The organism is Mesorhizobium sp. A623, assembly GCF_054489405.1.
In genome coordinates this window covers 1-221041 of sequence record NZ_JBTMXB010000007.1, presented here as the reverse complement: position 1 = coordinate 221041, position 221041 = coordinate 1, and the positions used below count along the sequence as shown (strand labels likewise).

Below are 221041 nucleotides of genomic sequence, written 5' to 3'. Positions count from 1 at the left end.
CGCGGCAGCCTTCGGGTTTTACTGCTTCTATCTGCGTCAAAAGGCCAATCTTGTTGCGCCCAGAACTTACTTCTAAACATCAAAAAATGACATCCAGACATCGTGGAATACCCCTCGAGCTGGACCAACGCGGGACGGAAAACTGATCAAGCTGCAGCCTTGCCAGGACATTCGAAGCGGCATTATCGGACGTCGCGATGCTCAGAGCGTCGCGAAGCTTGACGAGTCGCGGCTTTCATGGGAGGCCGCATCATAGAAACCCAACCAGCGCCGATTCCAAATATGCTGCAGAAATTCAGAGTGCGCGTTTTGGCTCTTCCCCGTCACAGGAAGCGCGCCATCCTCGTTTTGTTCGATGTCGTCGTTTTAACCCTGGCGCTTTGGACCAGTTTTGCGCTGCGCTATGACAGCTGGACCTTGCCGGTCGGTCCGGACGCCTGGTTTATCCTGCTGTCAGCGCCCGTCATTGCCATCCCTATTTTTATCCGCATGGGGCTGTATCGGGCGGTCGTGCGATATCTGCCCGAGCGGGCTCTGTGGACCATGTTGCGGGCCATCACGCTCGCCGTCCTGCTCTGGGTGTTTGTGGCGTTCCTGTCTGCCATGTTATGGCGCGGTATTCTTCCGCGTTCTGTGCCGATCATTTACTGGGCTTTGGCTTCGATTATTGTCATCGGCAGCCGCTTCACCGCCAAGTGGCTGTTCTGGCCGACCTCGCGGAAGCTGATGTTGCAGCGGCCCGCGGTTATCATCTACGGCGCGGGCGAAGCGGGGCGACAACTGGCCCTGTCGCTACACATCAGCCATTTCATCGCCGGGTTCATCGATGACGACACGGCCTTGCATCGCCGCGAAGTCGCGGGCATCAGGGTCTATCCACCGTCTGCCCTCGCAACCCTGGTGCAGGATTTCGGCGTCAAGCAGGTCGTTCTGTCGATGCCTTCCCTTTCGGCAGCGCGCCGGAAGGAAATCATCGGCTCGGTCAGCGGTCATGGCATCAAGGTACAGTCGCTACCCGAGATTGCCGATCTCGTTACCGGAAAATATCTGGTCAGCCAGATTCGCGAAATCGATATCGACGATCTGCTTGGCCGCTCCTGCGTGCCACCCGACCTCGATCTCATTCGGGCGATGATCGTGGGGCGCACGGTGATGGTTACCGGCGCCGGCGGTTCGATTGGCTCTGAATTGTGCCGCAAGATCGCGCAATGGGGTCCGCAGCGGCTGGTCCTGTTCGAAGCCAACGAATTCGCGCTCTACAAGATCGACCAGGAACTGGCGGGGCGCAACGATTCAGCAACTGTCGCCGTTCTGGGCTCGGTTACGGACGCCAGGCGGGTGCGGCGTGCCATGGTCGAACATGGGGTCGAGGTGGTGTTCCACGCCGCCGCACACAAGCATGTGCCGCTGGTCGAAGCCAATGCCCTTGAAGGCATCCAAAACAATGTCTTTGGCACCAGAACCGTGACCGAGATTGCCTTTGAAACCGGTGTGGCGAGCTTCGTGCTGATTTCGACCGACAAGGCGGTTCGCCCCACCAATGTCATGGGAGCTACCAAGCGCTGGGCCGAATTGATCGTACGGGAAAAAGCGGCGGCCGCCGCGAAGGCGAATTCGGCGCAGCGCTTTTGCTGCGTGCGTTTCGGCAATGTGCTTGGTTCAAACGGCTCCGTGGTCCCGCTTTTCAAGGAGCAGATCGCCAAGGGAGGTCCGCTGACGCTGACCGACCGGGCCATGACGCGCTATTTCATGTCCATCCAGGAGGCTGCCGAACTGATCGTCCAGGCAGGGGCGTTGTCGGATGGCGGCGACGTTTTCCTGCTCGATATGGGCGAACCGATGCTGATTGCCGATCTGGCCGAAAACATGGTTCGCCTGGCGGGGCTGAGCGTCAGATCGGTAGCGAACCCGGACGGCGACATTGAAATCATCGCCACAGGCAAACGCCCCGGCGAGAAAATGTATGAGGAATTGTTCTACGATGCGGCAACCGCCGAACGGACGAAACACGCAAAGATTTTGCGCGTGTCACCGGCTGCCGACGATGTCGACCTGGACGCAGCACTTCATGAACTAGGCTTGGCGTTGGAGCAGGAAAACGAGCAGGCTGCCCGCCGTATTCTGTTTGATCTGATTGTCAGAACCGACAAGAATAACGACCTAAACGCATGATTATTTCGTCACCGTGGTCTCCTGACATCATGGTGACGATTGAACGCTCGGCACCACCTCTCAAGACAAAAGTTCATCCCGACTGGCCCCCGACTGAAAACAACCACGCCCGCGGGTTATCGACCCACGATATACGGCCGACGACTGTGCCGGCACGTACAATGATAACGCGATGAATGTCGGTATCGGCGACCATCAGATCATCACCATCAATGTACCACGCATTGATGGTGGTCTGCTCACGAACACTTTGTCGGCAGTCATCGACAAGGTCTATCGAGAATGACGTGTCGATCAGCCCGACGGACCAGCGTGCCTACTGTGTTGTATCCAACCTATATAGTGTTGATTTCCGTTAGGAACTGACCCAGCATTGGAGTGAACCCTCGGGCTGGACCAGGCAGGACGGAAAAACTGATACGCTCTGTGGGCCTTGAACGGAGAAGGCTCATGAAATCACGCGGTCCATACCGTCGGCACTCGATGCAGTTCAAGCTGCAGTTTTGCCAGAACATTCGAAGCGGCGTTATCGGCTGGTCGTTCTACTCCAGCGTCCATCTGGAATTGGTGTGGTCGCTGTTCCTTCGGTCGAAGTAGACGATAAGAATCAGGCAATGTTTGCCTATTCGCGTGTAGGCGACTTATGTCATTCGCACAGCGAATAGCCGCTTTGTGCCGCAGCGCGGGCATTCACCGCAATGAAGTTTGGCCGCCAAAAGCGGACGAACCATTGCTGGCTACCATCAATGCCTTTGGCCTGACAACCGCCACCAACCGTTCACTTTCCCGTCTTGTGGCTGGCCGCTCGCTTTGGTGTTCGATGCCGGTGGTGTGGTCGGCACCATGGTCGAATCGTTACCCATCTGCTGGGCCGTTTGGTGGCCTTACTCGGACGACCGTACTTTTTGCATCGTCGCGACGCTTGACCAGTCGCGGCTTTCATGGGACGCCGCACTCCGGTTTCTAGCTGGTTCCCTTCCTACATGCTGAAAAAATTGAGAGTGCGCATTCTGGCCCATCCTCGCCGTTGGAAGCTCATGATCCTCGTGTCCGTCGATATCGTCATCCTAAGTTCCGCGCTCTGGGCCATTTCCGCCGGCCACCCCGGCCGTAGCGCCAAGACCCGTCATGCATTAACATTAAACCCGGATCACTTGAGGAGGGCCGGCCAGGCATCTGCGTCGGCATGCAGATCCTGCTCGAAGGCAGCGAGGAATTTGGCGACAGCGCCGAACTTGGCATTCTCACGGGCCGTGTCGTCGCCGTACCGAAGTGCACCTTTGACGGCCAGCCGCAACGCGTCCCCCATATTGGCTGGAACCAGTTGTTGACGCCCAAGACCGACCGGAGTTGGGACGATACGGTGATGGCCCCGTTCAGCGGCTCCAAGCCCGCATTCTATTTCGTTCCCTCCTTCGCACCCGTCCCTGCCGATCCGGCTGGCCGATTGCGACTATGGCGACCACCGTCTCTGCGCTGCCATCAAGCGCGACAACTTTACCGCAACCCAGTTTCATCCCGAATGCAGCGGCGGCGCTGGCCTGGCGCTCCTGAAAATTACATCAACTCGTAAGGTTGCCATGAAGACGCTGGCGGTCATTCCTGCTCGTGGAGGCTCCAAGCGGTTGCCCGGCAAGAACATCAAGCCGTTTCTTGGCGTACCGCTGATTGCCTGGCCGATCCGCTTCGCGCGGCAAGTACCACGTTTTGATGGCCTGGTCGTTTCCACGGACGACGAAGCCATCGCCGCCGTCTGCCGCGCCGAAGGCGTCGATGTTCCCCATCTGAGACCAGCAAACCTGGCAACCGATACCGCCTCGACGCTTGACGTCGTTCTCGATGCTCTGGAGCGCACTGTCGACGCCGCGATGCCCGCGCGGCCTTGGCCATCGCGCGCAGCGTCCGATGGGTCGCCTCATGCGGCGGTGGAGCCTGCGTCAGGCGAATGATTTCGGCGACACGCTCCGGCGGAATTGGCGCCTTTCCGGGCGGACGGGACCGGTCGCGAAGCAGGCCCTCGACACCTTCGTGCATGAAGCGCTCCTGCCAGCGCCACACGCAGGTCTTGGACTTGCCGGTTGCGGCCATGAGCGCCGAGGTACCCAGGCCCTCGCCGCTCAGAAGAACAATACGAGCCCGCCAGACATGTTTCTGGGGGCTCTTGGGGTCCGCGACGATCGCTTGCAAGTGCTGGCGGTCGCTGGCCGAGACGGTGAAAGAGATATCCTTGCGCATGCGTCAAACTCGCAGGCCAAACAACAAAGCGGAACGGGCCTATCTACCAAACGCAGGTGCCTCGCCTGATCTGTCAAATTAACCAACGCTTTAGAGCGAATCCCTTCCACGCTTGATTTGAATCCGGGATTGTCCCACATCCCTCCCTTCTTCCCAGAGGGACGGGATGACCCAAAAGCGCGCACCGAGGATCAACAGCCTCGAATGGCTGGAGTGGAAATTTCCGACCGAGGAATCGGTACGGGAACTTTTCGAGGCTGTAATCTAGCCCGACGGGGCTTACTGCCCGCATTGCGGCTCGGCCGAAGTCTGGCGTTTCAAGAACGCGGCCGCAAATCGCGTCCAGGGCTCCACGAATGCCGACGCTGCGCGGGCCAATTCACCGTCACGACAAAGACTCCCATGCATGCGACCAAGCTTCCGCTGAAGGTCTGGCTCCGTGCCTTGTACCTGATTCTATACTCATCGAAGGGCGTGTCCTCGGTAATTCTGGGGAAACAACTGGGAGTGCGACAATCGACGGCCTGGAAGATGGCGCACGCAATCCGTGAAATGACCGATGATCGAGATGGGCAAGATCCGTTGCTGGGGCGCATCGTCGACGTAGACACGACCTACATGGGCGCACCGCCTCGTAAGAAGAAGACAAAACCCCACAAGCATGTCCGGATCCCTGGATCTCCATCGTCGTCTATCTTCAGAAACTCTGAATGTGTCTAGATGGCGGCTTCGGCTGCTTCTGCTCCGATATTCATCAGTATTCTCCATCTGTCGGTTATGTGACAGCTTGGATCATCCATTAGCAACCGAGAAGCCAATCGAGGACGTCATTGGCGAACTTCGCCGACTTGCGACCTGTGTTTGGTAGATAGGTGCGAAGCGGAATCCCAAAATCGGACTCTTTTGTTCCGATCAATCCACCTAGATACAAACTGAGTCGCGTGTTTTGTCAGCGGACATTGCTCATCCGGCAAGGAATAGCGGTTAATGTTCGTTAATAATCTACAGTCAATAATAATGAATACCGAAAACATGTATTGGAGTTAATCAATTACTTGGGCGAGAATTAGCTGGTTGTCTCCGGAAAGTGCATAGCGCTCTCCCGTGCGCGGGCAAACCAGCGGCTCGCAGAGTATCTCGCCGGCCCGCGATACCCAGCCTATCCGCCGTGCGGGAACGCCCGCCATCAGCGCATAGGGGAAGACAGGCTTGGTCACCACCGCGCCTGCCGCGATCATGCAGTATTGGCCGAGCTCATTGCCACAGATGATCGTGGCATTGGCGCCGATCGTCGCCCCACGCCGCACGAGGGTGGGCCGGAACTCGTCCTTGCGCTCCACTTCGGCGCGTGGATTGATGACATTGGTGAACACGCAGGACGGGCCGCAGAACACCCCCTGTTCAAACTCGACGCCCGCATAGATCGAGACATTGTTCTGGATCTTACAATTGTCCGCGACGGCAACGCCCGCGCCGACCATGACGTTTTGCCCGAGGATGCAGTTTCGCCCGATCCGGGCGCCTGGCAGGATATGGCAGAAGTGCCAGATTTTGGTGCCGGCCCCGATGGAGGCGCCCTCATCGACGAAGCTGCTGGCGTGAACGAAATAGTCCATCATGCCTGCCCTTTCGAACCGAGAACTGTGTCGTAGAATCCGAACAGCTTGCGCTTTTCTACATCCCAGTTATAGCGCTCCAGAACCGCCTTGCGGCCATTTTCGCCCATGGCACGCGCCGCTTCGGCGTTGTCGATAAACCAGTCTATCGCCGCGCCGATCGCCGCCGGGTTGAGGGGGTCGACCAGGCGGCCGCAACCGGCATCTTCCACGATCCGCCGCCACAGCGGAAAATCAGACGCGATGACTGGGATGCCCGCCGCCATGTATTCGAACATCTTGACCGGCTGGGCATTGATGTAATTACCGTTGGGATGCAGCGTGACGAGGCCGGCCACCGATTGCGCCAGCGTCTCGCGGGTGCAGGGACGATCAAGGAACCCCAGGGCATCGACGCGCGCCCAGCCGGCTTCCCGCACAACATCGGACTCGACATCGCTGCCTACCAGCTCGCCGCCGAGCACGAGGCGGACGTCACCCTGTACGAATTGCATGGCCTTGACGATGTCGAGCACGCCGCGCACTGCAGCGATGGTGCCGACATAGCAGACTTGCCGTCGCTTGGCGGTCCAGTTCTGCTCGACCTCAAGCTCACCCAGAATCGGAAAATTGCTGACGTCTTCGGAGCGGACACCCATTGCCCGGAACTGATCCTGGATGTAAGGCGTCGCCGCCACGACCCCGTCGAGCCGGCGGCAGACATGCTTGACCACGAAGCCCGCCGCAGCGGCGACGGTCGAGCGGCTCCATTTGGGCAGATATGAATGACCTTTGACCTGTTCGGGCAAGTCCTCATGGGCATCGTAGAGCACCGCTTTGCCCCTGGACTTTAACCAGAGCGCAAGCGGCAGTAGTTCAGGGTCGTGAAGGTGGTAGATGTCGCCATCGAGCTCCAGCCCTTTTTGGGCAACCCGCCAGGTCGTAGTCAGCATCCGCTTGGCGCGGCTAGATGGCGCGCCAACCGAAACGATGGATACGCCGTCACGGACTTCATCGGGTTTTCCATCAGCGACTACCAGAAACACCTCGAACCCCGCGGCGGCGAGACTCCGGCTTTCCTTGAGGAAAACGCGGGTGTCGTAGCGACGGTGCACGCTAGAAAGATGAATGACTCTGGTCATGTTGTCGTCTGATCTTTCGCCTAGGCCGGAATGACATGCAAGGGGACGCGGCGGCCTCATCGGCATCCAGCAAACGACGGGTTGCGGCCGCGTTTCCCTCAGGCTGAGCAAAACGCGACGGGACGCAGCCGCCGTCAGTTCGTTTCGAAAAAGCCCCTTATGACCGCGCAGACTTCATCGACATCGGCCGGGCTCATCGTCTCGTTGATGGGAAGGCTGAGCAGCAGCCTGTCGGCCTGGTTGACGAACATAGCCTCATCGCCTTGGCCGAGATAGTCATAGGCCTTCAGCCGCGGCAGCGCGATAGGATAGTGTATGCCGGTCTGGATGCCCTTTTCCGTCAAATAGGCAGCCAGCGCATCGCGCCGCTCGGTGCGGATGACGAACAGATGATAGACGTGCCGTGCCCAGTTGCTGCGCACCGGCAGGGTGATACCCACAACGTCGCGCAACTGATCGAGATAGCGGTTGGCGACAGCGATGCGCTGGGCGGTCCAGCCATCAAGGTAACGCAGCTTAACGTTGAGGATGGCGGCCTGCAGGCCATCGAGGCGCGAATTGCGGCCTTCGAACTCATGGTCGTATTTGCCGATGCGTCCGTGATTGGCGATCATGCGCATGCGCTTCGCCCGTTGCTCGTCATTGGTGGTGATGGCGCCGGCATCGCCATAGGCCCCCAGATTCTTGCCGGGATAGAAGCTGAAGGTTGCCACGTCGCCGATGGCGCCGACGCGGGCACCGTTGACCGCAGCGCCATGGGCTTGGGCGCAATCCTCGATGAGGCGTAGGCCATGTTCGCGCGCGATCGCGCCCAGTTCGTCCATGTCGCCGGGATGGCCATGCAGGTGCACCACCATCAACGCCGCGGTGCGGGGCGTCAGCTTGGCCCGTACGCTGGTCGGATCGAGGGTATAGGAGCCGGGATCGACATCGGCGAAGACGACGCGGAAGCCGCTGCGTGTCACCGCTTCCGAGCTGGCGATGAAGCTGTTGCCGGGCACGATGATCTCGGCGCCCTTGGGCAGATCGAGAGCCTCGAGGGCGATTTCGAGCGCATCGGTGCCATTGGCGACGCCGATGCAATGGGCCGCGCCGACCCAGGCGCCGAAGGCGTCCTCGAAGGCCTTGACATGGGGACCGCCTATGAACGCCGCCTCCTCGATCACCTCGGCTATGGCCGCGTCGATGTCCGGCTTGATCGACCGGTACTGTTTAACGAGATCGAGAAACTTGATCACCATCGGGACCCTTCTGTTTGCTGCCGAAACTCGCAGCATTACTTATAGCGAACGGAGCTGGCTGGCACGGAGCGGTACCCCCTGGCCGCCCTCGCCCGGCCGCGCGCCTAGGCGGATCTTGGGCATAGTGTTGCTCACCCGCTCCTCGCGCCCGGTTTCAATCGAACGGTACAGCGCAATGATCAGTTCTAGGCTCTTCCGCCCCACCTCGCCATCGACCATCGGGGGCACGTTGTCGATGATGCTTTCCACCACGTGGTGGTAATAGGCCTGGTGGCCGAAGCCATAGACGTTGGGCGGATTGACCGAATAGCGGGTGCGCACATCTTCATCGCCCGGCTGCAGATCGGTGAAGTTCCAGACCTTGAGTTCATTGACGGCGAAGCCACCGATCTCGACGCTGCCCGCCTCGCCTAGCATGGAGATGGATCCTTCCAGATCCTTGGGGCGAACGGCCGTCGTGGTTTCGATCACGCCCAGGGCGCCGCTTGCGAACGTGACGACGGCGACCACCGTATCCTCGGCCTCGATGTCAACAAGGGCGGTCTTGCCGTGGGCGAAAACGGTCTCCACGTCGCCCATCATCCAGTGAAGCAGATCGATATGGTGGCTCGCTTGGTTGGCCAGGACGCCGCCATCGAGAGCCCAGGTTCCGCGCCAGTCGTCCTGGTCATAATACGCCTGGTTGCGCGACCATCGAACACGGATAGTGCCTAGGGTCAGCTTGCCGAACCGGCCGGCATCGACGGCTTCGCGCAGCTTGACCACCGGGACGTTGAACCGGTTCTGCTTGACCACGAACAGCCTGATGCCTACCTGTTTGCAGGCGGCGATCATGGCGTCGGCATCTTCGAGCGTCAGCGCTATCGGCTTTTCGACTACGATATGCTTGCCATAGGGGGCCAGCGCGATCGCGTGTTCGGCATGGCGGCCGCTTTCGGTCAGGACGACCACGACGTCGATCTCGGCCTTATGCATCATTTCATGCATGTCGATGAACATTGGCACGTCAAACTCCTGCGAGAACTTCTCGGCCTTTTGCGCAACCACATCGCACACTGCCGCAAGTCGTGCTCCGGCGATCTGCCCCCGGCCAAGCAATTCTGCATGGCGCCTTGCAATACGACCGCATCCCACAAGAGCGAAATTCAACATACCATTACCCAGTTCTTCTTTGCGTCTTCAGATACTTCGCCCAGACCGCCCTGGCTGCACTGACATGATTGGCCCTCCGGGCCGTATGGGGCAGTCGATGGGCCCTTCAGGCAAAATCGAGAAGCGTGACCACCTTCTAGCTGTTTAGGCTCTGCGAAGTAAAGTACAGAACGCGCGCGCGCATGGGTGATGGCGCTCTCCACCCAATCCTGAACATCCTATCGAAAATAAAAAGTCATCGTATAGAATACCAATCAGTTGATATCGAGTGTGAGGTGAGCCCCGAACTTATCCAGCCACGAGCAGAGCCCTTTCGTCATTTGATGTGCTGCCCGCTGGCGGACGGATCGAAACTGCGCCTGCTGACGGTCATCGACATGTTCACCCGTGAAGCGCTTGCCGTCGGGGCGGGGCCCAGGCTTCGCGGCGAGCAAGGCTGGCGTGCTGAACCGCCTCGTCAATCTACGCGGGGCGCGCACAGCGGTGTTCTGTGACAACAGCGCGGAGTTTACCGGGGACAAGCACTTCAGCCCGTCATGCACTAACGTTAAACCCAGCCCCCTGATGGGGGCCGGCCACCCCATCTCAAAACGCTCCATTTTTGTGGGCTCAGATCAAGAGCCGGTCGGAAGATGGAGGTCGCCGCCAAGCAGTCACGCCCGGTACACGACCAGCGGCGATTCGTTCAGGATGCCATTTGTCCCTTGGTTTTCAGCTCTGTTCGCTTGAAGCGGTGAAAACCATTGCCTATGACAACCGGAGCATTTCGACGGCGTCCGCCCGCTTCGGATCACGGCAACCGTCCTGGGCTGCTGAGCTGGACGCAATGGCTGCTGACGGTTTGACAGATCCGCCCTCCTCCCGGGGCGAAGCCTATGGATATTGGACATGCTCATATCAGTTGTTATGCCGTTTTATTCGGAACTGAACCTTGTCGGCGACACCATCGCCTCGGTTTTTACCCAAACCGACCTGCCGGACGACGTCCGCTTCGAGGTCTGCATCGGCAACGACGGAACCTTCAGCAACCAGGATATCTTCGATGCCATAGGCGCCGAGCATCGGGCGCAGGTCCGCATTGACACCAACAGGTTTCAAGAGGGACCGGGCGGGGCGCGTAATACCGGGATTGAGCTGTCGTCGGGTGAACTCATCGCCTTCCTCGATGCGGACGACGTCTGGCTGCCCGAAAAGACCGCCATTCAGCTGCGCGCGATAGGCGGCGGCGCTTCGTTCGTGGCGGGAGCCTACCGATTCCAGAATGCCAGCACGATCGTCGTGCCGCCCAGAACGTTGAACGCGGCAATCGACGTGTTCTGGCGCCTAGGCATCGGAACCTCGACGGTACTCGTGCGCCGGGACCTCATCGGGATGGCCCGGTTCCGCAATTTCCGTTTCAGCCAAGACATCGATTTTTGGTATCGGATTGCGCAAAAAACCGGCTTCGTATACGAGGGTGGCGTCCAACCAGTGACACTCTATTCCACCGGGGGATCGACGAGGAACAAGCTCGTGCAGGCGAAAAGCTTCTGGCACGTCATGCGGCAGAACCAGCTGCCGGTGCATCTGTGTGTGGCAGTGCTGTGTCGCTATGCGGTGCGCGGGATCTTCAATCATTACGTGTCGGGAAGAAGGCGTTCGGAATGACCAGCAGGCTAATGTGGTTTAAGGGACAACTCGTGGAGCCCCAGGACGCCAAGGTCATGGCACTGTCGCCGACGGCGCAGTTCGGGCTGAACGTGTTCGAAGGCGTTCGCGGCTACTGGAATGGCGAGCAGGAACAGCTCTACATCTTCCGACTGAGCGAGCATCTAGATCGTTTGGAAGATTCCTGCAAGCTGATCGGGCTGGACATGCCCTATTCCAGCCAGGCGATCGAGCAGTTCATCCGCGATGTCTCCCGGGCCAATGGTTATAGAGAAGACATTGCCCTACGCATCACCGCCTTCGTCGATGGGGACGACACCTGGAGCTCGACCAACAGGCCAGACCTTTTCATTGCCCCCATTCCTCGCCCGCGCAAGAACCCAGCCAACCTGCCGACCCAGTCGGCCACCGTATCGAGCTGGCGCCGGATCGACGATGTCAGCTTCCCCCCGCGGATCAAATGCGGCGCCAATTACATAAACGGCCGCTATGCCCATCTCGATGCGCGGCGGAAGGGTTTCGACCTGCCGATTTTACTCAACGCCGAAAGCAAGGTGAGCGAGGGTGCCGGGGCCTGCATCGTGATCGTGCGCAAGGGCAAGGTCATCACGCCCGACCTGTCCTCGGGGGTGCTCGAAAGCGTGACGCGAGACACCATCTTGGCGCTGGCCGGCAAGCTGGGCCTGCGCTGCGAACAGCGGCGTGTCGACCGCACCGAACTGCTCATCGCCGACGAGATCTTCATGTGCGGCAGCGCCGCCGAAATATCGCCGATCACATCGGTCGACCATGTGCCGGTGGGCAACGGCACCGTCGGCCCGGTTACAGCGAAGCTTGCGGAAGACTACATTCGGGTTGCGTGCAACCAAAGCCCGGATTTCCCCGACTGGACATTCCCGATCTACTGAGGCCGCACCGATGAGACACACGCTGAAGCGGCTTTTCGATATCGTCGGGGCGCTGGTGGGCATCGTGCTCCTGTCCCCGGTGCTGCTGGGGATTGCGCTCTGGATCGTGATCGATTCCGGCTGGCCGATCTTTTACCTGGGGGACCGACTCGGCAAGAACGGCCGGGTGTTTCGCATGTACAAGTTTCGCAGCATGGTCGTGAATGCCGAGCACATGGAAGAGGGGCTGTTTTCCTACGAAGGCGACAGGCGCATCACCCAGCCGGGACGGTATATCCGGGCTACCTCGCTCGACGAGTTGCCGCAACTGTTCAACATCCTCAAAGGCGATATGTCCTTCGTTGGCCCACGGCCAGCGGTGATCGATGAGCTGGGCAGTTATGCCGATTTCAATGATCGGCTGAAGCGGCGCTTCGTCATGAATCCCGGCCTAACCGGCCTGGCGCAGATTTCCGGCCGCAATTCTCTCAACTGGGACCAGAAGATCGAATACGATCTTCAATATATTGATCGGTTCAACAAATATGGCATCCTGGAGGATCTCAGGATCATCCTGGTGACGCCGACCGTGGTGATGTCGATGCGCGATACGGTGGAAAAGCGCCCGGAAGATGACGGCAAACGCGACTGAGCGCATCCGTCCGGCTCCGGGCCGGCGGCAGCGAGGATTTCTTCTCCCCACTCGCCGCGCCGCGGTGCCGTAAGGCAGAACCTTCGAATGGCCATGCGACTTCGAGGCCTATAGACGGCAACCGCCGCGAGCGCATGTTCAACAGGCTCAAGCATTTCCGCCTTATCCACCCCGCTTCTACAAGACCGTTAAATTCTTTGCAGCCTTTCTAGCACTCGCCACAGTACGCATCTGCATGCTCCTACTTCGTCAACAGGACCTAGATGCCGTAATGGGCCGGCGTCTCGCGAGTAGCCAGGTTGGGTAGCTGTCCCTCAGAATGATGGTGTTGGAAACGGGGTCCGATCGTTCGGCCCAAACATCATGAGAGGAACAGCCATGGAGCATTATGCCGGAATCGACGTTTCGCTGAAAGATAGCAGCGTGTGCGTGGTGGACGCGAAGGGTAAGGTCGTCCGTGAGATAAAGGTCGCCAGCGAACCAGAGGCGCTTGTTCGGTATTTCGACGAGTTGGACTTCCCCGTAAGTCGCATCGGACTTGAGGCCGGGCCGTTATCGCAGTGGCTGCATGCCGGGCTGGTATCTGCAGGACATGACGTCGTGCTGTTGGAGACGCGCCATGTAAAGGCTGCGCTGTCGGCGATGACGGTGAAGACCGACCGGAAGGACGCGCGCGGGATCGCGCAATTGCTGCGGATGGGGTGTATCGATCGGTTCACGCGAAGTCGGGGGGTGCCCAGGACACCCGTGCACTTCTGGTCGGGCGCAAACTTCTGCAGAGCAAACTTCTCGACGTCGAACTCAGCATTCGTGGGATTCTGCGCGGCTACGGGCTCAAAGTCGGTGAAGTCAGCCGAGGCCGCTTTGAGGCCCGCATCCGGGAGTTGGCTGCAGGGCACACCATGCTCGAGACGGTGATTGGCGCAATGCTGGCTGCGCGGGCGACCTTGTGGAATGAGTTCACACGGCTCCATCGCGAGATGCTGAAGATCGCGCGCGCCGATCAGATTTGCCGGCGACTGATGAGTACGCCCGGGGTGGGAGCGCTCGTCGCCTTGACGTATCGGTCGGCGGTCGATGATCCGACGCGGTTTAGCAAATCCAGTACGGTCGGCGCCTACTTTGGCCTGACACCGAAGAAATATCAGTCCGGTGAGACCGACCGGGATGGCGGTGTCAGCAAGGTCGGCGACGCGATGGTGCGAACCGCGCTCTTCGAAGCGGCACACATCATGCTGACGCGGGCGACGCGCTTTTCCAGTCTGAAGCGCTGGGCGCTTGATGTGGCGCAGCGTCGCGGCATGAAGCGTGCGAAGGTCGCCCTCGCGCGCAAGCTGGGTGTGGTGCTTCATCGCATGTGGGTGGACGCGACCGAGTTCCGTTGGGGGAAAACCGCGATGGCGGCATGAGGAGACAAAGGCGATCGAGGCGGGTCGAAAAAGGCACCGCTCTCCTGAGGTCCCGTCGCTGGGACGAGAGCTTGGCAAGGTCGTGTGTAATGCTGTGAATGCTTCGGCAAACCACGCTTCCTAGATTGACCTGTCGGCTCTGGATCTGATGGCATGGTGTGGCGGCCTTCGCGCTGACCACGGACAGAAGCATGATCCTGGCGATGAGATATCGTTCAGAGGGGACTTGACGAACGAGGGCCCATTACAGAAGCACTACTTTGGCAGAAGTGAACGAGGCGGTTTGAGGAGGAGGTAGCGGCGGTAGCGTCAGCGCGGGCCGCCATAGGTTGGATGCTCTTGCGAGCGCCCGGCCCAATCAGGCCTGTAATATAGGCCGGGCACATCCGACGTCGCGTCTTGTTGCCCAAGCCTTCCAGATACGGGCAAGTCACCGTTCCAGATCTGCCTGCCAGTCGCCGTCCATTGCCAGCCTCCATCAAAGCTGGCTCCCCATGAATCACGCATTCAGCGCCATGGGAATCCCAAAAATTACGATTCTGCCAAAGTAGTGCTAGCTTTTCTGCCGCCGGGCGGCGACGATCTGAGCGATCTTGGTGCCGACCTCCGCCCGATTGCGCGTCAGCTCGTCCTGCGTGGCACGCTGCCCCCGGTCATAGGTCGCGCGGACGCGGTTGACCGCCTCGGCAAAATCGGCCTTGATGACGTGTAACGGGCGGTCATCGAACAGGGCATGAAAATCGCGCGACAGAATGACTTGGCTCGATCCTAGCCGGGCATGCTCAAGGAGGATGTCATCAGCCGGCAACAGCCCGCGCCCCAGCCGGGCAATGCCACCGAAGCCGAACTTGATGCGCCTGGCCCTGCACAGCCCAGCCAGGTGGTCGATTAGGCCTCCAGCAAGCACCTCGAACATGAAGTCCAGCCCGAGGGCCAGATGCAAGTCGTTCAGCCCGATATGGACCTCGTCGATGCCCGGAACGCTCAGAATTTGTCCGGCGCGTCCCAGTGCCTGGGCCGTTTCCAGCAGCAGCGAGAGGCGTGCCCTGCCGTTCAGCAGCGATGCGAAGGTCTGGACCTCCTCTGCGGTCATGAACATGGGCAGCATGACGATCTCTGCGCCGCGCGCGACGACCGCATCGATCTCGGCGGCCGATCCGTCATGGATGGGATTTATGCGCACCATCAGGCTGGACCGCGTCAGTCGGCGGCGGACGAAATCGATATCGTCGAGGCTATGGCTGGAGATGAGCGTATCCAGGTGGCCCTGCCGCTCCTGCTTGCCGAGAATTTCGAGATCGACCATGATGCGGTCGACGCCGGCGGTATCCGCCGCTTCGACATGGGCGGCGCGGTTTGCAATGTAGATCAGGTCCATTTCAGGTCTCAAAAGACAAAGGAGGAAAAGATATTGTCGAAATTCTCGCGGGCCTTGATGAGCCTGGTCGCAGTTGAGGCCGGGTCCAGCTTGATGATGGCGACATTCGGCAGAATGAAGGGCGGCTTCATCACCACCGAGTAGGATCCGACATTGGAATAGTGGACGAAATCCCCGACGTCGACGGGACCGGGATAGGCCCGCGTTAGGCAATCCCCCTCTATGCAGGTATAGCCCACGATGTCGGTTCCGCAGGCAGGCCGATCCCTGCATGCGCTGTCCGGGCGAACCACTTCGAGCGGCAGATTAGTCTTCTTGGCCGAGGCGGAGATGTTGAAGATCGACCCTTCGACCGTCGCAAAGCGGGTGGCGCCGATCTGCTTGACGTCGACGACACGGGCGAAGAAGTGCAGGGTGTCGGCGACGAGCGCGGTACCCGGCTCGATGAACAGCTTAGGCCGGTCGGCGCGATCGCCATAGGCCTGGGCAATGGGAAGCGCCAGCGCTTCGGAATATTCCTCGAAACTGACATGCTCGACGCCGAAGCTCTGTTTGAGCTCAGCTGGCATGCTGCTGAAATAGCCGCCTCCCAAATTGAGGAATTTCGGCGGCTTATCGGTGAATATCTGGGCGCTCAGTGCCAGCATCATGGCGACGCGCGTCCGATAGCCGGCCAAATCGCGATCAGGGAAATGGCAGTGCAGGCCCACCAGTTCGACATTGGGGAGGGCCGCTATGGTGGAGCGCGCCGACTTGAACGCCTCGCCATCGATGTCGAAGCCGAAGCGCGAGACGAAGGCGGAGCGCAGTGGGAAGTTGCAGCGCAGAGCCACCTCTATCCGCTGGGCGGGATTGGCCCGTGCGATTTCGACCAGCAGGCCCAGGTCGCGCATAGAATCGAGATTGACTAGCGACCCACCGAGCAGGGCGCGACTTATGCAGCGCGCGGACTTCATCGGCCCGTTCAGAATGATTCGGTTCTGCTGGACACCGACCCTTTCGGCCAGCTCATACTCCATTTCGGAAACGACTTCGGCGTAGCCGCCTAGCCGGTCGACAATAGCGCACAGGAACGGCGTGTAGTTGGTCTTGTAGGAATAGCCGATCCAGGTGTTGTCGTAATGGACCCGGAATGCCGATTGCAGATCAAGGAAATTCCTCTCGAACAGCGCGTCGTCGAGGACATAGAAGGAACCGCCTAATTCCCGGCTATACTCATCCACTTGGCTCCAGGTCGGGCGGGCAGGCGCTGGACGGGAATGTGCCATTGAAAAGCTTCTCTCTGGGATGCGCCCGAGGCAGCACTCTGGACTACACTGACATTTGACCGATCCGGCGCATGGTTCGACGGTTCGGAGCGACGGCTAATCGACGCGCCTCGCGGGAGGCTACGCGGCCTTGGACTCTCAATACTAGAACCACATCCTTTCGGTAAGCGAAGAATTCGATTGTTGCCCGCAAAAATGACGATAGAACGGTTGTTGTCGGTCGCATGGTGACGGCGGTAGCAGAGAGTCATAGATTTGCGAATTGAGGCTGTGCGCGCGTGAGAAAAGCGATTTCGAGATATTGCCGAGGCGTCGAGTACCTGTTGCGCTACGTGTTCATTGAGTGTCCACGGGGACTTGATTTCTCGATTCGGAACAAGGCCAGCGGGATTACTCTGCCGGGTAACCACGGCTACGCCCTGACGTCCAAGGCGGCGCTCAAGAACATGCTCAGGCACATTCCACATGCCGGCAAGAGCCTCATCGACATCGGTAGCGGCAAGGGCGGAGTCATCTGCTTTGCCTATGAACTTGGCCTGAGCACCTGCCTGGGCGTGGAATACGAAGAGCACCTGCACAGGATCGCCGAGAAGAACATCGAGCGGCTAGGATATAGGGATCATGTGCGGTCCGTACGCGCCGATGCCCGGAATTACCAATCCTATGCGGATTTCGACACCTACTTCCTCTTCAACCCGTTCGACTACGACATCTATGCCGACGTCATAAACAGCATCGTCGAGCAGAACCGGAATGCCCAGAACGTCAGGCTGCCGAAATTCCTCGTGTGCTACGGCGACGCCAATATCGAGGCGGTGCATGCCACCAATGCCTTCTCGCTGCTGATCGAGGAACGCTGCCCCTATCGCGGCAATAATTTCAGGATTTTCGAACTCAAGATGTAGACCGCGCCGACAGGGACGAGCTGGAGATCCGCTAGTCGGCGGCGACGGCTGGCGGCTTCGCTTCAGATTGAAGCCCCCGGTTGGCTGTGCTAGGGCCAACGTCCTCAGGAGGGGAATCCGTTGCGTATGTCCAGCTACTGGCGAACCGTGGCGTTTGTTTTTTCGGGCACGGCCTTTGCGCAATTGTTCCCGCTGCTGGGATCACTGCTTGTCGCGCGGCTCTATGTGCCGGCCGAGTTCGGGACATTCATGGCCTGGCTAGGCATTGCCGCCGTGACCGGCGTGTTCGTGACGGGCCGCTTCGAGATGGCGCTGGCGCTGGTGGACGATGGCCCACGGCGAGCGGAAGCGGCCACGGCTACCGTCGTTACGACGATGCTGTTGCTGTCCCTTGTCGCTGCCACCGGCGCCATTGCCTATCCATTCGTGGTAGGGCTACTGCCGCCGATACCGCCGGGTCTTGTCTGGCTCTTCGTTCCGGCAGCTGGCGCCTTGGCGGCAACGCAGATCTTGCAAGCCTGGGCCGCCGCGGACGGACGCTTCCGCGCGCTCACGGTGATGCGCATCACACAGGCCGCCAGCATTACCGGCCTGCAGATCCTTGCCGGCTTGCTCTGGCCCTCCGCGACCACGTTGGCCATTGCCCATGTCGCGGGCGTGGTGGTTAGCGTCGCCGTGATCAGCTGGCAGTTTCCCCTTGGTTGCCTCCAGGAGGGGCGGCATTCGGTCATCCGCTTCTGGCGCCGCTACCATCGCTTCCCGCTCTTCGCCCTCCCTGCGGACACCATCAACACCGCCGTCGTGCAACTGCCGCTGGCGATCCTGGCGATCCGTTTCGGCGTCGAGACGGCCGGCTATGTGGCGCTTGCCTTCCGCACGCTCGGTGCGCCGATCTCGCTGTTGGGCACGGCCGTCCTCGACGTCTTCAAGCGCAGCGCCTCCGAAAGCTGGCGCACAATCGGCTCCTGTCGCGGTCCCTTCATCGAGACGTTCCTGGTGCTCTCGGCCGGCTCTGTGATCGCGACCGTGGTCTTCTGGTTCGCCGGCCCGCAACTCTTCGTGCTGGCCTTCGGCGCGCAATGGCGCGAAGCCGGCGTCGCCGCCGTCATCCTATTGCCCCTGTTCGCGCTTCGCTTTGTCGCCAGCCCCCTAAGTTTCACCTTTTACATTTCCGAAAAACAGCATATCGACCTTATCTGGCAATTGGGTCTTCTGGTCATGACGTTGGTCAGCCTGAGCGCCTTTGGGCACTATGAATCGACACTGAGAGCTTATGCGCTCGGCTATGGTTTGTTTTATGTTGTCTATTTGGTGCTGACATTTCGGCTCAGCGCAGGAAAGCAAACATGATCGTGATCTTCGACTATGACATCGGAAATCTTGCCGCTGTCGCCAACATACTGCGCCGCATCGGCCATGCCAGCACGATCACCGCCGACCCCGAACTGATCGAGAAGGCGGACCGCATCATCCTGCCCGGCAATGGCCATTTCGACACCTGCATGAAGAACCTTCGCGCCACCGGTCTCGTGCCGCTGCTCGAGCGCAAGGTGTTGCAGGAAGGCACGCCTCTGCTGGGCATCTGTGTGGGCGCGCAGGTGCTCGGCACGAGCAGCGAAGAGGGAGACGAGCCTGGCCTTGGCTGGCTTGACATGACTGTGCGACGGTTCCCCCGCAGGCAGGGGCTACGCGTGCCGCATATGGGCTGGTCGGAAGTGAGCAGGCCGATGCCCGATCATGCGCTGGTTCAGGGGCTAGACGAAGATGCGCGCTTCTATTTTGTGCATAGCTATTACTTGGATCCGAGCGAAACCCTCGGCGTGCTGCTGCAGGCAGATTACGGCGGCCCCTTTGCCGCAGGGGTCGTTCACGAGAACATAGCGGGGGTGCAGTTCCATCCCGAAAAGAGCCACCGCTTCGGCAAGACGCTACTCGCAAACTTCGCACGGGGTGCAGCCTAATGTATCGGCCCCGAGTTATTCCGGTACTACTGCTCTGCGGCCTGGGTCTCGTCAAGACGAAGAAGTTCAAGGATCCTATTTATATTGGCGATCCGATCAATGTTGTGCGGATTTTCAGCGAGAAGGAGGCGGACGAGATCATCATCCTCGATATCGAAGCCTCCAAGGAGGGCCGCGGGCCCAATTTCGAGCTGATCGCGGAAATCGCCGGCGAGTGCCTCATGCCAATGGCCTATGGCGGGGGCATCACCTCCTATGAGGAGGTACGCAAGCTGATCCGCTCCGGCGTCGAAAAGGTGGTGATCAATTCGGTCGCCGCGACCTTGTCGACGCAGGTCATAACCGAGGCGGCGCAGGCCTTCGGCAGCCAGGCCGTGGTCGGAGCGATCGACATCAAGAAATCTCTGCTCAAGGGCTATCGGGTGACGGCCAAGTCGGGGACAATCGAGACCGCGCTCCAGCTCGAGGACCACGCCCGGGCGCTGGTGGCCGCAGGCGCTGGGGAAATCCTCATCAACAATGTCGATGCGGACGGCACCATGGCCGGGTTCGACGAAAAGCTCATTCGTCGCGTTGCCGATGCGGTAGACGTGCCCGTCGTAGCCTGCGGCGGCGCCGGTAGCATCGACCATCTCGTCAGCGCCATTCACGAAGGCGGTGCCTCGGCCGTCGCCGCTGGCAGTATTTTTGTATTCCACGGCAAGCACCGCGCCGTTCTGATCAATTACAATCCCGAACAATTTGCACGCATTTAAGCAGACTCGATGATATTAAAAGCTGCACTGGTGGTTGCGCTTCTGTTCGTAACCTACCTGAATTATACGAAGATATTGTATGGCATGTATTCGCACATGGGCCTTTCCGATGTTCCCATCGGACTTGACTACATTGTGGTGTGCGTGTCCTGGGCGGCGCTTGCGGTGATGTTCATTCCGAGCAGAATCCAGAGGCCATCGGATTTCTTCCTGCTGTTCTACAATCTCATCTGCTTTCTCTGGGGTGCGATTTTCTGGAAGATAACGGGCCTCATCAATTATGAGCTCATGCTGGTCTTCCTAGCGCTCCTGACTGCGCCCAACATCGTCTTCCTACTGCTTCGGGGCGTGACTGACGACCTCGTCAGCCGTTTCCTTCCCCCTATCCAGCTCGGCAGCGGGTGCATGAACATCCTGCCGCTGTCCCTTGTCGCCATTGCCGGCGCATTCCTGGCCTCTCATGTGCTAGATGGGGGGAGCTTCGATTTCGATGGCGTATATGACCGGCGCCTTGACGCCCGTGTCGTCCTGGCCGCCAATCCGCTGGCCAATTACGCCATGAATATGGCGACGAACGGCGCCGTTCCCTTGCTGGCATTCATCGCCGGTCACCGCAGGTCCTATGTTTCGGCATTCATCGCCATAGCCTATGTGGTGCTGATTTACTGGTTGGTAGGTCAGAAGTCGCCAATCCTCAATGTCGCGGTGTTGGCTTGCGTTGGACTCGCTCTGCGCGAGCGGCGCGTAGGAGACAATTTCGTTCCGCTCATCCTCCTTGCCGGCATCGGCGGCTATAGTCTCTCGCTGCTGCTCAATGAAGTCAGTGGCAGCACGGCCATCGCCGATGTCGTCCTGCGACGCATCTCCGTCATCCAGCCGCAGGTCCAGGCCTATTATTTCGACCTTTGGGTCCATTCCAGTCTTCGCGAAATGCTGCTGGGCGTCGACAGGGGAACCTATGCCGACCATACGTTCATGGTGGGCGGCATATATTTCAACAATCCCGCCGACAACGCCAATGTCAATGCATTTATGTATTCCCTGGTCAGTGGCGGGCTGGTAGGCTACCTGATTGCGATATTATCCGTAACACTGGTCTTTTCCGTTTTTGACTCTTTCTTCCACAAGACCAGGAGAGTCGAGTTCTATGGACTGGCCGTTCTGTTCGCAATTTTGTTGAGCGAACAGGCTTATACCACCAGCCTGCTGAGTTCGGGCATCGCCCTCTGCCTTGTGCTGGTCATGCTTTTCTCTTATCCATAACGCGAACGACCAGGTCCACTGATGGCCGGAAAGGACGAATGACCGCTACCATGTATCAACGGTGCACGCGCTGCGTGATGGACACGTCCGACCCCGAGATTACGTTTGACGAAGACGGTGTGTGCAATCACTGCCATGGGTTCGACCGCCTGGTCGGAACACAGTGGTTTCCGGGCGAAGATGGCGCGGCTAGGCTCGAAGCCATTCTCGACGAGATTCGCTGCGAGGGTCGCCGCAAGGAATACGACTGTATACTCGGCCTGTCGGGCGGTGCCGATAGCTCCTATCTCGCGATGAAGGCGAGCGACTGGGGGTTGCGACCGCTGGTGGTGCATGTCGATGCCGGCTGGAACTCGGAACTGGCCGTGTCCAACATCGAACGCGTGATCAAATATTGCAATTACGACCTGCATACGCATGTGGTCGACTGGGAGGAGATGCGGGATCTGCACTTGGCCTATCTCAAAGCGGGTATTCCCAATCAGGACGTTCCCCAGGATCACGTCTTCTTCGCGACCCTGTATAATTTTGCCACGTCGAACGGCATCCGGACGATCTTGTCGGGTGGCAATACGGCGACCGAGGGCGTCTTCCCCCAGGCCTGGCATGGCAGCGCCATGGACGTGATCAATCTCAGGGCGATTCACCGGCGCTTCGGCACGCGGCCGCTCAGGTCCTATTCCACCATTGGCTTCTGGGAATATTACTTCTGGTATCCCTTCGTCAAAAAGATGCGCACCGTGCGTCCGCTCAACTACATGCCGTTCAACAAGGCGGAAGCCATCGCCGAGATGGAGCGGACCTTTGGGTACAAGCCCTATGACCGCAAGCATGGCGAATCGCTGTTTACCAAGCTGTTCCAGAACTATTACCTCCCGATTAAGTTCGGGTACGACAAGCGGCTGCCGCATCTGTCCAGCCTGATCGTCTCGGGCCAGATGACCCGCGACAAAGCGCTGGCGGAACTGGAGAAGCCTCTCTACGACCCGTCCGAGCTGGAGACCGACATCACCTATCTTTGCAAGAAGCTGCGTATCACGCCAACCGAGTTCCATGCCATGGTGGCCGGGCCGAGCCATCGCCATACCGACTTTCCGACTTGGGAGTCGCGTCGCGCCGTCGCCAAGGCCGCCCAGAACTTGCTCGAGCGACTGACCGGCCGGAAAATGACGGTCTACTCGTAGATCTGGGGGCGACAATGGGTGTTGGGCATTCTCTGGAAACAGGCGGCATAGACTTTATCGCGTTTGTCAGGGAAGTCTGGCGGACGAAGTGGACGTTCCTCGCGATTTTCTTGGCCGCCGCCGAGGGCGTTCTCGTCGCCTATATGCTGGTCGGCGACAACAAACAGGCGGCGGTGCCGCCGTTGCACTATGCAGCCTATTTCCGCTTCAACATAGACCCCACTCTGGATTCCTTCGACATGAGCAAAGATCAAATCCTTACCCAGCTGTGGGAAATCCTGCCAAGCATCGACACGTACGGCCTAGCCAACGAGCGGGACCTCGTCACCAGCGACATCCTCCCAGACAACCGTTTCGCCGTGCTATCGTCGAGCGATCTCTCGGGTCGCGTCACCCTGGATTTGATTTCCGGTTCGCCGGCTCTCGCCGACCAGATCTACGCTGAGTTCGTGGAGGCCGCGCGCCTGCAGTTCGAGGCGGCCAAGATCCGCGCGGCGAACGAACTGGCGACCCTCAGGGACCTGGCGACTGCATATGACAAGCGTAGTGAGTTCCTGGCGGAACGCCTCTACAAGACCATGCGCTTCCTTAATTCCGCCGCCGTACGGTCGGGATCGTTCCGCTATGTCGATTTTTCCCCGATCCAGCATTTCGCCCCCACTGTGATGATAGAGAGACAGCGGAACGCGACTTCGCCCGCCAAGCGATCAGTCATCATCTCGGTGATCCTGGGCCTGATCTTCGCTTCCGTCTTCGTCATCGTGCGCATGGAGATCAAGAGGAGAGGCCGCCTTTCCGCGGACGGGCCCTCGTGAGCGCCGCCCGACGCGCCCCGCCGGATGTTCCGGCGCGGCGGCGCCAGCGGATAGTACACATCTGGCGCCCGGCACTTCCCACCGCCGGGGCCAATATCGTGTGTATTGCATATGCGAATAGGGCCCCGACATCGGGCGCGCGGCCGGGTGGCAGCATGGGTTGCCTTTCATCCAGCCGATGAGCATAAGTGACGCCGGCTATCGGTAAACATTACGTAGATCGGGTTCGACCAGTATGAAGGTTACAATATTTGGTAGTGGTTACGTCGGGCTGGTCTCGGGCGCCTGCCTCGCAGACGTCGGTCACTCAGTGATTTGCGTAGACGTGGACGTGCAGCGTGTCGAGACATTGAAACGCGGCATCATCCCGTTCTACGAGCCGGGGCTCGCACAAATCGTCCGGAACAACATGGACGCGGGCCGGCTCCAGTTCACCACCGATTCCGAACTGGCGGTGAAGCACGGAGTTCTCCTGTTCATCGCAGTGGGGACGCCTTCCAATCATGACGGGCGCGCGGATCTCAAATATGTCCTGGCTGTGGCGAAATCCATCGGCGAGCATATGGACGACTACAAGGTCGTCATCGGCAAATCGACCGTCCCGGTCGGCACCGCCTCCCTAGTTCACGATACGATCAGCCAAGCGCTCGATGCCCGCGACAGCAGCCATATCTTCGACGTGTGCTCAAATCCCGAATTTCTCAAAGAAGGCGCGGCCATCGAGGACTTCACCCGCGCCGCGAGAATCGTGATCGGTGCGGAATCGGAGCGCGCCATCACACTGATGCAGGAATGCTATGCGCCCTATAATCGCAATCATTCCAAGATGATGGTCATGGGCATCCGGTCGGCCGAGCTGACCAAATATGCCGCCAACGCGATGCTGGCCACCAAGATCAGCTTCATGAATGAGTTGGCCAATATCTCCGAGCTCCTCGAAGCTGACATCGACCAGGTGCGACTGGGTATCGGCTCCGATCCGCGTATCGGCTACGACTTCACCTATGCCGGGGCGGGCTATGGCGGGTCGTGCTTCCCAAAGGACCTGCGCGCGCTGACGGGCAGCGCCCGTGATGTCGGCTACGAGCCCGAGCTCATCAGCTCCGTGGAAGCGGTCAACAACCGCCAGAAGCGGAAGCTCTTCTCGAAGCTCTCGTATGCTCTGAACGGAAACCTCTCCGGCAAACGCATCGCGGTATGGGGGCTTGCGTTCAAGCCGAACACCGACGACATGCGCGAAGCTCCCAGTCGAGTATTGCTCGAAGAACTTTGGTCGGCTGGAGCAATAGCTCAGGCTTTCGACCCAAAGGCCATGCCGGAGTGCAGGCAGATTTATGGCGATCGATCTGACTTGAAACTCTGCGCATCGCAGGAGGAGGCTCTTATTGAAGCAGACGCCTTAGTTATTTGCACGGAGTGGAACACGTTTCGAACAGTAGATCCCTCCGTATTTGTTAAGAATTTAGCTGAAAAAGTAATTGTAGACGGCCGGAATTTATTCGATCCTAATAATATGAAATGCGCGGGAATTAAGTACCTTTCCTTTGGGCGACCTAGTGGATTGATTCCGACGTTTGGTGCCCGCGGCTAACGGCTGCGATGGTCTCGTGGGATCGGTTCTCCACACGAACGGTCGAGGCTGTGGGTTGTGCTCCTCGATAAAGCGGTTGATGGCGGTCTGGAGATCGGCGACGGCGTAGAAAACAGCATACTTCAAGCGAAACGTTTGAGGTCGGCGAAGAAACTTCTACGGCATTGAGCCAGGAGCAGAGCGTCGGCACAAGACGGAAGCTCCAGCGCGGATTCCTGGCCAACCGCGCGTGCTTTGGGCTGCTTCCTTCGAAGCCGAGAATCTCCGTCTCAAACTCCTTCAGCCGCTTGACCTGATCGCCCTTCAGGCCGCCGTATTCCGACCGCCAACGATAATATGTGACTTCCGTCACGCCTATCGATCGGACCGCTCCCGCGACCGATTTGCCCTGCGAAGTCAGTACATCAACCTGCCGCAACTTCGTGACGATCTCTTCCGCACCTGTCTCTTTCTGGCCATTTCCTAAGTCCTCCATCGGCTCAAAAGCCATATATAAGGGAGGACCACTTTTCAGAGGGGAGTCTATTTGGCTAGTGATGCGACAGCTTATCGTTCAACAAGACCGTCAATGAACGTGGCAGATGACGCCGCATATCCAGCACGGATGTGCGAGGCATCGTTGTAGAGAGGCTTGCCATCTACAACGACGGGGCAACGATCGGGCCCACAAAGGAAGTCCAGCGGATTAATCAGCGTTGCGCCTGCAAGAGCAGCCACCTTTCCGAGGTCCGCCATCGACTCCTCATCTTCGGCTTCCGCCCTCATAACAGACCAGTCCGTGATCGCCTTCCGCGCCAGAGTCAACGGCTCGAACCTCTTATCCATCGGCGGACGACCAATCAGGAACACTTCCTTGCCATCGCTGATTAGAGCCTGGAGGTCCAGCGCGAACGATTGCCCCTGCTTGGTCAATTGGCCATCGACGAAGAATCTTGGCCAATCGCCGGCGAGAACAACTTTCACCACCGCATCGCTACGCGCGACTTCCATTGCCGCCTTGTAATAATCTTGGCAATTGATGTTCTCCGGTCCGCTGACAAGATCGTATTTCGGTATCGGCGTACAGTGATTTCGAGAGATGTAAGTCGTAGAGAGCAGGGGCTTGGGCTCGTTGGCATAGAGCCAGTCCACGCGAGGATAGTACTGTCCCATTAGGCTGCTGCCTATGAAAAGCACGTTCTGCTTCTGCCGGCCAGCGAGATAGTGGACGTCAACGATCTTGCCGTGAACGAAACGCGTCGCGACGTACTTCCAATCGCGCCGTGCATCGGTGGCCTGTTGGCCCAGTTGCGCCATCCGTCGGAAGGGGACGCCATCACTGGAGTAAATGTGGTAGCCCGTTATGCCGACCACAGCCATAACGACTAAAAGGCCGACCACCTTGAGACCGCCGTGGCTAGATCCCCGTAGTCGTTTCTCTATAAAACGTGTGCTGATCCAAGCCAACAAGATAGATGCGGCGACAGCTACCACGCGATACCCTCGGTTCGGCATTTCTCCTTCGACAATCCGTCCAAAAGAGAGCAAAGGCCAATGCCACAGGTAAACCGGAAAACTGATTAGCCCCACCCACACAGCCAGCTTGTTTGAAAGGATCAAGCGGTTGCTCCAGGCAGATGGACCTGCAGCAATAGTCAGAACGGCGCCAACGACCGGCAGCACGGCCCACAGACCGGGGAAGCCCTCGGGCCTGATGATCACAAAGCCCAAGGCCAGCAAGCCCGCACCACTTAGCGAGAGCGTATTTGCGACGAAGGCTCCGCGTTCAACGAAGATGTTTGGTCGATACAGTGCCACCCATGCAAGCAGGCTCCCTGCCGTCAACTCCCAAAACCGGGTCTGTGGTGAATAAAAAGTCCCGATCGCGTCCTGCCGTATGTTGGCGACGTTTAGCGAGAGCGAAACCGCCGCAATCGTGATGGCCACGAAAGCAAGATTGAACCGGAGCTTCCATCCCAACCACACCAGGAACGGCCAAACGATGTAAAACTGCTCCTCGATGCCGAGGCTCCAAAGGTGCAGTAAGGGCTTTGTTTCACCAGCGTTGTCGAAATACCCAGCTTCAGTCCATAAAGCGATGTTGGAGATGAACGCCGCGCCCGCACCAACATGCTTTCCCAATTGGGCGTATTCGTCGCTGAACAGTACAAACCACCCAAAAGTAAGACAAGCCAACATAACGATGATCAATGGCGGAAAAATTCTTCGGATACGCCGCGCGTAAAACTCCCGAAAGCCGAACGTCCCACGGTCCAAATTCTCGAAAATGATGGTCGAAATTAGAAAGCCGGAAATGACAAAAAAGATGTCGACACCGATGAAACCGCCGGGGAGAACTGTGGGAGAAGCATGGAACGCGACGACCGAGAGCACGGCAACAGCTCTCAGCCCATCGATATCTGCTCGATATTTCGGATGGGAAAATCCTCTCCCTGCAACCGCCGAGCTTTCGGCCAGCGGTTCAACTTGTTTCAGCACGGTTCGCCTCGCATTGGATGCGCCAGTGTGGCAAGCGATAAGGGCCACCATACCTCCCGTATTGCCGCTTCACCGGTCAGCGTCAAGGATGATGCCGATCCGAAATTGGTAGCGGCGTCCGTGCCTACAGCAATCGCTGCGCCCCTCAGCCAAACCCGGCAGGTATCGCCGCTGAATATATCTCGGCCATCTACTCCGCGCCGGCTGTCGTCAGATGACCATCAGCTTGATCCGCGAACGACCACTGTGGAACGCTAGGATCAGATGGGGTATTCAGCTTGAGCTCATCTTTCAGAATTTTGGATAGGGCTGCTGCGCTTCGGGCTGATGATAAGCGTGGTTTGTTCTCCAACAGCCACAAACATCAAAAGGGAAGCGCAGCATGCGATATTATGCGGGTTTGGACGTCTCTTTGAAAGAGACCTCTATATGCATTCTGGATGAAACGTGCACGGTTCTGCGGAGCTGAAAGTCCCAAGCCTTCCGGAAGATCTGAAAAGCGCGATGCAACGAAGGCGACAGCGGTAAGACCGACACGTCACATTGCGCGTTTCATGCTGCTGGCCGCATATACCGGGGCGCGACGGACCGAATCGAACAGGCACCTTTCGTGAAGGACGAAGGCCGTCCTTGGTTCGAACTGGAAAATGGCATTTTTTACCGGAGTTGGGACGGGGAACTTGTCCCAGACAACAAGTGAGCCGACCCGACCCGAATCGCACTGCGACTGCTGGCCCACGTGCGACGCTGGCACAGGAACGGTGCCCGATATCTCATCGAATGGAATGGTAAGCCTGCCGGCACGGCCTCGGCGCTCTTTCGACTGCTCAAGAGGGTGATCCCGAACGATGCGGAACGGGACGGCCTGAACAACATGCGCTCCGCCACACGACGACAACATGGCTTATGCAGGCAGGCGGCGACACCTCGAAAATCGCCGGATATCTGTCCGTCGGTGAGCGGACACAAAAATCATTACGGTTTCACCACCCGGATTTTCAGGGGAGGTTGATGACGCTTTTACGTCCGGCTCGGGGGCCGAATCCGCTCCCGACTGGATAAGGTCGCGGCTGCGACCGCTGCCGACAATGCGCTGACCGCGGATCGACTACGGGCATTGATCGACCTCATAGACGTGACGAATGGGCCCCTGGAACTGGTGCCCGTGATCGACGGGATAGTGGCAGCGGAACTGATTATGCTCAGGGAGAGAATCAGGCGCGCGGCACGACCGGGAGACTGGACAGATGACCGCAACACCACTCAGGCAATGTTTGCCTGAGTGGTGTTGCTACGGCAAATCGGACATCACGACCCGCAGCGAGTTAGTCCGAGAGCTGCACTTTCTGGCTTGCCGCTTGCAGACGTAAGATTTCTTATGCTGCAGCAACGATACTTCATTCGCGGGTGAAAATCGGGGGTTTCTGGAGTGGCAAGAGAAAGAGCGGGCAGTCTGAACTAATAAGGCCGCTCGAACAGCAACGCCCTTACATAAGCGCCAAGAAAAATGGGTGTCGTATACATGAAAATAAATTATCTCCAAATATCATGTGATTAATTTGGCGCATCTTAGCAGTATTCAATTTCATTGATATTGGCTATCCTTAGTATTAGTTGTGATAGTGAGATTCGACATGCGAATAAACTTGGTATATACTCTTAATATTGCTTCTGACATTTGTCATGGCATAGGCCAAAGGCCGGAAAGGGTATTATCATGACGCATTCACAACACCTCCTCGCAAGCGCAGCTCACGTTCCTCTTGCTGTTGCACCACAAGAGGCTGCGGACACGCCTCCGCAGGAGACGCGAGCGACGGGCGCACGCACGAAGAAGGTCAAGGAGCCAGGATCGGCGGACACGCTCGAGGAACTGGGTGTCCCCGCCGGCAGCATTCAGGTGATTAAGGAATGCGAAGTCATCCTCGCCGGCTCCGACCGCGTCGATGCCGAGCAGGTCTTTGTGCGGGGCGCTGCGCTGGAGACGGCGAGGAAGGAGTTCGCGAGCCAGGAAGCATTCGAGAAATGGTCCAAAAAGCGTTGCGGGCTGTCCCGGCGCGCTGCGGAGAATTACGTCAAGGTTCATCAGAATCTGAGCGGCTTTCGCGCACAACTTGTCGAGAGCAACGTGCAGCGCGTGGCGATGTACGCGCTGAGTTTGGCTCCAGCCGACAAAATCGAAGCGGTGGTAGCAAAACTGAAGGCCGGCGAGCGTCCGACGGTAGCGGAGGTCAAGGCATTCGTCACCGACGGCGCCATCAAGCCTGTTTTGCCCGAGGCAGCGAACGTCGCCGGCTCGGAAGGTCTCAAGGCGTTGATCCGCGAAAAGACGAACCTCGGCGTGCCGATCCTCATCGACCACCTCGCCGAAATGCTTGAGATCGCACAGACGGCCGCTTTGCGGCACGCCGCCGGCAAGCGTTTGATCAAGAGCACGCTGGTCGAGGAGTTTGCACATCGTGCGCGCCGCGCCAGGGCTGAACTGGTAAATCTGGCCCTCTATCTCGCGCCACCCTTTGCGAACGACCGTTGGAGGTCCGATCCGGCAGAGTTCCCGAAAGACAGTTCGTGGTACAACTTATCGAAAATTCTCTACCGGGCCGGTGGCACCGTCGAAAATTGGCCCAAGGGAAATTTGTTCGAGCCTTGGTTCATTCAGGAAGTCCTGCCCGCCTTGCAATGGGCGGTTGGACCCAAGGTGGCCGAGGCGATGGCCAAGGCAGTCGAAGTCAAGCTGCAACCGGTCGCGGAGCCGGACGACAATAAGCCGGGACGCACATTGACGCCAAAGGGGGTAAGTGGCCCGGCGATCAAGGAGGCGGGGGCCGATGTCCAGAATGCCACCGCCGCGAAAGCCGTCACAATGAAACTTGGTCCTGCGAAAGCGGAAAAGGCCACCACCGGATTGATCGGAGGCTGGACCCCAGCTGAATTCCTAAAGGCCGCGATCGCGCCCAAGCGGGCAGCGAAGGCGACCGGCAAGGGCGAGCTTGAAGTTTCGGCGCCGGTGAAGGAGGGTGATGGCCCCACATCGACCCGCGCCAAAACAAATGGCCGCAAACTCAAGAGTAGCCTTGCCGATACACCAGCGTTGCCATCTCCAGAAACTTCACCACGTGGAAAATTCGGGCCGCCGTCTTTCATGAAGGTTCGCGACGACACGTCAGGCAGTTCGCCGGATATCGGCTGATCTCGTCTCATCGGCAATCCAAAATCGAGGCCCTCGCCATAAAGCGGGGGCCTCTTTTTTTGGGACGGCATTAACCGGCGCGCTCATTTCCGTCTTTCGCGAAGCCGGATCGAAGAACCGATCAAGGTAATGAGGATCCCTTTTTAGGCTCCCCGTTTGCAATCGATCCGCCGTACCGACCTGCATTGATGTTCGTGCTTGATGGCCTGGCATCCTTGCCCCCGGGCCGAAAGCGCCGTTTGGGTGCCTACTATAACCGGCCGTACTTCCGCGACCTACCTGAAATCGAACGTGGGTGGCTTGGCGGAGGCTTTTGGCAAGTCGACCCACTCCCCGATTTGTGGCTTGCAAGGCCCTTCCTCACGATTGCGAAGGAAAGCCAATCCCGGCTTCTCCACGAGGAAGCACCAAAATGGATTACGAACCTGAACTCATACCACAATGCCTTGCCCGGTTCGCCGACGTACCGCACCGAAATCGAATCGCGCAGGAGAGGCTCTTTGAACTCGACAATACCTTCAGCCTGAAAAGCGTGACCGGTCCCGGGTTCATCCAGCGGCTGATCGATGCGCGCGCCGAGATGTCGGCCCCGGCGAACAGCCGCAACGTTCTCGCGATGCAGTTGGCGCTTGTCCGGTTCGAGCGAGAACTGGCGGCCTTCGAGATCGAGCTTGACCGGCTGGATGCAAAGCTGCGCCCGAACCGGTCCCGGTAACAATCACATCCCGCAGGCGATTACGATCCGCCTCGGTTCATTGGTCGCGGGTCGTTGCAACCCAAGAAAGATCCTCGTGAATTCCCGAGCCCGAAATTAACCTTGCGATCGCGTGGATGGGCCGCCGCGACGATTGTGGGCTCCGGTCTGTTCTGGATCCGTTCATAAGGCTCCCGTTCCGGCGACATCCGGGACAAGTCGGCCTCCGCCGGTGCTGTGACACCGACGAAGGCCTGACCCGCAACCTGGTTGAAAGGTCTTGGGCTATGGCGAGCACTAACGTCTTTGGTTCCGTCGGGAAAGAACCATCTTCCGAGCTGAAACCGGCATGGCCGCATGCTGCCGCCATCGCCAAACTCGAATCCGACTTCGGCCGTATGGTCGACAAGGCCATCGCTGCGATCCTTTCCGGGGATACCAGGCCGGACGCCGTCTTCGGTGACTATGCCGGCCTTGTCTCGATGGCCAGGTCGGTGTCATTCCACGAAGGCAAGTTGCTGGAATGGGGCATGATCCGCATCGCCGCCTGCAATCCGGATCTGCAGGTGATGCCACAGGACAAGCCAATGCCGGTGGTGCCTGCGGCAATCGAGTTCCTCGAACGCAACGAGTGGAGTTCGCTTGAAGGCATCAGGCTGCGTTCCGAGGTGCATTCCAAGAAATCCTATACACCCGACATCGTCATCGTGAACCGGAAGCACCATTCGGCCCTCATCATCGACGTCAAGCGGTCGCTCGCATCCTATAGCGAACATCGGCTCGATACGCTGCGCAGCCGCATGATGGCGGTCGCGCTGATTGCGGCGGACTGGCTCTATGTCGAGCGCAAGGCACCGCCGGTATCGGATGTCGGCATTGCCATCGTCGACGGTTCGAACGAAGCAAGCGATCACGACAAGGGCATCTTCGGTCTTTGTGAGATCGACGACCTCCTCGAAATTACTGGTGCCGGCGAAGCGATGGCCCATTTGCGGTCGATGTTTGCCGTTCGCGTTCGCGAGGAACTTGGTCGCCAATGCAAGGACGTACTCAACTTGATCGATCCGGCCCGTGGTGACCTGCATCGCGATGCGGTCCCTGGGTGGCCGGAGCCGGATGACGCCGACCCCGACGATGCTCCCGCAATCGGCTCAAGCAGTACGAGTGGCAACAAAAGCCGGGGACGGCACCCGTCGCGGATCGACGAACGGGTAAGGGTCGGCTTCGCCCGTTCTCGCGCCAGCCCGTGAAGCAGGCGCTCTGGTCGTTGGCGTCCAGCGGCACAGCCTTCCTGCCCATCACTTCCATTGCATCGAAACCGCCTTGCCGGCGGCATGGAGAAGTATTGTCATGAACCCTCGTCATTCCCGCCGCTTGTCACGGGTGCCCCTTGCCGCGTCGGCTGTCGGCAATGTCCGCGCATCGCGTAGTGTCAGCGCTGCCACGTCAGGGGATATCGGCCCCTATATCTTTCCCGAAACCCGCAACCAATCCGGCATGAGCGCCGATGCCTCGTCTTATCCACCGGCGCCGATGACTGCAGGTTCCGCGCAACCGGACCCTTGCGACACTCTAACGAGCGCCGATAATCGGTCTGCCGACCGGGCCAACACCGCGCACCAAGCGTTTGCCGACTTGGCCTGGAAGATGCCCAAGGCGGATCCGACGCTCGTGCCCATCGAGCGGTACCCGCAATCAGACACGCCGGGCGCCACCGATACGCTGCTGGGCCTGCTTGGGCACAGCAGGGAATGCAGCAAGCTTGCCAAGGCCGGGCGGATCGCATCCTGCGCGTGCCGCACCACACCACTGGACGATCCCGCCGTTGCCGTCGGACTGACCATGCATTTTGCCCGCACGGCAATGGCGCGGGGCATTCCCATGCCGAACAGCATCGTCAGCCTTCTCGAGTCACGCATTCATGAAGGCGACCCGGCTTGCCGGATTGTCGGCCAATGGCTCGAAGAGCGTGGCCTGCGCGGTATCACATGCTTCCCGACCAAAGGTGATGCGTGATGACCTCGCGTTTGGGCAAACATTTCCTGCGGCGGTTACGGCGTGCTTGCGAAATCGTCGCGATCGACCGCGCCGTAGAGACCGGGATCCTTGTTACCGAGACGCGCATCATCGGCAACCGCGAGGTTCGGATCTTCACACCGGGTCCGGCAGTCGACGGAAAGTCGGAGATCGAGATCGCGCGAATGCTTGAGCGGCGTAGTGGCGGGACATCCGTTTCCGATCGGGCCAACATTGCCGACCTCGAAGATGAGAACCAGTTCATGCTCTCGGACGAGGGCGTGCTCGTTTGTTGCGCCGTCAAACAGCAAGCGCCTTCTCCGGCAGGAACCCGCCGCACGAAAAAACTCGACAAAGCCGAGCGGCAAGCACTCATCCGTCATCTTGTGCGCATGGTCCGCCGGTCGGCCAATCCGCCAAATCCTGTTGATGTGGCAACCGTCCTCATGGTCGCCGAGGTCGTGGATTCCAGTTCCGTCCGGCTTGACGATGCTTTGCGGCCCTTGAAGTTCGGATCGCCCATCGTTGCGATCACCTGCGAGGTGACAGGATTCGGACAGCGGCTCGTCGATCTTCTCAGGCGGGGCATCATCCTTCCGGGCAAGGTGGCGACCTGCAGCGACGTTGATATCCTGCATGGCAACCGAATCCGGTTCGAGCACATCGTTGGCCCCGCAAGGCGGATCATTGTCTTCCATGGCAAGAAATACGACGCGGACGACGTTGAAGCGCTGGAGCAGCGCATCGGTTGGGCGGCGCAAAGTTCCTATCCAATCCTTGGCGTCGCTGAGACGGTGGACTGGATACCTCGGACATTGCGCAAGGCAGCACAGATGAACCTGGTCTGCGGTGGGCTTTCGGAAACGATCGTACGCGAGACGCTGAAAACGGTCATCGGCAACGCGCCGGAAGGTGCGGTCCACTACGGCGACTATCGCCATCTTCATCTGTCGGACTTGGCGGTTGCCATTCGGCCCGGCGTGTCCGCTTATCGTGCCCTCGATATTCTGGATGGTTTGGCCGAAGCCCGCACCCGGGAGGCAAAAGCCGGGAAAGGCGGGGATGGAGGCTCCGGCACGTCTCTCGGACAAAAATCCTCATCCGCGACAAGCGTCGCGAAAAACGGCCGCGGCAATCCGGGCTCGGGCAGCGAGATCATCGAGCCGGCGGACCCAACAGACAACGGCAAGGATCGCTTTGTCTTCCGCGTCGAGACCCTCTCCGGCTACGGCGAGGCGAAGGACTGGGCGCTTGGCTTGAAATCCGACCTCGTCCTTTGGCGGGCCGGAAAGCTGGCCTGGGAAGACCTGAGTACGAAACTTCTGCTCAGCGGCCCTCCCGGCACCGGCAAGACCATTTTTGCTCGCGCTCTTGGCAACACGCTCCAGGTCCCGCTGATCGTCAGTTCGGTCGCGTCCTGGCTTGAGCCAGGCTATCTGGGTGACGTGCTCAAACGCATGTCGGCGGCGTTCGCCGAAGCCGAGGCGCACAAACCCGCGATTCTCTTCATCGACGAATTCGACGGCATCGGCCAACGGGGCACAACAGGCGATTGGGTCTCGTACTGGAACAGTGTCGTCAACCGGCTGCTCGAATTGCTCGACGGCGCCGCAAAAACCGATGGTGTCATCATCGTTGGAGCAACCAACAATGCCGCCATAATCGATGCGGCACTGCTGCGCTCCGGCAGGCTGGAAAAACACATCGAAATCCCAAGGCCGGATACCGCCGCTCTGATCGGCATCCTGCGTCATCATCTCGGCGACGATCTCGATTCCGTTGTCGACAGCGCGCCGCTGCAATTCCCGTCGGATGGTGCGACTGCGGAAAGCACTCCGGCGACAGACCCCGAGTTGCCGATCACGACGGGCAACGGGAACCCAGCTCCCGCAAAACAAACACCCACACGTAAGGAGGCGCTCTGATGATCATTTTTGATTCCGGCAAGGACGGACAGTCCGCGGCATTCGAGTTGGAGTTGGCAGGCCTCGCGGCACTCTTCGCCGACTTCGAAAAGATTGGCCGCGGTATCCCGCCCGAGCATCTGGCGGGGGATGCACCGATCCTTGATCGTTGGATCGGTGCCCAACGTGCGATCCCATGCCTCGTGGGTCTGTCGACCGGTCACCCCATCCTGACGGGGGAGGCAAGGCCGATCACGACGTCCGATCTCTGGTTACTTTCCAAGGATCGCCGGTGGGCGAGGACGATGTCCCGCTGGTATCGGCTCGGTCATCCAGGAGGAAGTTCTTGGCGTGCATCGTGAAGCGTTTGATCGGACCGATGTCTGGCCATGCCGTCACCGCAGCACACCGCGATGGTGAAATCGAGCACGAATATAATTTACGCGCATCCGTCCACGTTGGAAAGAAGAGTACATGACCAATTATGACCAGGCGACGCCACCCGGGGCAACGGCGCACAATGTCCTGCGCAAGCTGGCGGTCAAGGCAAACGGGCTGACCGGCGCCGACATCGAACGGCTGGCACGAGAGCTGCGTCAGAAAGCCCGCCGTGAAAACCACGCCATCACGTTTGCGGACATTGTGGCCACCCTGGATTCGGCAAAGCCAAAAAAGTCGGCGGCTCTACGCTGGCGTATGGCCACCCACGAGGCCGGGCACGCAATCGCCGAACTTGTCATCGGCATCCGCGAAGTCACGATAATTACAATCGACGCCCCGGATGGTAACGGGTTCGTCGAAACCAGGGTCCCAAAAACTCCGGTCCTGACGGAAGAATTCCTGGATGCAATATTGATCGCGACCCTCGCAGGGCGTGCCGCGGAAGAAGAGTTGCTTGGAACTGTCGTTGCCGGATCAGGCGGAACGCCGGACAGCGATCTCGCCAAGGCAACCGAACTCGCGCAGGCCATGGAAACGACCATGGGCTTCGCACAGGATCGGCCGCTGCTTTATCGTTCAGTTGCCGATCGCGCATCGCTGCTTGTCCATAGTCCCGCGATCGCCGAACGCGTCAATGCCCGCCTCGAACTGGCCTATGCCAAGGCACGGAATGTCATCCGGCAGAACCGGAAGCCCCATTATGGGCTTGCCAAGGCCCTGATGGTTCATGACACGCTGGAGGGACCCGAACTGGAGGCCGTGATCCGACAGCTCGGCGAGCTTGCCTATGTCAGTCGGGACCAGAAAGAGGATCGCAAAGGGGCAGCGCCGGGTTTGCAGAGCTTCCATAGAGGCTCCAGCGAAAAATAAGTCGAGGCGACGCGCATTGGGCTACGCACAGGTCGGGCCAACGTCCGTGCAAGGCAATCCACGTCGAAAAAAATTGCGCTATTCCGATTCACCATCACCGTGTGCCGATTCAGAGCTGGATGACGCCGATTCCAAATTCTGGAATTGTGTTACGATGACAAACGGCGTGCGCATTTTTTGGGCGGAAGGGTCTCGCACACCGATTCGCCTTGCACGCAACTTATCGTGCATCGAAAAGATTTACGGTAATTCGATTCAGCGCCGCGGAATAACGATTCAATCCGTCGGGCAAGCGATTCTCATTGCCGTCTCACCCGCGAATAAACGACGTTTGTCGTATGCATGGGCGGCCGCCAGACTTGCCTGATCGAAATCAGGGAGTTTGGGCGGATGGCACAGTCACGGCGCGAGAAACTGGACCGGCAGCGGGAACGACAGCGCGTGGTCCGCGCAACAAGACGAGCCGAGCGAAAGCCGTCGCGCGACGACATCGCCCGCATCCTGTTGCACTGGGCCATCGTCGAGAACCTGCGGCGCGGCCGCGAGGAAGAAATCTTCCGCTTCCAGAAATTCATCACGGGCGAACTGGTCGCTCAGGGGTTCGACAGGCTCGCCTGCGACAAAGCCTTCGATGAACTCGTCGACAAATACGGCGCCGGATGGGCGTTTCAGCGTAAGCCTCACCTGCACGGTGATCCGGTGAATGAAGCCACGGCGACCGATTAGGCGATACGCTCCCATCCCCGGGATTGATCACCACGGATCGGCACGGTCGGGCAGCGCATCAAACGCCGTTCGTCACCAACCTGTCCGCTTCCCCCCATTACTCGGTCAAACGCCGTTTGGGTTTGAATCTCACGATTGCCCTTGGGCCGTCATTTCGGCCGCCGCCCGAAGGTGCGCCTGGCCTGCCATAATTTGTCAAAATCGAGACCCTGGAAGGCCGAAAAGTCCACGTCCTCCATCAGGTCGGAACAGGCGATGCTTCGCGCGCGCACTTCGCTGATCGCCTTGAAGCCGTAAAGGTCATGTTCGTCGGTCAGATGATGGCCGGCCTGGAGCTTGCGGTCGCGAGGATCGACCTTGTTGTCGCGCATCTGGTCGATATTGCCGCCGCGCAACGAGTGGAAAACCTCTTTGCGCCTTTCCTTGACGCCTGCTTTCTTGAACAGCCGGCCCATATACGAACTGGCGCTCTTGCTGGGGTCGGCGAGACCGGTGAGTTGCGGAAACAGGAAATTCCCGCCCTGGGCCTGCGCCCATTCGACAAAGCCGATCTCGCGCAGGAAGTCATGCAGGACGAAGAACGTGGTGCTGGCGTCGGTCTTGATCGGGACGCGCCGCCAGCGGCCTTCCTGATCAAGCTGGATGCCGGAGGTCTGGGCGACCCAGACGCCTGTATATTTCTCGCGGACGTCGTTTCCGGTCAGGTGGACCAGCAGGCCGAGGCGGCGGCCGGTCAGATGGCCAAGCAGCGGCAGCATGGCGTCGTCCATCAACCCTGACGCAACGCCCGTCCTGAAGATGCGGCTGATCTGGTCGGAGCCGAGGGGTTCGGCCGACTCGGGCGGCGCGGCCGTATCCGGATAGAAGAGCCGTACCCCCGCGAACGGATCCGGAAAATCGTACTCGGTCATCTTCCGGCGCACGAGCGTCTTGACGATCGAGACGTACCCGTCCTCCATCGCCTTGCGCTTCAGGGGCTTTGCCCTGAGGTCGAGGTTGGCGGCGAGGATTTCCCGTGCCGTCTTTTCCTTCGGCCTGTCCCTGACATAGGCGGGCCAATGTGTCAGGAGGTATACATAGGCCTGCAGGTCGGCCCCGGTATAGGTGTCGACCGGATGGTCGCCGATCAACTCGATGAACAGGTTCGTCCGCATCCTGGCCGTGCCGATGTCCTTGTTTTTCTCGCCTACCTTCACGGCACGGGCTGCGAAATACTCGTCGGAAACCTCGCTGAGCAGTGGATGTCTCGACGGCTTGCGAACAACGGTCCGTCGATCGAGCTTGAAGGCGGGAATTTTTTTGCCGGCATCGTCCCGTTCCTCGGCATGGGGAAGCCCTGCCGTTTCGGGCACGTCGGCGCCTGGATGATGCTCTGCCGGAGAGGAGATCGCCGCTGCGGCCAAAACCGACGCGGCTGCGACAGCGTGCGGCCCGGCAACCATTGACGACGCTGCCGGTGGCACGGCTTGCGGGCCCAGGGGCATGGACTCCCCGGCGATCTTGGCGATCGACTGTGCCCTCATCAGTTCCGCGTTCTCGACGATGAGCGGATTGCCGTCCGCCCCTTTCGCCAATTCCCTGGCGAGGCTTACCAGCCCCCGGAAGCCCGCGAACGCCGCCTCCTGATGGGGCGGCGTCGGCGGCGCGGGTCGGGAGACGATGGAGAGCATGGCCTTGAGGTAACCCTTCACCTCCGCGGCCGCCAGTTCGGGACTGTCGTTGCTGAAGTCGGGCGGTCCCTCACCATTGTATTCGCCCGCATCCCCGAAGCCGTCGTTTTCCAATCTGGTCTTCCTCATCTGGTCGAAGCGGTTTCTGGCGAGTGCCGCCAGCAACTCTGCCTGGACGCGTGCTTCCCGTGCGGTGAGCGCGCCCAATCCCAGGCGCACGAACCGTGCACGCGGCCCCGCCAGGTCGCCGGGCAGTCTAATCTGAAAAAGATAAACGGAGCCTGACCGGACGAGATAGCGACCGGGAGAGCCGCTGGCCGCCACGTCCCTGGCCTTAGAGGCAGGCGCGTTTCCCGGCGTTGCCAGCGATGCGTCCGACGATACGTCGCGCGATACATTCAACGATACAGGCATGTGGACAACTCCCTTCCATGGGAGCCGCGAGGCGAAATTACGGAGCGGGATCAGGTGCTTGCGTTGAAAGTGGGTTCGAGTCCCGAGGCCCTGGCGGAGAGGGAGGGATTCGAACCCCCGATGGGCTTACACCCATGCCGCATTTCGAGTGCGGTGCATTCGACCACTCTGCCACCTCTCCGCGGGTCATGGTCCGCCGTTGACGGCGCGGCGCAGTAGATAACGGCTGAACAGCAACCTTACAAGGCCCAATATGTGCGCCCGCGATAATCCCTGCCCCCCGACGCCGGCCAGCCGCTTTCGGCGCGTCAACGCGCACCCCCTCCTCCATCTTCGTCACCGCCCTCGCCCATCTTCGTCACCGGCCTCGCCTTGACTTTGCCGGGGCCGGCGTCTATGGACAGCGCGCAATCGGCGTGGAGGCTTTCCGCGCCGCTTGTCTATTGAACCCGCAGACTGACAAAAAGACGGCCGAACCGTCCCTCTTTCGAGAGAAAGACGGTTCATCAAGGTCGACCGAACAGCGAAAGGCAAAAAATGTTCGCAGTCATTAAAACGGGCGGCAAGCAATATCGCGTAGCCGCCAACGATCTCCTGAAGATCGAAAAACTCGAAGCCAATGTCGGCGATATCGTCGAAATCGGCACTGTGCTTGCACATGGCGAAGGCGACAACGTCGTTTTCGGCGCGCCCTTCGTTTCGGGCGCACTGGTAACAGTCGAAGTCGTCGAGCAGGGCAAGAACCGCACGGTCATCGCGTTCAAGAAGCGCCGCCGGCAGAATTCGCGCCGCAAGATCGGCCATCGCCAGTTGCTCACCACCGTGCGGATTTCCGAAATCCTAACGGATGGCGCCAAGCCGTCGAAGAAGGCGCAAGGCAAGCCGATAAAGGCCGCCGCGAAAAAAGAAGCCGCCCCGGCAGCAACCGCCACCGCAGCGCCGCTGTTCACCGCGCCGGCCGGCGATGCCGACGATCTGGTCGTCATCAAGGGCATCGGCCCGGTTGCGGCCAAGGACCTGATCGCGCAGGGCATCACCACCTTCGCGCAGATCGCGGCCCTCACCGACGCCGAAGTCGAGACGATCGACGCGAACATGCCGTTCAGCGCCGACCAGATCAAGGACTGGCGCGAGCAGGCCAAGGAACTGGCCAAGAAGTAAGCTGTCGGTCCAGAACCGATATCTGACTTGAAACGAGCGCCAAGCGCGTTCATAAGAATTTGAGGCGCTTCGCGGCGCAAAGGAGTTAGACAAATGGCACACAAGAAAGCTGGCGGTTCGTCGCGCAACGGTCGCGACTCGCATTCCAAGCGCCTTGGCGTGAAGAAGTTCGGTGGCGAAGCCGTCATTCCGGGCAACATCATCATTCGCCAACGCGGCACCACGTGGCATCCCGGCGTCAATGTCGGCATGGGCACGGACCACACCCTTTTTGCGCTCGAAACCGGCGCTGTAACTTTTAACAAAAAAGCCAATGGCCGAACCTACGTGTCGGTAAATCCGACACTCAAGGCCGCGGAGTAGCCGGTTCCGCACGAGAACACCGGCACCCATCTCGGGGACCGGTGTCTGGCCAAGCCAGGAAATGGATCAGGGGAGATGGGCAAGCCATTTCCCCTTTTTCTTTTCTGGAGGATTTTCACCATGGTTGCCGAAGCGGAAGACGACGGAGACGAAAGTTTCGCCATAGACTGCCCGGTCATCGCCACCGAAAACCTGACGATGCGTGCACCGCAGGAAAGCGACATCGCGCAACTGGTGGAGTTGGCCGACAATCACCACATTGCCCAGATGCTGGCGCGCATGCCGCACCCTTACGGCGAGGCCGAGGCGCGCGCCTTCCTGTCCATGACCAAGGCACGGCGCGGCGGCGCGGCCTATATGCTGACGCTGGCCGGAACCGACACCATCGTCGGCTGTGCGGGCCTGAACACCACGGATCGCGGGCTGGAACTCGGCTACTGGATCGGCGAGCCCTACTGGCGGCGCGGCTATGCCACCGAGGCCGCGCACGCCCTAGTCGATCTCGCCTTCCGCAGCACGAACATTCAGGTTCTGCAGGCCTCGTGCCGGGTCATCAATCCGGCCTCGCGCCGGGTCATCCACAAATGCGGCTTCCAGTATGCCGGCCAGGGCATGCTGAATTCGATCGTCGCCGGCCAGGTGCCGGTCGAGCGCTATCGTCTCGACCGCAAGACCTGGACCAGCCTGCGCAACTGGGTGCATTTCTGATGATGCCCAGTCTGATGATGTTCGGCGGGGTGCGTCCTTCGAGGCTCGCCCTTCCGGGCTTGTGCTCCTTCTCGGGCGTCAAAGCGGGCTCGCACCTCAGGATGAGGAAGGGCGGCGCTCCGGGGGCGTCTCCTGCCCTGTCGGCAGATACCGAGCGATAAGCAACAACGGTCCTCATCCTGAGGTGCGAGCCCGCACGACCAAAGAAAGCCCGCCCCAACGTCGACGGGCGAGCCTCGAAGGACGCACCGAAACTACGCCAGTTCCGCCCACACCGGCAAATGATCGGAGCCGACCGCCTGCCGGTCGACCCACAGGCGTTGCAAGGATCGGGCGAGCGAGGCGCTGGCGAACACATAGTCGAGGCGCTTGTGCCGGCCGGCATCGTCGGGACGCTTGGGATCGACCCATGTGGTGAGATCGTCAACGCCAAGATGGCATGCGGCGTCAACCGCGAGGCCAGCGCTCAGCGGCATGCCGAACTCAGGATCGGGTGCGCCGGCAATCTCGCTATATTCCGGCGATCCGGCCAGCATGTTGAAATCGCCCATCACGACAAAATCCTGCGGACAGGGCGGCTCCGGCAGGCCGACCTCGGCAAGGCCGGAAAGGCCGCCGCCCTCCAGCGGATAATTCAACAACCGCTCGCGCAGGAATGCGATCTGGCTGACGCGCTCGGCCGGACTGCGATGGTCGAGATGGGTCGAGTAGAAGCGGATGAAGCCGAGCGGTGTCTCGATCAACGCTTCCAGCGCCCCACGCTGAAAATTCAGCGCATCGAAGCTGCGGCTGCGCGGCAACAGCAGATTGCGCGACAGCTGGATCGGGGTCTTGGACAAGACCATGTTGCCAAGCTGGAACATGGTGGTGACGGCCCGGCCCCTGGCGACATGAGAGCCGATATTGGCCTCGAAATTGCTGCCATAGACCGAAAAATAGTCCGGCAGGGCCTCAGTCAGTTCTGCGACCATGTCGCGCCCGCCATTATTGGGATTGTTGCGGCAAACCTCCTGCAGCGCGATCACGTCCGCGCCACGCACGGCACTGGCGATACGCTCGATATCGTAGAGCCCGTCGAGACCGACGCCATACTGGGTGTTGTAGGTGACCAGTTTCATCGCCATCTTCCGACCAAAACACGCCGCGCCCGCTCTCGCCCTATCCCGCGCTATAGGGTAGAGGTCAGTCATGAAACTCAATAGCAGCAGAAACAGCCCCTTCCGATGAAATTTCTCGACCAGGCCAAGGTTTACATACGCTCCGGCGACGGCGGTGCCGGCTCCGTGTCGTTCCGGCGCGAAAAGTTCATCGAGTTCGGCGGCCCCGACGGCGGCGACGGCGGGCGCGGCGGCGACGTCTGGCTCGAGACGGTCAACGGGCTGAACACGCTGATCGATTATCGCTACCAGCAGCACTTCAAGGCCAAGACCGGCATGCACGGCATGGGCCGCAACATGACCGGCGGCAAGGGAGCCGACGTGACGCTGAAAGTGCCGGTCGGCACCCAGGTTCTGGAAGAGGACAACGAAACGCTGATCTGCGACATGGTGCATATCGGCCAGCGATTCCTGCTGGCCAAGGGCGGCAATGGCGGCTTCGGCAACCAGCATTTCAAGACCTCGACCAACCAGGCGCCGCGCCGCGCGAACCCCGGCCTGCCCGGCATCGAAATGAACATCTGGCTGCGGCTGAAACTGATTGCCGATGCCGGACTGGTCGGCCTGCCCAATGCCGGCAAGTCGACGTTCCTTGCGACGGTAACGGCGGCGAAGCCGAAGATAGCCGACTATCCTTTCACGACCCTGCATCCGGGCCTTGGCGTCGCCCGCATCGATGCCCGCGAATTCGTCATCGCCGATATTCCGGGTCTTATCGAAGGCGCGCATGAGGGCGTCGGCATCGGCGATCGTTTTCTTGGCCATGTCGAACGCACGCGCGTGCTGTTGCATCTTGTTTCGGCACAGGAAGAAAACCCCGGCAAGGCCTACAAGACGGTGCGCGACGAACTCGAGGCCTATGGCAACGGCCTGGCCGACAAGGTCGAGATCGTCGCGCTCAGCCAGGTCGACCTTCTCGATGCCGACGAGCGCAAAAAGAAAATAGCCTCGCTGAAACGTGCCGCCGGCCGCACGCCCATGCTGCTATCAGCCCCCACCCGCGAAGGCGTCGAAGCCATGCTGCGCGCGCTGATGAAGATCGTGGAAGACGCCCGCGCGCCTGCCGCCCCTGTCGATACGCGGTGGCAGGACTAGCCGGCGATGACTGCGCTTTCCCTCAAAAAATACCGGCGTATCGCCATCAAGATCGGCTCGGCGCTGGTGGTCGACCGCGCGACCGGCCTCAAGCGAGACTGGCTGGCATCGCTGGCCGACGACATTGGCGAGCTGGCCAAGGGCGGCACGGAAATCCTCGTCATTTCTTCCGGCGCCATCGCGCTCGGCCGCACCATTCTGGGCTTGGGCAAGCGCGCGTTAAAACTGGAAGAAAGCCAGGCCGCCGCCGCCGTCGGCCAGATCGCGCTGGCGGGCGCATGGTCCGATGCGTTGGGCGGCCATGGGCTCAAATCCGGGCAGATCCTGCTGACGCTCAGCGACACCGAGGAGCGCCGCCGCTATCTCAACGCGCGCGCCACCATCTCCACCCTGCTCAAGATGAAGGCGGTGCCGGTCATCAACGAGAACGACACGGTCGCCACCTCCGAAATCCGCTATGGCGACAACGACCGGCTGGCGGCGCGCGTCGCCACCATGATGGGCGCGGACCTTCTGGTGCTGCTGTCCGACATCGACGGGCTCTACACCGCCCCGCCCGCGCACGATCCGCAGGCGCGCTTCATCCCACTGGTCGACCACATCACTCCCGACATCGAGGCAATGGCGGGTGCTGCCGCTTCCGAATTTTCGCGCGGCGGCATGCGCACCAAGCTCGACGCCGGCAAGATCGCAACCGCCGCCGGCACCGCCATGATCATCACCGCCGGCACGCGGCTGTCGCCGCTGATGGCGATCGAGCGCGGCGAGCGCGCCACCTTCTTCAAGCCGAGCAGTCACCCGGTCAAGGGCTACAAGACCTGGATTGCCGGCCAGCTCGAACCGGCGGGGAGGCTCACCATCGACGCCGGCGCGGTGCGTGCGCTCAAGTCCGGAAAGTCGTTGCTGCCGGCCGGCGTCAAGCTGGTCAGCGGCAACTTTTCGCGCGGCGATACCGTGGCGATACTGTCGCCCGAGGCCCGTGAAATCGCGCGCGGGCTGGTTGCCTACGATGCCGCCGATGCCGTAAGAATCGCGGGCCTGAAGACGACCGAGATCGAAACGGTGCTCGGCTACGAGGCGCGCTCGGCGATGATCCACCGCGACGATTTGGTGGTAAACGACGACGCCACCGCCTACACCGACGCCCCGGCTACGACGGAGACTGAACCATGCTGACCCGGCATGACAATTCCAACAGCGACATTGCGGCCGTGATGGCCGCTATCGGCCGCCGCGCGCGCGCTGCCGCACGCCCACTGGCCATCGCCACCGCCGAACGCAAATATGCCGCCCTGGTCGGCATGGCGCAGGCAATCGCGGCCCAGGAACAGGCCATCCTCGACGCCAATGCCGTCGATCTGGCCAATGGCGAGGAGAATGGCCTTGCCGCCTCCTTCATGGACCGGCTGAAGCTGACGCCGGCACGCATCCGCGCCATGGCCGACGGCATCCGCACTATTGCCGAACTGCGCGATCCGGTCGGCGAGGTGATGGCCGAATGGGACCGCCCGAACGGCCTGCATATCGAACGCGTGCGCACGCCGCTCGGCGTCGTCGGCGTCATCTACGAAAGCCGGCCGAACGTGACGGCGGATGCCGGCGCGCTGTGCCTCAAGGCCGGTAACCCGGTGATTTTGCGCGGCGGCTCGGATTCGGGGAATTCCTCCGCCGCCATCCATGCCTGCCTGGTCGAAGGGCTGAAGAACGCCAACCTGCCGCAAGATGCCATCCAGTTGGTGCCGACCACCGACCGCGCCGCCGTCGGCGAGATGCTGAAAGGCCTGTCCGGCAATCTCGACGTCATCATTCCGCGTGGCGGCAAAAGCCTCGTTTCGCGGGTGCAGAACGAGGCCCGCGTGCCGGTGTTCGCGCATCTCGAAGGCATCTGCCACCTCTATATCGACAAGTCCGCCGACCTCGACATGGCCGTGAAGATCGCCGTCAACGCCAAGATGCGCCGCACCGGCATCTGCGGCGCGGCGGAAACGCTGCTTGTGGACCGCGCTGTCGCTTCGACACACCTCGTGCCGATCCTGACCGCGCTGCGCGACGCCGGCTGCGCTATCCGCGCCGACGCCGACGTGCTGAACATCTTCCCCGATGCCGCGCCCGCCACGGACGCCGACTGGACCACCGAATATCTCGACGCCATCATCTCCGCAAAACTGGTGGACGGCGTTGCCGGAGCCATCGAGCACATCGAGACTTTCTCCTCGCACCACACCGAGGCCATCGTCGCGGAGGACGCCAAGGCGGTCGAAAAATTCTTCAACGAAATCGACTCGGCAATCCTGCTCGCCAATGCCTCGACCCAGTTCGCCGATGGCGGCGAGTTCGGCATGGGCGCGGAAATCGGCATCGCCACCGGCAAGATGCACGCGCGCGGCCCGGTCGGCGTCGAACAGCTCACCTCATTCAAATACCGCGTGCGTGGCACGGGGCAGGTGCGGCCGTGATGGCAACGGGCCGGCCTCGGCTTCGGCTTGATTAGAGACGTAGTGCATTCCGTGTCGAACGCTAAACTGTCGCCCCACTATCTGCGCATGCCCCATGTCGAAAAGGGCATGCAGGTCGGCCTGTTCGGCGGCTCGTTCAACCCGCCGCATGCCGGTCATGCGCTGGTCGCCGATATTGCGCTTCGGCGTCTGGCACTCGATCAGTTGTGGTGGATGGTGACACCCGGCAATCCGCTTAAGAACGGGCGCGAACTGGCTCCGCTGGCCGAGCGCCTGCACCGGTCGGAAGACATCACCAAAAATCCGCGCATAAAAGTGACTGCCTTCGAGGCGACCCATCATATCCGTTACACCGCCGACACGCTGGCGCTGGTACGCGCCCGAAATCCGGGCGTCGATTTCGTCTGGATCATGGGCGCGGACTCACTGCGCGACTTCCACCGCTGGCAGCGCTGGCGCCAGATCATGCTGACCTTCCCCGTCGCGGTGATCGACCGGCCGGGTGCGACGCTGTCTTTCCTGTCATCCGTGGTGGCGAAAACCTTCGACTACGCCCGCATCGACGAACGCGACGCGCAGCAGCTTGCCCGCATGCGCGCGCCGGCATGGACCTTCATTCACGGACCGCGTTCGCCGCTTTCGTCCAGCGCGATCCGCCAAGTGACAAAATAGCCATCATCCTTGCCACGCCCTGCATTCGCAGTCTGGCCATTTCAAAGAACGCTGCCTTTTGGGCAGGTGGGAAGCGCGACGCGAGGCCGTGCCTTCGATAATTTGATACATGGCGCGAACCTCGCGTCACGCCGGCGTTTTCCGTTTCCGTCCGATCCGCTACACCGTCCGGCATTTGCGCCTTCCAGCTTGTGTGCTCGCTCCAGCACGCACGGGCCATAGTACCCGCGGGTGACCCTCTGGACGGAACCTCCCCGGGCGACAGGCACGTTTCCTGCCATCGGAGGCGCCGGTTCCTCCCCACACGTTCACCGTCGCGACCGGCGTTCCCATGGGAGAAACTGCCGGGCATTATGAGAGGGATGCGGAGGGTGTGGATATATTTATTTTCGAGGGAGCGCTCCGTCCAGCACCCCTCATCCGACCTCGCTGCGCTCGGCCACCTTCTCCCACAAGAGGAGAAGGGAAGGTCGGCGCTGCTCTTACCTTCTCCCCTTGTGGGAGAAGGTGGATCGACGCGTAGCGGCGAGACGGATGAGGGGTGTTGGCCGGAACGAGTTCAGCTTTCCGTCTGCGCCCCCCGAACTTTACGCCACGTCGAATTGCAACCGCTTGGCGGAATCGATCGACTTGTTGTCACGCACCTGCGCCAGCACGTTTTCAGGGAACGGCGCATCCAGGTAAAGCAGGGCGATGGCATTGCCGCCGGGATGGTCGCGGCCAAGCTGGAAGTTGGCGATGTTGACGCCGTTTTCCCCGCACAGCGTGCCAAGCAGGCCGATGATGCCGGGAACGTCGGCATTGGTCGTGTACAGCATATGCGCCCCGACCTCGGCATCGAGATTGATGCCCTTGATCTGGATGAAGCGCGGCTTGCCGTCGGAAAAGCAGGTGCCGGCGATCGAGCGTGTCTTCTTCTCGGTCTTCACCGTCAGCTTGATATAGCCGTCGAACACGCCCGACTTGTCGCGCTTGACCTCGGCGACGATAATGCCGCGTTCCTTCACCATGATCGGGGCGGACACCATGTTGACGTCCGAAACCTGCGGGCGGATCAGCCCGGCAAGCGTGGCACTGATCAGCGCGCGCGTATTCATGGTCGCGGTCTGCCCGTCGAACAGGATTTCCACCTCCTTGATCGGGTCTTCCGTCACCTGCCCGACGAACGCGCCCAGCACCTCCGCCAGCTTGACGAAGGGTTTCAGGCGCGGCGCTTCCTCGGCGGTGATCGAGGGCATGTTGATGGCGTTGGTGACCGCCCCCTTGATCAGATAGTCCGACATCTGCTCGGCCACCTGCAGCGCCACGTTTTCCTGCGCTTCCGACGTCGAAGCGCCCAGATGCGGCGTCGCCACCACGTTTTCCATGCCGAACAGCGCGTTGTTTTCGGCCGGCTCGACCTCGAACACGTCGACGCCAGCACCGGCGACCTTGCCGCTCTTCAACGCCGCGACCAGGTCGGCCTCGACGATCAAGCCGCCGCGCGCGCAATTGACGATGCGCACGCCGGGCTTCATCCGGGCAATCGCATCGGCATTGATGATGCCCTTGGTCTTCTCCGTCATCGGCGTGTGCAGCGTGATGAAGTCGGCGCGCGCGAACAGTTCGTCCAGTTCAACCTTGTCGACGCCCAGTTCCTCGGCCCGCTTGTCGGACAGGAACGGATCGAAGGCGATGACGTGCATCTTCAAGCCGACGCCGCGTGAGGCGACGATCGAACCGATATTGCCGCAGCCGATGATGCCCAGCGTCTTGCCGGTGATCTCGATGCCCATGAAGCGGTTCTTTTCCCACTTGCCGGCATGGGTGGAGGCGTTGGCTTCCGGTATCTGGCGGGCCAGCGCGAAGATCATGGCAATCGCGTGCTCGGCCGTGGTGATCGAATTGCCGAAGGGCGTGTTCATGACGATGATGCCGCGCCGCGAGGCGGCCGGAATATCGACATTGTCGACGCCGATGCCGGCGCGGCCGATAACCTTGAGGTTCTTCGCGGCGGCGATCAGCTTTTCGGTGACCTTGGTCGCGGAGCGGATGGCAAGGCCGTCATACTGGCCGATGACTTCGAGCAGCTTTTCCTTGTCCTTGCCGAGATCGGGCAGATAGTCGACGTCGACGCCGCGATCCTTGAATATCTGCACGGCGGTGGGGGAAAGTTTGTCGGAAACGAGAACGCGGGGCATTTTTTTCAATCCTGTCAGGTTGCTGACCCCTCATCCGTCGCCTTTGGCGACACCTTCTCCCACAAGGGGAGAAGGAAGAGGGCCTGTCCCTTCTCCCCTTGTGGGAGAAGTTGGCCGAGCGGAGCGAGGTCGGATGAGGGGTGTTCCAGTAAAACGTAAATGCCAGGTCAGGCCGCTTGCTTGAGCGCGGCTTTCTGTGTGGAAAAAGCCCAGTCGAGCCAAGGCATCAGCGCTTCAACGTCCGCCGTCTCGACAGTTGCCCCGCACCAGATGCGCAGGCCGGGCGGCGCATCACGATAATGGCCGATGTCGAAAGCGACGCTTTGCCTGTCGAGCGCGGTTGCCAGACCCTTGGCGAACGCCGCCTGCCCTTCGGCATCGAGCGCGGCGATTTCCGCATCGACGATTGCCAGGCAAACGGATGTGTTCGACCGCGTTGCCGGGACGGCAGCCAGATGGCCGAGCCACGAGGACTTTTGCACGAAGCGGTCGATGACGGCGGTATTGGCGTTTGCGCGGGCAACCAGCCCGTCCAGCCCACCGATGCTTTTCGCCCAATTCAGCGCATCCAGATAATCCTCGACGCACAACATCGACGGCGTGTTGATGGTTTCGCCGCGAAAAATGCCTTCGATCAGCTTGCCGTTGGAGGTGAGGCGGAAAATCTTCGGCAGCGGCCATGAAGGCTTGTAGCTTTCCAGCCGCTCGACGGCGCGGGGGCTGAGGATCAGCATGCCATGCGCGCCCTCGCCGCCCAAAACCTTCTGCCAGGAGAAGGTGACGACATCGAGCTTTTCGAAGTCGAGTTTTTGCGCGAACGCCGCCGAGGTGGCGTCGCAGATGGTCAGCCCTTGCCGATCCGCCGGGATGAAGTCGCCGTTCGGCACGCGCACGCCAGAGGTGGTGCCGTTCCAGGTAAAGACCACGTCGCGGTCGAAATCGATGCTGGAGAGGTCCGGCAATTCGCCATAGGGCGCTTCGATGCGGCGCACATCGGCAAGCTTGAGCTGCTTGACCACGTCGGTGATCCAGCCGGCGCCGAACGATTCCCAGGCGACCATGTCGACGCCGCGCTCGCCCAGCAGCGACCACAGCGCCATCTCGACGGCGCCGGTGTCGGACGCCGGCACGATGCCGATGCGGTAATCGGCCGGAACGTTCAGGATTTCACGGGTAAGGTCGATGGCCTGCGCCAGCTTGCTCTTGCCTATTTTCGCGCGGTGCGAGCGGCCAAGCGGAGCATCCGTCAGCGCCTCGACCGACCAGCCGGGACGTTTGGAACAGGGACCTGAAGAAAAGCGGGGGTTTGCCGGACGGAATCCGGGCATGGGAAGTGTCGTCATCGTGGTCTATCCTTCCAGATAGTGGCCCCTCGTTGGGGAGGGGTGGCCCACTCCGGCCATTACCGAAATCCTCGGAAAAGCGCAAGCGATATCGATAGTTGCCATGCAGGTTCTTGCAGCGCCGTGCAGAACGGAGGCGGAACGCGCGGCAAGAAGTGGCACAAAACTGACACAAGCGGTTCGCCGTCTGTTCATGCTGCGCCGGCGACTGCGCAAACGAAAACCGCCGCTCAGGATGGTCCCCTGAACGGCGGCAATGCGATAGAAAAGCACAGCAGCGCTTTCAACGGAAACTCCTACCACAACGCCGACGACGCCGCAACGCGAGCCGGCCGCTGGTATGCGGAAAACCGTGAGAATTGCCCGCAGCCGATCATTCCAACGCTGCGGCGGATGTTCGATCTATCGGCGCTTGAAGCCGTCCAGGCGATCCGCGTGGCGAACGGAGTGCAGCGATGAGCGCGCCCCTGCACGTCAGCGCCGCGCTGCTCAACTCTCGGCTGGTCAAAGCTGGGGCCCCTGACCCCGAGCTGGTCGACGCTTACATGTCAGGCGCGATCCGCACCAAGGGGCCGAGCCGTGCCCCCAATCCTCTCAATCGCTATTCTCGTCGCCTTGCGGCGCGGTTTGATCGCAAGTGGCAACGCTCGCCCGATCGCGCCGCGTCCGTGAAACGGCGGCGCATGCTGGGCGGCTCAAGCGGTATGCCCGACACGATCCGGCATTACTACACGGAAGGCGAGCGCGCCGCTCTGGCCGTCATCGCAGGCGAGGTGAAGCACCATGGCGTGTGCACCCTTCCCATTGACCGCATTGCAGCCGTTGCAGGCGTAAGCCGAACGACCGTGCAAAACGCTCTACGCGAGGCGCGCGCGCGCGGTCATGTGACCGTCGAGGCGCGGCCGCGCACGGGACAGAAGAACCTCACCAACATCGTGCGCGTCAGCTCGAAAGAATGGCTTGCCTGGCTCAAGCGCGGGCCAGCTTTGGCACGATCGATAGGGTTCAAATCATTCCACCCCACGAAGAACCAAGATCAAAAAACATACGTTGACGGGCTTCACGACGCTTGCACCGGGCACGGTATTGCCAGCGGAGACGCTGCAAAGGGGCTTGGGAATAGGAAGCGCGGGCAAAGCCGAGCGCAACCGGGAACCGAACGGCGCTGCCATGCTGATTGAGACGCGAAGACCAGTGCCTGGAGGCCGGCAACTGTCGATCCTGCTGGACGAATATGCGCGCCAGATAGAGCGGCTTTCGCCATCACCGCGCAACCCTGAGCGCTTCCATGAGGACAAGAGCGAGATCGTGGCGGCGCTGCTCGATCTGGCATACGAGGTGCGCCGTGGCTGACTGGCCTTACAGCACGCGAACGTGGCAGCGGCTGAGGCTGGCGAAGTTGGCGCACAATCCCATGTGCTACGCCTGCTCGCTTCGCGGTCGGATCGCATCGGCCGTGGCCGTCGACCATGTGAAGGCGATCAAGGCTGGCGGCGATCCGTTCCCGCCGCTCGACGGGCTGATGAGCCTTTGCGAGCGCTGCCACAACGAGAAGACGAACGCGGTCGATCGACCTGACCGCTCGTCATCCGGTCGACGGTTCAAAGGCTTCGACGTGAACGGCAACCCGATCGATCCCGGCGACGATTGGCATGGTGGGGGTGCCTGAAATCACGGGGAACGGTGCCGGATAGGACCGGTGTGGAAGAGCGGAATATACTTAGTTTCAGATACTTAGGAAGCAGAAGGAACAAAGCGGATGGCACTTAGAGGCATCGGATCAAATCCGCTTTCAGGGCGCGGGCAGGTCGAAGTTCGCGAAGTTTTGCCTTGGGATGAACCCAGCCTGACACGCGACCAGCGCGTGATTGAGTTCTGCGAAGACCTGCCGATCACGGCCGGCAAACTCGCCGGCACCAAGATGAAACTCCGGCCGTGGCAGCAAGAATTTATCCGCGCCGTCTATTCTGACGACGCCGCCGGCTCGCGGACGGTGCGAACCGCCGTGCTCAGCATGGGCCGCAAGAACGGCAAGACGCAGCTCGCGGCGGCGCTGGCGCTCTGCCACCTTGTCGGGCCGGAAGCGGAGCCGCGAGGCGAGGTCTATTCGTGCGCGCTCACCCGCGACCAGGCGTCGAAGCTGTTTCAGGAAATGGTCGCGGTCCTGAAATCACACCCGGAGCTGAACGATCGTTGCAACATCGTCCGGTTCACCAAGCAGATCGAGGTGATGAGCGGCCACGGCGAAGGCTCGATTTATGCCGCCCTGTCGGCCGACGCCGGCAGCGCGTTGGGCCTGTCGCCGTCCTTCGTCGTCTATGACGAGCTGGGGAGCGCGCCGAACCGTGCCTTGTTCGACGCCATGGACACCGCGACAGGCGCTCGCGACAATCCGTTGATGATGGTGATTTCTACTCAGGCGGCGGCGGATCACGCCGTCCTGTCCGAGCTGATCGACTACGGCTTGCGCGTCCAGTCGGGCGACATCACCGACCCGTCGTTTCATCTGACCCTGTTCGCCGCGCCGCAGGACGCCGACCCGTGGGAGCCTGAGACCTGGCGGCTGGCAAACCCGGCAATAGGCGACTTCCGCTCGCTCGCCGACGTGCAGCGGCAGGCTGGGCAGGCGCGGCTTGTGCCGTCGAAGGAAGCGGCGTTCCGCAACCTGATCCTCAACCAGCGCGTTTCCGCCGTCTCACGCTTCATCCACAAGGCCGAATGGGACGCCAACGCCGGCACGGTCGACGCTGCCAGCCTCGATGGCCGCGAATGCTATGCCGGTCTCGACCTGGGCGCGACACGCGACTTGACGGCCTTCGTCATGGTCTTTCCCGATGACAAGGGCCATTTTGACGTACTCGCCCGCTTCTTCATGCCGGAAGCGAACATCGAGGACCGATCGAACGAGGACCGCGTACCCTATGATGTTTGGGCAAAGCAGGGCCTTATCACGCTCATTCCCGGCGCGACGATCGATCCGGGCTTCGTAGCGGACGTTCTGGCGAATGCGACCACGCGCTACAACATGCAGACGCTCGCCTATGATCGCTGGCGCATCGAAGATTTGAAACGCGAGCTGGGGCTGATCGGCGCGGCCTTGCCACTGACGCCGTTCGGGCAGGGCTTCAAGGATTTCTCGCCAGCCGTCGACATGCTGGAAAGGTGCGTAGCCGAAAAGCTGCTGAGACATGGCGGCAATCCAGTGCTCAACATGTGCGCCGCGAATGCCGTGGTGACGCGCGATCCGGCTGGCGGGCGAAAACTCGACAAGTCGAAGGCGGCGGGCAGGATCGACGGGCTTGTCGCGCTGGCGATGGCGCTCAGCATCTCGAAACGACACGAGCCAGAGGCGCTGCCGGCGTGTCTGGCGGAGCTGATGGTCTGATTATGGGATGATCCGCGCGCGCCAGTAGTTCCTGATCTCGCTTTCAAACCAGCCTTCGGCCTCAAATCGTGGGCTGACGCGAGATCGGAAGTCCAAATAGTGGCTGTAGTGCTTGCCTTCGAGCCACGTTGTGAACGCGCCGAAACTCGGATAATGACCCGGCTGCTGCTGGTAGCCGGTTTCGTGCATCCATTCCAATGCAAGACGCCGGATAGCGCGCTCGGCGTCTGCCTTTTTGTTCATTTTTTTGTCGCCCGTTTGCCGCTTTTCTTATCCTCCCGGAGAGAAAGGAAAATAGATGCGATCACTTGGAGCGCCTCGGTCCTAGACAATCCCGGCCGCTCTTCTTCGATGTAGCGGTCTAGCATCGGCAAATGATCCGGCAAAATCCCGCTTGGGCCTTCGTAGGCGGCCAGCCCCTCCCCAATCAGTGTGCGCACTGCCTCCGATCGGCTGGGTATCTCAGATTGCTCGCGCCTCCAATCATCGACTAATTGCATCTGTTCGTCGGTGAAGCCGATCAGCACCTTGTTTGTGTAAGTGAGAGGGCGGGCCATGCCTATATCCCGATATGCGTTATTGACAATCCAGATATAAAGCATATCGGTATATCCGGGACGACACAAGGTTGCAGCCTTGCCGTCGCCCCTAACCGCAACCGATCGTGAAAGGATCGATCATGGCTGACCTCAGCAATAGCACTGTTTTGCCTTCCGGTGAGCGTCCAACGTTGTCGTACTCTGAGGCGATGGGTGCATTTGAGAAGATCGTCGACATCACCGAGATGATCGATTGCATAGTGCTCGCCTGCGCCTCGTTAGACCCCGAGCACGGAAACCCCATCGCCCGGATTGCCCACATCGCGACAGAAAAGCTCTACGAGGTGCAAGAAATTGTCGACTTGCGCGTGGTTGCCTGCACGGAGAAATCCACAGGCTGAGCTAAATCCGAAGCGTGTTGTTTGACACGGATTTAAAATCCGTGGTAGATAACACGAAACTCGGGGTTGAGCGCAATGGAAACAGGTATCAGCTTAGCAGTCTTCACGCCTCGTGAAGCCGAACGCATCACGGGCGTGTCGACGGTAATGCAACGCGACTGGCGACGGCATGGTTATTTGCCCGTCAGTGAAGGCCATATGCGTTTCAACGTGTTCGGCCTCGCGGAACTGCTGGCACTTAGGCTGCTGGCGGAACGCCGTATTGGACCGCAGCAAGGGAAGCTGGTTTCCGATTGGCTCGCAGCCGGCATCACTCGTTTCGCTTTGCAGAGCCGTCGTGCTTATGACGGCGATGCTGCCGAAATTCAGAAATTGCCGGATGATACCAACAAGGCCGCCATGCGCGAGGCGCTCGAAAAGCTGGCAGCTCAAGCGGCACCGGGCAGCACCTTCAGCCTGAGTGGAGCGCCAATTTCTTGGCTTGCCGGTGCTAACCGGCTCTCGCGCATGGTTCTAAAGATGCACAACAAACCGGAAGGGATCGGGCGTGCATTGCCTGCGCGCTTTTTCCTGTGGTTCTCCGACGACACCCACACTTGGCACGAGTCAGTCGACAAATGCTTTGAAGAAGAGGGATGCGCGGACGGCCTACTAGCTGGGCCTATCGTGGTGTTGGATCAACACGCCATCGGCGAACATCTGTTGAAGATGGCCGGCCGTGCCTTCGTTTATGTGGAAGATGTCCCGGACGACGATACCGAGGCGGACGAATGATTTTTCCACAGGAGTTTTATCCACACCTCCCAATCGCGGCGCATCATGCGTCGTGTTCCCGCCGTGAGGCGGCATTTCCCAGCGTCGGCTTTGCCGGCCCGATGGACCTTAATTGAAACCCGGATTGAACGTCGTGACGACTGTCCAGTCCCTTTGATGGAGAACTACGATGGCAAAACTACAAGACCTTAAAGAGCACCGCGCCGCGAAGATTACCGAAATGCGTACCCTGCACAGCAAGGAAAAACTCGAAGAAAACGAGGAAACCCGCTTCAGGACGCTGGAAACGGAAGCTGAGGCGCTCACCGGCCAAATCGACCGCGCAGAACGCATGGCTGAATTTGAGCGCCTTGAAGCATCGGGCGAGCATGTTTCTGGACCCGACACGCGGCGCGAGTTGCGCAACTACTCGCTCGCCAAGGCGACTACGGAAAGCCTTGCCGGCAAGCTGAGCGGCCTTGAAGCTGAGGTGCATCAGGAATTGTCCAAGGGGCGCGAGACGCGCGGCCTCATGGTTCCGACCGAAATCCTCCTGGGCAGCATGGAAAGCCGCGCGATCACCACCACCACCCCGGCCGGCAATGCCGGCGGCAATCTAGTGCGCACCGATCTTGCGGCCATGACCGATCATCGCCGGCCGGCGCTGAAAGTCGAAGCGCTTGGCGCAACCGTGCTGCGGGGCCTGACCGGCAATCTCGACCTGCCGCGCCTCAATGCGAGCGGAGCCGCTCACTGGATTGCCGAACATGCCGCGACCACGGGCAGCGATGCCAAGTTCGAGAAAAAGAGCATGTCGCCGAACACGGTTTCGGGGCAGTACGAGCTTTCGCGCCGCATGGTGCTGCAATCGAACGAGGCGATTGAAACCATCCTTCGCCGCGATATTGGCTTCATTCTTGCTCAGGCGCTCGACCTGGCTGGCATCAAGGGCGGCGGCACGAATGAGCCGACCGGCATCATGGCCGACACGGGCGTGACGGCACTTACCGATGCGGCGCTATCTTCGGACGCCACGGCCGATATGATCGCGGCGCTGGAAACCGACGACGTGACCGGAACGCGGGCCTTTCTGACCCACCCGGCCGTCATGGCGATTGCCCGAAAAATTCAGGATACGACGAACCGCGTTATTCCGATTTCCGAGACATTCCATGCCGAGCGCGTCGAGACGAGCACTCAGGTTCCGGTTGTCACTGTTGGAGTTGATCCGGCTCCCGACACTCGCGCGCTGATCTATGGCGAATGGGCCTCGCTCTATATCGGCTACTGGTCGGGCGTCGATATCCTGATGAACCCCTATGCGGATAGCGTGGCTTCCAAGGGCGGCGTTCTTCTGCATGCCTTCCTCGACGCCGACGTGGTTGTGCGTCACCCCGAAGGTTTCCGCTGGATGGAGATCACGGGCTGATGATTACGCTCGCGGACGCAAAGGCATTCTGTCGCGTCGACCATGACGACGACGATGCGGTTATCACCGCCATGCTCGCGGCTGCGGGCGATTATCTGGCAAAGATCGGCGTGGACACTCAGACCGCGCCGGTCCCGCCTGCCGTCGACCAGGCAACGCTTATGCTGACGGCCTTCTTCTACGATCACCGTGAGGACGTGGCCGCCGAGCCGGCCGGCATGATCGATCGGCTTTGCGCGCCTTACCGGGAGGTGTCGCTATGAAAACCGAACGCCGCGCGCTCGCAATCGAGCTTCGCACCAATGGCCGCAAGCTGGAAGGCTATGCGGCGACCTTCAACAACCCGGCCGATATAGGCGGGCGCTTTGTCGAAACCATCGCGCCTGGTGCCTTCGCAACCTCGCTTCGCGGCAACGGCGACATTCTCGCTTTAGTCGATCACGATCCGGGCCGCGTTCTCGCCCGCACCCGTTCCGGCTCGCTCAGGCTGTCCGAAGATAGCAAGGGCCTCGCCTTCGACCTGGACGTGCCCGACACCTCGCACGGCCGTGACGTGCTGGCGCTTGCCGCGCGTGGCGATTTGGGCGGCATGTCCTTCGGTTTCACCGCCTTCGACGAACATCGCGACGGCGACCGCCGCGAGCTGCGCGGCATTGAGCTTCACGAAATATCCGTTGTGCTGGCATGGCCGGCCTACGACGGCACCGTCATTCATGCGCGCTCGCTCGAAACACCGGCACCGTTCCGGCTCTATGCCGACCGCGCGCTCAGGATTTTGGAGTTGATGCAATGAGCTTTCTTGACCGTCTTTTGCGGCGCGAAAGCCGTTCCGAAACCCGGATCGCGTCGAGCGACCCTTATCTTGCCGAGTGGTTTGGCATGAACGGCACGACCGGCGCCTATGTCGATCCGCAACGCGCCAGCGGCCTTGCCACGGCCGGCGCTTGCATTTCTCTGATTTCGGGTGCGCTCGCGGCTATGCCGCTGAATGTCTATCGCCGCGCCAGCAATGGCGGGCGTGAACGCGCGATCGATTATCCGCTTTATGGCGTTTTGCACGATGCGCCGAACGGCGTGATGACGGCCTTTGAGGCTCGCGAAATGCTGATTGCCAGCCTGCTGGTTTCCGGCAACGCCTATGCCACGCTCGAATGGAACGGGCGGGGGCAGGTGATCGGCCTGACACCGCTCGATCCGGGCACGGTTGCGGTCGAGCGGCTGGAAAGCGGCCGGCTGCGGTATCGCGTGACAAACCGTGCCGGCGGTATTCGCGTGTACCTGCAAGATGAATTCCTGCATCTGCGCTACCGGCTCGCCCGCGACGGCGTGATGGGGCTTTCGCCTATCCAGCTTGCCCGCGAAACGTTCAACCTGGCGCTCACACAGCAAGACACGGCGGCGGGCTTGGCGGCAAAGGGCAACCGGCCTTCCGGCGCGCTGATCTTCCCGAACATGATCGGCGGCGAAAAGAAGGATGGAGCACTCAGCGCGCTGGCGGCGAAGATCAATGCAAACACGATCACGTCAAACGTGATGGTGCTGGACGGCGGCGCAGAATGGAAATCCTTTTCCATGACGGCCAAGGATGCCGAGTTCTTGGAAAGCCGCAAGCTCACCAATCTCGACATTTGCCGGATCTGGGGCGTTCCGCCAACCGTGGTGGGGATACTCGATCATGGCACCTATTCCAATGTCGAGATGGAAAGCCGCGCGCTTGTCGTGCGGTGCCTGGCACCGATGGCCAAGCGCATCGAGCAAGCCATGAATGTAGCGCTGTTGCCGACCGAAAGCCGCAAGACGCTGTTTATCGAGCACGATCTTGCCGGCCTGCTGCGCGGCGACATGAAGGCTCGCTATGAGGGCTATCGCATCGGCCGCGAATGGGGCTGGCTCAGCCCGAACGAAATCCGCGGCTGGGAGAACTTGCCGGAGATCGACGGCGGCGATGAATATTTGTCGCCACTCAACATGGTTCCGCTTGACGAGCGCGGCACTGAGCCGGGCACCGAGGAGGCGGAATGACGGGGACGGGCAGTCTTGATCGGCGCATAGTCATCGAGCGCTACACCGTGGTCGGAGACGACGGTGCTGGCAACCAGATTGTGGAATGGTTGCCGTTGGCGACCGTCTCTGCATCGCGCTCCGATGTGTCGGACACCGAACGGGTTGCCTATGGCGGTATCGTTTCCGAGCTGGTGAGCCGCTTTGTCATTCGCAACGGTGGGCCTCAGGCAACTGTCAACTCTGTAGACCGGTTCGCCTATGACGGCCTCACCTGGGAAATTCTCGGCGTGAAGGAGACGAAGGAAGGCCGCAACCGCTTCCTTGAAATCACGGCGAAGATGGGAGGTTGAGCGGATGGCGCTACTCCCCGAATACACCACGCCGGAAGAATTGGCCGCGCATCTTGGCGTCGCGGAACGGACCTTGCGGCAGACGGCACGCTCAATAGGCGCTTGCTCTCAATTCGGGAAACGGATGATCTTTACGGCAGACGATGTTCAGCAACTCATGGAGGCGACCCGCCCATGCCCCTCGAAATCTTCAAACGTGGTGCGATCTGGCACTATCGAGGCTCCGTTAACGGGCGCAGATTTCGCGGCTCTACAAAAACGGCTGACCGCAAAGTCGCCGAAAGGGTCAAGGCGGAAGTCGAAAGGCGTGCCTGGCAACGTCATTTCGATGGGCCGGCGGCAGGATTGACAATGGCTGAGGTATTCAGCGCATACCTCGACGCGGGCAAATCGGATCGATTTCTGCTGAAACTTGCGGAGCACTGGCGAGATACGGCGGTCGAAGATATTCACGCAGAAACCGTGCGTCGCGCGGCGAAGAAAATCTATCCTAATGCCAACGAACCGACGTGGAACCGGCAGGTAATCAAGCCTACACAGGCGGCAATCAACTATGCCTCCGGGCTGGGATGGTGCCCCCGCATTTCGGTCAAGCGGTACACCGAAAACCCGGAAGTCAAGACGCCGGCCACTGTCGAGTGGGTCAGGGCGTTCCACGCTCAGGCGACCAAGGATGACCTGCCGCACCTAGGCGCATTGTGCATCTTCATGTTCGGGACGGCGGCGCGCATTGGCGAAAGCTGTCGGATGACTTGGGCAGACGTTGATTTGTCGACGGGACGCGCGACCCTCTATCTATTCAAGCCGACGCCGTGGAGCCGTGTCGCTCACATGCCGGCCGAAGTCGTCGCTGCGCTCGCCAATATACCGTCCAATCGGAAGCTCGATGAGCCGGTTTTCGGCTATGCCGAGCGGGGCAGTGTCCGCTGCGCATGGAACAACGTCGCGAAGCGCGCCGGCATCAAGCGATTGACGCCGCATTGCTGCCGTCACGGCTTCGCAACCACGATGCTGCACAAGGGCTTTGACGTTAAGACGGTAGCCGAGCGCGGCGGGTGGAAAGACGCCACCACAGTCCTGCGCACCTATGCCCATGCAATCGAGGATAAGACCGTCACGGACGTGCTTTTTGACACACCACTGACACAAGCCGGCACAACGAAGCGCGCAAGCAATTGGAATAAAAGGAGAAAAGCGAAATGAACACCGTCCCTCGTTGGGGAGTGGTGGCCCACGGACGGCGATATTCGCTCAGGCCTTCGGCGTCAAGAGGAAAGTTTTTGTCGCGGGCAGGATATTCGCTTCGGGCGCGGAAGGCCGAAACGAAAACGGCGGACCCGAAAGCCCGCCGCGATGGTGGTAAAACCGGAAAGATGCTTACCAGAGATCGTAGCGCAGCCCGACCTTGACCTGGTGCAGGTCGATGCCCTTCTTGATCTCGAAACTGTCCGTATCCAGATATTCTGCTGAAGGCGACGACAGAAACTGATATCCGATATCGACCGAGACGTTGTCGGAAACCTTGTAGCTTGCTCCCGCATTCAAGGCATAGGCGAACTTCTGCTGCTTGTCGTCATAGTCGACGATCAGCCCAACGGCGGGAGCATTGACATCGATCTTGTGCTGCGAAAACAGCACGCCCACGCCGCCGCCGACATAAGGCGTCAGACCAGCATAGGTGCCAAGGTCGACATAGCCGTTGACGAGGCCACTCCACATGGTGTGCGAGGCGCTGCCGACATTGGAGAGGTCGTATGTGTCGCCGCCGAGGTAATTCAGCGTCACGTCGCCTCGGAGCCAGTCATCGAAATGGTAGCCGACGCCCAGCCCGCCGGTGAAACGCTGGTGTTTCGTCTCCTCGCCCAGGAGTTCGAAATCGTAGACTGGATCGCCGAAACTGTAGCCGACATCACCACGCAGATACCATCCCGAGCCAACCTCGACCGGCTGGTACTCCGGCGCCTGATCGACATAGATGGGCGGGTCGTAATCGGCGGCGAGCGCGGGCGCCAGTGGCGTGAGCGCGGCGGCACCCAGCGCCAGCGCAATACGAATTTCGAGTTTCATGGTCCCCAACTCCCGAAGTTGCCCCTGGCCACATTCGCATGACAGCCACCGGTTCGAGGATCATTGTTAACCATAGTGGTTAAATGCTGGTTAAGGATAACAGCGGGTTAGCAAATGGACTTCCGGGGAACGATTTCGCCACAGATGGAGGACGCCCTGTCCCCGAACGAGATCAACACACAAGAGCACTGCACAAACGAAAGCCGCCCGGACGATGCCGGGCGGCTTTGCTGTCTGAATGGGATGAATTACTTGGTGTAGATCGGCTCCGGCTCGTAGGCCACGGTTTCCGGTTCCACGCAACTGCTGGCGGCGCCGAACGAGTAGCGCAGGCCGCCGCGGACTTCGTGCGAATTGATGCCCTTGTCGTAGCCCGGACCAGCGCCCGGCCCGCCGGCGGACGAACCGGTATAATGGAACATCTTGCCGCTGTTGATGTGGGTGAAGCGATAACCGACGTCGAGGTCGAGATTGTCGGTCAGGCAATAGGACGCGCCCGCCGACAGAGCATAGGCGAAGCGCCAGCTCTTCGCGCCCGCATGGCGGTCGTCAACGCCCGGGAAGGTGTTGCGCAAATCGTCCCATTTCACGAACGCGCCGCCGATGCCCGCGCCGACATAGGGCGTAATGCGGTTCCAGGTGCCGAGATCGACATAGGCGTTGGCAAGCAGCAAAAGGGCGCTGAAGCTGGACGTATCGACGGATACGAAATTGGCGTCGGACGTCTGGCCGCGAAAATCCGATTTGGACCAGTAGTCCGCCGTAAAGTCGGTGCGCAGATAGCGGTTGGCCTTGTAGCCGACACCGCCGCCGAACGAGAACCCGCCCTTGAGCTTGCCAAAATCGAACGACTTGCTGCCGGGCACCGGAATGGCGCCGCCGCAGGGGCCGCAATTCTCGGCGCCATAGGTGATATAATCGGCGCCCTGGAATTTCGACTTGTGGTAGCCCAGATCGCCGCGGATATACCAGCCGCCATATTGCACGTCCTGGATTACCGGCGGCGGGGCCTCCACCACCTGCGGCTCATAGAGGTCGGCAGCCAGCGCGGGGACCGCCATGCCTGCCGCCATCGCGACGACGAGGGCTGACCTGGTAAAGTAAAACATAGGCTGTTGACCCCTGAAACCGCGGCAGAAACGGTGCGAAATTGATGCCTTCAGGGCTGGATAATGATGGGCAATGGTTAAATCCTGTTTAACCCTGTCGCTTAACCACGATCCGTTAAAAATTGAGGATTGCACTGGGCCGCGCGGCCCGGCTGTCAGAAAACGCTGACCGGCAAGTTCAGGCCGCGCTGCGGGTTTCCGAGATGATCTCAACCAGATCGTTGACGACCGCCTCGACCAGCGTCTGGTCGTCGCCTTCGGCCATGACCCGGATGAGTGGTTCGGTGCCGGAGGGCCGGATGACGACGCGGCCGGCATTGCCGAGGCGGGCGCGCGCCTCTTCAATCGCGGCCTTGACGGAGGCGTCCTCAAGCGGCTTGCCGCCGCCCGAGTAGCGAACGTTCTTGAGCAATTGCGGCACCGGCTCGAACCTCCGGGAAAGCTCGCTCATCGGCCGGTTCTGCCGCTTGATGCAGGCAAGCACCTGCAAGGCCGAGACAAGGCCGTCGCCGGTGGTCGAGAAATCGGAAAGCACGATGTGGCCGGACTGCTCGCCGCCGACATTGAGGCCGTTGGCGCGCATATGTTCCACGACATAGCGGTCGCCGACCTTGGTGCGGTGCAGTTGCAGGTTCAAGCCACCTAGGAAACGTTCGAGGCCGAGATTGGACATGATCGTGGAAACGACGCCGCCGCCGGCCAGGCGCCCGCTTTGCAGCCAGGCTTCGGCGATCAGCGCGATGATCTGGTCGCCGTCGACGATCTCGCCCTGCTCGTCGACCATGACGACGCGGTCGGCGTCGCCGTCGAGCGCGATGCCGATATCGGCGCGAACCTCGTGAACCTTCTTCTGCAGGCTGGCAGGATGCGTCGAGCCGCATTCATTGTTGATGTTGAAGCCGTTGGGATCGTCGTTGATCGAGATGACCTCCGCGCCCAGTTCCCAAAGCACGGCAGGCGCAACCTTGTAGGCCGCGCCATTGGCGCAATCGACGACGATCCTGAGGCCCGAAAGCGACATGGAGCGCGGCAGCGTGCGCTTGGCGAATTCGATGTAGCGGTCATGGACGCCATCGACGCGCTTGGCGCGGCCAAGCCCGTCGGAATCAGCGAGCGCCATTTCGATGTCGTCATCGAGCATCGCCTCGATCCGCATTTCGATCTCGTCGGACAATTTGTAGCCGTCGGGACCGAACAGCTTGATGCCGTTGTCGAAATACGGATTGTGCGAGGCCGAAATCATCACGCCGATATCCGCGCGCAGCGAACGCACCAGCATGGCGACGGCCGGCGTCGGAATAGGCCCGAGCAGGAACACGTCCATGCCGGCCGCGCAAAGGCCGGCGACGAGCGCGCTTTCAATCATATAGCCGGAAAGGCGGGTGTCCTTGCCGAGCACGACCCGGTGCCGATGGCTGCCGCGCTGGAAGGAAAGGCCAGCGGCCATCCCCACCTTCATGGCGATCTCGGCGGTCATCGGGAATTTATTGGCCCGCCCGCGAATACCATCCGTACCGAAATAACGTCCCATCCGCGTACCTGTCCCTAGCTGCGCTCGGTCGGCTTTTACTGCCACAAACGGCGAACTACTGCATCACAATGTGTGAGTTTATGTTACGAATCCTGAGAAAGGGTTCCTTTTTTGCGGTCGCTGCCTTTAGCCGGCGCCGTTCCCATTTTTTTGTCGGGCCGAACGCCGCGTCTGCCATGATTTTCGCGTATTCGCGGCTATGTGCTGTGCAGACTAGGGTCTGGCGCAAATCCTTGTGGAGCGCTATTGCTTTTCGGGTGCGTTCCCGGCGGCATCCAACGGAGAGTTACATGCTCATTAATCGACTTGCCACACTGACCAGTCTGGCTGGACTGGCCGTGGCCACCGTATTGCTGGCCTCGCCGGCAAGCGCGCTCACCATGGCCGAATGCAGCACGAAGTACAACGCGGCCAAGGATGCCGGCACCCTCGACGGCCAGACGTGGAACCAGTTCCGCAAGGCCGAATGCGCCGCCGATGCCGACGCGGCCACGAAGCCCGACAAGAAATCGACCTCCAAGTCTGACAAGACCAAGACGACTGCTACTGCCGACGAGCCAAGGGGCTGACGGCGAAGGAATGCAGCGTAAAATACCAGGCGGCCAAGGAAGCCGACACGCTGAACGGCATGAAGTGGAACGACTTCCGCAAGAGCGAGTGCGCCGCCGGCGCAACTGCCGCCGCAACACCCGCCAAGGTGACCAAGACCAAGACGACTGCTACCGCCGACGAGCCCAAAGGGCTGACGGCGAAGGAATGCAGCGTAAAATACCAGGCCGCCAAGGAAGCTGGTACGCTGAACGGTATGAAGTGGAACGATTTCCGCAAGAGCGAATGCGCCGCCGGTGCAACTGCCGCTGCAGCGCCTTCCAAGGCGACCAAGACCAAGACCGCCGCTACCGCCGACGAGCCCAAGGGCCTGAGCATGGCTGAGTGCAGCACCAAATATCAGGCGGCGAAGTCTGGCAACACGCTGGGCGGCATGAAGTGGAACGATTTCCGCAAGGCCGAGTGCGGCGCCGGCGCGACCGATGACGATACCGTGCCGAACCCGACCGAGGCGAAGTACGACCGGGAACCGGCAGCGCCGACCGCCAGGGCGCCGCGCGGCGTCAAGTTCCCGAGCGCCATCGCCAACAAATACAACGACGAAACCCCCGGCAAGGCGCGCATGCACACCTGCCTCGACCAGTATTATGCCAACAAGGACGCCGACACGCTTGGCGGCCTGCGATGGATCCAGAAGGGCGGCGGCTTTTACAGCCTGTGCAACACCCGGCTGAAGAGCTGATCCTGAAAAAACCGACTTTGAAAAACCCGCGAGGCATCCGCCCCGCGGGTTTTTTCTTGCCCTTATTGCAAGCACGCCGTTGCTACCCCTCGACGCGCCGTCCGCCGCGTTCCCTGGCGACATAGGGCAGAACGAACATGTAAAGCCCGCTGAACAGAAGCAGGAAAAGCGGCAACAGGGGCGAATAGACGATCCAGGCGGGGGGCTGCCCCAGCGCCATCGCCGCGAAATTGGCGGCGACGGTCAGAGTAAAGATGATCGCAAGCCAGCGATGGCCTTGCCTGATCCACGTGTTCCAGCGCAATGAATCCTCCTTCGATATAAGCCGCCGCCCAGCCGGACGGCCGTTCGATCTACGGTTCGGCAGCAGTCAGCCTGCCTTCGCCGCAACCTGTTCCAGCTTTTCGAGGAACTGCTGCCAGCCGACCCTGGCGCCGCCATAGGCCTGCCTTTGATCCGGGCGGAAGCCCGATTGCTCGACACGCAGATGAGTGCCAGTGTCCGTGGGGGTAAGCGTGAAGCGCACCACGCTTCTCAGATCGTAGGCCGGATCGTCATGGGCAAAGTCCCACGTGTAGGACAGCGTTCTGGCCGACTCGATGGCAAGGACCTCGCAATCCAGCACACCGCCCCAGTCTCCGCGCAGGTTGAAGCGATGCCCCACGGCAGGCTTGAAATCGTTCTTCATGAGCCATTCCTCGATCAGATGCGGCTGCGTCAGCGCGCGCCAGAGCTTTTCGGGCGGATGAGGAAATTCCCTTTCGACAATGACGGTGCGTATTTCGGGGACCGTGCCTAGTTCGGGTGAAATGTCGTTCATTGGTCCATCCTCTTGAGCAAATCTTCGAGCCCATCCAACCGGCTTTGCCAGAAACCGGTCATCTCGCTCGTCCAGTCGGCCAGCGGCGCCAGCGCATCCAGTTGCGCGCTGTAATGCGTCTGGCGCCCCTCGTGGCGGTCGCGCACCAGCCTTGCCTGTTTCAGGATAGCGAGATGCTTGGAGACAGCCGGCTGAGAAATGCCCGCCTGCGCCGTCAAAGCGCCGACGGTCTGCTCTCCCTCGCGGCACAACCGTTCGAAAATTGCGCGGCGCGTCGGATCGGCCAACGACCTGAAAAGAATGTCATGGGATTCCGGCATATCGATTCATAACCATCCAGCTATTAATTATTACATAGCTGATCGGTTATGAATGAGTCAAGGGGTATCGAAGGAACCTTCATGCCGATGAGGAGGGCCATCGGTGCAGAAACAAAAACGCCGCGGGCATGCCGCGGCGTTTTCGTCAAATTCTCAGGAAGAACCCCTACCCTTGCGGTTGCGGTTCCATGCCGCCTTCCGGTTCGGGGCCCTTCTTCTTGCCGCGCGCGGTGCCGCCGGCCTTGGGAACGGCCGAGCCACGGCTGGTCGGCGTATCGTCGCCAAGGTCGCGGGACGGCTTCTTGCCGGCGATCAATTGCTTGATCTCCTCGCCCGACAGCGTCTCGTATTCGAGCAGCCCCTCGGCGATGGCGATCCATTCCTTCTTCTTCTTGGTCAGGATGTTCCTTGCCGCCGTATAGGCTTCGTCGATCAGGCGGCGCACTTCGGCATCGATGATCTGCGCCGTCCCTTCCGAGACATTTTGCGTGCGCGCGACCGAATGGCCGAGGAACACCTCTTCCTGGTTGTCGCCATAGGCGACATGGCCGAGCTTGTCGGAAAAGCCCCAGCGGGTCACCATGGCGCGCGCCAGCTTGGTCGCCTGCTCGATGTCGGAGGAAGCGCCAGACGTGATGTTTTCCTTGCCGAACTTGAACTCCTCGGCCACGCGGCCGCCCATCATGATGGCGAGACGCGAGATCATGTATGTGTAGCTCATCGAGTAGCGGTCGCCTTCCGGCAACTGCATGACCATGCCGAGCGCGCGGCCGCGCGGAATGATCGTCGCCTTGTGCAGCGGGTCGGCGGACGCCACGTTGAGCGCCATCACCGCATGGCCGGCCTCATGATAGGCGGTCAGTTCCTTCTCGGCCGGCGTCATGGCGGAGGAGCGGCGTTCCGCGCCCATCATGATCTTGTCCTTGGCGTCCTCGAACTCGGCCATGGTGACGAGCCGCTTGTTGCGGCGGGCCGCCATCAGCGCGCTTTCGTTGACGAGGTTGGCAAGATCGGCACCCGAGAAGCCCGGCGTACCGCGCGCGATGACCTTGAGGTCGACATTGGGGGCCAGCGGCACGTTGCGCACATGCACTTTCAGGATCTTCTCGCGGCCGACGATGTCGGGGTTCGGCACCACGACCTGACGGTCGAAACGGCCCGGACGCAGCAGCGCGGGATCGAGCACGTCGGGACGGTTGGTGGCCGCGATCAGGATGATCGACTCGTTCGCCTCAAAACCGTCCATCTCGACCAGCAGCTGGTTCAGCGTCTGCTCGCGCTCATCATTGCCGCCGCCAAGACCGGCGCCGCGATGGCGGCCGACCGCGTCGATTTCGTCGATGAAGATGATGCAGGGCGCGTTCTTCTTGGCCTGCTCGAACATGTCGCGGACACGGCTTGCGCCAACGCCGACGAACATTTCAACGAAGTCCGAGCCGGAAATGGTGAAGAACGGCACATTGGCTTCGCCAGCCACCGAGCGCGCCAGCAAGGTCTTGCCGGTGCCGGGAGGGCCGACGAGCAGTACGCCGCGCGGGATCTTGCCGCCGAGCCGCTGGAATTTCTGCGGATCGCGCAGGAACTCCACGATCTCCTCGAGGTCTTCCTTGGCCTCGTCCACGCCGGCAACGTCGCCGAAGGTGATGCGCCCATGCGCTTCCGTCAAAAGCTTGGCCTTCGACTTGCCAAAGCCCATGGCGCGGCCGGAGCCGGACTGCATCTGGCGCATGAAGAATATCCACACGCCGAGGATCAGGATCATCGGCAGCCAGGAGATCAGATAGCCGAACAGCGTGTTGGAGCCGTCCGTCTCGGGCTTCGCGTTGATGGTGACCTGCTTGGTCTCAAGCCGCGATACCAGCGACTGGTCGCCCGGCGAATAGGTCTGGAAGCCGGTAGCGTTGTCGATGTAGCTGCCGCTGATGCGTTCGCCCGCGATAGTCACCGACTTGATGCGCCCAGCATCCACATCTTGAAGGAACTGCGAATAGGGGATGTCGGTCGACGCCCCGCGCGTCTGCGGGGTCTGGAACAGATTGAAGAGCGCGATCAGCAGAACCGCTATAATCGCCCAGAGCGCCAGATTGCGATAATTCGGATTCATCAATTGTCCCGTTGGGATTTCCCGTTGGCACGGCCGGCGGCCGCGCACGCTGCAAGAAGTTGCCCTAACATAGGGAGCGCGCCCGGCCTTGCCAAGCACAACCGCGCGTCTCGGTTAAGCTTTGATGCCCTGCGGATCGGCCCCCTGGTCGGCTTGACGATCCATCAGCGGCGAGGCCGGCAGCGGCGGCGCGCCGACAAGGGCGGCGACTGCTGCGGCAAGCGCGAGATCGAAACCGGGCAGGAAGCGGGCAAAGGGCGCAACGACGGGCGAGATCAGCCCATGCCGGAGGTGGCCGGACGAGGAACCTTGCTCAGCAGAATTGCCGGAAAACACGGGTTCGGCGGCGTGCGCGGCCCGAAAAAGACTGGCCGGAACGTCGTTTTGCCCCGACAGGCCGCTCGACTGCGCGCTGGAGCCGGCAGGCGCGACGATGGACGCGGTAAAGCTGTCGGGCAGTCTGATGCGCCGGCGGCCGTCCCAGACCATGCCGTCAAAAGCCGGCGCGGCCGCCGGCAGGTCGCGTAGCTCGCGGTAAAGGAAGATGCCGGCGCGCCTGACATCGACGACAGCCCGCGACAATGTGGCGCGAAACGGCGTGCCGCCAAACCTCGCCAGAAGTGCTGCCGCACGGGCCTCGTCAGGCGGAAACGAAACCCCGCCCATCGTCGCCAGCAGAACCCGTAGCGCGACGATGGCGGCACTTTCGTCACCCTTTGCAAAAGCGGGATCGAGCCGGACCAGCCCGGCGGCCGGCTGGCTGGCAAAGGCCCGGACCAGCGCGGCAGCGCCCAAGCTGGCTGTTTCGCGCGCGGCGGCCTCGCGGCCGGCAAGGGCGATGGCCTGCGCGAAACCGCGCCCGTCGATCAGTGCCCGGATGCGGGGGCGTTCATATGCCGGGTCCAGATTGGTCGGATCGTCGGCCCAGCCCGTTCCCTCGCCGCGCAGGAAATCGCGCAAGGCGGCGCGGCGCGTGCCGAGCAGCGGCCGCACGATCCACGTCTTCCAATCGTAAAGGGTCGCCGGCGCCATGCCGGCAAGGCCGCGCGCGCCGGTACGGGCGTCGGCCGCCAGGCGCGCTTGGCGCATCAGCACCGTCTCGGCCTGGTCGTCGGCGGTGTGGCCGGCAAGGACGATACCTATTCCTGCATCGCAGGCGGCTCGCGCCAACAGCCGGTAGCGCGCCTCGCGCGCGGCGACGGACACGCCCGAGGACGGCTTGGGGCCAGTCCACGCAACGGTCAGATGGGCGATCCCGCGTTCGGCGCATAGACGGCCAACGGCCTGCGCTTCCGCAGCCGAGCCGGACCGCAAATTGTGGTCGACGGTGACGGCCAGAAGCCGCGCCGATGGCGCATTGCGGTCGAGAAATCGCTTGAGGAGAAGAAGCAGGGCAGTTGAATCGCTGCCGCCGGAAATGGCAACGAGCGCGCCACCGGAAAAGTCGATTGAAGAAAAGAGACTGTCAGGCAAATCTGCGTCGGCAACGGGGTCGGTTTCGGCAGCAGGGCCGGCTTCCGCCCGGGGCGATGTCAGCACGAGGCCAGTGCCCGTTCCTGCTTGATGCGCTCTTTCAGCGCGCCGGAAACATTGGGATAGCGCTTGCCGATTTCGCCGAAGGTGGCGCAGGCGACATCCCGCTGCTTGAGGCCGACAAGCGAAACGCCAAGCTTGAGCAGCATGTCGGGGGCCTTCTTGGCCTTCGGATAGTTCTTGCTGGCGGCGAGGAAGATTTCAGCCGCATCGCGGTATTTCTGCTGGCCGAGCAGCGATTCACCGAGCCAGTAACGCGCATCCGCCGTTTTGGCGTCCTTAGGGAAGCGGCTGATATGGTCGCGGAACCCCTGCTCCGCCGTGCTGTAGTCGCCCGAAAGAATGAACTGATAGGAATTGCGGTAAAGCTCGTCGGCATTGTCGGTGGCCGGAAGCGCGGCAACGACCGCGCCTTGCGACCCGCCGTCCGAAGAACTCGCCGCCGGCCCCGATGCAAAGGGCGTGGTCGACTGGGTGTTGCCGCCCGCATCCACCACATTCCCGTTCTTGTCGACGGTGATCGTCCCGAACGTCTTGGCCGGCGCGCCTGTTGCTCCCGCGCCTGCCGCTGCAGTGCCGCTGCCGGGCACCAGTGTGCCGGGGTCGCCGGTCCCGGAATCGATGATGACGTCTTCGACGCTCTGGCCATCGGCGGGGGGTTGGCCGGCAGCCGGGGGCTGGGCAGCCACCGGCGCCTGGGCGACGCTGGTGTTGCCAGCGCCGGCCTCCGACTTCTTCTGCCCGGCCGGTGCGCCCTGCTCCAACTGCTGCAGGCGGAATTCATTGTCCTCCTGCTGCTTGCGGATCTGCTCCTGCATCTGCAAGACCTGGAAATTGAGTTCCTCGATCTTGCCGTTCATCTGGCGCAGTTGGTTTTCCAGTTCGGTAACCCCCGCGCCGCTGGATTGGGCCATTTGGGCCGGAGCCAGTTGGGTCGGGGCCGTTTTCTTGTCGCTGAATACGCCGGGAAGGTTGATCGTCGGCAGGTGGAAGGAGAACCCGCTTTCCGACGAAGTCGGTTGTCCGATGCCGGCGGCGAAGGCCGCCGTGCCGGACACAAACAGCACTGCCAGCGTGCCGCTCAGGATTGATCTGAAATGCATATGCCTCTCGCCATGAAACCAGTGAACGTTCGCACCGCACCGACCGTCGAGCAAGGCAACTGCATCACAAGGCAACTGCATTACTGGGCCCGCCGTCGTATCCGGCACTTTGGCCTTCTAGCAGGACGCCAGACTTCGGCCAAATTTTGTTTGCGGCTGCCAAACATGAAAAAGGCGGCCCTGCGGCCGCCTTTCCCCGAATATGTGTTGCAAAAATACCGATCAGCTGCCGGCGCCGGCAAGCGTGGTGACGGCGCGGCGGTTCTGCGACCAGCAGGAAATGTCGTCGCAGACGGCCACGGGGCGTTCCTTGCCGTAGGAAATGGTCTTCAGCCGGTTGCCCGCGACACCCTTGGCGACAAGGAAGTCGCGCGTCGCGGCAGCGCGGCGAGCACCGAGCGCGAGGTTGTATTCACGCGTGCCGCGCTCGTCGGCATGACCTTCGACGACGATGCGGTACTGGCCGTATTTGTTCAGCCACTGGGCCTGGCGAGCGAGCGTCTGCTGGGCGTCGGCGCGGATCGAGGTGGAGTCCGTATCGAAGAAGATGCGGTCGCCGATATTGACGGTGAAGTCCTGGGCCGAACCCGGCGACGCGGCACCGGCGCCATTCAGGCCGAGATCGGCAGCGCTGTTGAGGTTTTTCTTGGAAGCGCAACCGGCAATCGCCAGCGAGGCGAAAAGCGCGATCATGACCGGATTTGTTGCTAGTTTCGCGATACGGCGCATGCCGCCTCTCCTTCGTATTCGAGTGAATCTATTGATCGGTCAGTAACCATCTTTGGGTTAACCGCCATTCAACAAACACGGTTAAAATTCGGTTTCGGCTGCCGTCCGCAGCCCTTTGTCCGAGGCCATATTTCACGCGGACCCTAGGCCAAAATACGGCCAAAACGCGACGTAGATGCAAAAAGAGGCCATAAATGGCCTCTTTCTTCGTCGATTCCAAGAATTGCCGCGCTGTTATTCCAGCAAGGGCGACCATGCCGGATCGGATGCAAAGTTCGCGGTCGGGATAGACTGCTCATTGCGGCCGGTCAGGTCCACGGAAACCAGTTTCGGCCCGCCGGCAGAATCGCGGAAGAACATCAGCACGCGGCCATTTGGCGCCCAGGTCGGCCCTTCCTGCTGGAACCCGGAAGAAAGAATGCGCTCGCCCGAGCCGTCGGTGCGCATGACGCCGATCTGAAACTCGCCGGCCGTTTGCTTGGTGAAGGCGATGAGATCGCCGCGCGGCGACCACACAGGGGTCGAGTAGGTGCCGTCGCCAAACGAAATCCGGGTCTGGCCGGACCCGTCCGCGCCCATCACGTAAATCTGCGCGCGCCCGCCCCGATCGGAGGTGAAGACGATTTTCGAACCGTCCGGCGAATAGGAAGGCGAGGTGTCGATGGCCGTCGAATTGGTCAGCCGGGTGGTCGAGCGGCTGCGCAGATCCATGGTGAAGATGTTGGAATTGCCGTCGTCGCGCAGCAGCGACATGATTACCTTCTGGCCGTCTGGCGAAAAGCGGGGGGCGAAGGTCATGCCGGGAAAGTTGCCCACCAGCTCACGCTGGCCCGTTTCTATCTGCAGCAGATAGACGCGGGGCTCGCCTCCCTCATAGGACATATAGGTGATTTCCTGACGGTTCGGCGAGAAACGCGGCGTCAAAACGATCGCCTTGCCATTGGAAAGATAGCGCACATTTGCGCCGTCCTGGTCCATGATGGCGAGGCGTTTTACGCGCGCGTTCTTGGCGCCGGACTCGTCGATGAAGACGATGCGGGTATCGAAATAGCCCTTCTCGCCGGTCAGCCTCTCATAGATAGCGTCGGCGATGATATGGGCGACGCGGCGCGTATTGCTGTCATTGGCAAAGAACTGCTCGCCGGAAAGCTGTTGGCCGGCATAAGTGTCCCACAGCCGGTATTCGGCGCGGATGCGCCCGTCGGCTTCCTTGGTGACGCGGCCGGTGACCAGCGCCTGCGCGTTGATGACCTTCCAGTCGTCGAAGCGGGGGGCAACGTCGGGGTTCGAAATCTTTTCGATGAAGGCAGACTTGTCGATCGGCGCGAACAGGCCGGATCGCTTCAGGTCTGCCGCGATAATGCCGGAAATCTCGGTACCGAGCTTGTCGCCGGCCAGAAAGTCGGTGATGGCGACAGGCAGCGGCTCGATATTGCCCTTGTTGACGTCGATCGTCACCAGCGCATGGGCCGGCACAGTGGCAAGCCCGGCAAGACCGGTGGCGAGGGCGCCTATCATCATCAGCGTAGAAAGCAGCTTCTTCATGCCATAAACCTCTTTTGTCCTTTTGGCGGCGTTCGTCAGAACATGTCGCTCGGATCGAAATTGACCACCACTTCGGCCCAGGTATCGTATTTGTCGGCAGGCAGGTTGAACGGCGCGCATTTCTGCACGGCGCGAACGGCGGATTCGGCCGCCGTCCTGCCGGGTCCGGACGGGGCACCCCCGGCAACGATTTCGGGACGCCCCTGCAGCATGCCCGAGCGGTCCAGTTGGAAGCGCACGGAAACTTTTAGCGTCGAGGCATCGTCCACGCCTGCCGGAATGCTCCAGCAGCCGCCCAGTTTCTGGCGCAGCGCGTCCATCTCGTTTTGCGACAGCTTGGCCCCGCCGGTCGATTTATCGCCGCCAAGCGAAGCCTGCTCGGTCGAGCGCTTGGCGCCGCCGCCGGAAGCCTTCTGCTTGTTCAAAAGCGCGGAAATGGCGTCGGCGTCGAATTCCTTGTCTTTCGATTGCGGCCTTGCCGAAGCTTCCTTGACCGGCTTGTCGGCATTCTTGCGGTCCGGCGCCTTCGCGGTTTCGGCTGGTGCCGGCCGCGGCTGCGGACGCGCGTCCGGTGCGGGCGCCGCGTCAGGCAACTGCACCGTCTCCGTCGGCGGCTCGGCGGCAATGGCCTCGGCCACCGCATCCGGCTTGACCTCGGGCTGCGGCTGCTTCTCGGCCGCCTTTTCCTTGGGTGGCTCCGGCTTCGCCTCAGGCTCCTTGATAGGCACCGGCTTGGGATCGGGCTGCTTGACCGGCTCCGGCTTCACCTCTTCCTTGAGCTGCGGCACCGGCGCCACGTCGGTGGCGGGCACGGGCTTGGGCTCTTCCTTGGGCTTGGGAACGTCCTCGGTCTTGACCGGCTCTTTCGATTCCGGTGCGGGCTTCGGGGCGGCAGCCTCTTCCACCGGCTTCGGCTTGGCCTCCGGCGTCACCGGCTTGTCGGTATCGACGCTGTTTTCGCCAACCTTCTGGGCATCGGCGACCACGTCGGGCCGCTCGGTCGGCGTCGGCGCGGGCTTGTCGTGCATGGTCGCCTTCTTGTCGCCCTGCTGGATCTGGGTGATTTCCGAAAGCGGAACGATGTCGACCGGCATCGATTCGATGTCGGTCACTTCCAGCGCAGAAGGCGCCGACAGCGAAAACAGCCCGAAGGCGAGCACCGCCGCGTGCAAGATCACCGATGTGGTGAGACCCGCCTTCAAGATTACTGATCCTGTTCCTGCAAGGTGACGAGGCCGATATTCTTGTAACCGGCGGCCGAAATGCGGGCCATCACCTTCATGACGGTGCCATAGTCGGCGGTCTTGTCGCCGCGCACGAAGATGCGCTCCTCATAGCCTGTCTTGGAGATGGCCTGCAGCTTGGCCACCACCTCCTCGATAGGGATTTCGGTTTCTTGCAGATAGACCTTGCCGGTATCGTTGATCGAAACGGTGATCGGCTGCGTATCGGCGTTCATCGACTTCGCCTGCGTGTCCGGCAGGTCGATCGGCACGCCAACGGTCAGGAGCGGCGCGGCCACCATGAAGATGATGAGCAGCACCAGCATCACGTCGACCATCGGCGTGACGTTGATCTCGGAGATCACGCCGTGTTGGCGACGCCGCCTGCCACCGCGTCCGCCTCGGCCTGAGCCACCGGAGCCCATAGACATTCCCATGATCGGTCCTAAACTTTCTGCGCTACTTTTTCATCGATTTGGCGCGAGAGTATGGCGGAGAACTCGTCGGCAAACCCTTCCATCTTCACGGCGATCTTGTTCGCGTCCGATGACAGCTTGTTGTAGGCGATGACGGCGGGAATGGCGGCGAGCAGGCCGATGGCGGTGGCCAGCAGTGCCTCGGCGATACCGGGAGCCACCACCGAAAGGCTGGTGTTTTTCGACGCCGCGATCGCCTGGAACGAGGTCATGATGCCGATGACCGTGCCGAACAGGCCGATGAAGGGCGCGGCAGATCCGGTGGTGGCGAGGAAGCCGAGCCGGCCCTCCAGCGTCTCCATTTCGCGGGTCAGGGCCAGGTCCATCGCCTTGTCGATGCGGTTTTGCAAGCCGAGCGGCGACTTTGCGCCCTTCTCGAAGCTCTTCTTCCACTCGCGCATGGCGGCCACGAAAATCGCGCCCATGCCGGTCGTCTTGCGGTCGGCCAGCGTGCGGTAAAGTTCTTCCAGCGACTGCCCCGACCAGAAAATCTGCTCGAAACGGTTGAGCGAGACCCGCATGCGCCCGTACGAAACCAGCTTGTCGACGATGATCGCCCAACTCCATACCGAAGCCACGATCAGGCCCAGCATGACCAGCTTGACCACCCAACCGGCCTGTATGAACAGTGCCCAAATCGACAAGTGCGCGCCCGGTTCGGCGAGAGCGATATTTTCCATTCCTGAGGTCCTTAAAAGATTTTCCGGGCGTGGCTTGCGGCTGGCCCCTGCGCATTCCTAGTTGTTCCGTTCGCCCGTTATCCGCGTACGGCCTCGAGAAATGCGGCGTCCGCGGCCTTTTCAGGGCAAATCTTGGTGAAAGGAAGGCGCTCGGTCCCTTCCATTTTCACCAATCTTTTCATGAACTGTTATGGTTAAGGATCGGTTAGGAGCCGAATGACGCATAAGATGGCGCTTAGATAGGCAACGGCGCGGTTTGCCGAGATGCTCGCGCCCGCGCCTATTTCCGCATGAAGGCCGCGATCCATTCCTTGGGAAAGCGCCGTGGCTTGCCATTCTCGCCGATGATGGCAGCCTGGACGCTCGCTTCGACCAGCAACTCGTCGCCGCGCTTCAATTGCTGGGCCATGACGATGCGCGCACCGGAAATCTCGTCAGCGCGGGTTTCGACGGTGAGAATGTCGTCGATGCGCGCCGGCGCACGAAAGTCGATCTCCATGCGCCGCACCACCCAGACGATCCTTTCGCCGTGCTTGCCGTCAGCCAGTTCCGTGTGATGCACGCCGGCCAGCCGCAGGAAATCCGAGCGGCCGCGCTCGAGGAATTCGAGATAGCGCGCATGGTAGACGACGCCGGAAAAATCGGTGTCGGCATAATAGACCCGCGCCAGAAGCCGGTGGCCGAAATCCGTCAGAACGCCCGAAAGGCCGGCTGCGAGCGCTTTTGCCGATTCACCATGATCGTCCATAACGCTTTCCTTTTCGCTGCCGAAGGGGCAGGCCCTAGCTCAATCGAATGCGATGGCCCCAACGCGATGACATTGTTGATGGCGACGATCAAGACCCTGATAATGGCATTGGCGCTCGGCCTGATGATGGCGCTGCCGTCTCAAGCCGCGAGCTTCGCCATGCAGCGGGGCCTCAATCTCGACCCATGGACGACATGGGCCGGCGAAGACCAGTGGGCCGATCCCGCCGTGATCCTGCCCTTTCCCGAGTGGCGCAAGTCTCTCGGCGATGCCGATTTCAGGGCGCTGAAGGATGCGGGCTTCGACTTCCTGCGCATGCCGGTCGACCCCGCGCCCTTCCTGTTGGACAAGACGGCGGCACTACGCAAAAATCTCTATGCCAGCGTGCTGGATTCGGTCCGGCTCATCAACCGCGCCGGGCTGAACGTGGTGGTCGACCTGCATTTGACGCCGTCCGGCGGCAATGGAACCGTCGGCATGGACGAGGTGATGGCCGATCCGGCCCTGTTCGAGCGCTATCTGGAGATTGTCCGCACCATGGCGCGCACGCTTGCCGGCGAAGACCCGGGCAAGGTCGCGTTCGAGCCGATGAACGAGCCGGTCGTGGATTGCGACGGCACGAATGTCTGGCCGCAGCGACTGAAGCACCTGTTCGCCGCCGCGCGGTCCTCGGCGACGCGGTTGACGCTGGTGCTGAGCGGTGGCTGCTATTCGAATGCCGAAAGCCTGGCCGCGATCGACCCGAAGATCATTCCCGACGACAACGTCATCTGGACGTTCCATTCCTACCAGCCCTTCCTGCTCACCCATCAGGGCGCGACCTGGGCTGGCGACTTCATCCGCTATGTCACCGGCCTGCCCTACCCGCTGACGGCTGTCTCCCATGCCGAACTGGAAAGCACGCTCGACGCCATCCGGCGGAAGATAAAGACCGAAGCGCCATTGGCGCGCCGTGCCGGCCTACTCGCCTATCTCGATGAACAGGTCGCCGACATCGACACCGGGCAGAAGCTGCGCGCCGAAATGGAAGCGCCGTTCAGGCAGGCCGAAGCCTGGGCCAAGGCCAACGGCGTCAAGCCGCAAGACGTCACGCTGGGCGAGTTCGGCATGATCCGGCAGGAATATGGCAACCCGCATGTCGTGCCCGGCAAATACCGTGCCGCCTATGCGCGCGACATGATCGCATTGGCGGAGAAGCGCGGCTTTTCATGGTCGATCTGGGGCTATGGTGGAGCCTTCGGCATCGTCGACGCCTTCGACGGGGAAAAAGCCGAACCGGAGATGATGGAGATGATGCGGGAATTGGCGAAGTAGGTACCCGACGCATAGCTCATCCCGCCAAGGGGAGCAAAAGCATCGGCCCTCTCACTCCTCCTGGAACAAATTGATCTGCTGCTGCGCCAGATCCTTCGGCGCATCGAGGCCGAGATGCCGCCAGGCATTGGCCGTCAAAACGCGCCCGCGCGGCGTGCGCTGAATAAAACCCTGCTGGATCAGATAAGGCTCGATGATGTCCTCGATGGCGTCGCGGGGTTCGGAAAGGCCCGCAGCAATCGTTTCGATACCGACCGGCCCGCCGCCGAAATTTTGCGCGATCATCGACAAATAGCGCCGGTCGAGCGAATCGAGGCCGAGCGTGTCAACTTCCAGCCTCGTCAGCGCCTCGTCGGCGATCCGGCGGTCGACATGGCCGTCGCCCGCAACGGAAGCGAAGTCGCGCACGCGGCGCAACAGCCGTCCGGCGATGCGCGGCGTGCCGCGCGCGCGCCGCGCGATCTCCAGCGCGCCGTCATCGCCGAGCGGCATGCCCAAAATGCGCGCGCCGCGCCGCACGATCAGATCCAGTTCCTCGACGGAATAGAAATTAAGCCGCACCGGGATGCCGAAGCGGTCGCGCAGCGGGTTGGTCAAAAGGCCAAGCCGCGTGGTGGCGGCGACCAGCGTGAACTTGGCAAGGTCGATTTTCACCGAGCGCGCGGCCGGCCCCTCGCCGATGATCAGGTCAAGCTGGAAATCCTCCATCGCCGGATAGAGGATTTCCTCGACAGCCGGCGACAGCCGGTGGATCTCGTCGATGAACAGCACGTCGCCGTCCTCGAGATTGGTGAGAAGGGCCGCCAGATCGCCCGCCTTGGCGATGACCGGGCCGGAGGTCGAGCGGAAATTGACGCCGAGTTCCCGCGCCATGATCTGCGCCAGCGTCGTCTTGCCAAGACCGGGCGGTCCGACGAACAGCACATGGTCGAGCGCCTCGCCGCGCCCCTTGGCCGCCTCGATGAACACTTTCAGATTGGCGCGCGCCGCCGCCTGCCCGACGAAATCGTCCAGCGTTTGCGGGCGTAGCGTCTGTTCGGCGTCTTCGCCGCGCTTTTCCGGTGTGATCAGGCGTGGAGAAAGGCTCATCGGCCCGTCCTGCCATGCGCAAGCCCCTCAAGCAAGCAACAGCTCACCGCGCCAGTTCCTTCAGCCCAAAACGGATGAGCCTGGCCGAATCCGCGTCCTCGCCTGCGGTCTTGAGTGCGGCGGCAACGGCATTGGCGGCGGTGTCGCGCGAATAACCGAGATTGACCAGCGCCGATACGGCATCAGCGATCGGCGCAGGCGCGACGCCCTCGCCCAGTTCCTGCTTCAGCCCGATGGTGCCGGATGCCGAACCGGCATAGGCCGGGGCCTTGTTCTTCAATTCGGTGACGATGCGCTCGGCCACCTTCTTGCCGACGCCGGGCGCGCGCGAAACCATGGCGATGTCGCGCAGCGCAATCGCGTTGGCGAGGTCGGCCGGCGACAGCGTCGACAGGATGGCGAGCGCTACTTTCGCGCCGACGCCTTGCACATTGCCCATCAGCAGCCGGAACCAGTCACGTTCGAGCGCCGACTGGAAGCCGTAGAGCCGGATCATGTCCTCGCGCACATAGGTTTCGATGAACAGCACCACGGCCTCGCCGGGCGAAGGCAGCGCAGCCAGCGTGCGCGTCGAGCAGAACGCCGCATAGCCGACGCCATGCACGTCGACGATGCAGTGGTCCTCGTCGATCTCGTCCAGTGTGCCCTTGAGCTTGCCGATCATTTACTCGTTCTCCAGGGCGTAGGTCTCGGGACTCAATATGTTGAGGCCGGGGAAATAGGAGCGGTATCGGCCCGCATCCCGCGTCAACAGACGATGCCCCGCGACCATGGCATGCGCGCCGATGAGAAAGTCCGGCAGGGTTCTTTCCCGCTTTCCGCCACGCAGGCGGTACTGCGTGTGCGCCGTTCCAGCCGAAAAAGCGGCATCGAAAGGAAAGTCCTCGCGAAGCGGCCGAAGCCAGGCGAAGATACGCGACAGCGCCTCCTCGCCGAGGGAAGGTCTCGACAGTTCGGCCCAGACGATTGCGCTGAAGACGATTGGTCCTTCACCCAGCGTGTGCTTCAGCGCGGCCAACGACCAGCGCCGTGTTGCCAGTTCCACCGGGCCGAGAATGTCGATCAGGACATTGGTGTCAACGAGGGTCGAGATCTTCACGAGGTCCCCGCAGCCAGTCTACATAGGCCTTTCCGTCCATGCCCATCGTGTCGAATGTGCCGGCGATACTCGCAGCCCATTCATCGAAGCTCTGCTCCCCCGCTTCGGGTGCAGCCTCTCGCCTTTCCAGCAAAATGACGGCATCGCGCTCCACGAACTCGACTTCGGAGCCGGGGCCAATGCCCAGGCGATCACGAATTTCCTTCGGGATCGTAACCTGACCTTTTGTCGTGACGCGCATGGTAATACCTCTCCGGTATTACTTACTGCGCCAAGCAGAACAAGTCAAGAACAGGCGCGCCGAACCGGTATATGTGCAACCCTTTCGCGCTACCCGACCAGCGCCAGCCGATACGCCACGCTTTGCCGATGATGGGCGTGGCAGATAGCGATGGCGAGCGCGTCGGCGGCGTGTTCGCTGTCGAAAGTGGCCTTGGGCAGCAGCACCTTGACCATCATGTGGATCTGCTTCTTGTCGCCATGGCCGACGCCGATCACCGTTTTCTTGACGGCGTTGGGCGCGTATTCGGCGACCACCAGTCCGGCGCGCGCCGGAACCAGCATGGCAATGCCGCGCGCCTGGCCGAGCTTCAGCGTGGCGACCGCATCCTTGTTGACAAAAGTCTGCTCCACCGCCGCCTCGTGCGGCATCGCCGCGTGCAGCACGTCGACCAGCCCGTCATGCAATTGGCAAAGCCGGTAGGCCAATGCCGCCTTGTCGTCGGACTTGATGGTGCCGGAGGCGACGAAGCGCAGCGAATTGCCGAGGCTCTCGACGATGCCCCAGCCGGTGCGGCGAAGCCCCGGATCGATACCAATGATGCGAATCGCTTCCGCCATGAGCAAAGTCTACCTTTCGCGGCAAGCGATGCCAGCAAAAAGTGAACAAACCAGAAACGAGAAGGAAATTCAGCCGCGGCCGAAAGCGGTGTTCAGCAGCGATATCTGGTCCGACACCGGGTTCAGGCGGCGAACGCCCGGAGCCGCCGGGCCCATTGCCGAACCGTAGACCTCTTCATCCACGCGCCGCACCACCGCCTGCAAGCGCAAGGAACGGGTGACGAGACCGAGAAAGGCTTCGGGAAGTTCGTTCCAGCCCGTGGCATCCTCGTGGGCGGAAGCGGTATCCAGCCGGACTTTCGATTTTTCCGATGCGACCTGGTCGCGCGTCATTTCGCCGGAGTTGGCCGCGCGCTGCAAAAGCAGCCAAGAGGCGATCTGCATCAGCCGCGTGGTCAGGCGCATCGACTCGGCCGCGTAAAGCGTCGCGCCCAGCCTCGACAGCTTTTTCGCCTCGGCTCGGCCCTCGCCGTCGAGATATTCAGCGGTTTCCTCGACCAGCCCCATGCCTTCATTATAAAGCGGCTTGAAGGACTGCGAAAAAACACGGCGCTCCGCCAGTTTGATCGTTTTCACGCTTTCCCTCGACGGTTCGTTCATTGCTGCGCCCCTGCTGAAAGCGGCCGACTCAAGGCCTATTGCCGCGCCCGCTTTCTATACAACCAAGGTCGGGAAAATGCGCCTCGCGAACGGGCTTGGCAAGGATATGTTTAACAAAGGGTTAACGCCGGAAGCGCAGTGAAGTTGCGGCGGCGCGCAAAAAAAAGAGCCGCGAATAAGCGGCTCTCAGGAGTTTAACAGGGAGGCGTCAAACAAAGTGGCTCCAACCACTTGGTAAGAATCCAGATCACTGGATGCCGATAGTAAACACCTGTAAAGCTTAACGAGCCGTTAACCCGGCACAATTTTATTCAAAACAGAAAGGCTTTTGTCGTCGCTTGGCGGCTCATTTGCGCCAGACCACCGGCAGCGCGATAATGGCGAACAGCACGAACCCGGCATAAAAGCCCATGGACGAAACCGCCGTCACCGCTTCCATGGCTTCGTTGCCCGCAAGCAGGAGGTAAAGGCCGATAAGCAGGCCGATCCCACTGATTGCCGTCAGCCAGAAATGCACCTGCGCCAGCGCCTTTTCCCGCGCTGCCGGAAACAGATGATAGAAGAAGGCAAACACGGCCGACATCAGCCATCCGGCCACCATCGTGTGGGCATGGACCGGCATTTGCGTGTGGTCCTGCGTGATCGCCATATCGATCCCGAGCGCCATCCCGCACAATGCGTAGATGATCGCCAGCGTGAAAAAATTCCTTGCCACCCCTTGCATGGCGGTTTCCTCCGATTTGCCTTTTCCCGGTGCGGGAATGGGTATGCGACAAGCACGATGCGCCGTCTGTCGGGCAGCGGATCGTGCGCCGGCAAACGGCGCCGGCGCCGCTATATTAGCACACCGAGATACGCCGGCAGGAGTCAGCCAAATGGATGCACCGTTTTATTTCACGCGGCAAAGCACCGGGGAAGCCAAGCCCCCTCTCGACTATCAGCTTTCCCTGGCCATTTCCCGAAGCCTGAACTTCTGGATCTTGCCGGTCGAGGTCTTGGGGATCTCCGCGAAGATCGCGGCCTTCGGCACCTTGAACCGCGCCAGAAGCGACCGGCAATGGTCGAGGATCTCTGCCTCCGTGGCGGATTTTCCCGGCTTCAGTTCGACATAGGCGATCGGCACCTCGCCCCATTTGTCGTCGGGGCGCGCCACCACGCCGCAAACCGACACCGCCGGATGCCGGTAAAGCGCATCCTCGATCTCGATGGAGGAAATATTCTCTCCGCCCGAAATGATGATGTCCTTGGAACGGTCCTTGATCTGGATATAGCCGTCCGGGTGCATGACGCCGAGGTCACCGGTATGGAACCAGCCGCCGGCGAACGCCTCGTCGCTGGCCTTGCGGTTCTTGAGGTAGCCCTTCATGACGATATTGCCGCGCACCATCACCTCGCCGATGGTTTCGCCATCGGCCGGCGTCGCCTGCATCGTCTCCGGATCGATCACGGCAAGCGCCTCCAGCGCCGCGTAGCGCACGCCCTGGCGCGCCTTCTTTGCCGTTTGCGCGCCCTTTTCCAGCGCATCCCATTCGCGGTGCCATTCATTGACGACGGCCGGCCCGTAGGTTTCGGTGAGGCCGTAGAGATGGGTGACGGCGAAGCCGGCATCCGCCATGCCCGAAAGCACCGCTTCCGGCGGCGGGGCGGCGGCCGTGTTGAAGGTGACGACCTGCTCGAACTCGCGCTTGTCCTCGTCCTTCGCGTTGATGAGCACGGACATGACCACCGGCGCGCCGCACAGATGGGTGACGCCGTGATCGGCGATTGCGTCATACATGGGCTTGGCCCGCACCCAGCGCAGGCATACATGCGTGCCGGCCTGCACGGCCAGCGTCCAGGGAAAGCACCAGCCATTGCAGTGGAACATCGGCAGCGTCCACAGATAGACGGCGTGCTTGGCCATGCCGGCGTGGATCGTGTTGGTATAGGCCATCAGCGCGGCGCCGCGATGATGATAGACCACGCCCTTGGGGTTGCCTGTCGTGCCGGACGTATAATTGAGCGAGATGGCGTCCCATTCGTCGTCGGGCATCGACCAGGCGAATTTTTCCGCGCCGCCGGCGACAAAATCCTCATAGTCGAGGCTGCCGATGCGCTCGCCCTTGGGATAGGGGGCGTCGGCCGCATAGTCTGGATCGTCATAGTCGATGACCAGCGGCTTCACTTTGGCGATGGAAAGCGCCTGCCTGACCACGTCGGAAAACTCACGGTCCACGATCAGCACCTTCGTCTCGGCGTGATCGAGCTGGAAGGCGATCACCGCCGCATCGAGGCGCGTGTTCAGGCAATGCAGCACCGCCTTGACCATCGGCACACCGAAATGCGCCTCCAGCATGGGCGGGGTGTTGGACAGCATCACCGTTACCGTGTCGTTCTTGCCGATGCCTTTTTGAGCGAGCGCCGAGGCGAGTTTCAGCGAGCGCTGCCAGAAGGTGCGATAGGATATGCGTTGGGCGCCATGGATGATGGCGACGTGGTCGGGAAACACTTTCGCCGCCCGCTCCAGATAAGAAATCGGCGTCAGCGGCTGGTAGTTGGCTGGGTTCTTGTCGAGATCGATGTCGTAGGGACTGGCCATCCCGTTCTCCCAAACTGTTTCCAGACGCTTCTAACCACAGCTTGCCGGCGGCGTCATCCTCTTCCATCGCGCCGCCCGCCTTCTCAACAGAAGCACTTTGCTCTATGCCGCAATGCAACCATCTTCGCCCGGCATTAGGCGAAAACCGGGATCGAGGATCATGAACCAGACAACGCCGCCCAATCGCTGCCGCATCGTGCTCATCGCACCGCCCGGCATTGCAGCCGCCTCCGTTCTTGCCGCATTTGACGGCGGCGACGTCGCCTCGCTGATCCTGCCGCAATACGATATGGATGAAGCCTCGTTTCAGGCACTGGCCGAAAAGATCGTGCCGGCAGCCCAGGCCGGCGGCATTGCCGTCATCCTGGCCGGCGACACCCGCATTGCCGGGCGCGTGCAGGCGGACGGTCTTCATGTCGAGGTCAAGGCTGCCGAACTTGCCCTAACCATCGAGGATTTTCAGGCCAGGATGATGGTCGGCTGCGGTGGCGCGAAAACCCGCGACGACGCGCTGGAACTCGGCGAAGCGCGGCCCGATTATATTTTCTTCGGCCGCTTCGGCTACGACAACAAGCCCGAGCCGCACCCGCGCAACCTGTCCCTCGGGCAATGGTGGGCCGAAATGATCGAAATCCCCTGCATCGTCATGGCGGGCAGCGACATCGCCTCCGTCGAAACGGCTGCCGCCACCGGCTGCGAGTTTGTCGCCCTGTCCAGCGCAATCTTTGCGGAAGGCATCGATCCGCGCGAGGCGATCGCCCGCGCCAACGCGCTGCTCGATGAGACAGCACCCCGTTTCGAGGGTTGAAAATGCCGTCGCGCCGATCCCTGCCATCTCGTATGGCTCTGCCGTCACGCATGTCCCTGATTGCCGGCCTGCTCGCAGCGACGACCGTTCATGCCGTGGCTATCGAAACGGCAACGCCAGACCAACCCTCGCCACAAGTCAAGCCGACACCACAAGTTACGCCCTCGCCGCAAGTCGGGCCGGCACCGCAAGACAAGTCGGCACCGCAAGACCGGCTCACGCCGCCGGTCGATACGCAAAAGCCCATCGCCAACCCCCTGCCGCAGCCGGCCACCACGGCGGCACCCGCCCCGCTGCCATCGGCCGATGCCATCAACCCGGAACGGTTCGGCGCCAAGCCGTCCGATGCCGCTTATGGCGCCTTCCAGCGTGGCCTCTACATGACCGCCTACAATCTGGCCCTGGTGCGCGCCAAGAACGGCGACCCCGCCGCTCAGGTACTCGTTGCCGAAATCCTGTCGCGCGGCCTTGGCGTGCCGCTCAACGCGGCCGAGGCGGCGAAATGGTACGCCCGCGCCGCCGAGCAGGGCATGCCGGAGGCACAGTTCCAGTATGCGCTGATGCTGATCGACGGGCGTTACGTCAAGAAGGACGAGAAACAGGCCCACGCCCTGTTGCAGGCGGCCGCGGAAGCAGGAAATCGCCTGGCGCAGTTCAATTTCGCGCAACTGCTCGTCAAGGAGGACCAGGGCGACCAGGGTCTGGCCAGGGCGGTTCCCTATTACGAGCGCGCCGCCACCACCGGCCTTGCGGACGCGCAATACGCCATGGCGCAAATCTACGCCAATGGCGTCGGCGGCAAGACCAAGGACGACGCGCGGGCGCGGCTTCTGCTGGTGCAGGCGGCGCTGCAGAATTACGATACAGCCCAGCTCGATCTCGGCAGTTGGCTGATCGACGGGCGCGGCGGCAAGCGCGATCTCAAATCGGGCTTCGCCTGGACCAAACGCGCCGCCGACGGCGGCAACGTCGCTGCCCGCAACCGCCTCGCCAAGCTCTATATGGGCGGCATCGGCACCGATCCCGATTCCATTCTGGCGGCGGCATGGTACATGCTGGCCCGCCGCGCCGGCCTCGTCGATCCCCAGATGGAGGATTTCATGGCTGGCCTCACCAACGACGAAACCAAGCAGGCGCTGCAAAAAGCCAACCGCCTGCCCTGACCGCGGCAACGCCCGCCAGAGCGATTCGGGGCCGGACGGAACTGCGCCTGTTTCACGCCGGTAATCCGGCCTCTCTTGCCTCTTTCGGCAATTTGTGGTCTTGGAAGCGCCGAAACCGCCCCTGGCGGACAGCTCATTTTCCGGACCCCAACATCATGGCCAAGATCAACGGCAACGAAATCCGTCCCGGCAACGTCATCGAACACGATGGGGGCTTGTGGGTGGCGGTCAGGTGCAACCACGTAAAGCCCGGCAAGGGCGGCGCCTATAACCAGGTTGAACTGAAGAACCTCATCAACGGCACCAAGCTCAACGAGCGTTTCCGCTCGGCCGAGACGGTGGAAAAGATCCGCCTCGAGCAGAAGGATTTCTCCTTCCTCTACGAGCAGGGCGAGGCGCTGGTGTTCATGGACACCGAAAGCTACGAGCAGTTGGAACTGCAAAAGGATTTCGTCGGCGACCGCGCCGCCTTCTTGCAGGACGGCATGATGGTGACGGTGGAACTTCACGACGAGCGCCCGATCGGCATTTCGCTGCCCGACCAGGTGACGCTGACGATCACCGAAGCCGACCCTGTGGTAAAGGGCCAGACGGCGGCCTCTTCCTACAAGCCGGCCATGCTTGAAAACGGCATTCGCGTGCTGGTGCCGCCGTTCATCGGTTCGGGCGAGCGCATCATCGTCGATACCAACGAAATCACATACGTCCGCCGTGCCGATTAAGCACTGACGGCAGGAAGCTAGAGAAAAAATGGCGCGTTCCGCTCTCCTCAACGTCATGGTGCAGGCCGCCATGAAGGCCGGCCGTTCGCTGTCGCGCGACTTCGGCGAAGTGCAGAACCTGCAGGTCTCGATGAAAGGGCCGGGCGACTATGTCAGCCAGGCCGACCGCAAGGCCGAGGACATCATCTTCGCCGAATTGTCCAAGGCGCGGCCCGGCTACGCCTTCCTGATGGAAGAGCGCGGCGCGGTCGCCGGCGACGACGACCAGCACCGCTGGATCGTCGACCCGCTCGACGGCACGACGAACTTCCTGCACGGCATTCCGCTTTTTGCCGTTTCGATCGCGCTGGAGCGCCAGGGGCAGACGGTCGCCGGCGTGATCTACAATCCGGCGATGGACGAACTCTACACCGCCGAGCGCGGCGGCGGCGCTTTCATGAACGACCGCCGGCTGCGCGTGGCGGCGCGCACCAAGCTTTCCGATGCCGTGATCGGCTGCGGCGTGCCGCATCTCGGGCGCGGCCAGCACGGCAATTTCCTTGTCGAACTGCGCAACGTAATGGCTGAAGTCTCCGGCATTCGCCGCATGGGCGCAGCCTCGCTCGACCTCGCCTATGTCGCCGCCGGCCGCATGGACGGCTACTGGGAAGCCGGCCTGTCGCCATGGGACATTGCCGCCGGCCTGCTCCTGATCCGCGAAGCGGGCGGCTTCGTGTCCGACGCCGATGGCGGCCAGGGCATGCTGGAAAGCGGCTCGGTGGTCGCCGGCAACGAGACCATCCACCGCATTCTGGCCAGGACGGTAAAGAAGCCCCTCAAGGGCTGAACATCTCGCATGGATTGGACAACTCGGCAGCCATTCGGGGCTCCCAGCGTGTCACAAAGCTGCGACATCGTTCTGGCATAAGACCTGCATCGTCCCCAGATAGTGGCAAGGCAGGCCTGTCGGATGAGCTCAACTGAACCACTTCTCGACCTGAATATTCCCTTTATGGGACGCTGGCACTATTCGCGCGCCGAACGCATCGCCGATGGCGTCGTCCATGCGGTGGGCATCGTGCTGGCCGTGATTGCGGGGTCCGTAACGCTGGCGCTCGCCGCCTCGCGCTCCCATCCCGGCGAATATCTGGCGGCCGTGTTGTTCGTTCTTTCGCTGCTCGGCGTGCTTTCGATTTCGCTCGCCTATAATCTGTGGCCGGTATCCTCGCCGGCAAAGTGGGTGCTGAGACGGTTCGACCATTCGGCCATCTACCTGCTCATCGCCGCGACCTACACGCCGTTTCTGGCCCAAATCGAGGGATCGCGCCTGGTGGACTGGATGATCGGCGTGGTCTGGGCAGCGGCCGCGCTCGGCATCGCCCTGAAAGTCTTCCTGCCCGGCCGCCTCGATCGGCTCGCCGTCTTCCTCTACCTCGCCATCGGCTGGAGCGGGGTCGTGCTGGCAGAACCGCTGGCGCAAGCGCTGCCGGCAAGTTCGGTTTCCCTGCTTGTCGCCGGCGGCATCGTCTATTCCTGCGGCGTCGTCTTCTACGTCTGGAAGCGCCTGCGCTTTCATAACGCGCTGTGGCACGGTTTCGTCGTTGCCGGCGCCGGCCTGCATCTGGCCGCTTTGGCCGATTGCCTGGTGCTCAACCGCCTTTGAGCGCCTGTATGGCGCTCATTCACACCAAGCGCCTTTCAATTTCGTCACATTTCCGTTTAGAGTCGCGCTCGAACGCGGGCATCGGAACGGGACACGCATGGCTTTCCTAAAATCGTTCGGAGCAGGCAGGCGCACCGATGTACTGGACTACGATCCGCACAAGGTCTCCAGCCCGCAGGTCTTCCTTCTGTCGATGGTGGTTTTCCTGGCCATCGTCGCCTTTATCGCCATCATCCTGACGCGGCAAATATCGACCGCCTTCGCCCACAATCCGGGCCTGAACGGCCTGATCGTCGGCGTGCTCGGCATCGGCATCCTGCTCGCCTTCGGACAGGTCGTGCGGCTGTTTCGCGAAGTGCGCTGGGTCAATTCGTTCCGCGCCGGGTCCGAGACGGTAGAGCCGGTTCTGCTGGCGCCAATGAAGGCGATGATCGGACGTTCGGCGTCGGTCGCCTTCTCGACCAGTTCGATGCGCACCATGCTCGATTCCATCGCCACCCGCCTGGACGAAAGCCGCGACACCTCGCGCTACCTGGTCGGCCTGCTGATCTTTCTCGGCCTGCTCGGCACGTTCTGGGGCCTGCTCGGCACCATCAGTTCCATCGGCGACACTATCGAATCCCTCGACCCCGGCACCGGCGATTCCGCCGCCGTGCTCGAAGCGTTGAAGGCAGGGCTGGCGGCACCGCTCGCCGGCATGGGTACTGCGTTTTCCTCGTCGCTGTTCGGCCTTTCGGGCTCGCTGGTGCTGGGCTTCCTCGACGTGCAGGCCGGCCGCGCCCAGACGCGTTTTTATACGGAACTGGAAAACTGGCTGTCCTCCGTTACCGACATGTCGTCCGACATGGTCGTTGCCGATACGGCCAAGGCCGAATCCTCCGACGAAGTGCGCGTCCTGACGGAGCGCCTGCGCTCGATGCAGGAGGCCGGCGGCTCGAACCCGCGCGTCGCCACCGCCATGGCCAACCTCGCCGACGGCATTTCCGGACTGGTCAAGAACATGCGCTCCGAACAGCAGATCATGCGCGACTGGGTCGAGGCGCAATCCGACGAACAAAAGGCGATGCGCGCGACGCTGGAGAAGATCGCCGACGCGCTGAACAAGCCGGGAGAGCGCTGACGTGGCGCTAGGCAGGGGGCGGCGCGGCGACCGCCACATCGACTACTGGCCGGGTTTCGTCGATGCCCTGTCGACGCTGCTTCTGGCGATCATGTTCCTGCTGTCGGTGTTCGTGCTGGCGCAATTCCTGCTTAGCCGCGAGATTTCCGGCAAGGACGCGGTGCTCAACCGCCTGAATTCCCAGATCAATGAATTGACCTCGCTGCTGGCGCTTGAAAAGGGCACCAATCAGGACGCGCAGGACGCCCTTGCCAATTTGCAGGCCTCGCTGTCGGCAACCGAAGAAGAAAAGAGCCGGCTGGAGCAACTTTTGGCGAAGGGCGCCGGCGCCGGCGATGCCGCCAATGCGCGGGCCGATACGCTTACCGGTGAGTTGGACACCCAGCGCCAGCTTAGCCAGCGCGCGCAGTCGCAGGTGGAATTGCTGAACCAGCAGATCGCCGCCTTGCGCAAGCAGATCGGGGCGCTGGAAGACGCCCTCGACGCCTCGGAGACGCGCGACCACGATTCCAACACCAAGATCGCCGACCTCGGCAAGCGCCTCAACGTAGCGCTGGCGCAGCGCGTGCAGGAACTGAACCGCTACCGCTCGGATTTCTTCGGCCGCCTGCGCGAAATCCTTTCCGACCGCGAAAACATCCGCATCGTCGGCGACCGCTTCGTGTTCCAGTCGGAGGTGCTGTTTCCGACCGGCTCCGAACAGATCAACGATGCCGGCAAGGTCGAGATGAAGAAACTCGCCGACGCCATCATCGAGTTGCAAAAGGAAATCCCCCCGGAGATCAACTGGGTTCTGCGCGTCGATGGCCATACCGACAATATTCCGCTGTCGGGCACCGGCCGCTACCGCGACAACTGGGAACTGTCGTCGGCGCGCGCGACCTCGGTGGTAAAGTTCCTGATCGAGAACGGCGTGCCGCCGACCCGGCTGGTGGCTGCCGGCTTCGGCGAATTCCAGCCGCTTGATCCGGCAGATACCGCAGAGGCGCGCAACAAGAACCGCCGCATCGAGCTGAAGCTCACCGAGCGGTAGAGCGTTTCACCGCGCCGCCGCAATCGAATGCTTGCCGCAAACGCACGCCCGGGCCTTCTTCCTCCGAGAAAAGCAGCAGCACCCCGCCCTCTTCCAGCGCCTTGACGAGCAACAGCTCCGACGCGCGGTGCAGCGCATGGCGGTGGCACTCGAAGTCCTTGATCGTGCTGCGCGATACACCGGCCAGGCAGGCCAGCTTTTCCTGCGTCCAGTTTAGCAGCCCCCGCGCCGCACGGCATTGTTCCGGAAGTAGATTCATCCATTTTGTGCCTTGCATACTCGTACCCAAGTCAACCATAATGGGTGAGATCAGGCAATGGTTGCCGATTTCCCAGATGAGCCGCCGCGCAGAATGACGCCTGACACATCCCTTTTGCTGATGATCGTCATGCCTTTCGCCGGCAGCATCATTGCCGCTTTCCTGCCTTCCAATGCCCGCAACGCCGAGGTCTGGCTCGCCGGCGCCGTGGCGCTTACCGTGCTGGTTCTGGCTACCGCCGCCTATCCGGCCATCGCCGCTGGCGGGGCCATTCGCAGCGAAACCGAGTGGATCCCCACGCTTGGCCTGAACTTCACGCTGCGGATGGACGGCTTCGCCTGGCTGTTTGTGATGCTGATAAGCGCCATCGGCTTCCTCGTCGTGCTCTATGCGCGCTACTACATGTCGCCGGAGGACCACGCGCCCCGCTTCTTCTCGTTCCTGCTGGCGTTCATGGGCGCCATGCTCGGCATCGTGATTGCGGGCAATCTCATCCTGCTCGTCGTCTTCTGGGAACTGACCAGCATCTTTTCCTTCCTGCTGATCGGCTACTGGCATCACAACGCCGCTGCCCGCGACGGCGCGCGCATGGCGCTGACCATCACCGGCATTGGCGGCCTCGGCCTGCTGGCCGGCGTGCTTTTGATCGGTCACATCGTCGGCAGCTACGATCTCGAAACGGTTCTGGCTTCCGGCAACCTTGTGCGCACGCACGACCTCTACGTGCCGGCGCTGGTGCTGATCCTGCTCGGCGCGCTCACCAAGAGCGCGCAGTTTCCGTTCCACTTCTGGCTGCCCAACGCCATGGCGGCCCCGACGCCGGTGTCGGCCTATCTGCATTCGGCGACCATGGTGAAGGCCGGCGTGTTCCTGATGGCGCGCTTCTGGCCGGTGCTTGCCGGAACCCAGGAATGGTTCTGGATCGTCGGCCTCGCCGGCATGATGTCGTTCGTTCTCGGCGCCTATTTCGCCATCTTCCAGCAGGACATCAAAGGGCTTCTCGCCTATTCCACCATCAGCCATCTCGGCCTCATCACCATGCTGCTCAGCCTCGGCAGCCCGCTAGGTGCTGTCGCCGCCATCTTCCACATGATGAACCATGCCACTTTCAAGGCATCGCTGTTCATGGCCGCCGGCATCATCGACCATGAGAGCGGCACGCGCGACATCCGGCGGCTGAGCGGGCTGTTCCGCTTCATGCCGATCACCGCCACGCTTGCCATGGTGGCGAGCGCGGCCATGGCCGGCGTGCCGCTGCTCAACGGCTTCCTGTCCAAGGAGATGTTCTTCGCCGAGGCCGCCGCCACGCACCAGGTCTCCATCCTCGATACCGCAGCACCTTATGCGGCCGTGCTGGGCAGCGCCTTTGCCGTGGCCTATTCCATCCGCTTCATCCACGGCGTGTTTTTCGGGCCCCCGCCCTCCGACCTGCCGCGCGAGCCGCATGAAGCGCCGTTCCTGATGCGCTTTCCCATGCAGTTGCTGGTTCTGGCGTGCCTTGTCGTCGGCACGATTCCGGGCCTCACCATCGGCCCCTTCCTGCATACCGCCGTCGAATCGGTCCTTGGTCCTTCCACGCCGGAATATAGCCTCGCCGTCTGGCACGGTTTCACGCTGCCGCTGATGATGAGTATCGCGGCCCTGGTCGGCGGAGCCATCCTCTATCTGCTGTTGAAGAACTATCTGGCGCATTGCGAGGAAGGGCCGCCGATCTTCCGACGGCTCAAGGGCCAGCGCATCTTCGAGCGCGCCATGGTGACGGTTTCGTGGAGATGGGCGCGCTTCATCGAAAGCCAGCTTGGCACGCGCCGGTTGCAGCCGCAGCTTCGCCTGCTGGTCAGCGTGGCGTTCGTCGCGGCACTATGGCCGATCTACAAAACGGGCCTCCTCCTTCCCGGCGGGCTGGCATGGGCAGGCGCCGATCCGGCCTTCGCCGCCATCTGGGCGGTCGGCATCGCCTGCGCGCTCGGCGCCGCATGGCAGGCGAAGTTCCATCGGCTCGCGGCCCTGATCCTGCTGGGCGGCGCGGGCCTGGTCACCTGCATCACCTTCGTCTGGCTTTCGGCGCCAGACCTTGCCGTCACCCAACTGCTCGTCGAGGTCGTCACCACGGTGCTGCTTCTGCTCGGCCTGCGCTGGCTGCCGAAGCGGTTCAAAGAGACGGACGCCGGCATCGCGACCCTGGGCGACCGCTTGCGGCGCTTCCGCGACCTGGCCATGGCTGTAGCAGTGGGCCTCGGCACGATGCTGATCGCCTACGCCGTGATGACGCGGACCCCGCCCGCCACCATTGCCGACTACTTCATGGGAAAGGCCTATCTCGAAGGCGGCGGCAAGAACGTCGTCAACGTCATCCTGGTGGATTTCCGCGCCTTCGACACGTTCGGCGAGATCACGGTGCTGGGCGTCGTGGCGCTGACGGTGTTCGCGCTTTTGCGCCGCTTCCGCCCCGCCGCCGACAGTATCGAATCGCCCGAGCAACAGCGCGTCCAGAAGACGTTCGACGAGGATCGGCCCGATCGCCAGGCGGGCGACACGGTCAGCGATTACCTGCTGGTCCCGTCCGTCATCATGCAATGGCTGTTTCCAGTCATCATCGTATTTGCCGTCTATCTGTTCCTGCGCGGCCACGACCTTCCGGGCGGCGGCTTTGCTGCCGGCATCGCGATGGCGGCCGCCTTCATCCTGCAATACATGGCGGCCGGCACGACCTGGGTCGAGGCCCGGCTGCGGGTGCTGCCGGTCAACTGGATCGGCTTCGGCCTGCTCTTCGCCGCGCTGGTGGGCATGGGATCATGGCTGTTCGGCTACCCGTTCCTGACCTCGCATTCGCAATATCTGGAACTGCCGCTGATCGGGGTGGTGCCGATGGCGAGTGCTGCCTTCTTCGATCTTGGCGTCTTCTCGCTGGTGGTCGGCGCAACCGTCCTGATGCTGATCGCCTTCGCCCACCAGTCGATCCGCCGCCTTCGCGCCTCGCGCATCGCCGCCGAAGCCGCGCCGGAGGCTCCTTGATGGAACTGACACTCGCCATCGCCATCGGTGTCCTCGTCGGCTCCGGCGTCTGGCTGCTGCTGCGGCCACGCACCTTCCAGGTCATCATCGGCCTGTCGCTGATCTCCTACGGCGTCAACCTGTTCATCTTTTCCATGGGCAGGCTGCGCGTTGCGGCAGCGCCCGTGCTCGGATCGGGCGGCGCGATCGACCCGGCGGATTACGCCGATCCCATCCCGCAGGCGCTCGTCCTGACCGCCATCGTCATCGGCTTTGCGACCACGGCGCTGTTTCTCGTCGTGCTGCTCGTCTCGCGAGGCCTGACTGGCAGCGACCACGTCGACGGCAGGGAGCCGCGCTGATGGAGCTGGCCGACCATTTGCTGATCCTGCCGATCCTGCTGCCGCTGCTGACCGGCGCGGCGCTGCTGCTGTTCGACGAACGCCGCCATGTCCTCAAGGCAATGGTCAACTTCGTCTCGACATTGGCGCTGGCAGTTATCGCCCTGTCGCTGCTGAAACTGGCGGATGCGCCAGAGGCCACCACCGGCGTCTACCTGCTCGGCAATTGGCCGGCACCCTTCGGCATCGTGCTGGTGCTCGACCGGCTGTCGGCGATGATGGTGATGCTGACTTCCGTGCTGGCGATCGCCTCCCTGGTCTTCGCGCTGGCGCGCTGGCACCGCAGCGGCCCGCATTTCCACACGCTGTTCCAACTTCTCCTGATGGGCCTGAACGGCGCGTTCCTGACCGGCGACCTGTTCAACCTGTTCGTCTTCTTCGAGGTGCTTCTGGCGGCGTCCTATGGCCTGGTCCTGCACGGCTCCGGCGCGCAGCGGGTTCGGGCCGGCCTGCACTACATCGCCGTCAACCTTGCCGGCGCGTCGCTGTTCCTGATCGGCGTCAGCCTGATCTACGGCGTTACCGGCACACTCAACATGGCCGACCTTGCGGTACGCATTCCCCTGGTGGCGCCAAGCGACCGGATGCTGCTGGAGGCGGGCGCGGCCATTCTCGGCGTCGCCTTCCTGGTCAAGGCCGGCATGTGGCCGCTCGGCTTCTGGCTGCCCGGCGCCTATACCGCCGCCGCCGCCCCGGTCGCCGCCATCTTCGCCATCCTCAGCAAGGTCGGCATCTACATCATCCTGCGGCTTTCGCTGCTGCTGTTCGGCGCGGACGCCGGCGCATCCGCCGGCTTCGGCGAAGGCTTTCTGCTCTATGGCGGCATCGCCACCATTTTCTTCGGCACCGCAGGCGTGCTGGCTTCACAGGCCATGGGGCGGCTCGCCGGCTTCTATTTGCTGGTTTCGTCGGGCACGCTGCTGGCCGCGATCGGGAGCGCCAGTGTCTCGGTAACGTCCGGCGCGCTCTATTACATGGTCAGTTCGACCCTGGCGATCAGCGCATTCTTCCTGCTCATCGAACTGGTCGAGCGGGCGCAGGACCCGGCCGCCAACGTGCTGGCGGTGACGATGGAAGCCTATGGCGACGAGATGGACGAGGAGGAGATCGAAGAAGAAGTCGGCGCCGCCATTCCCGCCACACTGGCTATTCTGGGTATCTGCTTCGCGGGTTGCGGGCTGCTCCTGTCCGGCCTGCCGCCGCTTTCCGGCTTCATCGCCAAATTCGCCATGCTGACCGCTCTGCTCAATCCCGAAGGCCTCGGTCCGGCGGGCAGCATAAGCGATGCTACCTGGGTGCTGACGGCCTTGATCATCCTGTCCGGTCTTTCCGCGATGATCGCCATGACGCGCGCCGGCATCCGCACCTTCTGGGCGCCGATCGAGGAAACCGTGCCGCGCGTCCGGGTCATCGAGATCGTGCCCGTGGCGTTCCTTCTTATCTTGTGCGCGATACTGGTCGTGCAGGGCGGACCCGCTATGCGCTACATGGATGCGACGGCGCGGTCCCTGCATGCGCCGCAGAACTATGTCCGCGATGTGCTCGCCGCACCGCGCCTGCCCGGCCCCAAAACGGGGGCGAACCAATGAGCCGGCTGCTGCCCTATCCGGTGCTGACGGCGTCGCTGCTGGTCATGTGGCTGCTGCTCAACGGGCTTTCCGCCGGCCATATCTTGCTGGGTTCTATCGTGGCCGTCGGCGCATCACTGGCGATGGTGGCGCTTCAGCCCGACAAACCGAAGATAAGACGCTGGGACATGATCCCGCGCCTGCTGCTGGTCGTGCTGATCGACATCCTGCGCTCCAACATCGCTGTCGCGGCCATTATCCTGCAAGGAGGGAGAAGACAGCGCCGCGCCGGTTTCGTGATGATCCCGCTCGAGCTGCGCGATCCGACCGGCCTTGCGGTGCTCTCCTGCATCATCACCAGCACGCCCGGCACGGCGTGGGTCGAATACCATGCCGGCAGCGGCAGGCTTCGCATCCATGTTCTCGATCTCGACGACGAACAGGCATGGGTCGATTTGATCAAGCAGCGCTACGAAGCGTTGTTGATGGAGATATTCGAATGAGCGGGACGATCGTCATCTGGGCCGTCACCATTGCACAATTGCTGCTGATCGCCGCCATGGCCTGCGCGCTGCTGCGGCTCATGCGGGGGCCGCGCGCGCAGGACCGCATCGTCGGCTTCGATGCGCTCTACGTTGCCGCGATGCTGCTGCTTCTGACCATGGGCATCCGCACCGGCAGCACGGTCTATTTCGAGGCGGCGCTGGTGATCGCGCTGCTCGGCTTCGTCTCGACCGTGGCGCTCGCCAAATTCCTCATGCGCGGCGAGGTGATCGAATGAACCCCCTCGCCGAACTGCCGCTATGGGCGGCCCTGCCCGCGGCATTCTTCCTTGTCCTGGGTGCCGGCCTGACCCTGCTTGGCACGATCGGGCTTCTCCAGTTCCGAACCTTCTACGAACGCATCCACGCGCCGACGCTCGGCACGACCTGGGGCGCGGGCAGCATCCTCATCGCGTCGATGATCTGCTTTTCGGTGCTGCAGTCGCGCCCGGTCCTGCACGAAATCCTGATCGCGGTTCTCATCGTGGTCACGACACCGGTTTCGCTGATGCTTTTGGCGCGCTCGGCGCTCTTTCGCGACCGCACCGAAGGCCTGGGCGGCGTGCCCTCCTTCGAAGCAGCCGAGGGTCGATCGAATGAAAGCCCGCCATCCGATTCACCGGACGACGGGCCTGCACACTAGGCTTCAGATCTTAGCGAACACGCTCTTCACCGCGTCCGCCGTCTTCGACACGACGATGTCGGCTTCCTCGCGCGTCAGGCAGAGCGGCGGGGCGAAGCCGAGGATGTCGCCCTGTGGCATGGCGCGGCCGATGACGCCGAGCTCGGCAAGCGCTGCCGATACCTGTGGCCCGATCTTCTGCGATGCATCGAAGAATTTGCGGTCGTCCCGGTCAGCCACGAATTCCACCGCCGCCAGCATGCCGTCGCCGCGCACGTCGCCGACATTCTTGTGGCCCCCGACAGCCTTGGCGAGTTCGGCACGGAAGTAAGCTCCCGTTTCACCGGCGTTCTTGACGAGACCGAGTTCGTCGATCAGTTCCAGATTGGCGACGCCGGCAGCCACGCAGATCGGGTGCGCCGAATAGGTCCAGCCATGGCCGATGGAGCCGAGCTTGTCGGACCCCTGCACCAGTCCCTGCCAGACCTTGTCGCCGACAATGACGCCCGACAGCGGCGCATAGGCCGAGGTCAGGCCCTTGGCGATGGTGATGAGGTCGGGCTTGATGCCGTAATGGTCGGAGCCGAACATGGTGCCCAGCCGTCCGAAACCGGTGACGACCTCGTCGGCGACCAGCAGCACGTCATACTTGTTCAGTACGGCCTGGATTTTCTGCCAATAGCCGGCAGGCGGCGGGACGATGCCCCCGGTGCCGAGCACCGGCTCGCCCATGAAGGCGGCAACCGTTTCCGGCCCCTGCGCCAGGATCAGCTTTTCGAGCTGGTCGGCACAGAATTGCGAAAACTGCTCTTCGGTCTGCGAGCGGTCGGCGCGGCGGTAGTAATAAGGCGCCTCGGTGTGCAGGACCGGGGCGCGCGGCAGGTCGAAGGCATTGTGGAAAGCGTCGAGGCCGGTCAGCGATCCGGTCATGATGCCGGAGCCGTGATAGCCGCGCCAGCGCGAGATGATCTTCTTTTTTTCCGGCCGGCCGAGCACGTTGTTGTAGTACCAGATCAGCTTGATGTTGGTCTCGTTGGCGTCGGAGCCGGACAGGCCGTAATAGACTCTGGACATGCCCTTCGGCGCGCGGTCGATGATCATTTTGGACAGCGTGATCGAGGCCTCGGTGCCGTGACCGACATAGGCGTGGTAGTAGGCGAGGTTCTTGGCTTGGGCTGCGATGGCGTCGGCGATCTTCTGGCGGCCATAGCCGACATTGACGCAGTAAAGCCCGGCGAAAGCGTCGAGGCTCTTCTTGCCGTTGGTATCCCAGATGGTGACGCCTTCGCCGCCGGCCATGATGCGGTTCGGCGTTTCGCCGCGCGCATGTGTGCCCATATGCGTCGAGGGGTGGAAAAAGTGATCCCGGTCCCAGGCGTTGAGTTCGTTCGATTGATCGGCCATCTTTTTTCTCCTTTTAGATTACGCCAGATCGACGCAGACATATTTGAGATCGGTAAAGGCTTCGAGCCCGTGGCGCGAGCCCTCGCGGCCAAGGCCGGATTGCTTCGTCCCGCCGAAGGGTATCGGCGCACCGGTGATCTTGACCCGGTTGATCGCCACCATGCCATAGTCGAGCGCGTTCGCCATACGGCGCTGCCGCGAACCGTTTTCGGTGACGACATAGGCGACAAGCCCGTATTCCGTGGCGTTGCCGCGGGAAATCACTTCGTCTTCCGTATCGAACGGCGTGACTGCGGCAACCGGCCCAAACGTTTCCTCGTGCATGATAAGAGCATCTTCCGGCACATCGGCCAGCAGCGTCGGCTGATAAAACAGCGGACCGGCCTCGGCGCGCCTGCCGCCAGCCATCAATTTCGCGCCTTTCGCAACGGCGTCTTCGACCTGTTCTTCGACCTTGCGCACGGCCCGCTCATGCATCAGCGGGCCGATGTCGGCGTCCGGGTTCAAACCATCGGCGACCTTCAGCGCCCCGATGCGCGTGGTGAAGGCGGCGCAGAATTTCTCGTAAAGCGGACGCTGCACATAGATGCGGTTGGCGGCAAGGCAATCCTGCCCCGAAGTCGCGAACTTGGCGTCGATGGCGATTGTCACCGCTTTGTCGAGATCGGCGTCGTCGAAAACGATCAGCGGTGCATGACCGCCCAGTTCCATGACCAGGCGCTTCATGGTCGCAGCACATTGCGCCGCGATCAGCCGGCCGATTTCGGTCGAACCGGTAAAGCTCATGGCCCGCATGCGGGCATCCGCACACATCGCCCCCACGATTGGCGCGGCCTTGCCGGTGACGACGTTGAACACACCCGCCGGCAGGCCTGCGCGCTCGCCAAGCTCGGCCAGCGCCAGTGCTGAAAGCGGCGTTTCGGAAGACGGATGCGCAACGATGGTGCAGCCGGCGGCTAGGGCGGCAGCGGCCTTGCGGGTCAGCATGGCGGCAGGAAAATTCCACGGCGTCACCACGCCGACGACGCCCAGCGGCTCACGGCGCACGCTCATTTCAGCATTCGGCAGATGGCTGGTGACGCCCTCGGCGTTGAGGCGCTTGGCTTCCTCGGCATACCACTCGATGAAGGAGGCCGCGTAGTCGATCTCGCCGAGCGATTCCTTCAGCGGCTTGCCCTGCTCCAGCGTCATCAAGAGCGCGAGGTCATCCTTGGCCGCAATGACCAGTTCAAACCATTTGCGCAGGATTTTCGAGCGTTCCTGCGTCAGCAAGGCGCGCCATGCCGGAAAGGCATTGGCGGCGGCATCGATGGCCAGCGTCGTTTGCGCGGCATCGAGCGAGGCGACGAAACCCACCGTCACGCCCGACGAGGGATCGGTCACTTCGAAACTGTTTGCGGCTTCGCTGGCGGTCCAGTGGCCGTCGACATAGGCAAGCTCGCGCAACAACCGGCGATCGGCAAGGCGGTCGAGCGCTTCGTGGCGATGCGTGCGGGCAAAATGCGCGTTGGCGGACATTGCGGGTCTCCATGATCCTGGCGCCCAGCATAACGGCCGCCACACGACAGAGAGGCTGTTCCCAAGCACGCAAAGAGAGAGACTCTCTTCGTTTTCCGCCCGCGGAAGGCAATTCCTCCGAAAGCGCCTATTGTGCGCCGATCAGTTCCGCCACCGGCAACACGGTCTCCTCCTTCACCGTCTTGGTGACGATGTAGGTGAAATAGCGGTCGATGCCGATCTCGCGTTCCAGCAGGCCGTCGACAAGCCGCTGATAGGCGTCGATGTCGCGCGCCATGACCTTCATGAGATAATCCACGCCGCCGCCGACCGACCAGCACGCCACGATTTCCGGCATCTCGCGGACGGCGCGCTCGAAGCGGTCGAAATCGGCCTGGCGGTGGCTGGCCAGCGTCACCTCCATCAAGACGATGGCGACCGGCGCGATGACGCGCATGGCGACCCTGGCGTGATAGCCGCTGACGATGCCTGCCTTTTCCAGTTTCGCCAGCCGCATCCAGCACGGCGTCGGCGACAGGCCGGCCGCTTCGGCGAGCGCCAGCTTGGTGATGCGGCCGTCGCGCTGGATGGCGTCCAGTATCTTCAAATCGATGGCGTCGAGCTTCAATGCGGTCATGGTTGTCCACTTGTTCGTGAAGACACCATTGCGGAGCATGATTTCAGTTGTCAATTGCACTGATTTCGATCTCTAATAAGTCATGACATTGTGGCACCCCGATCCAGCCCTTATCCGGCGTCCCGCATACCTCTCGCTGGCCGACCAGATCGCGCGTGCGATCCACGACGGCCGGCTGGTGAATGGCGAGCGCCTGCCGACGCACCGGCGACTGGCCGACGATTTGAAACTGTCCGTCCAGACCGTCAGCCGCGCCTATGAGGAACTGATCCGGCGCGGGCTGATTTCGGGCGAAATCGGCCGCGGCTCGTTCGTGCAGACGCAGCGCAGCGAGCCCGAGCCGCCCTATCTGCCGGAGCGGCCGGGCGAGGTCATCGACCTGTCGATCCTGAAGCCGGTCTGCGAGACGATGCACCTGGAGCGCTTGAGGGCGGCGCTGGCCTGGCTTGCGGAAACGCTGCCGGCAAGTTCAGCGCTGTCGTTCCGGCCGAACATGGTGTTCCCGCGCCATCGCGCCATCGCCGTCGAATGGCTGCGGCTGTGCGGGCTCGAGGTTTCGGCGCAGAATATCAGCGTCACCAATGGCGCAACGGCGGCGATGACCGTTGCACTGATGAGCGTCGCGCCGCCCGGCTCGACGGTCGCGACCGAGGCCATCGGCCACCACACGCTGGTGCCGCTGGCGCGCTATCTCGGCTTCAACCTCGAAGGCCTGCCCATCGACGACAATGGTATCCTGCCCGAGGCGCTCGACGACGCCTGCCGGCATTCCGACATCAGGGCGGTGTTCGTGCAGCCGTCGGTCATCAACCCGACCGCCACGCTGATGGGATCGGTGCGGCGGTCCGAACTGGCAGAAGTAGCGCGGCGGCACGACATCGCGATCATCGAAAACGACGTTCTGGGGCCGCTGGTCGAGGACCGCGCCCCGCCGCTGGCCTGGTTCGCACCCGAACGCACGCTCTACGTCACCTCGTTTACCAAGATCACGGTACCGGGCCTGCGCATCGGCTATCTCGCTGCGCCCGACCGCTATGTGGCGGCTGTCGCTAACCGGCATCTCGTCTCCAACTGGATGGCGACGCCGATGGTGGCCGAAATCGCCAGCAAATGGGTGAGCGACGGCACCGCCATGGAACTGGTGGCGTGGCAGCGGGTAGCGCTGCGTAACCGCCAGGAGATCGCCGCCGAAGTGCTGGGCGATGTCAGCTACCGCGCGCAGCGAGACGGAATGCACCTTTGGCTGGAACTTCCCGGCGACCGCTCCGAGGAAAGCTTCGTCGCGCAGGCGCGGCTTCAGGGCGTGGCGATCGCGCCCGGCCAATCGTTTCGCATCGCCGATGCGCCGTGGAAGCCGGCCGTGCGCATCTCGCTCGGCTCGACCACGGAGGGCGAACTGCGCGCCGGCCTCGGCGTCATCACCAAACTTCTGCTCGGCGATCCCGAGCATTTGCTGCTCGCGATTTGAGTATCGGCACGGCTTGGTGTGGCGAATCAGAAATATTGTCATGATTTTATTTTACCAATTGACATGATTTGAAGCGTTAAGCATCGTTAGGGACATCGGCATCTCCCACGGAGAAACGCATGCCCACGCCTATCATCAAGGTCGACGCCATCTCCAAGAGTTTTGGCGCCTTCAAGGTTCTGGACGGCCTGTCGATGCAGGTCATGCCCGGCGAGAAGCTGGCGCTGATCGGCCCCTCTGGCTCCGGCAAGACGACCATCCTGCGCATCCTGATGACGCTGGAGCGCATCGACGGCGGCCATATCCAGATCGACGGCGAGCAGCTTTACCACATGGAGCGCAACGGCCAGCTCCTGCCCGCCGACGAGCAGCATCTCACCAAGATGCGCCAGAAGATCGGCATGGTCTTTCAGCTCTTCAACCTGTTTCCGCACAAGAGCGTCATCGACAATGTGACGCTGGCGCCGATGCTGACCAAGGGCACGCCGCGCGCCGCCGCCGAGAAGCGGGCCATGGAACTGCTCGACATGGTCGGCATGGCCGACAAGGCCAAGAACATGCCGGCGCAGCTTTCGGGCGGCCAAAAGCAGCGCGTGGCGATCGCGCGCGCGCTGGCGCTGTCGCCCAAGATCATGCTGTTCGACGAGGTGACGTCCGCGCTCGACCCGGAACTGGTCAACGAGGTGTTGAACGTCATGCGCAAGCTCGCCGCCGAAACTGACATGACTATGCTGCTGGTCACCCATGAAATGGGCTTTGCGCATGATTTTGCCGACCGGGTGCTGTTTTTCGATCGCGGCAGGATCGTCGAGGAAGGCAAGCCCGATGAGATTTTCAGTCATCCGAAAGAGGAACGCACGCAAAGCTTCCTGAAAAAGATCATAGCGGCGGGCCATCGCGTCTGACCGCCATGCAGGGCGCGAGGAGAACGCCCTAATACGCTCAAAACAACACAAGAGGAGTTGGGAACGATGAAAAAGATTGGAATTTTGGCCGGCATGGCCGGTATTGCGCTTGGTGCGGTTCTCGCCACGTCGACGGCAAGTTCGGCCGACGACGCCAAGCTTGAGGCGCTGAAGGCGCAGGGCTTTGCACGCCTGGCTATCGCCAACGAGCCGCCCTACACGGCCGTCGCCGCCGACGGCAAGGTATCGGGCGCAGCCCCCGATGTCGCGCGCGAAGTGTTCAAGCGCCTTGGCGTCGCCGATGTCGTCGCCTCTATCTCCGAATATGGCGCGATGATCCCCGGCCTGCAGGCAGGGCGCTTCGATGTCGTCACCGCCGGCCTGTTCATGAAGCCGGAGCGTTGCGCTGCGGTTGCCTATTCCGAGCCGGTGCTGTGCGACGCCGAGGCGATGCTGGTCAAGAAGGGCAATCCGAAGGGCTTCAAGAGCTACGAGGACGTTGCCAAGGATGAGAGCGCGACCATCGGCGCACCGGGCGGCGGCACAGAGGAAAAGCTGGCGCTCAATGCCGGCGTTCCGCGCGAGCGCGTCATCGTCGTTCCGGACGGCCAGAGCGGCGTGAAGATGCTGCAGGACGGCCGCATCGATGCCTATTCGCTGCCGGTCCTGTCGATCAACGACCTGATGAAGAAGGCCAACGATCCCAACCTCGAAGTGATCGCGCCGGTACAGGGCGCGCCGGTCTATTGCGACGGCGCGGCCTTCAAGAAAGGCGACGAGGCATTGCGCGACGCCTTCGACGTGGAACTGGCCGCGATCAAGAAGTCGGGCGAATTCGCCAAGATCATCGAGCCTTATGGCTTCTCGGCGGCCGCCGCGATGTCGACGACGCGCGAAAAACTCTGCTCGGCGAAGTAAGCGCCGGATTGCCTTCTCCCCTTGTGGGAGAAGGTGTCACCGCAGGTGACGGATGAGGGGTATCGGCCAAGCGGGCGCCCTCATCCGGCTTCGCTTCGCATAATCGACGCTTTCGCCAACCGGAAAAACCCATGATCATCGACTGGTCCGGATATCTAGGCCTGATCCTGCACGGCGCTTTGGTGACCCTCGAGCTTACGCTGATGGGCTCGGCGCTGGCGGTTGTCATGGCGTTCCTTGGTGGAATGGGGCGGCTGTCGCGCTTCTTCGCCGTGCGGGCGCTGGCCACCGCCTATATCGAGTTCTTTCGCGGCACCTCCATCTTCGTGCAGTTGTTCTGGGCCTATTTCGTGCTGCCCGTCATCGGCGTGACCCTGACGCCGCTGCAAACCGGCGTCCTGGCGCTTGGCCTCAATGTCGGCGCCTATGCCGCCGAAGTGGTGCGCGGGGCTATCCAGTCCATCGGCCGGGAACAGCATGAGGCCTGCATCGCGCTCAATCTCAGCCGCTGGCAGGGCATGCGCCATGTCATCCTGCCGCAGGCGCTGCTGGTCATGCTGCCGACCTTCGGCAACAACGCCATCGAATTGTTGAAGGCAACCTCCGTCGTCTCGCTGATCTCGCTTTCCGACCTGACCTTCCAGGCCCAGGTCGTGCGCGCCCAGACCGGCAACACGCTGGTGCCTTTCACCACCATCCTGATCATCTACTTCGCCTTCGCGCTCGCCATCTCCTGGGCTATGCGCAAGCTGGAGCGCCACATGGCGCGCGGGCTCGACGGAGTACGTGTGTGATGGCCGCAAGCCCTAAAAGGACGGTCCTGTAATGGAGTGGGATTGGAACTTCGTCTGGCAGATCATGCCGACCCTGCTGGAAGGCGTGAAGATCACGATCCTGGCGACGCTGCTCGGCTCAGTGCTGGCGGCGGTCGTCGGCCTCGGCATCGCGCTGGCGCGGCGCTCGCCAAACCGGCTGCTCTCGCGCAGTGTCGGCTTCGCCGCCGAATTCATCCGCGGCACTCCGCTTCTGGTGCAACTCTACTTCATCTTCTACGTGCTGCCGGATTTCGGCATCCTTTTGCCGCCGATGGTGGCGGGCACCATCGGATTGGGCCTGCACTACGGCACCTATACGGCGGAAGTCTATCGCGCCGGCATCGACAATGTGCCGCGCGGCCAATGGGAGGCTGCCAAGGCCTGCAATCTGAGCGCCCGCCAGACCTGGACGCACATCATCATTCCGCAGGCCATCCCGCCGATGATCCCGGCGCTGGCCAATTATTTCATCGCCATGTTCAAGGAGACGCCGCTGCTTTCGGCCATCACGGTCCTGGAACTGATGAACCAGGCAAAGAGCGTCGCCAATACCTACTACCGCTATGTCGAGCCGATGACGCTGGTCGGCGTGTTCTTCCTCATCATCAGCCTTTTTTCCGTCCTTCTGCTGCGCTGGCTGGAGCGCCGTTACGGCAGGGTCGAGAACTGACATGAAGTCGCTGCCCGAAATCACCGTGCATTCCGCCCGTCCGCCGCTCGATCCGCGCCCGCTGGAAAAGCGTGTCGGCCTGATCATCCTCGCCACCGACCATACGTCCGAGCCGGACTATCAGCGCATGGTGGCAAGCAGGAGGATCGGCGTCTATGTGGCGCGCATCCCCTATGCCAACCCGACCACACCGGAAAATCTGCGCAAGATGCAGCCGGCGCTGACGGCGGGCGCGGCACTCATCCTGCCGGACGAGGCGCTCGACGCGGTCTGCTATTCCTGCACCTCGGCCTCCGTGGTCATTGGCGACGCCGAGATCGAGGCGGCCATCCACGCTGCCAAGCCGGGCGCTCCCGTCGTCACCCCGCCCATGGCCGGCGTGCGGGGCCTGCGCGCGCAGGGCGCGAAGAAAATCAGCATTCTGACGCCCTATACCGTGAAGACCACACAGCCGATGGTGGCTTATTTCGCCGCGCACGGGTTCGAGATCGCCAGCGTTACCTGCCTCGGCTTCGAGGACGATCGCGAAATGGCGCGGATTTCTCCGGCATCGCTGGTCGAACTGGCGCGCGAGGCGATGGATGACGGGGCAGATGCCCTGTTCGTTTCCTGCACGGCTTTGCGGTCGGCATTGGCCGTCGTCGCGATGGAAGAAGCCACCGGCCGGCCGGTCGTCACCTCGAACCAGGCGACCGCGTGGAACTGCCTGCGGCTGTGCGGCGACGACGTTTCGCGTTCGGAATTCGGGCGGCTCCACACGCTCGCTTTGCCGCGTGACTGACCATGGCGAGCGTTACCCTTCAAGACATTGAGGCCGCGCGCGAACGGATCGCCGGCAAGGTCGAGCGCACGCCGACGGTCCTGTCCGCGAGCCTTTCCGAGCAAATGGGCATACCGGTCCATCTCAAGCTGGAACACCGCCAGACCACCGGCGCGTTCAAGCTGCGCGGTGCATCCAACGCGGTCGCTTCGCTTTCGGCGGAAGAAAAAGCGCGCGGCGTGATCGCGGCCTCGACCGGCAATCACGGCCGCGCCCTCGCTTTTGCGGCAGCGCGCGAGAACATGCGGGCGGTGATCTGCATGTCGAAGCTGGTGCCGCAGAACAAGCTTGATGAAATCCGCCGCCTCGGGGCCGAAATCCGCATCGTCGGCAACAGCCAGGACGACGCGCAGCAGGAAGTCGACCGGCTGGTCGCGGCGGAAGGGCTGGTCATGGTGCCGCCCTTCGACCACCCGGCGGTGGTTGCCGGGCAAGGCACACTCGGGCTGGAGATCATGGAGCAGGTGCCGGATGCGGCGATCGTGCTGGTGCCCCTTTCCGGCGGCGGGCTGGCGGCAGGGGTCGCGGCAGCGGTCAAGGGCGTCAGCCCGGCCACCAGGGTCATCGGCATCTCGATGGAGCGGGGCGCTGCCATGAAAGCCAGCCTCGACGCTGGCCATCCGGTTCTGGTCGAGGAACTGCCGACGCTAGCCGATTCGCTCGGCGGCGGCATCGGCCTCGACAACCGGTTTTCGTTCTCGATGTGCCGGGACTTGCTCGACGACGTGGTCCTGCTTTCCGAACAGGAAATCGCCGCAGGCATCCGCCACGCCTATGCGCAGGAGCGCGAGATCGTCGAAGGTGCCGGCGCTGTCGGCATCGCCGCCATCCTTGCTGGCAAGGTAGAGGCGGGCGGCCCGGTCGTCGTCATTCTCTCCGGCCGCAACATCGACATGGGTCTGCACAGGCAGTTCGTGTGTGGCGAGGTGGAGCGAGCGGCATGACGACGATGGCCATCCTCACCGAAGCCGATTTGCGCAAAATCGTATCGCTCGACCTAGATACCGTCGCTTGCGTGGAAAACGCCTTTCTCGCGCTGGCCACACTGCCCGTCGCCATGCCGCCGATCCTGAGGCTCGATATTCCCGAGCATCGCGGCGAGGTCGATGTGAAGACCGCCTATGTGCCGGGCATCGATGGTTTTGCCATAAAGATCAGCCCCGGCTTTTTCGACAACCCGAAGCTCGGCTTGCCCTCGACCAACGGCATGATGGTGCTTCTGTCCGCCACGACCGGGCTGGTCGAGGCGCTGCTGCTCGACAATGGTTATCTGACCGATATCCGCACCGCCGCCGCCGGCGCGGTCGCGGCAAAACATCTGTCGCGACCGGATGCGTCCGTCGCCGCCATTTTCGGGGCCGGCGCGCAGGCGAGGCTGCAACTGGAGGCGCTGATGCTGGTGCGGCCTGTCGAGGAAGCCCGCATCTGGGCGCGCGACGCCGCCAAGGCCGAAGCCACAGCCGGCGAGTTGCGGGAAAAGCTGGGCATCCGCGTCCGCGCCGAAAGCGACCCGGCCAAGGCCATGGCGGGGGCCGATATCATCGTGACCACAACGCCTTCGACCGAGCCGCTGATCCATGCCGGCTTCGTTGTCGCCGGCCAGCACATAACCGCCATGGGCTCCGACGCCGAGCACAAGAACGAGATCGCGCCGGCGATCATCCGCATGGCCGACCTCTATGTCGCCGATAGCGCGAAACAGACACGCCGGCTGGGCGAACTGCACCATGCCATTGCCGCCGGCGTGATGACGGCGGATGCGGACGTGGCCGAACTTGGCCAGATCATAGCCGGCAAAATACATGGCCGGCGCTCTGCCAGCGACATCACCATCGCCGACCTGACCGGCACCGGCGTTCAGGACACGGCCATCGCCACGCTGGCGCGCGACCGGGCCAAAACGGCCGGCGCGGGCACGATTTTCGAAAGCTGATACCGGCCTGAAAAGGCCCAACAAACGAGGACACGAAGAAAATGCAGCCCAATCTGAAATTCTCCCGCGAGGAGTATGCGCAGCGTCTTGCCAAGACCCGGCAGGCCATGGAGGCAAAGGGCGTCGATGTCCTGATCTGCAGCGATCCGTCCAACATGGCGTGGCTGACCGGCTATGACGGCTGGTCGTTCTACGTGCATCAGGCGGTGATCGTGCCGCCTTCAGGCGAGCCGGTCTGGTATGGACGCGGCCAGGACGCCAACGGCGCCAAGCGCACCGCCTATATCGGGCATGACAACATCGTCGGCTACGCCGACCACTATGTGCAATCCACCGAACGCCACCCGATGGATTTTCTTTCCCAGGTGCTCAGCGAGCGCGGCTGGGGGTCGAAGCGGATCGGCGTCGAGATGGACAATTACTGGTTCTCGGCCGCCGCCTTTGCCTCGCTGCAGAAGAACCTTCCCAACGCACGCTTCGTCGATGCCACGGCGCTGGTCAACTGGCAGCGCGCGGTCAAAAGCCCGACCGAGATCGACTATATGCGCAAGGCGGCCCGCATCGTGGAAGCCATGCACGCCCGCATCGCCGACAAGATGGAAGTCGGCATGCGCAAATGCGATCTCGTCGCCGAGATCTACGATGCCGGCACGCGCGGCGTCGACGGTCCAGATGGCCGGTTTGGCGGCGACTATCCGGCCATTGTGCCGCTGCTGCCGTCCGGCGTCGACGCTTCCGCGCCGCATCTGACCTGGGACGACAAGCCGATGAAGTCGGGCGAAGGCACCTTCTTCGAGATCGCCGGCTGCTACAACCGCTACCATTGCCCGCTGTCGCGCACCGTCTTCCTCGGCAAGCCGACACAGGAATTCCTGGACGCCGAAAAGGCGACGCTGGAAGGCATGGAGGCGGGGCTCGCCGCAGCGAAGCCGGGCAACGCCTGCGAGGACATCGCCAATGCCTTCTTCGGCGTGCTGAAGAAGTACGGCATCATCAAGGATAACCGCACCGGCTATTCGATCGGGCTTTCCTACCCCCCGGATTGGGGCGAGCGCACCATGAGCCTGCGCCCCGGCGACAAGACCGAGTTGAAGCCCGGCATGACCTTCCACTTCATGACCGGCCTGTGGCTGGAGACGATGGGGCTGGAAATCACCGAATCGATCCTCATTACCGAAACCGGCGTCGAGTGCCTGGCCAATGTGCCGCGCAAGCTGGTGGTCAAGGATTGATCCGATGGTGAGACCCACGCCCATCACGCCCACCGTCGATTTCGACCACGACGGCGTCCAGCACGGCTTTTTGCGCCTGCCCTACAGCCGCGACGATTCCGCGTGGGGATCGGTGATGATCCCGATCTGCGTGATCCGCAACGGCAAAGGCCAGACGGCGCTGCTCACCGGGGGCAACCACGGCGACGAATATGAAGGGCCGCTGGCGCTTTACGATCTCGCGCGTACGCTCGACCCGAAGGACGTTGCCGGCACAATCATTATCGTGCCGGCGCTGAACTATCCCGCGTTCCGCGCCGGCACGCGCACCTCGCCCATCGACAAGGGCAACATGAACCGTGCTTTCCCCGGCGCTCCCGATGGCACGGTGACGGCCAAGATCGCGGATTATTTCCAGCGTGAACTGCTGCCGCGCGCCGACCTCGTGCTCGACTTCCACTCGGGCGGCAAGACGCTCGATTTCATGCCGTTCTGCGCCGCCCACATCCTGCCCGACAAGGCGCTGGAAGCAAAAGCCTTCGCGGCCGTCGAGGCGTTCTCCGCGCCTTACTCGGTCAAGATGCTCGAGATCGACGCCGTCGGCATGTACGATACGGCGGCAGAAGACATGGGCAAGGTTTTCGTCACAACGGAACTCGGCGGCGGCGGCACCTCGCGCGCCGAGACGGTACGCATTGCAAGGCAGGGCGTCGCCAATGTGCTGCGCCATTCGGGTATCGTAAATGGTGCGGTCGAGAAGCAACCGACGCGCTGGCTCGACATGCCGTCCGGCGACTGTTTTTCCTTCGCGGAAGAGGACGGCATGATCGAAACCATGGTCGATCTGGGCGAACCCGTCGAGGCGGACGCGGTGATCGCGCGCGTCCACTCGACCGGCCGCACCGGCACCGCGCCCCAGGATATCCGCGCGAAAATGACGGGCCTGCTTGCGGCGCGGCATTTCCCCGGTCTGGTCAAGGCCGGCGATTGCGTATCGGTGATCGCGGTTGGATAAACCCGGTCGCTCGCGGCAACGCGGCCGGGCAACAGGCCCGGTGGCACACGGGCGGCGCACGACAATGTGAGCCGAATTACCGCTTTGTAATTACCCTTCGCGGGCATGCTTCTCTATTTTTACAGGCATGGATCGAGCCCCGCCGGCGATGCTCCCAACATCGCGACGCGACGAGACTGGACGGTCCAAGACTCGAAGACGCAGCGCGACAAGCGCTGGTTTGTCATCCAAGGAGACGCGATCATGCGCTCTTTCAAAACGTCCTTCACGATAGTGGCCTTCACCGCATCCCTGCTGGCCGTGCCGTTCGCCGGGGCCTATGCTGGAGAGTCCAGCGATCCTTCCGGTGCGTTGGATGCCGCCACGCCGGCCGATTTCCAGGGCCCGCGTGCCGACAGCATCATGAACCAACTGCGAGGCATCGATCAGGGCATCGCCGATGCCACGCAGGCCAGGACGATCACGCCGGCCGAGGCGCATCGACTTGAGGTGCGTGACGCCAATATCACCAGGGTCGCGCAGCGGACGGCCGCCACCGATCATGGCCGGTTGCCTTCCGGGCAATATCACCAGCTCATGCGCAGGGTCGACCATCTGGACCAGCGGCTCCTGTCCGATACAGGCAGCGCGATGCTCATGGGCGACGGCTCGGACGGTGGCCACTATCCGAACGGCTGACGTCTTGAGCAGGAAGGACCGCCCTCGGGGAAACCCGCGGGCGGTTATTTCTTGATCCCTGAGGCGCTCGATCATCGAGACGCGCGTTCGCTGGTAGCGCCTGCGCAGTTGCAGTTGCGTCTCCCTTGGTGTTCTCTCCGGCCTTCGCCGGAATCGGGAATCATCAGGGGACAAGATGTCGTTTCAGAAACTTGACGATCTCGGGCACAAGCTCGAAGCGCTGGAGCACGCGCTGGCTGTTCTCGGTGCCGACGAGGCCACCCATATGGCCGTCGGCGGCGGCGAGAAGCGCGCCGAAGCGATGGCAGCACTTGCGGGAATGTACCATGCACAAGCCACCGCACCTCAAATCGCCGACTGGATCGATGCCGCCGGTCAGGAAGTGCTGAACGAAGACCAGGCGGCGGCGCTGTTTGAATTCAGACGGCAATACACCAACCTGACCTGCCTGCCCGTCGAATTCGTGGAACGCCAGACAGGCGCGCGCATGCGCTGCGAGCAGCTTTGGCGTGACATGCGCGCCAAGAACGACTGGGGCGGCTTCCTGCCCGCTCTGGAGGGCGTCCTGGCGCTGGTGCGCGAGGAAGCGGCGATGCGCGCCGATGTGCTCGGCCTTGATCCTTATGACGCGCTGATGGAGCAGTACGATCCCGGCAACCGCGCCGCCGACATCACGCCGGTCTTTGCCGAGCTGAAGGCATTCTTGAAGGATTTCGTTCCCGAGGCGCTGGCCGTGCAGGAAGAACGGACGCGCAAGCGCCCCGTAAAGCCACTGTCCGGCGTCTATCCGGTCGACCGGCAGCGGGAACTCGGCCTTGCCATGATGGCGGCGGTCGGCTTCGACCTCGCCCATGGCAGCCTGTCGATTTCGCATCACCCGTTCTGCGGCGGCGTGCCGAGCGACGTGCGCATCACCACGCGCTACCGGACGTCCGATTTCCTGTCGGCGCTGATGGGCGTGCTGCACGAAACCGGTCACGCGCTCTATGAGCAGAACCTGCCCAAGGCATGGGCGCACTGGCCGCTCGGCAAGGCGCGCGGCATGGCGGTACATGAAAGCCAGAGCCTGTTCGTGGAAAAGCAGATCGGCCGCAACCCCGCCTTCTGGCGCTGGGCGCTGCCGGTGGTGGAAAAACACCTCGGCGAAAACTGGTCGATGGAAGATATCCTGCCGCATGTGCATCATGTCGAGCGCGGTCTGATCCGCGTCGATGCCGACGAGGTCACCTACCCGCTGCATGTCATCCTGCGCTTTGAACTGGAGCAGGAGCTTGTTTCAGGAAGGCTGGAGGCGTCCGATCTTCCCGAGGCGTGGGATGCCAAGATGCGCACCTCACTCGGCCTGTCTACCATCGGCAACCCGGCTGACGGGCCGATGCAGGACGTGCACTGGGCCAGCGGCGCCTTCGGCTATTTCCCGTCCTATACGCTGGGCGCGATGATGGCGGCACAGCAATGGGCGGCGCTGAGCGGAGAGCATCCCGGCGTGGACGACGACCTGGCCAAGGGCGATTTTTCCGCGATCAACGAATGGCGTCGCGAAAAGATATGGTCACAGGGCTCGCGCTTGTCGACGCCGGACCTGCTCGAGCGCGCCACCGGTGAAAAGCTCAACGCCGCGCACTTCACCAGCCATTTGAAGAAGCGCTACGGAGCATGAAGCGCCGAGCGATAGAGCACCGGCTTGGAAGGCCGGTGTTCTATTCCGCCGCCGCGCCCTCGAAAGCGCGGGAACCTGTCTCGAACTGAAGCCGCGCCAGCCGCGCATAGATGCCGCCCTTGGCGACGAGGCTGCGGTGGGTGCCTTCCTCGACGATGCGGCCTTCGTCCATGACCAGGATGCGGTCGGCCTTCAGCACGGTCGCCAACCGGTGCGCGATGACGATGGTGGTGCGGCCCTGCATCAACCGCTCCAGTGCCGTCTGCACCAGCGTCTCGCTTTCGGCGTCGAGCGCCGAAGTCGCCTCGTCCAGAAGCAGGATCGGCGCGTCGCGCAGGATGGCGCGGGCGATCGCGATGCGCTGGCGCTGGCCGCCGGAAAGGGTCACGCCGCGTTCGCCGACCGGGCTGTCGTAGCCCTTTTCCAGCTTGAGGATGAATTCATCGGCAAGTGCATCCTTGGCCGCTGCCTCGATCTCGGCATCGGAAGCGCCCGGCCTGCCGAAGCGGATGTTGTCGCGGGCGCTGGCGGCGAAGACAGTGACGTCCTGCGGCACGATGGCGATCCGGTTGCGCACCGCCTTCGGGTCGGCATCGCGCACGTCGACGCCGTCGATCACGATGCGGCCCGTTTCGGGATCGTAGAAGCGCAGGATCAGCGAAAACACCGTGCTTTTGCCGGCACCCGATGCGCCGACGATAGCCACCGTCTCGCCGGGCTTCACGGAAAAGTTCAGGCCATGCACGGCGGTGCGGTCGGGGCGCGCCGGATAGGAGAAGGATACGCCCTCGAAGCTGACCGCGCCCTTGGCTGCGGCGGGCAGCATTTTCGGATGGGCGGGGGTTTCGATGCCGGGCACTTCGACCAGGATCTCGGTCAGCCGCTCGGCGGCACCGGCTGCCTGCGAAAGCTCGCCCCACACTTCCGACAAGGCGCCGAGCGCGCCGGCGGCGAACACCGAATAGAGCAGGAACTGGCCGAGGGTGCCCGGCGACAGCGTGCCAGCCAGCACGTCGCGAGACCCGAACCACAGGACCGCGACCACCGAAGCGAAAATGGTGAAAATGGCAAAGAAGGTCAGGAACGAGCGGGCAAAGATCGAGGCGCGCGCCGCCTGGAACGCCGTTTCGACCGCTTGCGAAAAATGGCTGGTGACAAGCTTCTCGTTGGTGAAGGCCTGCAGCGTGCGCACCGCGCCGATCTGCTCGCTGGCATAGGCGTTGGCTTGCGCCAGCGTATCCTGCGCCTGCCGCGACTTGCGCCGCACCGAACGCCCGAAGGCCACCAGCGGCAACACGATGATCGGGATGGCGGCAATGACGAGCCCGGAGAGTTTCGGGCTGGTCACCACCATCATGCCCAGCGCGCCGAAGCCCAGGATGACGTTGCGCAACGCCACCGATGCGGTGGCCCCGACCGCCGACTTGACCTGCGTGGTATCGGCGGCCAGCCGCGAGATGATCTCGCCGGTCTGCGCGGTGTCGAAGAAGGATGGGGAAAGCGTCGTCAGGTGCGAAAAGACCGAGCCGCGAATGTCGGCGACGACGCGCTCGCCCAGCGTGATGACGAAATAATAGCGCCCCGCCGAGGCCAGCGCCAGAACGGCCGCCATCGCCATCAGCATCAGGAAATAATTCGAGATCAAGGTCGAATCGGAGGTGGAAAAGCCGTGATCGATCATGCGCCGGACGGCCAGCGGCAGCGCCAGCGTGGTAACCGCCGCCATGGTCAGCGAAACCAGCGCACCGGCGACCAGGAAGCGGTAGCGTCCGATGAACGGGAAGAGGCGTCGGAGCGGCTTGAGCGAGCGTCTGCGCTCGTCTGCGCTGGTGGTTTGCGCCATTGGCTGGTTCCCTGCGCCTGGTTCTTCGCCGCATGCCTGAAATGGCAGGCTGTGGCCTTGTGGATCAGTTGCGACTGCTGTATAGGCTCCTCGACCGTTTTAGAAGCCGTAGCCCTTCAATAAGCTGCGGCTTCGCATTTTAGAAAGAGGCGCTTCGACGCAGGCCATAGGGCCGCTGCCGCGCCTTAAAGCCAGGATTAGACCGATGAAAGACAAGATCCATCCCGACTACCACGCCATCAAGATCGTCATGACCGATGGCACCGAGTACATGACCCGTTCGACCTGGGGCAAGGAAGGCGATACGATGAACCTCGATATCGATCCGACCACGCACCCGGCCTGGACCGGCGGCCAGCAGACGCTGCTCGACCGCGGCGGCCGCCTGTCGAAGTTCAAGAAGCGTTTCGAAGGTTTTGGGCTCTAAGCCGCGCCGCCTTTTCAGGATTTGAAAAACCCGCCCACGTGGCGGGTTTTTTGTTGCCGGTCGGGCGGCGCTTTCAGGCATAAAAAAAGCCGGGCGAACCCGGCTTTTGATCGTCATGAAATGTCGAAAAATCACGCCGGCAGAATGGCGCTCTCCAGCGTCGTAAGCTGGTGGAGATACTGCTCTGCCTTGGCCCGGCTGGCGTCGTCCTTGGCGTCGGCGGCGTCTTCGCGCGCTTCCTGGATGCGGCGAGCAACATCGGTGCGGTCGATGTCGTTTACCGCGACCGCCGATTCGGCCAAAAGCGTGCAGCCGGACGGCAGGATGTCGGCGAAACCGCCAAACACAACGTAGCGTTCTTCCTGGCCGCTGGCATCCTTCACCGTGACCACGCCCGGCTGGATGGTCGTCATGACCGGGGCATGATGCGCCATGACGGTCATCTCGCCCTCGGCGCCAGGAATGACGACGGACTCGACCTGCTCGGAAACAAGCAGCCGTTCCGGCGAAACCAGTTCGAATTTGAAAGCTTCGGCCATGGCAAATTTAGCGAGTAGGGAATGGCGAATAGCGAATAGTTGAAAGAGACAACCTCACTACGCCGACCAATTTCCCTATTCGCTACTCCCTATTCACTAATCGCTTGATTACGCCGCTTCAGCAGCCAGACGCTGTGCCTTCTCGACCGCTTCCTCGATGGTGCCGACCATGTAGAAGGCGGCTTCGGGGAGGTGATCGTATTCGCCGTTGCAGAGGCCCTTGAAGCCCTTGATGGTATCGGCGAGGTCGACGAGCTTGCCCGGCGCGCCAGTGAACACTTCGGCTACGAAGAACGGCTGCGACAGGAAGCGCTCGATCTTTCGCGCACGCGCCACGGTGATCTTGTCCTCTTCCGACAACTCATCCATGCCGAGAATGGCGATGATGTCCTGCAGCGACTTGTAGCGCTGCAAGGTCGACTGCACCTGACGGGCCACCTGGTAGTGTTCGTCGCCGACGACCAGCGGGTCGAGCATGCGCGAGGTGGAGTCCAGCGGATCGACGGCCGGGTAGATGCCCTTTTCCGCGATGGAGCGGTTGAGCGTCGTCGTCGCGTCCAAGTGAGCAAACGAGGTCGCCGGCGCCGGGTCGGTCAAGTCGTCGGCGGGCACGTAAATGGCCTGCACGGACGTGATCGAACCCTTGTGCGTCGTCGTGATGCGCTCCTGCAACTGGCCCATGTCGGTGGCCAGCGTCGGCTGGTAGCCCACGGCCGAAGGAATACGGCCAAGCAGCGCGGACACTTCCGAACCTGCCTGCGTGAAGCGGAAGATGTTGTCCACGAAGAACAGAACGTCCTGGCCCTGGTCGCGGAAATACTCGGCAACGGTCAGGCCGGTGAGGCCGACGCGCGCACGGGCACCCGGAGGCTCGTTCATCTGGCCATAGACAAGAGCTGCCTTGGAGCCTTCGCCGCCGCCCTTCTTGTTGACGCCGGATTCGATGAACTCATGGTAAAGGTCGTTGCCCTCGCGGGTACGCTCGCCGACGCCGGCGAACACCGAGTAGCCGCCATGCGCCTTGGCGATGTTGTTGATCAGTTCCTGGATCAGCACGGTCTTGCCGACGCCGGCACCGCCGAACAGGCCGATCTTGCCGCCCTTGGCGTAAGGTGCCAGCAGATCGAGAACCTTGATGCCGGTGATGAGGATCTGCGCTTCCGTCGACTGGTCGATATATTCAGGAGCCGGCTGATGGATCGAACGCATTTCAGTCGAGTCGACCGGGCCTGCCTCGTCGACCGGCTCGCCGATGACGTTGATGATGCGGCCGAGCATGCCCGGACCGACCGGCACCGTAATCGGCGCGCCCGTGTCATAGACCGCCTGGCCGCGAACCAGACCTTCGGTCGTGTCCATGGCGATGCAGCGCACGGTGTTTTCGCCGAGATGCTGCGCGACTTCGAGAACGAGGCGATTGCCGACATTCTCTGTCTCGATCGCATTCAGGATCGCCGGCAGATTGCCTTCGTCGAACTGCACGTCGACAACGGCGCCAATCACCTGGCGAACCTTGCCGAGAGCCCCGGTCTTCTTGACCGCGGGTGTCGCGCTCTTGCTCGCGGCTGCCTTTGCCGGTGCAGCCTTGGCCGCTGCTGCCTTGGCAGGTGCCGCCGCCTTCTTTGCCGGTGCCGCGGCTGCCGCCTTCGCGGGTGCCTTTTGCGGGGTCGCTGCTTTCGCCATCGTGTTTACCCTTTTCGTCCGTGTTCTTGTCTCGCACAATCTTCGTGAAGGCTTCTGGCCTTCGGGATCGTGCCTAGAGCGCCTCGGCGCCCGAAATGATTTCGATCAGTTCCTTGGTGATCTGCGCCTGCCGCTGGCGGTTGTAGGTGATCGACAGCTTGTTGATCATGTCGCCGGCGTTTCGTGTCGCATTATCCATGGCGCTCATCTTGGCGCCCATCTCACCCGCCGCGTTTTCAAGCAACGCGTGGAAGACCTGCACCGAAATGTTGCGCGGAATGAGGTCGGAGAGAATTTCGCCCGGCTCCGGCTCATATTCGTAAACCGCGCCGCCATTGGCTTCCTCGCCGCCGTCGTTGGCGGCAACGGCCGCCGGGATAATCTGCTGAGCGGTCGGAACTTGGCTGATCACCGACTTGAACTGCGAATAAAACAGCGTGCAGACGTCGAAGCCGCCTTCGTTGAAAAGGCCGATGACCTTTTTGGCGATGGCGTCGGCATTAACGAAACCAAGCGTCTTGACCTCACGCAGATCGACGCGGTCGATGATGAGCGAGGCGTAGTCGCGGCGCAGGATGTCGAAACCCTTCTTGCCGACGCAGATGATCTTCACCGTCTTGCCGTCGGCGATAAGCTTGCGGGCATGTTCGCGGGCAAGCCGCGAAATCTGCGAGTTGAAACCGCCGCACAGGCCGCGCTCGGCGGTGCACACGACGAGCAGGTGCGTGTCGTCCCGGCCGGTTCCCGTCATCAAGGCAGGCGCGTCGCCACCGCCGCCAACCGCCTGGGCGATGTTGGCCAGAACGGCCCCCATGCGCTGCGAATAGGGACGTGCCGCTTCCGCGGCCTCCTGGGCGCGACGCAGTTTCGCCGCGGCGACCATTTGCATCGCCTTGGTGATCTTCTGCGTCGCCTTGACGGAGGCAATACGGTTACGAAGGTCTTTCAGTGACGCCATGCTTCAACTCTAATCCTACGTGCGATCAGGCAAAAGTCTTGGCGAAGCTATCGATCTCCGCCTTGAGTTTTCCACGCAAATCGTCCGACAGCGCCTTTTCCTTGCGGATCTGGTCGAGGATTTCCTTGCCGGCTGCACGCATGTGCGACAGCAGGCCCTGTTCGAACCGGCCGACATCGTTGACCGCCAGCTTGTCGAGATAGCCGTTGACGCCGGCAAAGATCACCGCGACCTGCTCCTCGACCTTGAGCGGCGAGAACTGCGGCTGCTTCAAAAGCTCGGTCAAACGTGCGCCACGATTGAGCAGGCGCTGCGTCGACGCGTCCAGGTCGGAACCGAACTGCGCGAACGCCGCCATTTCGCGGTACTGCGCAAGCTCGCCCTTGATGGAGCCGGCAACCTGCTTCATCGCCTTGATCTGGGCGGCCGAGCCAACGCGCGACACCGAGAGACCGACGTTCACCGCCGGACGGATGCCCTGGAAGAACAGGTTGGTCTCGAGGAAGATCTGGCCGTCGGTGATCGAGATCACGTTGGTCGGAATATAGGCCGACACGTCGTTGGCCTGCGTCTCGATGATCGGCAGAGCGGTCAGCGAGCCGCCGCCATGGTCTTCATTGAGCTTGGCCGCACGCTCGAGCAGGCGCGAGTGCAGGTAGAAAACGTCGCCCGGATAGGCTTCGCGGCCCGGCGGGCGGCGCAGGAGAAGCGACATCTGGCGATAAGCGACGGCCTGCTTCGACAGATCGTCATAGGAGATCAGCGCATGCATGCCGTTGTCGCGGAAATATTCGCCCATGGTGCAGGCGGTGAACGGCGCCAGGAACTGCATCGGCGCCGGATCGGAAGCGGTCGCAGCAACGATGATCGAGTAATCGAGCGCGCCGCGCTCTTCCAGAACTTTCACGAACTGCGCGACGGTCGAGCGCTTTTGCCCGATCGCGACGTAGACGCAGTACAGCTTTTCCTGCTCGGGACCGTTGTCGTGAACCGACTTCTGGTTGAGCATGGTGTCGAGAATGATGGCGGTCTTGCCGGTCTGACGGTCACCGATGACCAACTCGCGCTGGCCGCGACCAACCGGGATCAGGGCGTCGATGGCCTTCATGCCGGTCGACATCGGCTCGTTGACGGACTTGCGCGGAATGATGCCGGGCGCCTTGACGTCCACGCGCTTGCGTTCGGTGTACTTGATCGGACCCTTGCCGTCGATCGGGTTGCCGAGCGCGTCGACGACGCGGCCGAGCAGGCCCATGCCGACGGGGGCGTCAACGATTGCACCGGTCCGCTTGACGACGTCGCCTTCCTTGATGTCGCGGTCGGCGCCGAAGATAACCACGCCGACATTGTCGGCTTCGAGGTTGAGCGCCATGCCACGGATGCCGCCTGGGAACTCGACCATCTCGCCGGCCTGGACGTTGTCGAGGCCGTAGACACGGGCAATGCCGTCGCCGACGGACAGAACCTGGCCGACTTCGGAGACCTCAGCCTCCTTGCCGAAATTCTTGATCTGGTCTTTCAGAATTGCGGAAATTTCCGCAGCGCGGATGTCCATCAGCCGACCTCTTTCAGTGCAAGCTTAAGCGAATTGAGTTTGGTTTTTAGCGAAGTGTCAATCTGGCGCGAGCCCATCTTGACCACCAGTCCGCCGAGCAGCGACGGATCGACGGTGACGGTAATGGCCACATCCTTGCCGGCAACGCTTTTCAGCGCGGCCTTCAGTTCGGTCTGCTGAGCCGGCGTCAGCGCGTGCGCCGAGGTGACGTCGGCAGACGTCTCGCCACGGTGTTCGGCGGCGATCTTGCGGAAGGCGCGGATCATGCCCGGCACCGCGAACAGGCGGCGATTGGCAGCAACGACGCGCAGGAAATTGCCCGCAAGCCCCTTGATCCCGGCCTTGTCGGCGACGGCCGCAATGGCCTTGGCCTGGTCTTCGCTGGAGAAGACCGGGCTTTTGATCAGGCGTTCGAGATCAGCGCTGCCGGCGAGCATCTTTTCGAAGCTGTTAAGGTCGGCCTCGACCTTGGCGACCGACTTCGCCTGGAGGGCGAGGTCGAACAGCGAGCCGGAATAGCGCTCTGCAACAGCCGAGATTGGCGATGACGATTGGGCCACGGACCGTCTTTTCTCTCAATTGACAGGCCACAGATTGTTGGCGCGAGCAAAAACTCTGGCTAAATCTTTGACCTTACTACGTTTTCTCAAGCCAAGGGGCACGGCTTCCGCATCCCCAAGCCGAAAGTCGATTGCCGTCTAGCACAGGCCTTTTAAGACCGCAATGCGTTGTCCGGATCGGTTTGGCGGCACTATTGTCGCATCCGGTGCCAGAACTCAACCGCTCGCCCCGAATTCAGGGCACAAAGCCGAAAGCGAAAGCCAGCGGCAGGGCGGCCAGCACCAGTTCGACCGCCGCGAAAACCCAGTTATAGGGCGTGTTGGCCCTGTCGGACATCATCGACAGCAGGCGGCCGAAGGCTGTGAACAACCAGGAAAAGCCGAGCGCCATGTAGAGCAGCGGCTGCGCAAGCAGGATGCAGCACAGGCCGACGCCGAGATAGAAACCCGACATGCGCCCGCGCGCTTCCGCGATCGCCGCCGGCTTTTCCGGTCTGGCCTGCAACCGCAGGACACGAAAAGACAGGCCGGGCGCCAGAAACAGCCCCAGACCCAGCAGTACGGTGAACAGAGCGCTCGACCATGCCAGCCACTCGCCTTCGCTCATCGGCCACGGAAACGAATATTCCATTTTTTCCCCTTTTCGATGCGCGACGGCAACGCGCGCATCTTATCCGTACGTCAGCGCGTTTCCAGCGCCGTGCAAACACAATTTTGCCTGGTCGTGCCGCGTCACAAAAAGCTCTGCGGATCGATGTCCACCTGGACGCGCACCGAGCCGCGCACTTTCGGACCGGCCGCCAGCATCGCCGTGACGAAGCCCTGCATGTCGGCCCGTTTTTCCCCCTGGATCAATAGGCGAAAACGATACCGCCCACCAAGCAGGGACAGCGGCGCTTCGGCCGGGCCGAGAACGAAGATGTCACCCGCTTGTGGTGCTGCCTGGCGCAGCCCCCGCGCATGGCCTTCGGCCTCGGCGCGGGACGCGGCACTGACGATGATGCCGGCCAGCCGGCCGAACGGCGGCAGCACGGCGCGCTCGCGCTCCGCCACCTCGCGCTCGTAGAAAGCGTCGGCATTGCCCGAGACGATCGCCCGCATCACCGGGTGCTCCGGTTGGTAGGTTTGTAAGAGGCCGAGGCTCTTCTTGCCGGTGCGCCCGGCCCGGCCCGTTACCTGGCTGAGCAACTGAAAAGTACGTTCGGCGGCGCGCGGGTCGCCATTGGCGAGGCCCAGATCCGCATCGACGACGCCGACCAGCGTCATGTTCGGAAAATTATGGCCCTTGGCGACAAGCTGCGTGCCGATGACGATATCGGCCTCGCCCTTGGCGATGGCTTCCAGTTCCAGCCGCAGGCGGCGCACGCCGCCCAGCATGTCGGAGGATAAGACGATGGTGCGGGCATCGGGGAAGTGAGAGACGACCTCTTCGGCGATACGTTCGACGCCCGGCCCGCAGGCGACGAGGTGGTCGAAGGTGCCGCATTCGGGGCAAGCATCGGGCCGCCGCTCGTTATGGCCGCAATGGTGGCAGACAAGCTGGCCACGAAAGCGATGCTCGACCAGCCAGGCCGAACAGACAGGGCAGCCGAAGCGGTGGCCGCAAACCCGGCACAGCGTCAGCGGCGCGTAGCCGCGCCGGTTGAGGAACAGCAGCGATTGTTCTTCCCGCTCCAGCGTTTGCCGCATGGCCGCGATGAGGATAGGAGATAAAAATCCGCCGCGCGCCGGCGGGGCCCGGCGCATGTCAACGGCCTGGAGTTGCGGCAAAGCGGCTTCCGCAAAACGCCCCGACAGCACGGCGCGCTCATAGCGCCCCTGCGCGGCGTTGACACGGCTTTCGACCGAGGGCGTGGCCGAGGCGAGCACGACGGGAAAGCCGCCGATATGGGCGCGCACCACCGCCATGTCGCGCGCATTGTAGAAAACGCGGTCTTCCTGCTTGTAGGCAGGGTCGTGTTCTTCATCCACGACGATCAGGCCAAGGTCCTTGAAAGGCAAGAACAGCGCCGACCGTGCCCCGGCAACGACTTTCAGCGTGCCTTCGGCCAGTTGCCGCCAGACCTTTTCGCGCATGCGCGGCGCAAGGTCCGAGTGCCATTCGCCGGGCTTTGCCCCGAAACGATCCTGAAACCGTTCAAGGAAAGCATGCGTGAGCGCGATTTCCGGCAAAAGGATCAACACCTGCTTGCCCCGGGCGAGCGCGGCCGCCACCGCTTCGAAATAGACTTCCGTCTTGCCGGAGCCGGTAACGCCGTCGAGCAGCGTGACGCCGAACGCTCCCCGCTCGACGCCCGCGCGCAGCATGTCGGCGGCGGCCTGCTGGTCCGGCATCAGGTCCGGCGCGGCATAGGTCGGGTCCGGCGGCACGACGACCGGGCGCGGCGGGATCATCACCGTCTCAAACACGCCCTGCGCCTTCAGCCCGTCGATCACCGTCGAGGAAACGCCAGCGGCGTGCGCCAGGCCCGAGCGCGTCCAGGCAAGCCCGCCCTCGGCCGTCTCCAGCGCCCGCGCACGCGCCGCCGTCATCCGGTCAGGCTCGCTCAGCGTGCGTTGCAGGCCTTCGGTCCAGGGTTCGGGATCGAAGGCCTCCGGCGCGCGCAACAGCATGCGCGCCACCATGCCGGGCGGCGACAGCGTATAGTGGGCGACCCAGTCGACGAAGCGGCGCATCGGCTCGGTGATCGGCGGGCAGTCGAAGACTTGCTCAATGGGGCGAAGCTTTTTCGCGTCGATGTTTTCGACCACGCCGTCCCAGACAATGCCGGCAACCTGGCGCGACCCGAGCGGCACGCGCACGATCGAGCCCGGCACCACGCGCATCCCGTTTGGAACCGCATAGGTGTAGGGACGCTGCGCCGGCATGGGAACCAACACCGGCACGGCGGCATCAAAGGGCGAATCTCTATTCATCGGACGTGACCTTGCCCCGTCTTTGGTCTAGAGCAAAGCCCAACTATCTAGAGTAAAGCACAACGCCCAGCGTGCCCTCCCGCCACCCGGAAAACACAAAGGAGACCGCCATGAAATTTTTTGTCGACACCGCCGATGTCAAGGACATCCGTGAACTGAGCGAGCTTGGCCTCGTCGACGGCGTCACCACCAACCCTTCGCTGATCCTGAAATCGGGCGGCAAGATCGATGAGGTCACCAGGCAGATCTGTGAAATCGTCAAGGGCCCGGTCTCGGCCGAAGTGACCGCCACCGACTACGCCGGCATGATGGCGGAGGCCAAGGTGCTGGCCAAGATCGCCGACAATATCGCGATCAAGGTGCCGCTGACCTTCGACGGGCTGAAGGCCTGCAAGGCCATCCGCTCGGAAGGTCGCATGGTCAATGTCACGCTTTGCTTTTCCGCCACGCAGGCGCTGCTGGCCGCCAAGGCCGGCGCGAGCTTCATCTCGCCCTTCGTCGGCCGCCTCGACGACACCGGCATCGACGGCATGGAACTGGTCGCCGAGATCCGGCAGATCTACGACAATTACGATTTCGACACCGAAATCCTCGTCGCCTCGGTGCGCTCCACCAATCACGTCAAGCAGGCGGCGCTCATCGGCGCGGATATCGCAACGGTGCCGCCGGCAACGCTGAAGGAACTGGTCAAGCACCCGCTGACCGACAAGGGACTGGCGCAGTTCCTCGCCGATTGGGCCAAGACCGGCCAGAAGATCGGCTGAGCCGAAGAAGATTGTTTGATAACTCGCCCAGCAGCGGCAGATGGCTAGATCGCCGTGCGTCCTATCGGACGCACAAAGGACGATCTAACACTTTGATTGAGCATCGGAATAATCCGAAAACCGGATTCCACTTTTCGGTCCGATGCTCTAGCTGGGTTGAGTTTGCGAACGGACCCTCAGCGCTTGGCCAGGTCCTGTGCGATGGCCAGGCGCAAAAGATCGGCCAATTCCCGCGCAGCGCGATCCTCGACGTTGCGCAACGCGCGATAGGCGGCGAATTGCTGGGTCGGTATGTCGTAGGACGACGTCATGGAACGCCGGCCGGAAGCCACTTGCTTGCCGGTCTTGGCGTCGGTCAAGGTGTAGGCGGCCGTCAGCGTCACGGTGCCGGCCGTGGGCACGTCTTCATTGGCGGACACCTGAACGGAGGCCGCCGACTGCACGGATTCGGAAACGCCGAGGTTGAGCGAATAGACCGGCGCCGCCGGCTGGCCAGCACCGCCGGTGAGCGCGAAAATCAGATTGTTGCGAACCTGCTGGGCGTAGCGGCTGTCGACCGGCTTGATGGCGATGGAGGCAAGCTCGGCGGCCGGTGCGACCTGCGAACCCGCCGACAGCGGCGCGTTCGAATAGAGCGGCCGCACGGTGCAGGCCGAAACCAGCATTCCAGCGGCGATCAGGCCAAAAACCGCCACGCCGCGCATGGCCAGCGCCGTGCTCATCTTCCTGCTCTCAGGCAACCACATTGACGATCCTCTGAGGGACGATGACGATCTTGCGCGGCGCCTTGCCTTCGAGCGCCTTCTGAACGACGTCGAGAGCGAGCACGGCCTTTTCGATCTCACCTTGGTCCGCGTCGCGGGCAATTGTCAAATCGCCACGCTTCTTGCCGTTGATCTGCACCGGATAGGTGACTTCGTTTTCGACGATCAGCGCCGGATCGAATGCCGGCCATGGCTGTTCGGCTGCCATGCCTGTTCCACCTAGAACCAACCAGCACTCTTCCGCCAGATGCGGCATCATCGGCGCGATCATCACGGTCAGGAAATCGAGCGCCTGGCGCACACAGGCCGCACGCCCGTCCGTCGCGGCACCGCCGGTGGCGATTTCGCCGACATGCGGCGAAAGCACATTGGTCAGTTCGTAGAGGCGGGCGACGGCCTTGTTGAAGTGCAGCCGCTCGATATCCTCGCCGACGCCCTTCAGGATTTTGTGCGCGGCCCGCGAAACCGGCGCGAATTCGCCTTCGCGCGCGGGCTCCGGGCGAACCGCCTGCACATGCGGGGCGGCTTCCGCCACCAGACGCCAGACGCGCTGCACGAAACGGTGCGCGCCCTCGACGCCGGCTTCCGTCCAGATCACGTCGCGCTCGGGCGGCGAATCCGACAGCATGAACCAGCGCGCCGTGTCCGCGCCGTAGCTGGCGATGATGTCGTCGGGGTCGACCACGTTCTTCTTCGACTTCGACATCTTCTCGATGCTGCCGATCTGGATCGGCGTGTTGTCGTTCAACAGCGTGGCGTGGCGCTTGCCGTCGACTTCCTCGATCGCAACCTCGGCGGGCGTCACCCAGCCTTGCGGGCCTTTATAGGTTTCATGGACGACCATGCCCTGCGTGAACAGGCCCTCGAACGGTTCCTTGACCTCGTTCAGGTGGCCGGTGGCCTGCATGGCGCGGGCGAAGAAGCGCGAATAGAGCAGGTGCAGGATCGCGTGCTCGATGCCGCCAATATACTGGTTGACGGGCAACCAGCCGTTCTTGCCGTCGACATAGGCCAGCGTGGTCGGGGCCGTCTCGTTCCAGGGATCGGTGAAGCGGGCGTAGTACCAGGACGAATCCACGAACGTATCCATGGTGTCGGTATCGCGCCGTGCATCCTTACCGCATTTCGGGCAAGCGGTGTGCTTCCATGTCGGATGATGGTCGAGCGGATTGCCGGGCCGGTCGAAGGTCACGTCGGTCGGCAGTTCGACCGGCAACTGGTCGTCGGGAACCGGCACCGCGCCACAGACGTCGCAATGGATGACGGGAATGGGGCAACCCCAGTAGCGCTGCCGCGAGATCAGCCAGTCGCGCAGGCGAAACTGCACCTTGCGCTCGACTTGCGGGCGGTTGCCGACGCTGACGCCGGACAGGCGCGTCGCGACCTCTTCGAAGGCAGCTTCCGGCGTCATGCCATCGAGGAAGCGCGAATTGATCATGGTGCCGTCGTCGGTGAAGGCTTCTTCCGTTACCTGGAACGTCTTGGCGTCGGCACCCTCGGACATGACCACGGGTACGACCGGCAGGCCGTATTTGTTGGCGAAGTCGAGATCGCGCTGGTCGTGGCCCGGACAGCCGAAAATGGCGCCGGTGCCGTAGTCCATCAAAACGAAATTCGCGACATAGACCGGCAGCGTCCATTCAGGGTCGAACGGATGGGTGACCCGAATGCCGGTATCGAAGCCGCGCTTCTCCGCCGTCTCCAGTTCCGCTGCCGACGTGCCGCGATGGCGCACGTCCTCGATGAAGGCGGCGAGTTCGGGATTGCCTTCGGCGGCCTTCTTCGCCAGCGGGTGGTCGGCGGCAATCGCCATGAAGGAAGCGCCGAAGATGGTGTCGGGGCGCGTCGTGAAGATTTCGAGTTCGCGCTCGCCGGCAGGTGCCGTGTCCGGCGCGAGCGGCCAACGCATCAACAGGCCCTGCGAACGGCCGATCCAGTTTTCCTGCATGACACGGACTTTTTCGGGCCAGCGATCGAGCGTGGCCAAGCTGTCGACCAGGTCCTGCGCCATCGAGGTGATCTTGAAGAACCATTGCGTCAGGTCGCGCTGCTCGACGGGCGCGCCGGAGCGCCAGCCCTTGCCGTCGATGACCTGCTCATTGGCCAGCACCGTCATGTCGACCGGGTCCCAGTTGACCTTGGCCGATTTGCGTTCGGCCAGCCCGGAGCGCCAGAAATCCAGGAACATCTTTTGCTGGTGGCGGTAGTAGCTCGGATTGCAGGTGGCGATCTCGCGCGACCAGTCGAGCGACAGGCCCATCGTCTTCAACTGGCCCTTCATCGTCTCGATATTGGCATAGGTCCAGTCGCGCGGATTGACCTTGTTGTCGCGCGCGGCGTTCTCGGCCGGCAGGCCGAACGCATCCCAGCCCATCGGGTGCAGCACGTTCTCGCCCTTGGCGCGGTGATAGCGCGCAACGACGTCGCCCATCGTGTAGTTGCGGACATGACCCATATGGACGCGCCCCGACGGATAGGGGAACATTTCCAGCACGTAGTATTTCGGGCGCGGATCGTCGTTACGGGTTTCGAACAGCTTTTTGGCGTCCCAAGCCTTCTGCCATTTAGGCTCGGCCGCGCGCGGATTGTATCGTTCGGTTGCCATGATCGGTTTTTCACTTAAGAAGGCGGGGAAACCCCGAGATTTACGTGTGGAGATCGTGGTTCGGGTCTTCACCACGGTTTGGCAAACCCGTCAACCACAAGGGCGCCTGCCGGCGCGAAAACGGAGAAATTGAGCCATGGGCGATGCAGTCGAACAGCTTGCCGGCGTCAAGGCGAAGATCGCGGCGGCCGAGCGGGCAGCAACACGCGAAAGGGGCTCCGTCACGCTGGTCGCCGTCTCCAAGACATTCGACGCCGATGCCGTCCGGCCGGTGATCGAGGCAGGGCAGCGCGTGTTCGGCGAAAACCGCGTACAGGAAGCGCAGGGCAAATGGCCGGCGCTCCGCGAAGAATTCCCCGACATCGAACTGCATCTCATCGGGCCGCTGCAATCGAACAAGGCGAAGGAAGCGGTTACCCTGTTCGACACCATCGAGACGGTCGACCGCGAGAAGATCGCGGCCGAACTCGCCAAGGAGATGGCAAGGCAGGGTCGGGTGCTGAAACTGTATGTGCAGGTCAACACCGGCTCCGAACCGCAAAAGGCGGGGATCGAGCCGCGCGAAGCGGTCGCCTTCGTCCAGCGTTGCCGCGATGTCCACAAACTGGCCATCGAAGGGCTGATGTGCATTCCGCCGGCGGATGAAAACCCCGGCCCGCATTTCGCTCTGCTGGAAAAACTGGCGCGCGAAGCCGGCGTGGAAAAACTGTCCATGGGCATGTCGGGCGACTACGAGACGGCCGTCTCCTTCGGCGCGACCAGCGTACGGGTCGGTTCGGCGATTTTCGGCGGCAGGTGAAGAGATAACCCCTCATCCGTCTCGGCTTCGCCGATCCACCTTCTCCCACAAGGGGAGAAGGTAAGAGCGTGCATCGTCGCCACCGCCAATCACCAATGTTGACGATTGGCAGTCCGAATAGTGCAGACATTGCCTTCTCCCCTTGTGGGGCCCGAAGGGCGGGCGAGGCCCGTGACTCGCCCAGGGCGGTGGATCGACGCGTAGCGGCGAGACGGATGAGGGGTAGTGCCGCACACTCCCCTCCAAACAAAAAAGGCCGGGATTTTTGCCCCGGCCTTCCTATCGATCGTGTCCGAAAAATTACTCGGCGGCGACGATCTTGCCGTCTTCCCACTTGAACAGCGAGAAGCTCGGCGAAGACAGATCGCCATTCTCGCCATAGGTCAGCTTGCCGATGGCGGTCTGGACCGGCTCGCCGTCCTTCAGCGCGGCAGCGACCGCAATGGCGTCATCGGCCTTGCCGACCTTCTCGATGCCGGCCTTGATGACCTGCACGGCGGCATAGGCGTTCAGCGTGAAGGCTTCCGGCGGAATGCCCTTTTCCTTCAGTACGGCCACGGCCTCGGCCGAATCCGCGTTCTTGAGCGCGTCGGAAGCGTTGGTGAACAACGTGCCAGCCGCCGCCTGGTTGCCGATCGCCCAGTATTCGGTGTTGGACAGGCCTTCGCCGCCGATGATCTGCGCCTTCACGCCACCATCAGCGAGTTGGCGGGCCAGCAGGCCGCCCTCGGGGTGATAGCCGCCGAAATAGATCACTTCGGCACCGTCCTTCTTCAGCCGGCCGACGATCGCGGAATAATCCTTTTCGCCGGGCGTGATGCCTTCATACAAGACTTCCGTCTCGCCGCCCGCGTTGATGGCGGCCTTGAAGGCATCGGCCAGGCCTTTGCCGTAGGTTCCCTTGTCGTGGATGATGGCGATTTTCTTGCCCTTCAGGTGGTCCAGGACGTATTTGGCGGCAACTTCCGCCTGCTGGTCGTCGCGGCCGCAGGTGCGCAGCACGTTGGTCAGGCCGCGATTGGTGAGGTCGGGCGCGGTCGCGGTCGGCGTCACCATCAGCACGCCGTTCTCGGCGAAGACGTCCGACGCGGCCATTGCCACGCCCGAAGTCACTGGGCCGACGACGAAGCGGACGCCATCGCCTACCAGATTGTTGGCGGCCGAAACGCCCTGCTTGGGATCGCCGGCGTCATCGGCGAGCTTCAGCGTAACCTGCTCGCCCAGGATGCCGCCACTCTTGTTGATCGTATCGACCGCGGCTTGCGCGCCGTTCTTGACCTGATCGCCATAGGCAGCGACCGCTCCGGTCAGCGGCGCGACCAGGCCTATGACGATATCCGCATGCGCCATGGGCGCGAAGGCAAACGAGGCAGCCAGCGCGACGCCAGCTAACAAACGGTTTTTCATGGGTTTTCTCCTTGTGCGACGACCGACCCGGTTCATCGTAACCAAGGCATTCCAATAGCCCTTGCCGGCAGGCTTTGCAACTGAGCCGCCTTTGCAAGCGAGAGCGAATGCTTGTGCCAGCATCTCCTGCGAACGCAGGTTGCACAAGGCTTTCAACCCGATGTGCTTTCAGTGCAGCACGAACTCGCCGTCCACCTTGCGCCATTCGTTGGGCGCGATCAGCTTGCGGTGCGTGTAGGTGATCGAATGAAGCGGGCCGTCGAGCTTTTCCTTCCAGAACGCGATGAACCGCACCAGCACCGGAAAGGCGGGAGCGATATCGTAGTCCTGCCAGACGAAACTTTGCAGCAGATGCGGATGATCGGGATAATGGTAGAGGATGTTGGCCGTCGTCAGGCCATAGCCCTTCAGCATCAGATCCAGTTCGGATTGGTCCCTCATATCGCCCTCGCAAGCCTTGAGCACCGGTCCTTCGCCATCGGAGTCTGCGCCGGGATGGTTAACCGATGGTTGAAACGCGGCAAGCGCACTTTGGCTCCGTCCGCACGCGGTCGGGCAGCGACCCACAGCGCCGGCTGCGTCATCACGCCGCTGCCATTCGCAGGTCTGATGTTGCCGTAATGGCGTAAGTGGTAATAATACCACGGGTGCGCGACCGTTCGCCGCGCTGTTGCTTGCCGCATGCCGGCGACCGACCAGGGAGAGGAATCAGGAATGTCAGAGGTTTATGTCCACGAAGTACAGCCGGCGTGGAAAAAGAATGCGCTGATCGACAATGAAACCTACCAGAAATGGTATGCCGACAGCGTCAACGATCCTGACAAGTTCTGGGGCGAGCACGGCAAGCGCATCGACTGGTTCAAACCCTACACCAAGGTCAAGAACGCCTCTTTCGAGGGGGAAGTGTCGATCAAATGGTATGAGGATGGCCTCACCAACGTTTCCTACAATTGCATCGACCGGCATCTGGAAAAGCGCGGCGACCAGGTCGCCATCATCTGGGAAGGCGACGACCCCTCGGACGAGAAGAAGATCACCTATCAACAGCTGCACGAGCATGTCTGCCGCTTCGCCAATGTGCTGAAGAAGCATGGCGTCAAACGCGGCGACCGCGTCACCATCTATATGCCGATGGTGCTGGAAGCGGCCTATGCGATGTTTGCCTGCACCCGTATCGGCGCCATTCACTCCGTCGTGTTCGGCGGCTTCTCGCCCGACGCGCTGGCCGGCCGCATCACCGACTGCAAGTCGCATTTCGTCATCACCGCCGACGAGGGCCTGCGCGCCGGCAAGCACATCCCGCTGAAGGACAATACCGACAAGGCGATCGAGATTGCCGCCCGGGATGGCATCAAGGTCGACAAGGTCATCGTGACGCGCCGCACCGGCGGCAAGATCGACTGGGTCGAGGGCCGCGACTTCTGGCTGCACGAAGAGGCCGCGTCCGTCGAGCCGAACTGCGAACCCGAACATATGAAGGCGGAAGACCCGCTGTTCATCCTCTACACATCGGGCTCGACCGGCAAGCCGAAGGGCGTGCTGCACACCACGGGCGGCTATCTCGTCTATGTGTCGATGACCCACCAATATGTCTTCGACTACCATGATGGCGACATCTACTGGTGCACCGCCGATGTCGGCTGGGTGACCGGCCACTCCTACATTCTCTACGGGCCGCTCGCCAATGGCGCGACCACGCTGATGTTCGAGGGCGTGCCCAATTATCCGACGCCGTCCCGCATGTGGGAGGTGGTCGACAAGCACCAGGTCAACATCTTCTACACGGCCCCGACCGCGATCCGCGCCCTGCGCGGCGTTGGCGACGAATGGGTCCAGAAAACCTCGCGCAAATCGCTGCGTATCCTTGGTTCGGTCGGCGAGCCGATCAATCCGGAAGCCTGGGAATGGTATTTCAACGTCGTCGGCGAACAGAAGTGCCCGGTCATCGACACATGGTGGCAGACCGAGACCGGCGGCATCATGATCTCCCCCCTGCCGGGAGCCATCGATCTAAAGGCCGGTTCCGCCACCCGGCCGTTCTTCGGCATTGTCCCGGAATTGCTGGACGGTGACGGCAATATCATCGAGGGCGAAGGCAGCGGCAATCTGTGCATTCAACAGGCATGGCCGGGCATGACGCGCACCGTCTACGGCGACCATGAGCGCTTTGTGCAGACCTATTTCTCCGCCTACAAGGGCAAGTATTTCAGCGGTGACGGCTGCCGCCGCGACGAGGACGGCTATTACTGGATTACCGGCCGCGTCGATGACGTCATCAACGTGTCGGGCCATCGCATGGGCACGGCGGAAGTGGAATCGGCGCTCGTCGCCCATGACAAGGTGGCGGAAGCCGCCGTCGTCGGCTACCCGCACGACATCAAGGGCCAGGGCATCTACTGCTATGTCACGCTGGCCGAGGGCGTCGCCGCAAGCGACGAGTTGCGCAAGGAACTGATCGCGCATGTGCGCCACGAGATCGGCGCAATCGCCACGCCCGACAAGATCCAGTTCGCGCCCGGCCTGCCGAAAACCCGCTCCGCCAAGATCATGCGCCGCATCCTGCGCAAGATCGCCGAGGATGATTTTTCAGCGCTGGGCGACACCTCGACGCTGGCCGATCCGTCCGTCGTCGACGACCTGATCGCCAACCGGCAAAACAAGCGGGCGTAGGCTTGCATGGGCGTGATCGGAACGGTTTCGCATCTGTGGCGCTATCCGGTGAGTTCACTCGCCGGACAGCCGATGCACGAGCTTTCGTTCGGACCCGGTGGCGCGGAAGGCGACCGCGTCTACGGACTTTTCGACGTGGCGGACGGTATCGTGGCCGCTCCCGACAGGAATCCGGCGAAGTGGGACCAGGCGCCCCGCATCCGCACGCGGCTGTCGGGCGAAGGCGGGCTGGAAGTGGGAATTCCCGATGGCGGGTGGCTAGCAGCACCAGCCGCCATGAGCGACCGGGCGATCAGCGAGTATCTCGGCTTCGAGGTTTCTCTCCGACCTTATCTCGATGACGGGCCGCAACCGGCCGATGGTTCCGCCACCGCCCCGCGCTATCAAAAGGCGCCCATACACCTGCTCACCACCGCCTCGCTGGCGCGGCTCAAGGCGCTGCATCCGGCAGGCGATCCCGATCCCCGGCGCTTTCGCCCGAGCATCATGGTCGACATGCCGGCGGTCGAGGGCGAATTTCCGGAATCCGGCTGGCTCGGTCGTCGCCTTGCCGTCGGCGAGTTGGAACTGACGGTTTCCGAGCCGTGCCGCCGCTGCGGCTTCACCATTATCGCGCAGGACAATTTCGAGCACGACCCGGGCATCCTGCGCAACATCGTTCGCCACAACGCGCATAATTTCGGCGTCTACTGCACGGTGGACCGGCCGGGCCGCATCGGCCTCGGGGAACCAATGCGGTTTCTATAATTCGACCAGCCCTTGCCAACGCGGCCGGGAAACCCCATCCTTAGCCTTGTGTTCAACCAATCGAAAGGAGGTGATCCGATGTCGAGTGATTTCGTTTTGCGTTGCGTGGTCTCGGCGGATCGTCTCTTCGGGAAGCAGCCTTCCTGAAACGGCGTGACGCGCGGTTGATGGCTTAGGGCCGTCCCAAGGGCCGCGCCTGCAACGAAAGAACGGGGCCGCCGCTTCAGCCGAAGCGGCGGCCCTTTTTCTTGCGGGCATGCATTTGCCACCCACGAGTGCCATTCATGCAGTTCAGCCTATTTGGTCAAGGCCAACCGTTCGGTGTTCGCGATGATCTCCTTGAAAGCAGCGTCCAGCTCCGGGCCGGTCGAAACATCGTAGAAGTGCTTCAGGGAGGATGTGTCGTCGGTGGCGCAATCCTTCAGCACGGCGCGCGCCTGACTGGACTCGGACGTGGGCAGAGCGAAGCCGATGGTGAAGACGGAGATGCCTGCCTTTTTCATGTTGGCGCAGACGCTTTCGGCATAACTGCGCGATTTTGTGCTTTGGTCGTTTTGCGGCTGATTGTTCCTGTCGTCGCTGACCGGCACGCCCGCGAACGCGGTATTGAACGCGCCATCGGTCATCAGGATCGCCACCTTCGAGACCTTTTTCGAGTCGAAATTCGCCGGCCCCACACCCAAGCCAGCCGATTTGATCGTCGGAGCCCATTTCGGGGACAGCATATAGTATCCCCACTGCGCGGCGATTCCGCCAGCGGTTACGCCGTCCGCCTCGAAATCCCTGATGGTTGCCAGCAGCAAGTCCTTGTCCGCCGTCAGCGGCACCAGGTTGGCCAGAGGGCATATCTCGAGACGGTCATCACGATTGACCTTGGCGAAATACTCCTCGTCCTTGCCGTTACGACGAACGATGCGGATCGAATCGGGAGCGTCGTCCGAGAAATCGGCGCGGCCATCCTTCATTTTGCGCTCCGTGGCGCAGTTGTCCTGCGAACTGGTGAGCGAAACGAGGGTCGCGCCGGAATTGGCAGGCGGCAGATCCGGACCGCCGGGCTTCTCATAAAAAACGGTATTGGCGGCAAGCCCCCCGGCATTCACTCCTTCGGCATAAGGCACTATGGCCACCCGCACGCGCGGCTCGGCGCCGGCGACGTTGCCCCTGAGCAGGGCTTCTACGGCGTTCCGCGCCGCAGTCTGCAGATCGCCGATCTTATCCTTGTTGCCCGACTTCCTCATCGATCCAGTAATATCCAGCATCATCGCCACTTCGATCTGCTTGTCCGAATAGACCGCTGCGCCGACATTCGTGACGCGGCGGCTATTGGGCATGCCGAAAAGCGGAAAATAAAGCGGCACGTCGACATGGGCCGCGGCCTCCACCGTTTTCGCCGTCCTGTCGATGGTCAGCCTGTCGAGAACGATCTGGTCGTAAGTCAGGATGCCGCCCGTGCTGTTGGCGGTGAGAAACGCCTTCACCATCTTGGGTGCGTCGGCTTCCGTGATGTCGCCGAGCGTGATGCTGCGCGCCGTCGAGGTGACGGCCGCATCGACGGCGTTGCGCAGCGCCGATTTGGCGTTCATGAGTTGCGCTGTATCGACGGCGAAGCCCACGGCAAGCGCCAGGACGGACGATGCCACGCCGAAGATGATGGCGAAATTGCCTTTCCGGTCCCGTGCGAAAATGCCTGCCGTCCGGTTCAAATTTCCAAGAATCCGCATGATGCCTCCTATGCCGCTTGGCAAGGGCAATGCAGGATCGTTGCCAGATGCGGCGTCGATGCCGGGCCGGTACGGCAATCTCAGCGCAACATATTGATTTTGCTAGATTTACGGATCGCTTATAGTGAATGAACGGTAAACGAAATCGCGGCATCGCCGCCTGGTTTACCGATTGCTAACCATGCCCGGTTTTGCCTTTCCGGCGAGCGCGGCCCATTCCCGATACGGCACAGGCGTGCTGTCTCAAATACGGTCAACCGCACGGGCGTTTCGCCTCTCTTGCCCACTCGCGGTCCGGTCCATGCCGTGCAAGGATGGTCGAAGGCCGACGAAAAACGATGGAGCCCGAACGAATGCTGAAGATCGCCGGCCGGAAATTTGCGGCCTTCCTGTTCGACATGGACGGCACCATCCTCGATTCATCCAGGGTGGCGAGCCGGATATGGTCGGAATGGGCGGTTCGCCAAGGATTGGACGTGGAGGCGTTCATGCCGACCATCGCCGGCGTGCGGGCCATCGAGACCATCGCCCGGCTGGCGCTGCCCGGTATCGACGCCGCCTATGAGGCCGACGAAATCACGCGCGCCGAGATCGCCGATGTCGAGGGTATTCATGCCATCGATGGCGCGTTGGCGTTTTTGGCCGCGCTGCCCCCGCATCATTGGGCGATTGTGACGTCGTCGCCGCGCGAACTGGCGCAGCGACGGCTGGAGGCCGTCGGCATTCCCGTGCCGGCCGTTATCGTCACCGGCGAGGACGTGTCCCGCGGCAAGCCCGCTCCCGATTGTTTTCAACTGGGGGCAAAACGGCTCGGCGTTGATGTGCGCGATTGCCTCGTCTTCGAGGATGCGCCGGCCGGCATCGAGGCGGCGGAGGCTGCAGGGGCGGCGGTTGCCGTCATCACCGCCAGCCACCGCGATCCTTACGAGACGCGGCATCCGACGTTTGCCGATTACACCGGGCTAAAAGCCGTGGCGGACGCCGATGGCGGCATCTGGCTACATTCGGATTGATCCGAATGTTTCAGAAATCGCTGGTCAGGCCCTTCACTTCCCAGTCACCGTAGCGTCCGGGTTCCTTGCCGCCGCGACCGCCCAGTTCCTTCGGCAGGGTCGCTTCGTTTGCGTGAGCCAGACGGCGCGCTTCTGCTTCGGCCAGCGCGCGCTTGGCCTCGGGCGTCAACGTTTTTGCCTGGATGTCGGTATCGGTCATTTTTCTGCTCCGTCGGCTATGGAAGCCTTCCGGTGGATTGAAACAGGGGTGACTATTCCCCATCCTATAGCGAAACCCGGGCCAGATCGTAATGATGAATTACGGATGGACCCCGCCGCTAATGGAGCAGACGATGAATACCCTTCGCACCGCCATGCTTCTCGCCGTGATGACGGCGCTGTTCATGGGCGTCGGTTATCTGATCGGCGGATCGGGCGGCATGATGATCGCGCTGGTGGTCGCCGCCGGCACGAACCTGTTCAGCTACTGGAACGCCGACAAGATGGTTCTGTCGATGAACCACGCCGTCGAGGTCGACAAAAAGAGCGAGCCCGAATATTTCGCTATCGTGCGCGGCTTGGCCGAGCGCGCCGGCCTGCCGATGCCGAAAGTCTACCTTATCGACAGCGAGCAGCCGAACGCGTTTGCCACCGGCCGCAACCCCGAACATGCGGCGGTTGCCGCCTCTACCGGCCTGTTGCAGCGCCTGTCGCATGAGGAAGTCGCAGCCGTGATGGCGCATGAACTCGCCCATGTGCAGCATCGCGATACGCTGACCATGACCATCGTCGCGACGTTTGCCGGCGCGATCTCGATGCTGGGCAATTTCGCCTTCTTCTTCGGTGGCAACCGCAACAACAATTCCGGCTTCATCGGCGTGCTGGTGGCGATGATCGTCGCCCCCTTCGCCGCCATGATCGTGCAGATGGCGGTCAGCCGCACCCGCGAATATGCCGCCGACCGGCGCGGCGCGGAAATCTGCGGCAACCCGCTTTGGCTGGCTTCGGCCCTTGACAAGATCGCCCGCAACGCCGAACGCATCCCGAACCCGGCTGCCGAGCGAAATCCGGCAATGGCCCATCTCTTCATCATCAACCCCCTTTCCGGCGAGCGCATGGACAGTCTGTTTTCTACCCACCCGGCAACGGAAAATCGCATTGCCGCCTTGCAGGCGATGGCGCGCGAAATGGGCGGGCCTGCAGCCGCCCGGGAAACCGTTCGCGAGGCCAGCCCGAGCGGTCCGTGGGGCGATGCGAACGAGCCGGAAGCGACAGCCGAACCAGCGCCGCGGAAGGCCAATCCGTGGGGACGCAACCCGACCTCCGGGCCGAAAGGCCCATGGTCTTGAACGGCTCCGGAGACGGTGCAAACCGCGAAAGAAATGCTCGGCCAAGGGGCGCGCCTGTTGATCATGAGGCTGCCCGCACGCCCGGCCTTGCCGCGCGCAAGGCGGCTGCACGGCTGCTGGCCGCCGTCATCGATGCCCGGACGCCGCTCGACGGCATGACCGACCATGACAGCGGCCACCCGATGTACCGCTCGCTGGACATGCGGGACCGCGCGCTGGTGCGCGCCATCCTCGTCACCGCACTGCGTTACCGCATGACCATTGCCGGCCTGATCGCGCGCCGGCTGGACAAGACGCTGCCACCCAACGCCACTGCGCTCTCGCATATCCTGCATGTGGCGGCGGCGCAGATATTGTTCCTCGACATTCCAGACAGCGCCGCCGTCGATCTCGCCGTCACCCACGCCAAGTCCGATACGCGCACCGCGCGCTTTTCCGGCCTCGTCAACGGCGTGCTGCGCGGTATCGCGCGCGGCAAGGATACCGATCTGGCAGAGGCGCTGGCGAAAACCGACGAAGCGCCGAAATGGTTCTCTGACCGGCTTGAACAGGCCTATGGCGCGGAGACGGCAAGCAAGATTCTTCAGGCGCACAGGCATGAGGCGCCGGTGGATTTCTCGGTCAAATCCGATTCGGAAGGCTGGGCGGAAAAGCTTGGCGGCATCGTCACACCGACCGGCACCGTGCGGGTGGAAAAGCTTGCCGCTTCCGTCCCCGAACTGCCGGGCTTTGCTGAGGGCGCATGGTGGGTGCAGGACGCCGCCGCCAGCCTGCCCGCGCGCCTGCTGGGCGATATTAACGGGCTTCGCGTTGCCGACCTATGTGCCGCTCCCGGCGGCAAGACCGCGCAGCTCATCCTTTCCGGGGCCAAGGTCACCGCGCTCGACACGTCGAAGAACCGGATTGTCCGGCTGACGCAGAATCTGGAGCGCCTCGGCTTTGCGGCAGAAATCGTCCAGGCCGATCTGCTGAAATTCGAGCCGGAAACGCTGTTCGACGCGGTGCTGCTCGACGCGCCCTGTTCCTCCACCGGCACCGTGCGCCGACACCCGGACGTGCCTTGGACGAAGACGCCGGCCGATGTCGACAAGCTTGCGGATCTGCAGCGCAGGCTGTTGGCGCGCGCGGTCACGCTGGTCAAGCCGGGCGGGCGGATCGTGTTTTCCAATTGCTCGCTCGACCCGCGCGAAGGCGAAGACCTTTTTCGCGAATTTCTGGCGGAGACGCCGGGCGTCGCCAGCGATCCGGTCCTGCCCGGCGAAATCCCCAGCATCGACCCGTTTCTTTCGCCGCAAGGCACGCTGCGCAGCACGCCAGCCGACATGGACCTCGGCTCGCCCGGGCTTTCCGGTCTGGACGGCTTCTTTGCCGCGCGCATGCGCAAGACTGGCTGAACGTTTCAATCAGGGCGGGAAATACGCGAAACCGCCTTCGCACAAGCCTTTGAATCAAATACCCTTGTCTTTCGATAAGCAACGATTCTGGAGGCGTATTGGCCATAGAAGCCGGCAACACGACGCGGGTATGGATGCTCGTCGCACAGGAGGTATGGCGCCGGTCGCGCCGACGCCTGCGTGCCGGGCCTGCCTATCGCTGGCGCTATTCCGGCCGGACGCCCGAGCGTGTGCTGATTGCCCCGCCCGATTTGCGCCTGGCCGATCCGCAGATCGCGCTCGAGATATACTACGGCCGCTATCCTTTCTCCGGGCACCTCGTCGAGAGCGGTGGCCAGTCGCCGTTTCAGATCGAGATCGCCAATCGCGGCTGGCAAAAGAGCCTGCACGGCTTTCGCTGGCTGCGCCATATGCGCGCCGCAGACACCGATCTTGCCGCCGCCAATGCGCGCGCGCTGGTCACCGACTGGATCGCCATGCATGGCGGCCGCATAGCGGGCGTCGCCTGGGAACCGGGAACAACCGCCAAGCGCATCATTGCGTGGCTGCAGCATTCGTCCGTCGTGCTGCAGGGGGCCGAATTTCCCTTCTACCGCGCCTTCCTGAAATCGCTGGCCATGCAGATCCGCTATCTGCGCTCGATGGCGCGGGAAATGCCGGACGGCAAGGACCGGCTGCGCGCCCGCATCGCGCTGGCTTTCTCGGCCTTGTCGTTGCCCGCACCGGCCACCGCGCTGCGCGCCGCCACGCGCAATCTCAGCGAAGAGCTTGATCGCCAGATCTTGCCGGACGGCGGCCATATCTCGCGCAATCCGATGGCCGTTCTCGAAATCCTGGCCGATCTTCTGCCGCTTCGCCAGACCTATGCCAACCAGGCGGAAACCCCGCCGGCCGCCCTGATGGGCGCCATCGACCGGATGCTGCCGGCGCTGCGCTTTTTCCGCCATCAGGACGGCAGCGTTGCCCGCTTCAACGGCATGGGCGCGACCATCCACGACCGCGTCGTGGCCATCCTGCGCCATGACGACACCAGCGGCGCGCCGTTGCTGCATGCGCCGCATTCGGGTTATGAGCGGCTTTCCATGGGCGGCGTCACCGTCATCGCCGATACGGGTGCAGCACCCCCCATCGACGTTTCAGGTTCCGCGCATGCCGGCTGCCTGTCCTTCGAACTGTCGTCCGGCCGCCAACATTTCATCGTCAATGCCGGCATCGACACCTATGGCGCAGCCGAATTCCGGCCGCTGGCGCGGGCGACCGCCGCACATTCCACGGCAACGCTCAACGATACGTCGTCGGCGCGCTTCAGCCATACGCCCCGCTTCAGCGACCTGCTCGGCACGCCGCTGGTCGGCGGGCCGCGCCATGTGCCCTGCCGGCGCATAGACGACCGCGAGCGCCAGGGTTTCATCGCGCGCCATGACGGCTATGCCGCACGCTTCGGCCTCCTGCACGAGCGCGAACTGGGGCTGATCGCCAATGGCAATGTGCTGGCCGGCCGCGACCGCTTTTTGCAGGCGGGCGGCGGGGCGATCCACAAGGACGCGAAAGACGCCGTCGCGATCCGCTTCCACATTCACCCCGACATCATCCTCTCCCCTGACGAGCACGACCGGCTGGTGCTGACGGCGGACAATGCCGACCGCTGGGTCTTCACCTCGTCGGAGATCGAGCCGCAGGTCGAGGAATCGATCTATTTCGCCGGGCTTGGCGGGCCGCGCCGCAGCCGCCAGATCGTGCTGGCGTTCCGCGCCTCCGAGCTTGCCGAGGTCCATTGGCAGATGACGCGCACGAAAATCGCCGGCGCACCGCCAAGAGACTGATCTCCCTCCAGCCAAGTGTTTAATTTGGACGCGCCGTGTGATACGGCCCAGCCAACATCCCCCATGAAAGGCTGCATCGACATGGCCGTCGCCTCCAAAATGATTCCCGCGCCCGATCTCGTGCCGGTGCGCCGCGCCTTGCTTTCCGTCTCGGACAAGACAGGGCTGGTCGAGTTCGCGCAGACATTGGCAAAGGCGGGTGTGGAGCTTGTCTCGACCGGCGGCACGGCAAAGGCCATCGCCGCAGCCGGCATCGCGGTTCGCGACGTTTCCGAACTGACCGGCTTTCCCGAAATCATGGACGGGCGGGTCAAGACGCTGCACCCTTCCGTGCATGGCGCGCTGCTCGGCGTGCGCGACGATCCCGAGCATGTGGCGGCGATGCACAAGCACGGCATCGAGCCGATCGATCTCGTTGTCGTCAATCTCTACCCGTTCGAGGAAGTGCGCCGTTCGGGCGCGGACTATGCCTCCATCGTCGAGAATATCGACATTGGCGGCCCGGCCATGGTGCGCGCCTCGGCCAAGAACCACGCCTATGTCGCGGTCGTCACCGACCCGGAAGATTACGCCTCGGTGCTCAACGCTATCGAGATGAACCTTGGCTCGCTGTCGCTGGATTTCCGCCAGAAACTGGCCGCCAAGGCCTTTGCCCGCACCGCCGCCTATGATGCTGCCATCTCCGGCTGGTTCGCCGACGCGCTCGCCGTCGAGCATCCGGGCTGGCGCGCTTTCGGCGGCAAGCTTGAAACCGTGATGCGTTACGGAGAGAACCCGCACCAGCAGGCCGGCTTCTATGTCACAGGCGACAATCGGCCGGGCGTCGCCACGGCCAGACAACTTCAGGGCAAGCAACTGTCCTACAACAACATCAACGACACCGACGCGGCGTTCGAACTGGTCGGCGAATTCGACCCGGCACGCTCGGCAGCCATCGCCATCATCAAGCACGCCAATCCGTGCGGCGTGGCCGAGGGCGAAACGCTGAAGGAAGCCTACCTGCGGGCACTTGCCTGCGATCCGGTTTCGGCCTTTGGCGGCATTGTCGCCATGAACCGCACCCTTGACGCAGACGCGGCGGCAGAAATCGTCAAGACCTTTACCGAGGTCATCATCGCGCCCGACGCCAGCGAGGATGCCGCGCGTATCGTTGCGGCCAAGAAGAATCTGCGCCTGCTGGTAACCGGCGGCCTGCCCAATCCGCGCGCGCCCGGCACGACCGCGAAATCGGTCGCCGGCGGCCTGCTGGTGCAGAGCCGCGACAATGCGGTGGTCGAAGACCTGGACCTCAAGGTGGTGACCAAGCGCGCGCCGACGACCAAGGAAATGGCCGACCTGAAATTCGCCTTCCGCGTCGCCAAGCACGTCAAGTCGAACGCCATCGTCTATGTGCGCGACGCAGCTACCGTCGGCATTGGTGCCGGCCAGATGAGCCGAGTCGATTCATCGCGCATCGCCGCGCGCAAGGCGTTGGATGCGGCTGAAGCCGCCGGCATCGCCGAGCCGTTGACCAAAGGTTCGGTCGTCGCCTCGGATGCGTTCTTCCCGTTCGCCGACGGCCTGATTTCAGCCATCGAAGCCGGCGCCACCGCCGTCATCCAGCCGGGCGGCTCGATGCGCGACGACGAAGTCATCGCCGCCGCCGACGCCCACGGCATCGCCATGGTGTTCACCGGCGTGCGGCACTTCAGGCACTGAGCCTTTTTCCTTCGCCCCTTGTGGGAGAAGGAAAGGGCGCCCTATTCCTTTGGCCTGTCCGCCGGATAGGGCGTGCCGGCCAAAATCCACATGCCAGCCCCTAGGAACAGAATAATCGCGGCCATGCCGAGGCGCGGGGAACCGCTGACGGCGGTAATCGTCGCCACGGTGAAGGGCGCGGCGAAGCTCGTGGCGCGCCCGGCGAGCGCATAGATGCCGAAATAGCGGCCCGATTCCGCCGCCGTGACGCTGCGCGCCATATAGGAGCGCGACGACGCCTGCACCGGGCCGAAAGCCAGCCCGATCAGCAGCCCGAACGCGACATAGGCCTTTTCCGCCGGCGTGCCGAAAAGGCCGCCCGTATCGACACCCGGCAGTTGCCATGCACCGAACAGCGTATAGCCCGGTCCCGTCGAGACAATGCCGATTGTCGCAACCGTCAGGAAAACCAGCGAAATCATCACCATTTTCTTCGAGCCGAGCGACGTGTCGAGCCTGGCCGCGACGAGGCAGCCGAAGACGGCTACGACATTGAGGATGATGCCGAAGATGCCTATTTCGGTGATCGACCAGCCAAACATCGCCGCGGCAAAAGCGCCGCCCAGCGCCAGCAATGCGTTGACGCCGTCCTGATAAAGCATGCGGGCGACAAGGAAGCGGAAGATGCAGCCGCGCTCGCGCACCTCGGCGATCGTCGCCTTGAGTTCCTTCAGGCCTGCCCGCACCGCCGGACCAATTGGAATGCCCCGCACCGCATCGGGCGTGTAGAAAAACATGGGCAGGATAAAAACGAGATACCACAGCGCCGACAACGGCCCGGTGGCGCGCGCGTCCTCCCCCAGTTTCGGGTCGAGGCCGAATAGCGGCGTCACGCCGATGATGGTCTTGCCGCTTTCCGGCGAGCCCGCCAGGAAGGCGACGACGAAGATCAGCGCGATCATGCCGCCAAGATAGCCGAGCCCCCAGGCGACATTGGAAATCCTGCCAATCTCGCTCTTCGGCACCAGGCGCGGCATCATGGAATCGTTGAAGACGGTCGAGAACTCGGCCGCCACCGAGGCAAGCGAGAAAAGTAGCACGGCGAGGAAAAGGCTCGATCCGGGGGCTGCAAACCACAGCAGCGAGAGACTGCCGACCTGGACGATGGCGAAAAAGCCGATCCACGGCTTTCGCGGCCCGGTCTGGTCGGCGATGGAACCGAGCACCGGCGACAGGATGGCGATGACAAGGCCCGCCGCTGCGATGCCGTAGCCCCAGGCCGCCTGCCCCATGGCCGGGTCGCTCGCCATGCGCGACACGAAATAAGGGCCGAAGATGAAGGTGGTGACGACGGTGAAGAAGGGCTGTGCCGCCCAATCGAACAGCATCCACCCCCAGATGCCCCGGCCGGTAGCGCGCTGAACGGTCGCGTCGGTCATGTTTTCTCCAGCCGCCTGTGACTTTCAGATGACTGCACGTTTTTCCGGGCGGTGCAAAGGGCAATCGAAGTGGAAGGTACAGTGCGTTGGCTAACCCCCACCCCTAACCCCTCCCGCAAGGGGGAGGGGAATCAGGTGGCGCTTGAGTCAAACGGCCAAGCACTCTGCCCGAGGTGTCGGCGCGAAAAATTCCCCTCCCCCTTCCGGGGAGGGGTTAGGGGTGGGGGTAATTCCCATGCAAAAGGTTTTCCCGGAAGCGAACCGGCGAATTTCAGCCCTCGGCCCGCGACGAACCCGCTTACATCCCCGTCAAGTCGCTCATCAGGCCGGCGGCAACCGACAGCCGCGAAACGGTCAGTTCGCCGCCTTCGGTCAGCGCCTGCAGGCGCTCGCGTACCCGCGCAATGTTGCCGCCGCCCGCCTCCAGCCATGCCGCGACCGGGTCGGCAGCGCCTGCGTGGGAGGTCAATGCCGCAACCGCGATGCCGCGCCGCGCCGCGCCGATCGTGTCGCTCGCCCGCGACAGGGCAAGCTGATCGTAATAGTCCGACGGCGTGATCGAGTGCACGGCATCCTCGATGCGGGGTATGCGGAAAGCCTCGCTGACCGCGAAGAACGCCCTGGCGGCGGCAACGATATCCGCCTTGGCTATCCTTGCGGTCAGCGCGATATCCGGGATCAGTTCGGAGATATCGTTCAAGGCGAGGCGCTCGGCCAGTTTCTCTTGCGCGCCACCCGTCAACAGGTCCTGCCTGCGCTGTTCCACCCGCTGGCGCGAATAGGCGGGCAACAACGCCAGCAGCTTGGGCTCGAGCGCCTTGCGGACTTCGACCAGATCGGCGATGCGCTTGTCGAGCGGCGCGGCGGCGGTATCGTTTTTCAGATACCAGCCGCTCGTCATGAAAATCAGCCGGCTTACCGACTGGTAGAGATCGAGTTGCACCTGGCCGTCGATCTTGTTGTCAAGCGCATCGATCTCGCGGTAGAGCGCCGGCAGGCCGAAGCCGTCGCGGACGGCGGCGAACGTGCGCACGACATCGGCGGCGCTTCGCCCGGTAGACTCCTGCAGGCGGTTGACGAAGGACGGACCGCCGCGATTGATCAGGTCGTTTGCGACGACGCGGGCGATGATTTCGCGGCGCAGACGATGGCCGTGGATCTCCGTGGCGTATTTCCGGGCCATGCGCTCGGGGAAGTACCCCATCAGGTCGCGGTCGAAATGCGGCTCGTCGGGAACGTCCGAAGCGACGATGTCGGAAAACAACACGATCTTGGCATAGGCCAGAAGCACGCCGAGTTCCGCCCTTGTCAGCGGCTCGCCGCGCGCTTCGCGCTCAGCCAACGCTGCAGGAGAAGGCAGGGTCTCGACTGCCCGGTTGAGCAGGCCGCGCGCTTCCAACGCTTCCATGAACCGACCCTGATGGGCGATATCGGTCAATCCACGCTTGCGAGCCAACGAAAGCGCCAGCGTCTGCTGGGTGTTGTTGGCAAGCACCAACTGCCCGACTTCGTTGGTCATTTCGGCCAGCAGCTTGTTGCGCGCGGGCCGCGCCAACTCGCCCTTGCGCATGGCCGACGCCAGCGCGATCTTGATGTTGACCTCGACGTCGGAGCAATTGACGCCGCCGGAATTGTCGATGGCGTCCGAATTGCACTGCCCGCCCTTCAGGCCGAATTCGATGCGCGCGCGCTGGGTGACGCCGAGATTGGCGCCCTCGCCGATAACCTTGGCGCGCACATCCGAAGCGGTCAGTCGGATCGCGTCGTTGGCGCGGTCGCCGACTTCCTGGTTGGTCTCCCCGGAGCCGCGCAGATAGGTGCCGATGCCTCCGAACCACAACAGGTCGACGGGCGCGGCAAGAATAGCCCGCATGATTTCGCTCGGCGTCGCCACGGTCTTTGCCAAGCCGATCGCGGCGGCAGCGGCGGCCGGAAGCGTTACCGTCTTCTGACTGCGCGAGACGATGACGCCGTCCTTCGACAGTTTAGACTTGTCGTAGTCCTGCCAACTCGAGCGCGGCAGGTCGAACAGCCGCTGGCGCTCGGCGAAAGAGGCCGCCATGTCTGGGTCGGGATCGATGAAGATGTCGCGATGGTCGAAGGCGGCGATAAGCCGTGTCTGCTCGGACCGCAGCGCACCGTTGCCGAACACGTCGCCCGACATGTCGCCGACGCCGACCATGGTGAAGGGCGTGGTCTGGATGTCGCGGTTCATCTCGCGGAAATGCCGTTTAACCGCCTCCCATGCGCCTTTGGCGGTGATGCCCATCTTCTTGTGGTCGTAGCCTGCCGAACCGCCGGAGGCGAAGGCGTCGTCCAACCAGAAATCGTGCGCCTGGCTGATGGCGTTGGCGGTGTCGGAAAACGTTGCCGTGCCCTTGTCGGCGGCGACGACGAAATAGGGATCGTCAAAATCGCGGCGCGTCACGCCGGCGGGCGGCACGACATGATCGATGTCGATATTGTCGGTGATCGACAACAGGCTGGAGATGAAATTCCGGTAGGCCGCCTTGCCGGCCTCGAAAATCGCCTCGCGGCTGCCGCCCATGGGCAAGCGCTTGGGAAAGAAACCGCCCTTGGCGCCGACCGGCACGATCACGGCGTTCTTCACCTGCTGGGCCTTGACCAGGCCTAGAACTTCCGTGCGGTAGTCCTGGGCGCGGTCAGACCAGCGCAGGCCGCCGCGCGCGACCGGACCGAAACGCAGGTGGACACCCTCGACTTCTGAACCGTAGACGAGGATCTCGCGCCATGGCTTCGGTTCGGGCAGGCCATCGATAGTGCGCGAATCGAGCTTGATCGCCAGCGACTGGCCTTTTTCCGCCTTGCCCGCCACGAAATGGTTGGTCCTCAGCGAAGCCTCGATCAAATTGAGGTAGCGGCGGATGATGGTATCGTCGTCGATATTAGGGACGTCCTCCAGCGCATCCTTGATCTTGGCCTTGAGGTGCTTGGCGGTGACGACGCCCTCGCCTGCGGCATCCGGCCCGAGCAGGGCGACGAACAAGGCGTGAAGCCCGCGCGCGATGTCGGGATAGCGGTTGAGCGCGGCGGCGATGAAATCCTGGCTCTGCGGAATACCGGCCTGCTGCAAATAGCGCCCATAAGCGCGCAGCACGGTAATCTCGCCCGACCACAGGCCGGCGGTCTGGGCAAGCCCGTTATAGCCGTCATTGTCGACATCGCCGTTCCAGACGGCCAGAAAAGCGTCCGCGAACAACGCGCCGCCGTCGCCGAGTTCTATCGGCTTGCCGTTGGTGCTTTCCAGTTCCATGTCGTGGATGAACACCACGTCGGCCGTGTCCCGGCCGATCTCGAACGTGCGCTCGCTGATGACCCGGAAGCCGATATTTTCCAGGATGGGAACGCGCCGCGACAGCGCCACCGGCGCGCCGTGATGGTAAATCTTCAGCGAAGCCTGCGTCGCGGCCTGGCCGGGATCGCGATAATAATCAATGTCGATGGGATTGCCGGCGGTGATCTTGGAGATGCGTTCGGCATCGGCAAGGGCGACGGCGGCAGTGAAGCTGTCGCGGTAGCTTTCGGGGAAGCGCGCGGCGATGGCGTTGAGGCTCGTGCCGCTGCCCGCCGCCTCGGCGGCCTCGGCCAGCGCGTCCTCCCAGGTTCGCACCATATCGCGGATCGCCGCCTCGATGGCCGCCTGCTCGATTTTCGGCGTCTTGCCCCCGGAGCGCCCGATAACGAAATGGATGCGCGCCAGCCCGCCTTCGGGAAAGGCCGGATAGTAGGCCGACAAGCGCCCCTGATAAATCGTCTTCAGATAGGCGCCGATCTTTTCGCGCGCGACGCTGTCGTAGCGGTCGCGCGGCACGAAGACGAGGATCGAGACGAAGCGGTCGAACTGGTCGATGCGCACCAACGCCCGCACGCGCGGCCGGTCGATCAGGCCAAGGATCGCCTCGGCATGCTTGCGCAGCGTCGGCACCGGAATCTGGAACAATTCGTCGCGCGGATAGCTTTCCAGCACGTTGATCAGCGCCTTGCCGGAATGGTCGCCCGCGTCGAAGCCCGCCTTGGCGATGACGCTTTGCGCCTTCGACCGCAGATAGGGGATTTTCATCACCGAGCGCGTATAGGCCGTCGAGGTGAACAGGCCGACGATACGCAATTCGCCCGACAGCACGCCCTTGGCGGTGTATGTCTTGACGCCGACATAGTCGAGATAGATGCGGCGGTGAACGACTGACTTGGCGTTCGCCTTGGTGACGATCAGCGGTTCTGGACCGTGCAGGAAGGCGCGGATTTCGGGCGTCGTCGTAACCGCCTCGGTGCCGCGGCGCAGCACCAGCACGTCGGGGTCGGTCAAGATGCCCAGCCCCTCGCCCTCTTCGCGGTCCAGCGTGCCGCTCTTCTCGCCGCCACTATATTTGTATTCGCGCATTCCCAGGAAGGTGAAATTGTCGTCGCGCAGCCATTCGAGGAAGGCGATCGCCTCGGTAACGTGGTTCTTGTCGAGCGGCACCGGCGCATAGCGGAACTCGGAGATCGCCTGGTCGAGCCGGGCCAGCATCGGCTTCCAGTCGACAACGCAGGCGCGGACCTGCCTCACCACCTTTTCGAGCCGTCCCGCCAAGGCCTGTGCCTGTTCTGCGGTCAGCCTGCCGACATGGACGTGAACGACGCTCAGGCGGTCATACGCCGGATCGCCTTTGGCAAAACCGCCATCGCCGAGAATTTCGGCCACGCCGTTTTTGCCGTGCTTGACCACGATGACCGGGTGCGTGACGAGGTAAGGCTCGCTGAACTCTTCGGTAATCTCGCCCAGGATCGAATCGAACAGGAAAGGCATATTGTCGTTGACGACGGTAATGACGGTTACCGGACGGCCGTCGCGGACAACGCCGGACTCGGCATCGATGGCGACGACGCTTTCTCCGTTCCTGTGGCGGGCAACCGCGTTGCGGGCCAGGGCGGCGGCGCGCTGCAACTCGGCTTCATCGTAGCTGGCGACATCTTCGGCGGGCGCGCGCGACAGCAGGTAGTCAGCGAACACGGCGGGCTTTTCTCCGGGCTTTCCCGTTTCTGCTTTCGCTCCTGGAGCGCTTTTCGGTTTACGCGCAGTTTTCGGGTTTGCCATAACGCTGAATTCTCCCTCCTGGCCCAGGCTTTAACCTATCGTAACCAGATGATCCGTGTTTGGCGACAAGGGTTTGACGCCCGCCAAAGATAAATAACGATTAGCTTTCGGATGCCGGTCAGAGCGCCGAATGCAGGGACAAGCGTGGCCTCGGGCTGGACGTGGTGCGTGGCAAATCAGTAACCGGCTTCTTTCTGATGCCGGAAAGAGAAAATGAAGACGGGACCTTACACGGAGATGAACCGGTCCAGCGCCAGATAGCCGGTTGCGCCGAACGGTATCACGACCGCGTTGCGATCGCCGCGGCCGCTCCCGCCATCGTCGTTGCGCTGAGGCGGTTGGCGATCTTCATGGCGCGCGGGCTTTTCAGGAGTTTACGCGCCTGCGACGCGGCAAGCGCCCAGATCAGGTCGACCGAGACCAGCACGACGGCCATGGTCAGCGTCAGTTCGATCCAGCCGGCGACGGTGACCGAGGCAAGATCGATGATCGTCGGCAGCAGCGCCAGATAGAACATCATGATCTTGGGATTGCCGAGCGTAACCGCCATGCCGGCGAAGAACAGTTTTGTCGGCGAATCCTCGCGCGGCATCTCGCCCTCGCGTGCCTCGACAGGCGCGGTCCACATTTTCCAGGCGAGGTAAGCAAGATAGGCGACGCCAAGCCATTTCACGATGACGAAGGCGAGATGAAAAGTCTGCGCCACCACCGCCAGCCCGAAGACCGCGAAGGATAGCCAGATGCCCTCGCCGATCCACATGGCGGCAAGGAAGGGAAACACGTCTCTAAAACCCTTGGAGATGACGCGGGCGACCAGCGCCGCAATCGAAGGGCCGGGCGAACCGGCGGCAACGAAAAGGGCGGCGGCGAAGATGAGCAGCGAAGTGAATGTCACGGCGACTTTCCTTCTCGATGGCGAGCGCCGCGCTTTATACCGCAGCGACTTCGATTGGCTGAGCCAGCCGGGGTTTTGACCGGGATGCGACCAGGCAGCCAGCAATAATAAGGCCAGCACCCGCCATTGTCGACCAGCCGACGGCTTCGTGGAAGAACACCCATCCGAGTAGAATAGCCCAGACGAAAGCCGAGTACTCGGTCGGGATAAGATATTGCGCTTCGGCGCGGGCATAGGACCAGCTCATCATAAAATGCCCACTGAGCGCCAGCGCCGTTACGCCTGCCAGAGGCAGCCATAGTTCCTGCGGCAGTGCAACGCCCAGCCATGGCGCGGCAAGGCCCAGCGTGATGCCGACGATGAGGTTCTGGAAGAACACGATCTCGAGCGGCTTCGCCATCAGCGCCTGTCGGCGCGCCAGGATCAAATTGTAGGCGTAGAGCGCCGCCGAGGCGAGGATGGCGGCCATTCCCAGGGTGGCGTCCGGGGAGTGATCGGCACCGTTGAACTTGCCAAGCATGATGACGATCACGCCCGCCATGCCAACGACGGAACCCCATACCGCGAAACGACCGATCTTCTCCCCCAACAGCATGGCGGCAAGGAACAGTGCTAGCAGCGGCGCGATGAAGGAGAGCGCGATCGCCTCGGCCAGCGGCAGGCGGCCCAAGCCGAAAAAGAAGGTCAAGGCGACGAAGGTGACAATCACGCCGCGCAAGACATGAAGCCGCAGCACATGCGCCCTGGGAGGCTGGCTGGCCGTGGCAGCCCAACTCGCTCCCGCCACGAAAGTCGCAAAAACGCTGCGCCACAGCAGCACGTTATAGGCGCCGAGCACAAGGACGAGCCCCTTCACCGCCGCGTCCATCGCCGAAAGCAGGAATATGCCCAACGTACAGACAAGAACGGCCAGCAGGGGGGATGTCGCGTTCTTGAGGTCAGGCATGTTTCAATCCAGATGCACTGGTAGCCGCTAGACTGGAACCATGGACACGCCAAGGGCGCAGCCGGACCCTATCTCAAGGTCCAGACCGCGCCCTTGGTAGATGGGATATTGCCGGTGGCTCATGCATTGGCTGAAGACACGATGCAGCCAACGGCTTAGGAAACAGCCGCAGGCTGCAAGCCCGACCGGGCGTCGCGCCCGATGGCGCGCCCCCGCGGAGGGCCAGCCGCCAAAGGCGGCGGTACGGCCCGTGAGCGAGAGTTAGGCCGCGCCCGCTACCTTGGCCGACTTTTCGAAACGCTTGCGCTCGTTCGGGTCGAGATAGAGCTTCCTGAGGCGGATGGTCTTGGGCGTCACCTCGACCAGCTCATCGTCCTGGATCCAGGCCAGCGCGCGTTCCAGCGTCATGCGGATCGGCGGGGTCAGCTTGACCGCCTCGTCCTTGTTGACCGAACGGATGTTGGTCAGCTTCTTGCCCTTGAGCACGTTCACTTCGAGATCGTTGTCGCGGGAATGGATGCCGATGATCATGCCCTGATAGACCTTGACGCCCGGATCGATGACCATCGGGCCGCGATCCTCAAGGTTCCACATGGCAAACGCCACCGCTTCGCCCTGTTCATTGGAGATCAGGACGCCGTTCGAGCGGCCGGCCATCTCGCCCTTGTAGGGCTGATAGGAGTGGAACAGCCGGTTCATCACGGCGGTGCCGCGCGTGTCGGTCAACAGCTCCGACTGGTAGCCGATCAGGCCGCGCGTCGGCGCATGGAAGACGATACGCTGGCGATCGCCGCCGGAGGGGCGCAGTTCGATCATCTCGGCCTTGCGCTCCGACATCTTCTGCACAACGATGCCGGCGTGTTCCTCATCGACGTCGATCACGACTTCCTCGATCGGCTCGAGCAGGTCGCCGTTCTCGTCTTTCTGCATGACGACGCGCGGGCGCGACACGGCGAGTTCGAAGCCTTCGCGGCGCATGGTCTCGATCAGCACGGCAAGCTGCAATTCGCCGCGGCCCGACACGTAGAACGAATCCTTCTCGGTCGATTCCTCGATCTTCAGCGCGACGTTGCCCTCGGCTTCCTTGTACAGGCGGTCGCGGATGACGCGGCTGGTGACCTTGTCGCCCTCGGTGCCGGCCAGCGGGCTGTCGTTGACGATGAAGGACATGGTCACGGTCGGGGGATCAATCGGCTGCGCGTGCAGCGGTTCGGTCACGGCCGGATCGCAGAACGTGTCGGCGACGGTGCCTTTCGACAGGCCGGCGATGGCGACGATATCGCCCGCTTGCGCTTCGTCGATCGGCTGGCGCTCGAGGCCGCGGAACGCGAGGATCTTGGAGACGCGGCCGGTCTCGACGACCACGCCGTCATTGTTCAGCACCTTGACCGGCTGGTTCGACTTCAGCGTGCCGGACTCGATGCGGCCGGTAATGATGCGGCCGAGGAACGGGTTGGCTTCCAAAAGCGTGCCGATCATCCGGAACGGGCCGGGATGAACGACCGGCTCGGGGACATGCTTCAAAATAAGTTCGAACAGGGGATCGAGCCGCCGGTCCTTGGGGCCATCCGGGTTCTCAGAGGCCCAGCCATCGCGCCCCGAACCGTAGAGGATCGGGAAGTCCAACTGCTCGTCGGTGGCGTCGAGGGCTGCAAACAGGTCGAACACCTCGTTGACGACTTCAACATGGCGCGCGTCCGGCCGGTCGATCTTGTTGATGAAAACGATCGGCTTGAGGCCGACCTTGAGCGCCTTGCCGACCACGAACTTGGTCTGCGGCATTGGGCCTTCGGCGGCATCGACCAGCACAATGGCCGAATCCACCATGGAAAGGATGCGCTCGACCTCGCCGCCGAAGTCGGCGTGGCCCGGCGTGTCGACGATGTTGACGCGGGTGCCGTGCCAGTCGACCGAAGTCGCCTTGGCCAGAATGGTGATGCCGCGCTCTTTTTCGATATCGCCGGAATCCATGGCGCGCTCTGTGACGCGCTGGTTTTCCCGGAAGGAGCCGGCTTGCTTCAAGAGTTCGTCGACCAGCGTGGTCTTGCCATGGTCGACGTGCGCGATAATCGCGATGTTGCGGAGGTTCATGTTCAGGTCTCGGGAATGTTATGGGCAGCAAGCCCCCACGATCAGGGTCGGGACGCTGCCTTTTTCGGTTGGCCGGCTCTTACAGGTTTTTTCGCAAATGCGAAAGGGGAAGCGCGCTCAAATGAATCGTCACCAAATATTAAGGGTCTTGGGATGAAATGATTTCGTTAACCAAAGCGGAACGCAAGCCGCCGCAGCGAGTTCGCCTGAATGATCCACACCGCCGCCAAGTCCCGCCTGTTCCTGTCGCTTGCCGGTGTCGCGCTCGCCGTGGTGCTGGCAACGGGCGGCGCGCCGTCGGCGGCAACGCGGGTCGTGCCGTTCTCGAACCAGGGGCCGGCGCTGTCGGAAGCGCAGCAGATGTTTGCCGACGCACCGGACGGCGTCGATCCGGTGGTGACCGGGCCGGTCAGCGCCGCTTTCCGCCTGCAACAGGCCGACGCCGGTTGCGACAAGGCGGTCTGGCCGCATATTCCGGCAAGCTGCTACCCGGACTGACTTTTACCGGTCGCCGCCGCGCAGCGTCATATCTCGACCAGCCGGTTATCCAGCTCATCCACATCGTCCGGCGAAGCCGGGAAATGCTCGGCAAGGATCGCGCCCACCGTGTCGATCGCTTCGATAAAGCCGTCGACAAGGCGTCCATCGCCGGCATTTACCGTCAAGGCGTCCACGACATCGTCCCAGACACGCTGCTCGACATGGCTGTCGATGCCGCTATCGGCGACCACTTCGGCATAGCGCTCGGCCAGCGAGACGAAAATCAACACACCGGTCCGCGCCGACGTCAGATGCACATTGTGGGCAAGGAACTGCCGCGAGGCGTTGGCGTGCGCGGCCTGGAAACGCAAGCGGTGCGGCACCAGACGGATGCGCAGCCACGGCGCGGCCCATAGCAGCAAAAGTGCGGCCGCAACCGCCAGAAGCTGGGCGGCGGCGAAATAAGGCAGGCGGATCGACAGCCACCAGGCTTCCAGCGCAAAGGCCAGCGCCAGGCTGGCCAGCAGGATGCCCACCATCGAGACAAAGGCGGCGGGAAAGAAATAGTTATCGCTGGCATGCGCCACGACGCAGTAGATTTCGCCGTCGGTCTTGCCCTCGGCTGCCTTGATGGCCGCGCTCACGCGGGCGTGGTCTTCGGGTGAGATGCTGTGCCTTGCCATGATCTGCCTCACCAGCTTCCCGACGAGCCGCCGCCGCCGGACGAACCGCCGCCACCTGAAAAACCGCCTCCCCCCCCCGAAAAGCCGCCGCCACCGGACGACCAGCCACCGCCGCCGGACGACCATCCGCTACCGCCCGAGCTACCGGAGGAGCGCGCGGTGTTGAAGGTCATGCCGAGCCAACGGTAGCGGTTTGGCCCGATCTTTTGGCCGAAGATCGGCGGCAGGATGGCCATGGCGAAGCCGCCGAAGAACAGGGTTGCCCAAACGATGATGAACAGGACGGGCAGCCAGTCCTCGATGTCGCCGGCGCTCGTCTGGTTGCGCTCGCCGCGCGCTTCCAGTTCTTCCGGATTGCCGTCCAGCACCATGATCATGTCGTCGACGGCCTTCTCGATGCCGCCGGAATAGTCGCCGGCTCGGAAGGCCGGCACCATGTCGTTTTCGATGATGAGCCTGGTGTGCAGGTCCGTCAGCGTTCCTTCGAGGCCGTAGCCGACCTCGATGCGCATCTTCCGGTCGTTCTGGGCGACCAACAGCAAAACGCCGTTGTTCTCGCCCGCCTGGCCAAGCTTCCAGAACCGGAACAGCCTGTTGGCATAGGATTCGATATCCTCGCCATCGAGTGTGGGGACGGTGGCGACGACGATCTGGTCGGAGCCCTTCTTCTCGAAATCGGCCAGCTTCTGGGTAAGCAGCACTTCGCTTGCCGCATCGATAATGCCGGCATCGTCGACGACCCGGCCCGTCAGCGCCGGCAGGTCGGCCGCGAAAGCGTGAAGGGGGAGGAACAAAAGGAACGCAAGCAAGGCGAGCAGCCTTGTTTTGTCGATACCTCGTCTGGGCGCGAAGGAATTCAAGGTCGAACCGTTCAGGCTGGAATCACCCGCCCTGCTTTGTCCCGAAATCGACCTTCGGCGCTTCAAGCTTGTCTTCGGCGACGGTAAAGTTCTGGAACGGCTCGTTCGAGGTGAACCAGAACTTCGCCCACAGCAGCGAGGGGAACGTCCGCAGCGTCAGATTGTAGTCCCTGACCGCCTGGATATAGTCGCGCCTCGCCACCGCGATGCGGTTTTCGGTGCCTTCCAACTGCGCCTGCAACGCCAGGAAATTCTGGTTCGCCTTGAGATCCGGATAATTTTCCACCACGGCCAGAAGCTTCGAAAGCGCGCTGGTCAGACCCGATTGGCTCTCCTGGAACTTCTTGAAGGCTTCCGGGTCCTTGAGTGTTTCGGGCGTCACCGTGATCTGCGTCGCCTTGGCGCGCGCCTCGACCACCGCCTGCAGCGTGTCCTTTTCGTGGCTGGCGTAGCCCTTCACCGTCTCGACCAGATTGGGAATGAGATCGGCGCGGCGCTGGTACTGGTTCAAAACCTGGCTCCAGGCGGCCTTGGCGTTCTCTTCCGCCGTCGGAATGGTGTTGAAGCCGCAGCCGGCAAGCAGCGGCAGCATGAACGCCATCATGAGGAAGGCCGGCAGGAGGCGATAAGTGCGGGATTGGGCGAACTGGGCAGCAGGCATGAAAAATCCCTGAATCAGGAGAGGAGAGCCAATCTCTAGCACAATCTCGGGCCAAGGAAACCGTGCCTTCTGCTGACCTAGCGCGAAGAGCGCCGAGGCCCTGTAACCGCAGGCGTGAACGCGATAGATTGGGCAGGCAACAAGGTACCATCATGCCGAAACACCGCAATGACGACAGCGCCGAGTCGCGCCGCATCCTGAAAAGAATGGCCGGCGAGACCGAGCCGGGCGGCGCTTCGTTCGTGGCGCGCGCCGCCAAGGACGCCATCGACAGCGTTTCGGCCAGGGATGCCGACCGTTCGGACCCGATCGAATATTGGGGAACACGCATTGGCCGATTGCTTGGCCTCGCCTTCGCGGTCGCGCTGATGATCTGGCTCGTCCTATTCATCATGCGGGGCAACTGACGGGCATGAGCGGCATACCAATTGTCACGCCGGGTGCTGCTCCGCGGGCTGGCTCCAAGGCGATCCCCAAGGCGGTAATCGTCATTTCCAGCCATGTCGTTCGCGGCTCGGTGGGAAACCGCGCTGCCGTCTTCGCGTTGGAAACGCTGGGCTTTCCCGTATGGGCGGTGCCGACCGTCACCTTGCCCTGGCATCCCGGCCATGGGCGGGCGACGCGGATCGTTGCGCCACCGGACCAATTCGCGGCCCTGATGTCCGATCTCGAGCGCGCGCCCTGGCTGGGCGAGGTCGGTGCTGTGCTCTCGGGCTATCTCGGTGACGCCGCCCAGGCGCAAGCGGTCGCTTCGCTGGTCCGCGTGGTCAAGGCCCGGCGTCCGGAAGCGCTCTACATATGCGATCCGGTGATCGGCGATTCCGGCGGCCTCTACGTGCCGGAAGCGACGGCAACCGCCATGCGCGATACCTTGATCCCGATCGCCGACATCGCGACGCCGAACCGCTTCGAACTCGAATGGCTGACCGGCGCGAAGCTGCCAGACAGCAAGGCCGTGATGGCAGCGGCACTTGCCGCCCCTCCCGCGACCATGCTGGTCACCTCGGCCCCGGCGATGATGACCGACAGCATCGCCAACCTTCTCGTCGACGCAAATCAGGCGGTGATGGCCGAGCATCGCATCATCGACAGGCCGCCGAACGGGCTTGGGGACCTGACGGCCGCGGTCTATCTGGCGCGGATACTTTCAGGCCAAAGTCCGGCAAAGGCGCTGCAGTCGACCACCGCGGCCGTGTACGAAATTCTGGCCAGCACCGCCCGGCGCGGCGGCGATGAGTTGCAGCTTGAAACCGATGCGCAAAGCCTGGCGCACCCGATGGCCATGGTACAGATGCGCCATCTCCAGCATCCGGGACGGAAGCGCCCGGCATGATAATGGCGCAGGCCGTACGATTTTCATTGAACAAGCCCCGGCTTTTCCTTTAATTGCCTCCGCAATGGCTCATCTTCCAGAACACCTCCTCGCCGGCTACCGCAACTTCATGAAGGGCCGCTATTCGGCCGAGAGCGGTCGCTACGTCTCACTTGCCCGCGAAGGGCAATCTCCCGAAACGATGCTTGTCGCATGCAGCGATTCGCGTTCCGCGCCCGAGACGATCTTCGATGCGGGGCCGGGCGAACTGTTCGTGCTGCGCAATGTCGGCAACCTGATCCCGCCTTTCGAACCCGATGACGAATTCCACTCGACCTCGGCGGCGCTGGAATTCGCCGTGGACATCCTGAAGGTCAAGAACATCGTCATCATGGGCCATGGCCGCTGCGGCGGTATCCGCGCGGCGCTGGCGCAGGGCGGCAAGCCGTTGAAGCCGGGCGACTTCATCGGCAAATGGATGAGCCTGATCCATCCGGCGGCCGAGGCCGTGGCCTCCACGACGGTGATGACGCCGACCGAGCGTGAAACGGCGCTGGAGCGCATCTCCGTGCGCTATTCGCTGAACAATCTGCGAACCTTCCCGCAGATCAAGGAACGGGAGGAACAGGGCGAGCTTGGGCTTTATGGCGCATGGTTCGACATTTCGGCCGGCGAACTATGGGCGATGAACCAGGATACCGGCGATTTCGAGCGGCCCACACTGGATTGATCGTCCATTGGAGCGCACAAAGGCGCTCTACCGTTTGATCGAGCATCGAAACGACCCGAAATTCGGATTGCGCTTTTCGGATCGATGCTCAAGGGAGCGCCGCCATGAAACTGCGTTGCCTTTCAATAGTGAGCACCACCCTTCTCCTGAGTTTGGGGGTTGCGTTCCCTTCCTTTGCCGACGAAGCGGCGGTGATCGAGCGTTGGTACAAGGCGCTGCTTATCGCCGACCGTGCCGGCCTGTCCGACCTGCTTTCGGCCGATGCGCGCATCAAGCTGACCGATCTCAACATCGAACAGGACAAGCAGGAATTCATCGCCTCGATGGACGAATGGCAGGCATCCGCGAAGGGCGCGACGATCCGGCACCGCCTTGAAAAGAGCGAAGACGGCGTATCCACGGTCATCGTCTGCTACGAATTCCCGAACAACGATCTCCTGACGCAGGAAACCTTTGCCGTGACCGGCGAGCGCATTACCGCCAGTTCGCAGGCAATCGTCGCGGAAAACTGCGACGCGTTCTAGCGGTTGCAGGTCGCAAGCCGGCGTCTTACATCGAGGCGACCCGCCGACACTCAACCAACGAGAAACCCTTCATGCCCGATAATGCCATCGACCTTGCCACGCATCCGCTGACCGCATGGAACGGGCCGCTCGGCCTGCCCGATTTCTCGCGCATCGGCGACGGCGATTTCGTGGCCGTTTTCGATGCGGCGCTGAAGGCGCATGAAGCCGAGATCGACACGCTTGCCAGCAGTACGCAAGCCGCCACCATCGCCAACACGCTGGCCGCGCTGGAACTGGCGGGTAATAGTCTCGACCGCGTCTCCTCGATCTTCTGGTGCCGTGCCGGCGCCCATACCAATCCCGAGATCCAGGCGCTGGAGCGCGAAATCTCGCCCAAGATGTCGCGGCATTTCTCGGCCATCTCGATGAACGCAAAACTGTTTGCGCGCCTGGATGATCTCTACCAGCGCCGCGCGACCCTCAATCTCGATTCCGAGACGCTGCGCGTGCTGGAAAAGACTTGGAAAAGCTTTGTCCGATCCGGCGCGAAACTCGATGAGGCAGGCAAGGCGCGGCTGGCTGCGATCAACGAGGAACTGTCGTCGCTGGGCACCAAATTCGGCCAGAACGTGCTGGCCGACGAGAGCGAGTGGGTGCTGTTCCTCGACGAAGCCGACCTTACCGGCCTGCCCGATTTCCTGAAAGCGTCCATGGCCGAAGCCGCCGAGATGCGTGGCCGCAAGGGTCGCTACGCGCTGACTTTGTCGCGCTCGCTCTACGAGCCTTTCTCGACTTTTTCCGAGCGCCGCGACCTGCGCGAGACCGCGTGGCGCGCCTTCACCATGCGCGGCCAGAACGGCGGCGCCAGCGACAACACCAATGTCGTGCGCGATCTTTTGCGCCTGCGCGCCGAAAAGGCGAAGCTGCTCGGCTATGCTTCTTACGCGGCGCTGAAGCTGGACGACACCATGGCCAAGACGCCGAAGGCCGTGCATGCGCTGCTCGATCCCGTCTGGAAAAAGGCACTGGAAAAAGCCGCCGCCGACCAGCAGGAGCTTAAGCGTCTGGCGGCGGAAGCGGGTAGCAACGAGACGTTTTCGGCCTGGGACTGGCGCTTCTATCAGGAAAAGCTGCGCACTGAGAAATTCGCCTTCGACGAGGCGGAACTGAAACCCTATCTCCACCTCGACCGGGTTATCGCCGCCTGTTTCGACGTAGCGACAAGGCTGTTCGGCATCACCTTCGAGGAGAAAAACGGCATCGCCGCCTGGCACCCCGATGTGCGGGCGTTCCTGGTCAAGAACGCCGACGGCTCCGAGCGCGGCGTATTCCTGGCGGATTATTTCGCGCGACCCTCAAAACGTTCCGGCGCATGGATGAGCGCGCTGCAATCGGGCTATCGCCTGGGCGACGGATCGCGGCCGGTCATCTACAACATCATGAACTTCGCCAAGCCGCCGAAGGGCGAGGCAGCGCTCCTGTCGGTGGACGAAGCCAGGACGCTGTTCCACGAATTCGGCCACGCCCTGCACGGCATGCTGACCGACGTGACATGGCCATCGGTTGCCGGCACGTCGGTGTCGCGCGATTTCGTTGAACTGCCGTCACAACTCTACGAGCATTGGCTGACGGTTCCGGCCGTGCTGGAAAAGCACGCGCTGCATGTCGAGACCGGCAAGCCGATGCCCAAGGCGCTGCTGGACAAGATGCTGGCCGCACGCACCTTCGGCGCCGGCTTCGCCACCGTCGAATTCACCGCCTCGGCGCTGGTCGACATGGCCTATCACGCACGCGCGGACGCGCCCGGCGAGCCGCTTCGTTTCGAAGCCGAAATGCTGGAGGAAATGGCCATGCCGAACACCATCGCCATGCGCCACCGCACTCCGCATTTCGGCCACGTCTTCGCCGGCGACGGTTATTCGGCCGGCTACTATTCCTACATGTGGTCGGAAGTGCTGGACGCCGACGCCTTTTCCGCCTTCGAGGAAACCGGCGACCCCTTCAACCCGGCGCTGGCCGAACGCTTGCTGAAAAACATCTACGCCGCCGGCGGCTCGAAAGACCCGGAAGAACTCTACACCGCCTTTCGCGGCAAGATGCCGTCGCCAGAAGCCATGATGGCCAAGCGCGGGCTGGTGTAGCGCGTCTTTTGTTCTGCGGGCCGGCGACCGGAACTATCCCAACCCTAACCGGCCAGGCTCGCCCCGATCAGCAGGTCGGCATTCTTCGCCACCGATGCGGCCGGCCCGCCCTCTCCGAAAAGCTGGCCGGAGATATAGGCGCCTTCGATCAAAAGCAGCAGGCCGTCGCCCAGCGTATCGGCATCCTTCGCGCCCATTTCGCGGGCCATGGCGCGCAGGCGGCGGCGCAGTTCCTTCTTGTTTTCCTCGCTGACGACGCGGGCCGGATGGTCGTGTTCGGGATATTCCACCGCCGCGTTGGTCAGGCCGCAGCCGCGATAGCCGGACCTTTGTGTTCGCTTGCCGATGCGGATAAAAAAGGCGCCGATCTGCGCGCGCGCGTCGCCCGGATGGGCTGCCACCGCCTCGTCGAAGCGCGCCCAGAATTCGCCGTCGTAGTGCCTCAGATACGAAGCGGCGAGTTCGTCCTTGGAGGCGAAGCTGCGGTAGAGGCTGGGCTTGGTGACGCCCGCCGTCTTGACGATTTCCTCGACGCCGATCGCCCTTATGCCCTGCCGGTAGAACAGGTCGGATGCGGCAGTCATGATTTTTTCGGCAGCGCGCGGCACGTGGCCATCGCCATCCTTGATCCTTGCATCAATATTATTGGCGTCTGACATTCGCTGGCTCGCTTGACAATGTTACCGATCGGTACGAATAGTGGGCGCTCCGTAACGTACCGGTCAGTAACATGATAGCCCAACCTCGCATGCTTGGCCAGCGCTACGCGTTTGTCGTCGTCGCCGTCATCTTTTTCTGCCTGCTGATTGCGGCCGGCCTGCGTTCCGCGCCGGCGGTGATGATGCTGCCGCTGGAATCCGAGCTCGGCTGGGGTCGCGACGTCGTTTCGCTCGCTGCGGCGGTCGGCATCTTCCTCTATGGCCTGGCCGGTCCGTTTGCCGCAGCCCTGATGGAGCGCTTCGGTCTGCGCCTGATCCTGCTCGGCGCGCTTGCCCTGATGGCCGGTTCGACCGCGTCCAGCCTGTTGATGACCGAGCCGTGGCAGTTGGTCGCCAGTTGGGGTATCTTTTCCGGCATCGGCTCGGGCGCCGTGGCGACCGTGCTCGGCGCCACCATCGTCAACCGCTGGTTCAAGACCAATCGCGGCCTGGTCATGGGGCTGATGTCCGCGTCGAGCGCCACTGGCATGCTGGTGTTCCTGCCGGTGCTGGCGATGCTGGCGCAGTGGGGCGGCTGGAGGCCGGTCGCCATGGCCGTCGCCATCGCCTGCGCCGCCTTGTTGCCGCTGGTCTGGCTTTTGGTGCCGGAGCGGCCCTCTTCCATCGGCCTCGTCCGCTTCGGCGCGGATGCCGACGACGTGCCGCCGGTATCGCCCGCCTCGCAGGGCAATTTCATCGCCCACACGCTCGGCACGCTACGCCGCGCCGCGCGCACGCGGGTGTTCTGGTATCTGTTCGCCACCTTCTTTGTATGCGGCTTCACCACCAACGGGCTGGTCGGAACCCATCTCATCGCCTTTTGCGGCGACATGGGCATTCCCGAGGTGAAGGCGGCCGGCCTGCTTGCCTTGATGGGCGTGTTCGACCTGATCGGCACCACGCTGTCGGGCTGGCTGACCGACCGCTTCGACCCGCGCAAACTACTCGGCATGTATTACGGCATTCGCGGCCTGTCGCTGATCTACCTGCCCATGTCCGGTTTTTCCGGCACGGCGCTGACCATCTTCGCCGTGCTCTACGGCCTCGACTGGATCGCCACCGTGCCGCCGACGCTGCGCCTGTCCAACGAAGCCTTCGGCGATCGCTCCGGCCCGATCGTCTTTGGCTGGATCGTCGCCGGCCACCAGGTCGGGGCGGCAACCGCCGCCTTTTTCGGCGGCGCGCTGCGCGAAATGCAGGGCAATTACGAACTGGCGTTCCAGATCGCGGGCATGACCGCCATCGTGGCCGCCTGCATCTCGCTGCTCATCGACACCAGCCGGCCGGCCTTCGAACCGGAAGGCCAGCCCGCCTGACGGCGCGTCGGGAAGCGCCGTTTTTCGCCCTGTCGCCTTTGCGCTTTGGCGATGTCGCTTTCGTATGGCCGGACCCCATGTCCCGGTGATTAGATGCTTTTGCTTTAGGTGCCCGTTCGCGAAAGCCGACGGGATAATTGGGAAGCCGGTTGGATGCCGGCGCTGCCCCCGCAACGGTAGCGGAGCTGAAAGTCTCGACAAAAGCCACTGGGTGATAAGCCTGGGAAGGCGTCGAGACAGTCCGGGAGGACAGCTCCGAAGCCCGGAAACCAGCCTCGAGCAGACGTAAACTCGACTGATCGCGGTGGGCGGTCAAGAGGCGAATCCTTGCGGACGGGCAATCGTGCCGGTGCGCAATCGTTCACCCCTGAAGTCACCACCAGTTCAGTCCTAGCATTTGCTGAGGGCAGGACATGGACACGAAGACCGAAATGCTGAAGCGGCTCGAGCGCCGCCGTCAGGGCTTCTCGCTGGAGCAGCCCTTCTACACCGATCCCGATTATTTCAAGCTCGACATGGAACTGATCTGGTATCGCGACTGGCTTTTCGTTGGCCATGATTGCGAAGTGCCCAAGCCCGGCAATTATTTCACGCTGCAGATCGGCGACTACCCAGTGGTGCTGGTGCGGGACCAGAAGGGCAAGATTCATGCCCTGCATAATTCTTGCCGCCATCGCGGCAGCCGCGTCTGCCCGTCCGACAAGGGATCGGCGGCCAAGCTCGTCTGCCCCTACCACCAATGGACCTATGAACTCGACGGCAGCCTGTTGTTCGCCCGCGACATGGCGCAGGGTTTCGACAAGGCCGATTTCAGCCTGAAACCCATCGCCTGTGAAAGCGTTGGCGGCTTCATCTTCATCTGCCTCGCCGAAAAGCCGGCCGATTTCGCCCCGATGCGGGCAATGATCGACCCCTATCTCGCGCCGCACCGGCTGACCGAAGCGAAAGTCGCCTTCGAGAGCACCATCATTGAGAAAGGCAACTGGAAGCTTGTCTGGGAAAACAACCGCGAGTGCTACCACTGTGCCGCCAACCACCCCGAACTGTGCAAGACCTTCCCCGAAGCTCCCGTCGTCACCGGCGTGCAGGCCGCCGACAGCGATCCGGAGATGCTGGCCCATTGGGCGAAATGCGAGCCGGTGGGCCTGCCCAGCAAGTTCCGCATCGATCCGGCAGGCCAGTTCCGCGCCACCCGCGCGCCGCTGCTGCGCGATGCCGTCAGCTACACCATGACCGGCAAGCGGGCGGTGAAGAAGAACCTGTCCGACAGCGTCTCGACCGAGGGGATCGGCTCGCTGCTGCTCTATCATTATCCAACGACCTGGGACCACGTTCTCGGCGACCATGCCGTCACTTTCCGCGTGCTGCCGATCAGCGCCACGGAAACCGCAGTGACCACGAAATGGCTCGTCCACAAGGATGCGGTCGAGGGCGTGGATTACGACCTCGCCGAACTCACCCATGTCTGGACCATGACCAATGCCGAGGATCGGCGCATCGTCGAGGAGAATGCCTTCGGCATCCTGTCGCCTGCCTACGAACCCGGCCCCTATTCGGAAGTGCACGAAGGCGGCGTCATCCAGTTCGTCAACTGGTACGCCGATTTTATCGGGCCAAGGCTGGCCGAGGGCGAGAAGCCGGCGTTGAAGAACGTCGCTTAGGGAGGCAGCCATGAACGCGGCAGTCAGCCTCTACAAGCATCTCGACGAGATGATACCGTGGAACGACCGGCTTCAGGTGCTGGAAGTGGTTGGCGTCATCGACGAGGCGCCGGACGTGAAGACCTTCACCTTCCGTTCGGACAACCAGACCTGGTTCCGCTACAAGCCGGGCCAGTTCATCACGCTGGAACTGCCGGTCGCGGACGCGCCGCTGATGCGCACCTATACGCTGTCGTCCTCGCCGTCGCGGCCGTTCTCGATCGCCGTGACGGTCAAGGCGCAGGCCGGCAGCGTCGGCACGCGCTGGATGTTCGACCATCTGAAGCCGGGCGAGCGGGTCAAGGCCTATGGCCCGTCCGGCGAGTTCTCGCTGCACAACCATCCTTCGGCCAAATATTTGTTCATCTCGGCCGGTTCCGGTATTACGCCGATGATGTCGATGCTGCGCTGGCTGAACGACTTTACCCCGCAGACCGATATTTCCTTCGTCAACTGCGCGCGCAGGCCCGAAGAGATCATCTTCCGCAAGGAACTGGAACTGCTCGGCATGCGCATGCCCGGCCTGTCGCTCGGCTTCATGATCGAGGAACGCTCGTCGCGCGAAAGCTGGTTCGGCCATATGGGCCGCATCGATGCGGTACGCCTGCCGATGCTGTCGCCCGATTTCCGCGAGCGCGAAGTGTTCTGTTGCGGGCCGGAACCCTTCATGCGCGCGGTCAGCCAGATGCTGGAAACCTCCGGTTTCGACATGGCGCACTATCATCAGGAAAGTTTTGGCGCACCGGCGATCGAGCCGGTGCCGGCACCCTTTGCCGATAGCCCGCAGCATGCGACGCCGGCGGGCGAGCCTGCACAAGCCGCCATCCCGATCCACTTTGCGCTCTCCGGCGTCGACGGCGAATGTCTCGCCGGCCAGACCGTGTTGCAGACGGCGCGCGCATCGGGCGTGCGTATTTCCGCCGCCTGCGAGTTCGGCCTGTGCGGCACCTGCAAGGTGAAGAAAATCTCCGGTGAGGTCGAGATGAGCCACAATGGCGGCATCCTCGAGCAGGAGATTGCCGACGGCTTCATTCTCGCCTGCTGCTCAAAGCCGCTCTCGCCGATCGAGATCGAGGCGTGACGATGGACAACGAAGACAGCGTCGCTGCCGCTGCCCGCCGGATCAGCGCGGCGACAATGGCCAAAATCTCGCCGCCGCCACCGCCCGAAGAAGTGTTCGCCGACTGGCTGGTGGCACTGCCGCACGATGCCTGCATCGAAGCAGCCGCCGCCGGCGAAATCGCGCGCATAGACCAGCGCAATCTTCTTCACCCGGGCGTGCAGCGACTGCGCACCCTGCTGGTCGCGGTCGCCGGCAAAGCCAGTTGGACACGCCCGGTCGTCAACCGGTAGAGCACACTCCCGTAAGGAGGAGCCGGTTTTCGAACTATTCCGATGCTTCAAAAAACAGCAACGCCGGGCATCCAATGGACACCCGGCGCTGCAGTTTGTTTCGCTGTCTGACCCGTTCGTATCGCTATCTGAAATGACGCGATGAAGCGCCCGGCTTCGCTGCCTGCTTCCAGGGCATGCCGACGCGATCGACGGCAGGCGTCACGCCATGCCGAGAGCTGCCATGTACAGGTCGAGGATCGCTTCAGCTTCCGCGCGTTCGTTCTGATCCTGCTTGCGCAGCCGGATGATCGTGCGCACGGCCTTCGGCTCGAAGCCGGTGCCTTTCAGTTCCGCGTAGACTTCCTTGATGTCGTCGGCGATCGTCTTCTTCTCTTCTTCAAGGCGCTCGATGCGCTCGATGAAGGCGCGCAACTGGCCGGCGGCAACCGTCTGCGAGGAATCCGTTACGTCGTCGGCCATTCTCGTCTCTCCGTATGTGATCGCCGCGACTCGGAAGCCGCCGGGCAGGTTTTCAGCCGGTTCGATGCCCGACCGGCGCGGGCCGGTCAAGCGATTATCTTCACCCGTAGGTGACCAGAAGATCCTTGGCGTCGATCTGGTCGCCGGCCTTGACGAGCACTTCGGCGATGACACCGTCGCGCTCGGCATGCAGCGCCGTTTCCATCTTCATCGCCTCGATGGACAAAAGCACGTCGCCGGCCTTCACCGCCTGCCCCACGACCAGCGACACGCCCGAAACGACACCCGGCATCGGCGCGCCGACATGGGCGTCGTTGCCGGGTTCCGCCTTGCGCCGCGCCTTGGCGGCCGAGGCGCCATGCGCGCGATCCGCCACCTTCACCCGGCGCGGCTGGCCGTTCAGTTCGAAGAACACCGTCGCCAGGCCTTTTTCATCGACTTCGGCAATGCCGAGGCAGCGCACAACCAGGGTCTTGCCCTTTTCGATCTCGACGAAAATCTCGTCTTCGGGCTGCATGCCGTAGAAATAGGTCAACGTCGGCAGGACGCTGACCGGTCCGTAGATCTCCTGCGCGGCGGCAAAGTCCGAAAAGACCTTCGGATACATCAGCCACGATGCGAATTCCTGTTCGCTAAGGCTGCGCCCGACCTTTTCTTCGACTTCCTTGCGATTGGCGGCAAGGTCGGCGGCCGGAAGCAGCGAACCCGGCCGGACCGTGTAGGGCTTGTCGCCTTTCAGCGCCTTTTTCTGCAAGGCCGCCGGCCACCCGCCTGGCGACTGGCCGAGATCGCCGCGCAGCATGGACACGACCGAGTCCGGGAAGGCGATGTCGCGCGCCGGATTTTGCACATCGTCGACGGAAAGCTCCTGGCTGACCATCATCAGCGCCATGTCGCCGACCACCTTGGACGACGGCGTCACCTTGACGATATCGCCCAGCATCAAATTGACGTCGTGATAGGTCTGCGCCACGGCATGCCAGCGCGTCTCCAGCCCGAGCGAGCGCGCCTGCTCCTTCAGGTTGGTGAACTGGCCGCCCGGCATTTCATGCAAATAGACCTCGGAGGCCGGCCCCTTGAGATCGTTTTCGAAAGCGGAATACTGATTGCGCACCGCCTCCCAATAGAAGGAAATCTTCCTTATCCATTGCGTATCGAGGCCGGGATCGCGCGCGCTTCCCTTCAGGGCTTCTACGATCGAGCCGAGACAAGGCTGCGAGGTGTTGCCCGAGAAAGAGTCCATTGCCGCGTCAACCGCATCGACGCCCGCTTCCACCGCCGCCAGCACGGTTGCCGCCGACAGGCCGGACGTGTCGTGCGTGTGGAAATGGATCGGCAGGTCGGTGGCTTCGCGCAGCGCCTTGAACAACACCCTCGCGGCCGCCGGCTTCAATAGGCCGGCCATGTCCTTGACCGCCAGAATATGCGCGCCGGCCTTTTCCAATTCACCGGCCAGCCCGACATAGTATTTGAGATCGTATTTCGCGCGCGCCGGGTCAAGAATGTCGCCGGTGTAGCACATCGCCGCTTCGCACAATTTGCCCTCGGCGATCACGGCATCCATGGCCACGCGCATGTTCTCGACCCAGTTCAGGCAGTCGAAAACGCGAAACAGGTCGATGCCGCCGCACGCCGCCTGGCGGACGAAATGCTGGACGACATTGTCGGGATAATTGGTGTAGCCGACGCCGTTGGCGCCGCGCAGCAGCATTTGCAGCAGGATGTTGGGCGCGTTTTCGCGGATCAGCGAAAGCCGCTCCCACGGGTCCTCGGTAAGGAAACGCATGGCGACGTCGAAGGTCGCGCCACCCCAGCATTCCAGCGACAACAGTTGCGGCAGCACGCGCGCATAGGTGCCGGCGATGGACGCAATGTCATGCGTGCGCACGCGGGTCGCCAGCAGCGACTGGTGGCCGTCGCGCATGGTGGTGTCGGTAATCAGGACCCCGGTTTGAGCGCGCATCCACTGGCCGAATTTTTCCGGCCCGAGCGCGTCGAGCTTGTTCTTGGTGCCTTCGGGAATGGAGCTGGTGAACCACGGAATGACCGGAGCTGCCGCATCCGGGTGCGGCCTGGCGCGGCCGCGCGTTTCCGGGTGCCCGTTGACCGACACGTCGGCCAGATAGTTGAGCAGCTTGGTGGCGCGGTCCTGCCGCTTCACATGCTCGAACAGTTCAGGCGTCGTGTCGATGAACCGGGTCGTGTAGGAATTATCGGCAAAGCTTGGGTGATTGATGATCGCTTCGAGGAAGGTCAGGTTGGTGGCGACGCCGCGAATGCGGAACTCCCGCAAGGCCCGCGTCATGCGCGAGATCGTCTCGCCCGGCGTCGGCGCCCATGCCGTCACCTTCTCCAGCAGCGGATCGTAGAAGCGGGTGATGACCGCGCCCGAATAGGCGGTGCCGCCGTCGAGGCGAATGCCGAAACCGGTCGCGCCGCGATAGGCGGTGATGCGGCCGTAATCGGGGATGAAATTGTGCTCGGGGTCTTCGGTCGTGATGCGGCACTGGAGTGCATGGCCGTTGAGGCGGATGTCCGCCTGCGCCGGCACCCCTGACTCCGGCGTGCCGATGGCGAACCCGTCGAGGATGTGGATCTGCGCCTTGACGATGTCGATGCCTGTCACCTGCTCGGTGACGGTATGCTCCACCTGGATGCGCGGATTGACCTCGATGAAATAGAATTTTCCGGTGTCTGCATCCATCAGGAATTCGACGGTGCCGGCACCGATATAGGCCGTCTCGCGCGCGATCTTCAGGGCGTAACCGCAAAGCTCGGCGCGCTGGCCAGCCTCGAGATACGGTGCCGGCGCACGCTCGACCACCTTCTGGTTGCGGCGCTGGATGGAGCAGTCGCGCTCGAACAGGTGGACGGCGTTGCCATGCGTGTCGCCCAGCACCTGCACCTCGACATGGCGGGCGCGTTCGACCAGTTTTTCCAGATAGACCTCGTCCTTGCCGAAGGCGGCCTTGGCTTCACGCTTGCCTTCCATCACCTCGCGGGCGAGATCGGCCTCGGAGCGGATCGCGCGCATGCCGCGCCCACCGCCGCCCCACGAGGCTTTCAGCATCACCGGATAACCGATGGACTGGGCGAGTTTCTTCACCGTTTCCATATCGTCGGGAAGCGGCTCGGTCGCGGGCACGACCGGCACCCCGACCTCGATGGCGAGGTTGCGCGCGGCAACCTTGTTGCCGAGGCGGCGCATCGTGTCCGGCTTCGGCCCGATGAAGACGATGCCGGCATCGAGGCAGGCCTCGGCGAATTCCGGGCTTTCTGACAACAGGCCGTAGCCGGGGTGGATGGCATCGGCACCGGACAGCCTGGCGACCCGGATCACTTCCTCGATCGACAGATAGCTCTCGATCGGCCCCATCTCCCGGGTAAGGTGGGGGCCTCGGCCGACTTCGTAGCTCTCGTCGGCCTTGAAGCGGTGGAGGGAGTATTTGTCTTCCTCGGCCCATATCGCCACGGTTTTGATACCGAGTTCGGTAGCCGCGCGAAAGACGCGGATCGCAATTTCCGAGCGATTGGCAACGAGGATTTTGCTGATGGCCAAGGGGGCGCTCCATGAACGGCAATAAGGCGGCGCGCATGAATAACGCGAAAATGCTGCAGTGCAAACAAAATTGCCGATAACAGCGCCGACGCCTTCTTTTCTTGCGTCGCAAAGAGCCGCCCTGCCGGAAGGAGTTCGCCTAAAACGAAAAATGCCCGGCGCAGCGCGCCGGGCATTTTCCTTAAAAGCTGGATAGGCTTAGTTGATCTGGACGTAGCTGTACTTGCCGTCGTCGCCCTTCTTCCACTCATACACGACATAGTCGGCGTCGGTACGGTCGCCCTTTTCGTTGAACGACAATTCGCCGAGAACCGTCTTGAACGGACCCTTCGACTTGATCGCCTTGGCGACTTCCTGCGGATCGTTGCTGCCGGCCGCGTTAGCGGCTTGAGCGACGACCTGCGTGGCGGCATAGGAATAGAGCGTATAGGCTTCCGGCTCGAAACCGGCGGCACGGAACTTCGCGACAACTTCCTGCGCAGCGGGGTTCTTGCGGGGATCCGGACCGAAGGTGTTGAGCGTACCGGCAACCGCATCGCCGGCGATCGAGGCCAGTTCGTTGGAGACGATGCCGTCACCGGAGAACATCGGCGCCTTCAGGCCCTGGTCGGCCGCCTGGCGGATGATCAGACCGGCTTCGGTGTGCAGGCCGCCCCAATAGATCAGCGTGACGCCGGCTTCCTTCATCTTGGCGATCAGTGCCGAGAAGTCCTTGTCGCCGGCATTGACGCCTTCATACATGACTTCCTTCATGCCGAGCTTGTTCAGCGCCCCCTTGGTGGCGTCCGCAAGGCCCTGGCCGTATGGCGTCTTGTCGTGGATGACGGCGATCTTGGCGTCCTTGAAGTTCGCGGCGATGTAGGCGCCGGCAACGTCGCCCTGCTGGTCGTCACGGCCGCAGACGCGGATCGTGTTCCACAGGCCGGCCTCGGTGAACTGCGGGTTGGTTGCCGCAGGTGTCACATCGAGGATGCCGTTTTCGGCATAGACCTGCGAAGCCGGGATCGTGACGCCCGAGTTGAAGTGACCGATGACGAACTTGACGCCGTCCGCCACGAACTTGTTGGCCACCGAGATGCCCTGCTTCGGATCGGACACGTCATCGCCGACGCTGAGCTTGATCTGCTCGCCATTCATGCCGCCAGCGGCGTTGATGTCCGCCACGGCCATTTCCGTGCCCTTCTGCAACTGCGCGCCAAAGGCGGCGTTCGGGCCGGTGATCGGGGCGCCGACGCCCATCAGGACATCCGCCCATGCGCTGCCGCCAAACGCCAGTAGCGCCGACAGTGCGACCGCGGACAAGAGTGATTTTTTCATGTATAACGCTCCCATTTATGGAGTGGGCGTGGATGATGCTTTCATGCGATGCCCACCCATTATCGCAGAAAGTGTACTTTGCCGATTTTGCTGGCCTTGTCACGCCGATTCATCCTCGGATCGGCGTTAATCATGAACGTCAACCCTTGGATTTCCAGCTCAGGATCGATGCTCTTTCATAGAGCCAGTGATACTGCGTCACCATCTGGTTCGTGCGTGTATACTGGTATCCGATGAAGCCGATGATCATCAGGACGACCGTATCGACGACGTAGAATTGCAGGGAAAACATCGTGCCGTCGAACAAGGCATGATGGATGAATCGCACCGCAATTCCAAGACCGAGCAGGTACAGGAAGAGGTTGGGCAAGGACCGCCACGTCTGCGCGCAGGCCTTGCCCGTCATCCATGCCGCCCACCCGCCAAGCAGGCAGGTAACGAAGAAGAATTGCAAGATCGAGGGTTCCTCGTGAAGAATGCCCTGCATATCGATCGCTCCCAACTTTGCCAGGCCATAAGTGGCGTGTTAGCGGCCGCCTTCGAGATAGGCGGCACGCACTTCCGGATTGGCCAGCAGTTCCTTGCCGGTTCCGCTCATCGTCACATTGCCGTTGACCATCACATAGCCGCGCGTGGCCAGTTTCAGCGCGCCAAATGCGTTCTGCTCGACCAGGAATACCGTCAGGCCTTCAGTACGGTTCAACTCGCGGATGGCGTCGAATATCTGCTTGACGACGAGCGGCGCCAGACCGAGCGACGGCTCGTCCAGCAAAAGCAGCTTCGGGCGCGCCATCAACGCACGGCCGATCGACAGCATCTGCTGCTCGCCGCCGGACAGGGTGCCGCCGCGCTGGGCGATGCGTTCCTTGAGACGGGGAAACAGCGTGAACACCTTCTCGACGTCCTCGTCGTAATGCTTCAGGCCATCGAGGCTCGCCCCCATCTGCAGGTTTTCCAGCACCGTCATGCGCGGGAAGATACGACGCCCTTCCGGCGACTGCGCGATGCGCAGCCTGGCGATCTGGTGCGTCGGCATCTGCGTGATGTCCGTGCCGGCAAAGACGATGCTGCCGGCCCGCGCCCGCGGCGCGCCGAATATGGTCATCATCAGTGTCGACTTGCCCGCGCCGTTGGCCCCGATCAGGGCGACGATCTCGCCCTTTTCGACATGCACGTCGACGCCATTCAGCGCCTGGATGTTGCCGTAGAACGTATGGACGCCCTTGATATCGAGCAGAGTATTGCCGGCCATTATTTACGCCCCCCGCGCTTAACCGCTGCCGGTGCCGCTTTTTGTTTGGCCGAAGCCTGTTTGGCGGCGGCTTTTTCAAAAGCCTTGGCCTGCCCGATCCAGTCTTCGCGGGCGATGCGCCCGTCGAAGGCGAGATAGCTCTCGACAGCCTCGATATCGGCCTTCTTCCACGCGCCGATCTGGTCGAAATGGAAGATGCCGTGCTCGTTGAGCTTTTGCTGGTTGACCGGCCCGATCCCCTTGATCACCAGCAGATCGTCTGGCCTGCCGCCGCGCGGCGCGGCAAGGCGGTTGGCGATCCCCTTCGAGGCTGGAGCTTTCGTGGACGGAGTCTTCAAGGCCGAAGCTTTCGGGGTCGAAGCCTTCGGGGACGGAGCTTTCGAGGCGGGTTTGGCTGCCTTGGAAGGCTCGGCGGTTGTCGACTTGCCTGCAATTGGCTTGGCCGCAGCCTTCGGTGCGACCGTCTTGGCAGCAGGGGCCGGCTTGGCAGCGGGGGCCGGCTTGGCCGGGGCAGCCTTCGCGGCAGCAGGCTTTGGCGTTGCAGTCGCCCTCGGTGCGGAAACCGGCGCTGGCTTCTTTGCCGCGGGCGATTTCGCGGTTGAGCCCGAGGGCGAAGCCGCTGCCGCTTTCGATGTCCGTCCCGCCGCAGAACCGGCCTTTGCCGGTGCGGACTTCGACGCGGCCTTTACCGGCGCAGACTGGGCCGATGCAGACTTTGCCGGCGCGGCCTTTGACGGTACAGGCTTTGCCGGTGCAGCCTTCCGCCGCTCGGCGATCGCATCCGCCTGTCCGGCTTTCGACGCCCCCTTGGCGACGGTGACCCGCTCGCCATCGCGATGACCGACCGTCTCGCTCATCGGCCCGGCCAGCATGGAAGCCGATGCGCTCGGCCCGTGTTCCGGATCGGGTCCGGCATCGAGCCGCTCCAGCACGTCGTCGTCGCCAACCTCGGTCAGCACCGTTTCGACTTCATCGTCGTCGACGCCCAGATAGGCGGCAATGACGCGCGGATCAGTCTTGACCGATTCCGGATTGCCATCGGCGATCTTGCGCCCGTATTCAAGCACCACGACATGGTCGGAAATCTGCATGACCACGGACATATCGTGCTCGATCAGCAGGATCGAGGTGCCCGAGGTTTTCTTGATGTCCATGAGCAACTTGTTGAGCGCCAGCGACTCACGCGGGTTCAGGCCGGCCGCCGGTTCGTCGAGGCACAGCAGTTCCGGTTCGGTACACATGGCGCGCGCGATTTCCAGGCGCCGCTGCGCACCGTAGGGCAAGTCCCCCGCCGGATCGTCTGCCCGATCGACCAGTTCGGCCTTGTCCAGCCAGTATTTCGCGACCTCGATGGATTGCGCCGACGCCTCGCGATAGCCGCCGATGCCCAGCAGGCCCAGCACCGTATAGCCGGATGCCTTCATCAGCTTGTTGTGCTGCGCCACCAGCAGGTTCTCCAGCACGGTCATGCCGGAAAACAGGCGGATGTTCTGGAACGTGCGGGCGACCTTGGCCTTGGCCGTGATCTGGAAATCGGCCATGCGCTCGAGCAGGAATTCGTTCCCCGCCTTGCCGGTAAAGCGGATCATGCCTTCCGACGGCTTGTAGAAGCCCGTGATGCAGTTGAACACGGTCGTCTTGCCGGCCCCGTTGGGGCCGATCAAGGCGGTGATCTCGCCGCGCCTGGCCGCGAACGACAGGTCGCCGATGGCGATCAGCCCGCCGAATTTCATCGACAGATGTTCAAGCTGAAGGACGTTTTCGGTCATGGTGCTGGATGCCGCCGATGTGTTCGTTGCCATCAGCCGTGCCCTTCCTTGGTGAAGGACGCGGAAACGGCCTTTCGTTCCTTGAGAAATGCCGTCGGTTCACGACTGCCGACGAAGCCGCGCGGTTTCCAGACCATGACGATGACCATGGCCATGCCGAACAGCAGCATGCGGTAAAGCTCCGGCGTAAAGTCCGGCCCGAACACCACTTTCAGGAAATCCAGTTCTCGAAGCACCTCGGTGCCGCCGATCATCACCACCGCCGCAATGGCGATGCCGATCAGCGATCCCATGCCGCCAAGCACCACGATGGCGAGGATGATCGCCGATTCCAGGAAGACGAAGGATTCGGGGCTGACGAAACCCTGCCGTGCTGCGAAGAACGCCCCGGCAAAACCGCCGAACATCGCGCCGGTGGCGAATGCCGTCAGCTTCGTCGTGGTGGTATTGATGCCGAGCGACCGGCAGGCGATTTCGTCTTCACGCAGCGCCTCCCAGGCGCGGCCCACCGGCATGCGGCGCAGCCTTATGGTGACGAACGCGGTGAGCAGGCACAGAAGCAGGATGAGATAATAGAGGAATATCTTATAGTAGGCGCTCGACTGGGCGATATCGAATACCTTGGAAATGTAGTTCGGATCGCTGACATTGAAGGAAAACAGGCCGAAGAACGACACTTTCGGGATGCCTGAGATGCCGGCCGAACCGTTGGTGACTTCACGCCAGTTGATGAGGATCATCCGGATGATCTCGCCGAAGGCGAGCGTCACGATAGCCAGATAGTCGCCCCGAAGCCTCAGCACCGGGAAACCGAGGATCACGCCCCAGAACGCGGCCATGATGCCGGCGCAGGGAAGCAATATCCAGAACGAAAGGCCGTAATGGGAGCCAAGCAGCGCATAGGCATAGGCGCCGACGGCATAGAAGGCGACATAACCGAGGTCGAGCAGGCCGGCCAATCCGACGACGATGTTCAGCCCCCAGGCCAGCATCACATAGATCAGGATCTGGATGCCGAAATTGTCGACCCATTTCAACGAGCCCTGAAAGCCGCCCGCCATCGACCCCGACAGCAACGCCAGAAGCAGCACGATGAAGATCGGATAGAGCGCCAGCGCGCTGATGCCCAGCGCCGCGCTATGGCTCAAAATGAAGGTGCGGTAGTAGAAGAACGTGAAGGCCAGCGCATAGATGATGGAGAGTGCGCGAAGGAAGCGCGCATAGCCGGCGAGTTCCGGCCCGAGCAGACCGTTGAGCGAACCCGACGCCAGAAACAGGACGACGATCAGCGCGGCCGCCACCAGGAAATAAGGAACCTTGAAAAAGCGCGTTGCCATGCTGTCGGGCAACAGGCCGGTAGTGACATTGGTGATCTTCTGCCGGGCAAGGAAAGGCCGGGCATAGGCGATGTAACAGAAGCGCCCGATCATGGTGAGCGCGACGACAATGGCGAGCAGCCCCCAGCGCTGAACCAGAACCAGTTCGTTGCGGATATTCTGGTCGGTCTTGAGGCCGATCAGAAGGACGAAGCAGCCGAACGCCATGACGCCAGCGAAGAGCGCTTCGCGAAAGGCCTGCGCGATCGGCGCCGGGGCCGTGGTTGCGTTGTCTGAGGAAACGGTTGCGCTCATTCTCTCAGACCTTTTCGACTTCAGGCCGGCCCAATATGCCGGAAGGCAGGAAGATCAGCACGATCGCCAGGATGGAAAAGGCCGCCACATCCTTGTAGTCGATCGAGAAATACGCCGACCACATGCTTTCGATGAAGCCGATCAGCAGGCCGCCGATGACAGCGCCGGGGATCGAACCGATGCCGCCAAGCACCGCTGCCGTGAACGCCTTGACGCCCGGCACGAAGCCGTCGGAGAACACCACGACACCGTAATACATGAGGAACAGCGTGCCTGCGACGCCGGCGAGAGCCGCCCCGATGATGAAGGTGATCGAGATGGTGCGGTCCACGTCGATGCCCAGCAGCGCCGCCATTTTCTGGTCCTGCTCGCACGCCCTTTGCGCGCGCCCCAGCGACGTCTTGTTGACGACATACCAGAAGACCAGCAACAGCACGGCGGTAACCAGGACGATGACGATCTGCTTCAGGGAAACACTGACGCCGTAGATGGTATAGACCTGGCTGATCATCGGCGGGATCGGCTTGTTGCGCGGACCCTGCGTCACCTGCACGAAATTGGACAAAGCGATCGACATGCCGATTGCCGTGATCAGCGGCGCTAGGCGGAAGGAGCCGCGCAAGGGCCGGTAGGCCACCTTCTCGATCACCCAGTTGTAGAGGCCAACCATGATCATCGACACGATCATCATGATCAGCAGCGCGACGACCACCGGTATCGAGTAGAACAGCGCACCAAGGACGAGAAAGACGATCAGGGCGACAAAGGCGCCAACCATGAAAATGTCGCCATGGGCAAAATTGATCATGCCGACGATGCCATAGACCATCGTATAGCCGATCGCGATCAGCCCATAGATAGACCCCAGCGTCAGCCCATTGATAAGCTGCTGGATAAAATATTGCATGGTGCCGCTGCTCCCCTGGAATGTCGCTCGATCAAGCGCATCCCTTTTTATCTTCCCCTAGTCGTAAAGTCTCGAGCCCGGAATGCAACGTGATTTTCCGTTACGGAGCACGTTTTTTCGAGGCGGCCTGCCCCGTTCGCTTGTTCTCCGGGCCTGTGGTCCAGCCGCACCATATCCTTGGTATAATCCAATGTCTTTGCGGATTTGAACCTTTCCCGTGGCAATTTTGGAAGAAACCACGACTAAAATCGATTTGCTGAAAGGATCGTTGCACAACCGCCATCCTTGCGTGCGCGCGCCGCTTGATGCCCGAAAGTGCTTCGCCGCCTCATTTGACGACGAAGCCGTGGGCGAACGGATCGCGGTCGTCGATGAAGATCGTGTTCAATCCGGTCATCCGCGCCCAGCCTCCGATGGACGGGATTATCGCCGGCCGGCCCGCCATTTCGACCTCCTTTTCGACCCGGCCCTTGAACAGCGAGCCGATGATGGATTCGTGCACGAAGGCGTCGCCTACCTTCAGTTTTCCCTTGGCGTGAAGTTGCGCCATGCGCGCCGACGTGCCGGTGCCGCAAGGGCTGCGATCGATCGCCTTGTCGCCGTAGAACACAGCGTTGCGGGCATGCGCGCCTTCCACGGTCGGCGCGCCCGTCCACAGCATATGCGTCAACCGGTTGATGCCGGGATTTTCCGGATGTTTGAAGCTGTATTTCTCGTTCAGCCGCTGGCGCACCACCGGGCTCCAGGCAATCAGCTCGCCGGCTGAATAATCGGCCATGTCGCGAAAATTCTCCTGCGGCTCGACGATGGCGTAGAAATTGCCGCCATAGGCGACATCCACCTTGATCTCGCCCAGTTGCGGGCATTCCACCGTCAACCCTTCGGCATGGAGGAAGGACGGCACGTTGGTGATGCGCACTTCCTCGACATAGTCGCCAACCTGCTTGTACTCGGCCGTCACCAGGCCGGCCGGCGTGTCGAGCCGCAACATGCCCGGCGTCCTTGGCTTGATCAGCCCATGCTCGATGGCCATCGTCACCGTGCCGATGGTGCCGTGGCCGCACATCGGCAGGCAGCCGGAGGTTTCGATGAACAAGATGCCGATGTCGCAATCCTCGCGCGTCGGCGGATAAAGGATCGAGCCCGACATCATGTCGTGACCGCGCGGCTCGAACATCAGGCCGGTGCGGATCCAGTCATACTCAGCCAGGAAATGCGCGCGCCGCTCCATCATCGTCGAGCCTTCCAGCAGCGGCCCGCCACCCGCCACCAGCCGCACCGGGTTGCCGCAGGTATGTCCGTCGATGCAGAAGAAGGATTTCTTGGCCATGGCGTACTCTTAGAAACGTTTTGGACTGAAGGGAGAAAGATCGAGAGCCGGACTTTGCTCCTGCACCAGGTCGCGGATCAAGCGGCCCGTCGCTGCCGCCTGTGTCAGGCCGAGATGGCCGTGGCCGAAGGCATAGACGACGTTTGCCGCACCAGGCGCCTTGCCGATGACCGGAAGCGAATCCGGCAGCGACGGGCGAAACCCCATCCACTCGCGGCCGCCTTCGGGATTGAGGCCCGGCAGGAATGTCTTCGCCTTTTGAAGCAGCGCCCTTGTGCGGGCATAGTTAGGTGCTCGCTCGATGCCGCCAAGTTCGACGGCGCCGCCGATACGAAGCCCGGTCGAGAGCGGCGTGATGACAAACCCATGGCCGGGAAAAATAAGCTGACGCTTCACATCGAAAGCGGAGGACGGCAGCGTCGTGTTGTAGCCGCGCTCGGTTTCGAGCGGGATGCGATCGCCCAGTTGCCGCGCCAGCAGATGCGACCACGCGCCGGCCGCAAGCACCAGCGTCCTGGCCTGCCGTCTCGCCCCGTCGGCAAAGATGAGCGTCGCCCCGTTCTCGCCTGCTTCGATGCGATCGACCCGCGCCTTTTCAAAGCGCGCGCCCTTGGTCTGCGCATAGGCCCAGACCGCCTTGCCCAGGAGCTTCGGGTCGGCGACCGTCTTCCATTCGGGAACGAAAGTGCCCTTGACGAAACGCGGCGACACGCCGGGCTGGAGTTCCGCCAGTTCCTGGCCTTCGAGGTGGCTATAGGCAATGCCGAAACGGTCGCGCACGGCCCAGCCGCGCAGCGAGGCCAAAAACTCCGCCTCGCTTTCATAGAACTCGATCGAGCCGTCCTCGCGCAGCATCGGGCGCGTGCCGGAACGGTCCATCAGGCCCATCCATTCCGCTTCCGCAAGCTTCATCAGCGCCGCCTGCGCGACCAGGCTGGCTTCGTAATTGCTGTCGGAGCCGGCGCGCCAGAAGCGCCACAGCCAGGGCGCAAGTTTGGGCAGGTATGCGGGCGGGATGGCAAGCGGCCCCAACGGGTCCATGAGCCATCGCGGCAGATTGCGCATCATGCCCTTGTGGGCCAGCGGCAGCATGTCGGTAAAGGCGAAGGCGGCGGCATTGCCGGAACTCGTCTCCTCGCAGATGCCGGTGCGGTCGAAGACGGTGACGGAACGCCCCGCCTCCGCCAGATAGGCCGCCGCGCAAATGCCGATGATGCCGCCGCCGACAATGGCGATGTCGAGAGAAGTGCTGGTCATGGTTGAGGTACTACGCCGCCTTCGACAAGTTCGACAATGTCGGGCGCGCGGCAAGCGCGCCCTTGACGATCTTTTCCACCGCCTTGCGGCGCTCGCCCGCCAGCGATCTTTCGTGCCTTGCGAAACACTTCGAACTGCTCGTCGATCGACAGCATCGGCCCCTCGCCAAGCAAGCCGCAGGCGACGATTCCGTCACAGCCGCCATCCATTTGAAGTGCAAAGCAGCGCTCCATATGGGCATGGTCGAGACGGTCGTCCTCGGTGAACTTGGTAGTGACGGCAGGAAAAATTCCAGACCACATAGTGGCTCTCCATCTGATATATCTACCGCATATCAAAGCTGCGTGCCGGCTGTCAATGCGATTCAAGCTATGATATGCAGGCAATATATCAGGAGATATTCGTGGCGCTTACGGAAGAAGCCTCAGCCTCCGAGCCAGCCGCCATACGGGCTTACCGGGCACTGGAACGCATGATCGTCATGCTCGAACTGGCCCCCGGCAGCTTCGTTACCGAAGGCACGCTCATCGACAGGCTCGGGCTTGGGCGAACCCCGGTGCGCGAGGCGATCCAGCGGCTTGCCTGGGAAGGCCTGCTCGACATCAGGCCCCGCGCCGGCATCGCCATTGCGCCGCTGCATGCCGGCGATTGGGTACGGGTGCTGGATGCGAGACGCGGCGTCGAGATCGTGCTGGCCCGCTCAGCCGCGCGCTACGTCACCCGCGCCGCCACCGACCGTTTCCACGCTGCGGCACTTGCCATGCAGGGGGCCGCCGTCTCCAGCAGCGTGCAGGCCTTCCTCGAAGCCGACAAGGCGTTCGACGAAGCGCTGGCCTTCGCCGCCGACAACATTTTTGCCGCACGGCTGGCCGCACCCCTGCAGACCCACAGCCGCCGCTTCTGGTTTCGCTACCGGGCCGAGACCGGGCTGGCCGAAGCCGCCGAGCACCATGTCGGCCTGATCCGCTCCATCCTGTCCGGCGACGAGGATTTAGCGGCCGCGGACGCCGAACGCTTGATGGCGCTGCTCTGCGCCCATGCCGAGGCGGCTGCACGGCGTTAAGCTCAGGCAGCAGCCAAAAACAAAAGAGGACGCGGCCGAAGCAGCGCCCTTTTTCAATATCGGGATTGGCCCGAAAGCCGACTCAGGAGGTCGGCATGGCGAACTCTGCGCCTTCCTTGACGCCCGATGGCCAGCGCTGGGTGACCGTCTTGGTCTTGGTGTAGAAGCGCACCGAGTCCGGGCCGTACTGGTTGAGGTCGCCAAAGCCGGACTTCTTCCAGCCGCCAAACGTGTAGTAGGCAACCGGCACCGGGATCGGCACGTTGATGCCGACCATGCCGACCTGGACGCGGGCAGCGAAATCGCGCGCGGCATCGCCGTCGCGGGTGAAGATGGCGACGCCGTTACCATATTCATGCTCGGACGGCAGACGCACCGCCTCTTCAAAATCGTGTGCGCGCACCACCGACAGAACCGGGCCAAAGATTTCTTCCTTGTAGATGCGCATGTCCGGCGTCACGTTATCGAACAGGCAGCCGCCCATATAGAAGCCGTTCTCATAGCCCTGCATCTTGAAGCCGCGGCCATCGACGGCAAGCTTTGCGCCTTCCTTGATGCCGATCTCGACATAATTCTTCACGCGCTCCAGCGCCGCAGCGGTGACCAGCGGGCCGAAGTCGGCTGCCGGATCGGTCGAGGGGCCGATCTTCAGACTCTCGACGCGCGGGATCAGCTTTTCCATCAGCCTGTCGCCGGTCGCCTTGCCGACGGGAACCGCAACCGACACCGCCATGCAGCGCTCGCCGGCGGCACCGTAGCCGGAACCGATCAGCGCATCGACCGCCTGGTCCATGTCGGCGTCGGGCATGATGATCATGTGGTTCTTGGCGCCGCCGAAGCACTGGCAGCGCTTGCCGGTCTGGGCGGCGCGCTCGTAGATATATTGCGCGATCGCCGACGAGCCGACGAAGCCGATAGCCGAAATGTCCTGATGGTCGAGGATGGCATCGACCGATTCCTTGTCGCCGTTGACGACGTTGAGGATGCCGTCCGGCAGGCCGGCTTCGGTCATCAGTTCGGCCAGTTTCATCGGCACGCCCGGATCCCGCTCGGAAGGCTTGAGGATGAAGGCGTTGCCGCAGGCGATGGCCGGGGCGAACTTCCACATCGGGATCATGGCCGGGAAGTTGAACGGCGTGATGCCGGCAACGACGCCGAGCGGCTGGCGGATCGAATAAAGGTCGATGCCGGGGCCGGCACCCTCGGTGAACTCGCCCTTCAGCAGATGCGGGATGCCAAGCGCGAACTCGACGACTTCGACGCCGCGCAAAATGTCGCCCTTGGCGTCGGGAATGGTCTTGCCGTGCTCGCGAGCCAAAAGCTCGGCCAGCGCGTCGTTGTCGCGCGTCACCAGTTCGAGGAACTTCATGAAAACGCGCGCGCGGCGCTGCGGGTTGGTCGCCGCCCACGCCGGCTGTGCCGCTTTCGCATTGGCGACGGCCGCATCAAGTTCCGACTTGGAAGCAAGCGCCACCTTGGCGCGCACCGTGCCGTCGAGCGGCTGGAACACGTCGGCTTCGCGTCCGGAAGTGCCCTTGACGTTCTTGCCGCCGATATAGTGCCCGTAATGGATCATTTTTTTCTCCCTGATGGCCCGAGGTGCAAATGGATGAAGGCCCATTGTCGGCCTTTGCCCGCCCAATGGCAACGTGAGCCGAAACGCAACCGTTGTGCATAATTTGATATACGCTCAGTGGCGGAATATGCTTTCATGCAGATGATGATGCTCTATTCCCGACCTTCCCAAACCGCCACCGGCGCTCCGTCCCATGAACTGGGATGACGTGCGCATCTTCCTGGCGGTCGCCCGCGCCGGGCAGTTCCTCGGTGCGGCAAGGCGGCTGGAACTGAACCACGCCACCGTCTCGCGCCGCATCGCAGCCCTGGAGGAGGCGTTGCGGGCAAAGCTGTTTCGCCGCCTCACCACCGGCAGCGAACTGACGCCGGCCGGGACACGCTTCCTCGACATTGCCGAGCGCATGGAGGCCGACATGATCGCGGCCCGCTCGACGCTTGCCGGCGAGGGCGACGACATCTCCGGCACGGTGCGCATCGGCGCGCCGGACGGCTTTGGCGTGGCATTCCTGGCGAAACATCTAGGCAGCCTGACGGCAGCGCACCGGGAACTGACCATCCAGTTGGTGCCGGTGCCGCGCTCGTTTTCGCTGTCGCGGCGCGAAGCCGACATCGCCATCACCGTCGAGCGCCCGACCGAGGGGCGGCTGGTGGCGGGCAAACTGGTCGACTACACACTCGGCCTGTTCGCCTCGCGCGCCTACGCCAAGGCGAACGGCCTGCCGAAATCGGCCGCGGAACTGAAAACCCACACGCTGATCGGCTACGTGCCGGACCTCATCGTCAGCCCGTCGCTGGACTATGACGCCGAGTTCAGCCCGGAATGGCGCAGCGCCTTCGCCATTTCATCCGCGCTTGGCCAGGCCGAAGCGGTGCGCGCCGGCGCCGGCATCGGCATCTTGCACACTTTCATCGCGCGCTCGATGCCAGACCTTATACCAGTCGACATCGTCGCGCCCATCCGCCGCGCCTACTGGCTCGTCTATCATGAATCGGTGAGGCCGATGCGCCGCGTCCAGCTTGTCGCCAGCTACATCACCAAGGCCGTCGAGAGCGAGCGCGCGCTTTTCCTGTAGATCAGGAAGCGTAGCGCTCCGGGCCGAGCTTGCTGGCGTCGATATCCGGCTTGCGGCCGGAAACGATGTCGGAAAGCACCCGCGCCGAGCCGCACGCCATGGTCCAGCCAAGCGTGCCGTGCCCCGTGTTGAGGTAGAGGTTCGGGTATTTCGACGCCCCGATGATGGGCGGGCCGTCCGGCGTCATCGGCCGCAAGCCGGTCCAGAAGGTGGCCGCACCGAGGTCGCCGGCACCTGGGAACAGATCGCCGACGGAATGTTCCAGCGTCTTTCGCCGCCCCGGATGCAGCGACAGATCGTAGCCGGCGATCTCGGCGGTGCCGCCGACGCGGATGCGATCGCCAAGCCTTGTGATGGCGATCTTGTAGGTTTCGTCCATCACCGTCGATTCGGGTGCTGCCTTGGCGTTGACGATCGGCACGGTGATCGAATAGCCCTTGATCGGATAGACCGGGATAGGCTGGCCGAGCTTGCGCATCCAGATCGGCGAATAGCTGCCCATCGCCATGACATAGGCGTCCGCCTTCTTCTCGCCGGCGCTGGTCGAGCAACCGGTGATGCGGCCCTTGTCGGTATGGATCGCATTCAGCGTCACGCCGTACTCGAAGCGGACGCCCGCCGCGACGGCGATCTCCGACAGCCGCGTGGTGAACATCTGGCAGTCGCCGGTCTCGTCGCCCGGCAATTGCAGGCCGCCGACAAACTTTTCGCGCACCGAAGCCAAGCCCGGCTCAGCGGCGATGCAGCCGTCCTGGTCGAGCACGTTGAAGGGCACGCCATACTGCTTGAGCACCGCGACATCGCCGCCGATCCCGTCAAGCTGGTACTGCTTGCGGAACAGCTGCAGCGTGCCCTTGGCGCGGTCGTCATAGGCGATGTTGGTCGAGGTCCTCAGCGCCTTCAGCACATCGCGGCTGTATTCGGCGATCGGCACCATCCGCGATTTGTTCACCGCGTAGCGCTCCGCCGTGCAGTTGCGCAGCATCTTGGAGACCCAGCTCCACATATTCAGGTCGAGAGCAGGCCGGATGACCAGCGGCCCGTATTTCATCGTCAGCCATTTGATCGCCTTCACCGGCACGCCGGGCCCCGCCCAGGGCGAAGAATAGCCGGGCGACACCTCGCCCGCATTGGCAAAGCTGGTTTCAAGCGCCGGACCGGGCTGTCGGTCGATCACCGTCACCTCATGGCCTGCCTCGGTCAGGTAATAAGCCGTGGTCACGCCGATCACGCCGCCGCCCAGCACCAATACTTTCATCGTCTACTCTCCTTGCCGGGCCGTCAGGTATCTAATGGGCCGGGGCCGTCAGGCTGCCGACGGACCCGGATCGTCGTCATCGTGGCGTGTCTGCCGTATTTTCCACTTCTCGCCAAGGGGCTGGACATCAGACGGGGCACTGTGGACCAGCCGAAGTGCTGGCCGTCCCGCCGGCAAAGGCGGCTCTTCCTGCGCAGCGATGCCTCGCTTCGCCGCCTCCGGCTGGTAAACGACCTTCTCGATCAGGATGGTTTCCCGTCCGCCGCCCGGCCGCGCCACCGTCACCTTGTTTCCCTCGGACATGCCCAGCATCGACAGGCCGCGCATGGTGCTTACCGGCAGGTTCAGGCCGACCGGGCCGCGAGCGTCCTGCTGCACGAGCGTGCGTGTTTCCGCCTCCCCTGCGTCGACCCGGAATATCACCCGGCTGTTCAGCGTCGCCACGTCGGCCTCGACCGACAGGACGGAAACGACGGTTGCGTCCGCCAGTTTCTGCCGCAACAGGGCAAGGATAGGATCGCCAGAGGCAATCCGACGCTCCAGCATCGCCTCCAGGATGGAGAAATCCTTGGTCGTCAGGCAACAGGGCCGGCGCGCCTCTTCCGCATTCCCTGTCATGACGCCAGCCCCGCTGCCGGAGGCTCGACCTGTGCGATCTCAAGCACCCGTTCCTTGCCGTCGCGGGCGATCCAGACCACCGATTGACCGGCAGCCAGACCGATCAGCGCCGTTCCGAGCGGTGTCAGGATCGAGATCTTGTTTTGCGCAATGTCCGCCTGTCCGGGATAGACGAGCGTGATGCGCTTTGCTTCCTCGCCGCCGCTGCGGAACATCACGCTGGAGCCCATGCGCACGACATTTTCAGGCACCGGGTCGGTGATCGTCGCCCGATCCATTTCGGCCAAAAGGTCTTCGGCAATCTCCGGCACCCGGTCGAGAGCCGTTTGCGCCAGGCCGGTCAGCCTGTTGTGATCGGTCGCGCCCACCAGGATATCGAGTTGCGCGCGATGCTTGGTCGCTTCTTGCATTGAATTGTCCTCTTCAGGTCCGGCGGCGCATGCGATGCGCGTCGACGGCCACCCGGAACCGAAGTCCGGGATTGATGTTTCATGGAGAACGAGCGCCTCGCCTCAGGCGAAAGCGCTCGGATGGTCAACTTACTGGAAAAAAGGCCCCGCACCGCCCGGCCGCGATGTGCGGTCGAGCCGGGGCTAGGATCCCGCGATCGGGCATACCCGGAAAAAAGTCTGGCTGGGCGCAAGGTTGCTCATAGGGAAGAACGTGGGTGACATGATGGTCCTTGTCAAGCGCCCAGGTAGCGGCGATGGAAGCGATGACCGAGGCTTGTCAGCACCTCGTAGCCGATCGTGCCGGAAAAACCCGCAACCTCGTCCAGCGTTTGCGAAGGGCCGATCATCTGCACATAGTCGCCGGCTTTCAGGCGACCTTCCGGAAGGGCTGAAATGTCGAGAATGATGGAATCCATCGACACCCGGCCGATAAAGGGCAGGCTTATGGCATCGAGATGCGCGGCAGCCATGGCGCGCCGACGCCATCCGTCGGCATAGCCCAGCGCGATCGTCGCCACCCGAAGCTGCCCGTCGGTGACGACGGTATGGCCATAGCCGATGCCTGCCCCGGCTTCGAGCGTGCGCGTCTGGATCACTTTCGCTTCCAGCCGCACGACCGGCAGCATCGGGTTTTTCGAGGCGGGCGTCGGATTGATGCCGTAAAGCGCCGCCCCCGGCCGGGCCAGGTCGAAATGATAGGCGGGACCAAGGAAAATACCCGACGAATTGGCCAACGACGCGGGCGCCGCCGGCAGCATGGCGCGCAACCGCTCGAATTCCTGCAACTGGGCGCGATTGGCTGAGTGTTCGGGCTCGTCGGCGCAGGCAAGATGGCTCATCACCAGCCTGATATCGAGGCCCTCGAACGCCCGTGCATCGCCTGCCGCCGCCTCGACTTCACGAGGGGCCATGCCCAGCCGTGACATGCCGCTGTCCACCTGGATTGCCGCCGGCAGCTTCTTGGCCGCGCGTTGCGCAGCCGCGCGCCAGCCGGCGAGTTGCTCCGTGCTGTTGATCACCGCCGCAAGGCCGGCAGTCACCGCTTCCATCTCCGCGCCGGGCAGGATGCCGTTCAGCACATAGATCGACGGTTTTGCCCCGAGCACGCCGCGCAGCGCCAAGCCTTCGTCCAGATGCGCGACGAAAAAGGTATCGCAGCCTTCCCCGGCAAGAGCGGTCGCCACTTCGGCGGCACCTAGCCCGTAGCCATCGGCCTTGACCACGCCGGCACAGGCGACACCGCCCAACTGCGCCTTCAGCCGCCGGTAATTCTCGCGGATCGCGCCCAGATCGATGGTCAGGACCGCTCCGGCAGCAGCGATGCTCGGCTGGTCCGCCATGGGGTTTTTAATCAAAATCTGGTTCATGTCCAAACCCGATTCCTTCCGCCTGTCTTGGTTCAAACGACGCAACCATGCTTGTAGCATGGGATGGACGCACGATCCTTGCCAAAGACAGGCTTTACTCGCAGATTCTTCCGAAAGACGGGCGACCGACTCCGCAAAGCGCACGGAAGCGTCGTTGCCCCTGAACGGTCAGGCTGGCACCCTGCTCCAGGCCTCCAGCCGGCAGGTCTTACGGGGCGAGATGCCGGAACGCTTCCACGACCTCGGCGTACAGTTTGCGCTTGAACGGAACGATCAGGCTGGTCAGGTCGGCCATCGGCCGCCATGCCCATTCGTCGAACTCGGCTTTTTCGCCCGCCGGCGGCGGATTGTTGCGGATTTCGCTCTCGTCGCCCTCGAAGCGAAAGGCGAACCATTTCTGCGTCTGCCCGCGATATTTTCCCTTGAGCGCGACGCCGACGAGGTCGGCCGGCAGGTCGTAATTTATCCAGTCCGGCGCTTCCTCGACCAGGGTCAGGCTTTCCATGCCCGTCTCCTCGAAGATTTCGCGGCGTGCCGCCTCGAGCGGCTCTTCGCCCTTGTCGATGCCGCCCTGCGGCATCTGCCACAGCTTCACCGCGCCGGAAAACTCACTGTCCGGCTCGGCGATGCGACGCCCGACCCAGACCAACCCCTGTGCGTTGAGCACCATGATGCCGACGCACGGACGGTAGGGCAGGCTTTCAGGATCGATTTTTTTGGCCCCCCTAGCCTTGTCCTTGTCGGGGGCTTTGTCTTTGTCCTTGCCCACCGATCACCCCTTTTCCGGGTCGCTGGCTACCGCCGAGATCGGCACGATCTCGATGCCGCGTTTCTTCGCCTCGGCAATCCATGCCGTCACGGTTTCGACGGTCACGTCGAAGGCCGAACCGGTACCGACGGCAAAACCCTTGGCGCGCGCCGTCGCTTCCAGTTCGTCGAGTTTCTTCAGGATTGCGCCGCGATCCTGCTCCGCATCGATTGCCGTGTCGGCGACGGCCAGCGGCACCCGGTCCTTCAGGGCCAGTTCCGGAGCCACGCTGCGCGCCGAAGAGCCATCGTCGAGATAGCCGAGGCCGCGCTTGCCAAGTTCGGCCATGATCGGCTCCATGGCCGCTTTGTCGGCGGAAAACCGGGCGCCCATATAGTTCATCACGGTGGTGTAGTTGGTGGTCCGCGACAGCGCCCAGAGCAGATTTTTCAAATTCTCGTCCGCACCGGCATCGATGGTCAGCGTGTTGCGGCCGGGATTGACGTTCGGATAGTCGAACGGCTCCAGCGGCACCTGCATGACGATCTCATGACCCAACCGGCGCGCCTCCTGCATCCAGCGGCCGATCGAGTTGCCCTGCGGCGCGAAGGCCAGCGTCACCTCCGCCGGCAGTTTGGCGATGGCCGCCTGCGTTCCCGTCTGCGAAACGGCAAGCCCGCCGATGACAATGGCTACCCGCGCCCCGCGGCTGCCCGACCACGGCCTTGCATAGACATCGAACGGACGCCTTCCATCGGCGCTGCGGATCGGCAGCGGTCCCGTGGCGCTGTCCTCGATCAGGGCCTTGTCGGGAAGGTGCGCTACCCTCAGATTCTGGCCAAGGGTCGAGGGATCGTGAATGACGATGGCGCCACGCGGCGGCGCATCGCCTTCCTCTGTCTCGACATGAATGATCTTCGGCCCGCTGTCCGGTTGCGCCGGCGCGGCTTTGGCGGGCGGCTTGGCGTCCGTCGCTACCGGCGACTGTACCGGACTTGCCACGGCCGGAATCGAAACGGCGACGGTTTCCGGCTTGCGAAACGGCTTTTCCCGCAGCGCGATGGCGCCGGAAACGCCAATGACCGCCAAAACGCCGAACGCCGCAGCTACGGTGCCGGCGCGCAGCCGCACCGAACTTCGCTGCGGCCGGGCAGCCTGCCCGAGCGGCCGTTCGATGTCCTTGATGTCAGCCAAGCCGCCCCCCTTGGAGCAAGCGTCCATTCAAACCGCGATCCCCCCGAAACAAACTATGGCGAATCAAACTGCCGGAACCTTTCAGCCCCGGCAGCATCGCATTGCTTCTATCGGTCAGCCAGACACCATTGCCCGGCGGCCTATTGGTTGTTCATGACCGCCTTTTCGGGATTGGGCGGAAAGGACGGATCGGTCTTCTGGCCGCGCAGCAGTTCCTCGGCATAGATCAGTTGCAGATCGTCCTTGGGATCCGGCGGCACATAGGCGGCCGAACCCGAGCCGGTGTCGCTTTCGTCAGCGCCCTTGATATGGCCCTTGAGGTCGGATTCGCCACGCGTCAGGTCGCGTCCCTGCAGTTCCGGCGGCAGCGGCTGCTCCACCTTGATGTCGGGGGTAATGCCCTTGCCCTGGATCGATTTGCCAGCTGGCGTGTAATAAAGCGCCGTCGTCAGCCGCAACGCACCGTTTTCGCCGAGCGGGATGATGGTCTGCACCGAACCCTTGCCGAAGGACTGTGTGCCGACGACGGTGGCCCGCTTCAGATCCTGCAATGCGCCCGCCACGATTTCGGAGGCGCTCGCCGAACCGCCATTGACGAGCACGATCAGCGGCTTGCCGTCGATATCGTCGCCCGGCCGGGCGTCGAAGCGGGTGATGTCCTTCGGATCGCGGCCGCGCGTCGAAACCACTTCGCCACGATCGAGGAACGTATCGGACACGCTCACCGCCTGATCGAGCAACCCGCCGGGATTGAGCCGCAGGTCAAGCACGTAGCCCTTCAGCTTGTCCTTGGGGATCTGCTTCTTGATCGTGCTGATCGCGCTCTGCAGATCGTCATAGGTCTTTTCGGTGAACGAGGTGATCTTCATGTAGCCGATGTCGTTCTCGACCCGGTATTTCACCGCCTTGACCTTGATGACGGCGCGCACGACCGTCAGTTCGATCGGCTTGTCGGCGCCCTTGCGCAGGATGGTCAGCTTGATCGGCGTCGCCACCGCGCCGCGCATCTTGTCGACCGCGTCGTTCAGCGTCATGCCGCGAACTTCGGTGCCGTCGATCTTGGCGATGAAGTCGCCGGCCAGCACGCCGGCCTTGGCGGCGGGCGTATCGTCGATCGGGGTGATGACCTTGACCAAATCGTCTTCCATCGTGACCTCGATGCCGAGGCCGCCGAATTCGCCCTTGGTCTGGACGCGCATGTCCTGGGCCGCTTCCGCATTCATGTAGGACGAATGCGGGTCAAGCGAGGTCAGCATGCCGTTGATGGCATTCTCCACCAGCGCCTTGTCGTCGGGCGGCGTCACATATTGCGACCGCACCCGCTCGAAGATATCGCCGAAGATGGCCAGTTGCTTGTAGGTCTCGGAAGCAGCCGCATTGGCCGTCGAGCCGGGCGCGCCGTAGACGAGGCTCATGGCCGATGCGCCCATCAAGGCACCGGCAAGCAAGAGCGACAATTTCCGCATATTCACGTCCTTCCAGAGAGACGGTCCGCCCACCAGGGGGCCGGATCGACGGGTTTTCCATCCTTGCGAAACTCTACATAGAGTTCCGGCGTACTGTTTTCATCCAACGAAGCCGTGGCGCTTGCCACCCTTGCCTCGCCCATCGCGCCGATTGGTTCTCCCGCGAGCACGGACTGGCCCGACGCGACATTCAATGTGGTCATTCCCGCCAACACGACATGATAGCCGTCGCCGGCATCAAGGATCAAGAGTTGACCGTAAGAACGGAACGGCCCCGCATATAAAATTTTCCCATCCGCTGGCGCGGTAACGATGGCGCTCGATTGTGTCGCAACCATGTCGCCAAGCATGGCCGCGCCATTGCCGTCGCTAGCGCCGAAGCGGCGCTTTATCTTGCCTGTCACCGGCAAGGAAACCTGCCCTTTAAGGGCCGCAAACGGCGCAGAAGCGGCAAGGCGGTTGGCTTCCGGCACGGGCAACGAGGCCAGTTCGGCCTTGGCGGCGTCACGTTCCTGGTCGGTCGTCGCCTCGGCCTGGGCTTTCTCGGCGGCAGCCCTTGCCGCATCGTCCGCCTTGCGCCTTCGCTCGGCCTCGCCGTCAAGCGAGGCGATCAATTCTTTGAGACTTCTGGCCTTGGCCGCGAGATCTTGCGACCTCTGCTTCTCTTCGGCCAGCGCCGATTCGGTATCGGCCTCCAGTTTCCGCTTGGCGGCGAGCAGCATGGTCAGGCGCTGCTTTTCCGCCACCTGTTCGCCGACCGTCGTGGTCAGCCTGAGGCGCTCGGCCTCGATGGAAGCCGTGACCTTGGACAATTCCTTGAGGTCCGAAACCAGGATTTCGGTCTGTGCCCGCAATTCCGGAACGACCGCGCCCAGCAGGATGGCGCTGCGCACCGACGAAAGCGCGTCCTCGGGCTTCACCAGGATCGCCGGCGGCGGATTGAGGCCCATGCGCTGCAGCGCGCCCAGCACTTCGGCCAGCACGTCGCGGCGCTTGGCCAGCGAGGCGCGGATGATCGCCTCCTTGCCCTTCAACCCTTCCAGTTTGCCGGCGATTTCCTCGATGTCCTGGCCGATCTTCTGCTCGGTCTTGGCGGACTGGATCAGGGCGGCCGTGATCGACGCATGGTCCTTCTTGACCGTGGCGATGTCGGCGGCAAGCCTGGCCATCCGCTCCGCCGACAGGGTAATCTCGTGCGAGACGCTTTCGTACTCCGTCCGGCTCCGGTCGGGGTCCGGGGCGGCATCGGACGCATCCTGCGCCTGTACAGGGCCTACAACTACATGGCCCACAAAAAGCAGGGACGCCGCCGCAATAACGCAGCCGCGCCAAAAGCCCACACTGGATTTTCCGTCTTCAGACATTCGAGGCCGACTGTATTGGCTGCACCGTTAACGAACCATCAACCATGTTCGCCAAGCCCGGTCGTTCAGCGGTTATGCGCGCCATTGGGGCGAAAATCCGGGCGTCGGGACCAATCGCAAGAAAATCACGATCGATGGTAGGGATGCCCGGCAAGGATCGTCGTCACCCGGTAAAGCTGCTCGGCCAGCATCACCCGCACCAATTGGTGCGGCCAGGTCAGCGCGCCGAAGGACAGCACCAGTTCCGCCTGGTCGCGCAGCGACGCGTCATGGCCATCCGCACCGCCAATCGCCACCAGCATCGCCTTGCGGCCACTGTCGCGCAACAGCCCGATGCGCCCCGCCAGTTCTTCCGATGGCAAGTTCTTGCCGCGCTCGTCGAGCAGCACCAGCGCCGTACCGGCCTGGAGATGCGCTTGCAGACGCTGCCCCTCCTCGCGGCGGCGCTCGGTCGCGGTCTGGGCACGGCTTTCCACGATTTCCGTTATGCCGGAGAATTCGATCCCGACCGCCGGGCCGCTCTTTGCCAGGCGGTCGAAATAGCGGTCCGCCAATTCCCGCTCGGGGCCAGCCTTCAGCCGGCCCACGGCATGGACGATCAACTTCATACCGGCCCTGCCGAGACGCTGCGGCTTGTCAGTGCAGCGTCTCTTCCTCGAGATCCGGCGTCTGCCACATCTTTTCCAGATTGTAGAAGTCGCGAACCTCGGGCCTGAAGATATGGACGATGATGTCGCCCGAATCGATCAGCACCCAGTCGGCGCCGGCCAGACCCTCGACGCGCGCGGTGCCCAAACCGGCCTCCTTCAGCGCCTTGAGGAGATGATCGGCGACAGCCGCGACATGACGGTGCGACCGGCCCGACGCGATGACCATATAGTCGCCGAGGCTCGATTTTCCCTGGATGTCGATGGAGACGATGTTTTCGGCCTTGGAGTCCTCGAGACTGGCAAGAACCACATTGATGGCGCGGGAAGCGGCGTCGTTTACGCTGATCCCGGCCGGTGAAGGCATGATGTCGGCCTTCTTCCGAAGTGCTGTTCTCAGTGTCTTTCCTTTCGCATCAAGAACAACCAGATCACCATGAAAGGCGGTGATACGCTCTAAATAGGCAGAGTCGCGTTGCAGTTTCAAGACAGGCTCTGCCATTAACGAAACCCACGGCCGCCACCTCTAACGCCTTCGTAGGAAGGGCGACGGCCGCATGGCCTTGGAAAACCTCACAGATTGACGCCCGGTCAGTTTCGCCATCGACTCAGGCGGCATTCGCCCGGCGCGGCAATTTCCAGTCGGGGCGCACGAAATGGCAGGTGTAGCCGTCGGGAATGCGCTCGAGATAATCCTGGTGCTCCGGTTCGGCTTCCCAGAAATCGCTGACCGGCGTCACTTCCGTCACCACCTTGCCGGGCCACAGCCCGGACGCGTCGACATCGGCGATGGTGTCCAGCGCCACCCGCTTCTGTTCCTCATCGGTATAGAAGATCGCGGAACGATAGCTTGCACCCCTGTCGTTGCCCTGCCGGTTCGGCGTCGACGGGTCGTGGATCTGGAAGAAGAATTCCAGCAGCGTGCGGAAGCTGGTCTTTTCCGGATTGAAGACGATCTCGATGGCCTCGGCATGGCTACCGTGATTGCGATAGGTCGCATTCGGCACGTCGCCGCCGCTATAGCCGACGCGCGTGGAAATCACACCCGGCATGCGGCGCACCAGATCCTGCATGCCCCAGAAACAGCCGCCGGCCAGAACCGCGCGTTCCTCACTCATGATACCACCTCCACCTGATCGACATAATCCGCGTAGCCTTCGGCTTCCATCGCCTCAAGCGGAACGAAGCGCAGCGAGGCCGAATTGATGCAATAGCGCAGCCCGCCTCTGTCCTGCGGGCCATCGGGAAAGACATGGCCCAAATGGCTGTCGCCATGGGCAGAACGCACTTCGGTGCGCACCATGCCCAGCGTGGCGTCGGTCAGTTCGCTAACATGGGCCGGCTCGATCGGCTTGGTGAAGCTCGGCCAGCCGCAATGGGATTCGAACTTGTCGGCCGATGCGAACAGCGGCTCGCCTGATACGATGTCGACATAGATGCCCGGCTTTTCGTTGTTCAGATATTCGCCGGTTCCCGGCCGCTCGGTGCCGTTCTGCTGGGTGACGCGATATTGTTCGGGTGAAAGGGCGGAAACGGCTTCCGCCGTCTTGCGGTAGTCGGCCATACTTGTCTCCATCGGCGTTTGATTTCCCCTAAAATGGGTATTCCATGGCCGCGTGTCCACCCTATTTGAACGGCGTACGCCCTGCCCGGTCCGGCCTCCCGGTGCGACAGCGGCGCAGGTCAAGATTTCCGCGCCGTGCCCGTTCCGGCATTGACAAGACAGTGATCGTCCTCCACCTCATGGCCGAACGCGTACAGGCGGCCCCTGCGCCGACAGGCGCGGCGCTTCGCAACCAGTATGAGGCGACGACCGGCATGACCGGATATTTTTCCTCCCCCTTCCCGCGCCGGACCTCGGTCGGCGTCGATGTCGGCGGCGTCCTGGTCGGCGGCGGCGCGCCGGTCGTGGTGCAGTCCATGACCAATACCGACACCGCCGATATCGACCGAACCGTAGCCCAGGTCGCGGCGCTTCACCGCGCCGGCTCGGAAATCGTGCGCATTACCGTCGATCGCGACGAGAGTGCCGCTGCCGTGCCGAAAATCCGCGAACGGCTTCAACGGCTCAACATCGATGTGCCGCTGGTCGGCGACTTCCACTATATCGGCCACAAGCTGCTTGCCGACCATCCGGCCTGCGCCGAGGCCCTGGCCAAATACCGCATCAATCCGGGCAATGTCGGCTTCAAGGACAAGCGCGACCGGCAATTTTCCGACATCGTCGAAATGGCGATCCGGCATGACAAGCCGGTGCGCATCGGCGTCAACTGGGGCTCGCTCGACCAGGAGCTGCTGACCCGGTTGATGGACCAGAACCAGGAACGAGGCTTTCCGCTGACCGCCCAACAGGTAATGCGCGAGGCCATCGTGCAGTCGGCCATTCTCTCGGCCGAAATGGCGGAAGAAATCGGCCTCGCGCGTGAAAAAATAATCCTGTCCGCCAAGGTCAGCGGCGTACAGGACCTGATCGCCGTTTATACCGAGCTTGCGACGCGCTCCAACCATGCGCTGCATCTCGGCCTCACCGAAGCCGGCATGGGCTCGAAGGGCATCGTCGCCTCGTCCGCCGCCATGGGCATCTTGCTGCAGCAGGGCATCGGCGACACCATCCGCATCTCGCTGACGCCGGAGCCGAACGGCGACCGCACCCGCGAAGTGCAGGTTTCGCAGGAATTGTTGCAGACCATGGGTTTCCGGCAGTTCGTGCCGATCGTCGCGGCCTGCCCCGGCTGCGGCCGCACCACCTCGACCGTGTTCCAGGAACTGGCGCAGAACATCCAGGAAGATTTGCGCAAGAACATGCCGGTGTGGCGCGAAAAATATCCCGGCGTGGAAAACCTCAAGGTCGCGGTCATGGGCTGCATCGTCAACGGCCCCGGCGAGTCCAAGCACGCCGATATCGGCATTTCACTGCCCGGCACCGGCGAGACGCCGACGGCTCCCGTATTCGTCGACGGCAAGAAGGCGGCAACGCTGCGCGGCCCCAACATCGCCAAAGATTTCGAAAAAATGGTCGCCGCCTATATCGAGCAGCGCTTCGGGCAAGGCGGCCAAGCCGCCGCCGAATAGCGCATGCGGGGCCGGTTCGCTGCCTGCGTGCTTGCTGTCTGCACGATCTGGGCCAGCGTCGCAGTTGCCGGCCCCTCGCTGACCGAACGCCAGAAACTGGTCGGCCGCGCCTGCGACCTGATCGAGGCGCAGGCGCAACAAAACGGCCTGTCCAGGGATTTCTTCGCCCGGCTGATCTGGAAGGAAAGCCGCTTCGACCCCAATGCGGTCAGCCCCGTCGGTGCGGAGGGCATTGCGCAATTCATGCCCGGCACGGCCAAAATGCGCGGCCTGGCCAATTCATTCGACATCGAGCAGGCGATCCCTGCATCGGCCCGCTACCTTGGCGAACTGAAAACCGGCTTCGGCAATCTCGGCCTGGCGGCAGCCGCCTACAATGCCGGCGAAAGCCGGGTTTCGCGCTGGCTGGCAAGCGGCGGCTTCCTGCCGCTGGAAACCGAGGACTATGTGCTCGACGTGATGGGCGAGCCGGCCGACAATTTCACCGACCGCGCTCATATGGGCACCATCCGCCCGCTCGATGCGAAGAAGACGTTTTCGGTAGCCTGCCGCAGCCTGCCGACGATCATGTCGCAAACGGTGGCAATGGCCAATATCAACATCAAGCCTTGGGGCGTGCAGGTGGCCGGCAATTTCCGGCGATCAGCGGCGATCAGGCAATGGCAGCGCGTGCAGGGCCGGTTCCACGCGTTACTCGGCGCGTACGAGCCGGTGGTAAGCCGCGTGCGCACGCCGATCGGCCGGCGCGGCGTCTATGCGGTGCGTATCGGGGTCGACAGCCGCGCGGGTGCCGGCGACATCTGCCAGAAGTTGCGCAGCATAGGCGGGGCCTGCGTGGTGATGCGCAACCGGTAAGGAGGCCTTATGGATCACGAGCAATTGCACCCCGACAAGCTCTATCACGATGCCGAACTCGTCGACTTCTACGATCTGGAAAACGAGGGCGGCGCGGATTTCGAATATTGCGTGGCCCTGGCGAAAGAGGCCGGCTCCGTGCTCGACCTTGGTTGCGGTACCGGCCTGCTCGCTGCCGCGCTGGCTAAGGGACGGCAGGTTACCGGCGTGGATCCCGCCCCCGCGATGCTGGATGTGGCGCGAAAGCGGCCCGGAACGGTCGAGTGGATCGAGGCCGATGCGCGCAGCGTGCGGCTTGGCCGCACCTTCGATCTCGTCGTGCTGACCGGCCACGCCTTCCAGGTTTTCCTGACGAAAAAGGACCGCCGATCGGTGCTGGAGACGATTGCCCTGCACCTTTCCCCCGATGGCCGCTTCATTTTCGACACGCGCAATCCAGCGCAACAGGAATGGCTGGAATGGACGCCGGCACAATCGCAACGCCGGCTGCATCACCCGCGCCATGGCGATGTGAGGGCATGGAACGACGTGCGCCGCGCCAGCGCGGAAGCTGTCACCTACTGGACATTTTACGAGATCGCCGACGCCCGGCGGACGCTCTCGGCTCAATCGCAGATTGCGTTTCCAGCCAAGGCTGGGCTGGAAGGGCGACTGGCGCGGCGCGCCCTATGCCGACACGTCGCCCGAGATTATCCCGATCGGGCGGCTCGCCTGAGTAGAGCATCGGACCGAAAAGTGGTTACCGGTTTTCGGATTATTCCGATGCTCAGTCAAGCGTTACAGCCCCGATCATGCTCGAATGAAACTTCAGGCGATCTTCGCCATCCCCGCCTCGCCGAGCCAGGTGCCGATCTTGGCGCCGAGACGGTCGGGCGACACCGGCTTGGGCAAATAATCGTCCATGCCGGCCTCGATGCACTTGTCGCGGTCGCCCTTCAGCGCATGCGCCGTCACGCCGATGATCGGGATACGCCTGCCGCCCCCCGCCTCGTCGGCGCGAATGGCGCGGGTGGCCTCGTAGCCGTTCATTTCCGGCATCGAGACGTCCATCAGGATCAGCTTGGGCGCCAGCGCCCGATACATCTCGACCAGAGTGCGGCCGTTCCCCGCGATCCGGTAGCTCAGCCCGAGGCCGCTCAGGATCTGGCCGAAGACGAGTTGGTTGATCTCGTTGTCCTCGGCGATGAGGATATCGACCGGCCCATTTGCGCTTAGCGGCGATGCGTCGGGAACCGGCTGCGGCGCCGAGCGAATGACGGTAAAGGCCGGGATTGCCGGTTTCGGACTGGCCGCCGGCTCGCGCACGAAGTGCGCCTTGCCGATCTGGGCGCGTGCCTTCTGGATGGACGAAATGACCGTGCCGAGCAGCACGGCCGAGCGTGCCGGCTTGGTCAGATAGGCGGCGATGCCGAAATCCACGATCAGCTTGCCGAAATCGACCTGGTCGACCGAGGTCAGCAGCACCACCGGGATGGCCGACAGCCTGCTGTCGCCGCTGATCGCCTTGGCGACATCGGCGCCGTTCATTCCCGGCATCTGGTAGTCTAGGATGATGCAATCGACCGACGCCCCGAGTTCGACGGCCCGGTGCAGGAAGGCAAGCCCGACCGCGCCGCTTTCGGCGGCGGCGCAATCGAAACCCCAGCCGCGCAACTGTTCGAGCAGGATGTTGCGGTTGACGGGATTGTCGTCGATGACCAGCACCCGCGCGCCGGTCACGTCCACCGGCACGATCTCATCGCGTACCTGCTTTTTATCGACAGCCAGGGACAGGGTGAACCAGAAGACCGATCCGCGCCCGATTTCGCTCTCGACGCCGATCTTGCCGCCCATCAGATCGATCAGCCGGGCGCTGATGGCGAGGCCGAGGCCCGTGCCTTCGTGGCGGCGCGTGGAGGAACCGTCCACCTGCGCGAATTTCTCGAACACGCTGTGCAGCTTTTCGGCCGGGATGCCGATGCCCGTATCCTCGACCCTTACCTTCATCTGGATCGCGCCATCGACGACTTCGCCGCTTACGTCGATCAGCACATGGCCCTTTTCGGTGAACTTGACGGCATTGCCGAGCAGGTTGGTGATGATTTGCCGGAAGCGCCCGGCATCGCCGACCACGAAGGCGGGAAGATGCGGATCGACGCGAACGATGAGTTCGAGGTTCTTTTCCGCCACGCGGGCCGAGACAAGGGTGGCGACATCCTCGACCGCTTCCACCAGGCAGAACGGCCCCGGATCGAGCGTAAGCTGGCCGGCATTGATCTTGGAGAAGTCGAGAATGTCGTTGATGATCGTCAAAAGCGCATTGCCCGACTTGACGATGACATCGGTGAACGTCTTTTGCCTCGAATTCAGCTCGGTCTTGGCGAGCAGTTCGGCCATGCCGAGAACGCCGTTCATCGGCGTCCTGATCTCATGGCTCATATTGGCCAGGAATTCCGACTTGGCGCGGTCGGCCGCTTCGGCCTTGAACAACGATTCGGCGGATTCGGCGAAGGCGCGGCGGATCGCCATTTCCATCGGCCTGAATATCCACAGCGCAACGATTGCCAGCGCAAACGCCAGCACCAGCGTTCCCCAAGCCAGAAGCCTGTCGCTATGCGCATCGGCAAGACGCCGCTCGTTGTCGATGGCGGTCCGGGCGCGGATCAGCATCGGCTGGGCGAAAAGGCTGTTCTGGTTGCTGATATCGTGGGCATGGAAATCGACAACGCTGCCTGCCGACGCCATCAGATTGAGGTTTCGCACCATGTCGCGCGCCGACCACAGCAAATAGCCGTTGACCGAGGCGGATGTCAGTTCGCTGGTCGTGCTCTTGTCGAGCCGTGGATTGATGGCATGGAGTTGGTCCGACAGGATTTGTATATCCTCGACCAGGCGGTCGGCGTGAGCCGTCGCGGATTTGGCCAGTTCTTCACTTGTATCGGCCCGCCATGAAGTAGAGGCGGATTCGGCGAAATTGGACGCCTCGTTGAGATCCCCGGAGAATTTCACCATGTGGCCGCCCAACCGATCGACCTGATGACGGTACGAACTCGCCTGATTGAGCAGGAAGATGCCGGCGGCAACCGACAGCGCAAGGATCAGAAGACCCGATACATACCTTATCCGGATGGACCGGATTAACGAAGAATATTCCCGCATGCGCAACCCCAAACCCATACGCACCATTTTTAATGGCCGGGATTACGCTCTATTAGGGTTAAAATTTGGTTCTGTTGGTCGCTTTACTTGATCCGCCGCTTATTTAGAGGCTGTTTGAAGATCAACTGGCGCGGGTGGCGATGAAGACCGCAGCCGCGTTCAAAAGCGCGGCCTTTTCGCCGTAAGGCTCAAGCAGACCGTGCGCCTGGCCGACGAGGCCCTGAAGCTGCTGCCGCGCCCAGGCAACGCCGTGCAGCGCCACAAGCGTGGCTTTTCCGGCGGCTTCATCCTTGCCGGTTGCCTTGCCCATCTGCCCGGCATCGGCGGTAACGTCGAGCAGGTCGTCGGCGAGTTGAAAGGCAAGACCGATCGCCGAGCCGAATTCCGCCAGCCTTTCGCGGTCTGCCGCCGGCGCGCCGGCAAGGATCGGCCCTGCCTCGCAGGCAAAGCGGATCAAGGCGCCGGTCTTCATCGCCTGCAGCATGATGATGCCGCCCTCGTCGGGCCTGTTGCGCTCGGCGTCGAGATCGAGCATCTGCCCTCCCGCCATGCCGCCGGCGCCCGCCGCGCGGGCAAGCGCCGAGACCAGCGCTATCCTGCGCTCGGGCGCAAGCATCGTGGCGTCGTCGGCCAGGATATCGAATGCCAGCGTCAGCAGCGCGTCCCCGGCCAGGATCGCGCTCGCCTCGCCAAAGGCCTTGTGCACCGTGGGTTGTCCCCGCCGCAGATCGTCATCGTCCATGGCCGGCAAATCGTCGTGGATCAGCGAATAGCAATGCACGCATTCGAGCGCGGCCGCGACCCGCAACGCGCCGTCGCCATCGCCATCGCCATCGCTTGAAAACAGCGCAGCGCTTTCCAGCACCAGAAAGGGCCGCAGGCGCTTGCCGCCATTGAGGACGCCATGGCGCATGGCCGCCATCAGGCCGGCCGGGCGGGCGATCTCGCCCGAAAGCGGCCGATCTTCGAGCAGTTGCCGCAACACAGCATCCACCGCCTGCCCGCGCACGGCAAGCGCTGCCTCCAATGCCATCTGGTCGCCTATCGTCATGGCGGCGAGCGGTAGCCGACACTCAGGCGTTGCGCAAGAAGCCAAGCACCATTATGCCGGAAGCGGGGATACGGAAGGCGGGCGGCGTGGCGGAACCGATCATTGATCCCGAAATCGAATGGCCCGGGACCGAGAGGCTCGAGTCCGCAAGGCCAGAAATTGAACGGCCCGAATCCGAAAGGCTTGAAATGTCGGCACGGCCAAGACGGGGGAACCGCGCCCGACGAAAGGGCTGGGTCCGGCGCGGCATTCTGGGCGTCGTCGCCGTGGCGGTCCTGCCGCTGGCATTGACGCTGCTTTACCTGCCGTCCTTCGTCCACCCCGTCTCCACGCTGATGCTGAAGGATCTGGCGACATTCACGAGCTATGACCGGCGTTGGGTTTCGATCGACGACGTGGCGCCGGTTCTGGCGCATTCCGTCATCATGTCGGAAGACGGCCAGTTCTGCTTCCATCACGGCATCGACCTGCGTGAATTGAAGGGCGTGGTTGATGACGCGCTGCAGGGCGAGGCCACGCGCGGCGCTTCGACCATCACCATGCAGACGGTGAAGAACCTGTTCCTGTGGTCGCGGCCGCTGGCCAGCCTGCGCAAGTTGATCGAACTGCCGCTGGCCGTCTATTTCGATGCCGTCCTGCCGAAGCGGCGTATCATGGAAATCTACCTCAACATCGCCGAGTGGGGGCCCGGCATCTACGGGATCGAGGCCGCCGCCCAGCATCACTTCGGCATTTCCGCCAAAAAGCTGTCGCGGCGCCAAGCTGCCCTGCTTGCCGTTACCCTGCCCAATCCGATCGCCCGCAACCCCGCAAAGCCCGGCAAGGGATTGCGGCGGCTGGCGAACGTGATCGAACACCGCGCCGCTCGGTCCGGCGCCTATGTCGGCTGCCTCGATTGAGCCGGAACCGATGAAAAAATTATGCGGCGGCGCTGGCCAAAACCACGGAGGGCGTGTATAGGCACCCCACTTATCTCAGATTCCGGCCCCGGCAAGAGGCCCTTTCGAGGGCATGCGGGGCTTTTTGACCATGTAATGGAGCATATCCATGGCCGTACCGAAGCGAAAAACCTCTCCCTCCAAGCGCGGCATGCGCCGTTCGGCCGACGCGTTGAAGGCCCCGACCTATGTCGAGGACAAGAATTCCGGCGAAATGCGCCGCCCGCACCACATCGACCTGAAGACCGGCATGTATCGCGGCCGCCAGGTTCTGGAGCCGAAGGAAAGCTGAACCCGGCTTCCATCGGCGATACGTATCCGAATGACCGGCCCGCTGGCCGGTCTTTTCGCGTTTGCGGCGGCGTTTCCATCACCAGCGACGCCTGATCGGGCACTTGATCGGGCGGGCTACGCATTGAAGATACTTGACGCGAAACGCTTGCCGTCTTCTACAGGAGGCACGCAATGCGGAGATTTGAAATGCTCGGTGCCGTTCCCCTGCTGATCGTGCCCTTCATCCTCTACAATCTGGGGCTTGCGGGCTTTCTCGGCGTCGGCGCGGCCGGCGACCCCTGGGCAACGGTGATCTTCACCCTGGGCATGATGTCGGGCGGCGTCTTTTCCATGACGCTCGGCGATCTCATGGTGCTGATCGGGCTGGCCTTCTTCTTCGTGGAAATCCTGAAATCGACCCGCACCAGCAACGCCTCGGTGATGGACCACCTTCTCTCGACCTTCGTCTTCGTGGCCTATCTGGTCGAGTTCCTGTTGGTGAAGGGCGCGGCCCACTCCGTATTCTTCACGCTGACGATCATCGCGCTGATCGACGTTCTGGCCGGCTTTTCCGTCTCCATCCGCGCGGCCGGCCGCGACGTCAATCTCAGTTAGATTTTTCTTTATTTTTCCGCAATTCCGGACGGAAAACCGGCTTCCATTTTTCCTGGAATTGCTTAGCCCGCGTCGGGCGTAAAGCCTGCCGCCTGAATGCCGGCGATGGCGGCTGCCTCGTCATTGTCGGACGTGTCGCCCGAAATGCCGACCGCGCCGATGATCGCGCCCGATCCGTCCCGGACGAGCACGCCGCCTGGAACCGGCACGACGCGGCCATCGGAAACGCCCGACAGACCCTGCATGAAGTGAGGACGCTCCATCGCTGCCTTCGCGACCGTTCGCGAACCCGCATCCATCGCAAGCGCGCCAAAAGCCTTGCCGCTGCCGATCTGCAGGCGCAGGAACGAGGCCCCGTCCTGCCGCTGGAACGCAACCAGATGCCCGCCGGCATCCAGAACCGAAACACCAAGCGGCTTCAACTTTAGCTCGGCGGCCTTGGTGAAAGCGGCATCGATGATCTTGTTGGCTTTATCGAGTGGCAGGGCCGTCATGAATATCTCCAGTTACAAAAAGCACAATTTTCCGGCCTGCCGGGCAGATGACAATAGCGCCCCGCGTTGAAAGTGCTTCTTAGAGACCGTTTGGAAATTCTACCCTGACGGTCATCTGGCGCGGTTTTCTGCGCTTTCGGTGCTCACGTACCGGTGTACGCTCCGCTCCGGTTCTCGAAAACCACGCCATATGCCTCGGCAGGGCGAATTATCAAACGGTCTCTTAGTCGAAATGGCCTGTCAGGCAGGCTTCTTTTTCGCGCGCGGCTTCTTGACCGGCGCGGGCGGTGCGTTGGCAAGATCCTCGGCTTCCTTGGCGAGCCGCAAGGCCTTCAACTTGTCGGTCTTGATCTGGCGCGCCTTGCCCTCTGCGACATATTCCGCCATCGCCTTTTGCCGGACGGAGGCCTGCTCTTCCTGCTTCTTGAAGCGCAGGTCGGCACGGGCGCGCGCGGTGTCTTTGGAATTTTCCACCAAATGCTTATCCAATCGCGTGTGTATAACTTCGACCCTTAGTAGCAGACGCCGGCCTGAAATAGCGAACTAACTTGCCCGCGGCGGCCGCTTCCAGCGACAGTCAGGCTTCCCAGAACTGATCCAGCCACAGGTTGAGCTTCAGGAAGCCGCGATTGCTGACCGCATAGACGCGGCGCGTTCCCTCCGCCGTGGCGCTGACCAAGCCGGCTTCGAGCAACACCTTCAGGTGCTGGGAAACGGCCGGGCGCGATACCGGCAGGCCAGAGGCAAGCTCATTGACGGTCTTTGGCCCGCGTCGCAGTTCCTCAAGCAGGTAGCGCCTGTTGGGATCGGCTATGGCGGCAAACGCGTCGACTTGCATCATGCTTCATTTGTGGGGCAAAGCCGACCAAAGCTCAACCTTCGGTTTCATCTTTTCTACGCGGGTCGAGCCGGAGCGATTCCGGCGTGATCGACCGTTCGACCGGCAGCGTCTTGAACGCGTCGCGATCCTCGATGGGAACCGGCGCGCGGCGGCGCACGCGCAGCATGGTGTAGCCGGCAAGGCAAAGATGCGCGAAGGCGGTGGCCAGGAACAGGCTTTCGGGACGCATCCAGCCCATCAGGCCAGCCGCCAGCAACGGCCCGATCATGGTGCCGAAGCCGTAAAGCATGAGCAGCCCTCCCGAAACTTTTACGAAATCCTCGGCGTCGGCATGGTCGTTGGCATGCGCCACCGCGATCGAATAGAGCGTATAGGCGAACGCGCCATAGGCCGCCGTGAAGACGATGACGAAAGTGCCCGAACGCGGCTGGAACAGAAACAGCGCAAGGGCGAAAAGGGCTGCGCCGCCGGCCGCCCCCGCCAGCACGTAGCGGCGGTCGGTCCGGTCGGACAGCCGCCCTGCCGGCATCTGCATCGCAGCCCCGGCCACGACCACAAGCGACATCATCAGCGCGATCTGGGGCGTCGAGACGCCGATGCGCGCGCCATAAACCGCACCCAGCGTTCCCCATGCGCCGTTGGCGATGCCGATCAGCACGCAGGCGACGGCCGAAACCGGCGAATTGGCGTAAAGGCCCTTCAGGTCAAGCGAAACATCCTGCAGCGGCTTGGGATGCGACGCGCTCGAAACGGCGGTCGGGATCAGCGACAGGCAAAAGAAGATGCCGGTAATCATGAACAGCGACGCCGATTGCACATCGCCCGCCGCGACGATCATCTGCCCGGCCATGATCGAGGCATAGGTGACCATCATATACATGCCGAATACCGTGCCGCGCGTCTCGTTGGTCGCCTTTTCGTTCAGCCAGCTTTCGATGACCATGAAAGCGCCGGCCATGACGAAGCCGGTACAGGCGCGCAGCAGGATCCAGACAGTTTCATTGATGATGAGCCCGGTCAAAAGCGCAACGATCGCGGCTGACGCGGCAAACGTGCCGAAGGCCCGCACATGGCCGGCGCGCCGCACGATGCGGGGCGCAAAGAAGCAGCCGGCGACGAAGCCGCCGGCCCAGGCCGTGCCCATCAGGCCGAGCGACGCCGTGGAAAAGCCTTCCGCCTGCCCGCGCAACGGCATGAGCAGGCCGTGCAATCCCGATGCGGCAAGCAGGAACGCCGTTCCCCGCAGGAGAGACAGGATTGGTGTGTAGGCTGCAAACATCGGGCTGCTCGGGTCAAGAGTGGGCTTGGGTGTCGCAGAGATGCGTCGTTTCAGGCTTTTCGGCGGCGCTTGCCGTGTTTAGCCGCGTCTGAACAGGGCTTCCGCCTCCGATTTGGTCGCGTCCTTGGTCTTGAGTTCGGCCTCGAGCCTGGCTATTTCCTCACGCAGCAATCCTATCCGTTCCCGCAATTCGCTCTGCGCGAGAAGCGACAAATCCTGCCCGATTTCGTGCGGCTTGGGCTTTTTCCTGGGTTCGTCGTCGAAGATCGCCATTGCCGGTCCTCCGCATCGCGTCGAATAGTTTGCCTGATTTGCCAATCAGCATACATAGGGCAGCGGCAAGGATCAAAAGCAACAGAGCGGAGCGACCCGGTGAGCGCACGGCACACGATTCCAGACAAGATGAACGCGGTGGCGATCTCCACGCCCGGCGGGCCGATGGTGCTGAAGCCGGAGCGGCGCGCCGTGCCGCAGCCAGCCCCCGGCGAAATCCTGATCCGCGTCCATGCAGCCGGCGTGAACCGGCCCGACGTGCTGCAACGCAAGGGCGCCTATCCGCCGCCCATAGGCGCGTCCGACCTGCCCGGCCTCGAAGTAGCCGGCGAAGTGGCGGCCCTTGGCGAAGGCGCGGCGCGCTGGGCCGTCGGCGACCGCGTCTGCGCGCTGACGCCGGGCGGCGGCTATGCCGAATATGTCACAGTGCATGCCAGCAACGCGCTGCCGCTGCCTGCCGGCTTTACCTACACGGAAGCGGCCGCCGTGCCCGAAACCTACTTCACCGTCTGGCACAATGTGTTCGAGCGCGGCGCCTTGAAGGCCGGCGAGGTGCTTTTGGTCCATGGCGGCTCGTCCGGCATCGGCACGACCGCGATCCAGCTTGCATCGGCCTTCGGCGCCACCGTCATCGCCACCGCCGGCTCGGCGGAAAAATGCGAAGCCTGCGTAAGGCTCGGCGCATCGTGCGCGATAAACTACCGCGACGAGGATTTCGTGGCCGTGGTCAAAGAGGCGACCGGCGGCGCGGGCGCCAACGTCATCCTCGACATGGTCGGCGGGGCCTATGTCGGCCGCAACTACGACGCCGCCGCCGTCGAAGGCCGCATCGTCCAGATCGCCACGCAGGGCGGAGCCGTGGCCAGCGCCGATTTTTCCAAGCTCATGATCAAGCGGCTGGTCCATACCGGCTCGACGCTGCGGCCGCGCACGGTCGAATTCAAGGGATCGGTCGCCGCCGGCCTCGAAAGCCAGGTGTGGCCGCTGCTGGCAACCCGCCGCGTCGCCCCGGTGATGGACATGATCTTCCCGCTCAACGACGCATGGCGGGCGCACGAGCGCATGGAAGAGGGCGAACATATCGGCAAGATCGTGCTGGACGTCGGCTGAAAAGGCGGCCGCCGCCATTTTAAGCATGCGTTAATGTTGCAATGCAGCATTTGCATTGCCGCCATGCAAAATCATGCATTTATTTCGGGAACCGAAAGAACTATCTACCTCCCATCAGATTGAACAACCCCCGATGGAGGAAATCATGAACCCGATCCGCTCTTTCCGTAACTGGCGCATGTACAACGAGACCGTGCGCGAACTGAACCGCCTCAACACCCGCGAGCTGAACGACCTCGGCATCAATCGCGCCGACATCCAGAAGATCGCCCGCGCTTCGATCTAATCTGAAGCCTGGCCCCGCAAAGCGCATCCGCGCCCGAGGCCAGGCAACAAAGTAGAGCCGAACAGCACAGCATTCCGTGTTCGGTTCCGAACCAGCCAGACCCTGTCCGGCGGGTTTGTTCTTTTTGGCGGCAAAACGCCGCCATGGATGCCATAGCCACCGGCAATCGGCCGGCAGCGGTCTGAACAGAAAAACACCATGATGTTCCGGCGAAAATCATCTCGCCGGAACGGGCAAGGCCTGCCCTGTCAGCCGGTCCGTTCAGTGAGCGGTCGGCTGCGCTTTCAGCTTTTCAATCTCGTCCTTGAGTGCCAGCTTGCGTCGCTTGAGATCCACGATCTGAAGATCGTCGACAGAGGGATGGGTCATCGCGTTGTCGATTTCACGCTCGATATCGCCGTGTTTTCTGTGCAACTCGTCAAGATGGTTAGCAAGAGACATGATTGGTGCTCCCTTTCATGATTTCCTCGACTGCTGCCGTCAGGACGTCCACCGCAGGCAAGTCTGTGACGGCACGATGACAGTGTGCCACCAACAGACTCTCATGTCGAATGCCCACTCTCGCATTTCCCGATAAAGTGAAACGTGCTAGAAGCACTCTACCGGCTCGTATTGCGCAGCCGGTCCCGCCCGATTGCCCATCGCTGGGCGCAGCACACACGCAGATGGAACGATGCCCGATCAGGAACAGGCCGATACCCGCCTAGAGTTTGCTCGATTGAAGCAGGAGCATGCGGATTTCGACGCCGCCATCAACGCGATGATTGCCATGGGCTGCGATCCGCTCCAGATTCAGCGAATGAAGAAGAAGAAATTGTTCCTCAAGGACAGGCTGATGGCGCTGGAAGACAGGATCATCCCCGACATCATCGCCTGACCGGGTCGCAACACCCGCTGCTTGCGGCTTTCCGTCAATTCCGCTACGTCGTCGTTTTGCCGCCGGGAGCCTGACATTGAGCGATCAACGCGTCGACGTCGCCATTATCATGGGCAGCCAGTCGGACTGGGCCACCATGCGCCATGCCGCCGAAACGCTGGAAGCGCTCGGCGTGCCGCACAAGGCGCTTATTGTCTCCGCCCACCGCACGCCGGACCGGCTGTATGAATTCGCCAAGGGCGCGAAAGCGGCCGGCTACAAGGTAGTTATCGCGGGTGCCGGGGGTGCTGCCCATCTGCCCGGCATGACCGCCGCCATGACGCCGCTGCCGGTCTTCGGCGTGCCGGTTGAATCAAAGGCACTATCGGGGCAGGATTCGCTCTATTCCATCGTGCAGATGCCGGCCGGCATCCCGGTCGGAACGCTGGCCATCGGCAAGGCCGGCGCGATCAACGCGGCGCTGCTGGCAGTCGCCGTGCTGGCGCTCAACGACGAAGCGCTTGCCGGCCGCCTCGACGCCTGGCGCGAAGCCCAGACCGCAAAGGTAGCGCTCGAGCCGGTGGACGCACCATGAGCCTGCCGGCCGGATCGACCATCGGCATCATCGGCGGCGGCCAGTTGGGCCGCATGCTGGCGATGGCCGCCGCCCGCCTCGGCTACAGGACGGTCGTGCTCGAACCGCAGCCGGATTGCCCGGCCGCACAGGTCGCCAACCGGCAGATCGTGGCCGCCTATGACGATGCCGCGGCACTTGCCGAACTGGCTGCGGCATCGGCCGTCGTCACCTATGAATTCGAAAACGTTCCCGTTGGCGCGGCCCAAAGCCTGGCAGCGACGGTTTCGGTCTATCCGCCGGCCCGCGCCCTCGAAGTAGCGCAAGACCGGGTAACTGAGAAAAAATTTCTCAACGGCATAGGCGTGCCCACCGCCGACTTCTGCCCGGTGTCCACCGACGAGGAACTGACGCAAGCTCTGCACAAATTCAACGGCAGCGGCGTGCTGAAGACGCGGCGCATGGGCTATGACGGCAAGGGCCAGCGCGTGTTCCGAAACATGGCGACCGGCGGCTTTGCCGGCACCTGCGAGGCGATGGGCTCGGTGCCGCTTATCCTGGAATCGCTGGTCGGCTTCGAGCGCGAGATTTCCGTGATCGCCGCGCGCGGCATCGATGGCTCGATCGCCGCCTACGATCCCGCCGAGAACGTGCATCGCGCCGGCATCCTGCACAGTTCGACCGTCCCTGCCGCGATTTCGGCGCAGACGGCCATCGCGGCACAGGCTGCGGCGAAAACAATCCTGACCGCGCTCGACTATGTCGGCGTCATCGGCGTCGAATTCTTCGTTCTGGAAGACGGCTCGCTGCTCGCCAACGAGATTGCGCCGCGTGTCCACAATTCCGGCCACTGGACGGAAGCCGCCTGCACCGTCTCGCAGTTCGAGCAGCATATCCGCGCCGTTGCCGGCCTGCCGCTCGGGCAGCCTCGCCGCCACTCGAACTGCGTCATGGAAAACCTCATCGGCGACGATGTTTTGCGCACGGACGAATTGCTTGGCCAAGCCGATGTGATGCTGCATCTCTACGGCAAGGCCGAAGCCCGCCCCGGCCGCAAGATGGGCCATTTCACACGCGTCCTGCGCAATCGCTGAGAACGCGGCCCGCTGCAGGTGAATCCGTGGTGCCGAGAGCCTGTCGCGGTTGACACGGACAAGACTCCTCGTTTATGAGCCGGGCACAGGAAATGGCGTGTCTTCGGGCGTGCCTTCAGATTTTGGCCCGCACAGGGCATAGACCGACAGGCAAGACCATGAAGATCAAGAATTCGCTCAAGTCGCTGCGCGCGCGTCACCGCGACAACCAGCTCGTCCGCCGCAAGGGCCGCGTCTATATCATCAACAAGACCGCTCCGCGCTTCAAGGCGCGCCAGGGTTGAGTTGTCGTGACGGAGGCCGCGCCTCCGTCGCCTGACGCCACGGCCGGTTCGCCGGCTGTCACGCTAAATTCAGTTTGACGTTCCCCTGGCCGAGGATAGACTCCCCGCCATGCGGAATGTCTTTGCGTTTCTGGCCGTTCTTTTGCTGCTGGGCGTTGCGCCGCCGGCATTGGCGGGCGCTCCGGCGACGCCTTCTGCCGCGACCGCCCAGAAAGCCCGGCTCGACAAGCTGTTTGCCGATCTCAAGCGCGAGCGCAACGACAAGGCGGCCGAGCGCATTGCCGGCAATATCTGGCGGGAATGGACGGATTCCGGCAGCGCCAGCATCAATCTGATGATGCAGTGGTCGCAAAAGGCCATGGAAACGCAAAAATTCGGCGTCGCGCTCGATTTTCTCGATCAGGTGGTGACGCTCGACCCGACCTATGCCGAAGGCTGGAACCGTCGCGCCACCGTTCACTACATGATGAAGAGCTATGGCAAGTCGATGGCCGACATCGACCGGACCTTGCGGCTGGAGCCACGCCATTTCGGCGCACTGTCGGGCCTGGCGCAGATCATGGCGGACACCGACCACAAGCAGGCGGCGCTGGATGCCTGGCAGCGCGTGCTTGCCATCTACCCGATGATGCGCAGCGCCCAGGAACAGGTTTCGACCCTGTCCGAGGAACTGGCCGGCGAACGCATCTGATCCACGCGATCGGGGTCGCGGTTCCGGCGGGTCAGCGGCCGCCGTCTTCCGAGCCGACATAGGCGATGCGCAGCATATTGGTCGAGCCGGGCGTCCTCAGCGGCACGCCGGCGGTGATGATGATACGGTCGCCACGCTGGCCGAACCCCTCCTCCAGCGCGATGCGGCAGGCGCGCGTGACCATGTCGTCCAGGTCGCTGGCGTCCGGCGAGACGACGCAGTGCGTGCCCCATACCAGCGACAGCCGCCGCGCCGTGTTGAGGATCGGCGTTAGCGCGATGATCGGCACTTGCGGGCGCTCGCGCGCGGCGCGCAGGCCGGTGGTTCCCGACGCCGTGTAGGTGACGATGGCGGACAGGTTCAGCGTCTCGGCGATTTCGCGCGCCGCAAACGAGATGGCGTCCGCGCCGGTCTTTTCCGGGGCCGCGCGCTGGCCATTGATGACGGCAGCATAGGTCGGGTCCTGTTCGACCTTCTGGGCGATGCGGTTCATGGTCGCCACCGCCTCGACCGGATAGGCGCCCGCAGCCGATTCCGCCGACAGCATCACCGCATCCGCGCCCTCGAACACCGCCGTGGCGACGTCGGACACTTCCGCGCGGGTGGGAACCGGGGCCTCGATCATCGATTCCAGCATCTGGGTGGCGACGACGACCGGCTTGCCGGCGCTGCGCGCCTTGCGGGTGATCTGCTTCTGGATGCCGGGTACGGCCTCGAGCGGCATTTCCACGCCGAGATCGCCGCGCGCGACCATGATGGCGTCGGAAAGCTCCATGATCTCGGCCAGCCTGGCGACGGCCTGCGGCTTCTCGATCTTGGACATGATGAGCGCGCGCCCGCGCGCGATCTTGCGCGCCTCGGCCAGGTCTTCGGGACGCTGGATGAAGGACAGCGCGATCCAGTCGACGCCCGCGTCCAGCGCCGCGTCGAGGTCCCTGCGGTCCTTCTCGGTCAGCGCGCCGACAGGCAGGTCGGTGTCCGGCAGGCTGACGCCCTTGCGGTCGGAGATGTTGGTGCCGGCAACGACCGTGCAGACAATCTGCTTGCCGTCGCTCTTGAGCGCCGTCAGTTCCAGCCTGCCGTCATCGATCAGCAGGCGGTGGCCGGCCTGCACGGAGCTGAGGATTTCCGGGTGCGGAAGATAGACGCGCGATGCGGTGCCGGGCTCGGGATTGTCATCCAGCGTGAAAGTCTGGCCGGCGGTCAAGGTTTCCTTGCCATTGGCGAATTTGCCGACGCGAAGCTTCGGTCCCTGCAGGTCGGCGAGGATGCCGATGGGGCGGCCGACCTTTTCCTCGACAGCGCGGATGCGGCCGATCAGCGTGCGCATCAGTTCGTGATCGGTATGGCTCATATTGATGCGGAAAACGTCCGCGCCCGCTTCGAACAGCTTTTTCAGCATTTCCTCGGACGAGGAGGCGGGACCGATGGTGGCGAGTATCTTAACCTTGCGGTTGCGTCTCATGGACTCTTGCTTTCGGGGGCGGCAGCAGCGCCGTCCGTTGCGGGCTGATCGGTGAGCTGGACCATCCAGCTTGCCTGTTCGCCCGTGTCGTATTCCTGGAAGCCGGCGCGCTGGAAGCCGCGCGCGATGCAGTCGCTGACGCCGGCTATCTTGAACTCTTTTTCGGCCACGCACATGTTGATGGGGCCGTCCCAGCGCCCGCCGCGCTCGGCGTCTTCCGCGTAGAGGTAGTAGAAGCGCGATGACAGCGGCCCTTCGATCAGCGTCTTGCAGCTCGACCCGTCAATGTGCCACCAGCCCTCGGTGATCCAGCCCGCCTTGGCGCGGTAGCCGATGCCGACGCCGATCAGGTTCTGCGTCGCGTTGCAGACGCGAAAGTCGGCCCGCGCCGGCGTGGCCGCAACCAGCGTCATCAGCGACGCGGCGGCGATTGCAAACGGCAAAAAGGCAGCGCGCCGAAGCGGCCTGCCAGCGGAAATCATGCTCAAAACCCTCAACAACGACGCAGTCATATGGCTCTCACGTCCCTTTTCGGAAAACTCCGCGCGCAAGTCAACGCGCCGGATCGCCTAAATCCAATCGATTTAGATGCTGCCGGGCACGGCCGTGCGCGGCCTTACACCAGATTTCTGCAAAAACCTTGTTCAAACAACGGCATTGCGCCCGTTCCCTGTTCGTGGAATGACGCTACCACTGCTCCTTTGACGATAAATGGATCCTTTTGGCTCCCCATGACCCGATCCACAGTTTTCGCGCCCTTCGACATCATCGAGGGTGATCGCAGGCGCGGCATTGTCCTTGTTGCCGACCATGCGCGGCGCGACCTGCCGGAAGAATATGGCAATCTGGGCCTGCCGGCAGCGGAATTCGACCGCCACATCGCCTACGACATCGGCGTCGAGGCGGTGACGCGCGAGCTGGCCGCCCTTCTCGGCGCGCCGGCCGTCATCGCGACCTTTTCACGCCTGCTGATCGATCCGAACCGCGGCGAGGACGACCCGACGCTGATCCGCCAGCTTTACGACGGCACCGTCATCCCGGCGAATTATCCGATGCTCGCCGAGGAACGCGAAAGACGGCTGGAAACCTTCTATCGGCCCTATCACGATGCGGTCGGGGCCATGGTCGCCTCGGTCGCGCAGGCGTCCGGCAAGGCGCCCTTCATCCTGTCGGTGCATTCCTTCACGCCGTCCATGCACGGAAGGGCAAGGCCATGGCATGTGGGCCTGCTGTGGGACCTGGACGACCGCGTCGCCCGGCCCCTGATGGAGATGCTGGCGGCGGACGAGAAGCTGAGCATCGGCGACAACGAACCCTATGACGGGGCGCTGCGCGGCGACACGATGTTCAAGCACGCCGTCGTCAACGGCTTCGCGCACGCGCTGATCGAGATACGGCAGGACCTGATCGCCGACCCTGAGGGTGCTGTCGCCTGGGCCGAGCGGCTGGCTCCGATCGTTGAAGAAATCAACCGCAGGCCCGATATACATCAGGTGAAGCAGTTCGGCTCGCGAACCGGGCCGCTGTGAGAAACAGGTGACGGAGGCGACCATGACCCCATTGAGCGACGAACAGAAACGCGATTTCGAGGCCGCCGCCTTCCGCCGGCTGCTCGGCCATCTGCGCGAGCGCAGCGACGTCCAGAACATCGACCTGATGAACCTGGCCGGCTTTTGCCGCAACTGCCTGTCCAACTGGTATCGCGAGGCCGCCGAGGAGCAGGGCGTTGCCCTGTCCAAGGAAGAATCGCGGGAAATTGTTTACGGCATGCCCTATGTCGACTGGCAGAAGCAGCACCAGACCGAAGCCTCGGATGCCAAGAAGGCTGCGTTCGAGGTCAGCCGGCCGGCAGATCACTGATCCGCCTTTTCTTGCGCTCCGGGACGGGAGTGCGTCCTTCGAGGCTCGCCCATGGCTCGCACCTCAGGATGAGGACCGTGGTGCTACAGTACCCAAATCAGAGGTGCGGTAGGCTGCCATTCTTATTCTGAAGTCAGTAGCCCTACCGTCCCCATCCTAAGATGCCGTGGTGCTCTACGGTCCTCATCCTGAGGTGCCGCGGAGCGGCCTCGAAGGACGCACCACGCACCAAAGAAAAACGCCCCGGCAAGACCAGGGCGTAAAAAAAACTCAAGCGGCGCTGAGTTTGGCCAGGGTCTCGTCGTCGACCTCGAAATTGGCATAGACGTTCTGCACGTCGTCGTCGTCTTCGAGCGTGGCGACCAGCTTCATCAGCGATTGCGCGCGTTCCTCGTCGACCGGGATGCTGCTTTGCGGCTTCCAGATGATTTTTACCGATTCCGCCTCGCCAAGTGCGCCTTCCAGCGCCTTTGACACGTCGCCGAGGCCCTCGAAGGCGCACAGGATGGTGTGGCCGTCCTCGTCCGACTGCACGTCGTCGGCGCCGGCCTCGATCGCCGCGTCCATGACTTTTTCGGCGTTGCCGGCGGAGGCGGGATAAAAGATTTCGCCGACGCGGTCCCACATGAACGACACCGAGCCGGTTTCGCCCATGGCGCCACCGGCCTTGGTGAAAGCGGCCCGCACATTGGAGGCCGAGCGGTTGCGGTTGTCGGTCAGCGCCTCGACGATGAGGGCGATGCCGCCGGGGCCATAGCCCTCATAGCGCACTTCCTCATAGTTTTCCGCATCGCCCATCGAGGCCTTGTTGATGGCGCGCTGGATGTTGTCCTTCGGCATCGACACGGCCTTGGCGTTCTGAACCGCAAGGCGAAGGCGCGGGTTCATCGACACGTCGGGCGCGCCGGTCTTGGCGGCGACGGTGATTTCGCGCGCCAGCTTGGAAAACATTTTCGAGCGGACCGCGTCCTGGCGGCCCTTGCGGTGCATGATGTTCTTGAATTGTGAATGGCCGGCCATGGGGTTCCTGTCGTCTTCGCGGCGGTCGGGCCGTCTGACGCTCGCACGGGCCGCGCCGGGGACAGTCCAACATTTTTCGATAATGGCCGGCTTATAGATAAATCGGCTCAATTCGTCCAGCCGGCCGAGGAAAAGTCGACGGCGAAGCTGTCATGCCGGCCGCGATCCGGCGTCAGCCCTCCATATCCGCCTGCAGCCGGTCGATAATGCTGAGCGCGTGCGTGGCGTATTCGCTGATCCAGCGGTCATGAATGCGCTTGATCGGCAGCGCGTCGAGATGGTTCCATCGCTCGCGCCCCTTGCGCTTGGCCACCACCAGGCCCGCCTCCTCCAGCACTTTCAGATGCAGCATCACCGTGCAGCGGTCCAGGTCGGCGAAGGCCTCGCACAGCATGCCCGTGGTGCGCGGCCCGTCCTTCAGCTCGTCCAGCAGCAGGCGGCGGCGCGGATGCGCCAGCGCCTTGAATACGGCATCGTCTCTGGTTTCGCTTGACATGTTATGTTTATATAACATATTTTACGGACTTCAAGAAATGCAAGCCAGGGAGTTGTGGACATGTCCGTTGGATTCCGTGTTTCCGGCCGCATCGGCAAGCCGGTGGCCGAGGTTTTCGATGCCGTGGTCAATCCGAAGAAGTTGAGCGGCTATTTCACGACGCTGGGCGGCGCCAGCGCGCCGCTGGTTGCCGGCACCACCGTCACATGGTGGAAGACGGTGCCGGTGGAAGTCGACGAGGTGGTGGAAAACAAGTGCATCGTGCTGCGCTGGGACGGCGCCGCCGCCAAGGGCCAAGCCGCCTACAAGACGAAGATCGAGATGGGTTTCGAACAACTGGACGACGGCGGCACCTTCGTTACCATCGCCGAATCCGGCTGGACCGAGGACGATGCCGGCCGGAAATATTCCTACGGCAACTGCGAGGGCTGGTCGCAGATGCTGTCTTGCATGAAGGCCTATGTCGAATACGGCATCAACCTGCGCGAGGGATTCTATCCAAGCGAGATGAAGGGCGAACTACCGACGCCGGAGAGCAAATAGACTGCGCGCGGCGGACGTGGTCAGTGGCCGCCCGGCCGCGCCTTCTTGCGCCGCCGCGTCAGCATGTTGAGGCCTTCGACCAGCGCGGAAAAGCCCATGGCGGCGTAGATGTAGCCCTTGGGCACATGGTAGCCCATGCCGTCGGCGATCAGCGTCATGCCGATCATCAAAAGGAAGCCCAGCGCCAACATGACGATGCTCGGGTTCTTGGCGATGAAGTCGGCCAGCGGCCCGGCGGCCAGCATCATGGCCGTCACCGCGACGATGACGGCGATATACATGATGGCGATTTCGTCGGTCATGCCGACGGCGGTGATGATGGAATCGATCGAGAACACCAGGTCGAGCAGCAAGATCTGGAAGATCGCCGCACCCATCGACAGTTTTAGCGTGCCGCCTAGCGCCGCCCCTGCCTCGCCCTCGTCCTTGTCGACGGTATGATGGATTTCGGTGGTGGCCTTCCACACTAGGAACAGGCCGCCGGCGATCAGGATCAGGTCGCGCCACGAAAAGCCGTGGCCAAGGGCCGAAAACACCGGCTCGGTCAATTGCACGATAAAGGAAATGGTGGCGAGCAGCACCAGCCGCATGATCAGCGCCGCCGAAATGCCGAGACGGCGGGCACGCGCGCGCTGCGCTTCGGGCAGCTTGTTGGTCAGGATGGAGATGAAGATCAGATTGTCGATGCCGAGCACGATCTCGAGCACGATCAGCGTAATCAGCGCCACCCAGGCGGTCGGATCGCTGACAAAGGTAAAGTGAGGCGCCAGGAAGTCGACGATCGGCATCATGGCGGCTTGCTCGCTGCAACAGTTGAAAATATTTCAGCCCAAATAGGGCGCGGCTTTCACAGCTTCAAGCACCAGCCCGCAAAAATCAAACGGTCTCTTACCAGAAGGAGGGCGCAGTCTCTTCCAGACGAGGGCCACGCCGGAACGGCGCGATCTTTTCGGCCAGCCCGGTGCGGTCGGAAATATCGAGGCCGACGCCGCAGAGCGTGGCGGGGCCGTTGGCGGCCTCGAAGCGCCCTTTCGGAACTTTCGAGAGAAATCGGTTGAGTGGCTCTTCCTTGTCCATGCCGAGCGAGGAATCGTAATCGCCGCACATGCCGGCGTCCGAAATATAGGCGGTGCCGCCATTGAGAATCTGGTGGTCGGCGGTCGGCTGATGCGTATGCGTGCCGACGACCAGCGAGACCCGGCCATCGACGAAATGCCCAAAGCACATCTTTTCCGAAGTCGCCTCGGCATGGAAATCGATGACGACCGCATCGGCCTGCTCGCCGAGCGGACAGGCGGAAAGCTCGCGCTCGCCGGCCTGGAACGGATCGTCCAGTTCGGGATGCATGAAGACGCGCCCCATGATGTTGGCGACCAGCACGCGCGCGCCGTTTTTGGCCATGAAGACACCCGAGCCCTTGCCCGGCGTGCCTTTCGGAAAATTGGAGGGCCGCAGGAAACGCGGTTCGCGCGGCGCAAAGGCCAGCGCGTCGCGCTGGTCCCAGACATGGTTGCCGGTGGTAACGACATCGGCCCCGGCCGCGAGCGTCGAGCGAAAGATCTCCTCGGTGATGCCGAAGCCGCCGGCGGCGTTTTCGCCGTTGACGATGACGAAATCGAGTTTGAAATCGGAAATCAGGCCGGGAAGCTGGTCCCAAACCGCCGTGCGTCCGGATTTACCAACCATGTCGCCGAGGAAAAGCAGTCTCACCAGAAATAACCTTGAAAAGCGGCACGGTTTTTTGAAAAAACATGCGCGATGGACGAAAACTGTTCTAGCCACTAGCGCCAAAGCGGCGCAAGCCGCTTTCGGTCAGTATTTCGGCCAGAACCACGTCGTGCTTCTCTTCGGGCACGCGCTCGACCTGCTGGCAGTCGAAGGCGACGCCAATCAGGTGCGGCGGGTTACCGGCCTTGTGCAGTCGCTCGATGGCCCGGTCGTAATAGCCGCCGCCATAGCCGATGCGGTGGCCGCGCTCGTCGAAGGCCGCCATCGGCACCAGCATGATGGCGGGGTCAAGCACTTGCGCCTCCTCATGCGGGCCGACGGTGCCGAACCCCATCTCGACCATCGGGGCGCCGCGCACCAGTTCGCGAAAGACGATGGTGGTCTTGTCCAAAATGGCCGGCAGGCAAAGCCGCGCGCCTTTTTCAGCCAAGGCAAACATCAGCGGCCGCACATCGACCTCCGAGCGCATCGGCCAGAAGCCGGAAACGACCTGCCCCGGCTCGACGGTGATTTCCTTGCGCGCCGTCTCGGCCATGTCGAGCGCCGCTTCCACCCGCCAGACCGGATCGAGCGCATCGCGGCGGGCCAGCGCTTCAAGGCGCAGGTGTTTTTTCAATTCCTTGGGAGAAATCATGGCGCGGCCCGTTGCAGAGCCGCAGAACAATCGCAACTTGTGGGGCAGGTCAAGTGACGATCCACACAACCGGTGGAGAGAGCGATCCCGGGAACCTACAAAGTAGGTGGGCGCCGTGTGTCCAAACCCACGGGTCGGGACAGGGACAGCTCCCTGGGGATCATTAAGGCCCCGGGGAAAATGTTCTCCTGCCGGGAAGCACAGATCGTCACGCCCAATATAGGCTTCTTGGCCTCGCTTAGCCAGACGCCCATTGCGTTATTCGACGCCTGCCGCTCTTGCACCCGCGGAGCCGGCTCCGTAGGTTCTGGCCAACAAAAGGAACACAAAAAATGCGCTTCGAAGGCACGGCGGCCTATGTCGCCGACAAGGATCTGATGGTGGCCGTAAACGCGGCAATCGCACTGGAACGGCCGCTGCTGGTCAAGGGCGAACCCGGCACCGGCAAGACCGAACTCGCCAAGCAGGTGGCGGCAGCACTCGGGCTCGACCTGATCGAATGGAACGTCAAGTCTACGACGCGCGCGCAGCAGGGCCTCTACGAATATGACGCCGTTTCGCGGCTGCGCGACAGCCAGCTCGGCGACGCCCGCTTCAACGACATCAAGAACTACATCAGGCGCGGCAAATTATGGGACGCCTTCGCGGCGGGCAGGAAGATCGTTTTGTTGATCGACGAGATCGACAAGGCCGACATCGAGTTTCCCAACGATCTGCTGCAGGAACTCGATAAAATGGAGTTCTTCGTCTACGAGACCGGCGAGACGGTTCGCGCTGAGGTCCGCCCCATCGTCATCATCACCTCCAACAACGAGAAGGAACTGCCGGACGCGTTTTTGCGCCGCTGCTTCTTCCACTATATCCGCTTCCCCGACGTCGAGACGCTGCACCGCATCGTCGAGGTGCATTATCCGGGCATCAAGCAGAACCTGGTGCGGGCGGCCCTCACCCAGTTCTACGAAATCCGCGACGTGCCCGGCCTGAAGAAAAAGCCCTCGACCTCGGAAGCGCTCGACTGGATCAGGCTTTTGGTCGCCGACGACATTTCGCCGGAAGATCTGCGCGCCGACCCGAAGAACGCGCTACCGAAACTGCACGGCGCGTTGCTCAAGAACGAGCAGGACGTGCACCTGTTCGAGCGCCTCGCCTTCATGGCGCGCCGGCAGGGGTGAGGAACGATCCGCATAGCGGACGAAAAGCCAATGATTTGGCTTTTCGAGTGACGAACGCCCGGAGCCATAGCGAAGGACTGGGTATGCCGCGTATCAAGGAGCAAACACAATGACCGACATCACCATCCGTTCTCTCGAACAAGCCGACCACGCCGATTGGCGGCGCCTGTGGACCGCCTATCTCGATTTCTACGAAACGAAGCTGCCGGAAGCGGTCTATGCCAGCACGTGGCAGCGCCTGTTCAACGACGGCGAATACGAGCCGAACGGCTTTATCGCGCATCTCGACGGCAAGGCCGTCGGTCTGACGCATTATCTCTACCACCGCAACGGCTGGTCGCTGGTCAACAACTGCTATCTGCAGGACCTGTTCGCCGACCCCGCAGCGCGCGGCAAGGGCGTCGGCGCAGCACTTATCGAGGCGGTCAAGCAGGAGGCGGCCAAGATCGGGGTCACCAACGTCTACTGGATGACCAATGAGGCCAACGCCACCGCGCGCAAACTCTACGACCGCGTGGCACGGCGCACGGGGTTCATCGAGTACGATCTGCTGTAGACCATGTTCATCCCTTTCTTTCTTGAATTGAAGGCCGCGAGAATTCCGGTTTCGCTGAGGGAATATCTGTCGCTGCTGGAAGGGCTTGAGGCGGGGCTGGTCGACTATGACGTCGAAGGTTTTTATTATCTCGCCCGCGCCGCTTTGGTGAAGGACGAGCGCCATATCGACCGCTTCGACCGGGTCTTTTCGCATGTCTTCAAGGGTATCGAGGCGCTTGCCGGCGAAGATGCCATCGATGTTGCGAACCTGCCGGAAGACTGGCTGCGGCGACTGGCGGAAAAGCACCTGTCCGACGAAGAGAAAAAGCTGGTCGAGGCGCTCGGCGGCTTCGACAAGCTCATGGAGACGCTGAAGCAGCGCTTGGAGGAGCAGAAGAAGCGGCATCAGGGCGGCTCGAAATGGATCGGCACCGCCGGCACTTCGCCCTTCGGCGCCTATGGCTACAACCCCGAAGGCGTACGTATCGGCCAGCATGAAAGCCGCCACCGCCGCGCGGTAAAGGTCTGGGACAAGCGCGAGTTCCGCAATTTCGACGATAGCGTCGAGCTTGGCACCCGCAACATCAAGATCGCGCTGAAACGGCTGCGCCGCTGGGTGCGCGAGGGTGCGGAGGAGGAATTCGACCTGCCCGGCACCATCCACGCCACCGCCGAGCACGGCTATCTCGACGTGCGCACCCGCCCCGAACGGCGCAACGCGGTGAAGCTGTTGATGTTCTTCGATGTCGGCGGCTCGATGGACGATCACATCCGCGGCGTGGAGGAGCTGTTTTCGGCGGCGCGCGCCGAATTTCGCCAGCTCGACTTCTTCTACTTCCACAATTGCGTCTATGAGAGCGTTTGGAAGGACAATCGCCGCCGGACGGAAACCATTCCCACCTTCGATCTCATCCACAAATACGGCCCGGACTACAAGGTCGTGTTCGTCGGCGACGCCGCCATGAGCCCTTACGAGATCATCCAGCCGGGCGGCTCCGTGGAGCACTGGAACAAGGAGGCCGGCAGCGTCTGGCTATCACGCCTGCTGCAGCAATGGCCGAGTTCGGTGTGGCTCAACCCGGTGGCCGAAAAGCACTGGGGCTACACCCACTCTACCGGCATGATCCACCAGATTTTCGATGGCCGCATGTTCGGCCTGACGCTCGCCGGTCTCGAGGCCGCGACAAAACAATTGTCGCGAAAGCACTGAACCGGCGGCGTACGCCTGAAAGATCAGGCCTTCTTGAGGAACTCGGTCTTCAGCACCAGTCCCTTGACCTGCTTGGTGTTGCACTCGACCTCGCCGGGGTTTCCGGTCAGGCGAATACCCTTGACCAGCGTTCCGCGCTTGATGGTTTCGGAGGTGCCTTTGACCTTCAAATCCTTGATCACGGTCACGGAATCGCCGTCGCTGAGCTGACTGCCATTGCTATCCCGTACGATCACATCGCTCATGTCTTTTTCGCGTCCTGTATCTGGTGTTTCGCGCCGGAAGGCGGCTTTGGCCTGATCTTACGAGACCCGCAACATAACTGCCAGTCAGGACAGGCGATTGGTTCGGTCGTGCTCTAGGGCCGATCGACATTCAGCGCAGCCAGATCATGGCGGCAGCGAGGTGGACGAAGCCGGAGAAGTGGATTGTGCGTCGATCATAGCGCGTGGAGAAACGACGAAAGTGCTTGAGGCGGTTGCGGTGCTTGTAGATGTCGGTATCGTGCGGGATGACGACCTTGCGGTTGCGCTTGGAGGGGATCACCGCCTCTGCCTTCATGTCGGCGATGCGCTGTCGTAAGTCGTTGCTGTCATAGGCTTTGTCGGCGAGCACGGCACCAGCCTCCTGGCCCTCGAGAAGGTGGGGAGCGGCGGTGATGTCGCTGGCTTGGCCCGGCGTGATCAGAAACCGCAAAGGGCGACCCATCGTATCGCAGAGCATGTGGATCTTGGTGGTCAATCCACCTCGGGAACGCCCCAACGCCTGATCCTTGGCCCCCCTTTTCCGTTCGCTGCCTGCTGGTGGGCGCGAACAATGGTACTGTCGAGCATCAGGTATTTGTTGTCGCGGTCCGCAGTCAGCGTATCGAACACACGTTCCCACACGCCGGCGTGGCACCACCGGCTGAAACGCCGATGCACCGTCTTCCACTTGCCATAACGCTCGGGCAAGTCGCGCCAGTGCGCCCCCGATCGAAGAACCCACAAACAACCGTTCACGAACAAACGGTTATCCGAGCCACTGCGGCCTGGATCACGCACCTTGCCGGGGTAGAAGCAGCGCGATCCGAAGCCATTGCGCCTCGTCCAATTCGTACCGCTTGATCCCCGTCGCCCGCTCCATGCTTCAACATGGAACCTCATGAATCAGACAGCAGCCGATTTGGGAATCATGAATGTCGATTGACCCTATCACTACTTTGGTAGAATCGTGATTTTTGGGATTCCCATGGCGCTGAATGCGTGATTCATGGGGAGCCAGCTTTGATGGAGGCTGGCAAT

The 221041-nt window shown here is 62.5% G+C and carries 213 protein-coding genes, 1 tRNA gene, 1 other RNA gene, 8 pseudogenes and 1 riboswitch; of the genes and pseudogenes, 113 read left to right on the top strand and 110 right to left on the bottom strand.

Annotation, left to right across the window (positions count from 1 at the left end; all coding sequences use genetic code 11):
* Positions 1-282 precede the first annotated feature (282 nt).
* The 4 genes and pseudogenes from ACX3P1_RS10145 to ACX3P1_RS10130 form a co-directional block, all read left to right on the top strand.
* Positions 283-2172, top strand: a complete 1890-nt coding sequence (locus ACX3P1_RS10145; protein ID WP_459079441.1) for a polysaccharide biosynthesis protein — start codon at positions 283-285, stop codon at positions 2170-2172.
* A 450-nt stretch (positions 2173-2622) separates the two neighbouring features.
* Positions 2623-2769, top strand: coding sequence for a hypothetical protein (locus ACX3P1_RS10140; protein WP_459079440.1), 147 nt, complete (start codon positions 2623-2625; stop codon positions 2767-2769).
* A 589-nt stretch (positions 2770-3358) separates the two neighbouring features.
* Positions 3359-3745: a type 1 glutamine amidotransferase family protein gene (locus ACX3P1_RS10135; RefSeq protein ID WP_459079456.1), complete on the top strand. Its 387-nt coding sequence runs from the start codon at positions 3359-3361 to the stop codon at positions 3743-3745.
* 7 nt (positions 3746-3752) lie between these two features.
* Positions 3753-4001, top strand: a pseudogene (locus ACX3P1_RS10130) (acylneuraminate cytidylyltransferase family protein); the annotation flags it as partial.
* Positions 4002-4024: 23 nt separating this feature from the next.
* On the opposite strand, the pseudogene ACX3P1_RS10125 reads toward ACX3P1_RS10130, so the two are convergent.
* From ACX3P1_RS10125 to ACX3P1_RS10105, 5 genes and pseudogenes are all read right to left on the bottom strand, one after another.
* Positions 4025-4407 (bottom strand): annotated as a pseudogene (locus ACX3P1_RS10125) (helix-turn-helix domain-containing protein); the annotation flags it as partial.
* 1043 nt (positions 4408-5450) lie between these two features.
* On the bottom strand, positions 5451-6026 hold the full coding sequence (locus ACX3P1_RS10120; RefSeq protein ID WP_459079439.1) for an acyltransferase: 576 nt from the start codon (positions 6024-6026) through the stop codon (positions 5451-5453).
* Positions 6023-7144, bottom strand: a complete 1122-nt coding sequence (locus ACX3P1_RS10115; protein ID WP_459079438.1) for a glycosyltransferase family 4 protein — start codon at positions 7142-7144, stop codon at positions 6023-6025. The genes ACX3P1_RS10120 and ACX3P1_RS10115 overlap by 4 nt, the downstream gene beginning before the upstream one ends.
* Before the next feature lie 134 nt (positions 7145-7278).
* Entirely contained in the window at positions 7279-8385 is a 1107-nt protein-coding gene (locus ACX3P1_RS10110; protein ID WP_459079437.1) for a DegT/DnrJ/EryC1/StrS family aminotransferase, read from the bottom strand.
* 39 nt (positions 8386-8424) lie between these two features.
* Positions 8425-9537 carry a Gfo/Idh/MocA family protein gene (locus ACX3P1_RS10105; protein ID WP_459079436.1) on the bottom strand — a complete coding sequence of 371 codons (1113 nt, stop codon included), beginning with the start codon at positions 9535-9537 and terminating at the stop codon, positions 8425-8427.
* An 888-nt stretch (positions 9538-10425) separates the two neighbouring features.
* Between ACX3P1_RS10105 and ACX3P1_RS10100 the strand changes: the two genes are divergently transcribed.
* From ACX3P1_RS10100 to ACX3P1_RS10085, 4 genes and pseudogenes are all read left to right on the top strand, one after another.
* Positions 10426-11184, top strand: a complete 759-nt coding sequence (locus ACX3P1_RS10100; protein ID WP_459079435.1) for a glycosyltransferase family 2 protein — start codon at positions 10426-10428, stop codon at positions 11182-11184.
* Positions 11181-12092, top strand: a complete 912-nt coding sequence (locus ACX3P1_RS10095) for an aminotransferase class IV (protein WP_459079434.1) — start codon at positions 11181-11183, stop codon at positions 12090-12092. The genes ACX3P1_RS10100 and ACX3P1_RS10095 overlap by 4 nt, the downstream gene beginning before the upstream one ends.
* A 10-nt stretch (positions 12093-12102) precedes the next feature.
* On the top strand, positions 12103-12723 hold the full coding sequence (locus tag ACX3P1_RS10090) for a sugar transferase (protein ID WP_459079433.1): 621 nt from the start codon (positions 12103-12105) through the stop codon (positions 12721-12723).
* Positions 12724-13101: 378 nt separating this feature from the next.
* Positions 13102-14132 (top strand): annotated as a pseudogene (locus tag ACX3P1_RS10085) (IS110 family RNA-guided transposase).
* Between the two features lie 314 nt (positions 14133-14446).
* Here ACX3P1_RS10085 and ACX3P1_RS10080 read toward each other — a convergent pair.
* From ACX3P1_RS10080 to ACX3P1_RS10070, 3 genes and pseudogenes are all read right to left on the bottom strand, one after another.
* A pseudogene (locus ACX3P1_RS10080) lies at positions 14447-14611 on the bottom strand (transposase); the annotation flags it as partial.
* A 74-nt stretch (positions 14612-14685) separates the two neighbouring features.
* Positions 14686-15510 (bottom strand): aldolase/citrate lyase family protein, encoded by an 825-nt coding sequence (locus ACX3P1_RS10075; protein ID WP_459079432.1) that lies wholly within the window; start codon positions 15508-15510, stop codon positions 14686-14688.
* A gap of 8 nt (positions 15511-15518) precedes the next feature.
* Positions 15519-16778: a type III PLP-dependent enzyme domain-containing protein gene (locus ACX3P1_RS10070; RefSeq protein WP_459079431.1), complete on the bottom strand. Its 1260-nt coding sequence runs from the start codon at positions 16776-16778 to the stop codon at positions 15519-15521.
* 278 nt (positions 16779-17056) lie between these two features.
* Between ACX3P1_RS10070 and ACX3P1_RS10065 the strand changes: the two genes are divergently transcribed.
* The 8 genes from ACX3P1_RS10065 (at position 17057) to ACX3P1_RS10030 (ending at position 25252) form a co-directional block, all read left to right on the top strand.
* Positions 17057-17683, top strand: a complete 627-nt coding sequence (locus tag ACX3P1_RS10065; RefSeq protein WP_459079430.1) for an SAM-dependent methyltransferase — start codon at positions 17057-17059, stop codon at positions 17681-17683.
* A 126-nt stretch (positions 17684-17809) separates the two neighbouring features.
* Positions 17810-19033 (top strand): lipopolysaccharide biosynthesis protein, encoded by a 1224-nt coding sequence (locus ACX3P1_RS10060; RefSeq protein WP_459079454.1) that lies wholly within the window; start codon positions 17810-17812, stop codon positions 19031-19033.
* Positions 19030-19644: an imidazole glycerol phosphate synthase subunit HisH gene (gene hisH / locus ACX3P1_RS10055; RefSeq protein WP_459079429.1), complete on the top strand. Its 615-nt coding sequence runs from the start codon at positions 19030-19032 to the stop codon at positions 19642-19644. Before ACX3P1_RS10060 ends, hisH begins: the two co-directional genes overlap by 4 nt.
* On the top strand, positions 19644-20399 hold the full coding sequence (locus tag ACX3P1_RS10050) for an AglZ/HisF2 family acetamidino modification protein (RefSeq protein WP_459079428.1): 756 nt from the start codon (positions 19644-19646) through the stop codon (positions 20397-20399). The genes hisH and ACX3P1_RS10050 overlap by 1 nt, the downstream gene beginning before the upstream one ends.
* Positions 20400-20429: 30 nt before the next feature.
* On the top strand, positions 20430-21662 hold the full coding sequence (locus tag ACX3P1_RS10045; protein ID WP_459079427.1) for a hypothetical protein: 1233 nt from the start codon (positions 20430-20432) through the stop codon (positions 21660-21662).
* A 38-nt stretch (positions 21663-21700) separates the two neighbouring features.
* Complete coding sequence (locus tag ACX3P1_RS10040; protein WP_459079426.1) at positions 21701-22846, top strand: N-acetyl sugar amidotransferase; 1146 nt, start codon at positions 21701-21703, stop codon at positions 22844-22846.
* Between the two features lie 110 nt (positions 22847-22956).
* Entirely contained in the window at positions 22957-23661 is a 705-nt protein-coding gene (locus ACX3P1_RS10035; RefSeq protein WP_459079425.1) for a hypothetical protein, read from the top strand.
* Between the two features lie 235 nt (positions 23662-23896).
* Positions 23897-25252 carry a UDP-glucose dehydrogenase family protein gene (locus ACX3P1_RS10030; RefSeq protein ID WP_459079424.1) on the top strand — a complete coding sequence of 452 codons (1356 nt, stop codon included), beginning with the start codon at positions 23897-23899 and terminating at the stop codon, positions 25250-25252.
* 262 nt (positions 25253-25514) lie between these two features.
* On the opposite strand, the pseudogene ACX3P1_RS10025 reads toward ACX3P1_RS10030, so the two are convergent.
* Both ACX3P1_RS10025 and ACX3P1_RS10020 read right to left on the bottom strand, forming a co-directional pair.
* Positions 25515-25727: pseudogene (locus ACX3P1_RS10025) on the bottom strand (transposase); the annotation flags it as partial.
* 71 nt (positions 25728-25798) lie between these two features.
* Positions 25799-27730: an acyltransferase family protein gene (locus tag ACX3P1_RS10020; RefSeq protein ID WP_459079423.1), complete on the bottom strand. Its 1932-nt coding sequence runs from the start codon at positions 27728-27730 to the stop codon at positions 25799-25801.
* Between the two features lie 1717 nt (positions 27731-29447).
* Between ACX3P1_RS10020 and ACX3P1_RS10015 the strand changes: the two genes are divergently transcribed.
* The 4 genes from ACX3P1_RS10015 (at position 29448) to ACX3P1_RS10000 (ending at position 33630) form a co-directional block, all read left to right on the top strand.
* Positions 29448-30920, top strand: coding sequence for a hypothetical protein (locus tag ACX3P1_RS10015; RefSeq protein WP_459079422.1), 1473 nt, complete (start codon positions 29448-29450; stop codon positions 30918-30920).
* 412 nt (positions 30921-31332) lie between these two features.
* Positions 31333-31635 carry a hypothetical protein gene (locus ACX3P1_RS10010; protein WP_459079421.1) on the top strand — a complete coding sequence of 101 codons (303 nt, stop codon included), beginning with the start codon at positions 31333-31335 and terminating at the stop codon, positions 31633-31635.
* 266 nt (positions 31636-31901) lie between these two features.
* The gene (locus ACX3P1_RS10005) at positions 31902-32864 is read left to right on the top strand and encodes a hypothetical protein (protein WP_459079420.1); all 963 of its coding nucleotides are present in this window, start codon (positions 31902-31904) and stop codon (positions 32862-32864) included.
* A 247-nt stretch (positions 32865-33111) separates the two neighbouring features.
* Positions 33112-33630 carry a hypothetical protein gene (locus tag ACX3P1_RS10000; RefSeq protein ID WP_459079419.1) on the top strand — a complete coding sequence of 173 codons (519 nt, stop codon included), beginning with the start codon at positions 33112-33114 and terminating at the stop codon, positions 33628-33630.
* 35 nt (positions 33631-33665) lie between these two features.
* On the opposite strand, the gene ACX3P1_RS09995 is transcribed toward ACX3P1_RS10000, so the two are convergent.
* On the bottom strand, positions 33666-34391 hold the full coding sequence (locus ACX3P1_RS09995; RefSeq protein WP_459079418.1) for a hypothetical protein: 726 nt from the start codon (positions 34389-34391) through the stop codon (positions 33666-33668).
* A 54-nt stretch (positions 34392-34445) separates the two neighbouring features.
* On the opposite strand from ACX3P1_RS09995, the gene ACX3P1_RS09990 reads away from it, so the two are divergent.
* The 4 genes from ACX3P1_RS09990 to ACX3P1_RS09975 all read left to right on the top strand — a co-directional run bounded on the left by ACX3P1_RS09990 (position 34446) and on the right by ACX3P1_RS09975 (position 37571).
* A complete protein-coding gene (locus tag ACX3P1_RS09990) occupies positions 34446-35555 on the top strand; it encodes an AAA family ATPase (RefSeq protein WP_459079417.1) in 1110 nt (369 codons plus the stop codon).
* Positions 35555-35896 (top strand): DUF6634 family protein, encoded by a 342-nt coding sequence (locus tag ACX3P1_RS09985; protein ID WP_459079416.1) that lies wholly within the window; start codon positions 35555-35557, stop codon positions 35894-35896. Before ACX3P1_RS09990 ends, ACX3P1_RS09985 begins: the two co-directional genes overlap by 1 nt.
* 112 nt (positions 35897-36008) lie before the next feature.
* Positions 36009-36845, top strand: a complete 837-nt coding sequence (locus tag ACX3P1_RS09980; protein ID WP_459079415.1) for an ATP-dependent metallopeptidase FtsH/Yme1/Tma family protein — start codon at positions 36009-36011, stop codon at positions 36843-36845.
* A gap of 342 nt (positions 36846-37187) precedes the next feature.
* The gene (locus ACX3P1_RS09975) at positions 37188-37571 is read left to right on the top strand and encodes a hypothetical protein (protein ID WP_459079414.1); all 384 of its coding nucleotides are present in this window, start codon (positions 37188-37190) and stop codon (positions 37569-37571) included.
* 149 nt (positions 37572-37720) lie between these two features.
* Here ACX3P1_RS09975 and ACX3P1_RS09970 read toward each other — a convergent pair whose 3' ends face one another.
* Positions 37721-39655 carry a hypothetical protein gene (locus tag ACX3P1_RS09970; protein WP_459079413.1) on the bottom strand — a complete coding sequence of 645 codons (1935 nt, stop codon included), beginning with the start codon at positions 39653-39655 and terminating at the stop codon, positions 37721-37723.
* Positions 39656-39746: 91 nt separating this feature from the next.
* Positions 39747-39836 (bottom strand) — tRNA-Ser (locus tag ACX3P1_RS09965).
* Between the two features lie 356 nt (positions 39837-40192).
* On the opposite strand from ACX3P1_RS09965, the gene rplU reads away from it, so the two are divergent.
* The 3 genes from rplU (at position 40193) to ACX3P1_RS09950 (ending at position 41887) form a co-directional block, all read left to right on the top strand.
* The gene (rplU, locus tag ACX3P1_RS09960; protein ID WP_459079412.1) at positions 40193-40816 is read left to right on the top strand and encodes a 50S ribosomal protein L21; all 624 of its coding nucleotides are present in this window, start codon (positions 40193-40195) and stop codon (positions 40814-40816) included.
* Between the two features lie 93 nt (positions 40817-40909).
* Complete coding sequence (gene rpmA / locus ACX3P1_RS09955) at positions 40910-41179, top strand: 50S ribosomal protein L27 (RefSeq protein ID WP_459079411.1); 270 nt, start codon at positions 40910-40912, stop codon at positions 41177-41179.
* A gap of 120 nt (positions 41180-41299) precedes the next feature.
* Positions 41300-41887 carry a GNAT family N-acetyltransferase gene (locus tag ACX3P1_RS09950; protein WP_459079410.1) on the top strand — a complete coding sequence of 196 codons (588 nt, stop codon included), beginning with the start codon at positions 41300-41302 and terminating at the stop codon, positions 41885-41887.
* A 254-nt stretch (positions 41888-42141) separates the two neighbouring features.
* Here ACX3P1_RS09950 and ACX3P1_RS09945 read toward each other — a convergent pair whose 3' ends face one another.
* Entirely contained in the window at positions 42142-43005 is an 864-nt protein-coding gene (locus ACX3P1_RS09945) for an endonuclease/exonuclease/phosphatase family protein (RefSeq protein ID WP_459079409.1), read from the bottom strand.
* A gap of 105 nt (positions 43006-43110) precedes the next feature.
* Between ACX3P1_RS09945 and obgE the strand changes: the two genes are divergently transcribed.
* From obgE to ACX3P1_RS09925, 4 genes are all read left to right on the top strand, one after another.
* A complete protein-coding gene (gene obgE, locus ACX3P1_RS09940) occupies positions 43111-44139 on the top strand; it encodes a GTPase ObgE (RefSeq protein WP_459079408.1) in 1029 nt (342 codons plus the stop codon).
* 6 nt (positions 44140-44145) lie between these two features.
* A complete protein-coding gene (gene proB / locus ACX3P1_RS09935; protein WP_459079407.1) occupies positions 44146-45315 on the top strand; it encodes a glutamate 5-kinase in 1170 nt (389 codons plus the stop codon).
* A complete protein-coding gene (locus tag ACX3P1_RS09930) occupies positions 45309-46595 on the top strand; it encodes a glutamate-5-semialdehyde dehydrogenase (RefSeq protein WP_459079406.1) in 1287 nt (428 codons plus the stop codon). Before proB ends, ACX3P1_RS09930 begins: the two co-directional genes overlap by 7 nt.
* A gap of 87 nt (positions 46596-46682) precedes the next feature.
* On the top strand, positions 46683-47267 hold the full coding sequence (locus tag ACX3P1_RS09925; RefSeq protein WP_459079453.1) for a nicotinate-nucleotide adenylyltransferase: 585 nt from the start codon (positions 46683-46685) through the stop codon (positions 47265-47267).
* A gap of 587 nt (positions 47268-47854) precedes the next feature.
* Here the strand turns inward: ACX3P1_RS09925 and serA are convergent.
* Both serA and ACX3P1_RS09915 read right to left on the bottom strand, forming a co-directional pair.
* A complete protein-coding gene (serA, locus tag ACX3P1_RS09920) occupies positions 47855-49447 on the bottom strand; it encodes a phosphoglycerate dehydrogenase (protein ID WP_459079405.1) in 1593 nt (530 codons plus the stop codon).
* Between the two features lie 167 nt (positions 49448-49614).
* Positions 49615-50790, bottom strand: coding sequence for a phosphoserine transaminase (locus ACX3P1_RS09915; RefSeq protein WP_459079404.1), 1176 nt, complete (start codon positions 50788-50790; stop codon positions 49615-49617).
* Positions 50791-51245: 455 nt separating this feature from the next.
* Here ACX3P1_RS09915 and ACX3P1_RS09910 point away from each other — a divergent pair, with 455 nt between their 5' ends.
* The 4 genes from ACX3P1_RS09910 to ACX3P1_RS09895 all read left to right on the top strand — a co-directional run bounded on the left by ACX3P1_RS09910 (position 51246) and on the right by ACX3P1_RS09895 (position 54175).
* Positions 51246-51971, top strand: a complete 726-nt coding sequence (locus ACX3P1_RS09910) for a hypothetical protein (protein WP_459079403.1) — start codon at positions 51246-51248, stop codon at positions 51969-51971.
* Positions 51961-52143 carry a hypothetical protein gene (locus tag ACX3P1_RS09905; RefSeq protein ID WP_459079402.1) on the top strand — a complete coding sequence of 61 codons (183 nt, stop codon included), beginning with the start codon at positions 51961-51963 and terminating at the stop codon, positions 52141-52143. Before ACX3P1_RS09910 ends, ACX3P1_RS09905 begins: the two co-directional genes overlap by 11 nt.
* The gene (locus ACX3P1_RS09900; protein ID WP_459079401.1) at positions 52136-52459 is read left to right on the top strand and encodes an HNH endonuclease; all 324 of its coding nucleotides are present in this window, start codon (positions 52136-52138) and stop codon (positions 52457-52459) included. Before ACX3P1_RS09905 ends, ACX3P1_RS09900 begins: the two co-directional genes overlap by 8 nt.
* A gap of 90 nt (positions 52460-52549) precedes the next feature.
* Positions 52550-54175 carry a terminase large subunit gene (locus ACX3P1_RS09895; RefSeq protein WP_459079400.1) on the top strand — a complete coding sequence of 542 codons (1626 nt, stop codon included), beginning with the start codon at positions 52550-52552 and terminating at the stop codon, positions 54173-54175.
* Here the strand turns inward: ACX3P1_RS09895 and ACX3P1_RS09890 are convergent, their stop codons facing one another.
* Both ACX3P1_RS09890 and ACX3P1_RS09885 read right to left on the bottom strand, forming a co-directional pair.
* Positions 54176-54418, bottom strand: a complete 243-nt coding sequence (locus tag ACX3P1_RS09890; protein WP_459079399.1) for a hypothetical protein — start codon at positions 54416-54418, stop codon at positions 54176-54178.
* On the bottom strand, positions 54415-54777 hold the full coding sequence (locus ACX3P1_RS09885) for a hypothetical protein (RefSeq protein WP_459079398.1): 363 nt from the start codon (positions 54775-54777) through the stop codon (positions 54415-54417). Before ACX3P1_RS09885 ends, ACX3P1_RS09890 begins: the two co-directional genes overlap by 4 nt.
* A 77-nt stretch (positions 54778-54854) precedes the next feature.
* On the opposite strand from ACX3P1_RS09885, the gene ACX3P1_RS09880 reads away from it, so the two are divergent.
* The 8 genes from ACX3P1_RS09880 (at position 54855) to ACX3P1_RS09845 (ending at position 60854) form a co-directional block, all read left to right on the top strand.
* On the top strand, positions 54855-55115 hold the full coding sequence (locus ACX3P1_RS09880; RefSeq protein WP_459079397.1) for a hypothetical protein: 261 nt from the start codon (positions 54855-54857) through the stop codon (positions 55113-55115).
* Between the two features lie 75 nt (positions 55116-55190).
* Complete coding sequence (locus ACX3P1_RS09875) at positions 55191-55889, top strand: hypothetical protein (RefSeq protein WP_459079396.1); 699 nt, start codon at positions 55191-55193, stop codon at positions 55887-55889.
* Positions 55890-56058: 169 nt separating this feature from the next.
* Positions 56059-57297, top strand: a complete 1239-nt coding sequence (locus ACX3P1_RS09870; protein WP_459079395.1) for a phage major capsid protein — start codon at positions 56059-56061, stop codon at positions 57295-57297.
* Entirely contained in the window at positions 57297-57560 is a 264-nt protein-coding gene (locus tag ACX3P1_RS09865; protein ID WP_459079394.1) for a head-tail connector protein, read from the top strand. Before ACX3P1_RS09870 ends, ACX3P1_RS09865 begins: the two co-directional genes overlap by 1 nt.
* Positions 57557-58090, top strand: a complete 534-nt coding sequence (locus ACX3P1_RS09860; RefSeq protein ID WP_459079393.1) for an HK97 family phage prohead protease — start codon at positions 57557-57559, stop codon at positions 58088-58090. Before ACX3P1_RS09865 ends, ACX3P1_RS09860 begins: the two co-directional genes overlap by 4 nt.
* On the top strand, positions 58087-59319 hold the full coding sequence (locus ACX3P1_RS09855) for a phage portal protein (RefSeq protein WP_459079392.1): 1233 nt from the start codon (positions 58087-58089) through the stop codon (positions 59317-59319). The genes ACX3P1_RS09860 and ACX3P1_RS09855 overlap by 4 nt, the downstream gene beginning before the upstream one ends.
* Positions 59316-59651 (top strand): phage head closure protein, encoded by a 336-nt coding sequence (locus ACX3P1_RS09850; RefSeq protein WP_459079391.1) that lies wholly within the window; start codon positions 59316-59318, stop codon positions 59649-59651. The genes ACX3P1_RS09855 and ACX3P1_RS09850 overlap by 4 nt, the downstream gene beginning before the upstream one ends.
* Positions 59652-59825: 174 nt before the next feature.
* Positions 59826-60854 carry a tyrosine-type recombinase/integrase gene (locus tag ACX3P1_RS09845; protein ID WP_459079390.1) on the top strand — a complete coding sequence of 343 codons (1029 nt, stop codon included), beginning with the start codon at positions 59826-59828 and terminating at the stop codon, positions 60852-60854.
* Between the two features lie 174 nt (positions 60855-61028).
* On the opposite strand, the gene ACX3P1_RS09840 is transcribed toward ACX3P1_RS09845, so the two are convergent.
* The 3 genes from ACX3P1_RS09840 to glmM all read right to left on the bottom strand — a co-directional run bounded on the left by ACX3P1_RS09840 (position 61029) and on the right by glmM (position 64358).
* On the bottom strand, positions 61029-61718 hold the full coding sequence (locus ACX3P1_RS09840; protein ID WP_459079389.1) for an outer membrane protein: 690 nt from the start codon (positions 61716-61718) through the stop codon (positions 61029-61031).
* 248 nt (positions 61719-61966) lie between these two features.
* Positions 61967-62827: an outer membrane protein gene (locus ACX3P1_RS09835; RefSeq protein WP_459079388.1), complete on the bottom strand. Its 861-nt coding sequence runs from the start codon at positions 62825-62827 to the stop codon at positions 61967-61969.
* A gap of 178 nt (positions 62828-63005) precedes the next feature.
* On the bottom strand, positions 63006-64358 hold the full coding sequence (glmM, locus tag ACX3P1_RS09830) for a phosphoglucosamine mutase (RefSeq protein ID WP_459079387.1): 1353 nt from the start codon (positions 64356-64358) through the stop codon (positions 63006-63008).
* Between the two features lie 290 nt (positions 64359-64648).
* On the opposite strand from glmM, the gene ACX3P1_RS09825 reads away from it, so the two are divergent.
* Together ACX3P1_RS09825 and ACX3P1_RS09820 are read left to right on the top strand one after the other, a co-directional pair.
* Entirely contained in the window at positions 64649-64927 is a 279-nt protein-coding gene (locus ACX3P1_RS09825; protein WP_459079386.1) for a hypothetical protein, read from the top strand.
* A 59-nt stretch (positions 64928-64986) separates the two neighbouring features.
* A complete protein-coding gene (locus tag ACX3P1_RS09820; protein ID WP_459079385.1) occupies positions 64987-65649 on the top strand; it encodes a hypothetical protein in 663 nt (220 codons plus the stop codon).
* Positions 65650-65731: 82 nt separating this feature from the next.
* Here ACX3P1_RS09820 and ACX3P1_RS09815 read toward each other — a convergent pair whose 3' ends face one another.
* The 12 genes from ACX3P1_RS09815 to ybgC all read right to left on the bottom strand — a co-directional run bounded on the left by ACX3P1_RS09815 (position 65732) and on the right by ybgC (position 76930).
* Entirely contained in the window at positions 65732-65953 is a 222-nt protein-coding gene (locus ACX3P1_RS09815) for a hypothetical protein (RefSeq protein WP_459079384.1), read from the bottom strand.
* 66 nt (positions 65954-66019) lie between these two features.
* Entirely contained in the window at positions 66020-66469 is a 450-nt protein-coding gene (locus ACX3P1_RS09810; protein WP_459079383.1) for an SRPBCC family protein, read from the bottom strand.
* Positions 66466-66789 (bottom strand): ArsR/SmtB family transcription factor, encoded by a 324-nt coding sequence (locus ACX3P1_RS09805; RefSeq protein ID WP_459079382.1) that lies wholly within the window; start codon positions 66787-66789, stop codon positions 66466-66468. The genes ACX3P1_RS09810 and ACX3P1_RS09805 overlap by 4 nt, the downstream gene beginning before the upstream one ends.
* Before the next feature lie 166 nt (positions 66790-66955).
* Positions 66956-68893 (bottom strand): ATP-dependent zinc metalloprotease FtsH, encoded by a 1938-nt coding sequence (ftsH, locus tag ACX3P1_RS09800; RefSeq protein ID WP_459079381.1) that lies wholly within the window; start codon positions 68891-68893, stop codon positions 66956-66958.
* A gap of 114 nt (positions 68894-69007) precedes the next feature.
* Complete coding sequence (gene tilS / locus ACX3P1_RS09795) at positions 69008-70432, bottom strand: tRNA lysidine(34) synthetase TilS (RefSeq protein ID WP_459079380.1); 1425 nt, start codon at positions 70430-70432, stop codon at positions 69008-69010.
* Positions 70426-71529, bottom strand: a complete 1104-nt coding sequence (gene ybgF, locus ACX3P1_RS09790) for a tol-pal system protein YbgF (RefSeq protein ID WP_459079379.1) — start codon at positions 71527-71529, stop codon at positions 70426-70428. The genes tilS and ybgF overlap by 7 nt, the downstream gene beginning before the upstream one ends.
* A 222-nt stretch (positions 71530-71751) precedes the next feature.
* A complete protein-coding gene (gene pal / locus ACX3P1_RS09785) occupies positions 71752-72258 on the bottom strand; it encodes a peptidoglycan-associated lipoprotein Pal (protein ID WP_459079378.1) in 507 nt (168 codons plus the stop codon).
* A 234-nt stretch (positions 72259-72492) separates the two neighbouring features.
* A complete protein-coding gene (gene tolB, locus ACX3P1_RS09780) occupies positions 72493-73803 on the bottom strand; it encodes a Tol-Pal system beta propeller repeat protein TolB (protein ID WP_459079377.1) in 1311 nt (436 codons plus the stop codon).
* Between the two features lie 35 nt (positions 73804-73838).
* A complete protein-coding gene (locus ACX3P1_RS09775) occupies positions 73839-75005 on the bottom strand; it encodes a hypothetical protein (RefSeq protein WP_459079376.1) in 1167 nt (388 codons plus the stop codon).
* Between the two features lie 2 nt (positions 75006-75007).
* A complete protein-coding gene (tolR, locus tag ACX3P1_RS09770) occupies positions 75008-75463 on the bottom strand; it encodes a protein TolR (RefSeq protein WP_459079375.1) in 456 nt (151 codons plus the stop codon).
* 8 nt (positions 75464-75471) lie between these two features.
* A complete protein-coding gene (gene tolQ / locus ACX3P1_RS09765) occupies positions 75472-76182 on the bottom strand; it encodes a protein TolQ (RefSeq protein WP_459079374.1) in 711 nt (236 codons plus the stop codon).
* Positions 76183-76462: 280 nt separating this feature from the next.
* Positions 76463-76930 (bottom strand): tol-pal system-associated acyl-CoA thioesterase, encoded by a 468-nt coding sequence (ybgC, locus tag ACX3P1_RS09760; protein WP_459079373.1) that lies wholly within the window; start codon positions 76928-76930, stop codon positions 76463-76465.
* 66 nt (positions 76931-76996) lie between these two features.
* Here ybgC and ACX3P1_RS09755 point away from each other — a divergent pair, with 66 nt between their 5' ends.
* Positions 76997-78244 carry a glycoside hydrolase family 5 protein gene (locus tag ACX3P1_RS09755; RefSeq protein ID WP_459079372.1) on the top strand — a complete coding sequence of 416 codons (1248 nt, stop codon included), beginning with the start codon at positions 76997-76999 and terminating at the stop codon, positions 78242-78244.
* A gap of 51 nt (positions 78245-78295) precedes the next feature.
* On the opposite strand, the gene ruvB is transcribed toward ACX3P1_RS09755, so the two are convergent.
* From ruvB to rcdA, 6 genes are all read right to left on the bottom strand, one after another.
* Entirely contained in the window at positions 78296-79333 is a 1038-nt protein-coding gene (gene ruvB / locus ACX3P1_RS09750) for a Holliday junction branch migration DNA helicase RuvB (protein ID WP_459079371.1), read from the bottom strand.
* 43 nt (positions 79334-79376) lie between these two features.
* Positions 79377-79997, bottom strand: coding sequence for a Holliday junction branch migration protein RuvA (gene ruvA / locus ACX3P1_RS09745; RefSeq protein WP_459079370.1), 621 nt, complete (start codon positions 79995-79997; stop codon positions 79377-79379).
* Complete coding sequence (locus ACX3P1_RS09740; RefSeq protein ID WP_459079369.1) at positions 79998-80432, bottom strand: type II toxin-antitoxin system VapC family toxin; 435 nt, start codon at positions 80430-80432, stop codon at positions 79998-80000.
* On the bottom strand, positions 80410-80673 hold the full coding sequence (locus ACX3P1_RS09735; protein ID WP_459079368.1) for an AbrB/MazE/SpoVT family DNA-binding domain-containing protein: 264 nt from the start codon (positions 80671-80673) through the stop codon (positions 80410-80412). The genes ACX3P1_RS09740 and ACX3P1_RS09735 overlap by 23 nt, the downstream gene beginning before the upstream one ends.
* A gap of 89 nt (positions 80674-80762) precedes the next feature.
* Positions 80763-81272, bottom strand: coding sequence for a crossover junction endodeoxyribonuclease RuvC (gene ruvC, locus ACX3P1_RS09730; RefSeq protein ID WP_459079367.1), 510 nt, complete (start codon positions 81270-81272; stop codon positions 80763-80765).
* Positions 81273-81341: 69 nt separating this feature from the next.
* Positions 81342-81872, bottom strand: a complete 531-nt coding sequence (gene rcdA, locus ACX3P1_RS09725) for a protease adaptor protein RcdA (RefSeq protein WP_459079366.1) — start codon at positions 81870-81872, stop codon at positions 81342-81344.
* Between rcdA and ACX3P1_RS09720 the strand changes: the two genes are divergently transcribed.
* Positions 81835-82014, top strand: a complete 180-nt coding sequence (locus ACX3P1_RS09720; protein WP_459079455.1) for a hypothetical protein — start codon at positions 81835-81837, stop codon at positions 82012-82014. The genes rcdA and ACX3P1_RS09720 overlap by 38 nt on opposite strands.
* A gap of 204 nt (positions 82015-82218) precedes the next feature.
* On the opposite strand, the gene ACX3P1_RS09715 is transcribed toward ACX3P1_RS09720, so the two are convergent.
* Positions 82219-82596 carry a hypothetical protein gene (locus ACX3P1_RS09715; RefSeq protein ID WP_459079365.1) on the bottom strand — a complete coding sequence of 126 codons (378 nt, stop codon included), beginning with the start codon at positions 82594-82596 and terminating at the stop codon, positions 82219-82221.
* 213 nt (positions 82597-82809) lie between these two features.
* Entirely contained in the window at positions 82810-84450 is a 1641-nt protein-coding gene (locus ACX3P1_RS09710) for an acyl-CoA synthetase (protein WP_459079364.1), read from the bottom strand.
* A 160-nt stretch (positions 84451-84610) separates the two neighbouring features.
* On the opposite strand from ACX3P1_RS09710, the gene ACX3P1_RS09705 reads away from it, so the two are divergent.
* From ACX3P1_RS09705 to ACX3P1_RS09675, 7 genes are all read left to right on the top strand, one after another.
* Complete coding sequence (locus tag ACX3P1_RS09705) at positions 84611-85258, top strand: thiamine phosphate synthase (RefSeq protein WP_459079363.1); 648 nt, start codon at positions 84611-84613, stop codon at positions 85256-85258.
* Between the two features lie 50 nt (positions 85259-85308).
* Positions 85309-86421 carry a tetratricopeptide repeat protein gene (locus ACX3P1_RS09700; RefSeq protein WP_459079362.1) on the top strand — a complete coding sequence of 371 codons (1113 nt, stop codon included), beginning with the start codon at positions 85309-85311 and terminating at the stop codon, positions 86419-86421.
* 155 nt (positions 86422-86576) lie between these two features.
* Positions 86577-87143, top strand: coding sequence for an elongation factor P (efp, locus tag ACX3P1_RS09695; protein WP_459079361.1), 567 nt, complete (start codon positions 86577-86579; stop codon positions 87141-87143).
* Between the two features lie 28 nt (positions 87144-87171).
* On the top strand, positions 87172-87969 hold the full coding sequence (locus ACX3P1_RS09690; protein WP_459079360.1) for an inositol monophosphatase family protein: 798 nt from the start codon (positions 87172-87174) through the stop codon (positions 87967-87969).
* A gap of 123 nt (positions 87970-88092) precedes the next feature.
* Positions 88093-88785 carry a PAQR family membrane homeostasis protein TrhA gene (gene trhA / locus ACX3P1_RS09685; protein WP_459079359.1) on the top strand — a complete coding sequence of 231 codons (693 nt, stop codon included), beginning with the start codon at positions 88093-88095 and terminating at the stop codon, positions 88783-88785.
* 97 nt (positions 88786-88882) lie between these two features.
* A complete protein-coding gene (locus ACX3P1_RS09680; RefSeq protein ID WP_459079358.1) occupies positions 88883-89905 on the top strand; it encodes a MotA/TolQ/ExbB proton channel family protein in 1023 nt (340 codons plus the stop codon).
* Between the two features lies 1 nt (position 89906).
* Positions 89907-90938: a peptidoglycan -binding protein gene (locus ACX3P1_RS09675; RefSeq protein ID WP_459079357.1), complete on the top strand. Its 1032-nt coding sequence runs from the start codon at positions 89907-89909 to the stop codon at positions 90936-90938.
* Here ACX3P1_RS09675 and ACX3P1_RS09670 read toward each other — a convergent pair.
* Positions 90925-91215 (bottom strand): helix-turn-helix domain-containing protein, encoded by a 291-nt coding sequence (locus ACX3P1_RS09670; protein ID WP_459079356.1) that lies wholly within the window; start codon positions 91213-91215, stop codon positions 90925-90927. The two genes, ACX3P1_RS09675 and ACX3P1_RS09670, sit on opposite strands and share 14 nt — an antisense overlap.
* Positions 91216-91290: 75 nt before the next feature.
* Between ACX3P1_RS09670 and ACX3P1_RS09665 the strand changes: the two genes are divergently transcribed.
* The 6 genes from ACX3P1_RS09665 to mnhG are packed head-to-tail and all read left to right on the top strand — an operon-like array spanning position 91291 to position 97345.
* Entirely contained in the window at positions 91291-94212 is a 2922-nt protein-coding gene (locus ACX3P1_RS09665) for a monovalent cation/H+ antiporter subunit A (protein ID WP_459079355.1), read from the top strand.
* Positions 94212-94553 (top strand): Na+/H+ antiporter subunit C, encoded by a 342-nt coding sequence (locus tag ACX3P1_RS09660; RefSeq protein WP_459079354.1) that lies wholly within the window; start codon positions 94212-94214, stop codon positions 94551-94553. Before ACX3P1_RS09665 ends, ACX3P1_RS09660 begins: the two co-directional genes overlap by 1 nt.
* Positions 94553-96181, top strand: coding sequence for a monovalent cation/H+ antiporter subunit D (locus ACX3P1_RS09655; protein WP_459079353.1), 1629 nt, complete (start codon positions 94553-94555; stop codon positions 96179-96181). Before ACX3P1_RS09660 ends, ACX3P1_RS09655 begins: the two co-directional genes overlap by 1 nt.
* Positions 96178-96663, top strand: a complete 486-nt coding sequence (locus ACX3P1_RS09650; protein WP_459079352.1) for a Na+/H+ antiporter subunit E — start codon at positions 96178-96180, stop codon at positions 96661-96663. The genes ACX3P1_RS09655 and ACX3P1_RS09650 overlap by 4 nt, the downstream gene beginning before the upstream one ends.
* Positions 96660-96941 (top strand): K+/H+ antiporter subunit F, encoded by a 282-nt coding sequence (locus ACX3P1_RS09645; RefSeq protein ID WP_459079351.1) that lies wholly within the window; start codon positions 96660-96662, stop codon positions 96939-96941. Before ACX3P1_RS09650 ends, ACX3P1_RS09645 begins: the two co-directional genes overlap by 4 nt.
* Positions 96938-97345 carry a monovalent cation/H(+) antiporter subunit G gene (gene mnhG / locus ACX3P1_RS09640; protein WP_459079350.1) on the top strand — a complete coding sequence of 136 codons (408 nt, stop codon included), beginning with the start codon at positions 96938-96940 and terminating at the stop codon, positions 97343-97345. Before ACX3P1_RS09645 ends, mnhG begins: the two co-directional genes overlap by 4 nt.
* Positions 97346-97348: 3 nt before the next feature.
* Here the strand turns inward: mnhG and ACX3P1_RS09635 are convergent, their stop codons facing one another.
* The 3 genes from ACX3P1_RS09635 to ACX3P1_RS09625 all read right to left on the bottom strand — a co-directional run bounded on the left by ACX3P1_RS09635 (position 97349) and on the right by ACX3P1_RS09625 (position 100862).
* Positions 97349-98728, bottom strand: a complete 1380-nt coding sequence (locus tag ACX3P1_RS09635; RefSeq protein WP_459079349.1) for an aminotransferase — start codon at positions 98726-98728, stop codon at positions 97349-97351.
* Between the two features lie 18 nt (positions 98729-98746).
* Entirely contained in the window at positions 98747-100246 is a 1500-nt protein-coding gene (locus ACX3P1_RS09630; protein ID WP_459079348.1) for an NAD-dependent succinate-semialdehyde dehydrogenase, read from the bottom strand.
* Between the two features lie 127 nt (positions 100247-100373).
* On the bottom strand, positions 100374-100862 hold the full coding sequence (locus tag ACX3P1_RS09625) for an Lrp/AsnC family transcriptional regulator (RefSeq protein ID WP_459079347.1): 489 nt from the start codon (positions 100860-100862) through the stop codon (positions 100374-100376).
* An 82-nt stretch (positions 100863-100944) separates the two neighbouring features.
* On the opposite strand from ACX3P1_RS09625, the gene ehuR reads away from it, so the two are divergent.
* The 12 genes from ehuR (at position 100945) to ACX3P1_RS09565 (ending at position 112955) form a co-directional block, all read left to right on the top strand.
* Positions 100945-102330: a MocR-like ectoine utilization transcription factor EhuR gene (gene ehuR, locus ACX3P1_RS09620; RefSeq protein ID WP_459079346.1), complete on the top strand. Its 1386-nt coding sequence runs from the start codon at positions 100945-100947 to the stop codon at positions 102328-102330.
* A gap of 119 nt (positions 102331-102449) precedes the next feature.
* Positions 102450-103235 (top strand): ectoine/hydroxyectoine ABC transporter ATP-binding protein EhuA, encoded by a 786-nt coding sequence (ehuA, locus tag ACX3P1_RS09615; RefSeq protein WP_459079345.1) that lies wholly within the window; start codon positions 102450-102452, stop codon positions 103233-103235.
* A 93-nt stretch (positions 103236-103328) separates the two neighbouring features.
* Positions 103329-104153 carry an ectoine/hydroxyectoine ABC transporter substrate-binding protein EhuB gene (ehuB, locus tag ACX3P1_RS09610; RefSeq protein WP_459079452.1) on the top strand — a complete coding sequence of 275 codons (825 nt, stop codon included), beginning with the start codon at positions 103329-103331 and terminating at the stop codon, positions 104151-104153.
* 134 nt (positions 104154-104287) lie between these two features.
* Positions 104288-104947 carry an ectoine/hydroxyectoine ABC transporter permease subunit EhuC gene (gene ehuC / locus ACX3P1_RS09605; RefSeq protein ID WP_459079451.1) on the top strand — a complete coding sequence of 220 codons (660 nt, stop codon included), beginning with the start codon at positions 104288-104290 and terminating at the stop codon, positions 104945-104947.
* Positions 104948-104978: 31 nt separating this feature from the next.
* A complete protein-coding gene (gene ehuD / locus ACX3P1_RS09600) occupies positions 104979-105638 on the top strand; it encodes an ectoine/hydroxyectoine ABC transporter permease subunit EhuD (RefSeq protein ID WP_459079344.1) in 660 nt (219 codons plus the stop codon).
* Between the two features lies 1 nt (position 105639).
* The gene (gene eutA / locus ACX3P1_RS09595; protein WP_459079343.1) at positions 105640-106419 is read left to right on the top strand and encodes an ectoine utilization protein EutA; all 780 of its coding nucleotides are present in this window, start codon (positions 105640-105642) and stop codon (positions 106417-106419) included.
* A 2-nt stretch (positions 106420-106421) separates the two neighbouring features.
* Positions 106422-107402 (top strand): hydroxyectoine utilization dehydratase EutB, encoded by a 981-nt coding sequence (gene eutB, locus ACX3P1_RS09590; protein ID WP_459079342.1) that lies wholly within the window; start codon positions 106422-106424, stop codon positions 107400-107402.
* Positions 107399-108391 carry an ectoine utilization protein EutC gene (gene eutC, locus ACX3P1_RS09585; protein WP_459079341.1) on the top strand — a complete coding sequence of 331 codons (993 nt, stop codon included), beginning with the start codon at positions 107399-107401 and terminating at the stop codon, positions 108389-108391. Before eutB ends, eutC begins: the two co-directional genes overlap by 4 nt.
* 41 nt (positions 108392-108432) lie before the next feature.
* Complete coding sequence (gene doeA, locus ACX3P1_RS09580; RefSeq protein ID WP_459079340.1) at positions 108433-109623, top strand: ectoine hydrolase DoeA; 1191 nt, start codon at positions 108433-108435, stop codon at positions 109621-109623.
* A 4-nt stretch (positions 109624-109627) separates the two neighbouring features.
* Positions 109628-110617 (top strand): N(2)-acetyl-L-2,4-diaminobutanoate deacetylase DoeB, encoded by a 990-nt coding sequence (gene doeB / locus ACX3P1_RS09575; RefSeq protein ID WP_459079339.1) that lies wholly within the window; start codon positions 109628-109630, stop codon positions 110615-110617.
* Positions 110618-110860: 243 nt separating this feature from the next.
* Positions 110861-111295: a hypothetical protein gene (locus ACX3P1_RS09570; protein WP_459079338.1), complete on the top strand. Its 435-nt coding sequence runs from the start codon at positions 110861-110863 to the stop codon at positions 111293-111295.
* 175 nt (positions 111296-111470) lie between these two features.
* Entirely contained in the window at positions 111471-112955 is a 1485-nt protein-coding gene (locus ACX3P1_RS09565; RefSeq protein WP_459079337.1) for a carboxypeptidase M32, read from the top strand.
* 40 nt (positions 112956-112995) lie between these two features.
* Here ACX3P1_RS09565 and ACX3P1_RS09560 read toward each other — a convergent pair whose 3' ends face one another.
* Positions 112996-114798, bottom strand: a complete 1803-nt coding sequence (locus tag ACX3P1_RS09560) for an ABC transporter transmembrane domain-containing protein (protein ID WP_459079336.1) — start codon at positions 114796-114798, stop codon at positions 112996-112998.
* 205 nt (positions 114799-115003) lie between these two features.
* On the opposite strand from ACX3P1_RS09560, the gene rpmE reads away from it, so the two are divergent.
* Positions 115004-115225 (top strand): 50S ribosomal protein L31, encoded by a 222-nt coding sequence (gene rpmE, locus ACX3P1_RS09555; RefSeq protein ID WP_459079335.1) that lies wholly within the window; start codon positions 115004-115006, stop codon positions 115223-115225.
* A 131-nt stretch (positions 115226-115356) separates the two neighbouring features.
* Here the strand turns inward: rpmE and ACX3P1_RS09550 are convergent, their stop codons facing one another.
* From ACX3P1_RS09550 to ACX3P1_RS09520, 7 genes are all read right to left on the bottom strand, one after another.
* On the bottom strand, positions 115357-115764 hold the full coding sequence (locus tag ACX3P1_RS09550) for a F0F1 ATP synthase subunit epsilon (protein WP_459079334.1): 408 nt from the start codon (positions 115762-115764) through the stop codon (positions 115357-115359).
* Between the two features lie 108 nt (positions 115765-115872).
* Positions 115873-117447, bottom strand: coding sequence for a F0F1 ATP synthase subunit beta (gene atpD, locus ACX3P1_RS09545; RefSeq protein ID WP_459079333.1), 1575 nt, complete (start codon positions 117445-117447; stop codon positions 115873-115875).
* Between the two features lie 73 nt (positions 117448-117520).
* Positions 117521-118405, bottom strand: coding sequence for a F0F1 ATP synthase subunit gamma (locus ACX3P1_RS09540; RefSeq protein WP_459079332.1), 885 nt, complete (start codon positions 118403-118405; stop codon positions 117521-117523).
* Between the two features lie 25 nt (positions 118406-118430).
* A complete protein-coding gene (gene atpA, locus ACX3P1_RS09535; RefSeq protein WP_459079331.1) occupies positions 118431-119960 on the bottom strand; it encodes a F0F1 ATP synthase subunit alpha in 1530 nt (509 codons plus the stop codon).
* Positions 119960-120520, bottom strand: coding sequence for a F0F1 ATP synthase subunit delta (locus ACX3P1_RS09530; protein ID WP_459079330.1), 561 nt, complete (start codon positions 120518-120520; stop codon positions 119960-119962). Before ACX3P1_RS09530 ends, atpA begins: the two co-directional genes overlap by 1 nt.
* Positions 120521-120755: 235 nt before the next feature.
* On the bottom strand, positions 120756-121151 hold the full coding sequence (locus ACX3P1_RS09525; RefSeq protein ID WP_459079329.1) for an AGROH133_08824 family phage infection protein: 396 nt from the start codon (positions 121149-121151) through the stop codon (positions 120756-120758).
* A 101-nt stretch (positions 121152-121252) separates the two neighbouring features.
* Entirely contained in the window at positions 121253-123436 is a 2184-nt protein-coding gene (locus ACX3P1_RS09520) for a primosomal protein N' (protein ID WP_459079328.1), read from the bottom strand.
* 110 nt (positions 123437-123546) lie between these two features.
* Between ACX3P1_RS09520 and fsa the strand changes: the two genes are divergently transcribed.
* On the top strand, positions 123547-124200 hold the full coding sequence (gene fsa / locus ACX3P1_RS09515; RefSeq protein ID WP_459079327.1) for a fructose-6-phosphate aldolase: 654 nt from the start codon (positions 123547-123549) through the stop codon (positions 124198-124200).
* Between the two features lie 176 nt (positions 124201-124376).
* On the opposite strand, the gene lptE is transcribed toward fsa, so the two are convergent.
* Both lptE and leuS read right to left on the bottom strand, forming a co-directional pair.
* The gene (gene lptE, locus ACX3P1_RS09510) at positions 124377-124946 is read right to left on the bottom strand and encodes an LPS assembly lipoprotein LptE (RefSeq protein WP_459079326.1); all 570 of its coding nucleotides are present in this window, start codon (positions 124944-124946) and stop codon (positions 124377-124379) included.
* Complete coding sequence (leuS, locus tag ACX3P1_RS09505) at positions 124933-127569, bottom strand: leucine--tRNA ligase (protein ID WP_459079325.1); 2637 nt, start codon at positions 127567-127569, stop codon at positions 124933-124935. Before leuS ends, lptE begins: the two co-directional genes overlap by 14 nt.
* Positions 127570-127705: 136 nt before the next feature.
* On the opposite strand from leuS, the gene ACX3P1_RS09500 reads away from it, so the two are divergent.
* Positions 127706-128368 (top strand): YggS family pyridoxal phosphate-dependent enzyme, encoded by a 663-nt coding sequence (locus tag ACX3P1_RS09500; RefSeq protein WP_459079324.1) that lies wholly within the window; start codon positions 127706-127708, stop codon positions 128366-128368.
* A gap of 300 nt (positions 128369-128668) precedes the next feature.
* Here ACX3P1_RS09500 and ACX3P1_RS09495 read toward each other — a convergent pair whose 3' ends face one another.
* Both ACX3P1_RS09495 and ACX3P1_RS09490 read right to left on the bottom strand, forming a co-directional pair.
* Positions 128669-129775, bottom strand: a complete 1107-nt coding sequence (locus ACX3P1_RS09495; protein WP_459079323.1) for a branched-chain amino acid ABC transporter substrate-binding protein — start codon at positions 129773-129775, stop codon at positions 128669-128671.
* Positions 129776-129943: 168 nt separating this feature from the next.
* The gene (locus tag ACX3P1_RS09490) at positions 129944-130216 is read right to left on the bottom strand and encodes an usg protein (RefSeq protein ID WP_459079322.1); all 273 of its coding nucleotides are present in this window, start codon (positions 130214-130216) and stop codon (positions 129944-129946) included.
* 273 nt (positions 130217-130489) lie between these two features.
* On the opposite strand from ACX3P1_RS09490, the gene acs reads away from it, so the two are divergent.
* Complete coding sequence (gene acs, locus ACX3P1_RS09485) at positions 130490-132445, top strand: acetate--CoA ligase (protein WP_459079321.1); 1956 nt, start codon at positions 130490-130492, stop codon at positions 132443-132445.
* Between the two features lie 6 nt (positions 132446-132451).
* Positions 132452-133192, top strand: a complete 741-nt coding sequence (locus tag ACX3P1_RS09480) for an MOSC domain-containing protein (RefSeq protein ID WP_459079320.1) — start codon at positions 132452-132454, stop codon at positions 133190-133192.
* Positions 133193-133488: 296 nt separating this feature from the next.
* Here ACX3P1_RS09480 and ACX3P1_RS09475 read toward each other — a convergent pair whose 3' ends face one another.
* Positions 133489-134913 (bottom strand): TadE/TadG family type IV pilus assembly protein, encoded by a 1425-nt coding sequence (locus ACX3P1_RS09475; RefSeq protein ID WP_459079319.1) that lies wholly within the window; start codon positions 134911-134913, stop codon positions 133489-133491.
* Positions 134914-135266: 353 nt separating this feature from the next.
* On the opposite strand from ACX3P1_RS09475, the gene ACX3P1_RS09470 reads away from it, so the two are divergent.
* Positions 135267-135926 carry an HAD-IA family hydrolase gene (locus tag ACX3P1_RS09470; RefSeq protein WP_459079318.1) on the top strand — a complete coding sequence of 220 codons (660 nt, stop codon included), beginning with the start codon at positions 135267-135269 and terminating at the stop codon, positions 135924-135926.
* A 10-nt stretch (positions 135927-135936) separates the two neighbouring features.
* Here ACX3P1_RS09470 and ACX3P1_RS09465 read toward each other — a convergent pair whose 3' ends face one another.
* Positions 135937-136125 carry a DUF1674 domain-containing protein gene (locus tag ACX3P1_RS09465; RefSeq protein ID WP_459079317.1) on the bottom strand — a complete coding sequence of 63 codons (189 nt, stop codon included), beginning with the start codon at positions 136123-136125 and terminating at the stop codon, positions 135937-135939.
* A gap of 133 nt (positions 136126-136258) precedes the next feature.
* On the opposite strand from ACX3P1_RS09465, the gene htpX reads away from it, so the two are divergent.
* The 4 genes from htpX to purH all read left to right on the top strand — a co-directional run bounded on the left by htpX (position 136259) and on the right by purH (position 142169).
* Entirely contained in the window at positions 136259-137254 is a 996-nt protein-coding gene (gene htpX / locus ACX3P1_RS09460; protein ID WP_459079316.1) for a zinc metalloprotease HtpX, read from the top strand.
* Positions 137245-138648 (top strand): RsmB/NOP family class I SAM-dependent RNA methyltransferase, encoded by a 1404-nt coding sequence (locus tag ACX3P1_RS09455; RefSeq protein ID WP_459079315.1) that lies wholly within the window; start codon positions 137245-137247, stop codon positions 138646-138648. The genes htpX and ACX3P1_RS09455 overlap by 10 nt, the downstream gene beginning before the upstream one ends.
* Before the next feature lie 98 nt (positions 138649-138746).
* Positions 138747-140471 (top strand): heparinase II/III family protein, encoded by a 1725-nt coding sequence (locus ACX3P1_RS09450; RefSeq protein ID WP_459079314.1) that lies wholly within the window; start codon positions 138747-138749, stop codon positions 140469-140471.
* An 81-nt stretch (positions 140472-140552) separates the two neighbouring features.
* A complete protein-coding gene (gene purH / locus ACX3P1_RS09445) occupies positions 140553-142169 on the top strand; it encodes a bifunctional phosphoribosylaminoimidazolecarboxamide formyltransferase/IMP cyclohydrolase (RefSeq protein WP_459079313.1) in 1617 nt (538 codons plus the stop codon).
* Between the two features lie 41 nt (positions 142170-142210).
* On the opposite strand, the gene ACX3P1_RS09440 is transcribed toward purH, so the two are convergent.
* From ACX3P1_RS09440 to typA, 5 genes are all read right to left on the bottom strand, one after another.
* Positions 142211-143587: an MFS transporter gene (locus ACX3P1_RS09440; RefSeq protein WP_459079312.1), complete on the bottom strand. Its 1377-nt coding sequence runs from the start codon at positions 143585-143587 to the stop codon at positions 142211-142213.
* A 298-nt stretch (positions 143588-143885) separates the two neighbouring features.
* Positions 143886-148685: an NAD-glutamate dehydrogenase gene (locus ACX3P1_RS09435; protein WP_459079311.1), complete on the bottom strand. Its 4800-nt coding sequence runs from the start codon at positions 148683-148685 to the stop codon at positions 143886-143888.
* Positions 148686-148965: 280 nt separating this feature from the next.
* Complete coding sequence (locus tag ACX3P1_RS09430) at positions 148966-149580, bottom strand: LysE family translocator (RefSeq protein WP_459079310.1); 615 nt, start codon at positions 149578-149580, stop codon at positions 148966-148968.
* Positions 149581-149614: 34 nt separating this feature from the next.
* A complete protein-coding gene (locus ACX3P1_RS09425; protein ID WP_459079309.1) occupies positions 149615-150526 on the bottom strand; it encodes a DMT family transporter in 912 nt (303 codons plus the stop codon).
* Between the two features lie 261 nt (positions 150527-150787).
* Positions 150788-152617 carry a translational GTPase TypA gene (gene typA, locus ACX3P1_RS09420; RefSeq protein WP_459079308.1) on the bottom strand — a complete coding sequence of 610 codons (1830 nt, stop codon included), beginning with the start codon at positions 152615-152617 and terminating at the stop codon, positions 150788-150790.
* 210 nt (positions 152618-152827) lie between these two features.
* On the opposite strand from typA, the gene ACX3P1_RS09415 reads away from it, so the two are divergent.
* Entirely contained in the window at positions 152828-153115 is a 288-nt protein-coding gene (locus tag ACX3P1_RS09415) for a hypothetical protein (protein ID WP_459079307.1), read from the top strand.
* 26 nt (positions 153116-153141) lie between these two features.
* On the opposite strand, the gene ACX3P1_RS09410 is transcribed toward ACX3P1_RS09415, so the two are convergent.
* The 3 genes from ACX3P1_RS09410 to ACX3P1_RS09400 form a co-directional block, all read right to left on the bottom strand.
* Entirely contained in the window at positions 153142-153780 is a 639-nt protein-coding gene (locus ACX3P1_RS09410; RefSeq protein ID WP_459079306.1) for a TPM domain-containing protein, read from the bottom strand.
* 8 nt (positions 153781-153788) lie between these two features.
* Positions 153789-154598, bottom strand: coding sequence for a TPM domain-containing protein (locus ACX3P1_RS09405; RefSeq protein WP_459079450.1), 810 nt, complete (start codon positions 154596-154598; stop codon positions 153789-153791).
* A 64-nt stretch (positions 154599-154662) separates the two neighbouring features.
* Positions 154663-155301: a LemA family protein gene (locus tag ACX3P1_RS09400; protein ID WP_459079305.1), complete on the bottom strand. Its 639-nt coding sequence runs from the start codon at positions 155299-155301 to the stop codon at positions 154663-154665.
* Between the two features lie 152 nt (positions 155302-155453).
* Here ACX3P1_RS09400 and ACX3P1_RS09395 point away from each other — a divergent pair, with 152 nt between their 5' ends.
* The 5 genes from ACX3P1_RS09395 (at position 155454) to ACX3P1_RS09375 (ending at position 159990) form a co-directional block, all read left to right on the top strand.
* Positions 155454-155708 carry a hypothetical protein gene (locus tag ACX3P1_RS09395; RefSeq protein ID WP_459079304.1) on the top strand — a complete coding sequence of 85 codons (255 nt, stop codon included), beginning with the start codon at positions 155454-155456 and terminating at the stop codon, positions 155706-155708.
* Between the two features lie 5 nt (positions 155709-155713).
* Entirely contained in the window at positions 155714-156634 is a 921-nt protein-coding gene (gene pdxY / locus ACX3P1_RS09390; RefSeq protein WP_459079303.1) for a pyridoxal kinase PdxY, read from the top strand.
* A 64-nt stretch (positions 156635-156698) separates the two neighbouring features.
* Positions 156699-157343 (top strand): carbonic anhydrase, encoded by a 645-nt coding sequence (locus ACX3P1_RS09385; protein WP_459079302.1) that lies wholly within the window; start codon positions 156699-156701, stop codon positions 157341-157343.
* A gap of 104 nt (positions 157344-157447) precedes the next feature.
* Positions 157448-157867: a nuclear transport factor 2 family protein gene (locus tag ACX3P1_RS09380; protein ID WP_459079301.1), complete on the top strand. Its 420-nt coding sequence runs from the start codon at positions 157448-157450 to the stop codon at positions 157865-157867.
* 71 nt (positions 157868-157938) lie between these two features.
* A complete protein-coding gene (locus ACX3P1_RS09375; RefSeq protein WP_459079300.1) occupies positions 157939-159990 on the top strand; it encodes a M3 family metallopeptidase in 2052 nt (683 codons plus the stop codon).
* A gap of 44 nt (positions 159991-160034) precedes the next feature.
* Here ACX3P1_RS09375 and ACX3P1_RS09370 read toward each other — a convergent pair whose 3' ends face one another.
* Positions 160035-160649, bottom strand: a complete 615-nt coding sequence (locus tag ACX3P1_RS09370) for a TetR/AcrR family transcriptional regulator (protein WP_459079299.1) — start codon at positions 160647-160649, stop codon at positions 160035-160037.
* 71 nt (positions 160650-160720) lie between these two features.
* Here ACX3P1_RS09370 and ACX3P1_RS09365 point away from each other — a divergent pair, with 71 nt between their 5' ends.
* The 4 genes from ACX3P1_RS09365 to ACX3P1_RS09350 all read left to right on the top strand — a co-directional run bounded on the left by ACX3P1_RS09365 (position 160721) and on the right by ACX3P1_RS09350 (position 165057).
* On the top strand, positions 160721-162004 hold the full coding sequence (locus ACX3P1_RS09365) for an MFS transporter (RefSeq protein WP_459079298.1): 1284 nt from the start codon (positions 160721-160723) through the stop codon (positions 162002-162004).
* Between the two features lie 89 nt (positions 162005-162093).
* Positions 162094-162296, top strand: a riboswitch (cobalamin riboswitch).
* 121 nt (positions 162297-162417) lie between these two features.
* Positions 162418-163665 carry an aromatic ring-hydroxylating oxygenase subunit alpha gene (locus ACX3P1_RS09360; RefSeq protein WP_459079297.1) on the top strand — a complete coding sequence of 416 codons (1248 nt, stop codon included), beginning with the start codon at positions 162418-162420 and terminating at the stop codon, positions 163663-163665.
* Positions 163666-163675: 10 nt separating this feature from the next.
* Positions 163676-164785, top strand: coding sequence for an FAD-binding oxidoreductase (locus ACX3P1_RS09355; protein WP_459079296.1), 1110 nt, complete (start codon positions 163676-163678; stop codon positions 164783-164785).
* A 2-nt stretch (positions 164786-164787) separates the two neighbouring features.
* Complete coding sequence (locus ACX3P1_RS09350; RefSeq protein ID WP_459079295.1) at positions 164788-165057, top strand: hypothetical protein; 270 nt, start codon at positions 164788-164790, stop codon at positions 165055-165057.
* A gap of 201 nt (positions 165058-165258) precedes the next feature.
* Here the strand turns inward: ACX3P1_RS09350 and ACX3P1_RS09345 are convergent, their stop codons facing one another.
* The 11 genes and pseudogenes from ACX3P1_RS09345 to ACX3P1_RS09295 all read right to left on the bottom strand — a co-directional run.
* On the bottom strand, positions 165259-165519 hold the full coding sequence (locus ACX3P1_RS09345; RefSeq protein WP_459079294.1) for a DUF2312 domain-containing protein: 261 nt from the start codon (positions 165517-165519) through the stop codon (positions 165259-165261).
* 100 nt (positions 165520-165619) lie between these two features.
* Entirely contained in the window at positions 165620-169078 is a 3459-nt protein-coding gene (pyc, locus tag ACX3P1_RS09340; protein ID WP_459079293.1) for a pyruvate carboxylase, read from the bottom strand.
* Between the two features lie 198 nt (positions 169079-169276).
* Positions 169277-170395 (bottom strand): branched-chain amino acid ABC transporter substrate-binding protein, encoded by a 1119-nt coding sequence (locus ACX3P1_RS09335; RefSeq protein WP_459079292.1) that lies wholly within the window; start codon positions 170393-170395, stop codon positions 169277-169279.
* A 139-nt stretch (positions 170396-170534) separates the two neighbouring features.
* Positions 170535-170882, bottom strand: a complete 348-nt coding sequence (locus ACX3P1_RS09330) for a DUF6867 family protein (protein ID WP_459079291.1) — start codon at positions 170880-170882, stop codon at positions 170535-170537.
* Positions 170883-170921: 39 nt separating this feature from the next.
* Positions 170922-171647 (bottom strand): ABC transporter ATP-binding protein, encoded by a 726-nt coding sequence (locus tag ACX3P1_RS09325; RefSeq protein ID WP_459079290.1) that lies wholly within the window; start codon positions 171645-171647, stop codon positions 170922-170924.
* Entirely contained in the window at positions 171647-173416 is a 1770-nt protein-coding gene (locus ACX3P1_RS09320; protein WP_459079449.1) for an ATP-binding cassette domain-containing protein, read from the bottom strand. Before ACX3P1_RS09320 ends, ACX3P1_RS09325 begins: the two co-directional genes overlap by 1 nt.
* A 32-nt stretch (positions 173417-173448) precedes the next feature.
* Positions 173449-174999: a high-affinity branched-chain amino acid ABC transporter permease LivM gene (gene livM / locus ACX3P1_RS09315; RefSeq protein ID WP_459079448.1), complete on the bottom strand. Its 1551-nt coding sequence runs from the start codon at positions 174997-174999 to the stop codon at positions 173449-173451.
* A 52-nt stretch (positions 175000-175051) separates the two neighbouring features.
* Complete coding sequence (locus ACX3P1_RS09310) at positions 175052-175954, bottom strand: branched-chain amino acid ABC transporter permease (RefSeq protein WP_459079289.1); 903 nt, start codon at positions 175952-175954, stop codon at positions 175052-175054.
* Between the two features lie 328 nt (positions 175955-176282).
* On the bottom strand, positions 176283-177284 hold the full coding sequence (locus tag ACX3P1_RS09305; protein WP_459079288.1) for a 4-hydroxyproline epimerase: 1002 nt from the start codon (positions 177282-177284) through the stop codon (positions 176283-176285).
* Between the two features lie 9 nt (positions 177285-177293).
* Complete coding sequence (locus tag ACX3P1_RS09300) at positions 177294-178541, bottom strand: NAD(P)/FAD-dependent oxidoreductase (RefSeq protein ID WP_459079287.1); 1248 nt, start codon at positions 178539-178541, stop codon at positions 177294-177296.
* Positions 178542-178639: 98 nt separating this feature from the next.
* Positions 178640-178843: pseudogene (locus ACX3P1_RS09295) on the bottom strand (dihydrodipicolinate synthase family protein); the annotation flags it as partial.
* Between the two features lie 74 nt (positions 178844-178917).
* Between ACX3P1_RS09295 and ACX3P1_RS09290 the strand changes: the two are divergent.
* A complete protein-coding gene (locus ACX3P1_RS09290) occupies positions 178918-179604 on the top strand; it encodes a GntR family transcriptional regulator (protein WP_459079286.1) in 687 nt (228 codons plus the stop codon).
* Positions 179605-179686: 82 nt separating this feature from the next.
* Here the strand turns inward: ACX3P1_RS09290 and ACX3P1_RS09285 are convergent, their stop codons facing one another.
* The gene (locus ACX3P1_RS09285) at positions 179687-181180 is read right to left on the bottom strand and encodes a CoA-acylating methylmalonate-semialdehyde dehydrogenase (protein WP_459079285.1); all 1494 of its coding nucleotides are present in this window, start codon (positions 181178-181180) and stop codon (positions 179687-179689) included.
* 193 nt (positions 181181-181373) lie between these two features.
* Here ACX3P1_RS09285 and ACX3P1_RS09280 point away from each other — a divergent pair, with 193 nt between their 5' ends.
* Complete coding sequence (locus ACX3P1_RS09280) at positions 181374-182255, top strand: LysR family transcriptional regulator (RefSeq protein ID WP_459079284.1); 882 nt, start codon at positions 181374-181376, stop codon at positions 182253-182255.
* Position 182256: 1 nt separating this feature from the next.
* On the opposite strand, the gene ACX3P1_RS09275 is transcribed toward ACX3P1_RS09280, so the two are convergent.
* From ACX3P1_RS09275 to msrB, 12 genes are all read right to left on the bottom strand, one after another.
* Positions 182257-183513 carry a D-amino acid dehydrogenase gene (locus ACX3P1_RS09275; RefSeq protein ID WP_459079283.1) on the bottom strand — a complete coding sequence of 419 codons (1257 nt, stop codon included), beginning with the start codon at positions 183511-183513 and terminating at the stop codon, positions 182257-182259.
* A gap of 48 nt (positions 183514-183561) precedes the next feature.
* A complete protein-coding gene (locus ACX3P1_RS09270) occupies positions 183562-184131 on the bottom strand; it encodes a nucleoside-diphosphate kinase (protein WP_459079282.1) in 570 nt (189 codons plus the stop codon).
* Entirely contained in the window at positions 184128-184541 is a 414-nt protein-coding gene (gene rnk, locus ACX3P1_RS09265) for a nucleoside diphosphate kinase regulator (RefSeq protein WP_459079281.1), read from the bottom strand. The genes ACX3P1_RS09270 and rnk overlap by 4 nt, the downstream gene beginning before the upstream one ends.
* A gap of 275 nt (positions 184542-184816) precedes the next feature.
* On the bottom strand, positions 184817-185950 hold the full coding sequence (alr, locus tag ACX3P1_RS09260) for an alanine racemase (protein WP_459079280.1): 1134 nt from the start codon (positions 185948-185950) through the stop codon (positions 184817-184819).
* 208 nt (positions 185951-186158) lie between these two features.
* Positions 186159-186719: an RNA pyrophosphohydrolase gene (locus ACX3P1_RS09255; RefSeq protein WP_459079279.1), complete on the bottom strand. Its 561-nt coding sequence runs from the start codon at positions 186717-186719 to the stop codon at positions 186159-186161.
* A 3-nt stretch (positions 186720-186722) separates the two neighbouring features.
* Entirely contained in the window at positions 186723-187892 is a 1170-nt protein-coding gene (locus ACX3P1_RS09250) for a divergent polysaccharide deacetylase family protein (protein WP_459079278.1), read from the bottom strand.
* A 140-nt stretch (positions 187893-188032) separates the two neighbouring features.
* Positions 188033-189358 (bottom strand): S41 family peptidase, encoded by a 1326-nt coding sequence (locus ACX3P1_RS09245; protein ID WP_459079277.1) that lies wholly within the window; start codon positions 189356-189358, stop codon positions 188033-188035.
* A 2-nt stretch (positions 189359-189360) separates the two neighbouring features.
* Entirely contained in the window at positions 189361-190722 is a 1362-nt protein-coding gene (locus ACX3P1_RS09240) for a murein hydrolase activator EnvC family protein (protein WP_459079276.1), read from the bottom strand.
* A gap of 125 nt (positions 190723-190847) precedes the next feature.
* Positions 190848-191330, bottom strand: a complete 483-nt coding sequence (gene rlmH / locus ACX3P1_RS09235) for a 23S rRNA (pseudouridine(1915)-N(3))-methyltransferase RlmH (RefSeq protein WP_459079275.1) — start codon at positions 191328-191330, stop codon at positions 190848-190850.
* 28 nt (positions 191331-191358) lie between these two features.
* Positions 191359-191736, bottom strand: coding sequence for a ribosome silencing factor (gene rsfS / locus ACX3P1_RS09230; protein WP_459079274.1), 378 nt, complete (start codon positions 191734-191736; stop codon positions 191359-191361).
* 241 nt (positions 191737-191977) lie between these two features.
* On the bottom strand, positions 191978-192487 hold the full coding sequence (msrA, locus tag ACX3P1_RS09225) for a peptide-methionine (S)-S-oxide reductase MsrA (protein ID WP_459079273.1): 510 nt from the start codon (positions 192485-192487) through the stop codon (positions 191978-191980).
* Positions 192484-192933 carry a peptide-methionine (R)-S-oxide reductase MsrB gene (gene msrB, locus ACX3P1_RS09220; protein WP_459079272.1) on the bottom strand — a complete coding sequence of 150 codons (450 nt, stop codon included), beginning with the start codon at positions 192931-192933 and terminating at the stop codon, positions 192484-192486. The genes msrA and msrB overlap by 4 nt, the downstream gene beginning before the upstream one ends.
* A gap of 254 nt (positions 192934-193187) precedes the next feature.
* On the opposite strand from msrB, the gene ispG reads away from it, so the two are divergent.
* From ispG to ACX3P1_RS09205, 3 genes and pseudogenes are all read left to right on the top strand, one after another.
* Positions 193188-194441, top strand: coding sequence for a flavodoxin-dependent (E)-4-hydroxy-3-methylbut-2-enyl-diphosphate synthase (gene ispG / locus ACX3P1_RS09215; protein ID WP_459079447.1), 1254 nt, complete (start codon positions 193188-193190; stop codon positions 194439-194441).
* A gap of 3 nt (positions 194442-194444) precedes the next feature.
* Entirely contained in the window at positions 194445-195296 is an 852-nt protein-coding gene (locus ACX3P1_RS09210) for a transglycosylase SLT domain-containing protein (RefSeq protein WP_459079271.1), read from the top strand.
* A 9-nt stretch (positions 195297-195305) separates the two neighbouring features.
* Positions 195306-195719 (top strand): annotated as a pseudogene (locus tag ACX3P1_RS09205) (class I SAM-dependent methyltransferase); the annotation flags it as partial.
* Positions 195720-196103: 384 nt separating this feature from the next.
* On the opposite strand, the gene ACX3P1_RS09200 reads toward ACX3P1_RS09205, so the two are convergent.
* A complete protein-coding gene (locus tag ACX3P1_RS09200; protein ID WP_459079270.1) occupies positions 196104-198434 on the bottom strand; it encodes a response regulator in 2331 nt (776 codons plus the stop codon).
* 121 nt (positions 198435-198555) lie between these two features.
* Complete coding sequence (locus tag ACX3P1_RS09195; RefSeq protein WP_459079269.1) at positions 198556-199485, bottom strand: polyprenyl synthetase family protein; 930 nt, start codon at positions 199483-199485, stop codon at positions 198556-198558.
* 53 nt (positions 199486-199538) lie between these two features.
* On the opposite strand from ACX3P1_RS09195, the gene ACX3P1_RS09190 reads away from it, so the two are divergent.
* The 3 genes from ACX3P1_RS09190 to ACX3P1_RS09180 all read left to right on the top strand — a co-directional run bounded on the left by ACX3P1_RS09190 (position 199539) and on the right by ACX3P1_RS09180 (position 201311).
* The gene (locus tag ACX3P1_RS09190; RefSeq protein ID WP_459079446.1) at positions 199539-200384 is read left to right on the top strand and encodes a biosynthetic peptidoglycan transglycosylase; all 846 of its coding nucleotides are present in this window, start codon (positions 199539-199541) and stop codon (positions 200382-200384) included.
* 148 nt (positions 200385-200532) lie between these two features.
* A complete protein-coding gene (gene rpmF / locus ACX3P1_RS09185) occupies positions 200533-200715 on the top strand; it encodes a 50S ribosomal protein L32 (protein WP_006203806.1) in 183 nt (60 codons plus the stop codon).
* Between the two features lie 188 nt (positions 200716-200903).
* Positions 200904-201311 (top strand): hypothetical protein, encoded by a 408-nt coding sequence (locus ACX3P1_RS09180; protein ID WP_459079445.1) that lies wholly within the window; start codon positions 200904-200906, stop codon positions 201309-201311.
* A gap of 62 nt (positions 201312-201373) precedes the next feature.
* Here the strand turns inward: ACX3P1_RS09180 and ACX3P1_RS09175 are convergent, their stop codons facing one another.
* From ACX3P1_RS09175 to ACX3P1_RS09155, 5 genes are all read right to left on the bottom strand, one after another.
* A complete protein-coding gene (locus tag ACX3P1_RS09175; RefSeq protein WP_459079268.1) occupies positions 201374-201805 on the bottom strand; it encodes a GlcG/HbpS family heme-binding protein in 432 nt (143 codons plus the stop codon).
* A gap of 240 nt (positions 201806-202045) precedes the next feature.
* The gene (locus tag ACX3P1_RS09170) at positions 202046-202279 is read right to left on the bottom strand and encodes a hypothetical protein (RefSeq protein WP_459079267.1); all 234 of its coding nucleotides are present in this window, start codon (positions 202277-202279) and stop codon (positions 202046-202048) included.
* A gap of 103 nt (positions 202280-202382) precedes the next feature.
* Positions 202383-202646 carry an ArsR/SmtB family transcription factor gene (locus ACX3P1_RS09165; RefSeq protein WP_459079266.1) on the bottom strand — a complete coding sequence of 88 codons (264 nt, stop codon included), beginning with the start codon at positions 202644-202646 and terminating at the stop codon, positions 202383-202385.
* 31 nt (positions 202647-202677) lie between these two features.
* Positions 202678-203925, bottom strand: coding sequence for an MFS transporter (locus tag ACX3P1_RS09160; RefSeq protein ID WP_459079265.1), 1248 nt, complete (start codon positions 203923-203925; stop codon positions 202678-202680).
* 78 nt (positions 203926-204003) lie between these two features.
* Complete coding sequence (locus ACX3P1_RS09155) at positions 204004-204198, bottom strand: DUF1192 domain-containing protein (RefSeq protein ID WP_459079264.1); 195 nt, start codon at positions 204196-204198, stop codon at positions 204004-204006.
* 129 nt (positions 204199-204327) lie between these two features.
* Between ACX3P1_RS09155 and ACX3P1_RS09150 the strand changes: the two genes are divergently transcribed.
* Positions 204328-205308, top strand: a complete 981-nt coding sequence (locus ACX3P1_RS09150) for an NAD(P)H-quinone oxidoreductase (RefSeq protein WP_459079444.1) — start codon at positions 204328-204330, stop codon at positions 205306-205308.
* Between the two features lie 145 nt (positions 205309-205453).
* A complete protein-coding gene (locus tag ACX3P1_RS09145) occupies positions 205454-205594 on the top strand; it encodes a DUF1127 domain-containing protein (RefSeq protein ID WP_459079263.1) in 141 nt (46 codons plus the stop codon).
* A gap of 261 nt (positions 205595-205855) precedes the next feature.
* Here the strand turns inward: ACX3P1_RS09145 and ACX3P1_RS09140 are convergent, their stop codons facing one another.
* Positions 205856-206035: a YdcH family protein gene (locus ACX3P1_RS09140; RefSeq protein ID WP_459079262.1), complete on the bottom strand. Its 180-nt coding sequence runs from the start codon at positions 206033-206035 to the stop codon at positions 205856-205858.
* A 232-nt stretch (positions 206036-206267) separates the two neighbouring features.
* Between ACX3P1_RS09140 and ACX3P1_RS09135 the strand changes: the two genes are divergently transcribed.
* The 5 genes from ACX3P1_RS09135 to ACX3P1_RS09115 all read left to right on the top strand — a co-directional run bounded on the left by ACX3P1_RS09135 (position 206268) and on the right by ACX3P1_RS09115 (position 209093).
* Positions 206268-206471, top strand: coding sequence for a YdcH family protein (locus ACX3P1_RS09135; RefSeq protein WP_459079261.1), 204 nt, complete (start codon positions 206268-206270; stop codon positions 206469-206471).
* 76 nt (positions 206472-206547) lie between these two features.
* Entirely contained in the window at positions 206548-207045 is a 498-nt protein-coding gene (purE, locus tag ACX3P1_RS09130; protein ID WP_459079260.1) for a 5-(carboxyamino)imidazole ribonucleotide mutase, read from the top strand.
* Entirely contained in the window at positions 207042-208118 is a 1077-nt protein-coding gene (locus ACX3P1_RS09125) for a 5-(carboxyamino)imidazole ribonucleotide synthase (RefSeq protein ID WP_459079259.1), read from the top strand. The genes purE and ACX3P1_RS09125 overlap by 4 nt, the downstream gene beginning before the upstream one ends.
* A 158-nt stretch (positions 208119-208276) precedes the next feature.
* On the top strand, positions 208277-208402 hold the full coding sequence (gene ykgO, locus ACX3P1_RS09120; RefSeq protein WP_459079258.1) for a type B 50S ribosomal protein L36: 126 nt from the start codon (positions 208277-208279) through the stop codon (positions 208400-208402).
* A 109-nt stretch (positions 208403-208511) separates the two neighbouring features.
* Positions 208512-209093 (top strand): tetratricopeptide repeat protein, encoded by a 582-nt coding sequence (locus ACX3P1_RS09115; RefSeq protein ID WP_459079257.1) that lies wholly within the window; start codon positions 208512-208514, stop codon positions 209091-209093.
* Positions 209094-209124: 31 nt separating this feature from the next.
* On the opposite strand, the gene pyk is transcribed toward ACX3P1_RS09115, so the two are convergent.
* Together pyk and ACX3P1_RS09105 are read right to left on the bottom strand one after the other, a co-directional pair.
* On the bottom strand, positions 209125-210558 hold the full coding sequence (gene pyk / locus ACX3P1_RS09110) for a pyruvate kinase (RefSeq protein WP_459079256.1): 1434 nt from the start codon (positions 210556-210558) through the stop codon (positions 209125-209127).
* On the bottom strand, positions 210555-210971 hold the full coding sequence (locus ACX3P1_RS09105) for a DUF1036 domain-containing protein (protein WP_459079443.1): 417 nt from the start codon (positions 210969-210971) through the stop codon (positions 210555-210557). The genes pyk and ACX3P1_RS09105 overlap by 4 nt, the downstream gene beginning before the upstream one ends.
* Positions 210972-211289: 318 nt before the next feature.
* Here ACX3P1_RS09105 and ACX3P1_RS09100 point away from each other — a divergent pair, with 318 nt between their 5' ends.
* Both ACX3P1_RS09100 and ACX3P1_RS09095 read left to right on the top strand, forming a co-directional pair.
* On the top strand, positions 211290-212087 hold the full coding sequence (locus ACX3P1_RS09100) for an N-formylglutamate amidohydrolase (RefSeq protein ID WP_459079255.1): 798 nt from the start codon (positions 211290-211292) through the stop codon (positions 212085-212087).
* 22 nt (positions 212088-212109) lie between these two features.
* Entirely contained in the window at positions 212110-212418 is a 309-nt protein-coding gene (locus ACX3P1_RS09095) for a DUF1244 domain-containing protein (protein ID WP_459079254.1), read from the top strand.
* Between the two features lie 270 nt (positions 212419-212688).
* Here ACX3P1_RS09095 and ACX3P1_RS09090 read toward each other — a convergent pair whose 3' ends face one another.
* Positions 212689-213438, bottom strand: coding sequence for a YebC/PmpR family DNA-binding transcriptional regulator (locus ACX3P1_RS09090; RefSeq protein WP_459079253.1), 750 nt, complete (start codon positions 213436-213438; stop codon positions 212689-212691).
* A 172-nt stretch (positions 213439-213610) separates the two neighbouring features.
* Complete coding sequence (locus ACX3P1_RS09085) at positions 213611-213934, bottom strand: ArsR/SmtB family transcription factor (RefSeq protein WP_459079252.1); 324 nt, start codon at positions 213932-213934, stop codon at positions 213611-213613.
* 60 nt (positions 213935-213994) lie between these two features.
* Here ACX3P1_RS09085 and ACX3P1_RS09080 point away from each other — a divergent pair, with 60 nt between their 5' ends.
* Complete coding sequence (locus ACX3P1_RS09080) at positions 213995-214477, top strand: SRPBCC domain-containing protein (protein WP_459079251.1); 483 nt, start codon at positions 213995-213997, stop codon at positions 214475-214477.
* Between the two features lie 20 nt (positions 214478-214497).
* On the opposite strand, the gene ACX3P1_RS09075 is transcribed toward ACX3P1_RS09080, so the two are convergent.
* The 4 genes from ACX3P1_RS09075 to ssrS form a co-directional block, all read right to left on the bottom strand.
* Entirely contained in the window at positions 214498-215265 is a 768-nt protein-coding gene (locus ACX3P1_RS09075) for a TerC family protein (protein WP_459079442.1), read from the bottom strand.
* Positions 215266-215365: 100 nt separating this feature from the next.
* Complete coding sequence (locus ACX3P1_RS09070) at positions 215366-216187, bottom strand: TIGR00282 family metallophosphoesterase (RefSeq protein ID WP_459079250.1); 822 nt, start codon at positions 216185-216187, stop codon at positions 215366-215368.
* Between the two features lie 64 nt (positions 216188-216251).
* Positions 216252-216839 (bottom strand): 5-formyltetrahydrofolate cyclo-ligase, encoded by a 588-nt coding sequence (locus tag ACX3P1_RS09065; RefSeq protein ID WP_459079249.1) that lies wholly within the window; start codon positions 216837-216839, stop codon positions 216252-216254.
* A 54-nt stretch (positions 216840-216893) separates the two neighbouring features.
* Positions 216894-217049, bottom strand: a non-coding RNA gene (gene ssrS / locus ACX3P1_RS09060) — 6S RNA.
* A 122-nt stretch (positions 217050-217171) separates the two neighbouring features.
* On the opposite strand from ssrS, the gene ACX3P1_RS09055 reads away from it, so the two are divergent.
* The 3 genes from ACX3P1_RS09055 (at position 217172) to ACX3P1_RS09045 (ending at position 219758) form a co-directional block, all read left to right on the top strand.
* The gene (locus ACX3P1_RS09055; protein WP_459079248.1) at positions 217172-218011 is read left to right on the top strand and encodes an AAA family ATPase; all 840 of its coding nucleotides are present in this window, start codon (positions 217172-217174) and stop codon (positions 218009-218011) included.
* Between the two features lie 109 nt (positions 218012-218120).
* A complete protein-coding gene (locus ACX3P1_RS09050; protein ID WP_459079247.1) occupies positions 218121-218567 on the top strand; it encodes a GNAT family N-acetyltransferase in 447 nt (148 codons plus the stop codon).
* 3 nt (positions 218568-218570) lie between these two features.
* Positions 218571-219758 (top strand): vWA domain-containing protein, encoded by a 1188-nt coding sequence (locus tag ACX3P1_RS09045; RefSeq protein WP_459079246.1) that lies wholly within the window; start codon positions 218571-218573, stop codon positions 219756-219758.
* A 23-nt stretch (positions 219759-219781) separates the two neighbouring features.
* On the opposite strand, the gene ACX3P1_RS09040 is transcribed toward ACX3P1_RS09045, so the two are convergent.
* Both ACX3P1_RS09040 and ACX3P1_RS09035 read right to left on the bottom strand, forming a co-directional pair.
* A complete protein-coding gene (locus tag ACX3P1_RS09040) occupies positions 219782-220003 on the bottom strand; it encodes an alkylphosphonate utilization protein (protein WP_459079245.1) in 222 nt (73 codons plus the stop codon).
* Positions 220004-220133: 130 nt separating this feature from the next.
* A pseudogene (locus ACX3P1_RS09035) lies at positions 220134-220903 on the bottom strand (IS5 family transposase).
* Positions 220904-221041: the final 138 nt, after the last annotated feature.

Excerpts from the sequence above, each read along its gene's own strand:
- ACX3P1_RS10145 (WP_459079441.1), top strand. The coding sequence starts at position 283 with ATGCTGCAGAAATTCAGAGTGCGCGTTTTGGCTCTTCCCCGTCACAGG.
- ACX3P1_RS10140 (WP_459079440.1), top strand. The coding sequence starts at position 2,623 with ATGAAATCACGCGGTCCATACCGTCGGCACTCGATGCAGTTCAAGCTG.
- ACX3P1_RS10135 (WP_459079456.1), top strand. The coding sequence starts at position 3,359 with ATGCAGATCCTGCTCGAAGGCAGCGAGGAATTTGGCGACAGCGCCGAA.
- ACX3P1_RS10120 (WP_459079439.1), bottom strand. The coding sequence starts at position 6,026 with ATGATGGACTATTTCGTTCACGCCAGCAGCTTCGTCGATGAGGGCGCC.
- ACX3P1_RS10115 (WP_459079438.1), bottom strand. The coding sequence starts at position 7,144 with ATGACCAGAGTCATTCATCTTTCTAGCGTGCACCGTCGCTACGACACC.
- ACX3P1_RS10110 (WP_459079437.1), bottom strand. The coding sequence starts at position 8,385 with ATGGTGATCAAGTTTCTCGATCTCGTTAAACAGTACCGGTCGATCAAG.
- ACX3P1_RS10105 (WP_459079436.1), bottom strand. The coding sequence starts at position 9,537 with ATGTTGAATTTCGCTCTTGTGGGATGCGGTCGTATTGCAAGGCGCCAT.
- ACX3P1_RS10100 (WP_459079435.1), top strand. The coding sequence starts at position 10,426 with ATGCTCATATCAGTTGTTATGCCGTTTTATTCGGAACTGAACCTTGTC.
- ACX3P1_RS10095 (WP_459079434.1), top strand. The coding sequence starts at position 11,181 with ATGACCAGCAGGCTAATGTGGTTTAAGGGACAACTCGTGGAGCCCCAG.
- ACX3P1_RS10090 (WP_459079433.1), top strand. The coding sequence starts at position 12,103 with ATGAGACACACGCTGAAGCGGCTTTTCGATATCGTCGGGGCGCTGGTG.
- ACX3P1_RS10075 (WP_459079432.1), bottom strand. The coding sequence starts at position 15,510 with ATGGACCTGATCTACATTGCAAACCGCGCCGCCCATGTCGAAGCGGCG.
- ACX3P1_RS10070 (WP_459079431.1), bottom strand. The coding sequence starts at position 16,778 with ATGGCACATTCCCGTCCAGCGCCTGCCCGCCCGACCTGGAGCCAAGTG.
- ACX3P1_RS10060 (WP_459079454.1), top strand. The coding sequence starts at position 17,810 with ATGTCCAGCTACTGGCGAACCGTGGCGTTTGTTTTTTCGGGCACGGCC.
- hisH (WP_459079429.1), top strand. The coding sequence starts at position 19,030 with ATGATCGTGATCTTCGACTATGACATCGGAAATCTTGCCGCTGTCGCC.
- ACX3P1_RS10050 (WP_459079428.1), top strand. The coding sequence starts at position 19,644 with ATGTATCGGCCCCGAGTTATTCCGGTACTACTGCTCTGCGGCCTGGGT.
- ACX3P1_RS10040 (WP_459079426.1), top strand. The coding sequence starts at position 21,701 with ATGACCGCTACCATGTATCAACGGTGCACGCGCTGCGTGATGGACACG.
- ACX3P1_RS10030 (WP_459079424.1), top strand. The coding sequence starts at position 23,897 with ATGAAGGTTACAATATTTGGTAGTGGTTACGTCGGGCTGGTCTCGGGC.
- ACX3P1_RS10015 (WP_459079422.1), top strand. The coding sequence starts at position 29,448 with ATGACGCATTCACAACACCTCCTCGCAAGCGCAGCTCACGTTCCTCTT.
- ACX3P1_RS10010 (WP_459079421.1), top strand. The coding sequence starts at position 31,333 with ATGGATTACGAACCTGAACTCATACCACAATGCCTTGCCCGGTTCGCC.
- ACX3P1_RS10005 (WP_459079420.1), top strand. The coding sequence starts at position 31,902 with ATGGCGAGCACTAACGTCTTTGGTTCCGTCGGGAAAGAACCATCTTCC.
- ACX3P1_RS10000 (WP_459079419.1), top strand. The coding sequence starts at position 33,112 with ATGAGCGCCGATGCCTCGTCTTATCCACCGGCGCCGATGACTGCAGGT.
- ACX3P1_RS09985 (WP_459079416.1), top strand. The coding sequence starts at position 35,555 with ATGATCATTTTTGATTCCGGCAAGGACGGACAGTCCGCGGCATTCGAG.
- ACX3P1_RS09980 (WP_459079415.1), top strand. The coding sequence starts at position 36,009 with ATGACCAATTATGACCAGGCGACGCCACCCGGGGCAACGGCGCACAAT.
- ACX3P1_RS09975 (WP_459079414.1), top strand. The coding sequence starts at position 37,188 with ATGGGCGGCCGCCAGACTTGCCTGATCGAAATCAGGGAGTTTGGGCGG.
- ACX3P1_RS09970 (WP_459079413.1), bottom strand. The coding sequence starts at position 39,655 with ATGCCTGTATCGTTGAATGTATCGCGCGACGTATCGTCGGACGCATCG.
- rplU (WP_459079412.1), top strand. The coding sequence starts at position 40,193 with ATGTTCGCAGTCATTAAAACGGGCGGCAAGCAATATCGCGTAGCCGCC.
- rpmA (WP_459079411.1), top strand. The coding sequence starts at position 40,910 with ATGGCACACAAGAAAGCTGGCGGTTCGTCGCGCAACGGTCGCGACTCG.
- ACX3P1_RS09950 (WP_459079410.1), top strand. The coding sequence starts at position 41,300 with ATGGTTGCCGAAGCGGAAGACGACGGAGACGAAAGTTTCGCCATAGAC.
- ACX3P1_RS09945 (WP_459079409.1), bottom strand. The coding sequence starts at position 43,005 with ATGAAACTGGTCACCTACAACACCCAGTATGGCGTCGGTCTCGACGGG.
- obgE (WP_459079408.1), top strand. The coding sequence starts at position 43,111 with ATGAAATTTCTCGACCAGGCCAAGGTTTACATACGCTCCGGCGACGGC.
- proB (WP_459079407.1), top strand. The coding sequence starts at position 44,146 with ATGACTGCGCTTTCCCTCAAAAAATACCGGCGTATCGCCATCAAGATC.
- ACX3P1_RS09930 (WP_459079406.1), top strand. The coding sequence starts at position 45,309 with ATGCTGACCCGGCATGACAATTCCAACAGCGACATTGCGGCCGTGATG.
- ACX3P1_RS09925 (WP_459079453.1), top strand. The coding sequence starts at position 46,683 with ATGCCCCATGTCGAAAAGGGCATGCAGGTCGGCCTGTTCGGCGGCTCG.
- serA (WP_459079405.1), bottom strand. The coding sequence starts at position 49,447 with ATGCCCCGCGTTCTCGTTTCCGACAAACTTTCCCCCACCGCCGTGCAG.
- ACX3P1_RS09915 (WP_459079404.1), bottom strand. The coding sequence starts at position 50,790 with ATGACGACACTTCCCATGCCCGGATTCCGTCCGGCAAACCCCCGCTTT.
- ACX3P1_RS09910 (WP_459079403.1), top strand. The coding sequence starts at position 51,246 with ATGAGCGCGCCCCTGCACGTCAGCGCCGCGCTGCTCAACTCTCGGCTG.
- ACX3P1_RS09905 (WP_459079402.1), top strand. The coding sequence starts at position 51,961 with ATGCTGATTGAGACGCGAAGACCAGTGCCTGGAGGCCGGCAACTGTCG.
- ACX3P1_RS09895 (WP_459079400.1), top strand. The coding sequence starts at position 52,550 with ATGGCACTTAGAGGCATCGGATCAAATCCGCTTTCAGGGCGCGGGCAG.
- ACX3P1_RS09890 (WP_459079399.1), bottom strand. The coding sequence starts at position 54,418 with ATGAACAAAAAGGCAGACGCCGAGCGCGCTATCCGGCGTCTTGCATTG.
- ACX3P1_RS09885 (WP_459079398.1), bottom strand. The coding sequence starts at position 54,777 with ATGCTTTATATCTGGATTGTCAATAACGCATATCGGGATATAGGCATG.
- ACX3P1_RS09880 (WP_459079397.1), top strand. The coding sequence starts at position 54,855 with ATGGCTGACCTCAGCAATAGCACTGTTTTGCCTTCCGGTGAGCGTCCA.
- ACX3P1_RS09875 (WP_459079396.1), top strand. The coding sequence starts at position 55,191 with ATGGAAACAGGTATCAGCTTAGCAGTCTTCACGCCTCGTGAAGCCGAA.
- ACX3P1_RS09870 (WP_459079395.1), top strand. The coding sequence starts at position 56,059 with ATGGCAAAACTACAAGACCTTAAAGAGCACCGCGCCGCGAAGATTACC.
- ACX3P1_RS09865 (WP_459079394.1), top strand. The coding sequence starts at position 57,297 with ATGATTACGCTCGCGGACGCAAAGGCATTCTGTCGCGTCGACCATGAC.
- ACX3P1_RS09860 (WP_459079393.1), top strand. The coding sequence starts at position 57,557 with ATGAAAACCGAACGCCGCGCGCTCGCAATCGAGCTTCGCACCAATGGC.
- ACX3P1_RS09855 (WP_459079392.1), top strand. The coding sequence starts at position 58,087 with ATGAGCTTTCTTGACCGTCTTTTGCGGCGCGAAAGCCGTTCCGAAACC.
- ACX3P1_RS09850 (WP_459079391.1), top strand. The coding sequence starts at position 59,316 with ATGACGGGGACGGGCAGTCTTGATCGGCGCATAGTCATCGAGCGCTAC.
- ACX3P1_RS09845 (WP_459079390.1), top strand. The coding sequence starts at position 59,826 with ATGCCCCTCGAAATCTTCAAACGTGGTGCGATCTGGCACTATCGAGGC.
- ACX3P1_RS09840 (WP_459079389.1), bottom strand. The coding sequence starts at position 61,718 with ATGAAACTCGAAATTCGTATTGCGCTGGCGCTGGGTGCCGCCGCGCTC.
- ACX3P1_RS09835 (WP_459079388.1), bottom strand. The coding sequence starts at position 62,827 with ATGTTTTACTTTACCAGGTCAGCCCTCGTCGTCGCGATGGCGGCAGGC.
- glmM (WP_459079387.1), bottom strand. The coding sequence starts at position 64,358 with ATGGGACGTTATTTCGGTACGGATGGTATTCGCGGGCGGGCCAATAAA.
- ACX3P1_RS09825 (WP_459079386.1), top strand. The coding sequence starts at position 64,649 with ATGCTCATTAATCGACTTGCCACACTGACCAGTCTGGCTGGACTGGCC.
- ACX3P1_RS09820 (WP_459079385.1), top strand. The coding sequence starts at position 64,987 with ATGAAGTGGAACGACTTCCGCAAGAGCGAGTGCGCCGCCGGCGCAACT.
- ACX3P1_RS09810 (WP_459079383.1), bottom strand. The coding sequence starts at position 66,469 with ATGAACGACATTTCACCCGAACTAGGCACGGTCCCCGAAATACGCACC.
- ACX3P1_RS09805 (WP_459079382.1), bottom strand. The coding sequence starts at position 66,789 with ATGCCGGAATCCCATGACATTCTTTTCAGGTCGTTGGCCGATCCGACG.
- ftsH (WP_459079381.1), bottom strand. The coding sequence starts at position 68,893 with ATGAATCCGAATTATCGCAATCTGGCGCTCTGGGCGATTATAGCGGTT.
- ybgF (WP_459079379.1), bottom strand. The coding sequence starts at position 71,529 with ATGCATTTCAGATCAATCCTGAGCGGCACGCTGGCAGTGCTGTTTGTG.
- pal (WP_459079378.1), bottom strand. The coding sequence starts at position 72,258 with ATGCGCCGTATCGCGAAACTAGCAACAAATCCGGTCATGATCGCGCTT.
- tolB (WP_459079377.1), bottom strand. The coding sequence starts at position 73,803 with ATGAAGAAGCTGCTTTCTACGCTGATGATGATAGGCGCCCTCGCCACC.
- tolR (WP_459079375.1), bottom strand. The coding sequence starts at position 75,463 with ATGGGAATGTCTATGGGCTCCGGTGGCTCAGGCCGAGGCGGACGCGGT.
- tolQ (WP_459079374.1), bottom strand. The coding sequence starts at position 76,182 with ATGGAAAATATCGCTCTCGCCGAACCGGGCGCGCACTTGTCGATTTGG.
- ybgC (WP_459079373.1), bottom strand. The coding sequence starts at position 76,930 with ATGGACGATCATGGTGAATCGGCAAAAGCGCTCGCAGCCGGCCTTTCG.
- ACX3P1_RS09755 (WP_459079372.1), top strand. The coding sequence starts at position 76,997 with ATGACATTGTTGATGGCGACGATCAAGACCCTGATAATGGCATTGGCG.
- ruvB (WP_459079371.1), bottom strand. The coding sequence starts at position 79,333 with ATGAGCCTTTCTCCACGCCTGATCACACCGGAAAAGCGCGGCGAAGAC.
- ruvA (WP_459079370.1), bottom strand. The coding sequence starts at position 79,997 with ATGATCGGCAAGCTCAAGGGCACACTGGACGAGATCGACGAGGACCAC.
- ACX3P1_RS09735 (WP_459079368.1), bottom strand. The coding sequence starts at position 80,673 with ATGCGCGTCACGACAAAAGGTCAGGTTACGATCCCGAAGGAAATTCGT.
- ruvC (WP_459079367.1), bottom strand. The coding sequence starts at position 81,272 with ATGGCGGAAGCGATTCGCATCATTGGTATCGATCCGGGGCTTCGCCGC.
- rcdA (WP_459079366.1), bottom strand. The coding sequence starts at position 81,872 with ATGAACGAACCGTCGAGGGAAAGCGTGAAAACGATCAAACTGGCGGAG.
- ACX3P1_RS09715 (WP_459079365.1), bottom strand. The coding sequence starts at position 82,596 with ATGCAAGGGGTGGCAAGGAATTTTTTCACGCTGGCGATCATCTACGCA.
- ACX3P1_RS09710 (WP_459079364.1), bottom strand. The coding sequence starts at position 84,450 with ATGGCCAGTCCCTACGACATCGATCTCGACAAGAACCCAGCCAACTAC.
- ACX3P1_RS09705 (WP_459079363.1), top strand. The coding sequence starts at position 84,611 with ATGAACCAGACAACGCCGCCCAATCGCTGCCGCATCGTGCTCATCGCA.
- ACX3P1_RS09700 (WP_459079362.1), top strand. The coding sequence starts at position 85,309 with ATGTCCCTGATTGCCGGCCTGCTCGCAGCGACGACCGTTCATGCCGTG.
- efp (WP_459079361.1), top strand. The coding sequence starts at position 86,577 with ATGGCCAAGATCAACGGCAACGAAATCCGTCCCGGCAACGTCATCGAA.
- ACX3P1_RS09690 (WP_459079360.1), top strand. The coding sequence starts at position 87,172 with ATGGCGCGTTCCGCTCTCCTCAACGTCATGGTGCAGGCCGCCATGAAG.
- trhA (WP_459079359.1), top strand. The coding sequence starts at position 88,093 with ATGAGCTCAACTGAACCACTTCTCGACCTGAATATTCCCTTTATGGGA.
- ACX3P1_RS09680 (WP_459079358.1), top strand. The coding sequence starts at position 88,883 with ATGGCTTTCCTAAAATCGTTCGGAGCAGGCAGGCGCACCGATGTACTG.
- ACX3P1_RS09670 (WP_459079356.1), bottom strand. The coding sequence starts at position 91,215 with ATGCAAGGCACAAAATGGATGAATCTACTTCCGGAACAATGCCGTGCG.
- ACX3P1_RS09665 (WP_459079355.1), top strand. The coding sequence starts at position 91,291 with ATGACGCCTGACACATCCCTTTTGCTGATGATCGTCATGCCTTTCGCC.
- ACX3P1_RS09660 (WP_459079354.1), top strand. The coding sequence starts at position 94,212 with ATGGAACTGACACTCGCCATCGCCATCGGTGTCCTCGTCGGCTCCGGC.
- ACX3P1_RS09655 (WP_459079353.1), top strand. The coding sequence starts at position 94,553 with ATGGAGCTGGCCGACCATTTGCTGATCCTGCCGATCCTGCTGCCGCTG.
- ACX3P1_RS09650 (WP_459079352.1), top strand. The coding sequence starts at position 96,178 with ATGAGCCGGCTGCTGCCCTATCCGGTGCTGACGGCGTCGCTGCTGGTC.
- ACX3P1_RS09645 (WP_459079351.1), top strand. The coding sequence starts at position 96,660 with ATGAGCGGGACGATCGTCATCTGGGCCGTCACCATTGCACAATTGCTG.
- mnhG (WP_459079350.1), top strand. The coding sequence starts at position 96,938 with ATGAACCCCCTCGCCGAACTGCCGCTATGGGCGGCCCTGCCCGCGGCA.
- ACX3P1_RS09635 (WP_459079349.1), bottom strand. The coding sequence starts at position 98,728 with ATGGCCGATCAATCGAACGAACTCAACGCCTGGGACCGGGATCACTTT.
- ACX3P1_RS09630 (WP_459079348.1), bottom strand. The coding sequence starts at position 100,246 with ATGTCCGCCAACGCGCATTTTGCCCGCACGCATCGCCACGAAGCGCTC.
- ACX3P1_RS09625 (WP_459079347.1), bottom strand. The coding sequence starts at position 100,862 with ATGACCGCATTGAAGCTCGACGCCATCGATTTGAAGATACTGGACGCC.
- ehuR (WP_459079346.1), top strand. The coding sequence starts at position 100,945 with ATGACATTGTGGCACCCCGATCCAGCCCTTATCCGGCGTCCCGCATAC.
- ehuA (WP_459079345.1), top strand. The coding sequence starts at position 102,450 with ATGCCCACGCCTATCATCAAGGTCGACGCCATCTCCAAGAGTTTTGGC.
- ehuB (WP_459079452.1), top strand. The coding sequence starts at position 103,329 with ATGGCCGGTATTGCGCTTGGTGCGGTTCTCGCCACGTCGACGGCAAGT.
- ehuD (WP_459079344.1), top strand. The coding sequence starts at position 104,979 with ATGGAGTGGGATTGGAACTTCGTCTGGCAGATCATGCCGACCCTGCTG.
- eutA (WP_459079343.1), top strand. The coding sequence starts at position 105,640 with ATGAAGTCGCTGCCCGAAATCACCGTGCATTCCGCCCGTCCGCCGCTC.
- eutB (WP_459079342.1), top strand. The coding sequence starts at position 106,422 with ATGGCGAGCGTTACCCTTCAAGACATTGAGGCCGCGCGCGAACGGATC.
- eutC (WP_459079341.1), top strand. The coding sequence starts at position 107,399 with ATGACGACGATGGCCATCCTCACCGAAGCCGATTTGCGCAAAATCGTA.
- doeA (WP_459079340.1), top strand. The coding sequence starts at position 108,433 with ATGCAGCCCAATCTGAAATTCTCCCGCGAGGAGTATGCGCAGCGTCTT.
- doeB (WP_459079339.1), top strand. The coding sequence starts at position 109,628 with ATGGTGAGACCCACGCCCATCACGCCCACCGTCGATTTCGACCACGAC.
- ACX3P1_RS09570 (WP_459079338.1), top strand. The coding sequence starts at position 110,861 with ATGCGCTCTTTCAAAACGTCCTTCACGATAGTGGCCTTCACCGCATCC.
- ACX3P1_RS09565 (WP_459079337.1), top strand. The coding sequence starts at position 111,471 with ATGTCGTTTCAGAAACTTGACGATCTCGGGCACAAGCTCGAAGCGCTG.
- ACX3P1_RS09560 (WP_459079336.1), bottom strand. The coding sequence starts at position 114,798 with ATGGCGCAAACCACCAGCGCAGACGAGCGCAGACGCTCGCTCAAGCCG.
- rpmE (WP_459079335.1), top strand. The coding sequence starts at position 115,004 with ATGAAAGACAAGATCCATCCCGACTACCACGCCATCAAGATCGTCATG.
- ACX3P1_RS09550 (WP_459079334.1), bottom strand. The coding sequence starts at position 115,764 with ATGGCCGAAGCTTTCAAATTCGAACTGGTTTCGCCGGAACGGCTGCTT.
- atpD (WP_459079333.1), bottom strand. The coding sequence starts at position 117,447 with ATGGCGAAAGCAGCGACCCCGCAAAAGGCACCCGCGAAGGCGGCAGCC.
- ACX3P1_RS09540 (WP_459079332.1), bottom strand. The coding sequence starts at position 118,405 with ATGGCGTCACTGAAAGACCTTCGTAACCGTATTGCCTCCGTCAAGGCG.
- atpA (WP_459079331.1), bottom strand. The coding sequence starts at position 119,960 with ATGGACATCCGCGCTGCGGAAATTTCCGCAATTCTGAAAGACCAGATC.
- ACX3P1_RS09525 (WP_459079329.1), bottom strand. The coding sequence starts at position 121,151 with ATGGAATATTCGTTTCCGTGGCCGATGAGCGAAGGCGAGTGGCTGGCA.
- ACX3P1_RS09520 (WP_459079328.1), bottom strand. The coding sequence starts at position 123,436 with ATGAATAGAGATTCGCCCTTTGATGCCGCCGTGCCGGTGTTGGTTCCC.
- fsa (WP_459079327.1), top strand. The coding sequence starts at position 123,547 with ATGAAATTTTTTGTCGACACCGCCGATGTCAAGGACATCCGTGAACTG.
- lptE (WP_459079326.1), bottom strand. The coding sequence starts at position 124,946 with ATGTGGTTGCCTGAGAGCAGGAAGATGAGCACGGCGCTGGCCATGCGC.
- leuS (WP_459079325.1), bottom strand. The coding sequence starts at position 127,569 with ATGGCAACCGAACGATACAATCCGCGCGCGGCCGAGCCTAAATGGCAG.
- ACX3P1_RS09500 (WP_459079324.1), top strand. The coding sequence starts at position 127,706 with ATGGGCGATGCAGTCGAACAGCTTGCCGGCGTCAAGGCGAAGATCGCG.
- ACX3P1_RS09495 (WP_459079323.1), bottom strand. The coding sequence starts at position 129,775 with ATGAAAAACCGTTTGTTAGCTGGCGTCGCGCTGGCTGCCTCGTTTGCC.
- ACX3P1_RS09490 (WP_459079322.1), bottom strand. The coding sequence starts at position 130,216 with ATGAGGGACCAATCCGAACTGGATCTGATGCTGAAGGGCTATGGCCTG.
- acs (WP_459079321.1), top strand. The coding sequence starts at position 130,490 with ATGTCAGAGGTTTATGTCCACGAAGTACAGCCGGCGTGGAAAAAGAAT.
- ACX3P1_RS09480 (WP_459079320.1), top strand. The coding sequence starts at position 132,452 with ATGGGCGTGATCGGAACGGTTTCGCATCTGTGGCGCTATCCGGTGAGT.
- ACX3P1_RS09475 (WP_459079319.1), bottom strand. The coding sequence starts at position 134,913 with ATGCGGATTCTTGGAAATTTGAACCGGACGGCAGGCATTTTCGCACGG.
- ACX3P1_RS09470 (WP_459079318.1), top strand. The coding sequence starts at position 135,267 with ATGCTGAAGATCGCCGGCCGGAAATTTGCGGCCTTCCTGTTCGACATG.
- ACX3P1_RS09465 (WP_459079317.1), bottom strand. The coding sequence starts at position 136,125 with ATGACCGATACCGACATCCAGGCAAAAACGTTGACGCCCGAGGCCAAG.
- htpX (WP_459079316.1), top strand. The coding sequence starts at position 136,259 with ATGAATACCCTTCGCACCGCCATGCTTCTCGCCGTGATGACGGCGCTG.
- ACX3P1_RS09455 (WP_459079315.1), top strand. The coding sequence starts at position 137,245 with ATGGTCTTGAACGGCTCCGGAGACGGTGCAAACCGCGAAAGAAATGCT.
- purH (WP_459079313.1), top strand. The coding sequence starts at position 140,553 with ATGGCCGTCGCCTCCAAAATGATTCCCGCGCCCGATCTCGTGCCGGTG.
- ACX3P1_RS09440 (WP_459079312.1), bottom strand. The coding sequence starts at position 143,587 with ATGACCGACGCGACCGTTCAGCGCGCTACCGGCCGGGGCATCTGGGGG.
- ACX3P1_RS09435 (WP_459079311.1), bottom strand. The coding sequence starts at position 148,685 with ATGGCAAACCCGAAAACTGCGCGTAAACCGAAAAGCGCTCCAGGAGCG.
- ACX3P1_RS09425 (WP_459079309.1), bottom strand. The coding sequence starts at position 150,526 with ATGCCTGACCTCAAGAACGCGACATCCCCCCTGCTGGCCGTTCTTGTC.
- typA (WP_459079308.1), bottom strand. The coding sequence starts at position 152,617 with ATGAACCTCCGCAACATCGCGATTATCGCGCACGTCGACCATGGCAAG.
- ACX3P1_RS09415 (WP_459079307.1), top strand. The coding sequence starts at position 152,828 with ATGATCCACACCGCCGCCAAGTCCCGCCTGTTCCTGTCGCTTGCCGGT.
- ACX3P1_RS09410 (WP_459079306.1), bottom strand. The coding sequence starts at position 153,780 with ATGGCAAGGCACAGCATCTCACCCGAAGACCACGCCCGCGTGAGCGCG.
- ACX3P1_RS09400 (WP_459079305.1), bottom strand. The coding sequence starts at position 155,301 with ATGCCTGCTGCCCAGTTCGCCCAATCCCGCACTTATCGCCTCCTGCCG.
- ACX3P1_RS09395 (WP_459079304.1), top strand. The coding sequence starts at position 155,454 with ATGCCGAAACACCGCAATGACGACAGCGCCGAGTCGCGCCGCATCCTG.
- pdxY (WP_459079303.1), top strand. The coding sequence starts at position 155,714 with ATGAGCGGCATACCAATTGTCACGCCGGGTGCTGCTCCGCGGGCTGGC.
- ACX3P1_RS09385 (WP_459079302.1), top strand. The coding sequence starts at position 156,699 with ATGGCTCATCTTCCAGAACACCTCCTCGCCGGCTACCGCAACTTCATG.
- ACX3P1_RS09380 (WP_459079301.1), top strand. The coding sequence starts at position 157,448 with ATGAAACTGCGTTGCCTTTCAATAGTGAGCACCACCCTTCTCCTGAGT.
- ACX3P1_RS09375 (WP_459079300.1), top strand. The coding sequence starts at position 157,939 with ATGCCCGATAATGCCATCGACCTTGCCACGCATCCGCTGACCGCATGG.
- ACX3P1_RS09370 (WP_459079299.1), bottom strand. The coding sequence starts at position 160,649 with ATGTCAGACGCCAATAATATTGATGCAAGGATCAAGGATGGCGATGGC.
- ACX3P1_RS09365 (WP_459079298.1), top strand. The coding sequence starts at position 160,721 with ATGATAGCCCAACCTCGCATGCTTGGCCAGCGCTACGCGTTTGTCGTC.
- ACX3P1_RS09360 (WP_459079297.1), top strand. The coding sequence starts at position 162,418 with ATGGACACGAAGACCGAAATGCTGAAGCGGCTCGAGCGCCGCCGTCAG.
- ACX3P1_RS09355 (WP_459079296.1), top strand. The coding sequence starts at position 163,676 with ATGAACGCGGCAGTCAGCCTCTACAAGCATCTCGACGAGATGATACCG.
- ACX3P1_RS09350 (WP_459079295.1), top strand. The coding sequence starts at position 164,788 with ATGGACAACGAAGACAGCGTCGCTGCCGCTGCCCGCCGGATCAGCGCG.
- ACX3P1_RS09345 (WP_459079294.1), bottom strand. The coding sequence starts at position 165,519 with ATGGCCGACGACGTAACGGATTCCTCGCAGACGGTTGCCGCCGGCCAG.
- ACX3P1_RS09335 (WP_459079292.1), bottom strand. The coding sequence starts at position 170,395 with ATGAAAAAATCACTCTTGTCCGCGGTCGCACTGTCGGCGCTACTGGCG.
- ACX3P1_RS09330 (WP_459079291.1), bottom strand. The coding sequence starts at position 170,882 with ATGCAGGGCATTCTTCACGAGGAACCCTCGATCTTGCAATTCTTCTTC.
- ACX3P1_RS09325 (WP_459079290.1), bottom strand. The coding sequence starts at position 171,647 with ATGGCCGGCAATACTCTGCTCGATATCAAGGGCGTCCATACGTTCTAC.
- ACX3P1_RS09320 (WP_459079449.1), bottom strand. The coding sequence starts at position 173,416 with ATGACCGAAAACGTCCTTCAGCTTGAACATCTGTCGATGAAATTCGGC.
- ACX3P1_RS09310 (WP_459079289.1), bottom strand. The coding sequence starts at position 175,954 with ATGCAATATTTTATCCAGCAGCTTATCAATGGGCTGACGCTGGGGTCT.
- ACX3P1_RS09305 (WP_459079288.1), bottom strand. The coding sequence starts at position 177,284 with ATGGCCAAGAAATCCTTCTTCTGCATCGACGGACATACCTGCGGCAAC.
- ACX3P1_RS09300 (WP_459079287.1), bottom strand. The coding sequence starts at position 178,541 with ATGACCAGCACTTCTCTCGACATCGCCATTGTCGGCGGCGGCATCATC.
- ACX3P1_RS09290 (WP_459079286.1), top strand. The coding sequence starts at position 178,918 with ATGCAGGCAATATATCAGGAGATATTCGTGGCGCTTACGGAAGAAGCC.
- ACX3P1_RS09285 (WP_459079285.1), bottom strand. The coding sequence starts at position 181,180 with ATGATCCATTACGGGCACTATATCGGCGGCAAGAACGTCAAGGGCACT.
- ACX3P1_RS09280 (WP_459079284.1), top strand. The coding sequence starts at position 181,374 with ATGAACTGGGATGACGTGCGCATCTTCCTGGCGGTCGCCCGCGCCGGG.
- ACX3P1_RS09275 (WP_459079283.1), bottom strand. The coding sequence starts at position 183,513 with ATGAAAGTATTGGTGCTGGGCGGCGGCGTGATCGGCGTGACCACGGCT.
- ACX3P1_RS09270 (WP_459079282.1), bottom strand. The coding sequence starts at position 184,131 with ATGACAGGGAATGCGGAAGAGGCGCGCCGGCCCTGTTGCCTGACGACC.
- rnk (WP_459079281.1), bottom strand. The coding sequence starts at position 184,541 with ATGCAAGAAGCGACCAAGCATCGCGCGCAACTCGATATCCTGGTGGGC.
- alr (WP_459079280.1), bottom strand. The coding sequence starts at position 185,950 with ATGAACCAGATTTTGATTAAAAACCCCATGGCGGACCAGCCGAGCATC.
- ACX3P1_RS09245 (WP_459079277.1), bottom strand. The coding sequence starts at position 189,358 with ATGCGGAAATTGTCGCTCTTGCTTGCCGGTGCCTTGATGGGCGCATCG.
- ACX3P1_RS09240 (WP_459079276.1), bottom strand. The coding sequence starts at position 190,722 with ATGTCTGAAGACGGAAAATCCAGTGTGGGCTTTTGGCGCGGCTGCGTT.
- rlmH (WP_459079275.1), bottom strand. The coding sequence starts at position 191,330 with ATGAAGTTGATCGTCCATGCCGTGGGCCGGCTGAAGGCTGGCCCCGAG.
- rsfS (WP_459079274.1), bottom strand. The coding sequence starts at position 191,736 with ATGCCTTCACCGGCCGGGATCAGCGTAAACGACGCCGCTTCCCGCGCC.
- msrA (WP_459079273.1), bottom strand. The coding sequence starts at position 192,487 with ATGAGTGAGGAACGCGCGGTTCTGGCCGGCGGCTGTTTCTGGGGCATG.
- msrB (WP_459079272.1), bottom strand. The coding sequence starts at position 192,933 with ATGGCCGACTACCGCAAGACGGCGGAAGCCGTTTCCGCCCTTTCACCC.
- ispG (WP_459079447.1), top strand. The coding sequence starts at position 193,188 with ATGACCGGATATTTTTCCTCCCCCTTCCCGCGCCGGACCTCGGTCGGC.
- ACX3P1_RS09210 (WP_459079271.1), top strand. The coding sequence starts at position 194,445 with ATGCGGGGCCGGTTCGCTGCCTGCGTGCTTGCTGTCTGCACGATCTGG.
- ACX3P1_RS09200 (WP_459079270.1), bottom strand. The coding sequence starts at position 198,434 with ATGCGGGAATATTCTTCGTTAATCCGGTCCATCCGGATAAGGTATGTA.
- ACX3P1_RS09195 (WP_459079269.1), bottom strand. The coding sequence starts at position 199,485 with ATGACGATAGGCGACCAGATGGCATTGGAGGCAGCGCTTGCCGTGCGC.
- ACX3P1_RS09190 (WP_459079446.1), top strand. The coding sequence starts at position 199,539 with ATGCCGGAAGCGGGGATACGGAAGGCGGGCGGCGTGGCGGAACCGATC.
- rpmF (WP_006203806.1), top strand. The coding sequence starts at position 200,533 with ATGGCCGTACCGAAGCGAAAAACCTCTCCCTCCAAGCGCGGCATGCGC.
- ACX3P1_RS09180 (WP_459079445.1), top strand. The coding sequence starts at position 200,904 with ATGCTCGGTGCCGTTCCCCTGCTGATCGTGCCCTTCATCCTCTACAAT.
- ACX3P1_RS09175 (WP_459079268.1), bottom strand. The coding sequence starts at position 201,805 with ATGACGGCCCTGCCACTCGATAAAGCCAACAAGATCATCGATGCCGCT.
- ACX3P1_RS09165 (WP_459079266.1), bottom strand. The coding sequence starts at position 202,646 with ATGATGCAAGTCGACGCGTTTGCCGCCATAGCCGATCCCAACAGGCGC.
- ACX3P1_RS09160 (WP_459079265.1), bottom strand. The coding sequence starts at position 203,925 with ATGTTTGCAGCCTACACACCAATCCTGTCTCTCCTGCGGGGAACGGCG.
- ACX3P1_RS09155 (WP_459079264.1), bottom strand. The coding sequence starts at position 204,198 with ATGGCGATCTTCGACGACGAACCCAGGAAAAAGCCCAAGCCGCACGAA.
- ACX3P1_RS09150 (WP_459079444.1), top strand. The coding sequence starts at position 204,328 with ATGAACGCGGTGGCGATCTCCACGCCCGGCGGGCCGATGGTGCTGAAG.
- ACX3P1_RS09145 (WP_459079263.1), top strand. The coding sequence starts at position 205,454 with ATGAACCCGATCCGCTCTTTCCGTAACTGGCGCATGTACAACGAGACC.
- ACX3P1_RS09140 (WP_459079262.1), bottom strand. The coding sequence starts at position 206,035 with ATGTCTCTTGCTAACCATCTTGACGAGTTGCACAGAAAACACGGCGAT.
- ACX3P1_RS09135 (WP_459079261.1), top strand. The coding sequence starts at position 206,268 with ATGCCCGATCAGGAACAGGCCGATACCCGCCTAGAGTTTGCTCGATTG.
- ACX3P1_RS09125 (WP_459079259.1), top strand. The coding sequence starts at position 207,042 with ATGAGCCTGCCGGCCGGATCGACCATCGGCATCATCGGCGGCGGCCAG.
- ykgO (WP_459079258.1), top strand. The coding sequence starts at position 208,277 with ATGAAGATCAAGAATTCGCTCAAGTCGCTGCGCGCGCGTCACCGCGAC.
- ACX3P1_RS09115 (WP_459079257.1), top strand. The coding sequence starts at position 208,512 with ATGCGGAATGTCTTTGCGTTTCTGGCCGTTCTTTTGCTGCTGGGCGTT.
- pyk (WP_459079256.1), bottom strand. The coding sequence starts at position 210,558 with ATGAGACGCAACCGCAAGGTTAAGATACTCGCCACCATCGGTCCCGCC.
- ACX3P1_RS09105 (WP_459079443.1), bottom strand. The coding sequence starts at position 210,971 with ATGACGCTGGTTGCGGCCACGCCGGCGCGGGCCGACTTTCGCGTCTGC.
- ACX3P1_RS09100 (WP_459079255.1), top strand. The coding sequence starts at position 211,290 with ATGACCCGATCCACAGTTTTCGCGCCCTTCGACATCATCGAGGGTGAT.
- ACX3P1_RS09095 (WP_459079254.1), top strand. The coding sequence starts at position 212,110 with ATGACCCCATTGAGCGACGAACAGAAACGCGATTTCGAGGCCGCCGCC.
- ACX3P1_RS09090 (WP_459079253.1), bottom strand. The coding sequence starts at position 213,438 with ATGGCCGGCCATTCACAATTCAAGAACATCATGCACCGCAAGGGCCGC.
- ACX3P1_RS09085 (WP_459079252.1), bottom strand. The coding sequence starts at position 213,934 with ATGTCAAGCGAAACCAGAGACGATGCCGTATTCAAGGCGCTGGCGCAT.
- ACX3P1_RS09080 (WP_459079251.1), top strand. The coding sequence starts at position 213,995 with ATGTCCGTTGGATTCCGTGTTTCCGGCCGCATCGGCAAGCCGGTGGCC.
- ACX3P1_RS09075 (WP_459079442.1), bottom strand. The coding sequence starts at position 215,265 with ATGCCGATCGTCGACTTCCTGGCGCCTCACTTTACCTTTGTCAGCGAT.
- ACX3P1_RS09065 (WP_459079249.1), bottom strand. The coding sequence starts at position 216,839 with ATGATTTCTCCCAAGGAATTGAAAAAACACCTGCGCCTTGAAGCGCTG.
- ACX3P1_RS09055 (WP_459079248.1), top strand. The coding sequence starts at position 217,172 with ATGCGCTTCGAAGGCACGGCGGCCTATGTCGCCGACAAGGATCTGATG.
- ACX3P1_RS09050 (WP_459079247.1), top strand. The coding sequence starts at position 218,121 with ATGACCGACATCACCATCCGTTCTCTCGAACAAGCCGACCACGCCGAT.
- ACX3P1_RS09045 (WP_459079246.1), top strand. The coding sequence starts at position 218,571 with ATGTTCATCCCTTTCTTTCTTGAATTGAAGGCCGCGAGAATTCCGGTT.
- ACX3P1_RS09040 (WP_459079245.1), bottom strand. The coding sequence starts at position 220,003 with ATGAGCGATGTGATCGTACGGGATAGCAATGGCAGTCAGCTCAGCGAC.